At 70.0% G+C, this 229,129-nt stretch carries 219 protein-coding genes and 1 pseudogene; 135 read left to right on the top strand and 85 right to left on the bottom strand.

The features are described 5' to 3' along the window. The first annotated feature begins 73 nt into the window (after window positions 1-73). On the top strand, window positions 74-454 hold the full coding sequence (locus PZ894_RS19985; protein WP_275747505.1) for a Rid family detoxifying hydrolase: 381 nt from the start codon (window positions 74-76) through the stop codon (window positions 452-454). Between the two features lie 100 nt (window positions 455-554). Here PZ894_RS19985 and PZ894_RS19980 read toward each other — a convergent pair whose 3' ends face one another. From PZ894_RS19980 to PZ894_RS19965, 4 genes are all read right to left on the bottom strand, one after another. Further along, complete coding sequence (locus PZ894_RS19980) at window positions 555-1,250, bottom strand: SDR family oxidoreductase (protein ID WP_345799163.1); 696 nt, start codon at window positions 1,248-1,250, stop codon at window positions 555-557. Between the two features lie 113 nt (window positions 1,251-1,363). Further along, entirely contained in the window at window positions 1,364-1,873 is a 510-nt protein-coding gene (locus PZ894_RS19975; protein WP_275747504.1) for a DinB family protein, read from the bottom strand. Between the two features lie 47 nt (window positions 1,874-1,920). Continuing rightward, entirely contained in the window at window positions 1,921-3,021 is a 1,101-nt protein-coding gene (locus tag PZ894_RS19970; RefSeq protein ID WP_275747502.1) for an FAD-dependent oxidoreductase, read from the bottom strand. Next, the gene (locus PZ894_RS19965; RefSeq protein ID WP_275747501.1) at window positions 3,014-4,036 is read right to left on the bottom strand and encodes an alcohol dehydrogenase catalytic domain-containing protein; all 1,023 of its coding nucleotides are present in this window, start codon (window positions 4,034-4,036) and stop codon (window positions 3,014-3,016) included. The genes PZ894_RS19970 and PZ894_RS19965 overlap by 8 nt, the downstream gene beginning before the upstream one ends. Before the next feature lie 162 nt (window positions 4,037-4,198). On the opposite strand from PZ894_RS19965, the gene PZ894_RS19960 reads away from it, so the two are divergent. Next, complete coding sequence (locus PZ894_RS19960) at window positions 4,199-5,095, top strand: LysR family transcriptional regulator (protein WP_275747500.1); 897 nt, start codon at window positions 4,199-4,201, stop codon at window positions 5,093-5,095. Between the two features lie 214 nt (window positions 5,096-5,309). Here the strand turns inward: PZ894_RS19960 and PZ894_RS19955 are convergent, their stop codons facing one another. The 3 genes from PZ894_RS19955 to PZ894_RS19945 all read right to left on the bottom strand — a co-directional run bounded on the left by PZ894_RS19955 (window position 5,310) and on the right by PZ894_RS19945 (window position 8,149). After that, window positions 5,310-6,500, bottom strand: a complete 1,191-nt coding sequence (locus tag PZ894_RS19955) for an MFS transporter (protein WP_275747499.1) — start codon at window positions 6,498-6,500, stop codon at window positions 5,310-5,312. Between the two features lie 379 nt (window positions 6,501-6,879). Then, window positions 6,880-7,671, bottom strand: coding sequence for a siderophore-interacting protein (locus PZ894_RS19950; RefSeq protein ID WP_275747498.1), 792 nt, complete (start codon window positions 7,669-7,671; stop codon window positions 6,880-6,882). Between the two features lie 82 nt (window positions 7,672-7,753). Next, the gene (locus PZ894_RS19945) at window positions 7,754-8,149 is read right to left on the bottom strand and encodes an FCD domain-containing protein (protein WP_275748042.1); all 396 of its coding nucleotides are present in this window, start codon (window positions 8,147-8,149) and stop codon (window positions 7,754-7,756) included. A gap of 489 nt (window positions 8,150-8,638) precedes the next feature. Here PZ894_RS19945 and PZ894_RS19940 point away from each other — a divergent pair, with 489 nt between their 5' ends. After that, window positions 8,639-11,044: an FdhF/YdeP family oxidoreductase gene (locus PZ894_RS19940; protein WP_275747497.1), complete on the top strand. Its 2,406-nt coding sequence runs from the start codon at window positions 8,639-8,641 to the stop codon at window positions 11,042-11,044. Here the strand turns inward: PZ894_RS19940 and PZ894_RS19935 are convergent, their stop codons facing one another. The 5 genes from PZ894_RS19935 to PZ894_RS19915 all read right to left on the bottom strand — a co-directional run bounded on the left by PZ894_RS19935 (window position 11,045) and on the right by PZ894_RS19915 (window position 15,543). Beyond that, window positions 11,045-11,782, bottom strand: a complete 738-nt coding sequence (locus PZ894_RS19935) for a formate dehydrogenase accessory sulfurtransferase FdhD (protein WP_275747496.1) — start codon at window positions 11,780-11,782, stop codon at window positions 11,045-11,047. It abuts the gene before it with no gap. Between the two features lie 82 nt (window positions 11,783-11,864). Then, window positions 11,865-12,368 carry a CBS domain-containing protein gene (locus PZ894_RS19930; RefSeq protein WP_275747495.1) on the bottom strand — a complete coding sequence of 168 codons (504 nt, stop codon included), beginning with the start codon at window positions 12,366-12,368 and terminating at the stop codon, window positions 11,865-11,867. A 133-nt stretch (window positions 12,369-12,501) separates the two neighbouring features. Further along, window positions 12,502-13,452, bottom strand: coding sequence for a PDR/VanB family oxidoreductase (locus PZ894_RS19925; RefSeq protein WP_275747494.1), 951 nt, complete (start codon window positions 13,450-13,452; stop codon window positions 12,502-12,504). Between the two features lie 241 nt (window positions 13,453-13,693). After that, window positions 13,694-14,227 carry an aromatic-ring-hydroxylating dioxygenase subunit beta gene (locus PZ894_RS19920; protein ID WP_275747492.1) on the bottom strand — a complete coding sequence of 178 codons (534 nt, stop codon included), beginning with the start codon at window positions 14,225-14,227 and terminating at the stop codon, window positions 13,694-13,696. Then, the gene (locus PZ894_RS19915; protein WP_275747491.1) at window positions 14,224-15,543 is read right to left on the bottom strand and encodes an aromatic ring-hydroxylating dioxygenase subunit alpha; all 1,320 of its coding nucleotides are present in this window, start codon (window positions 15,541-15,543) and stop codon (window positions 14,224-14,226) included. The genes PZ894_RS19920 and PZ894_RS19915 overlap by 4 nt, the downstream gene beginning before the upstream one ends. Before the next feature lie 464 nt (window positions 15,544-16,007). Here PZ894_RS19915 and PZ894_RS19910 point away from each other — a divergent pair, with 464 nt between their 5' ends. The 5 genes from PZ894_RS19910 to PZ894_RS19890 all read left to right on the top strand — a co-directional run bounded on the left by PZ894_RS19910 (window position 16,008) and on the right by PZ894_RS19890 (window position 21,272). Next, window positions 16,008-16,928 carry a sugar ABC transporter substrate-binding protein gene (locus PZ894_RS19910; RefSeq protein ID WP_275747490.1) on the top strand — a complete coding sequence of 307 codons (921 nt, stop codon included), beginning with the start codon at window positions 16,008-16,010 and terminating at the stop codon, window positions 16,926-16,928. Between the two features lie 81 nt (window positions 16,929-17,009). Continuing rightward, window positions 17,010-18,581: a sugar ABC transporter ATP-binding protein gene (locus PZ894_RS19905; protein ID WP_275747489.1), complete on the top strand. Its 1,572-nt coding sequence runs from the start codon at window positions 17,010-17,012 to the stop codon at window positions 18,579-18,581. Further along, complete coding sequence (locus PZ894_RS19900; protein ID WP_275747487.1) at window positions 18,578-19,624, top strand: ABC transporter permease; 1,047 nt, start codon at window positions 18,578-18,580, stop codon at window positions 19,622-19,624. Before PZ894_RS19905 ends, PZ894_RS19900 begins: the two co-directional genes overlap by 4 nt. Further along, window positions 19,621-20,280: a GntR family transcriptional regulator gene (locus PZ894_RS19895; RefSeq protein WP_275747486.1), complete on the top strand. Its 660-nt coding sequence runs from the start codon at window positions 19,621-19,623 to the stop codon at window positions 20,278-20,280. The genes PZ894_RS19900 and PZ894_RS19895 overlap by 4 nt, the downstream gene beginning before the upstream one ends. Window positions 20,281-20,588: 308 nt before the next feature. Beyond that, window positions 20,589-21,272, top strand: a complete 684-nt coding sequence (locus tag PZ894_RS19890; RefSeq protein WP_275747485.1) for a FadR/GntR family transcriptional regulator — start codon at window positions 20,589-20,591, stop codon at window positions 21,270-21,272. A gap of 277 nt (window positions 21,273-21,549) precedes the next feature. Here the strand turns inward: PZ894_RS19890 and PZ894_RS19885 are convergent, their stop codons facing one another. After that, window positions 21,550-22,224, bottom strand: coding sequence for an FCD domain-containing protein (locus tag PZ894_RS19885; RefSeq protein ID WP_275747484.1), 675 nt, complete (start codon window positions 22,222-22,224; stop codon window positions 21,550-21,552). A gap of 352 nt (window positions 22,225-22,576) precedes the next feature. Between PZ894_RS19885 and PZ894_RS19880 the strand changes: the two genes are divergently transcribed. The 10 genes from PZ894_RS19880 to moaA all read left to right on the top strand — a co-directional run bounded on the left by PZ894_RS19880 (window position 22,577) and on the right by moaA (window position 32,272). Further along, a complete protein-coding gene (locus PZ894_RS19880) occupies window positions 22,577-23,542 on the top strand; it encodes an ABC transporter substrate-binding protein (RefSeq protein ID WP_275747483.1) in 966 nt (321 codons plus the stop codon). Window position 23,543: 1 nt separating this feature from the next. Then, window positions 23,544-24,485, top strand: coding sequence for an amino acid ABC transporter permease (locus PZ894_RS19875; RefSeq protein ID WP_275747482.1), 942 nt, complete (start codon window positions 23,544-23,546; stop codon window positions 24,483-24,485). A gap of 19 nt (window positions 24,486-24,504) precedes the next feature. After that, entirely contained in the window at window positions 24,505-25,296 is a 792-nt protein-coding gene (locus PZ894_RS19870; RefSeq protein ID WP_275747481.1) for an amino acid ABC transporter ATP-binding protein, read from the top strand. Beyond that, the gene (locus PZ894_RS19865) at window positions 25,293-26,507 is read left to right on the top strand and encodes an aminotransferase class I/II-fold pyridoxal phosphate-dependent enzyme (RefSeq protein WP_275747480.1); all 1,215 of its coding nucleotides are present in this window, start codon (window positions 25,293-25,295) and stop codon (window positions 26,505-26,507) included. Before PZ894_RS19870 ends, PZ894_RS19865 begins: the two co-directional genes overlap by 4 nt. 97 nt (window positions 26,508-26,604) lie before the next feature. Then, window positions 26,605-27,471: a fumarylacetoacetate hydrolase family protein gene (locus tag PZ894_RS19860; RefSeq protein WP_275747479.1), complete on the top strand. Its 867-nt coding sequence runs from the start codon at window positions 26,605-26,607 to the stop codon at window positions 27,469-27,471. Between the two features lie 47 nt (window positions 27,472-27,518). After that, complete coding sequence (locus PZ894_RS19855) at window positions 27,519-27,935, top strand: RidA family protein (protein ID WP_275747477.1); 417 nt, start codon at window positions 27,519-27,521, stop codon at window positions 27,933-27,935. A gap of 3 nt (window positions 27,936-27,938) precedes the next feature. Further along, a complete protein-coding gene (locus PZ894_RS19850) occupies window positions 27,939-28,817 on the top strand; it encodes an alpha/beta hydrolase (RefSeq protein ID WP_275747476.1) in 879 nt (292 codons plus the stop codon). A 1-nt stretch (window position 28,818) separates the two neighbouring features. Further along, complete coding sequence (locus PZ894_RS19845; protein WP_275747475.1) at window positions 28,819-30,255, top strand: amidohydrolase family protein; 1,437 nt, start codon at window positions 28,819-28,821, stop codon at window positions 30,253-30,255. A 503-nt stretch (window positions 30,256-30,758) separates the two neighbouring features. Next, window positions 30,759-31,184, top strand: a complete 426-nt coding sequence (locus PZ894_RS19840) for a molybdenum cofactor biosynthesis protein MoaE (protein WP_275747473.1) — start codon at window positions 30,759-30,761, stop codon at window positions 31,182-31,184. 95 nt (window positions 31,185-31,279) lie between these two features. Continuing rightward, on the top strand, window positions 31,280-32,272 hold the full coding sequence (gene moaA / locus PZ894_RS19835) for a GTP 3',8-cyclase MoaA (protein ID WP_275747471.1): 993 nt from the start codon (window positions 31,280-31,282) through the stop codon (window positions 32,270-32,272). 573 nt (window positions 32,273-32,845) lie between these two features. Here moaA and PZ894_RS19830 read toward each other — a convergent pair. From PZ894_RS19830 to PZ894_RS19810, 5 genes are all read right to left on the bottom strand, one after another. Beyond that, a complete protein-coding gene (locus PZ894_RS19830) occupies window positions 32,846-34,030 on the bottom strand; it encodes an XdhC/CoxI family protein (RefSeq protein WP_275747469.1) in 1,185 nt (394 codons plus the stop codon). A 242-nt stretch (window positions 34,031-34,272) separates the two neighbouring features. Continuing rightward, window positions 34,273-35,661, bottom strand: a complete 1,389-nt coding sequence (locus PZ894_RS19825) for an amidohydrolase family protein (protein ID WP_275747468.1) — start codon at window positions 35,659-35,661, stop codon at window positions 34,273-34,275. A gap of 3 nt (window positions 35,662-35,664) precedes the next feature. Then, a complete protein-coding gene (locus PZ894_RS19820) occupies window positions 35,665-37,095 on the bottom strand; it encodes an amidohydrolase family protein (protein WP_275747467.1) in 1,431 nt (476 codons plus the stop codon). Beyond that, complete coding sequence (locus tag PZ894_RS19815) at window positions 37,092-37,604, bottom strand: PPC domain-containing DNA-binding protein (protein WP_275747466.1); 513 nt, start codon at window positions 37,602-37,604, stop codon at window positions 37,092-37,094. Before PZ894_RS19815 ends, PZ894_RS19820 begins: the two co-directional genes overlap by 4 nt. Next, a complete protein-coding gene (locus PZ894_RS19810) occupies window positions 37,601-39,016 on the bottom strand; it encodes an MmgE/PrpD family protein (RefSeq protein ID WP_275747464.1) in 1,416 nt (471 codons plus the stop codon). The genes PZ894_RS19815 and PZ894_RS19810 overlap by 4 nt, the downstream gene beginning before the upstream one ends. Before the next feature lie 229 nt (window positions 39,017-39,245). Here PZ894_RS19810 and PZ894_RS19805 point away from each other — a divergent pair, with 229 nt between their 5' ends. The 19 genes and pseudogenes from PZ894_RS19805 (at window position 39,246) to PZ894_RS19715 (ending at window position 60,547) form a co-directional block, all read left to right on the top strand. Further along, on the top strand, window positions 39,246-40,106 hold the full coding sequence (locus tag PZ894_RS19805) for a xanthine dehydrogenase family protein subunit M (RefSeq protein WP_275747462.1): 861 nt from the start codon (window positions 39,246-39,248) through the stop codon (window positions 40,104-40,106). Beyond that, a complete protein-coding gene (locus PZ894_RS19800; protein ID WP_275747461.1) occupies window positions 40,103-40,612 on the top strand; it encodes a (2Fe-2S)-binding protein in 510 nt (169 codons plus the stop codon). The genes PZ894_RS19805 and PZ894_RS19800 overlap by 4 nt, the downstream gene beginning before the upstream one ends. Next, the gene (locus PZ894_RS19795) at window positions 40,609-43,080 is read left to right on the top strand and encodes a xanthine dehydrogenase family protein molybdopterin-binding subunit (RefSeq protein ID WP_275747459.1); all 2,472 of its coding nucleotides are present in this window, start codon (window positions 40,609-40,611) and stop codon (window positions 43,078-43,080) included. Before PZ894_RS19800 ends, PZ894_RS19795 begins: the two co-directional genes overlap by 4 nt. A gap of 139 nt (window positions 43,081-43,219) precedes the next feature. Then, window positions 43,220-44,287, top strand: a complete 1,068-nt coding sequence (locus PZ894_RS19790) for a sugar ABC transporter substrate-binding protein (protein WP_275747458.1) — start codon at window positions 43,220-43,222, stop codon at window positions 44,285-44,287. Between the two features lie 31 nt (window positions 44,288-44,318). After that, on the top strand, window positions 44,319-45,818 hold the full coding sequence (locus PZ894_RS19785) for a sugar ABC transporter ATP-binding protein (protein ID WP_275747456.1): 1,500 nt from the start codon (window positions 44,319-44,321) through the stop codon (window positions 45,816-45,818). Beyond that, a complete protein-coding gene (locus PZ894_RS19780; RefSeq protein ID WP_275747455.1) occupies window positions 45,815-46,861 on the top strand; it encodes an ABC transporter permease in 1,047 nt (348 codons plus the stop codon). The genes PZ894_RS19785 and PZ894_RS19780 overlap by 4 nt, the downstream gene beginning before the upstream one ends. Beyond that, window positions 46,858-47,874 carry an asparaginase gene (locus tag PZ894_RS19775; protein ID WP_275747453.1) on the top strand — a complete coding sequence of 339 codons (1,017 nt, stop codon included), beginning with the start codon at window positions 46,858-46,860 and terminating at the stop codon, window positions 47,872-47,874. The genes PZ894_RS19780 and PZ894_RS19775 overlap by 4 nt, the downstream gene beginning before the upstream one ends. Continuing rightward, window positions 47,871-48,992 (top strand): tartrate dehydrogenase, encoded by a 1,122-nt coding sequence (locus tag PZ894_RS19770; protein ID WP_275747452.1) that lies wholly within the window; start codon window positions 47,871-47,873, stop codon window positions 48,990-48,992. Before PZ894_RS19775 ends, PZ894_RS19770 begins: the two co-directional genes overlap by 4 nt. After that, entirely contained in the window at window positions 48,989-49,747 is a 759-nt protein-coding gene (locus PZ894_RS19765; protein ID WP_275747451.1) for a GntR family transcriptional regulator, read from the top strand. Before PZ894_RS19770 ends, PZ894_RS19765 begins: the two co-directional genes overlap by 4 nt. A gap of 106 nt (window positions 49,748-49,853) precedes the next feature. Further along, on the top strand, window positions 49,854-50,501 hold the full coding sequence (locus tag PZ894_RS19760; protein WP_275747449.1) for an SRPBCC family protein: 648 nt from the start codon (window positions 49,854-49,856) through the stop codon (window positions 50,499-50,501). A 32-nt stretch (window positions 50,502-50,533) separates the two neighbouring features. After that, window positions 50,534-51,298, top strand: a complete 765-nt coding sequence (locus tag PZ894_RS19755; protein ID WP_275747447.1) for a maleylpyruvate isomerase family mycothiol-dependent enzyme — start codon at window positions 50,534-50,536, stop codon at window positions 51,296-51,298. A gap of 148 nt (window positions 51,299-51,446) precedes the next feature. Then, window positions 51,447-54,311 carry an FAD-binding and (Fe-S)-binding domain-containing protein gene (locus PZ894_RS19750; RefSeq protein WP_275747445.1) on the top strand — a complete coding sequence of 955 codons (2,865 nt, stop codon included), beginning with the start codon at window positions 51,447-51,449 and terminating at the stop codon, window positions 54,309-54,311. A 267-nt stretch (window positions 54,312-54,578) separates the two neighbouring features. Further along, complete coding sequence (locus PZ894_RS19745; protein WP_275747443.1) at window positions 54,579-55,904, top strand: MFS transporter; 1,326 nt, start codon at window positions 54,579-54,581, stop codon at window positions 55,902-55,904. A gap of 297 nt (window positions 55,905-56,201) precedes the next feature. Further along, window positions 56,202-56,858, top strand: a complete 657-nt coding sequence (locus tag PZ894_RS19740; protein ID WP_275747441.1) for a hypothetical protein — start codon at window positions 56,202-56,204, stop codon at window positions 56,856-56,858. Window positions 56,859-56,877: 19 nt separating this feature from the next. Continuing rightward, a pseudogene (locus tag PZ894_RS19735) lies at window positions 56,878-58,140 on the top strand (IS3 family transposase). A 16-nt stretch (window positions 58,141-58,156) separates the two neighbouring features. After that, window positions 58,157-59,029, top strand: a complete 873-nt coding sequence (locus PZ894_RS19730; RefSeq protein ID WP_275747440.1) for a hypothetical protein — start codon at window positions 58,157-58,159, stop codon at window positions 59,027-59,029. After that, window positions 59,026-59,232 carry a hypothetical protein gene (locus tag PZ894_RS19725; protein ID WP_275747438.1) on the top strand — a complete coding sequence of 69 codons (207 nt, stop codon included), beginning with the start codon at window positions 59,026-59,028 and terminating at the stop codon, window positions 59,230-59,232. Before PZ894_RS19730 ends, PZ894_RS19725 begins: the two co-directional genes overlap by 4 nt. A gap of 449 nt (window positions 59,233-59,681) precedes the next feature. After that, window positions 59,682-59,912 (top strand): hypothetical protein, encoded by a 231-nt coding sequence (locus PZ894_RS19720; protein WP_275747437.1) that lies wholly within the window; start codon window positions 59,682-59,684, stop codon window positions 59,910-59,912. Between the two features lie 14 nt (window positions 59,913-59,926). Further along, complete coding sequence (locus PZ894_RS19715; RefSeq protein WP_275747436.1) at window positions 59,927-60,547, top strand: hypothetical protein; 621 nt, start codon at window positions 59,927-59,929, stop codon at window positions 60,545-60,547. 528 nt (window positions 60,548-61,075) lie between these two features. Here PZ894_RS19715 and PZ894_RS19710 read toward each other — a convergent pair. The 3 genes from PZ894_RS19710 to PZ894_RS19700 all read right to left on the bottom strand — a co-directional run bounded on the left by PZ894_RS19710 (window position 61,076) and on the right by PZ894_RS19700 (window position 62,343). Then, complete coding sequence (locus PZ894_RS19710) at window positions 61,076-61,414, bottom strand: transcriptional regulator (protein ID WP_275747435.1); 339 nt, start codon at window positions 61,412-61,414, stop codon at window positions 61,076-61,078. Next, complete coding sequence (locus PZ894_RS19705) at window positions 61,411-61,875, bottom strand: hypothetical protein (protein WP_275747433.1); 465 nt, start codon at window positions 61,873-61,875, stop codon at window positions 61,411-61,413. The genes PZ894_RS19710 and PZ894_RS19705 overlap by 4 nt, the downstream gene beginning before the upstream one ends. Window positions 61,876-61,968: 93 nt before the next feature. Next, a complete protein-coding gene (locus tag PZ894_RS19700; protein WP_275747431.1) occupies window positions 61,969-62,343 on the bottom strand; it encodes a glycerophosphodiester phosphodiesterase family protein in 375 nt (124 codons plus the stop codon). A 70-nt stretch (window positions 62,344-62,413) separates the two neighbouring features. Between PZ894_RS19700 and PZ894_RS19695 the strand changes: the two genes are divergently transcribed. Then, window positions 62,414-63,550, top strand: coding sequence for a hypothetical protein (locus tag PZ894_RS19695; RefSeq protein WP_275747429.1), 1,137 nt, complete (start codon window positions 62,414-62,416; stop codon window positions 63,548-63,550). A 64-nt stretch (window positions 63,551-63,614) separates the two neighbouring features. On the opposite strand, the gene PZ894_RS19690 is transcribed toward PZ894_RS19695, so the two are convergent. Together PZ894_RS19690 and PZ894_RS19685 are read right to left on the bottom strand one after the other, a co-directional pair. Next, window positions 63,615-64,028 (bottom strand): VOC family protein, encoded by a 414-nt coding sequence (locus PZ894_RS19690; protein ID WP_275747427.1) that lies wholly within the window; start codon window positions 64,026-64,028, stop codon window positions 63,615-63,617. 258 nt (window positions 64,029-64,286) lie between these two features. Then, window positions 64,287-64,922 carry a hypothetical protein gene (locus PZ894_RS19685; RefSeq protein ID WP_275747425.1) on the bottom strand — a complete coding sequence of 212 codons (636 nt, stop codon included), beginning with the start codon at window positions 64,920-64,922 and terminating at the stop codon, window positions 64,287-64,289. Between the two features lie 87 nt (window positions 64,923-65,009). On the opposite strand from PZ894_RS19685, the gene PZ894_RS19680 reads away from it, so the two are divergent. Further along, window positions 65,010-65,813, top strand: coding sequence for a helix-turn-helix transcriptional regulator (locus PZ894_RS19680; protein WP_275748041.1), 804 nt, complete (start codon window positions 65,010-65,012; stop codon window positions 65,811-65,813). A gap of 262 nt (window positions 65,814-66,075) precedes the next feature. On the opposite strand, the gene PZ894_RS19675 is transcribed toward PZ894_RS19680, so the two are convergent. Then, complete coding sequence (locus PZ894_RS19675) at window positions 66,076-66,732, bottom strand: DUF4396 domain-containing protein (protein WP_275747424.1); 657 nt, start codon at window positions 66,730-66,732, stop codon at window positions 66,076-66,078. Between the two features lie 136 nt (window positions 66,733-66,868). On the opposite strand from PZ894_RS19675, the gene PZ894_RS19670 reads away from it, so the two are divergent. The 3 genes from PZ894_RS19670 to PZ894_RS19660 all read left to right on the top strand — a co-directional run bounded on the left by PZ894_RS19670 (window position 66,869) and on the right by PZ894_RS19660 (window position 69,990). Beyond that, window positions 66,869-68,074, top strand: coding sequence for a cation:proton antiporter (locus tag PZ894_RS19670; protein WP_275747422.1), 1,206 nt, complete (start codon window positions 66,869-66,871; stop codon window positions 68,072-68,074). A gap of 61 nt (window positions 68,075-68,135) precedes the next feature. Then, window positions 68,136-68,789, top strand: a complete 654-nt coding sequence (locus PZ894_RS19665; RefSeq protein ID WP_275747421.1) for a hypothetical protein — start codon at window positions 68,136-68,138, stop codon at window positions 68,787-68,789. A gap of 46 nt (window positions 68,790-68,835) precedes the next feature. After that, window positions 68,836-69,990 carry an NAD(P)/FAD-dependent oxidoreductase gene (locus PZ894_RS19660; protein ID WP_275747420.1) on the top strand — a complete coding sequence of 385 codons (1,155 nt, stop codon included), beginning with the start codon at window positions 68,836-68,838 and terminating at the stop codon, window positions 69,988-69,990. Between the two features lie 3 nt (window positions 69,991-69,993). On the opposite strand, the gene PZ894_RS19655 is transcribed toward PZ894_RS19660, so the two are convergent. Continuing rightward, window positions 69,994-71,049: a helix-turn-helix transcriptional regulator gene (locus PZ894_RS19655; RefSeq protein ID WP_275747419.1), complete on the bottom strand. Its 1,056-nt coding sequence runs from the start codon at window positions 71,047-71,049 to the stop codon at window positions 69,994-69,996. 550 nt (window positions 71,050-71,599) lie between these two features. Between PZ894_RS19655 and PZ894_RS19650 the strand changes: the two genes are divergently transcribed. The 3 genes from PZ894_RS19650 (at window position 71,600) to PZ894_RS19640 (ending at window position 73,420) form a co-directional block, all read left to right on the top strand. Further along, a complete protein-coding gene (locus PZ894_RS19650) occupies window positions 71,600-72,172 on the top strand; it encodes a hypothetical protein (RefSeq protein ID WP_275747418.1) in 573 nt (190 codons plus the stop codon). Window positions 72,173-72,551: 379 nt separating this feature from the next. Further along, entirely contained in the window at window positions 72,552-72,983 is a 432-nt protein-coding gene (locus PZ894_RS19645; RefSeq protein WP_275747417.1) for an STAS domain-containing protein, read from the top strand. Continuing rightward, complete coding sequence (locus tag PZ894_RS19640; protein WP_275747416.1) at window positions 72,980-73,420, top strand: hypothetical protein; 441 nt, start codon at window positions 72,980-72,982, stop codon at window positions 73,418-73,420. The genes PZ894_RS19645 and PZ894_RS19640 overlap by 4 nt, the downstream gene beginning before the upstream one ends. A gap of 20 nt (window positions 73,421-73,440) precedes the next feature. Here the strand turns inward: PZ894_RS19640 and PZ894_RS19635 are convergent, their stop codons facing one another. The 10 genes from PZ894_RS19635 to PZ894_RS19590 form a co-directional block, all read right to left on the bottom strand. Beyond that, window positions 73,441-74,082: a GerMN domain-containing protein gene (locus PZ894_RS19635; RefSeq protein ID WP_275747415.1), complete on the bottom strand. Its 642-nt coding sequence runs from the start codon at window positions 74,080-74,082 to the stop codon at window positions 73,441-73,443. Next, the gene (locus PZ894_RS19630) at window positions 74,079-75,458 is read right to left on the bottom strand and encodes a HAMP domain-containing sensor histidine kinase (RefSeq protein ID WP_275747414.1); all 1,380 of its coding nucleotides are present in this window, start codon (window positions 75,456-75,458) and stop codon (window positions 74,079-74,081) included. The genes PZ894_RS19635 and PZ894_RS19630 overlap by 4 nt, the downstream gene beginning before the upstream one ends. Beyond that, the gene (locus tag PZ894_RS19625) at window positions 75,455-76,159 is read right to left on the bottom strand and encodes a response regulator transcription factor (protein ID WP_275747413.1); all 705 of its coding nucleotides are present in this window, start codon (window positions 76,157-76,159) and stop codon (window positions 75,455-75,457) included. The genes PZ894_RS19630 and PZ894_RS19625 overlap by 4 nt, the downstream gene beginning before the upstream one ends. 261 nt (window positions 76,160-76,420) lie before the next feature. Then, entirely contained in the window at window positions 76,421-77,530 is a 1,110-nt protein-coding gene (locus tag PZ894_RS19620) for an NADP-dependent malic enzyme (RefSeq protein WP_275747412.1), read from the bottom strand. A gap of 596 nt (window positions 77,531-78,126) precedes the next feature. Continuing rightward, a complete protein-coding gene (locus PZ894_RS19615; RefSeq protein WP_275747411.1) occupies window positions 78,127-78,933 on the bottom strand; it encodes a MarR family transcriptional regulator in 807 nt (268 codons plus the stop codon). A 159-nt stretch (window positions 78,934-79,092) separates the two neighbouring features. Then, window positions 79,093-79,707 carry a response regulator transcription factor gene (locus PZ894_RS19610; RefSeq protein WP_275747410.1) on the bottom strand — a complete coding sequence of 205 codons (615 nt, stop codon included), beginning with the start codon at window positions 79,705-79,707 and terminating at the stop codon, window positions 79,093-79,095. After that, window positions 79,704-80,807: a sensor histidine kinase gene (locus PZ894_RS19605; RefSeq protein WP_275747409.1), complete on the bottom strand. Its 1,104-nt coding sequence runs from the start codon at window positions 80,805-80,807 to the stop codon at window positions 79,704-79,706. The genes PZ894_RS19610 and PZ894_RS19605 overlap by 4 nt, the downstream gene beginning before the upstream one ends. Window positions 80,808-80,817: 10 nt before the next feature. Then, complete coding sequence (locus tag PZ894_RS19600; protein WP_275747408.1) at window positions 80,818-81,234, bottom strand: DUF6069 family protein; 417 nt, start codon at window positions 81,232-81,234, stop codon at window positions 80,818-80,820. A 124-nt stretch (window positions 81,235-81,358) separates the two neighbouring features. Beyond that, complete coding sequence (locus tag PZ894_RS19595) at window positions 81,359-82,315, bottom strand: BadF/BadG/BcrA/BcrD ATPase family protein (protein ID WP_275747407.1); 957 nt, start codon at window positions 82,313-82,315, stop codon at window positions 81,359-81,361. After that, a complete protein-coding gene (locus PZ894_RS19590; protein WP_275747406.1) occupies window positions 82,312-83,574 on the bottom strand; it encodes a 6-phospho-beta-glucosidase in 1,263 nt (420 codons plus the stop codon). The genes PZ894_RS19595 and PZ894_RS19590 overlap by 4 nt, the downstream gene beginning before the upstream one ends. A 62-nt stretch (window positions 83,575-83,636) precedes the next feature. Between PZ894_RS19590 and gtfA the strand changes: the two genes are divergently transcribed. Together gtfA and PZ894_RS19580 are read left to right on the top strand one after the other, a co-directional pair. Beyond that, a complete protein-coding gene (gene gtfA, locus PZ894_RS19585; protein WP_275747405.1) occupies window positions 83,637-85,100 on the top strand; it encodes a sucrose phosphorylase in 1,464 nt (487 codons plus the stop codon). A 4-nt stretch (window positions 85,101-85,104) separates the two neighbouring features. Continuing rightward, a complete protein-coding gene (locus PZ894_RS19580; RefSeq protein WP_275747403.1) occupies window positions 85,105-88,116 on the top strand; it encodes a glycoside hydrolase family 38 C-terminal domain-containing protein in 3,012 nt (1,003 codons plus the stop codon). 400 nt (window positions 88,117-88,516) lie between these two features. Here PZ894_RS19580 and PZ894_RS19575 read toward each other — a convergent pair whose 3' ends face one another. Further along, window positions 88,517-89,575 (bottom strand): IS30 family transposase, encoded by a 1,059-nt coding sequence (locus tag PZ894_RS19575; protein WP_275748040.1) that lies wholly within the window; start codon window positions 89,573-89,575, stop codon window positions 88,517-88,519. A 271-nt stretch (window positions 89,576-89,846) separates the two neighbouring features. Here PZ894_RS19575 and PZ894_RS19570 point away from each other — a divergent pair, with 271 nt between their 5' ends. After that, window positions 89,847-91,097 carry an HNH endonuclease signature motif containing protein gene (locus PZ894_RS19570; protein WP_275747401.1) on the top strand — a complete coding sequence of 417 codons (1,251 nt, stop codon included), beginning with the start codon at window positions 89,847-89,849 and terminating at the stop codon, window positions 91,095-91,097. A gap of 101 nt (window positions 91,098-91,198) precedes the next feature. After that, a complete protein-coding gene (locus PZ894_RS19565) occupies window positions 91,199-91,999 on the top strand; it encodes an isocitrate lyase/phosphoenolpyruvate mutase family protein (RefSeq protein ID WP_275747400.1) in 801 nt (266 codons plus the stop codon). A gap of 9 nt (window positions 92,000-92,008) precedes the next feature. Here PZ894_RS19565 and PZ894_RS19560 read toward each other — a convergent pair whose 3' ends face one another. The 3 genes from PZ894_RS19560 to PZ894_RS19550 are packed head-to-tail and all read right to left on the bottom strand — an operon-like array spanning window position 92,009 to window position 94,498. Continuing rightward, on the bottom strand, window positions 92,009-92,617 hold the full coding sequence (locus PZ894_RS19560; protein ID WP_275747399.1) for a class II aldolase/adducin family protein: 609 nt from the start codon (window positions 92,615-92,617) through the stop codon (window positions 92,009-92,011). Next, a complete protein-coding gene (locus tag PZ894_RS19555; protein ID WP_275747398.1) occupies window positions 92,614-93,762 on the bottom strand; it encodes a four-carbon acid sugar kinase family protein in 1,149 nt (382 codons plus the stop codon). The genes PZ894_RS19560 and PZ894_RS19555 overlap by 4 nt, the downstream gene beginning before the upstream one ends. After that, complete coding sequence (locus PZ894_RS19550) at window positions 93,755-94,498, bottom strand: DeoR/GlpR family DNA-binding transcription regulator (RefSeq protein ID WP_275747397.1); 744 nt, start codon at window positions 94,496-94,498, stop codon at window positions 93,755-93,757. Before PZ894_RS19550 ends, PZ894_RS19555 begins: the two co-directional genes overlap by 8 nt. Window positions 94,499-94,583: 85 nt before the next feature. Here PZ894_RS19550 and PZ894_RS19545 point away from each other — a divergent pair, with 85 nt between their 5' ends. From PZ894_RS19545 to PZ894_RS19500, 10 genes are all read left to right on the top strand, one after another. After that, complete coding sequence (locus tag PZ894_RS19545; RefSeq protein ID WP_275747395.1) at window positions 94,584-95,966, top strand: FGGY family carbohydrate kinase; 1,383 nt, start codon at window positions 94,584-94,586, stop codon at window positions 95,964-95,966. Then, complete coding sequence (locus PZ894_RS19540; protein ID WP_275747394.1) at window positions 95,963-96,865, top strand: aldolase; 903 nt, start codon at window positions 95,963-95,965, stop codon at window positions 96,863-96,865. The genes PZ894_RS19545 and PZ894_RS19540 overlap by 4 nt, the downstream gene beginning before the upstream one ends. Continuing rightward, window positions 96,862-97,560, top strand: coding sequence for an aspartate/glutamate racemase family protein (locus PZ894_RS19535; protein ID WP_275747393.1), 699 nt, complete (start codon window positions 96,862-96,864; stop codon window positions 97,558-97,560). The genes PZ894_RS19540 and PZ894_RS19535 overlap by 4 nt, the downstream gene beginning before the upstream one ends. Window positions 97,561-97,681: 121 nt before the next feature. Beyond that, window positions 97,682-99,061, top strand: coding sequence for an extracellular solute-binding protein (locus PZ894_RS19530; RefSeq protein WP_275747392.1), 1,380 nt, complete (start codon window positions 97,682-97,684; stop codon window positions 99,059-99,061). Window positions 99,062-99,103: 42 nt separating this feature from the next. Continuing rightward, window positions 99,104-100,078: a sugar ABC transporter permease gene (locus PZ894_RS19525; RefSeq protein ID WP_275747391.1), complete on the top strand. Its 975-nt coding sequence runs from the start codon at window positions 99,104-99,106 to the stop codon at window positions 100,076-100,078. Next, the gene (locus PZ894_RS19520; protein ID WP_275747390.1) at window positions 100,075-100,989 is read left to right on the top strand and encodes a carbohydrate ABC transporter permease; all 915 of its coding nucleotides are present in this window, start codon (window positions 100,075-100,077) and stop codon (window positions 100,987-100,989) included. Before PZ894_RS19525 ends, PZ894_RS19520 begins: the two co-directional genes overlap by 4 nt. Continuing rightward, window positions 100,986-103,535 carry a hypothetical protein gene (locus PZ894_RS19515; protein WP_275747388.1) on the top strand — a complete coding sequence of 850 codons (2,550 nt, stop codon included), beginning with the start codon at window positions 100,986-100,988 and terminating at the stop codon, window positions 103,533-103,535. The genes PZ894_RS19520 and PZ894_RS19515 overlap by 4 nt, the downstream gene beginning before the upstream one ends. A 7-nt stretch (window positions 103,536-103,542) precedes the next feature. Next, window positions 103,543-104,889: a GH1 family beta-glucosidase gene (locus PZ894_RS19510; protein ID WP_275747386.1), complete on the top strand. Its 1,347-nt coding sequence runs from the start codon at window positions 103,543-103,545 to the stop codon at window positions 104,887-104,889. Between the two features lie 15 nt (window positions 104,890-104,904). After that, on the top strand, window positions 104,905-106,650 hold the full coding sequence (locus PZ894_RS19505; RefSeq protein ID WP_275747385.1) for a hypothetical protein: 1,746 nt from the start codon (window positions 104,905-104,907) through the stop codon (window positions 106,648-106,650). Beyond that, a complete protein-coding gene (locus tag PZ894_RS19500; RefSeq protein WP_275747383.1) occupies window positions 106,647-108,164 on the top strand; it encodes an FAD-dependent oxidoreductase in 1,518 nt (505 codons plus the stop codon). The genes PZ894_RS19505 and PZ894_RS19500 overlap by 4 nt, the downstream gene beginning before the upstream one ends. A gap of 273 nt (window positions 108,165-108,437) precedes the next feature. Here the strand turns inward: PZ894_RS19500 and PZ894_RS19495 are convergent, their stop codons facing one another. Continuing rightward, a complete protein-coding gene (locus PZ894_RS19495) occupies window positions 108,438-108,857 on the bottom strand; it encodes a hypothetical protein (RefSeq protein ID WP_275747381.1) in 420 nt (139 codons plus the stop codon). A 176-nt stretch (window positions 108,858-109,033) separates the two neighbouring features. On the opposite strand from PZ894_RS19495, the gene PZ894_RS19490 reads away from it, so the two are divergent. Then, window positions 109,034-109,573, top strand: a complete 540-nt coding sequence (locus PZ894_RS19490; protein WP_275747379.1) for a hypothetical protein — start codon at window positions 109,034-109,036, stop codon at window positions 109,571-109,573. Window positions 109,574-109,575: 2 nt separating this feature from the next. Here PZ894_RS19490 and PZ894_RS19485 read toward each other — a convergent pair whose 3' ends face one another. Both PZ894_RS19485 and PZ894_RS19480 read right to left on the bottom strand, forming a co-directional pair. Continuing rightward, the gene (locus PZ894_RS19485; RefSeq protein WP_275747377.1) at window positions 109,576-109,935 is read right to left on the bottom strand and encodes a hypothetical protein; all 360 of its coding nucleotides are present in this window, start codon (window positions 109,933-109,935) and stop codon (window positions 109,576-109,578) included. 131 nt (window positions 109,936-110,066) lie between these two features. Next, window positions 110,067-110,204 (bottom strand): hypothetical protein, encoded by a 138-nt coding sequence (locus PZ894_RS19480; protein WP_275747376.1) that lies wholly within the window; start codon window positions 110,202-110,204, stop codon window positions 110,067-110,069. A gap of 218 nt (window positions 110,205-110,422) precedes the next feature. On the opposite strand from PZ894_RS19480, the gene PZ894_RS19475 reads away from it, so the two are divergent. Genes PZ894_RS19475 through PZ894_RS19460 form a run of 4 tightly spaced genes read left to right on the top strand, consistent with a single transcriptional unit; the run spans window position 110,423 to window position 114,341 of the window. Next, window positions 110,423-110,692, top strand: a complete 270-nt coding sequence (locus PZ894_RS19475) for a hypothetical protein (protein WP_275747374.1) — start codon at window positions 110,423-110,425, stop codon at window positions 110,690-110,692. A gap of 29 nt (window positions 110,693-110,721) precedes the next feature. Beyond that, window positions 110,722-111,405, top strand: coding sequence for a response regulator transcription factor (locus PZ894_RS19470; protein WP_275747372.1), 684 nt, complete (start codon window positions 110,722-110,724; stop codon window positions 111,403-111,405). A gap of 2 nt (window positions 111,406-111,407) precedes the next feature. Next, complete coding sequence (locus PZ894_RS19465; RefSeq protein WP_275747370.1) at window positions 111,408-113,102, top strand: HAMP domain-containing sensor histidine kinase; 1,695 nt, start codon at window positions 111,408-111,410, stop codon at window positions 113,100-113,102. 45 nt (window positions 113,103-113,147) lie between these two features. Next, the gene (locus PZ894_RS19460; RefSeq protein ID WP_275747368.1) at window positions 113,148-114,341 is read left to right on the top strand and encodes a hypothetical protein; all 1,194 of its coding nucleotides are present in this window, start codon (window positions 113,148-113,150) and stop codon (window positions 114,339-114,341) included. Here the strand turns inward: PZ894_RS19460 and PZ894_RS19455 are convergent. Both PZ894_RS19455 and PZ894_RS19450 read right to left on the bottom strand, forming a co-directional pair. After that, on the bottom strand, window positions 114,335-114,706 hold the full coding sequence (locus tag PZ894_RS19455; protein ID WP_275747367.1) for a VOC family protein: 372 nt from the start codon (window positions 114,704-114,706) through the stop codon (window positions 114,335-114,337). The genes PZ894_RS19460 and PZ894_RS19455 overlap by 7 nt on opposite strands. A 21-nt stretch (window positions 114,707-114,727) precedes the next feature. Next, window positions 114,728-115,939: a protein O-GlcNAcase gene (locus PZ894_RS19450; protein ID WP_275747366.1), complete on the bottom strand. Its 1,212-nt coding sequence runs from the start codon at window positions 115,937-115,939 to the stop codon at window positions 114,728-114,730. Window positions 115,940-115,956: 17 nt separating this feature from the next. Here PZ894_RS19450 and PZ894_RS19445 point away from each other — a divergent pair, with 17 nt between their 5' ends. The 9 genes from PZ894_RS19445 to PZ894_RS19405 all read left to right on the top strand — a co-directional run bounded on the left by PZ894_RS19445 (window position 115,957) and on the right by PZ894_RS19405 (window position 128,695). Further along, window positions 115,957-117,786, top strand: a complete 1,830-nt coding sequence (locus PZ894_RS19445) for an MBL fold metallo-hydrolase (protein ID WP_275747365.1) — start codon at window positions 115,957-115,959, stop codon at window positions 117,784-117,786. Then, window positions 117,783-118,796, top strand: a complete 1,014-nt coding sequence (locus PZ894_RS19440) for a LacI family DNA-binding transcriptional regulator (protein ID WP_275747364.1) — start codon at window positions 117,783-117,785, stop codon at window positions 118,794-118,796. Before PZ894_RS19445 ends, PZ894_RS19440 begins: the two co-directional genes overlap by 4 nt. 217 nt (window positions 118,797-119,013) lie before the next feature. Continuing rightward, the gene (locus tag PZ894_RS19435; protein WP_275747363.1) at window positions 119,014-119,985 is read left to right on the top strand and encodes an ROK family protein; all 972 of its coding nucleotides are present in this window, start codon (window positions 119,014-119,016) and stop codon (window positions 119,983-119,985) included. After that, window positions 119,978-120,556 carry an SIS domain-containing protein gene (locus PZ894_RS19430; RefSeq protein ID WP_275747362.1) on the top strand — a complete coding sequence of 193 codons (579 nt, stop codon included), beginning with the start codon at window positions 119,978-119,980 and terminating at the stop codon, window positions 120,554-120,556. Before PZ894_RS19435 ends, PZ894_RS19430 begins: the two co-directional genes overlap by 8 nt. Next, window positions 120,557-123,172 carry an alpha-mannosidase gene (locus PZ894_RS19425; protein ID WP_275747360.1) on the top strand — a complete coding sequence of 872 codons (2,616 nt, stop codon included), beginning with the start codon at window positions 120,557-120,559 and terminating at the stop codon, window positions 123,170-123,172. Then, complete coding sequence (locus PZ894_RS19420; RefSeq protein WP_275747358.1) at window positions 123,165-124,970, top strand: hypothetical protein; 1,806 nt, start codon at window positions 123,165-123,167, stop codon at window positions 124,968-124,970. Before PZ894_RS19425 ends, PZ894_RS19420 begins: the two co-directional genes overlap by 8 nt. A 79-nt stretch (window positions 124,971-125,049) precedes the next feature. After that, a complete protein-coding gene (locus tag PZ894_RS19415; RefSeq protein WP_275747357.1) occupies window positions 125,050-125,742 on the top strand; it encodes a hypothetical protein in 693 nt (230 codons plus the stop codon). Between the two features lie 97 nt (window positions 125,743-125,839). Continuing rightward, window positions 125,840-127,273 (top strand): PepSY domain-containing protein, encoded by a 1,434-nt coding sequence (locus PZ894_RS19410; RefSeq protein ID WP_275747356.1) that lies wholly within the window; start codon window positions 125,840-125,842, stop codon window positions 127,271-127,273. Between the two features lie 153 nt (window positions 127,274-127,426). Next, a complete protein-coding gene (locus tag PZ894_RS19405; RefSeq protein ID WP_275747354.1) occupies window positions 127,427-128,695 on the top strand; it encodes an endonuclease/exonuclease/phosphatase family protein in 1,269 nt (422 codons plus the stop codon). Between the two features lie 6 nt (window positions 128,696-128,701). Here PZ894_RS19405 and PZ894_RS19400 read toward each other — a convergent pair whose 3' ends face one another. From PZ894_RS19400 to PZ894_RS19375, 6 genes are all read right to left on the bottom strand, one after another. Next, window positions 128,702-128,986: a DUF3263 domain-containing protein gene (locus PZ894_RS19400; RefSeq protein ID WP_275747352.1), complete on the bottom strand. Its 285-nt coding sequence runs from the start codon at window positions 128,984-128,986 to the stop codon at window positions 128,702-128,704. 47 nt (window positions 128,987-129,033) lie between these two features. Further along, window positions 129,034-129,450, bottom strand: a complete 417-nt coding sequence (locus PZ894_RS19395; protein ID WP_275747350.1) for a TIGR03618 family F420-dependent PPOX class oxidoreductase — start codon at window positions 129,448-129,450, stop codon at window positions 129,034-129,036. 51 nt (window positions 129,451-129,501) lie between these two features. Next, a complete protein-coding gene (gene tatC / locus PZ894_RS19390; protein WP_275747349.1) occupies window positions 129,502-130,317 on the bottom strand; it encodes a twin-arginine translocase subunit TatC in 816 nt (271 codons plus the stop codon). Between the two features lie 3 nt (window positions 130,318-130,320). Further along, window positions 130,321-130,593: a twin-arginine translocase TatA/TatE family subunit gene (gene tatA / locus PZ894_RS19385; RefSeq protein ID WP_275747348.1), complete on the bottom strand. Its 273-nt coding sequence runs from the start codon at window positions 130,591-130,593 to the stop codon at window positions 130,321-130,323. Further along, entirely contained in the window at window positions 130,590-130,895 is a 306-nt protein-coding gene (locus PZ894_RS19380; RefSeq protein ID WP_275747347.1) for a sec-independent translocase, read from the bottom strand. Before PZ894_RS19380 ends, tatA begins: the two co-directional genes overlap by 4 nt. Window positions 130,896-131,082: 187 nt before the next feature. Next, a complete protein-coding gene (locus PZ894_RS19375; protein WP_275747346.1) occupies window positions 131,083-132,009 on the bottom strand; it encodes a ferritin-like domain-containing protein in 927 nt (308 codons plus the stop codon). Between the two features lie 439 nt (window positions 132,010-132,448). Between PZ894_RS19375 and PZ894_RS19370 the strand changes: the two genes are divergently transcribed. Continuing rightward, window positions 132,449-133,666 (top strand): Nramp family divalent metal transporter, encoded by a 1,218-nt coding sequence (locus PZ894_RS19370; RefSeq protein ID WP_275747344.1) that lies wholly within the window; start codon window positions 132,449-132,451, stop codon window positions 133,664-133,666. Window positions 133,667-133,669: 3 nt separating this feature from the next. On the opposite strand, the gene PZ894_RS19365 is transcribed toward PZ894_RS19370, so the two are convergent. After that, on the bottom strand, window positions 133,670-135,349 hold the full coding sequence (locus PZ894_RS19365; protein ID WP_275747342.1) for a phospholipid carrier-dependent glycosyltransferase: 1,680 nt from the start codon (window positions 135,347-135,349) through the stop codon (window positions 133,670-133,672). An 18-nt stretch (window positions 135,350-135,367) separates the two neighbouring features. On the opposite strand from PZ894_RS19365, the gene rsmI reads away from it, so the two are divergent. From rsmI to PZ894_RS19350, 3 genes are read left to right on the top strand one after another with little or no spacing between them, the layout of a single operon-like run. Next, the gene (gene rsmI / locus PZ894_RS19360; RefSeq protein ID WP_275747340.1) at window positions 135,368-136,234 is read left to right on the top strand and encodes a 16S rRNA (cytidine(1402)-2'-O)-methyltransferase; all 867 of its coding nucleotides are present in this window, start codon (window positions 135,368-135,370) and stop codon (window positions 136,232-136,234) included. After that, window positions 136,231-137,085: an alpha/beta fold hydrolase gene (locus PZ894_RS19355; protein ID WP_275747338.1), complete on the top strand. Its 855-nt coding sequence runs from the start codon at window positions 136,231-136,233 to the stop codon at window positions 137,083-137,085. The genes rsmI and PZ894_RS19355 overlap by 4 nt, the downstream gene beginning before the upstream one ends. Window positions 137,086-137,134: 49 nt before the next feature. Beyond that, window positions 137,135-137,959: a TatD family hydrolase gene (locus PZ894_RS19350; protein ID WP_275747336.1), complete on the top strand. Its 825-nt coding sequence runs from the start codon at window positions 137,135-137,137 to the stop codon at window positions 137,957-137,959. 109 nt (window positions 137,960-138,068) lie between these two features. On the opposite strand, the gene PZ894_RS19345 is transcribed toward PZ894_RS19350, so the two are convergent. Then, on the bottom strand, window positions 138,069-139,337 hold the full coding sequence (locus PZ894_RS19345; protein WP_275747334.1) for an alpha/beta hydrolase domain-containing protein: 1,269 nt from the start codon (window positions 139,335-139,337) through the stop codon (window positions 138,069-138,071). Window positions 139,338-139,582: 245 nt separating this feature from the next. Between PZ894_RS19345 and PZ894_RS19340 the strand changes: the two genes are divergently transcribed. After that, window positions 139,583-140,725 carry a resuscitation-promoting factor gene (locus tag PZ894_RS19340; protein ID WP_275747332.1) on the top strand — a complete coding sequence of 381 codons (1,143 nt, stop codon included), beginning with the start codon at window positions 139,583-139,585 and terminating at the stop codon, window positions 140,723-140,725. Window positions 140,726-140,734: 9 nt separating this feature from the next. On the opposite strand, the gene PZ894_RS19335 is transcribed toward PZ894_RS19340, so the two are convergent. Both PZ894_RS19335 and PZ894_RS19330 read right to left on the bottom strand, forming a co-directional pair. Then, window positions 140,735-141,874 (bottom strand): hypothetical protein, encoded by a 1,140-nt coding sequence (locus PZ894_RS19335; RefSeq protein WP_275747330.1) that lies wholly within the window; start codon window positions 141,872-141,874, stop codon window positions 140,735-140,737. A gap of 80 nt (window positions 141,875-141,954) precedes the next feature. Next, window positions 141,955-144,633, bottom strand: a complete 2,679-nt coding sequence (locus PZ894_RS19330) for an immune inhibitor A domain-containing protein (RefSeq protein ID WP_275747328.1) — start codon at window positions 144,631-144,633, stop codon at window positions 141,955-141,957. Between the two features lie 122 nt (window positions 144,634-144,755). Between PZ894_RS19330 and rsmA the strand changes: the two genes are divergently transcribed. Genes rsmA through PZ894_RS19315 form a run of 3 tightly spaced genes read left to right on the top strand, consistent with a single transcriptional unit; the run spans window position 144,756 to window position 148,334 of the window. After that, window positions 144,756-145,631: a 16S rRNA (adenine(1518)-N(6)/adenine(1519)-N(6))-dimethyltransferase RsmA gene (gene rsmA, locus PZ894_RS19325; protein WP_275747327.1), complete on the top strand. Its 876-nt coding sequence runs from the start codon at window positions 144,756-144,758 to the stop codon at window positions 145,629-145,631. After that, window positions 145,628-146,530, top strand: a complete 903-nt coding sequence (locus PZ894_RS19320) for a 4-(cytidine 5'-diphospho)-2-C-methyl-D-erythritol kinase (protein WP_275747326.1) — start codon at window positions 145,628-145,630, stop codon at window positions 146,528-146,530. Before rsmA ends, PZ894_RS19320 begins: the two co-directional genes overlap by 4 nt. After that, window positions 146,523-148,334, top strand: a complete 1,812-nt coding sequence (locus tag PZ894_RS19315; RefSeq protein WP_275747324.1) for an ABC-F family ATP-binding cassette domain-containing protein — start codon at window positions 146,523-146,525, stop codon at window positions 148,332-148,334. Before PZ894_RS19320 ends, PZ894_RS19315 begins: the two co-directional genes overlap by 8 nt. A 133-nt stretch (window positions 148,335-148,467) precedes the next feature. On the opposite strand, the gene PZ894_RS19310 is transcribed toward PZ894_RS19315, so the two are convergent. Continuing rightward, entirely contained in the window at window positions 148,468-148,956 is a 489-nt protein-coding gene (locus tag PZ894_RS19310) for a MarR family transcriptional regulator (protein WP_275747323.1), read from the bottom strand. Between the two features lie 95 nt (window positions 148,957-149,051). Between PZ894_RS19310 and PZ894_RS19305 the strand changes: the two genes are divergently transcribed. Next, window positions 149,052-149,822 carry a trans-aconitate 2-methyltransferase gene (locus tag PZ894_RS19305; RefSeq protein ID WP_275747321.1) on the top strand — a complete coding sequence of 257 codons (771 nt, stop codon included), beginning with the start codon at window positions 149,052-149,054 and terminating at the stop codon, window positions 149,820-149,822. Further along, window positions 149,819-150,187 (top strand): VOC family protein, encoded by a 369-nt coding sequence (locus PZ894_RS19300; RefSeq protein ID WP_275747320.1) that lies wholly within the window; start codon window positions 149,819-149,821, stop codon window positions 150,185-150,187. Before PZ894_RS19305 ends, PZ894_RS19300 begins: the two co-directional genes overlap by 4 nt. Here the strand turns inward: PZ894_RS19300 and PZ894_RS19295 are convergent. The 7 genes from PZ894_RS19295 to PZ894_RS19265 form a co-directional block, all read right to left on the bottom strand. Beyond that, window positions 150,174-150,350, bottom strand: a complete 177-nt coding sequence (locus PZ894_RS19295) for a hypothetical protein (protein WP_275747318.1) — start codon at window positions 150,348-150,350, stop codon at window positions 150,174-150,176. The two genes, PZ894_RS19300 and PZ894_RS19295, sit on opposite strands and share 14 nt — an antisense overlap. A gap of 9 nt (window positions 150,351-150,359) precedes the next feature. Beyond that, a complete protein-coding gene (locus PZ894_RS19290) occupies window positions 150,360-150,554 on the bottom strand; it encodes a hypothetical protein (protein WP_275747316.1) in 195 nt (64 codons plus the stop codon). A 93-nt stretch (window positions 150,555-150,647) separates the two neighbouring features. Continuing rightward, window positions 150,648-152,141 carry a CehA/McbA family metallohydrolase gene (locus PZ894_RS19285; protein ID WP_275747314.1) on the bottom strand — a complete coding sequence of 498 codons (1,494 nt, stop codon included), beginning with the start codon at window positions 152,139-152,141 and terminating at the stop codon, window positions 150,648-150,650. Between the two features lie 33 nt (window positions 152,142-152,174). Beyond that, window positions 152,175-153,023: an amino acid ABC transporter permease gene (locus PZ894_RS19280; RefSeq protein ID WP_275747311.1), complete on the bottom strand. Its 849-nt coding sequence runs from the start codon at window positions 153,021-153,023 to the stop codon at window positions 152,175-152,177. Next, on the bottom strand, window positions 153,020-153,670 hold the full coding sequence (locus tag PZ894_RS19275; RefSeq protein ID WP_275747309.1) for an amino acid ABC transporter permease: 651 nt from the start codon (window positions 153,668-153,670) through the stop codon (window positions 153,020-153,022). Before PZ894_RS19275 ends, PZ894_RS19280 begins: the two co-directional genes overlap by 4 nt. Window positions 153,671-153,720: 50 nt before the next feature. Then, complete coding sequence (locus tag PZ894_RS19270) at window positions 153,721-154,614, bottom strand: glutamate ABC transporter substrate-binding protein (RefSeq protein ID WP_275747308.1); 894 nt, start codon at window positions 154,612-154,614, stop codon at window positions 153,721-153,723. 51 nt (window positions 154,615-154,665) lie between these two features. Beyond that, window positions 154,666-155,394 (bottom strand): amino acid ABC transporter ATP-binding protein, encoded by a 729-nt coding sequence (locus PZ894_RS19265; RefSeq protein ID WP_275748039.1) that lies wholly within the window; start codon window positions 155,392-155,394, stop codon window positions 154,666-154,668. A gap of 131 nt (window positions 155,395-155,525) precedes the next feature. Here PZ894_RS19265 and miaB point away from each other — a divergent pair, with 131 nt between their 5' ends. After that, window positions 155,526-157,034: a tRNA (N6-isopentenyl adenosine(37)-C2)-methylthiotransferase MiaB gene (gene miaB / locus PZ894_RS19260; protein WP_275747306.1), complete on the top strand. Its 1,509-nt coding sequence runs from the start codon at window positions 155,526-155,528 to the stop codon at window positions 157,032-157,034. A gap of 47 nt (window positions 157,035-157,081) precedes the next feature. Here miaB and PZ894_RS19255 read toward each other — a convergent pair whose 3' ends face one another. From PZ894_RS19255 to PZ894_RS19235, 5 genes are read right to left on the bottom strand one after another with little or no spacing between them, the layout of a single operon-like run. Next, window positions 157,082-157,372 (bottom strand): hypothetical protein, encoded by a 291-nt coding sequence (locus PZ894_RS19255; RefSeq protein WP_275747304.1) that lies wholly within the window; start codon window positions 157,370-157,372, stop codon window positions 157,082-157,084. Continuing rightward, a complete protein-coding gene (locus PZ894_RS19250; RefSeq protein ID WP_275747302.1) occupies window positions 157,369-157,626 on the bottom strand; it encodes a hypothetical protein in 258 nt (85 codons plus the stop codon). The genes PZ894_RS19255 and PZ894_RS19250 overlap by 4 nt, the downstream gene beginning before the upstream one ends. 22 nt (window positions 157,627-157,648) lie before the next feature. Continuing rightward, window positions 157,649-158,146: an NUDIX domain-containing protein gene (locus tag PZ894_RS19245; protein ID WP_275747301.1), complete on the bottom strand. Its 498-nt coding sequence runs from the start codon at window positions 158,144-158,146 to the stop codon at window positions 157,649-157,651. Then, entirely contained in the window at window positions 158,143-158,322 is a 180-nt protein-coding gene (locus tag PZ894_RS19240) for a hypothetical protein (RefSeq protein ID WP_275747300.1), read from the bottom strand. The genes PZ894_RS19245 and PZ894_RS19240 overlap by 4 nt, the downstream gene beginning before the upstream one ends. 1 nt (window position 158,323) lies before the next feature. Then, window positions 158,324-158,512 carry a hypothetical protein gene (locus tag PZ894_RS19235; protein WP_275747298.1) on the bottom strand — a complete coding sequence of 63 codons (189 nt, stop codon included), beginning with the start codon at window positions 158,510-158,512 and terminating at the stop codon, window positions 158,324-158,326. 18 nt (window positions 158,513-158,530) lie between these two features. On the opposite strand from PZ894_RS19235, the gene miaA reads away from it, so the two are divergent. The 7 genes from miaA to PZ894_RS19200 all read left to right on the top strand — a co-directional run bounded on the left by miaA (window position 158,531) and on the right by PZ894_RS19200 (window position 165,226). Further along, complete coding sequence (miaA, locus tag PZ894_RS19230) at window positions 158,531-159,523, top strand: tRNA (adenosine(37)-N6)-dimethylallyltransferase MiaA (RefSeq protein WP_275747296.1); 993 nt, start codon at window positions 158,531-158,533, stop codon at window positions 159,521-159,523. Continuing rightward, window positions 159,520-160,428: a helix-turn-helix domain-containing protein gene (locus PZ894_RS19225; RefSeq protein ID WP_275747294.1), complete on the top strand. Its 909-nt coding sequence runs from the start codon at window positions 159,520-159,522 to the stop codon at window positions 160,426-160,428. The genes miaA and PZ894_RS19225 overlap by 4 nt, the downstream gene beginning before the upstream one ends. Beyond that, window positions 160,425-160,961, top strand: coding sequence for a dihydrofolate reductase family protein (locus tag PZ894_RS19220; RefSeq protein WP_275747292.1), 537 nt, complete (start codon window positions 160,425-160,427; stop codon window positions 160,959-160,961). The genes PZ894_RS19225 and PZ894_RS19220 overlap by 4 nt, the downstream gene beginning before the upstream one ends. 45 nt (window positions 160,962-161,006) lie before the next feature. Next, the gene (gene ggt, locus PZ894_RS19215; RefSeq protein ID WP_275747290.1) at window positions 161,007-162,836 is read left to right on the top strand and encodes a gamma-glutamyltransferase; all 1,830 of its coding nucleotides are present in this window, start codon (window positions 161,007-161,009) and stop codon (window positions 162,834-162,836) included. A 40-nt stretch (window positions 162,837-162,876) separates the two neighbouring features. After that, window positions 162,877-163,521 carry a pyridoxamine 5'-phosphate oxidase family protein gene (locus tag PZ894_RS19210; protein ID WP_275747289.1) on the top strand — a complete coding sequence of 215 codons (645 nt, stop codon included), beginning with the start codon at window positions 162,877-162,879 and terminating at the stop codon, window positions 163,519-163,521. After that, window positions 163,514-164,323: a diaminopimelate epimerase gene (dapF, locus tag PZ894_RS19205; RefSeq protein WP_275747288.1), complete on the top strand. Its 810-nt coding sequence runs from the start codon at window positions 163,514-163,516 to the stop codon at window positions 164,321-164,323. The genes PZ894_RS19210 and dapF overlap by 8 nt, the downstream gene beginning before the upstream one ends. Before the next feature lie 126 nt (window positions 164,324-164,449). Then, window positions 164,450-165,226: an SDR family NAD(P)-dependent oxidoreductase gene (locus tag PZ894_RS19200; RefSeq protein ID WP_275747286.1), complete on the top strand. Its 777-nt coding sequence runs from the start codon at window positions 164,450-164,452 to the stop codon at window positions 165,224-165,226. Window positions 165,227-165,232: 6 nt separating this feature from the next. Here the strand turns inward: PZ894_RS19200 and PZ894_RS19195 are convergent, their stop codons facing one another. After that, complete coding sequence (locus PZ894_RS19195; RefSeq protein WP_275747283.1) at window positions 165,233-165,757, bottom strand: maleylpyruvate isomerase family mycothiol-dependent enzyme; 525 nt, start codon at window positions 165,755-165,757, stop codon at window positions 165,233-165,235. 50 nt (window positions 165,758-165,807) lie between these two features. On the opposite strand from PZ894_RS19195, the gene PZ894_RS19190 reads away from it, so the two are divergent. Next, window positions 165,808-166,629, top strand: coding sequence for a helix-turn-helix domain-containing protein (locus tag PZ894_RS19190; RefSeq protein WP_275747281.1), 822 nt, complete (start codon window positions 165,808-165,810; stop codon window positions 166,627-166,629). Window positions 166,630-166,741: 112 nt separating this feature from the next. After that, complete coding sequence (locus PZ894_RS19185; protein ID WP_275747279.1) at window positions 166,742-168,346, top strand: substrate-binding domain-containing protein; 1,605 nt, start codon at window positions 166,742-166,744, stop codon at window positions 168,344-168,346. Here the strand turns inward: PZ894_RS19185 and PZ894_RS19180 are convergent. Continuing rightward, window positions 168,335-168,904: a nucleoside/nucleotide kinase family protein gene (locus PZ894_RS19180; RefSeq protein WP_275747277.1), complete on the bottom strand. Its 570-nt coding sequence runs from the start codon at window positions 168,902-168,904 to the stop codon at window positions 168,335-168,337. The genes PZ894_RS19185 and PZ894_RS19180 overlap by 12 nt on opposite strands. A gap of 57 nt (window positions 168,905-168,961) precedes the next feature. On the opposite strand from PZ894_RS19180, the gene hflX reads away from it, so the two are divergent. From hflX to PZ894_RS19115, 13 genes are all read left to right on the top strand, one after another. After that, the gene (gene hflX / locus PZ894_RS19175) at window positions 168,962-170,443 is read left to right on the top strand and encodes a GTPase HflX (protein WP_275747275.1); all 1,482 of its coding nucleotides are present in this window, start codon (window positions 168,962-168,964) and stop codon (window positions 170,441-170,443) included. A 47-nt stretch (window positions 170,444-170,490) separates the two neighbouring features. Next, window positions 170,491-170,802 (top strand): PadR family transcriptional regulator, encoded by a 312-nt coding sequence (locus PZ894_RS19170; RefSeq protein ID WP_275747273.1) that lies wholly within the window; start codon window positions 170,491-170,493, stop codon window positions 170,800-170,802. Continuing rightward, on the top strand, window positions 170,799-171,110 hold the full coding sequence (locus PZ894_RS19165; protein ID WP_275747271.1) for a hypothetical protein: 312 nt from the start codon (window positions 170,799-170,801) through the stop codon (window positions 171,108-171,110). The genes PZ894_RS19170 and PZ894_RS19165 overlap by 4 nt, the downstream gene beginning before the upstream one ends. Continuing rightward, window positions 171,107-172,192: a serine hydrolase domain-containing protein gene (locus PZ894_RS19160; protein ID WP_275747269.1), complete on the top strand. Its 1,086-nt coding sequence runs from the start codon at window positions 171,107-171,109 to the stop codon at window positions 172,190-172,192. Before PZ894_RS19165 ends, PZ894_RS19160 begins: the two co-directional genes overlap by 4 nt. A gap of 122 nt (window positions 172,193-172,314) precedes the next feature. After that, window positions 172,315-173,007, top strand: coding sequence for an SGNH/GDSL hydrolase family protein (locus tag PZ894_RS19155; protein WP_275747267.1), 693 nt, complete (start codon window positions 172,315-172,317; stop codon window positions 173,005-173,007). A 40-nt stretch (window positions 173,008-173,047) separates the two neighbouring features. Further along, window positions 173,048-174,238, top strand: a complete 1,191-nt coding sequence (locus PZ894_RS19150) for an ROK family transcriptional regulator (protein WP_275747265.1) — start codon at window positions 173,048-173,050, stop codon at window positions 174,236-174,238. Window positions 174,239-174,398: 160 nt separating this feature from the next. After that, window positions 174,399-175,610 (top strand): ROK family transcriptional regulator, encoded by a 1,212-nt coding sequence (locus PZ894_RS19145; RefSeq protein ID WP_275747263.1) that lies wholly within the window; start codon window positions 174,399-174,401, stop codon window positions 175,608-175,610. Beyond that, a complete protein-coding gene (locus PZ894_RS19140; protein ID WP_275747262.1) occupies window positions 175,607-177,124 on the top strand; it encodes a sugar ABC transporter ATP-binding protein in 1,518 nt (505 codons plus the stop codon). Before PZ894_RS19145 ends, PZ894_RS19140 begins: the two co-directional genes overlap by 4 nt. Window positions 177,125-177,200: 76 nt before the next feature. Further along, a complete protein-coding gene (locus PZ894_RS19135; RefSeq protein ID WP_275747261.1) occupies window positions 177,201-178,229 on the top strand; it encodes an ABC transporter permease in 1,029 nt (342 codons plus the stop codon). A 63-nt stretch (window positions 178,230-178,292) separates the two neighbouring features. After that, entirely contained in the window at window positions 178,293-179,363 is a 1,071-nt protein-coding gene (locus tag PZ894_RS19130; protein WP_275747259.1) for a substrate-binding domain-containing protein, read from the top strand. Between the two features lie 81 nt (window positions 179,364-179,444). Next, complete coding sequence (locus tag PZ894_RS19125; protein ID WP_275747257.1) at window positions 179,445-180,623, top strand: Gfo/Idh/MocA family oxidoreductase; 1,179 nt, start codon at window positions 179,445-179,447, stop codon at window positions 180,621-180,623. Window position 180,624: 1 nt separating this feature from the next. After that, window positions 180,625-181,629, top strand: a complete 1,005-nt coding sequence (locus tag PZ894_RS19120) for a sugar phosphate isomerase/epimerase family protein (protein WP_275747255.1) — start codon at window positions 180,625-180,627, stop codon at window positions 181,627-181,629. 98 nt (window positions 181,630-181,727) lie between these two features. After that, the gene (locus tag PZ894_RS19115) at window positions 181,728-183,719 is read left to right on the top strand and encodes an ATP-dependent DNA helicase (protein WP_275747253.1); all 1,992 of its coding nucleotides are present in this window, start codon (window positions 181,728-181,730) and stop codon (window positions 183,717-183,719) included. Between the two features lie 88 nt (window positions 183,720-183,807). On the opposite strand, the gene PZ894_RS19110 is transcribed toward PZ894_RS19115, so the two are convergent. From PZ894_RS19110 to lexA, 3 genes are all read right to left on the bottom strand, one after another. Next, window positions 183,808-185,406 (bottom strand): MXAN_6640 family putative metalloprotease, encoded by a 1,599-nt coding sequence (locus PZ894_RS19110; RefSeq protein ID WP_275747251.1) that lies wholly within the window; start codon window positions 185,404-185,406, stop codon window positions 183,808-183,810. A gap of 63 nt (window positions 185,407-185,469) precedes the next feature. Further along, entirely contained in the window at window positions 185,470-186,270 is an 801-nt protein-coding gene (locus PZ894_RS19105) for a phosphatase PAP2 family protein (RefSeq protein ID WP_275747249.1), read from the bottom strand. Between the two features lie 106 nt (window positions 186,271-186,376). Further along, entirely contained in the window at window positions 186,377-187,093 is a 717-nt protein-coding gene (gene lexA, locus PZ894_RS19100) for a transcriptional repressor LexA (protein WP_275747247.1), read from the bottom strand. Window positions 187,094-187,367: 274 nt separating this feature from the next. Between lexA and PZ894_RS19095 the strand changes: the two genes are divergently transcribed. After that, on the top strand, window positions 187,368-187,733 hold the full coding sequence (locus PZ894_RS19095) for a LysM peptidoglycan-binding domain-containing protein (protein WP_275747245.1): 366 nt from the start codon (window positions 187,368-187,370) through the stop codon (window positions 187,731-187,733). 201 nt (window positions 187,734-187,934) lie between these two features. Here PZ894_RS19095 and PZ894_RS19090 read toward each other — a convergent pair whose 3' ends face one another. Together PZ894_RS19090 and PZ894_RS19085 are read right to left on the bottom strand one after the other, a co-directional pair. Further along, window positions 187,935-188,312, bottom strand: a complete 378-nt coding sequence (locus tag PZ894_RS19090) for a hypothetical protein (RefSeq protein WP_275747244.1) — start codon at window positions 188,310-188,312, stop codon at window positions 187,935-187,937. A 65-nt stretch (window positions 188,313-188,377) separates the two neighbouring features. After that, window positions 188,378-189,157 (bottom strand): sigma-70 family RNA polymerase sigma factor, encoded by a 780-nt coding sequence (locus PZ894_RS19085; RefSeq protein WP_275747242.1) that lies wholly within the window; start codon window positions 189,155-189,157, stop codon window positions 188,378-188,380. A 446-nt stretch (window positions 189,158-189,603) separates the two neighbouring features. Between PZ894_RS19085 and nrdR the strand changes: the two genes are divergently transcribed. From nrdR to PZ894_RS19065, 4 genes are all read left to right on the top strand, one after another. Continuing rightward, the gene (gene nrdR, locus PZ894_RS19080; RefSeq protein WP_275747241.1) at window positions 189,604-190,074 is read left to right on the top strand and encodes a transcriptional regulator NrdR; all 471 of its coding nucleotides are present in this window, start codon (window positions 189,604-189,606) and stop codon (window positions 190,072-190,074) included. A gap of 134 nt (window positions 190,075-190,208) precedes the next feature. Beyond that, window positions 190,209-193,124 (top strand): vitamin B12-dependent ribonucleotide reductase, encoded by a 2,916-nt coding sequence (locus PZ894_RS19075; protein ID WP_275747240.1) that lies wholly within the window; start codon window positions 190,209-190,211, stop codon window positions 193,122-193,124. Window positions 193,125-193,279: 155 nt separating this feature from the next. Continuing rightward, window positions 193,280-194,479, top strand: coding sequence for a cysteine desulfurase-like protein (locus PZ894_RS19070; RefSeq protein ID WP_275747239.1), 1,200 nt, complete (start codon window positions 193,280-193,282; stop codon window positions 194,477-194,479). After that, window positions 194,476-195,228, top strand: coding sequence for an SDR family oxidoreductase (locus PZ894_RS19065; RefSeq protein WP_275747238.1), 753 nt, complete (start codon window positions 194,476-194,478; stop codon window positions 195,226-195,228). Before PZ894_RS19070 ends, PZ894_RS19065 begins: the two co-directional genes overlap by 4 nt. 72 nt (window positions 195,229-195,300) lie before the next feature. On the opposite strand, the gene PZ894_RS19060 is transcribed toward PZ894_RS19065, so the two are convergent. Further along, window positions 195,301-195,873 carry a GntR family transcriptional regulator gene (locus tag PZ894_RS19060; protein WP_275747236.1) on the bottom strand — a complete coding sequence of 191 codons (573 nt, stop codon included), beginning with the start codon at window positions 195,871-195,873 and terminating at the stop codon, window positions 195,301-195,303. A 12-nt stretch (window positions 195,874-195,885) separates the two neighbouring features. Between PZ894_RS19060 and PZ894_RS19055 the strand changes: the two genes are divergently transcribed. Continuing rightward, a complete protein-coding gene (locus PZ894_RS19055) occupies window positions 195,886-196,983 on the top strand; it encodes a tripartite tricarboxylate transporter permease (RefSeq protein WP_275747234.1) in 1,098 nt (365 codons plus the stop codon). 370 nt (window positions 196,984-197,353) lie between these two features. Continuing rightward, window positions 197,354-197,959 (top strand): CHAP domain-containing protein, encoded by a 606-nt coding sequence (locus tag PZ894_RS19050; protein ID WP_275747233.1) that lies wholly within the window; start codon window positions 197,354-197,356, stop codon window positions 197,957-197,959. 19 nt (window positions 197,960-197,978) lie between these two features. Here the strand turns inward: PZ894_RS19050 and PZ894_RS19045 are convergent, their stop codons facing one another. From PZ894_RS19045 to PZ894_RS19035, 3 genes are all read right to left on the bottom strand, one after another. After that, on the bottom strand, window positions 197,979-199,013 hold the full coding sequence (locus PZ894_RS19045) for a hypothetical protein (protein ID WP_275747231.1): 1,035 nt from the start codon (window positions 199,011-199,013) through the stop codon (window positions 197,979-197,981). A 117-nt stretch (window positions 199,014-199,130) separates the two neighbouring features. After that, entirely contained in the window at window positions 199,131-200,747 is a 1,617-nt protein-coding gene (locus tag PZ894_RS19040) for a Na+/H+ antiporter (RefSeq protein ID WP_275747229.1), read from the bottom strand. 33 nt (window positions 200,748-200,780) lie between these two features. Then, complete coding sequence (locus tag PZ894_RS19035) at window positions 200,781-201,059, bottom strand: MerR family transcriptional regulator (protein WP_275747228.1); 279 nt, start codon at window positions 201,057-201,059, stop codon at window positions 200,781-200,783. A 108-nt stretch (window positions 201,060-201,167) separates the two neighbouring features. Here PZ894_RS19035 and PZ894_RS19030 point away from each other — a divergent pair, with 108 nt between their 5' ends. Both PZ894_RS19030 and PZ894_RS19025 read left to right on the top strand, forming a co-directional pair. Next, on the top strand, window positions 201,168-201,599 hold the full coding sequence (locus PZ894_RS19030) for an Hsp20 family protein (RefSeq protein ID WP_275747227.1): 432 nt from the start codon (window positions 201,168-201,170) through the stop codon (window positions 201,597-201,599). A gap of 99 nt (window positions 201,600-201,698) precedes the next feature. Then, window positions 201,699-201,881: a DUF1918 domain-containing protein gene (locus PZ894_RS19025; protein ID WP_275747225.1), complete on the top strand. Its 183-nt coding sequence runs from the start codon at window positions 201,699-201,701 to the stop codon at window positions 201,879-201,881. 18 nt (window positions 201,882-201,899) lie between these two features. Here the strand turns inward: PZ894_RS19025 and PZ894_RS19020 are convergent, their stop codons facing one another. Continuing rightward, window positions 201,900-202,289, bottom strand: a complete 390-nt coding sequence (locus tag PZ894_RS19020; protein ID WP_275747223.1) for an ATP-binding protein — start codon at window positions 202,287-202,289, stop codon at window positions 201,900-201,902. A 157-nt stretch (window positions 202,290-202,446) separates the two neighbouring features. Between PZ894_RS19020 and PZ894_RS19015 the strand changes: the two genes are divergently transcribed. From PZ894_RS19015 to PZ894_RS19000, 4 genes are all read left to right on the top strand, one after another. Beyond that, window positions 202,447-202,773, top strand: a complete 327-nt coding sequence (locus PZ894_RS19015) for an STAS domain-containing protein (RefSeq protein WP_275747221.1) — start codon at window positions 202,447-202,449, stop codon at window positions 202,771-202,773. Between the two features lie 25 nt (window positions 202,774-202,798). Then, window positions 202,799-204,109 carry a cation:proton antiporter gene (locus PZ894_RS19010; RefSeq protein ID WP_275747219.1) on the top strand — a complete coding sequence of 437 codons (1,311 nt, stop codon included), beginning with the start codon at window positions 202,799-202,801 and terminating at the stop codon, window positions 204,107-204,109. 19 nt (window positions 204,110-204,128) lie between these two features. Further along, window positions 204,129-205,115, top strand: coding sequence for a bile acid:sodium symporter family protein (locus tag PZ894_RS19005; RefSeq protein WP_275747218.1), 987 nt, complete (start codon window positions 204,129-204,131; stop codon window positions 205,113-205,115). A gap of 143 nt (window positions 205,116-205,258) precedes the next feature. Further along, complete coding sequence (locus PZ894_RS19000) at window positions 205,259-207,565, top strand: immune inhibitor A domain-containing protein (protein WP_275747216.1); 2,307 nt, start codon at window positions 205,259-205,261, stop codon at window positions 207,563-207,565. Between the two features lie 44 nt (window positions 207,566-207,609). On the opposite strand, the gene PZ894_RS18995 is transcribed toward PZ894_RS19000, so the two are convergent. Further along, a complete protein-coding gene (locus PZ894_RS18995; RefSeq protein ID WP_275747214.1) occupies window positions 207,610-209,058 on the bottom strand; it encodes an MFS transporter in 1,449 nt (482 codons plus the stop codon). 53 nt (window positions 209,059-209,111) lie between these two features. Here PZ894_RS18995 and rlmC point away from each other — a divergent pair, with 53 nt between their 5' ends. Both rlmC and PZ894_RS18985 read left to right on the top strand, forming a co-directional pair. Beyond that, window positions 209,112-210,248, top strand: a complete 1,137-nt coding sequence (gene rlmC / locus PZ894_RS18990) for a 23S rRNA (uracil(747)-C(5))-methyltransferase RlmC (protein ID WP_275747213.1) — start codon at window positions 209,112-209,114, stop codon at window positions 210,246-210,248. After that, window positions 210,245-210,577: a TraR/DksA C4-type zinc finger protein gene (locus PZ894_RS18985; protein WP_275747211.1), complete on the top strand. Its 333-nt coding sequence runs from the start codon at window positions 210,245-210,247 to the stop codon at window positions 210,575-210,577. Before rlmC ends, PZ894_RS18985 begins: the two co-directional genes overlap by 4 nt. A gap of 7 nt (window positions 210,578-210,584) precedes the next feature. Here PZ894_RS18985 and PZ894_RS18980 read toward each other — a convergent pair whose 3' ends face one another. Both PZ894_RS18980 and PZ894_RS18975 read right to left on the bottom strand, forming a co-directional pair. After that, window positions 210,585-210,917, bottom strand: coding sequence for a TfoX/Sxy family protein (locus PZ894_RS18980; RefSeq protein ID WP_275747209.1), 333 nt, complete (start codon window positions 210,915-210,917; stop codon window positions 210,585-210,587). 40 nt (window positions 210,918-210,957) lie between these two features. Further along, window positions 210,958-211,800 carry a sigma-70 family RNA polymerase sigma factor gene (locus tag PZ894_RS18975; protein ID WP_275747208.1) on the bottom strand — a complete coding sequence of 281 codons (843 nt, stop codon included), beginning with the start codon at window positions 211,798-211,800 and terminating at the stop codon, window positions 210,958-210,960. A 78-nt stretch (window positions 211,801-211,878) separates the two neighbouring features. Between PZ894_RS18975 and PZ894_RS18970 the strand changes: the two genes are divergently transcribed. Beyond that, a complete protein-coding gene (locus tag PZ894_RS18970) occupies window positions 211,879-212,064 on the top strand; it encodes a hypothetical protein (protein ID WP_275747207.1) in 186 nt (61 codons plus the stop codon). Between the two features lie 81 nt (window positions 212,065-212,145). Here PZ894_RS18970 and PZ894_RS18965 read toward each other — a convergent pair whose 3' ends face one another. After that, window positions 212,146-212,304: a hypothetical protein gene (locus PZ894_RS18965; RefSeq protein WP_275747205.1), complete on the bottom strand. Its 159-nt coding sequence runs from the start codon at window positions 212,302-212,304 to the stop codon at window positions 212,146-212,148. Window positions 212,305-212,549: 245 nt separating this feature from the next. On the opposite strand from PZ894_RS18965, the gene PZ894_RS18960 reads away from it, so the two are divergent. The 3 genes from PZ894_RS18960 to PZ894_RS18950 all read left to right on the top strand — a co-directional run bounded on the left by PZ894_RS18960 (window position 212,550) and on the right by PZ894_RS18950 (window position 216,489). Further along, entirely contained in the window at window positions 212,550-212,768 is a 219-nt protein-coding gene (locus PZ894_RS18960) for a heavy-metal-associated domain-containing protein (protein WP_275747203.1), read from the top strand. Window positions 212,769-212,793: 25 nt separating this feature from the next. Further along, window positions 212,794-215,964: a heavy metal translocating P-type ATPase gene (locus PZ894_RS18955; protein WP_275747202.1), complete on the top strand. Its 3,171-nt coding sequence runs from the start codon at window positions 212,794-212,796 to the stop codon at window positions 215,962-215,964. A 90-nt stretch (window positions 215,965-216,054) separates the two neighbouring features. Then, on the top strand, window positions 216,055-216,489 hold the full coding sequence (locus PZ894_RS18950) for a hypothetical protein (RefSeq protein WP_275747200.1): 435 nt from the start codon (window positions 216,055-216,057) through the stop codon (window positions 216,487-216,489). 120 nt (window positions 216,490-216,609) lie between these two features. On the opposite strand, the gene PZ894_RS18945 is transcribed toward PZ894_RS18950, so the two are convergent. Beyond that, the gene (locus tag PZ894_RS18945; protein ID WP_275747198.1) at window positions 216,610-217,239 is read right to left on the bottom strand and encodes a maleylpyruvate isomerase N-terminal domain-containing protein; all 630 of its coding nucleotides are present in this window, start codon (window positions 217,237-217,239) and stop codon (window positions 216,610-216,612) included. 182 nt (window positions 217,240-217,421) lie between these two features. Between PZ894_RS18945 and PZ894_RS18940 the strand changes: the two genes are divergently transcribed. From PZ894_RS18940 to PZ894_RS18905, 8 genes are all read left to right on the top strand, one after another. Continuing rightward, window positions 217,422-218,405 (top strand): LacI family DNA-binding transcriptional regulator, encoded by a 984-nt coding sequence (locus PZ894_RS18940; protein WP_275747197.1) that lies wholly within the window; start codon window positions 217,422-217,424, stop codon window positions 218,403-218,405. Further along, window positions 218,402-219,679, top strand: coding sequence for a sugar ABC transporter substrate-binding protein (locus PZ894_RS18935; protein ID WP_275747196.1), 1,278 nt, complete (start codon window positions 218,402-218,404; stop codon window positions 219,677-219,679). Before PZ894_RS18940 ends, PZ894_RS18935 begins: the two co-directional genes overlap by 4 nt. 38 nt (window positions 219,680-219,717) lie before the next feature. Beyond that, window positions 219,718-220,599: a sugar ABC transporter permease gene (locus PZ894_RS18930; RefSeq protein ID WP_275747195.1), complete on the top strand. Its 882-nt coding sequence runs from the start codon at window positions 219,718-219,720 to the stop codon at window positions 220,597-220,599. 5 nt (window positions 220,600-220,604) lie between these two features. Beyond that, window positions 220,605-221,432: a carbohydrate ABC transporter permease gene (locus PZ894_RS18925; protein ID WP_275747194.1), complete on the top strand. Its 828-nt coding sequence runs from the start codon at window positions 220,605-220,607 to the stop codon at window positions 221,430-221,432. 27 nt (window positions 221,433-221,459) lie between these two features. Continuing rightward, window positions 221,460-223,115: a glucoamylase family protein gene (locus PZ894_RS18920; protein WP_275747193.1), complete on the top strand. Its 1,656-nt coding sequence runs from the start codon at window positions 221,460-221,462 to the stop codon at window positions 223,113-223,115. Beyond that, entirely contained in the window at window positions 223,112-224,959 is a 1,848-nt protein-coding gene (locus PZ894_RS18915; protein WP_275747192.1) for a glycosyl hydrolase, read from the top strand. The genes PZ894_RS18920 and PZ894_RS18915 overlap by 4 nt, the downstream gene beginning before the upstream one ends. A gap of 133 nt (window positions 224,960-225,092) precedes the next feature. Further along, window positions 225,093-225,623, top strand: coding sequence for a DUF4234 domain-containing protein (locus PZ894_RS18910; protein WP_275747191.1), 531 nt, complete (start codon window positions 225,093-225,095; stop codon window positions 225,621-225,623). 49 nt (window positions 225,624-225,672) lie between these two features. Beyond that, on the top strand, window positions 225,673-227,874 hold the full coding sequence (locus tag PZ894_RS18905; protein ID WP_275747190.1) for a glycoside hydrolase family 15 protein: 2,202 nt from the start codon (window positions 225,673-225,675) through the stop codon (window positions 227,872-227,874). Here PZ894_RS18905 and PZ894_RS18900 read toward each other — a convergent pair. Further along, window positions 227,867-228,469 (bottom strand): hypothetical protein, encoded by a 603-nt coding sequence (locus PZ894_RS18900; RefSeq protein ID WP_275747188.1) that lies wholly within the window; start codon window positions 228,467-228,469, stop codon window positions 227,867-227,869. The genes PZ894_RS18905 and PZ894_RS18900 overlap by 8 nt on opposite strands. Before the next feature lie 11 nt (window positions 228,470-228,480). Between PZ894_RS18900 and PZ894_RS18895 the strand changes: the two genes are divergently transcribed. After that, the gene (locus PZ894_RS18895; RefSeq protein WP_275747186.1) at window positions 228,481-228,654 is read left to right on the top strand and encodes a hypothetical protein; all 174 of its coding nucleotides are present in this window, start codon (window positions 228,481-228,483) and stop codon (window positions 228,652-228,654) included. A gap of 96 nt (window positions 228,655-228,750) precedes the next feature. Then, window positions 228,751-228,897 carry a hypothetical protein gene (locus tag PZ894_RS18890; protein WP_275747185.1) on the top strand — a complete coding sequence of 49 codons (147 nt, stop codon included), beginning with the start codon at window positions 228,751-228,753 and terminating at the stop codon, window positions 228,895-228,897. Window positions 228,898-229,129 lie beyond the last annotated feature (232 nt).

Below are 229,129 nucleotides of genomic sequence, written 5' to 3'. Positions count from 1 at the left end.
TCTGATCATCCTGGTACGGTCGACCCACATTCGCGGAGCCGGCCGCGGACGACCGCCAACCGGAGGACCAACCATGGATCTACGCGCCATTGCCTCACCTGACGCTCCCAGCGCCGTGGGGCCCTATGTCCAAGCAGTGGCGCACGCCGGATTGCTGTACTGCTCCGGAGCCCTCCCCATCGATCCGCAGTCCGGCGATCTTGACAATGAGAATGTGGCTGCGGAGGTCGCGCGAAGCCTGGCCAACCTTGCAGCTGTGTGTGCTGAGGCCGGCACCGGCCTCGACCGCACCGTGCGCACGTCGATCTACACGACGCGCCTCGACCTCTTCGGAGAGATCAACGCCGTCTACGCGGACCACTTTCCTGACCGGGTGCCGGCGAGGACGACCATCGGTGTGGCGGCGCTGCCACTCGGCGCGGTCGTTGAGATCGACGCCATCGTGGCTTTGTGAGAGTCAGGTTCGAACGCTCCGATTGGCAGGCAATGGAATCGTGATCGCCATCCTTGCCGTATCCCAGCTAAGACGCACTTAGGTCAGTTCCTTCCGGCCATCACGCCGCCGTCGACGTCCCATACAGCGCCAGTGACCCACGCGGCGGCGTCCGAGACAGGAACACCACGGTCGCCGCGACGTCCTCAGAGGTGCCGATTCGACCGATCGGATGGAAGGAGTCAAAGGCGTCGAGAGTCGAGTCCACCTGATCGCGGGGAATGAACTCTTCGTAGATCGGCGTGCGGACTATGGCGGGCGCTACGGCGTTGGCACGAATTTGGTGTCCTGCCAACTCAAGCGCAAGGTGCTGCGTGAGCGAGTGGAGGCCCGCTTTCGCCATCGAGTACGCGGAAGACGGGGTTGCCGCGATCGCCTGGTGGGCCCACATCGAACCGATGTTGACGATTGAGCCCGGCCGTCCGGCATGCACGAGGTTCGTGGCAACGGTCTGGGTGATGAAGAAGAGCGAGCGGTTGAGCGCCTCGTAGCGTCGGTAGTCGTCTGCGTCGTGTTCGAGGAAGGCCTTAGGGGCGAAGACGCCGGCGGCGTTGACCAGGAGGTCGACATCGCCATGGCGCCGGGCGAGTTCTGAGCGGAATCGGGCAACGGCCGCGTCGTCGGTGAGGTCGACGGCGATGCCTTCAGCGGCATCACCCGCGTTGAGTTCACCGAGAGCTCGATCAACGGAGTCTTGCGTGCGTCCGGTAATGATGACGCGGCCACCGTTCTGTAGGACCCGGCTAGCAACTGCCATGCCCATCCCGCTAGTGCCGCCGACGACGAGAAGGGTGTGGTCGGTGAAGTCGTTCAGGTTGTGCTCCCGCGCATCGAGTGAAATTGGTGGGTGGGAAGTGGGCGAGGGCGCGCTCAGGACTCAGGTGCGAGTACGAGGTAGCCGTCGATACGTCGCACCGTTCCTGCGACTGGGTCGTCAGGCAGGTCGTGCCCCAGTTGTTCGGAGCGGACCTCGGCGATCCATTGGTCGTGCTGGTATTCGTGATTGACCAGGGCGGCGAGTAGGTGCCAACCGACGACAGCCATCTGCTGTGGCGCGCCAACCTGTTTGGAAGCGATCGCGCCGAGTCGAGCGTGGACTCGGTCGGCGACGGTCTCGCGAAACTGCAGCAGACGCTCGACGGTTGGCAGGCTGCCGCGAAATGTCTCCGGGTTTGCCGAGTCCATGAGTCCATCGAGCTCTGGGGCTGGGCTTGGCTCTGCGGCCGTCAGGTTGCGCACCATGAAGTGGGCGACGTGCGCTTGGTGTCCCAGGTGCCAGCCGATCGCGCTCGAGTGCTGATGCGGTCGCCAGATCACTTCGTCGGGTGTGAGGTCGCGCCACAGTTCGTCGGTGTAGGCGCGAGCTCTGTCGTACTCCATGAGCAGAGTCTTGATGTCAGGTGTCTCAACTGGCATGGCATCACCTTTCACGTGGCACGTCGGATGCCGAGATCGGCACAGATGTAGTCGGCTGTCCGCTCGGCAGCTTCGAGGGCTCCCTCGACGTGGCCGGGAAACGTCATCGCGGTTTCGGTTGAGCTCCAGTGCAGTCGACCGGCCATGGCCGGCCGACGTAGATCCGGATGTCCGAACATCGAGTCGCTGGAGGCTGTGGCCGCGCGTCGGGCGGTCCATGGTTCGCGGCTCCAGTCCTGGATAGCCAGCCTTGCCGGTCGCCCGGCGCGTTCCCCGAACATGCGAACAAGCTGTTCGAGGATCGCGACCTGTGGCTCGGGGTCGAGCCGCGAAGAATGAGCGAACCCAAACAGCGCCGCGGGTTCGCCATCAGGGCCGGACATATCGTGGATCTCTTGGAGCGGCCCCAAACGACTGATGCCTGCCCCCGCGAGGCCCTCGAGCCGCCAGAAGGGCTCGTCGTACTGGGCAACCACCTTGACCGTTTCCGCCATCCAGGTCGGAGTGGCCGCGGCAGTGCGGCAGAGCTGTGTGGGAAGCAACTTGGGCAGCTCTATGGTTGCGACCGCGAGTGCGGGCGGCAGGGCCAGGACCACGTGGCGCGCTCGCCACGTGCGCCCGCTTGAACTCACCTCGAGGTCGAACTTCGGTGAGGTCCCGTCGATCGTGACCGCGTCGACGGCGTGGCCGAGGTGCAGGCTCTCGGCAGGAAGCGTTCGCGCGAGCCCGTCTGCAAGCGAGGTGGCGCCGCCTGCATAGCGGTGCGCAGGCATGTCGACCAGATTGCCGCGGTGACGGATCACGCCATTGAGGTCTTCCACCACCGTGTCGCCACGAAGGTGCTGCGGGAAGCTGCCTACCCTTAGGCGGTCCACTAGATCCTGAGTGCGACGCTCGCCCTCCCAGAACCACGTCGCGCCGAGATCGAGCGCAGTGTTGTCCTTCATGCCGAAGAGGCGGCCGCCGACACGTCCGCGAGCTTCAATTACGGAGACGGCAGCGCCCGCGCGCGTCAGATGGTCAGCAACGGCTAGGCCGCTGATCCCCGCGCCGATGACGGCGACATCGCAAGTAGCGGGAGTCGCGATGGCCTGGGTGTGCAGGTCAGGCATCGGGAACAAGCACCGTGCGAAACGCACTTGAGGCGAATGGTCCGGCTGCAACAGCTTCGCCGATCTCACTCAGCGGGCTGATGCGCACAACCGGGCGTACGTCGTTGGTCACTGCGAATGCCATCGCTGCCTCGGTCTCGCCGGGGCTTCCGGTGATCTGGCCGGCGACCGAGCGGGAGTGGGCGACAAGCCGACTGAGGTCGAGTTCCAACGGAGACGCATCGAATCCCACCACGACCAGCTGGCCGCGCGCGGTGAGGCCGTCCATGACGTCGACGAGAACATCGCTGGACGATGCTGTGGAGATGACCATGTCTACGAGGCCGAGCGCCCGGAGGGCAGGACCGGGGGAGTGCAGATCGAGGTCTACGTACGCTTGCGCGCCGAGGCAAAGAGCTGCATGACGCTTCTCTGGACCCCGGTTTAGAACGATGACCTCGTGGCCCATGGCGGCGGCGAACTGCACGGCCAGGTGGCCGACGCCGCCGAGACCGAGAATGGCGATGCGAGCGCCAGTCGGTGCGGCAAATCGGCGCACTGCGTTGAAAGCCGTCACGCCGGCGCAACCGAAGGGCGCGGCATCTACGAGCGAAAGCTCGTCTGGAACGCGTGCGAGAGAAGCTGCAGGAACCGTCACCGTCGTTGCCCACCCGCCGTCGTACGACTGGCCCGGCACCTGCCGGCGTCGGCAGTGCACGACATCGTCCAAGGTGCACGCGATGCATTCGCCGCACGAGCCGCCGAACCACCCCACAGCCACGCGATCACCGGCCTTCCAGTCTCCAGCCAGAGGACCGACCTCGGCCACGACGCCTGCGATCTCGTGTCCGGGGACATGGGGTAGGCCAAGAACTGGATCCGCCTCGCGGAGGCTGGCGCGGTCGGCACCGCACACACCGCTCGCTCTCACGTCGATCCTGACGTGGCCGGCGCCGGGGATCCGCGGCTCGACAGGGCGGACTTCCAGAGGGTGCCCACTTCCTGCGAGCCGTGCAGCGTAGTGGCGGCGTGTCACGTGAATCTCCTTCCATCCATCTGGATCCAGTCACCAGGCAAGGACGCTACGGAAGAGGGTGGAACCTGGGTAGGCGGGAATCACGAATGCGGCGATAACGTACCGTTATGGGCAGACTCGACGCTAAGGCCGGAAAGCTCCTCGAGGAGATAGGCTGTGCTTGTGGAGCGAGTCAGCATCGAAGCCTTCAGGTATGCCCGTTCGGTTTGGAAGAGCGGTTCGTTCAGTGCCGCTGCTCGCTCACAGAACGTGTCGCAACCCGGCCTGTCGAACGGCATCGCCAAACTCGAAGAGAGGCTCGGGGACAGGCTCTTCGAACGGTCCACGAGGGGGGTTCAGCCCACCGTATTCGGGCTCGAGATCCTGCCCCTGATCGACCGCGCGCTTGTCGCTGTTGACGCGGTCGGCTCCGAGGCGCGTCGCCTCACGGCCACCGGCGACGAATTTGTTCGAGTCGGCGTCTCACCGCTCATCGACCCCTCGCTGGTAGCGGCCATCTACGAAGCCGTACATCGACAGACGGCGCTCGGAGGACCACGGCAGTTGGTGATGCGTGAGGCCAACATGGCCGAGTTGCGCGACGCGCTTCTCGCCAACCAGCTTGACCTCGTCCTCATGCCATCCGTGGGCTTCCTGCAGGGGTACGAACATCGCATCGTCGCGTCTGAGCCGCTGGTAGTCGTCGGAGGTCACGAAGGGGACGACGTGCCGCTCTCGCTGAATGACCTGCAGGGCGCCGAGCTCATTTTGATGCCCGACACATGCGGGCTCACTGCCTTTACCCGCGACCTGGTCCAGGCGCATAAGCTCAGATGGAAGCCCTATGCCGGTGAAGCCGCTAGCTACCGAGTCCTCGAAGAATGGGCGAATCTCGGGCTTGGGTCGGCCATCGTGCCGCTCTCGAAACTCACCTCGCCGGAAACACCTCATCGCTCGCTCCGAGCGGACGGTGAAGATGTGGAGATCTTCTATCAGGCCGTATGGGACCCGGGATCACCACTCGCCGACGATCTCCACCGGTTGGCGGACCTGTTGAGCGCCACGACCCAGCCCCACTGAGCATCTCGGCGACTGAAATCCAAGATGCCAATCCGGACAGTTCCGGCATCAACCCCCACGAGTTCGTGAGGGCGACCGTCACACCCTGTTTGCACGAGAGTTGTTTGGAAGGTGTCGCCCTGCTGGTGCATCCGTCACCACCAGAAGGATTACCACCCTGCCAGAGCTCGCCAGGCATACAGACATTGACTGGGTCAGGTGACGAGTCGCTCACTCAGGCCAACCGATGTACGCGTCGCGCCGCGGCAGCCAATGCAAGCAGTGCGCCGCTCGACAGCAACACCACGAGCGCAACCGTGAACAGCACACCTGGCGCCGCTCCTGGACCCTGACGCTGAATCACCATCCCGACCGCGCTTGGAGCCACTGCTAGGCCGAGCATTGAGCCTGCCATCACGTACGCCGGATTGTTGCCGCCTCCGTAGCCGCTACTCGCGAGCCATGCCAAACCGGTCGGAAAGATGGGGCCCAAGAACAGGCCGGCAGCGAGGAAGGACCACGGTGCCCCAGCGGGCAGGAGCGAGAACGCGAGCACGATAACGAGTCCTGCCGAGCTAACGGTCACGAGGACTCGAGGCGTTACTTGATTACTGAGCGCTGCGGCACCGAACCGTCCGACAACCATCGTGAGCCAGAAGCCGGAGATGGCTAGCACGGCGTGAGACTCAGACAACTCTGATTGCTGCACCAGCACGACCGGTCCCCAGTTCCCAATGCCGGCCTGCACAGCGAAATGAGTGACGTAGAGGACAAAGAACCCAGCCATGACTGCTGCGAGCAGCGGCGGTCGAGCGCTGGCATCCGAGGGCACCGGCTCGGTTCGCGGCAATGAACCGGTCGCAGAGGAGGAAGGTCCGCCTTCGAGACCTCGTGCGCCGACTGCAGCGGCCGCGCTCACGGCGGCCGCGGCCGCGAACACCCACTGGTAATGCTCCGCGCCAACGACGTAGATGAGGGCTGGCCCAGCGAACGTCCCGAGACCGAAGCAGCCGTGAGCAATGTTCACCCGCGTCGGCCCTCGAGTCCCCGAGCCCATGAGGATGATCTGCGTGATCACCGAGTCCACGCCGCCGAAACCGAGGCCAGCGACCGCGGCCCCAGCGAGCATCACACTCCACGATGACGACATGGACATAGCGATGGCGCCAACGCAGATGAGGAACAAGGCGGTCGACACGGTCACCCGATTGCCGCGTGCGCGCAGCAGCTTTTGAGCGGCGAGCACGCCGATCACCGCGCCGAACGACTGCACTCCGAGAGCAGATCCGACAGCGGCCGTCGTTACTTCGAATCGGTTCTGCAGGACGGCCACGATCGGGCCGTAGACCGAGAGAAGAAGCCCCACGACAGCCATCGCCACGTAGCACGCCCCCACACTGCGACCACGAAAAACGGTCTCTGACATCTCACCCTCCTAAAGAGCATCCCTTTCCTCTCTAGCCTACTTGAAAAGGGCATCCCTTTGAGTGTGGCGTCGCCCACTTGAGCGCGTGGTAGGTCGCTGTTCGCGCGTCCACTGCGCCTACCGGCCCGCCATGCCTCGGTTCGAGAAGTAGCTTCAGCCTGATCGTGGGCACGAACCCGCGCTGGGTCATGCGGATGCGCTTCGGTCGCGCTCACGAAGTCGCGTCCCGAGTTCGGTCTTGGAGGCGAGGTGTGGTCAGGAAAGATGGCGAGCGTTCATGTGCAGCGCGTCGGGCGCCCATGTCTAACGACATGGGCCTTCTCGGGACTCGGCGAAGGCCATGGGTCGCGTCGGTCAGCTCGACATGCGGTCTTTGACCTCAGTTGTTGCCTTCAGCGGCGGCGAGATCGGACTTCCATTGGCGGAAGCCTTCTTCCGTGCGTCCGTGACGCCAGTAGCCCGAGATCGACGTGTCGGCCAGTGGCAGAGCGCGGTCCTTGAGCAAGTACGGTCGCACGCCGTGCATTACGTCCTTGGCCTCGCCATGCACGAAAGCCTGGACGCGGCCGTGGGGCCAGGGCCACTCGCGGATGGCGCGAGCCAGACTTTGGCCCGCGGTGCGATGGAGGAAGGTGACCTTCACTCCGTGCGGCGCGGGCATGGGTGGCTCGTCGGCGGCTGACTCGACGAGGATGAAGACCTGCCCCTCGGCCTCGGCGGGCAGGGCGGCGAGTGCGGCACCGATTGCGGGAACTGCGCAATCATCGCCCGCGATCAGGTGGGCGTCAGCCGAGGGGTCGGGCCGGTAGCCGCCTCCGATCCCGTCGGCGTAGAGAATCGATCCGGCCGTCGCGGATCGTGCCCAGGGGCCGGCGACTCCATGGTCTCCATGTACCACGAAGTCGATGGCCATGATGCCGCCGGTGATGTCGAGGATTGGTGCGGTGTAGGTCCGAACCACAGGCAGGTCTTCGGGCGCCAGTGCAATCCGCAGCTCGCGCATGCTCAAACCTTCAGGCAGTTCGACGCCGGCCTTTGGAAACACCAGCTTCACATATCGATCAGACTGGTCGTCGAACCCTGCGAGAGCAGAGAGATCATCGGAGTGGAACCAGATCCGACGCAGGCTGGGCGTCACGTCCTCTGTGGACGTGACAACGAGACGAGTCATAGCCATGTCTGCTTCTCTCTCCGAGTAGTCGTAGCCGCGAGATCGGCGAGCTCGGCGTGCTCGTCGTAGCGACCTAACGCTCTTAGGCGTCGATCGTTCGACTGATGGAACGTAGGTGCCGGACCATGGCGGCCTCAGCTGCTTGCGCATCCCTGTCGCGAAGGGCGTCGACGATTTCTCGGTGCTCTTCGCGGTATTGCACGCAACGTTCCGGGGAGAACGAGCGACGCTTCAGCCCGCCCCACACGGGGTCGTTGCGCGAGGTGTGCAGCAGGTCAACCATCGCCGTGATGACTGCGCTGTGTGTCGCAACCGCGAAGCTGCGATGCAAGGCCATGTCCCACGCCTCAAACTCTTCGTAGATGTCAGTGTTGTCGCCGCCATCGAGGCAGCGCTGCATTTCCTCGAAGTCATCGTTCGTCGCTCGCAGAGCAGCCGCCGCGACGATGCACGGCTCCACTGCCATGCGGGCCCCCATCAGCTCGCTTGGACTGCCAGCGGTTGTGGCTGCTTCAGCCGTGGTGTTAGGTGCAACGAAGGTTCCGCGGCCAACGTGGCGCACGACGCGCCCTTCGAGCGTCAGTTGAGATAGGGCACGGCGAACGTCGGTCCGACTGCATGACAGCGTCCTCTCGAGCTCCCGCTCCGTAGGGAGCTTGTCGCCTGGCTCGAGTTGCTGGGACCGGATCAGGCCGTCGAGGTGCTCAACTACCAGACGCGATCCGCGAGTGTCTGCCAACCTCGTCTGCACTTGAGCTCCTCCCTCAGCAACCAAGACCACGCTCATGAAGGCATTGCGCAGGATTGCCTTCGGCCAAAGTGCGGGCATTTCGTCCGTTCTCTCGGACATCCACACAGGCGGTAACCATAGTGCCGTAGCGCGCATCGGATCAATGAACTACATTGATCTTCATCGAATCAGATTGATCCGACACCGTTGGTACCTCAAATGTCACGACGGAGCGCAATGACTACGGAACCACCGCCGAGCCAAACTCCGGCCGATGACTCACAACCCTCGCCGGAGCCTCAGCCGCGTCTCAAAGTCGAGCAGCCCGCTCATCACGCCGCGGGCGTGAAAGCTGTAGCGGTCGCCATGAAGCAGGCGGTCTCTCAGATGGGGGTCACTAGGACGACCCGGACCCTGTCACGGATCAATCAGCCTGATGGGTTCGATTGCATGTCGTGTGCCTGGCCAGACCCCGACCCCGAACACCGTCACTCGGCCGAGTTTTGCGAGAACGGCGCGAAGGCCGTAGCCGAGGAAGCGACCAAGGAGCGCGTGGGACGTGACTTCTTCCGCGCGTACTCGATCGCCGACCTAAGCGACAAGTCTGAGTACTGGCTCGGCAAACAGGGTCGCTTGACTGAACCCATGGTCAAACGGTCGGGGTCTCAGCACTATGAGCCCATCGCCTGGGAAGACGCGTTCACGCTGATAGCGACTCATCTGACTGAGTTGGTGACACCCGACGAAGCGACCTTCTACACCTCTGGTCGAGCCTCCAACGAGGCAGCGTTCCTGTACCAACTCTTCGTGCGGATGCTCGGCACGAACAACCTCCCGGACTGCTCGAACATGTGCCATGAGTCCAGCGGAGTGGCGCTCATCGACTCCATCGGGATCGGCAAGGGAAGCGTGTCGCTCCTGGACTTCTACTCGGCGGACCTGATCGTGGTCGCAGGTCAGAATCCCGGCACGAATCACCCGCGCATGCTGTCCGCACTCGAAGCCGCGAAGCGGCGTGGTGCACGCATCCTCTCCATCAACCCCTTGCTCGAAGCCGGCACCTCGAACTTTCACAACCCCCAGAACATGCGAGGCATGATCGGCAAGGGCACTGATCTTGCCGACCTCCATCTTCCCGTCAAGGTGAACGGCGACCATGCTCTGTTCCTGGGCATTGGCAAGCTGCTGCTCGAATGGCGGGCGATCGACGCCGACTTCACCGACGCGTACACCGTCGGATTGGAAGAGTGGGCAGAGCACGTCGGTCGGCTGAGTTGGTCAACACTCACCAACGCGTGCGGCCTCAGTCTTGAGGAAATCGAATCGGCGGCCCGGATGGTGTCCAACTCCCGCGCCACCATCTGGTGCTGGGCAATGGGACTCACTCAGCACCACAACTCCGTCGCGACCATCCGAGAGGTGGTCAACCTCGCGCTGCTCCGTGGCGACCTGGGCAAAGCCGGCGCGGGACTATGCCCGGTGAGAGGGCACTCAAATGTCCAAGGTGACCGCACCATGGGCGTGTGGGAAAAGGCCCCCGGATGGTTCCTCGACTCGCTCGGCGCCGAATTCAGCTTCAAGCCATCGCCCCACCACGGATTCGACGCAGTGGAGAGCATCGAAGCGATGCACGACGGGCGCGTGTCGGTCTTCATCGGCCTGGGGGGCAACTTCGCTCACGCTGCCCCAGACACCGGCTATACAACCGAGGCATTGCGCAGCACCAAGCTCACTGTACAGATCTCGACGAAGCTCAATCGCTCCCATGCGGTTTGCGGTGACACCGCAATCATCCTTCCGACGCTAGGTCGCACTGAGCTCGACATGCAAAGCACAGGACCGCAGATGATCACTGTGGAGGACTCAATGTCAGTCGTCCACGCCTCGCGCGGACGACTGCGTCCAGCATCGGACAGTCTGCGGTCTGAGGTTGCGATCATTTGCGGGATCGCGGCAGCGACCTTGGGCGACCGGCACGACGTCGACTGGGGTGCGCTAGCCGGCGACTACTCGCTCATTCGGAGACACATCGCGAGTGTCGTGCCCGGATTTGAACACTTCGAGGAGCGGGTGTTGCGCCCTGGGGGTTTCGTCCTGCCTCATCCACCGCGGGACAGCCGAACTTTCGAGACGGCGAGCGGTCGCGCCGAGTTCGGTGTCTCGCAGCTGGCGACCCTTGAGGTCGAACCCGGTCAGTTGGTGCTTCAGACCCTTCGCAGCCATGACCAGTTCAACACCACCATTTACGGATTGAACGACCGCTACAGAGGGATCCACAACGGACGCCGGGTCCTGTTCATGAATCGCGCGGACATCAGCAACCTGGGATTCAAGGCGGGGGACGTCGTCGACATCCACGCCGCGTGGCGTGACGGCCGCGATCGCTGCGCCCCGGCATTCCGGCTTGTTGCCTACAACACTCCACGCGGCAGTGTCGCCGCCTACTACCCAGAGACGAACCCGTTGATCCCCATCGGCTCGACCGCAGAGCACAGCAATACGCCGACGTCCAAGTCCGTCATCGTCACGCTCAGTCTGTCGTCTGCTGCGCCGATTCGGGACGACGACCGGGGCCCTGCGCTGGACGAGCTCGATGGGACGGGGACGTCTGGACTGGTGTGGCCGCCTGCGTCTGGTCGGTGATCAGGCGTACCGGACACACCTATCGGACTTGGTGAAGCCGTAGAGCACCAGGCCGGACCGCTTGGCCAAGTCGACCGAGAGGGAGGTCGGCGCTCCGACAGCTACTAGCGACGCGACGCCCGAGGAGACCGCCTTCTGGACTAGCTCGAAGCCCGCTCGGCCACTCACGAACAAGCACGCGGCGGCCGAGTCCTCGCCGGCAAGCACGCGCGCCCCTGTCACCTTGTCGACGGCGTTGTGACGTCCGACATCCTCCCGCACCACCAGTACGTCGCCATCTGGTGAGACCAGTGCGGCTGCATGCGCGCCTCCCGTCCGACCGAACACACGCTGCTGCTCGCGAACGATCTCAGGGAGTCGGCGCACCGTTTCCGGCAGCGGCACGGCGCCGGGCCACCGGGTCCGGGCTTGGACATCCAACGCTTCGCTGATGCTGTCTTTCCCGCAGACGCCGCATGCGGATGAGCCGGAGGAATGTCCGGCATGCCGCGCGCCGGGCTCCCGATAGGGTCGCGCCGAGAGAGTCACGGTAACGACGTTGTATTCCTCCTCGCCAGCGAGATCCACATCGGTGCAGTAGGCGATTCTGTGGATGTCGGTCGGCAGGCAGAACCCTTCGTGCACCATCCACCCCGCCGCCAGTTCGAAGTCGTGTCCAGGCGTTCGCATGGTCACCCAAACGCGTCGGGATTCGGTCCCAGGCGCGGCCAAGCGAATCTCCAACGGCTCCTCGGTCACGAGCCGGTCATCCGTGGACCGTTGTCGCGTAGCGGTGATCTGAAGAACGCGCGAACGGACTGTCGGCCCCGGCCGCCTAGCCTCACCTTTTGGCATCAGTCGTAGCCCCGTCCTTGCTCGCCATTCCGGTACCTCGGTGCAATGCGACCGCGGGTGGCGGCTCCGAATCCTCGACCCCTGCGGTCGGCCGCGACGGCTGAATGCGTTCGCTCTGCGCCCGCTCTGCCGTTCGCGCGGCGACGTCGGCGTCACGGCAGAACCCAGCCCCGCTCCTCTTCAAGCAAAGCAACCCCGCCAACTTGTTGTCTGCTTCGACTACGGCCAGACGCCTCACGCCCCGGTCGGCCATTCTCCTACTGACAGATTGCAGAGGCTCGTTGGCCCCGACGACCCTGCCGATCAGCCGAGCGTGCGTCACGACCAGTTCGCTGCCAGCGGCACCAGCAGGCAGATCGTCTCGCAGAATTGTCCCAACGAGTTCGCCGCGTTCGACGACCAGCAGCATGTGTACGTGGGCGTCTTCGAACGCCCGTAGCGCCTGGTCCACCGTTGCCTGGCTAGCCAGAGTCTTGGGAAAGCTCAGCATCGCCGAACGCACCTCGTCAGCCCCATCTCGCGAGGGGCAAGCATTTGGCAGCGCGGACAGAGGTGCGTGCGATCTGTCGCCAAGGACCGCGGATCGAGCAACGTGATCGTGCACGTGACTTCGGCGCAACGCGTCAGAGGTCAAGGACGAGGTCCTGCCCTGAGGCCCGAGAGACGCACACATACATGCACCTGTTCTCGTCGCGTTCCTTCTCGGTGAGGATCGCGTCTCGATGGTCGGGCTGACCTGCCAGGACGCCTGTCTCGCAGGTGCCGCAAGTCCCGATCTCGCACGACGAAAGTACGAAGGCGCCGGCTTCACGGAGCGCGCCGAGCAGCGTCTGGTCTGCTCTTACTTCGAGATTCTTGCCGCCCTGGCCGAGCTGCACCACGAACGGGAGATTTGGCGTATCTGCGGCCGCTGCCTTGAAGCGCTCGATGTGAAGTTCGAGCTCCAGATCCGCGCACACTGTTTCGACCGCATTGAGCAAGCCCTCCGGGCCGCAGCAGAACACGGCTGTTCCGGGAGGCGAATCGGCGAGGAACTCAGCGAGGGGAGGATGGCCGGCGACGTCCTGCGGATAGAGGCTGACCTTGGACCCGAATTGGCTCACATCGTCTAGGAATGCCATTGATGACCGGGTGCGGCCCCCATAGAGCATCTTCCACTCCGAGTCACCTCGTGCCTCGACCTGTCGCACCATCGGCAGTATCGGCGTGATCCCGATGCCACCGGCGATGAACCGATATGCGGGCGCTCGTGTCAGGGCGAAGTTGTTTCGAGGGCCCCGAACCAGGATCTCCGAGCCGGCAGCGATGTTCTCGTGGATCCAATCTGAGCCACCGCGTCCGCTTCGTTCGCGGAGTATGGAGATGTGCCAGCGCCGCCGGTCTGCGGGGTCGCCGCACAGCGAGTAGTTACGCACTACGCCGATCGGCAGCACGAGATCGATATGCGCCCCTGGCCGCCAGGCAGGTAGCGGGCGCCGAATGACAGGTTCGAGTACGAGACTGACCACATCTTCTGCGATCTCGCTTCGCTCCGCGACCCGGCAATCGATGTTGGGCAAGCTGAACTGGCTCACGGCTGATCTCCCTTGGGTCGTGTGGAGTCGTGGCCCGATGCCTCGTAGACCTCCTGAAGAGCGTGGGAAAGGAACTCCGGTCCCATCCGCGCGAGGAGCTCGAGCAGGAACGCGTCAAGACGCGCTGTTCGCCCGTAGCGGGGGGCATGCAACTCGACGAATTGGTTGCCTGGTGTCGGATCGATGTGAATCCGGACCTCGGCAAACTCGTTGATGAGCGTCGCGTCTATCCGTGAGGTAGTCAAAGGATGATCCTGAAGTGTCCGAGCCTGACAACGTTGGTGTCGAGGAGCACTCGACGGCGACGAAGCCGTAGCCCGTCATTGGTGACTCTGAAGCTGTCGTGCCGTTCGCCCGCGGTGAAGCGCATCTCTGCGTTCCACTTTCCCCAGGTGAGCAGAACGTTGCTCTTGGCCGTCACTTCGCCGTCGTTGCTGTCGTTGAGCGACACGCGTGCGTTGGTGACGAAGTGGCGCGTGCGCACCGGCGGGTTCTCGGCATAGGCCGCGTCGACCAGGGCTGGTGACAGGCGGGACACCCATAGATCGATGGAATCCCGCGTCTCCCTCGAGAGAAATCCGGTAGTGGAGTGCTGCGGCGCCCGGGGATCGTCCCGCGTGACGGGCACGGGGACCTCGTAGATGAAGTCGTCGTCGACCGATGCCAACCATGCGTTCAAGTTCTGCGAATCCAGGAGCTCTGCTTCGGCGGCGTAGAACTCTTCGACCGCGATGCGTATGGCACGGTCCTCCCTGGCGTTGGAAGAAGCAGTCACGACGCATCCCCGCCGACTCCGGCCCGGTCGGGCGTCGCGGCCGACGACATTCGTGTCCGCCACTCTCGGTAGAAGCCTCGTTGCATCGATTCGGTGTTTGCCGAACAGACGAAGACCTCTCCTGGCAGCTGCCTGCCCTCGACTGTGGCCGATGGCTTGAGGTGCTCGCCGGCGAGGAAGAGCATGTTCCATCGCTGTGCCACGCTTCCGCTGTTGGCGCTGGAGATGGCTGCCGTGTTCTCGAGGTCGTCAGGCTCGAAAGTTCCACTGACGCCGAGCGTCCGTACGAGGCTCTCCTGAGACCAGCGCTTCCACTGCTCTGGTGCGTCACGTGGAACGAGGATCCACATCCAAACCTCGGAGGAGAGAGGGCCGGTCGGACGCACCAGCCGCAACATCTTGGCTGCGACGGCCGGAGGCGTGGACGGGTCGCCTGTGTAGTCGTGGAACAGGTCGATGAAACTCAGGTTCGGGAAGATGTTCCCCTTGCAGACAAGGTTGTTCGCAACGAACCAGGCTTGGTCGTCTGACAAGTTGGCGACGAAGTCCTCCCAGAGCTCTTCGGGATAGCCAGGGAACGCTCGGTCGTCCCCAGAATCCATGAACTTCGTCGCCTCGATCCCGTGTCCGTTCTGACACACGCTCGTGATGGCGAGGGGCTCCTGGTCGGTGCCTCCAAAGATGCCTAGGCGTCCGGGATTCTCGTGCAAGGTTCCGAGGTGAAGGCTGTCCATCCCGAAGTTCTCGACGGAGATCTTCCAGTTCGTCTGCGACACCCACCGCAGCGGTTCGCCCACGACTTCCCAACCAGCGGTGGACCGAGCCATGAGGGCTTCGAGGTAGAAGGCGAAGTCGCCGAGATAGTCCGTCAGACTGGGGCCGTCGAGTTGCCAAGTCGCGAAGACCAGATCGTGGAACACCTCGACGCGCGCGCTGCGCAAGCTGTGCTGCGCACGGTCGAAGTCAGGTTGGTACCACTGTCGAAGACCTGGTACCCCACGAAGACGGCCGTCCGTGTCGTAGGTCCAGCCGTGGTACATGCACTTGAAGTGCGAGGTCGCGCCGACATCGGCTCGGCATAGCTGCGTACCGCGGTGCGCACAGGAGTTCAGCAACACACGTAGTTCGCCAGAATGTGCACGCACAAGGATGACTGGGTCGTTCGCCATCATTCTGGTCACGTAGTTTCCAGGCTCTGGGACCTCGGCGGCGTGACCGACGAAAAGCCAAGACTCAGGGAAGAGGGTCTCAACCTCAGTCCGCCAAGTGACGGCGGAGAGGACGTCATCTCGACGGATGACGGATTCGATATCCATGCGCAGGAGTACCTCCCGGGCTCTCCGGGGAGAGCCCAACGAGAACGCGGTCGCACAGTTGCGTACTTATCGACCGACGTTCATGGACGGGGTACTCGGTTCCCGCGCAAGTCCAAGTCGTTGGTCAGCACACCGTAAGAGTGCTTGCGCCTTGGTGCAACCCCTCGTCACCTCCGTAGACGGGCGCGGCCTGAGCCGACGCCCTACCCGATCACCCACACGATTCGGGGGATTTATATAACGAATTGGTAACGGAGAACGGCCAGATGTGGCCCTCCTCACACCCCGGTGCGTACGGTCCCGGTACTCGGTATACCGCACACAGAGTCCCGTCGACCGTATGAACTAGGGGTACGCCCATGAATCGACTCGTTAGTCCGGCACCTGCCCGGTCCAGAACCCGTCAATCGGGTTGGTGGAAGCGTGGGGTCGCAACCGTCGCGGCGCTTTTCGCTGCCGCGACGGTGGCCGCATGTACCCCTCCCGCAGAGAGCAACGGAGGGTCCGACAGCTCGAAGGAGATCATCGCGATCTTCTATACAAAGACGCTTGAGTACTACAACACGATGCTGCAGGGGATGGAGGACCAGGCAGAGGAGCAGGGCTATACGCTCACCGCGCAGCATGCCAACCTCGATGTGGCTGAGCAGCAGGAGCTGTTCCGAACGGCCGTAGCCAAGAAGCCAGCTGGAATCATTCTCGGACCCATGCAGGCTGACGCGTGGGGTCCCACGCTCCAGGTCGCTGAGGACGCCGGGGTGCCCGTCATCATCGTCGCCAACGACGTTCCGGAAGAGAGCCGGGACCTGCGGCTGACGCAGGTCGGCGTGCAGAACTTCGACGTCGGAGAAGCAAAGGCGAACTGGCTTGTCGACCAGCTCGGGGGCGAGGGCGACGTGCTCGTCATCCACTTCCTGCGCGGGCACCCCTACACCGAGGACCAGCGGCGTGCCTACACCGAAGTCTTCGATGCCAATCCGGGTATCAATGTGATTGAAGGCCCCTACGCGGTGTCGACTGAGGAGGCGATCCGCGCCACTGAGAACGCACTGTCGTCCAGCGGCGCCCCGGACGCGGTGTTCTTCGACCTCGACGATGGTGCGATCGGCGGGCTGCAGGTTCTGAAGGAGCGCGGTTTCACGGACGTCATCACCGCATCCAGCGACGGCACCAACGCGGGCGTCGACGCAGTCGCCGCCGGGGAACTCGGCCTCACCGTGAGCATTCGCCCGTACGAGACCGGAACCACCGCAGTCGAGGCGATGGTTGCCTATCTCGAGGACGACAAGGCGCCCCAGGACCCGATTACCTTCCCGCCGCTCGAGATCACCAAGGACACCGTCGCAGATGTGCCTCCTGAGGAGCTCGGCGAGGACCCGTCCTAGCCAGGCTGCCGGTCCGGCTCGTGCCGAGCCGGACCGGCCATTCCCCTGGCCAACTGCTTCCGCCTTCACGAAAGAGGAACCATGACCGATCGTTCCTACGGCCTCCACGACGTGTCCCATTCCTACGGTGCCACGCGTGTGTTGAACGATGTCTCGATCACGTTGCGATCTGGAAAGGTCTGCGGGCTCATCGGTCAGAACGGAGCAGGCAAGAGCACGATCGTGAAGCTGCTCAGCGGAGCGATCAGCCCGACCGTCGGCTCAGTCCAGGTCGACGGGGTGAATGCGACACTGCGATCGCCGGCTGACGCGAAATCGCACGGCGTTCTCACCATTCATCAAGAGTCCCAGTTGTTCCAGGATCTCGATGTAGCAACCAACATCTTCGGCGTCGCGCAGCAGCGTCTTCCCAAGAGATTCGGCCTGATCGATCGCCACCGCATCCGCAGCCACGCCACCGACCTACTGAACTCTCTAGGCGTCGACGTTGAGGTCGACCGCCCAGTCAGCACACTGCCGCTTGCGGAGCAGCGACTGGTCGAACTGGCGGCGGCGATGGCGACTCGGCCTGCCTTCCTGCTGCTCGACGAGGTCACGGCCAGCCTCGAATCGGCGGCATCTCGCGTCGTCCTTGACTTCGCGAGAAGGCTCGCGGCGCAGGGCACCGGAATTGCCATCATTAGCCACCGGCTCGCGGAGGTTCAGGAGTACTGCGACGAGGTCACCGTCGTGCGTGAGGGCGCGCTTGTCGGATCGCTGACGAAGCCCATCAGCCAGGTCGAGATGGTCGACCTGATGCTCGGTCCGCAAGGACTTGCCGAGCATGACCTTCGCAAGACCGCCAATCCTGATGTCCAGTCGAACGAAGTCATGCTGGACGTCCAGACCCTCGAACTTCCACTACTCGGGAAGACCATCAACTTCGGACTCCACCGATGCGAGATCCTCGGAATGACCGGGGTGTTGGGCTCTGGGGCGACCGATGCGGTACGGGTCATTGGAGGCGCGCTGGCGGGGGACTGCGTGGCGACACTTAACGGCAAGCCGTTCAGGACCGGAACACCTCTCCTGGCGAAGAGGAGCGGCGTCGCGTTCCTCTCGGGGGACCGTCGTCGCGAAGGAATTGCACCTGACATGAGCATCGCCGACAACATGGCGCTCTCGAGTCTACAAAAGCTCGGGCGTTTCGGCCGGGTCAGCCGGTCGGCGGTGAGGAAGCTCTGCGACTCGTACAAGGTGACTCTAAGCATCCGGATGGGTGCGCCGGCAGATCGGATCACGACCCTTTCCGGGGGCAACCAGCAGAAGGTCCTGATCGCTCGCGTCCTCGCCTCCGGTCCGAGCATCATCGCGGTGGACGAGCCGACCCAAGGTGTGGACATCGGAGCCCGCATGCAGATTCACCTGCTCCTGCGCGAGTTCGCGGACCGCGGAGGAGCCGTCCTGGTTTTCTCCTCGGACCCCGAGGAGCTGACGAACCTTTGTGACCGAGTGCTGGTCCTCGAAGACGGAGAAGTCGTCGACAGCTTGACCGGTCCTGAACTCACTCCCAACAAGATCGCGCTGGCCGGGGTCAGTCAGGCGCAGCAGCCGCCCAACTTCCTAGCCCTCGACGTAGCCGGCGCCCACAATTCTCAAGGAGGTCGACCGTGACTGCAGTTGCGCACGTCGTCGAGCAAACCAAGACAAGCAGCAAGCCCGCCAGCTTTTGGGTTGACGCCCTGTTCGTGCCTGGGGTGATCCTGGCGCTGATCGTCTACCTCAGCAGCGTCTCGGACTTCTTCCTAAGCTCCGGCAACCTCAACAACCTGCTGAACCAGATGGTCCTATTGATGCTGGTCGCCACAGGCGCCACCTTCGTCATTCTCGCTCGCGAGCTGGACCTGTCTATCGGAGCCGGAGTCGCACTCACGAGCGTGCTGTCCGCAAGCACGATGGCGGCCACCGGAAGTGTGATCGCGGGCTTGCTTGCGGGGCTCGCTTGCGGGCTGACGTTGGGGCTTATCAACGGCCTCCTAGTAACGAAGCTCGAAGTGCCCGCCTTTGTCGCGACCCTCGGGATGGCGGTCATTCTTCGCGGCGTGGCGCTCTCTCGGACCGACGGCGGCATCGTCACGGGTCTGCCAAGCGGGTTCACCACCCTGGCCACCGGCGAGTTCCTCGGGCTGTCGGCCATCACCTGGCTCATGATCATCACGGTGGGATCGCTGGTCTACGTGCAGCGACAGACGAGCTTCGGCTATCGCGTCCTTGCCGTTGGTGGAAACCCTGAGGCGGCGCGGCTTGCCGGCATCTCGGTCACGCGAATCAAGATCTTGTGCTTCATGATCTCCGGCCTCACCATCGCCCTTGGTGGTCTCGCGCTCATGACGCGTACGCAGTCCGGGCAGCCCAACGGGGCAGCGGCACTGGAGCTCTACGCGGTCGCCGCCATCGTCATGGGCGGCACGAGCCTGTTCGGCGGACGCGGCTCCGTCACTCGCACCATTTCGGGTGTGCTGCTGATCGTCATTCTGCAGAATGGTCTCGACCTGTACGGAGTGGGGTACGACCAGCAGCAGATCGTCATCGGACTCGTGTTCATCGGCGCTGCTACGGTCGACTTCGTTCGTCGCAAGCTGGATAGCAGAGCCGCCCGACGTCGCGTTCGTAGCACCCTGAAGCAGGCCCGGTCGGCCAAGAGAGTGGCAAAGTGACTTCCTTCGAATTGACCGCGTCAAGGGTTAGCGTCGCGGATGAGATTGCTTCTCTCCTGCGTCAACGGATCATGATGGGTGAACTCCGGCCTGGCACGCTGTTGCGCCAGGACGAGCTTGCGTCGCAGTTCGGTGCGAGCCGGACGCCTCTTCGTGAGGCATTGCAACGGCTAGCGCAGGACGGCTTGGTGCGCATGGATCGACGGGGTGCAACCGTCGTGTCGATCTCGCTGGACGATCTAGTTGAGCTCTACGACATGCGCGCGGTCTTGGAGGCCATGGTCGCGCGCCACGTGGCGTCGCGAATCACGGACTCACAGCTCGATGAGCTGTCTGCCATCCTCGAGGCGCTCGACAAGAGTGACGGGGAGCGCTGGATCGAGCTCAACCGGACGTTTCACAACCGGACTTACGAGATCAGCGGCAGGCCGCAGTGGATCGAGATGATCCGATCCCTGGGGCTCCGCGCCGACGTCTACATCAGCCTGGTGGGTGTCCCCGCGCGCCGGGAGTCAGCTGCGCTGGAGCATCAAGAGATCTTGTCGGCCCTGCGAGCTCGCGACTCCGAGCGTGCTGGCCAGGCAGTCGCCGCACATCTGCAGACAACCGTGCTCACGGCCAGCGGACTCGCGGACAACGCTCAAGCGCACCACTGACCTGGTTAGGACTGCCTGGCAGGACCCATTGACGCATGGGGCTGCGCCGGCATTCGCCCGTTCAAAGGACCGTGAAGTCGCGGTCAGCAACCAGTCTTTCGCCCGGTGTCCTTTCTTAGCGCTGTCTACCCCATCGCGATTCGTTTTGGCGGCCGGTAGACAACCTCGATCGACGCTCGTCAGTTGAGACGGCAAGCGCTCGTCGCTAGTCAAGGCAAGAGAGCGGGCCTATGCTCGCGAAAAGAGTATCCCTTCAGAGCGGAGAGCGTGTGACAGGGGAAGGCGATGGCCCCCGGCGGTCCGTGCTGGTGCAGCAGGTACTGAAACAGCTTCAGGAGCCCATCGAACGTGGGGAGTGGCCCGTCGGCTCGAAGCTGCCACCCGAGGCCGACCTCTTGGTGCGGTTTGGGGTCAGCCGCGTCACGCTGCGTCAAGCCGTCCAGTCTCTGGTTCACGTCGGCATGCTCGAGACGATCCAAGGGAGCGGCACCTACGTGCGCGCAACTCACGAGCTGGATGCCGTTCTGCACCGCTTCCTCAGCGATGCCGATTTGCGGTACGTACTAGAAGCTCGACTCGCCATCGAGTCCCAGGCGGCTGAGATTGCTGCAGTGCGCGCTTCGCAAGATGACATCGCAATGATGGAGTCCCTGCTGGGTGACTCGCGAATCGCGGCGGAGCGTGGCGACTTCGATCTGCTCATCCAGCTATCGGCCCGTTTTCATCTAGCGGTGATCCTAGCTGCTCACAACCCTGTCATCGCTCATCTGTACCGTGGCATGGAAGTTGGCACCCAGCAATCCATTCGAGAAGGCTCTTCCCACCAGCCTCTGGTGAAATTCGTCGATGAGCACGATGAGCTGCTGCGGGCGATTAGGTTAAGGGATCCCGCTGCCGCACTTCGGCACGCAAGGGGTCACCTAGAAGCGGTCCTTGATGTTCACTCCGCGGGGCCAAGCCGCACGCCCAATGGCCGGACCCGAAGCAGCTGAGTGTCTTTTCGTCGCCCTGCCAACTCGGGCCGGTGCCCACATGCTCAACCAGGTCGCGGCGACTGCCGCACCCTGCGGCGCTGATGCAAGCAGCGTGTCGCTCGCGTTGATGAGCACTGGGTCGCCGGCGCAGATGGGCTCACCGCGCGCTCGGCGTCGAGCACGACACTGTAGAGCGTATTAAGAGCCGCTCATCCCACGCGCGTTCGTCGACGATCCGACCGACCTACGGACTTGCGCCTCCTGCAAACGAGGCCGGGTAAACCCTGTTTGCGCCTCAGCCGAAGATGGTGCGGCGAACGGACTCGAGGTGCTCTTGCATTGCAAGTTCGGCAGCCGGCGCGTCTCGGTCCTGCAATGCCGCGACGATTCGGTGGTGCTCTTCGCGGTAGGCCTGGCAGCGAGTTGCATCGAACGTGCGCCGCTTCAGGCTGCCCCATGTCGGGTCGTGCCGCGACGAATTCATGATGTCGATCATGGCGGTGATCACGCCATTGTGAGTGGCTAGAGCAATGCTGCGATGCAGGGCGAGGTCCCAGGCTTCGAACTCCTCGTGCAAGTCTGCGCCATCACCTCCATCCAGGCACCGCTGCATCTCGGCGAAGTCCGCGGAGGTCGCGTTCAGCGCTGCCATGGACGCAATTCTGGGCTCGATCAAGACGCGTGCGGCCATGAACTCAGTCGGACTAGAGGCGTTGCCCTGAGCGTCGATCGGTTCCGTCCGACGCGGAGCGAGGAACGTGCCGCGCCCAACGTGGCGCAACACGCGGCCGTCGATCTCGAGCTGTGACAGCGCCCGCCGAATGTCGGTTCGACTGCAGTCCAGGCTCTGCTCGAGCGCACGTTCAGTGGGAAGTCGATCGCCCGGCTGCAGTGCCTGCGACGTGATGAGGTGCTCGAGGTGCTCGAGCACCAGGCGGGAACCTCGCGTATCGGCCAGACCCTGCGTCACTGTTTCTCCTTCGTCGCGGCGACTGGAGTCTACCAATCGTGGTCAATCGCGACCGATCAAGCGTCTTAACCACTTGTGCCGCGTCATCAATCGGACGAATTGGTCAATTCGGTGGCAAGAAGGTCTTGCTGTAGTGATCGAACTCACCTAGGGTTCAACCAATCCAGTTCATTCCGGCCCAAAGAGGCCAATGGAGTCGACTTGATCAGGCGTCGCCTGGCGTGGACGTGAGCCGGCAGGAATCGGTCACGGTCCTCGGTGACGGCGTCTCCGAGGGAACTCGCAGAACCACCTCGGCAGCGGCGCCCGTACACCACATCAGCATCACACCTCCTAGAAGCCGGAGCATCAAATGCGCACGACGTTCCCGCGGTTGTCGGCCCTCGCAGTCATCGCCGCCCTCAGCCTCACTGCTTGCAGTGACTCTTCCGACGGCACCGCAACGGATGGCAACTCGGCCGGTGCGGGCACGACTGGGGAAGCGGCGGCGGCCATCCCCGACAACGCCTCGATCATCGAATCTGTCGAGAAGGACGAGGCTCTCGCTGCCAAGGTGCCCGCCGAGATTGCCGAGGACGGCGAGCTCAATGTCGGAACGTACCTGTACTTCCCGCCGAGCATGTTCCTGGATCAGGACGGCGAGACCGTGATCGGCAATGACAACGACATCCTGCAGGCCATCGGCAAGAAGCTCGGCCTTGAGATCGGCTACCAGAACATGGACTTTGCAGCCCTCATCACGAGCCTGCAGAGCGGCCGGGTCGAGGCGACGATGGCCGCGATGAACGACAACGCGGAGCGCCAGGAAGCGATCGACTTTGTCGACTACTTGATGTCGGGGATCGCCCTGGTCATCCAGAAGGGCAATCCGGCCGGCATCGAGGGCCCTGATGACCTGTGCGGAAAGACGGTTGCCACCACCACCGGCACCATCAACCAGCAGTGGGCTGAGGCACAGAGCGAGCAGTGTGTCGCCGATGGTGAGGACGCCATCGAGACCTTCGTCACCGACAGCGACACCACGAACCAGAACCAGCTTCGGACTGGGCGCATCGACGTCTTGCTGCAGGACCTGCCCACGGCCATCTACCTCGAGAGGACGATCGACGACGGCGAAGCGTTCGAGGTCGTCGACATCCCGGTCATCGAGGGAGCGCCCTACGGGATCGGAGTCAACAAGGAGAACCCGGAGCTGCGCGACGTGATCGCCGAGGCCCTGAACGCCCTCATCGCTGATGGGACCTACGAGCAGATCCTGGACGCTTGGGGCACCGAGCACGGCGCGATCGAGGAAGCAACCGTAAACGGTGGTTCCTGACATGACCATCACAACGTCGCAGACGCACGATGAGCGGACCCTGCTCCCTCAGGTGAGGCTCAAGCACTGGGGACGTTGGGTTGTCGCTGCACTCATCATCGCTCTGGTGCTGGTGCTGGTGTGGAGCGCCGCGGGCGGCAACATCGACTATGCGGCCATCCCCGGGTATCTCGTGCACCCGGTCGTGCTGGAAGGTCTCGTCAACACGATCGTCTTGGCGCTGACCTCCATGGCGGCGGCCATCGTCGTCGGCGTGGTCATAGCGCTAATGCGGGTCTCGAACAATCCCGTCGCCAGTGTCTTTGCGGTGTTCTACGTCTGGTTGTTCCGAGGACTCCCGTTGCTGGTGCAGATCCTGCTCTGGTACAACCTCGCGCTGGTCTTCCCGCAAATCGTCATCGGCGTCCCGGGGACCGACCTCAGCATCTTCGAGTCCAACACGAACGATGTCATGACGGCGTTCTTCGCCGCTTTCCTGGGCCTTGCGCTCAGCCAAGGCGGTTACATGGCTGAGATCGTGAGGGCCGGACTCAAGAGTGTGGACTCGGGGCAGATCGAGGCGGCTCAGTCGATCGGCCAGACTCCAATGCAACGCACTTTTCGTATCGTGCTACCGCAGGCCATGCCAGTCATCATTCCTCCGACAGGCAACAACTTCATCGACCTGCTCAAGAGCACGTCGCTGGCGTCAGTCATCGGCTTCCTGGAACTCGTCAAGGCCTCGAACAACATCTCGTCCTTCAACCTGCAGGTCATGGAGACGCTCATCGCGGCGGCCATTTGGTACATGGTGCTCGTCACCGTGGCCAGCATTGGTCAGCGGTTCCTGGAGCGGGCGTTCGACAAGCGAGGTCGCAAGCAGGGGATGCCGGCGCGACTGACGACCGGCCGCAGCCTCTCGTCGAGCATCTTCTCGGCACCGTTCATGAGAACCAAGCGATGACAATCCTCAGGAGAAAGTCATGACGGCAAACGACGTTCAACTTGCTGAGGCACCGGTTCTCGAAGCGGTGCGTGTCAACAAGTCCTATGGGCACCACCAGGTTCTGAAGGACGTCTCACTTGAGGTGCACCCCGGCGAGGTGGTGTGTCTTATCGGGCCATCGGGAGCTGGCAAGTCGACCTTCTTGCGCACGCTGAACAGGTTGGAAGCACCTGATTCCGGGGAGATCTGGGTCGGGGGTGACCCGATCGGGTTCCGCCTAGACAACGGCAAGCTGCATGAGCTGCCGGAGCGTCACCTGTCGGCCCAGCGGGCACGCACGGCGATGGTGTTCCAGCACTTCAACCTGTTTCCGCACTTCACTGCGCTCCAGAACGTGATGGAAGGACCCGTGCGGGTCCAGAAGCGCAAGGCGGCTGTCGTGCGCGAGGAGGCTGTGGCACTGCTCAACCGTGTCGGCCTCGGGGACAAGGTCGACTACTACCCGTCCCAATTGTCCGGAGGGCAGCGTCAGCGCGTCGCCATCGCCCGAGCGGTCGCAATGAAGCCTCTGTTCCTGCTCTTCGACGAGCCGACCTCGGCCCTCGACCCGGAACTGGTGGGGGAGGTCCTCGACGTGATGACCGCCCTTGCCAAGGACGGGCGAACGATGCTGGTTGTCACGCATGAGATGGGATTTGCCCGACGCGTAGCTGATCGGATCGTGTTCATGGCGGACGGCATCGTTGTCGAAGACGGCACGCCGGGCGAGGTGTTGGACCACCCGAAGGAAGCTCGTACACAGCAGTTCCTGAGGCGAGTCCTCGCATGACGCCGATCGGAAATCCGCTCGAGGCGCTCTCGCTGGACGAGCTCAGGACGAGGACCAGCTGGAAGTGGACAACCTACCCCAACGATGTACTACCCCTGTGGGTCGCCGAAATGGATGTCCCACTCGCTCCACCAATTGCCGAGTCGCTGTACCGCGCCATCGCCAACGGTGATACGGGCTATGTGAGTGGCACTGAACTCGTGGAGGCATTTCAGGGCTTCGCTTCCCGTCGGTGGGGCTGGGACACAGTGTCGGCCGACCGCACCCTGGTGGTCGTTGATGTGATGAACGGCTTCGTTCAGCTCTTGGATGCGATTACCGAGCCGGGCGACCCAGTTATCGTCAATCCTCCGGTATACACGCCCTTCTACTCCTACACCGAGCATCATGGTCGTCGCATCGTTGAAGCCCCCCTGGGTGAGGATTGCCGCATCGACCTCGAGGCGCTCGACAGAGCGTTTGCCGCGGCGCGTGCGAGCTCACCTCGGGCCGTCTATCTGTTGGCGAATCCGCACAATCCAACTGGCGTCGTGCACACCGTCGCGGAGCTGACGAGCGTCCTAGAGCTCGCCGCGACGCACGGCGTGACTGTGGTGTCCAACGAGATTCACGCGCCCATTGTCTACTCGGATGCGCAGTTCACCCCGCTCCTCAGCCTTCCAGGCGCCGAGCGCGCGTTCTCGCTGACGTCCGCCTCCAAGGCATGGAACCTAGCCGGCGCCAAAGCGGCGGTCCTGGTCGGAGGATCCGACACGGCAGATGACCTGGCGGCCATCCCGGCATGGACGTCTCGTATCGCAAGCCACTTGGGCGTGATCGCCCAGACCGCCGCATACAACGAAGGCGACGAGTGGCTCGACGCACTTCTCTCAGGGCTGGAGCGCAACAGGAATTTGCTAGGCGAACTCCTGACCGAGCACCTGCCCGAAGTCGGATACCTGCGCCCGCAAGGCACCTACATGGCCTGGCTCGACTGCCGCAACGTCATCACCTCCGACCGAGATGAAGGTGCAACCGCTGGCAGCTTCGGCGCCATGGCCGGAGCGGCGAAGCTCTTCTACGACGACGGCAAGGTCGCCGTGACGTCTGGCCATGTCTTCGGCCCCGGCGGCACCGGGCGGGTTCGGATCAACTTCGGAACCAGTAGCTCCATCCTCACGACCGCACTCAGGCAGATGGGCGACGCCGCCCGTTCCGCCGCCCTCTCGTAGGACGTTCCCGCCAGCGGCAACGCTCCTCTACTCGATCACATGCGGGACCGGTCGCACTCACACTGAACTAGCCCATAGGGCTGAAGGGACGAAGATCATGAAGATCGCGCGCTACCTCTCAAACGGAGCAGACCGCGTTGGCGTCGTCGAAGGCGACGTCGTCCGGGAGATTCACTGGTCGCTGCGCGACCTGCTGGTGCTCGCCGCCACCGGCGGCGCCACCGAGAACCTGCCTTACACAGGCCATGAGGCAACCGTCGACGAGGTGACCTTCTTGCCGCCGGCGGTTGGCGGGGGCCGCGTGTTCTGCGCTGGCATCAACTACGTCGAGCACCAGCGTGAGTCCGCTGACGTATTCGTAGCCGAGGTGCCGCAGGAGCCGATCCTGTTCCTCAAGGACAGCAGCACCCTCGCCGGGGCCGGCGCAGTTCTTCACCTGCCTAAGGAGGTCTCCGAGCAGTTCGATTGGGAGGCCGAGCTGGGGGTTGTGATCGGCGCGCCTGTCCGGAACGTGTCAGCCGAGGCTGCGCTCCACGCCGTCGCCGGGTTCACCGTCGTGAACGACATCACCGCTCGTGATCTCCAGACCAAGCACGTCCAGTGGACGCTCGGGAAGAACAGTGTCGCAGCCACGCCGATCGGACCGTGGATCGTGACTAAGGACGAGTTGGGCGCCGAGCCCGAGCTCGAGATCTCGCTGCGCGTCAACGAGCAGGTTAAGCAGACCGGGAACACCCGCGACATGATCTTCAATGTGGCTCGTCTCATCTCGACGATTTCGGCTGTCATGCCGCTGATGCCTGGCGACGTCATCGCCACCGGTACGCCCAGTGGAGTCGGGTTCAAGCGAAACCCGCCCGAGTTCCTGCACGACGGAGACGTCGTCGAGACCCGAATCGAAGGGATCGGAGCGCTCATCAACCCGGTGCACACCGGCTTGATCTCACGCGCGGCTGCCAGCTGAGCGCCACCAGCCGCATACATCAACCAAGCGAGAGCGGAGAACATCACATGTCCGTCACCTATCACCCGGTTGTCCCCACCCTTGCCAAGTTCGGCGACTACTCGCCGATCTCAGAGGCCGGCCCTGGCGAGCTGGTTGTCGTCGCCGGCCAGTTCGGCACGGACAACACTGGTGCTTGGCCGAACTCTGACTCGGCTGAGGACCAGGTGCGGGGGGCATTCGCGAACGTCGGCAATGCTCTTGCCGCAGTAGGACTCGACTTCAGCCATGTTGTGAAGTTCCAGACGTTCCTCGTCGGACGCGACACCATCCCGCCGTTCATGGCGACGCGCAAGGAGGTCTTCGCTGAGATCTACCCCGAAGGCGTCTACCCGCCGAACACTCTGCTCATCGTCGCCGGGCTTGTCGAGGAGCGTTTCCGCGTGGAGATCGAGGCACTCGCGGTGCGCCCTGCTGGGGACTGAACGGTGGCCTACTTCCAGCAGGGTCGCGACATCACGATTAGCTACCCGATCACGGTCGATGGCCTCACCACCAGGGTCGTGGAAGCCGGTGCTGGACAAGATGTCCTGCTGTGCCTGCACGGCGTCGGCTCGCGGGCGGACCGGTTCACCCCGGTCATGCCGGGGCTAGTTGAGGCAGGATTCCGGGTCCTTGCGATGGACTTTCCTGGGCATGGTCTGGCCGATAAGCCCGAAGACTATGGCTACCGCCCGCGCGACTTCGCCGGGTTCGTTGCCGGCGTTCTGGATGAGCTCGACCTTCAGGGCGTCACCATTCTCGGCACATCGCTGGGCGGTCAGGTGGCTGCGATGGTGGCATGTGACCGCCCTGAGCTCGTATCGAGCCTCGTCCTCATCGGAACGATGGGCATCGTCCCGATGGACGAAGCTGCCATGGTTGGTCCGGAGAAGGTTTCGGACGGCAGTCCTGAGGCCGTAGCGGCGAAGTTGAAAATGGTTGTCTCCTCTCCTGACCAGGTCGTGGACGCTTGGATCCGAGAAGAGTCCCAGATCAACTCGTCCTCGGGTGCTCGGCAGGCACTCCACAAAGCTGCGACGGCACTAAACGAGGACTCCGTCAATGACCTGCAGGTCGACCGACTGAAGGAACGGCCGGAGCTCTCCATCCTGCTGGTGTGGGGCGAGAGCGACCGGTGGACGCCACTGTCGATGGGCTATCGCTCGCGTGATGCGCTTCCACAGGCCGAATTGCGTGTGATGAACAAGTGTGGTCATGCGCCCTACTTTGAGAACCCCACCCGTTTCGTCGAGATCGTCGCGGAGTTCATCTCCGGCGAAGTGACTCGCGGCGTACCGGCCGCAACCAGCTCACGAGGAGATTGACATGACTGACAAGTACTTGCTGATCGAGAACGGAACCGTAGTCGACGGTGATCTCAATCCCCCGATGGAGGGTTGCGACGTTCTCGTGAAGAACGCCCGCATCATCAAGCTCGGCAAGGTTGACGTCGATGAGGACGTGCCCCGAGGCGCCGATCTCACACGCATCGACGCGCGCGGCAAGACCGTGATGCCTGGGCTGATCGATATCCACTGCCACATGACCTACGGCCTGGCGCGGACCGAAGAAGAGATCAGCATGTACACGCCTCCGGAACTGCGGACGCTGATCGCGGCGGCGAATGTTGAGAAGGTTCTCGCGGCTGGTGTCACCAGCATGTCCCAGCCGGGCGGTAGCTACTTCATCGGTGTTGGTCTGCGTGAGGGAATTCGCCGCGGACTCATTCACGGACCGCGGATGACGACCGCTGGTCGCTACCTGACGACTAGCAACGGTCTTACGGATTGGTTCCCGGACTCGACGGGGGTACCGGACGCCAGCACTGGGCGGTTGACCAACACCAAGGACGCCATGATCGATGAGATTCGGCGGCAGAAGAAGGGTGGGGTCGACCTCATCAAACTGGCGGATTCGCCTTTCGGCGACTTCCAGGCTTTCACCGACGACGAGCTCAAGATGTGCGCGGACTTGGCCCACCAGCTCGGGCTGAAGATCACGATCCACGCGCGCGGCGATGGTGAGATGAATGCCGCGGTCAACGCAGGCTTCGACCACATCATGCACGGGAATCACATGTCGGACGCCACGATCGAAAACCTCGCAAAGAGCCAGATTCCGCTCGCTCCTACTCAGCTTCTCATGCACCACGTCGTCGAGTTCGCGGAGGAGTCTCGCGCGCGTCACGGCATCGTCGAAGCGACCAAGCGGATGAACGAGGCCACGATGAGCTCGTTGCACCGTGCATACGACGCCGGCGTGAAGTTCGCGATGGGAACTGATAGCGGTTTCGCCTTGGTTCCCTACGGACAGTGGCATGCGCGCGAGCTTGAGATGCTCATGATGTACACGGGTATGTCCTCGCTCGAAGCGATCCAAGCTGGCACCAAGCATGGTGCAAACGCTATGGGTCTTCCGAACGATGTGGGCGTGCTGGCCGAAGGCAAGCTGGCAGACATCATCGTCGTCGACGGCGACCCGGTGAAGGACATTCGCGTGCTCTATCAGCCGGGCAAGGTAGAGACCGTGGTCCTCAACGGTGAGGTTCAGACGTTCCCCGACGACATCCGCAGTCGGTTCATTCGCAACGACTACCTGCCGCATGAGTATGGGTGGGAGCTCATCACCTACGAGCGTGTCTACGAAGGTGGCGAGATTCCTAAGACGCAGCTCGACTGGACCGGGGAGCAGAGAGCAGACACCCTCAACGACCTGCGCAAGTACGAGAAGCAGGGCATCGTGGGAGAACCAATCGGGGAGTGAAGGCCGCAGAATTCTTGTGGGTTCGGCGGTGCGAATCCGGCGCCCGTGTCCTCCTGATCACAGGTCTGGGAAAGAGTCGGGTCGAGCGCCACGAATCCACGGAGGGTCCGGGTGAGCGCAGACGTGAGCGCCGACGTGCGCTCACCCGGGTGATGACGCGCCCGCCCCAAGGGCGCCGTCTCGCCTCCGCGCCCACTCAGCCGCAAAACCGAGATCCGGTCACAGCAGGTGTCGCGACCGGCAATTGTCGACGGCATCGATCTCACGCCGGGTGGCGAGGAGACGATTGATCTGCCTGAACATCCACCTCACCACTAGTCGGGGCGCGAATCTGCAACCGACGAGCGGGAACCTCATCCGGGCCCAGTGGAATCAGACCGGCAAGGTCACGAAACCGTCCTCACCCCGAGGTCCAAAGCCGACGGAATAGGGAGCCCCGTGCTCGGGGTAACGACATGTGGACGAACCCGGGCTCCGAAGCGAGGAAGTCCTAGGCTCTTCTAGTGAAATCGGTCGTGCGCGAAGTGGACATCCGGGAGACGGCGCTGAGCGTCGACGAAGTCGTGTCAGCACTCGGCGACGACGCTTCGGGCGGCTTGACGCTGTTCGTCGGAAGGGTGCGTGACCACGACGGCGGCAAGGGCGTCGGCGGTCTCAACTATTCAGCACACCCGACCGCCCGGCTAAAGATGCGCGAGGTCTGCGAGCGAGTTGCGGACGACTATGACGTGCACGGCGTCGCTGCAGTACATCGAGTCGGCGCACTCGCCATCGGCGATATCGCCGTCATCGTGGCTACTACTGCCTCCCATCGCGACGAGGCGTTCGCCGCCAGTCGCGCGCTGATCGATACCCTCAAAGCCGAGGTACCGATCTGGAAGCACCAGTCGTTTGTTGACGGCAGCGACGAGTGGGTCGGGACTCCTTGAAGCCGGTCGCAACCGCCCCTCGAGGGTGTGAGCCACTCCTTGAGACAGCTCCGACCACGAGCGCTACGGCGATCAAACTTCCGTAGAATTTGGCGATGAGCACGGGCAAGCTGCGAGACAGGTATGGCCGGGTCGCGACCGACCTGCGGGTGTCGCTGACCGACCGCTGCAACCTGCGCTGCTCCTACTGCATGCCGGCCGAGGGCCTGGACTGGCTGCCCGACGACACCGTGCTGAGCGATGACGAGGTGGTCCGGCTGGTCCACATCGGCGTCGAGCTGCTCGGGATCCGGGAGGTCCGGTTCACCGGGGGTGAGCCGTTGGTACGCCGTGGTCTCGTGGACATCGTGCGGCGGACGAGCGCCCTGGGCGTCGAGACCTCGCTGACCACGAACGCGCTCGGCCTGGCTCGTACGGCGCACGCGCTCGCCGAGGCCGGCCTCGACCGGGTGAACGTGAGCCTGGACAGCATCCGCCGCGAGTCGTTCAAGGAGATCACCCGCCGCGACCGGCTGGCCGACGTGCTCGCCGGGTTGGCGGCCGCCCAGGAGGCGGGACTCGGCCCGGTGAAGGTGAACGCCGTCCTGATGCGCGGGATCAACGACGACCAGGCGCCGGAGCTGCTGCGCTGGGCGATCGGCGAGGGCTACGAGCTGCGGTTCATCGAGCAGATGCCGCTGGACGCCCAGCACCGCTGGAGCCGCGACGGCATGGTGACCGCCGACGAGATCTTCGCCCACCTCGAGCGCGAGTTCACGCTGTCGCCCGCGGCCGAGCCACGGGGGAGCGCCCCCGCCGAGCTGTTCCTCGTCGACGGCGGACCCGCCACCGTCGGCGTGATCGCCAGCGTCACCCGGCCGTTCTGCGGCGACTGCGACCGCGTCCGGCTGACCGCCGACGGCCAGATCCGCAACTGCCTGTTCGCCCGCGAGGAGTCCGACCTGCGCGCCGCGCTCCGCGCCGGCGCGACCGACGAGGAGATCGCCGAGCGCTGGGTGACCGCAATGGCCGGCAAGCGCGCCGGCCACGGCATCGACGACCCGACGTTCCTCCAGCCCGACCGCCCGATGTCCGCAATCGGGGGCTAACTGTCACCACGCTCCGTTCGGATTTACAGGGCGGCAGTCGTCTCCGCCTTCCTGGGCAAGGAGCCAAGTCAAGAGGCAAGCGACCAAAGTGCCGGCGCACACCAGGGTTGCCCACAGCAGCCAACCTGTAGCGCCCATAGGTCGTTCCGGTCCCTGGGCGTTCACAGTCGTCGGCATGCTGTCTGCGCGCGGACGGATCGCCGGCCGCGGGAACGGGTGTCCGTTCTGCGACTCGGAGCCGCATTCATCGAACTTGATGATGATCGAAGACTGGGAGCATGTCGGAGCGACGAGCACATCGCCGGCCGAGAGGCAAAGTCGATGCGAGGAGTTCGGCGCCCAAAGCCAGCGGCTGGAAGGTCGCTGTCGCTCGATCGCAAGATTCACGAACGGTGCCCCATTGGGGCCGCGGCTCAGAGTCGCGATTTCGGGGCACGGTTCATCGGCATGGCTTGCAGCACTCGCGGAGCCGGGCAGCAGAAGAACACACAGACCGATCGTGATCATCCACGCCAGACCTCGGATAGTCCGGTCTCGCTGTCGATGCTCGCGCAGCCCCATGTCGCCGCTACTTCAGCTGTCGGCCATCACTGGGCGCAAGGTCGGTCGCGACGTTGAGGCGATCAAGCGCTGCGAACTGTGGATGTGACCTGCCGTTAGGCTCAGCCTGTCCCCGCTGCCGCCCCACCGACTTGCGACGATTTCGGCGGCGATCGAGATTGCCGTCTCCTCAGGGGTGCGAGCGCCGAGGTCCAGCCCGATGGGGCTCGCCAGGCGACTGATCTGTTCGTCGCTGACTCCCGCTTCCCTAAGACGTGCTACTCGATCGTGATGAGTGCGGCGCGACCCCATGGCGCCGATGTACGCGACCTCGGGTATCCGAAGTGCGACCTCCAAAAGCGGCACGTCGAACTTGGGGTCGTGAGTGAGGACTGCGATCACCGTACGGGCGTCGATTCCGCCTGTTTCGACCACCTTCGCCAGGTAGCGGTGCGGCCAATCGGTGATGACCTCATCGGCATGGGGGAAACGGCTGTGTGTCGCAAAGATTGGGCGTGCGTCGCAAACCGTGACGTGGTAGCCGAGGAAGTTGCCGACGTGGGCCACTGCGGCCGCGAAGTCGATCGCGCCGAAGACGAGCATTCGGGGTTTCGGTGCGAAGGCCCAGACGAACACGCGCATTCCCTCGCCGCGCCGCTCGCCCTCGGGACCGTAGGTGAGCACGCTGTCAGTTCCGGTTGCGAGGAGCCCAAGTGCGTCGTCTCGAACTGCGGCGTTGACTCGATCTGAGCCGAGGCTGCCTTCTGACAGGCCAGCTTCGGGCGGGCGAACGACGAGACGCCGGCCGACGAGCGCTGGGTCTGGATGGTCGATGACCGTAGCCACCGCTACCGGTCGCCCTGCCTCGAGATCGCGCGCGACCTCCTCGAGGTTCGGAAATGTCTCTCGCGAGACCTTCTCGACATAGACATCGAGAATGCCGCCGCAAGTCAGACCGACCGCAAACGCGTCGTCGTCGCTGACCCCGTAGCGGGCTACTAGCGGCATGCCAGTCTGGACGACAGCTCCCGCGGACTCGTAGACCGCGCCTTCGACGCAACCGCCGGACACTGAGCCGACGGCAGTGCCGTCTGGACCAACGAGCATGCTCGCACCTGGAGGACGGGGTGCCGACCGAAATGTAGCGACTACGGTCGCCATTCCGACCTCACGGCCGGCGCGCCACCAATCGAGCAGCTGGGGAAGTACGTCGCGCATCGCCCACTCCTGAATGAGAATTGGCTGGGTCTGTCGCTTGCTGGTCTACCTTGGGGCCATGGCGGCGATGGTTGTCGAGGGGACGGGTAGTCCGAACCACCGCCACCACGGCGGCTAGTGAGCGGTGCTGCCTTAGATAGGGCGCCGCAGTCGTGTTCGTGCACTTCTGCCCAACTTCGAAGAGACTGAAGCCCCGCCCGCGGGCGTCTGGGCCACCCGCGGGCGGAGCGGTCTGGGACGGGTCAGTCGGTTGCCAGGGAACGGAACAGGTACTTCCCGCGTCCCTCGGCAGTCGGGAAGCGGCCGCGATCGAAGATCACTTCACCGCGGGAGATGGTGACCGTCGGCCAACCACGAAGCGACATACCGTCGTACACGCTGAAGTCGCTCGAGCTGTTGAGGAATTGGGGCCGGACCTGAGACTCGCTCTCGGTATCGACGATGACGAGGTCCGCGTCGTTCCCCGGATCGAGGCTCCCCTTGCCTTCAAGCCCGAACGCGCGGGCGGGCGCAGCGCTGGTCGTCTCGGCAACCAGCTGCAACGGCAGATTCGCTGAAATTGCGACCGGGAGGAGCAGCCCGCAACCGCTGAAGGCGGTGTTCTCTGTCCAGAAGGTCGACATCCCCTTCTCTTCGAGCGTGTACGGGATCTCATCGGAGCCAAGCGTGTTCAGGTCACCCCTCACGAGTGCCTCGAGCACCGCGGCCTGATCAGCTTCCTTGCGGATCGGCGGAGCGACCTTGGCGGTGTCGGAACTCTCGTCAGTCAGGACCAGGTAGTGGGGACAGGTCTCGACCGTCAGCGACGTTCCAAGCTTGCGAAGTTCCTCGACTGCACGGATGCCCTCGCGACTTCCGACGTGAGGGATGTACAACGGGACGTTGTACTCCCGCGACATCACTCCCGCGACGTGCATAGCCGCGGCTTCACCGATCGCGGGTCGACCGTCACTCCAGGCCGTGAGCCCGGTACGTCCTGCGGCTACGACCTTCGCGGTCTCAGAAATCGCAATGTCGGAGTTCTCGCAATGGATGTTGAGTCGCACTCCTCGATACGGGGCAAGGGCCCGGAACGCATCGAGCAGGAATCCGTCGTCATAGTCGACGGGCGCGATGTCGTTCACCTCCTGTCCGGGGAGGGCGTCCATCCGCATGCGCTCCGACAGCGGCATGCGCGAGTTCATGTAAATCTTGAAGGACGTGACGCCGAAGTCTTCGATGCACATGCGGATGTCATCGAAGTGATCGCGGTTCAGCAGCGTCACGTGAAACGCGAAGTCCTGAAGGAGGTGCTCCTCCGCGGCCTTCCTGCGAGCTGGTACCGCTTCGCGATAGCTCTCGGGGCGGCGCAGGTACTGGACGATCGTCGTGACACCGCCGGCGGCTGCACCTCGCGACTCAAGGGGAAGTCGGCGATCGAGCGGTGCCACGAGGCCAGGGTGGGTGTGTGGATCGATCACGCCAGGGAGCACGTGAGAGCCGGCGGCGTCGATCGTCTGCGCTGCGTCGCCTGAGACAACGCCATCGCTCTCGACGATGACGCCGTTCCTGACGGCAATGTCGCCCTCACGGATCGGCTGACCCGGCTTCACGATCCGCGCGTTGCGGACTACGAGATCGTAGGTAGCCATCGGTCACACCGCCCTGGAGCCGTCGGCGTCGCGGCGAAGGAACCTACCCCGGCCAGGCTCGACCTGGAGCTGGCCGTTCTCCGCGATGACGTCACCGCGTGAGATGGTGACGTCCACTCGGCCGGTCAGCTCCATGTTCTCGTAGACGGAGAAGGGCTGGGCGGACGGGAAGTCGTTGGCATGGACGGTCCAGCGGGCATCGGGGTCGATGATCATGAGGTCGGCGTCGCTCCCTGGAAGCAGCGTTCCCTTCTGGGGGTAGAACCCGAACGTCTTGGCCGTGTTCGTAGACAGCAGCTCCGCGGCTCGCTGGATCGTGATGTGGCCGCCGTTGACGCCGGCGCTGATGAGAACAGCGACCATCAGCCCGATGCTCCCGAATGCCGGGCGGGTCGTCCAGATGTCGCCGAGGTTCTTTTCTTCAGCGTTGTATGGAATGTGATCGGTGCACACCGTCGAGATCAGGCCCGACTCGATGGCCTCCCACGTGGCCCGGTTGTCGTCGTCGGTACGTACCGGAGGCATCACCTTCAGTAGCTCGGCGGCGGGGCTGGAGATGTTGTGCACGAGGTAGTGCGGGCAGGTCTCGATCACCATGTCGGTGCCGCGCTCAGCTTCGGCGCGCAGTGCATCCAGGCCGAGCCGGCTCCCGATGTGCGGGAAGTAGACCGGAACGTTCAGCTGACGCGACAAGTAGGCGACCTTCTGCACGCCGAGAGCTTCGGCCTCTGCTGGCCGCGCATAGTGCCAAGCGAGCAGACCGCCGAGGCCTGACTCCTTGACGCGCGGAAGCTGGTAGCTCACCAGGTCCGCCTCTTCCACGTGGACGCTGAGGCGCGTGCGCACTCGCTGGGATGCGAGCTTCTGCATGATGCCGAACAGCAGTCCGTCGTCGTAGTCGAGGTCCTCGGTCTGCGCGACCTCGTCGTCGACCAGCGGATCGATCAGGAACGCCTTCGCGAGGTTGGCCTTCAGGTTCATGTAGAGCTTGAAGGACGTGATGCCCAGCTCGCTGATGTAGCGAGGGATCTCCTCGACCTGGCTCTGGTTGAACAGCGCCAAGTGCGCACTGAAGTCCTGGTAGTGATACGCGGGGTTCTGCTCGATGTGGGCCGGGAACGTGTCGAGATAGGAGTCAGTTCGTCGGTAGTACCGGATCAGCGTTGTCACGCCGCCGATTGCGGCGAACCCGGTCTCCGGGGCCATCCGTTCGCGCATCGGAGGCATGAGGCCGTAGTGGCAGTGGGCATCCAGCGCGCCGGGCAACACGTAGCGCCCAGCTGCGTCGATCGTGCGCGTGGCCTCGGGAGGAGCTTCGTCTGACGAAAGGAGTGCCACCACCTTGCCGTCATCGACAACCACATGCCCGGTGAGAACGCCCGCCTCCGGGACGACAATCCGAGCGTCCTTTACAACAAGCTGTACCTTGCTCACTCTTGGTCTCCCATCTGGACGACGCGCATCTCGACAGTCGCGGTCTCGGTGTCCCACTCGCGGACGAGTTCGACGTCGAGCAGCTCCTGGAGAGTGAAGTCCATGTTGTTGTAGACAGGATTGAGGCCAGGCTCGAAGTGCCCGCCGAGCACTCGCCCCGTCTCGTCGGAAATGGATCCGTGTAGATGTGTCGCTCGACCGCCGAGACCGTCCGAGCACACAAGACCCTGCCCTCCCAAGAACTCGACGCGGCTGTCGACGGTCTCCAAGGTCAGAGTCGGCCGGTTCGAGCCGTCGTCAGGCATCTGCAGAGTCTTGAAGCCGGCAGAGGAGAGACTGCCGTACGCGAAGTTCACCGCTGCGTACTTCACGCCGTGATGCTCGCATACCGCTTCCAGTCCTCGGATGAGGTCCGAGCCCGGCAGCAGTCGGCCGACTAGCGTCACGCCCGTTCGGGCGACGGCGCTGTGGAATCGAGCGCCGTCCTCCTGGCCGTGGTCGCTGGTCATGCCCGTGCCACAAGGCGGCTGATGAGCTGCGCGACGCTCGGCTGGTTCTCGAGGTCGAACACGATGTCGGCGATGTCCGGCGCGATCGCCGGGTCGACTCCGCCCCACTCAAGGCAGCCAGCGAACTTGTCCACGAGCTCGGAGTCGGGCATCGGGTTCTGCGGGCTGCCGCGACCGAACGCCGCGCTGGTCTCGAAGACCTGCCCATCCTTCATCAGGACTCGAATGTTGGTCGTCATGGTGTTGTACCCTGCCGCCTCCGCGGCCTCGTCGACTCCGAAGTCCACGCGGCGGATCATCTCCTGCACGTCGTCGCGCAGAACCACCTCGTCGGTGAACTCCGCGAGGCCGGCGCGCCGCTCGAGCAGCAGGATTGCCAGGCAGAACTCCATGCTGAACTTGGCCTGAAGCTCCGTCTGCGGACGGTGGTGAATGAGAGCGTTGGGCATGTGACGGTTCGTGCCGACCGTGATCCGCTCGACGTCTCCGGGCCTGAGGTCCTCGTCGTGAATGAGCTTTGCGAATGCGCTCATGCCCGGGTGGGTCAGCGAGCCGGACGGGTGCGGCTTGATCGAGACGCCCGGGAACTCGAAAGTCCAGGGGTTCCCCAGAACGCCGTGAATGGCATCGGTGGCGTAGCCGCCACCGGCAGCGTTGAAGAATCCGCGCTGGGCCTCGAGCGCATTGGGGGCGGCGGTGAAGCCAGCGCCGGCGAGCGTGGCCGCGACGATGCCGCTCTCGGCCGCCCTCGCAGCGTGGAAGGGCTTGGTCATCGTTCCGAAGTGCTCGCGAACGCCTCCAGCCTGCGAGGCGGCAAGACCGAGGGCGCGGGTCGCCTCCACGCCGGTCAGCCCAAGGATGCGGATCGCGCTTGCAGACGCGCCGATCGCACCGAGCGTGGCGGTCGCGTGGAAGCCGTCGTCGTAGTGGCGCGGGTTGATCGCCTCGGCCGTCTTCGTCGCGACCTCGACGCCAAGGAGGTAGCTCATGAGCAGGTCGGCGCCAGAGCCGTCCGTGCGCTCGGTGAGAGCAAGGGCGACGGGGAGTACAGGCGCGGTCGGGTGAGTCAGAAGGCCGTACACACGGTCTGGGGCGACCGCGAGCTGGGTGTCGTCGAAGTCGTCAGCGTGGATCTGCATGCCGTTGAGGAAAGCCGCGAAGCGAACCGGCAGGCGCATGCTCGTGCCGAGTACAGAAGCCTCGGCTCCAGCGGCCGAGTAGTCCGACACCATCTTCTGCGCGAGCCGCGGGCCCTCGCTCCGCGAACCGGCGACGGCGAGGCCCAGGCCGTCGAGAAGGGATCGCTTGGCCGCGTCGAGCGCGGACGCGGGGACGTCGCTGAGGTCGGCGCTCTCGATGAACGCGGCTACGTCAGCGGTCAGTCCGGTCGCAGCGTCAAGGCTCGTTGTCATGTGGGCTCCTAGAGATGGTCGAGCGCCGGCCCCTGCCGTGCGCGTGTTCAATGTATACACGAACTTTTGACGCTGCCTAGACCCAGATCCAGCAAAATCTGGCGGTTCACGCTCAGAAGCATGTGACGTGCGCCGCAAAGCTGCCCGATTCGGCGTCCACAAACTTTCCCGCTTTGGGTCTTGACGGCGGCCATTCGATGTCTAAAGTATACGAACCAGAGGAGGTCAGATGAAGCCATCGAAGTTCGAGTACGTGCGACCGGCGACACTTCAGGAAGCGCTGTCGGCACTCGCGGAAGCGCCTGATGACAGCAAGGTCATCGCCGGCGGTCAGAGCCTGGTCCCGGTTATGAACTTTCGGCTGGCCGCGCCGGAGTGCTTGATCGACATCACGCGCATTCCAGAGCTCACCGGACTGAGTTGGACCGACGGCGGACTCCGAGTAGGTGCAACCACGCGAACTCGCGCTCTCGAGCTGTCCGAACTCGCCACCAAGCAGTTGCCGGTGCTAGCACACGCTGCGTCGTGGGTCGGTCACATGCAGATCCGGAACCGTGGCACCGTCGGCGGATCGATCGCGCACGGCGACTCAGCAGCTGAACTGCCTGCCATGTGCGTGCTCCTCGACGCCGAGGTGAGCGTGGCGAGTACCCGAGGAACGCGTCGGCTCGATGCAGACGACTTCTTCGAGGGCATGCTGACTACTGCCGTCGAGTCCGACGAGATCCTCACTGAGGTGCGTTTCCCGGCCCTGACTTCGCCGTCGACCTGGGGCTTCAGCGAATACGCCCAGCGGCACGGGGACTTCGCCCTGGCCGGCGCCGCGTGCGTGGTCGGTCCGGACGAGGCACGCGTCGTCGTGTTCGGACCAACCGATCGAGCGATGCGTTGCCGGCAGGCGGAAGAACTCATCTCCGGCTCAGCCCTGAACAACGGACTGATTGTTGATGCCGCGGCAGCCGCGGCAGAGGAGATCTCTCGACACGCTGACATCTATAGCGATGAAGCGGAGCATCGGGTTCGCATCGTTCGGCCCATGGTCGAGCGTGCGCTCCGGCAAGCACACGAGCGTGAAGGAGTCCTGGCATGACCTCCAACGACACCGCCCAGTCAGCGCAGGTTCGTTGCACGGTTAACGGACAGGCGATCGAGCGGAATGTGGAGTCGCGAATGCTGCTGTCCGACTTCATTCGCCACGAGCTCGGTCTCACCGGCACCCATGTCGGGTGCGAGCACGGCGTCTGCGGCGCTTGCACCGTCCTGGTGGACGGCGACTCGGCTCGCGCGTGCCTGATGTTTGCTGCCCAGGCCGACGGGACCGAGATCGAGACGGTTGAGAGCCTGGCTTCCGGCGACTCGCTTAGTCCGGTCCAACAGGCGTTTTCCGATCAGCACGGCCTGCAGTGCGGCTTTTGCACTCCAGGGATCCTCATGTCTCTCACGGCGTGCATGCGAGAAGCAGGGTGCAACCGCGAGCAAATGCTGTCCGCCGTAGGCGGGCACATCTGTCGGTGCACGGGCTACGTCGGCATCAGCCGCGCCGTTGACCAGGTGCTCGCCGAGGGTGCTGAGCAGGATCGGGGGACCGAGTCGTGACGCGTTCTAAGGGCAAGACACACCAGGTGCAGGCGGGCGATTCTGGCGGCAACTACGTTGGCAAAGCCGTACGTCGCAAGGAAGACGATCGTCTGCTCCGCGGGCTCGGTCGCTATGTCGACGACATCGACCCGGCACGCCAACTGCACGCGTCTGTCGTGCGAAGCATGGTTGCAAACGCCCGAATCACAAACATTGACGTCGAAGCAGCTCGGTCCGCGCCGGGCGTTCACCTCGTCCTTACCGGTCGTGACCTCGGCGACCTCAACGAGCCCCTGCCGCTCCTCGCCGGCCACCCTTCGTTGATCGCTGCGAAGACCCAGCGACCCCTCGCAGTCGACCGCGTGCGCTACGTCGGTGAAGCCGTCGCCCTCATCGTCGCGGATACCCGGTACCTAGCCGAGGATGCTGCAGAACTCATTTCGATCGACTACGACATCTTGGACCCGGTAGTGGACCTCGGAGAGGCCTCGAGCACGTCGGCCGCTGTACACGACGACGTGCCCGGCAACGTTGCCGGGGTCGTCACCGACGGTGTCGGAGATCCTGACAGCGTCTTCGCGTCTGCGCCCTACACGGCGAAGCTGCGACTCTCGCTCGAACGAACCGGCGGCATGCCGATGGAGACGCGAGGGGTATTGGCGGACTGGGATCCTCGTGAGCGGATGCTGCGCGTCTGGGACTCGACGCAAGCCCCAGTGGCAATCAAGCACGGCCTCTGCCGCATGTTTGGCCTCTCCAGCCAGCAGGTCGAGGTGATCGCTCCGGACGTCGGTGGCGGCTTCGGGACAAAGATCATGCTCTTCTACCCGGAGGAGGTTCTCGTCCCGTTCGCCGCGCGTGCACTCGGACGTCCGGTCAAGTGGATCGAAGACCGTTGGGAACACTTCGTGTCCGCCAACCAGGAGCGGGGACAGATCCACGACGCTGAGGTTGCGTTCGACGCCGAGGGCACGATCCTTGCCGTCCGCACCAACTTCGTGCACGACACCGGCGCCTACATTCCCTACGGCATTGCCGTTCCGGCGAACACACTCACCCACGTACTCGGTCAGTACGCGGTCAAGAACTACGCCGCGAAGGCGACGATCCTATACACCAACAAGCCGCCGGTGAGCCCGTACCGCGGCGCTGGGCGCCCGCATGCGGTCTTCACGATGGAGCGCCTTATCCGAACCGTTGCGGCCAAGCTCAACATGGAGCCGTATGAGGTTCGGCTGCGCAACCTGGTGCCGGCAGACGCCTTCCCGTACGACGTCGGGCTCACCATTGACGCCCCGATCCGCTACGACAGTGGCAACTATCAAGCCGGTTTCGAGAAGGCAATCCACCACCTCGATCCGGCCGGTTTCCGCAAGGCACAGGAGGAAGCGCGCGCGCGTGGACGCTATCTCGGCATGGGTATCTGCGCCTACATCGAGTCGAGCGGACCTGGGCCGTACGAAGGGTGTGCGGCGAAACTGACCGACGCCGGCACCGTCGTCCTCGACGTCGCGACCGCCTCGCAGGGGCAAGGACACGCCACGTCGTTCGCGCAGATCGCGGCGGATTCGCTAGGTGCTGGCATCGACGACGTTGTCGTGCGAGGCGGAGACAGTGGCAAGGTCGACTTCGGCATTGGCACGTTCGGCAGTCGGTCCTTGCTCCTCGCAGGGAACGCGGTGGCGGTGGCCTCAGAGCGGCTACGCAACAAGATCGCGGCCTACGTGAGCGAGCTGTTCGAATGCAGCCACGACGATCTCGAGTTCTCCGAAGGCCAGGTCTCCGTCAAGGGAGCTCCCGGACAGTCCATCAGCCTCGCCGCCATCGCGGCACTCGCCAACGCGTACGGCTACCCCGTCGACAAGCCCCTCAAGGACGACCCCGCGGTGTTGGAGAAGCTCCGCGAAAGAGCTGCCAATGTGGCTACCCCGCCAGTGTTCACAGAAGACGGCTACTTCGGCGTGGGCCAACAGCTGTTCGGAAGCGGTGTTCACGCAGCCATCGTCGAGGTGGACCCGGAGGTCGGGGCCGTCGACGTACAGAAATACGTCCTTGTTCATGACTGCGGGGTGGTCGTCAACCCGACCATTGTCGAGGGACAGGTCCTCGGAGGATTGGTCCAGGGGCTGGGCGGCGCGCTCTTGGAGGTGCTTCCGTTTGACGAGCAGGGCCAGCCTCAGGCAACCAGCTTCATGGACTTCCGAATGCCTTCAATCGAAGGCCTTCCCGAAATCATCCTCGACCACGTCGAAACGCCGTCGCCCCTCAACCCCTTGGGAGTGAAGGGCACCGGAGAGGCAGGTGCTATTCCGGTTGCCGCTGTTCTTGCGGAGGCCATCGAAGACGCGCTCTCTCCGTTCAACGTCTTCATTGATCGGATGCCTCTGCTTCCGCATCAGATTGCGAATCTCGTGACACAGACGCCGCAAGAAGCCTCGATCGACGATTCGGGAGTCGTCGACGCGAAAAGCGACGAACACAAGTAACACCCGCAGGACCCGAGAGCGTGGGCTCTCGGCGAAGTTTCGCTCAGCAATGTCGCTTCTGGGACGCGACCCGTGGGACCTCCAAAGGTCCGAAACGTTCCGGTACCTCCGGTACCGAACATTCCAGAAAGGTCTGTACATGCGCTCGAGAAAGTTCGTAGCGGCCGCCGTAGCACTCGTGGCCGGTGCCAGCACGCTTGTTGGCTGCGGATCCAGCGACTCCGGTGGCGGCAGTTCCGCCGATGGCGAGCCGACCATTGGCTTCGTGGTCCCGCTCATCTCCAACCCGTACTGGGAGCTGATGCAGGAGTTCGCCGAGGGGGCCGCCGGTCAGCTCGGGATCGACCTGCTGACGGCCCAGGCCGACAGCGACGAGAGCAAGCAAATCAACATCGTTCAGGGTTGGATCTCATCCGGCGTCGACGGCATCGTCGTCGGCCCGGTTTCGGACAAGGTTGGGCAGACCGTGCTCCGCGAGGCGGAGTCCGCCGGCATCCCGGTGACCTTCATGCAGCGTGCGCCGGGCGTCGACCTGGATGACTCGCCCGAAGACATCTACGTCGGCTACGTCGGAACGGACGACAGCGGCGGCGGAACCCTCGCCGCCCAGACTCTGTACGACTCCGGTGCTCGCAAGTGGGTTGCGATGACTGGCGACCAGGGCAACTCCGTCGCTGAGCAGCGACTCGCTGCCGCGGAGGACTTCGTGGCCGAGCACCCTGACGTCGAGCTTCTCAAGACGCAGTACGGCAACGAGGCGCGAGCCGCTGGGCAGCAGACGATGGAGAACTTCCTGTCGGCCCTTCCCGGCCCCGGCTTCGACGGCGTCTTCTCGTTCAATGACGAAGGTGCGCTCGGCGCGATCCAGGCGCTGGACAACTCGGGCGACCTCGACTCGGTGAGCGTGACAGCTATGGACGGCACTCCGGACGCCGTGCAGGCGGTCGTGGACGGTGAACTCCTCACCTCGGTCGGTGGCGGCTACGCCTGTGGCGCGTTCGCACTGGTCGAGCTATACGACTTCATCAAGGGCCACAAGCCCGACAACCGAGAGGTGAACATTCCGCTGCTCCCGATCACCACGGAGAACGCGCAGGCGTATCAGGACCAGGTCATCAACGGCATGGACACCTACGACTTCAAGGCGGTCTCCCAGGAGTACACGCCGGGCGCCTCGACGGCTGACTTCAAGATCACGCTCAAGTAGCGACGGAAAAGACCACTAGGGAGTAATCGGCATGTCGCAGGCCCCCGCCCTCGAGCTCATCGGCGTCGAGAAGCGCTACCCAGGAACCATCGCGGTTCGGTTGGGAGAGCAGGAACGGCTCACCTTCGAATACGGGCACATCCACGCGCTCGTCGGACAAAACGGTGCAGGCAAGTCAACGATCGTTAGCTTGATCGCTGGAATGCAGAAGCCGTCCGCAGGTGAAATGCGACTTGGCGGTGAGCCTTACGCTCCCGCTGACGTGGCCCAGGCTCGTCAGCATGGTGTCGACATCGTGCTGCAAGAGCCTCTGATCGAAGAACACATGTCCGTGGAGGAGAACCTCCTCCTCGGGCGAGAGGGTTGGTTTGCGCCCGCGGGCATCTTCATGCCTTGGACGCGCCGGCGATTCGCTGAGGCAGTGATTGAACGGCTGCCTCAGCGGATCGACCTCAAGGCACGAGCCGGCGACCTCCCGCTCGAGAGCCAGAAGCTCGTGGAGATGGCTCGAGCGCTGGCTTCGAAGCCTCGCATCCTGATCGTGGATGAGCTTTCAGCGGCAATGTCCGCACACGGTGTGGAAGCGCTTCAGGAGACGCTGCGAGCATTCGCCAGGGACGGCGGGCTCGTCATCTACATCTCGCACCACCTCGATGAAATCGTTGGCCTTTGCGACCGCGTCACCGTGATGCGCAGTGGTGAAGTGGTGACCACGCTCGACGCCAAAAGCACTACGAAGCAAGAGATCTCCTCGCTGATGGTGGGCGACGTCGTCGAGCAGTCCTCCAACCGCACCATCCCGGACTCGGCAGAGACGGTCTTGGAACTCCGGAACGTCTCGGTCGCCGGCCAAGCCGAGCGTGTCTCCTTGCGAGTCCGCAAGGGAGAGGTACTGGGGCTGGGTGGCCTGATGGACTGCGGGGCCGACGCGCTCGCGCACAGCATCTTCGGAGTGACGAAGCCAAGCGAAGGCGAGATCCTGCTTGACGGCAAGCGGGTGCGGTTCCGCTCGCCAGTCCAGGCGGTCTCGGCGGGTGTGGCCTATGTACCGGCCGACCGCGATCGAGAGGGTCTCCTCCTCAACCTCCGAATCGACAAGAACATCGACCTGGTCGCGCTTCGCTGGACGAGCGCGTTCGGTTTTCTCAATCCGCGGCGCGGATCGAGTCGCGCTACGACGCTTATTGAGCGGCTGGGCGTTCGTTGTCAGGGATGCCACGACTTGCCGCTCAATCTCAGCGGTGGCAACCGACAGAAGATTGCGATCGCCAAGTGGCTAGTTCGGCGAAATCGCCTGCTGATCCTGCACAACCCGACTCGCGGTGTCGACATCGGTGGACGGGCTGAGATCCATCGAGTCATCAACGAGCTCGCTGACGACGGCGTCGCGATGCTCCTCATCAGCGATGACCTGGACGAGCTGATCTCCATGAGCGACAACCTCGTGATCATGCGGCGAGGCGTCATTTCTGCGGAGTTCTCGACCGACGAACCCCTGACCGAAAAGCAACTGATTGGGCACATGGTATGAACACCCAGAGCGAACACACGGGCGTCTCCGCAAGTGGAGCCGCTGCCGTCACTCCCACCGTCATCTCGCCGGCGGCCCCGACGTCGGGAGGTGGCGCCAAGCGTCGCAACCCGCTGAGCCGTGGCACTCGACTTCTTCCGGCCTGGCTGGTTCCCTTCCTGTCTCTGATCGCCGTAACGGCCTTCTTCAGCCTGACCGCCGGGGACCGGTTCCTGAACACGACGAACTTCCAGTTCCTCCTTCAGCAGACGGCGATCATCGCTATCCCGGCCTTCGGCGTCACCTTGATCATCATCGCCGGCAGCATCGACCTGTCTGTTGGATCGGTCGTCGCTCTGTCCGGAATGGTCGGAGCCATCGTCGCCAACGAGCACGGCATCGTCGTCGGCCTAGCTGCGGCAATCCTCGCTGGCATCGCCGCGGGATTCTGCAACGGCGTCGCGTTCGCAATCCTCAAGGTGCCGTCGTTCATCGTGACGCTCGGCATGCTTTCCGTTGCCCGCGGCATCAGCATCAAGATCTCTGGTGCCCAGCCCGAGAACGTGCCCGATGGATGGTTGTGGTTCGGGCAGCGTCCCGGCATCTACATCGTCTTCGCCATCTGCTTCGCTGGTACCGCCATCCTCCTCCACCTGACGTCGTTCGGCCGGCGAACGGTCGCGCTCGGCGGTCAGGAGCGGGTCGCGAAGCTGTCCGGAATTCACGTCAACCGGGTGAAGATCGCACTGTTCTGCTTCGGCGGTCTCATGGCAGCCATCGGAGGCATCGTGCTCTCGGCGCGCGTCGGCGCTGCAACCCCCGACGCTGCGAGCGGGTTCGAGCTGACCGCGATCGCCGCCGTGGTACTGGGCGGCACGCCGCTCACCGGTGGGATCGGAAACGTCGTGAACACAGTCATCGGGGCCCTGGTGCTTTCCATGCTCCTCAACGGCATGATCATCCTCGGCGTCTCCGGCGAGGTGCAGCTGATCACCCAGGGCATCGTCCTGGTGGGCGCGGTGCTGCTCTCGCTCGACCGCTCGAAGATCGGAATCATCAAGTGACTCTGCACGAGACGTCGCGGCGCGCCGACGGGTCGCCGGGGACGCTGAAACTCCTGACCACCGGAGGAACGATCGCAACCCGGCTCGATCCTGCCACTGGCCGGACAGCGCCCGCGCTCGGAGCTGCAGAGATCGCCCGCCTCGCTCCGGGCCTCGAGAGGGCGGAAGTCCTCGAGCTTCGGAGGACTCCCAGTTGGGCGATGACGATTGCCGACATGGCATCGATCGCACGCTCAGTCGGGGCGGCGCTCGATGACGAGGACGTGGCAGGGGTTGTCGTCACCGTCGGCACCACGACACTCGAGTACGTCTCGTTCGTCTCGGACCTGTACGTCGATGCGACCGTGCCGGTCGTGTTCACCGGGGCAATGCGAAAGGCCGACGAGGCCGATCCCGACGGTCCCGCGAACCTGGCGGACGCTGTCCGAGTCGCTGGAAGCCCGGAGGCGGCCGGGCGTGGCGTGCTCGTCTGCTTCGCCGGCAAGATCCTCTCGGCGCGAGGGTGCTGGAAGATGGCCCGCTCGGCCAACAACGCGTTCCTCGACACTGACGGTTCGGTTGGGGTCGTGGACGGCGACGGGCCTCACTTCCTCCGCGTTCCGCCGACGATGCCGAGATTGAGGGGAACGCCCGTCGAAGGGGTCGAGATCGTAAAGGTCTTCCCGGGTGCAGAGGGTGACCTCCTTGACGCCGTAGCTGCTCGCGGAGTCAGGGGAGTGGTTATCGAGGGTCTGCCCGGAGCGGGAGGTATACCGCCCAAGATGTTCGAGGCGCTCGAACGGTTGGCAGCAACTGACACGGTGGTCGTCGTCTCGTCGCGAGCGCCGTCTGGATCTGTTCCGAATCCGCCCACGGGCGGTACCGGCTCCCCACTTGCTGACCTACCACTGCTGTCGGCAGGGTCACTCACTACGGAGAAGGCATGGATCGCGCTGAGCGCAGCACTTGGTGAGGGCGGCTCGCTGAGCGCCGTCCGTGCCAGATTCTCTTCCCTGGCGGAGGTGGGACCGTGAAGACCTACCGGGTGACGGTCATTGCCGGCGATGGCATTGGCAAGGAGGTCACCCCCGGCGCGATGGCGGTCGTCGACCGCGTTGCCACGAAGACCGGCGCTTTCAGCGTCGACTGGGTAGAGGTTCCCTGGTCGTGCGAGTGGTACGTCGAGCACGGTTCGATGATGCCGTCGGACGGCCTGGACCAGCTCCGCGGTTCGGACGCCATCTTGCTGGGCGCCGTCGGCTTTCCTGGTGTACCGGACCACATCTCGCTGCGCGGGCTTCTCATCCCTATCCGTCAGGAGTTCAGGCAGTACGCGAACGTGCGGCCACTTCAGCTGTGGTCCGGCGTCGAAGGACCACTGCGCGACAAGGGCGTCGGTGACCTGGACATTCTGTGCGTACGAGAGAACGCCGAAGGTGAGTATTCGGGCTCCGGTGGAATCCTCAAGACAAGTTCGGGACGTGTCGCAACGCAAGTCTCGGTGTTCACCGAGAACGGGATCGAGCGCGTCGTTCGGTACGCGATGGAAACTGCCCGCCAGCGACGCGGCCGCCTGGCGAGCGCCACGAAGTCGAACGCGCTGCAATACAGCGCCGTCCTCTGGGACGAAGTCGTTGACCGAGTGGCGCAGGACTATCCGGACGTGAATGTCACGCACTACCACGTCGACGCGCTGGCTGCGCGATTCGTGTCAGCGCCAGAGACACTAGACGTCGTCGTCGCCAGCAACCTCTTCGGCGACATCCTGACTGACCTAGGAGCAGCGCTCCAGGGCAGTCTGGGGCTGGCTGCGTCGGCCAACCTCAATCCGGAGCGAGACTTCCCCAGCATGTTCGAGCCCGTGCACGGCTCTGCACCGGACATCGCGGGACGGGGAATCGGGAACCCCGTCGGTGCGATCTGGAGCGCAGCGATGATGCTCGAGCACCTAGGCGAGGTCGAGGCGGGCGGCCTCGTGATGGCTGCGCTGCGGTCCGTCGTCGACCGCGGTCCGCGAACCAGAGACATGGGCGGCGACGCTACGACCGACCAGGTGGTCGCAGCAGTTCTCGGCGCAGTGGACAATGCAACCCTGGGAACAGAGTTGCTCACGGCAGGTGTGGGAGACCTCGGCGAAGGGAGTTCACCATGAGTGAGAACGATTCGGATCGTATGGGCGGCACGGGCGAAGGTGCCTCCTCGCTCAGCCTCATCACGATCGCGGATCACCCGTCGCTACAGGAGCGGGCCTACCAGACGCTGCGAAGCGCCATTTTGGAAGGCCATCTCGCGGTAGGTGAGCGAATCTACGAGTCCAAGATCGCGGAGCAGCTCGGTATCAGCCGCAATCCTGTTCGCGAATCGGTCCGCCGGCTGCAGCAAGACGGCCTCCTCGACGTCCGTCCGCGCGGAGGAATCTTCGTCGCATCGATCTCTATCGAAGAGGCAGACGACATCTACCGCGTGCGGGGCGCGCTCGAAGCTCTCGCTGCGCGGCTAGCTGCCGAACGGATCACACCCGACGAGCTTGAGCACCTACACACACTCGTCCACGAGGATGAGCACGATCACGTGGAGGGTGGCGCCGCCGTGACTGAGGCGGATCAATTCCACCGCGCTGTTCACCAGTACGCGCACAGCACGCAATTGCTCGAGCCGCTCGAGTTGCTCTATGGCCGGATCCTTCACTACCGGAACGTCACCCTGGCCCTGCCGGGGCGTGCGAACGTCGCAGAGGCGGGCCACTTCGAGATCTACCAGGCCATCGCGCGCCGAGACGGAGCTCGCGCAGAGCTCGTCATGCGTGAACACATCGAGGGAGCGCGCATCTCACTAATGCGGCACCTCGAACATGTGGTCGTCGCCGACGACGTCGAGGAATCCGCCCCCCGAGCCCGCAAGGCATAAGCCCAGGCAGTACGAGCGGGTCATCCGCCGCACATCCCCCACACCGTCGTGGGGCGATGGCGCGCGCCTGCTTGACCACGCCTGCATTCACTAACGGAGAGATCACATGAAACTGACCCACTCGTTCGTCGTCGGCTTGGAGCCGCAGGAGGCATTCGACCTCCTGCTTGACGTTCCGCGTATCGCCACCTGCATGCCGGGCGCGGCCCTGACAGAGGTCAATGGCGACGACTTTGCCGGCACGGTCAAGGTGAAGCTCGGCCCGGTCGTCATGACTTACAACGGTAAGGCGAAGATCGTCGAGCGCGACAGGGATGGCCTGAAGGCCAAGATCGAACTGTCGGGCCGGGACGTCAAGGGCACAAGCGATGCGTCAGCGACCGTAGACGCGATCCTCTCGCCAAGTGGCGATGACACTGAGGTCCAGCTCATCACCGATCTCGCGATCACGGGAAAGCCCGCGCAACTGGGCCGCGGGCTGATGAACGACGTCGGACGCAAGATCATTGGTCAGTTCGCGGACGCCCTCGCGAAGGACATCGAGGCGACGAAGAACCCTCAGCCAGGTGAGCCGACCGTCGGCTCGACACGGGTGCCAGGCGAGGTGCACGCCGCCCCGGAGCCGAACTCGCCGTCCGCTGAGCCGGTCGACTTGCTCTCCGTGGCCGGCGTACCGGACAAGCGCCTTCTCGCTGCGGGGGGCCTTGTCGTCGTGCTTCTCGTTCTATTGATCCGCCGCTGGGTCTCGTCCTGACCGCCGCGACAAAGACAAGGAAGGAAATCAGCATGACGCAGAACCTCGCGCAACTCCGCGACGCACTCCGCACCTCCCACGATCGCCTTGTGGCCGTGATGGGCTTCCCAGCCTCGCCTGCGGCCGACGCGGCGGCGTATCCCGAGGAATGGAACGTCAGCGACGTGCTCTCGCACCTCGGGTCAGGTGCCGAGATCTTCGGACTGATCTTGACTCGCCTGCTGGCCGGCGAGGACGCGCCAACGCAGGACGACTTCGTGGCGATCTGGGACAAATGGAACGCCAAGTCTCCAGATGAGCAGGTCCGGGACGGACTCAACGCAGACGAGGACTTCGTTGACCTCGTGGACGGGATCGACAGCGCGCTGGACAAGGTCCCGGCGTTCGGTTCGGTATGGCCTCTGACCGAATTCCTGGGGATGCGACTGCAGGAGCACATTGTGCACACCTGGGACGTCGAGGTCGCCTCGAACCGGTACGCAACGATCCCGGCCGAACACCTGGCCTTCCTCCTGGAGCAACTCCCGGGCATCGCCCCCCGAAGCGGACGCGAGGTCAAGGAGGCACAGAAGATCGTTGTTCGTGTCGTCGACCCTGAGGCCTACTTACTCGTCGAGCTCGGGCTGGTCACGGCGATCGAGTCTCTTGAGAACGCGACCAACGCAGACCTCACGATGTCGGCTGAAGCCTTCGTTCGACTTGTATTTGGACGGCTTGCGGCGATTCGACCTTCTGACGTAGCCCCGGACGACGAGCGCACGGCTTCGTACCTGAAGTCGGTCTTTGTCGGCTACTGAGGAACGCCGCGAGAAGCGGCTGACTGCGCGGGCGGCTCACACCCGAGCGCACAGCCGCGGCGGCGCCTGAACGCAAACTGCCGTTCAGGCGCCGCCCACGCATGTCGCTGCGCCAACCCGGAGCTCGGGCCTGGAGGGGGCGCTATCGATGGATGAGGAGAATGTGATGGAGCGGTCGCGGGTTAGACCGCAGCGGAACGGGCACGTTGTCGACTGGACCGGGCTTGAGATGATCGAGACGGATCTCGACAGGTCGCGGCTCACCCGGTCGCTGTACGCCAGCGACGCGGGCCTGCACCGGATCGTCCCTGAGGCGATCGCCTATCCGCAGGACGAAATGGCCGTCGCACGCACTCTTGAGTGGTGCCGGACCATCCGGGTCGCCGTCACCCCGCGTGGAACGGGAACCTCTTGCGCTGGCAACGCGATCGGTCCAGGGCTCATCGTCGACTTCACTCGTCACATGACGAACGTCGTCACGATCGACGCGGACGCCAAGACCGCCACGATCGAACCCGGAGTGGTGCAAGCCGATCTTCAAAGGCAGGCAGCTGGGTTCGGTTTGCGGTTCGGCCCTGATCCTTCGACGAGCGACCGGTGCACAGTCGGAGGCATGATCGGCAACAATGCGTGTGGTCCTCGAGCGCTCGGGTACGGCCGCACAGCCGACAACATCGTCGCTCTGCGGGCGATCGCGGGAACCGGCGAGCTGCTAGTTCTCGACGACTCTGGCGACGGTGCGGGGTCCCCCCTGCTCGCGTCGCTCCGACGCTTGGTGATGGACAACCTCGCCCTCATCCGAACGGAGTTCGGCCGATTCAGCCGCCAGGTCTCCGGCTACTCGCTGGAACACCTACTTCCGGAGAACGGGTTCAATGTCGCTCGCTTCCTCGCTGGGACCGAGGGAACCCTCGCAGTCGTGACTGAGGCGACGGTTCGACTCGTAGAGGATGCCCCGCACAAACTGACCGTAGTCCTCGGCTACTCGAGCATGCCCGATGCCGCGGATGACGCACCTCTACTAGCGACCGCCGGGGCTGTCGCCGCTGAAGGCCTCGACCGACGAATCGTCGATGTCGTTCGACGTCGACAGGGTTCTGCAGCGCTGCCGCCGCTCCCAGATGGGGACGCCTGGATGTTCGTAGAGCTGGTCGGCGATGACCTCGATGTCCTCAACAAGCAAGCTGCCAACCTCATCGCCGCTAGCCGGACGCTCGAAGGATGGGCAGTCGAGGATCCGGCAATCGCCGCGGCCATTTGGCGAGTCCGGGCGGACGGCGCTGGCCTCGCAGAGCAAAGCCTCGACGCACCCGCGTACGGTGGCTGGGAGGACGCGGCGGTACCTCCCGAAGCACTTGGCGCCTACCTCCGAGAGTTCGAGGACCTCCTCGGCAAGCACGACATGCATGCCCTCCCATACGGTCACTTCGGCGAGGGCTGCGTTCATTGCCGCATCGACTTCCCATTGACGAGCACCGATGGCGCAGACCGCTACCGGTCGTTCGTTGAAGACGCCGCCCGACTCGTCGCGCGATACGGCGGCTCGATGTCTGGTGAGCACGGCGACGGGCGGGCAAGGTCGGCCGTCCTGGGGCAGATGTACTCAGCAGAAGCTCTGCAGTTGATGGCCGCTGTTAAGGCCATCTTTGACCCCGACAACATCCTGAACCCGGGCATCATCGTTGACCCTGAACCCTTGGGAACGGCGCTTCGTGCACCCAGTTCCTTGTCGAGTCCGCTTGCCCTCTTGCATCCGGAGTTCGCGGCGGAGGTTCACCGATGCTCGGGCGTTGGCAAGTGCCTGGTGAACGGCACGAGTGCCGGGCGCGTGATGTGTCCGTCCTATCAAGCCACCGGTGCAGAGAAGGACTCAACCCGCGGCCGCGCTCGCCTTCTCCAAGAGCTAGTCAACGGTGAAGTCGTGGAGTCTTGGCGTTCGCCGGAGGTGGCAGAAGCACTCGATCTTTGTCTGTCTTGCAAGGGCTGCTCCCGCGACTGCCCGACCGGGGTTGACATGGCCACGTACAAGTCCATCGCAACGGAGGAGCGCTATCGCCGACGCCTCCGGCCCCGAGCTCACTACGCGCTGGGTTGGCTGCCGAGATGGGCACGCCTCGTGACTGCCCTTCGACTCGGCCCGGTCGTGAATCGATTCGCAGGGATGCGCCTGTTTGCCTATCCCATCAGATGGCTAGCTGGCATCGATCAACGTCGAGGCTTGCCACGTTTCGCTTCATCCCCTCGACGCTCCTCCGTGGTTGTGCCAGCCATGGAAGGAACTCCTATCGCCATCTGGGTCGACTCGTTCTCCGACTCGTTCGAAGGCGATTCCGTCTCGGCCCTCGTCACTACCCTTCAAGGTGCCGGGTATGCGCCGACTGTCATCCGTGAAAAGGCTTGCTGCGGGCTGACGTGGATCTCGACAGGTCAACGCGAAGCCGCCCGCCGCCAGCTCTTGGCATCACTGGATGTACTGCACCCGTTCGCCGCGCAGAGGATCCGAATCGTCGGCCTGGAACCATCGTGCCTCGCTACGTGGAGAAGTGATGCCCTCGAGCTCATTGGAGACGATCCGCGAACGTCGGACGTGGTGCGCTCAATGTCCACGCTCGCAGAGGCACTTCTACAAGCCCCGAACTGGTCACCACCAGACCTGTCCGGGACCACCCTTGTCGCGCAGCCACACTGTCACCACTCGTCAGTCCTCGGGTGGGACAGCGACGCCGAGCTACTCCGACGAACAGGCGCGACCGTCCAGACGTTGGGCGGATGCTGCGGACTCGCAGGCAACTTCGGGGTCGAAGCTGGCCACTACGAGGTTTCAGTGGCAGTCGCCGAGCACGACCTACTCCCTGCCGTCCGCGAGGCACCGGAAGCGCTGGTCCTGGCGGACGGCTTCTCCTGCCGCCTTCAGCTGCATGAGCTCGCCGGACGCGACGCAGTGACGATGGCGATCCTGCTCTCGGGCAGCGCGCAGGTGCCGGCGAGCACTCAGCGAAAAGAGGTGGGCTGAATGTGCGTGTCAGCGTGTCAGTGGGAGTACCGATGACAAAACATCCGGCGAGAATCGTCGTACAACGGGAGGGAGTGGCGTTGCAGACGCCAGCGCGTCACGACTGGCCGTCTTACCTAGTGACGTCCCCCCATGCGGTCAGAGCTCCCGACGACTCTCCCTCGCTAGTTCCCCACGGGGCGTGGCATGCCCGTCAGGTCGGGAGTTATCAGACCGCCTGCGGGCGCTCGGCCGTGACATGGCAATACTTCTGGACACTCAATTTCGATGACGCCCTCACTGACGGCTGCGCTGAGTGCCGCCGGGCTATTCAAGCGCGAGCTGTGGGCTGACATGAGTCGATTCACGCAACGGTCGGATGGACGCCCGACGTCGCAACAGGCAGCCGCGGCAGGACCGAACAGCACGGAAGCGCCGGAGCCGCTAAAGCCGGCAGTCGTTACTGGCCTCATCGTCACGATGGCGGCGCTGGGTGCCATGACCGCGATCTATGGGCCGAGCATTCTCGGGTTCAAAGCCGTGTTCGGCGTAACCAGTGCCGCTGCCGGGGCGACACTCGCGATCCAGTCGGTCGGTGCCGTGATGGGCGTCCTGATCGCACCCTCCTTGGCTCGCCGCAAAGGGGCGCGCACGGCGCTAAGCGCGTTGTCGATGCTGATTGTGGCGGGTGCCGTCGCCATTGCCGTCGTTCCCTTCTGGTCGCTGACCCTCTTCGCTGCATTCATTGCGGGCGTGGGTGTGGGTGGTTGCGACATCCTGGCAACGCAACTGCTGATCCGACGGATGGGCGCACGCGGGCCGGCCCTGGTCAATGTCGCTCACGGATTCTTCGGCGTCGGAACGGTCGCAGCGCCCGCAGCCGTGGCACTGGTCGGGCCAGAGCACTACCAGTTGGTGTTCGTGGCCATCGGCGTACTGGGACTCTACGGATGGCTGTCGCTCAGATGGTTCGTCGATGCTCCCGGTGACGCTACGGCGGATCAGGTGGTTGGGGTGGTTGAGGTGGGCGCGAGATCCCGCCGTGTCCGCTCGCTCGGCGTCTGGGTGATGGCGGGATTCCTTGTCCTCTACATCAGCCACTTCGCAGTCCAGACTGGTATCGGCACTTGGGAGCCGACGCTGCTCCGATCGCTCGGTCACGATGCGCGGACGGCGGCCCTCCTGACGTCGTTGTATTGGCTTGCGCTGGTCGTCGGGCGGTTCGGCGCAGCCGCGCTAGCTCGGTACGTGTCGACGCCATTGCTCGTGTGTGGAAGTTGTCTCGGAATGCTCGCCGGGACGCTCCTGGCAACGCAGCCGGAGATGGCCGCGCTAGGTCTGCTCATCGCCGGCTTCTTCATGGGCCCGATCTTCCCGAACGGACTCACGTGGCTTGCGACTACCGGCCACGCTCATGGCAACCGCTTCGCGTACGTGGTCGCGGCGGCTTTCTCTGGCATGGCGTTCTCGCCATGGTTGGTGGGCGTCGCGATTCAGAACTGGGGGGCAGAAGTCATGCCGTTGATCGTGTCTGCGCTTGGTGCTGTATCCGTTGCTTCCAGTCTGCTGCTCGTGGCGTTGACCCGCCCGCGACGCGGGACGTCGTCGCCGTAGGGCACGCACTTGGACCGACGGTTCAAACTGGGCGCACGATCCGATTCTGCGATGCCTGCTCGGTGGTCAACGACATGGGGACGACCTCTCCGTCGGGCTGTTGCCCGGCGCGGTTGGGCCGGATGTGTCCTGCCACAACCTCAGGATTGCATCGAGCGCCGACACATTCGGGCAAGCGGCCTAGTCTTCGTCCTGCGCATCGATCTGAGCGCAATGTGTCGGCACAAACTCGCTGGTTACAGCCGACCTCGGCCTGGCCAGCCAGTCCCCGGGGCGATGGGCCGCTACGTATCCGGCATGAGCCATGCCCAGGAAACGAACCAGTCCCTGTCCGACCAGTCCGGCCTGGCTGACCTGTCCGGCCTGTCCGGGCTGACCGAGGCCGACGCGCAGCGGGTCGCCGCCGCGTTCGTGGCCGCCCGGGCGCCGAGCACGCGCGCGCTCTATGCCCGGCTGTGGGGAGTCTGGGAGCGCTGGTGCACCGCCCGCGGCCTGGTCTCGCTGCCCGGCGACCCCGGCGCGCTGTGCGCGTACCTGGCCGAGCGGGCCGCCGGCGGTACCGCCGTCGTGTCGCTCGACGTGTGCTGCTCCGCGATCCGGCACACCCACCGCATCCACGGCCACCCCGACCCGGTCGCCCACGAGTCCGTCCGCCAGGTCCGCGCCGGGCTGCGCCGCACCTACGGCACTGCACCCCGGCGCCAGGCCCGCCCGCTCACCGTGGCCGAGCTGCACCAGATCCTCGCCCGCCTCGACCCCGACCGACCCGGTGACGCCCGCGACGCCGCGATCATCCTGCTCGGCTACGCCGGCGCCCTGCGCCGCAGCGAGCTCGCCGCCCTCGCCCTCGCCGACATCGAACACCACCCCACCGGCAACCCCGCCGGGAACCAGACCACCGGTAAACCTGCCGGGCTGCTGAACCGTCACGGGTTTGATGCCGCTCCTGTTTGAGTCGCAGGAGGATGTGCACATGCCGAAGAAGATCGATCCCGCTGTGAAGGAGCGGGCGCTACGGATGTTCGCCGAGCACCGGCAGGACTATCCCTCGGACACCGCGTTGGCTGAGGCGGTGGCGAAGAAGGTCGGTGTGGGTCGTGAGACCGCTCGCCGGTGGCTGGTGCAGTCCGACATCAACGCCGGCGCCCGTCCGGGGACGACCAGCGACGACAACGCTGAGATCCGGCGTCTGAAGGCCGAGGTGAAGAAGCTGCGCGAGGACAACGAGATCCTCAAGGCGGCCACGGTTTTCTTCGCCGGGGAGCTCGACCCCCGCAACCGGTGATCATGGCGTTCATCGACGACATGAGAGCCCAAGACCACGCGGTCGAGTCGACCTGCCGGGTGCTCACCGAGCACGGCTGCAAGGTCGCCGCGCGGACCTACCGGGCCTGGAAGCAGGCCAGCCGCCCGGTCGCGGCCAGGACCCTGACCGATGCCGTGGTGATCGACGCGTTGCTGGACGCCCAGGGCAGCCCCGAAGGGCTCTACGGTCGCCGCAAGATGACCCACTGGCTGCGCCGACAAGGGTACGACGTGGCGTTTTGCACCGTAGATCGCCTGATGCGCGACCTGGACATGAAACCTGGGCATGAATGGGGTCCGCCGCGGCAGGCGGCTCCGTACGACGATCCCGGCCAAGGACGGCCATCGCGCAGGCGACCTGCTGGACCGCGACTTCACTGCACCGGCACCCAACACCCGTTGGGTCACCGACTTCACCTACTGCAGGACCTGGGCCGGGTTCGTCTACGCCGCGTTCGTCGTCGACGTCTTCGCCCAACGGATCATCGGCTGGCACGTCGCCAGCGACAAGCGCACCGATCTGGTCTTGACGCCGCTTCGGATCGCGATGTGGGACCGCGACCGCAACGGGCGACCCGTCCAGCCCGGTGTCCTGATCTGCCACAGCGACGCGGGCAGCCAGTACACCTCGCTGCGCTACACCGAACACCTCGAGCTCGAGGGCATTGCGCCGTCGATCGGGACCGTGGGGGACGCCTACGACAACGCCCTGATGGAGTCGATCATCGGCCTGTTCAAGACCGAGTGCATCGCCACGACCGTCTTCCACGACGGCCCCTACAAGACCCTCGCCGACGTCGAGTACGCCACCGCCGGCTGGGTCGACTGGTACAACCACCGACGCCTGCACGGATCCCTTGGGATGCTCACCCCAGACGAGTACGAGCAGGACCACTACGCTGCCCTCAGCCGAGAGCCGCACCCCGCATGAGAGCGGCAGAGAACCCGTGACGGTTCAGTTCATCTCCACGGACCCTCTGCTCGACACCGGTGACCCGCTCTCGGTTAACGGGTACACCTACGCGAACAGCAACCCGATCAACCTCAGCGACCCCTCCGGCATGGCTGCCGCCTGCGTGGGGATGGGAACCTGCACCTACACCGACAACCCCGCGGGTGGTCCGCCGACCCCCGGCCCGGACAGAACCCTGCCGGCGGCCGACCCAGCTGACACCGAACAGACCTACCTCAACCTCGCCACGTCGGTGAACAACGATTACCAGCTCGGTAACCGCAATGACACGATGATGACGGTTCACGGCGAATGGGTCGACGCAGGCGACATCATCAGCGGCTACTACGACACCCACCCCGAGACCTGGGACAACACGCTCGAGACGGCTCTGCGCATCGCTGTCTTCGACCCAGACTCTTGCCAGGCCGCGACCGTCAGTTGCGGTGTGGAAATCCTCGGGATCCTTCCTTTCGGGAAACTCGCAAAGGTCACCAAGGTGGTCGACGCTTTCAGGAACGCGGATAGAGTTGCTGAAGCTACGAAGGTCGCAGAGACCTTCGGGAAGTTTGGCGCCTCCGACATTCGGACTGCCGCCGAGGTGATCGATCGCAACGGACTGACGAGAGCGGGACGAGCTCTTCAGAAGCACTCGGGCCGCCAGGGCAGTGTATTTGGCAACATGTCGAGTGGGACTGCTGTCGCACGAAACGAACAGGGGATGCGAGTGCTGGACGAGATTTTGACGGATCCGGCGAGCACAACCGAGGTACTTGATAACGTCACAAACATTTGGGACGCATCGGGACGAGGTATTCGAATGGGCAATGACGGGACATTCATGGGGTTCTTGGAGCCGTTGTCATGATCGAGGGTTATCGCCTCCTCTTGGCTAGTTCCGTCGGTGATCGCGAGGGGATGGCGATCGAACTCGCTCTTGAGGACGGAACTCGAGTGGCGGAGGTATTCGAGGACGACGAGACAGGCCGCCAAACCGTGAATGTGTTTCTTTCCGACGTGCCCATCGACGCGATTGAGATGCTGCTGGCCGAAGCAAGGGCCCGGTTGTAGCGGACGCGCCGCGGACGCGCTCAGCGGTCCTCTTGAAATAGCGGCCTTTGCCTAACTCGTGTTGCGCAGTACCGTGACTGGTGTTGACCCGAGGTTTCGTGAGTACTCCCGAGTCATATTCGGCACGATGAGAATCCGATGACCAATGCGATTGAGAAAACTGCCGCAGGTCAACTGAGGCGAGACATCGACTTTAAGTGGCAACGTGACTTCGGTGTCGCTGGCAACCGCAGTAGGCCGACCGCGGCCGAGTTCAGCGCAGCGATTAACCAGCACATCAGCGCGGCTGGGACGCGAGGAATCCATGGCACCTACAGGGGGCGCGGTGACGGATTATCTCGACCCATCGACCGGGCTGAACGTCATCCCTCGGGGCGGAGAGTTCGTCAGCGGCTGGCGACTGAGCCCAGCCCAGATGGCGAACGTCCTTGCGCACGGGGGTCTTGGTGGTGGCTGACGAGATCTCAATCGAGCTGTCTCGGGATCAAGCGCTGGTGCTTTTCGAGTGGCTGGCACGGACAGGATCTGGCCAGCCTGCAGAGTTCGAGGACCAAGCCGAGCAACGGGTGCTCTGGAATCTGGAGTCGGCACTCGAAGCCCTGCTGACCGAGCAACTCGATGCTGAGGATCGCTCGATGCTGGAGGCTGCGCGCGTCCGGGTCCGCGACCCCGAAGACTAGGCTTTAGGGATCGGATGACCGACTATGTCGAGATCGTCCTCCGCCGGAACCGCGGTTGGCCGTGGCCCGAAGATTCGTGGGGCCTCACCCCAATGTCCGGAGAAGACGGGTGGTGTCGTGATTGTGGCATACCGAAGCACGCGCAAACTGGCTCGATCATGCTTCAGCGCAAGGGCCTGAGGATCGAAGGTGGCTGGGTTCCAAACTGGCAGTTCGACGTCTACTGCTTGGCGCAGGACCTGGCCGAGGAGGCGCAGCGTCGCTTTCGGGGTGGAACTTCGCTCGGTTGTCTCGACCGCTCAGGAACTATCGGAGCGAGCCAGATCGTCATCGAGTCATCGACGGGGCCGTGCTTCAGATCGGCCGACCTTGAACGCCTCATTGGGCAGATTCACGAAGTGTCGTCGACGACGTGCACAGCATGCGGCACCACGCGTTGGATGCCCGTCGGGATGGACGCGCTTCCGCTGCCGTCGGAGTCCATCCTGGATGGGAACCTGCTCGTGGTCGCAAGCCCAGAGTGGTTTGGTGCGGGCATGCAGTCCTTCCGTCAAATCCTATGGCGACGCGACGTCGCCGAGTTCCTAGTGGCGATCAGCCCCAAGGACTTCAAGATTCAGGAAATCCACGGGTAGGTGATCGTGGCGCGACGCGTCGCCTTGTCCCGCTGGTGCGTTGCATCCAGATCAGTTACTACAGCGGAGCCAACCGGCACGGATGTCACCGGAGTTCGCGGCAAACGCGGCGATGTGACGATGGTGTCGCGAGACAGGACGACCGACGGACCTCCTCGCGTGCTCCGGAATCTGTCGGCACTTACTCGGCACTTCAGAGTCCTCGAGGCGCCCCGAGAGCTCGATGGTATGCCCGAGGGATGAGGTAGGTTGAGATCACGAAGTCCAACCCAGCTTGGAGGTTGACGCTAGATCGACCGAGTTTGGGGGAGTCTGTCCGAAGAGTGTGGCGGTGCTTCAGCGCCCCTGCTGGGAAGAGAAGGTCAGGGGTTCGAATCCCCTCAGCTCCACCAAACCCGCTGGTCAGAGCACTACCCCTGATGCTCACGGCGCGCCTCGTCGCCACCCACGATGTCGCGACCTTGGCAGATCTGGCGTGAGCGTGGTTGACGCGCCGAAGAACTGGCACTTGTGTGCTGCTGGCCCGGGCTATCTCGGGGTCTCCGGGGCGGCGCGGACGATGGCGCGGAGCGCAGCGACGTGGTCGCGATAGGCGATGCGACCGGCCGGCGCCAGGCGGAGCCAGACGCGTTGACGGGTGTCGCGCACGGCCCGCCGCTGCTCGACGTAGCCGGCCGAGACCAGCGTGGCGACGTGCTTGCTGAGCACGGACTTGCTGACGTCCAGGATCTCCAGCGCGGCACCGAACTCCACCTCGTCCGACGCATCCAGCGCAGCGCACAGCCTCAGCCTGATCGGGGCATGGATGACCGGGTCGAACCCGTCGAGGTCCGGAGTGGCCCGATCCCGTTGGCTGGCCGACTTCATCGGCGTGATGGTCGGTCGGTGATGCACAGCCCTACCCCGACCACCACGACGAACACCGCTGCCGCAGTGCCCAGCGGTGCCGCTGGCGCCTGCCACCGGTCGTAGTGCCAGGCGATCCCGCCGGCAAGCATGACGACCGCCGCGGGAGCGAGGACGGCCAGCAACTGCCACCTCGTACCCGGGCTCGAGATGGACTCCCTCACCCGTCGGATCCGGTACGCCGCCCAGCCTGTCGCCAGGGCCAGCCAGAGCGACACCAGGGGGAGCACCTGCTCCCAGGCATCGCCCATCCACGGCTCGCCGATCCAGAGGGGGACCAGCGCCAGCGCTGCGCCGCAGCCCAGCCAGAACCACACGGGGTAGTCGGCGCGCTGCGCCATGCGGCGACTCTCCTTCGCGGCGGCCAGAGACGCCGCTGCTTCCCCCGGGCCGATCCGGAAGCGCTCACCAGAAGTTTCCATGTTGGCAACTCTAAGGTTTCCGTATCGGAAACACAATCGATCGCGTCTGCGTGGGATGCCGTTGGTCGTGGCTCGAGTCGACAGAGGCACCGGTCATTCGAGCCCCAGCCCGATGCCGACCAGCCCGCGGGCGCGCTCGAGGTAGAGCCCGACCGGTCCCGAAGCCATCCGCTCCCTGGCTGCGACTGCTCGGCCGACTTCGTCGGTGATGATGCCGTCCACGCCGCGCGCCAGGTAATCGCTCTGATCTGCAAGATCGTTCACGGTCCAGACGTACAGATCGCGCCCCTTCTCCTTGGCCTCCACCAACATCCGTTCGTGGAAGGACCAGTCCTCGATCACGATCGCACCACCGGCGCTCGTGACAGGGAGGTCGCCGATCTGGAAGCCCACCACGTACGCCGTGGGGTGGTCCGGGTCGAGGCGGGCGATCTCCTCGATCAGCTCCCGGTCCAGCGACTGGATCATGTGGGTGTGGTCGGGATCCAGCCGGTCCAGTTCGTCGGTGACACGACGAGCGAGCCCGGGCTCTTCCGCCGTGGGGCTTGACCTCCACCAGCAGCCGGACGCCGAGCCTGTCGGCCTGGCGGACGAACTCGACCAGGGTGGGAATCGACGCGGTGCGACCGTCCTGACGCAGCGTCAGGGACGTGACCTCGGCCTCGGTGAGCTCGTAGACGTTCTCGTCGCTCTGGGTCAACCTGCCCAGTCCGACGTCGTGCATCACCACGAGGCCACCGTCGCGGGTCTCCTGGATGTCGGTCTCGACCATGTCTGCTCCGGCACGGGCGGCGCGGCGAAGCCCCGCGATGCTGTTCTCCACTGCCTTCGCCGGGTAGCCACGGTGCCCGATGATGTCCGGGGTGGATTCCGCCGTCAGAGCAGCCGCGTCGGCCGCGGCCAACACCTTGGGAGTCGCGAGGAAACCGGCCGGGACGACCAGCGTCACCGACGCCGCCCGGGTGCCCCGCGAGCCCCCGTACGCCGGCGCGACCTCGACCGGATCGCCCTGCGCCAGGCGGACGTAGGCGACGAAGAAGAACGCGAGGAAGGCCGTCACGGCGCCGACGACCAAGAACCGCGCCAGGTCCAACAGATCCAGCGCGACCCCGGCGGCGGCGTGGGTCCCGACCAGCGCGACCGGCAACAGCCCGATCGCGGCCAGCAACGACAGGGCGAGGAAGCCGACCAGCACCGCCGCCAGCATCACCGCCCCGATCCCGTGCAACGGCCGCCAGCGGGTCATCCGGAAGCTGCCGCGCAGCGAGCCCACGATCGAGTGGTCCCCGCCGGAGACGATGGCGGGAAAGAGCAGGAAGCGCATCATGAAGTAGACGATCACGCCCATCGCCGCGACGTAGAGGACAGCCCCCGAGGTGGTCTTGAGCAGCTCGCCGCTGATGAACTCGGGCAGCGCGACGTACTGGGTCAGCACCGAGGAGAACCCGAATTCCGAGATCGGCAACACGATCGTGAGGTAGGGGACCAGCAGCAGACCCTGCCAGCTGACCGCTTTGGCCACCGTCGTCCGCGAACGACGCAGGACACTGGTGAATGTCACCGGCTCGCACTCCAGCGAGAGGCGACCGATCACGGCGAACAGGATCACGTCAGCGAGGACGAACACGGTGGTGACCGCGACGACGGCGACCAGCACCAGCAGCGCCAGTGGTGAGGTGGCCACCCTGTCGACGGGTGACAGCCGTCGGGCGGCGGACCGTTCGGGGCAGAGCAGGACGTTACCGAGGATCAGGCTCGCGATCAGCCAGGTGAGCGATGGAGACAGGCGGCCGCGGAGGCGCCGGGCACAGGCAGAACTCGTTGCCCTCCGGGTCGGCCAGGACATACCAGCGCCGCTGTCCTTGACCTACGTCGCGTTCCCGCGCCCCAAGAGCCATGAGTCGGTCGTGTTCGGCAAGGAGGTCGCCGCTGACGGGCGTGATGTCCAGGTGTACTCGATTCTTCTCGTTCTTCGGCGCGTCCGGCACGGTACGGAAGTCGATCTCGCAGGGACCACCCTCGATGCCGATCGAGACACCGTAGTCTCCTCGCTCCACGATCCGCCAGCCGAGCACCTCCACCCAGAACCGGGCGACCTTCTCGGCGTCCTGGACGTCGATCACTACCGAGATCAGGACGTTTCTCGCGCTCATCACGCTCCTCCTTCGTTGTCGACCGGCTCTCCAGCATGACGCCGAACGTCACTTCGATGGAGAACTCCGAGGATCGCCGAAAGGCGATTCGCGGGAGACTCGATGAGAATGTCAGGGTTCGAATCCCCTCAGCTCCACCAAGATCGCAGGTCAGACCGCAACTCCAAGCTCCTCCCCGAGGAGACAGAGTGAATAGTCGGCAACGACTCGGCACTTCGCCAAACGCCTCGGCCGGCGGGGACCACGTGGCCCGATGGCTCACGCGGGCACCGGGATCCCCTCTCGTCGGGCGTAGGCGTCGCGGCAGTTGGTCGCGCAGAAGCCGAGCGTGCGTCCGTCGTGCTCGAGCGTGATCGCCCGACGACCGAGCTTCACCTTCATTCCGCACATCGGGTCCACGACGACTCCCTCGGGCAGCACGATCTTCCCCGCGTCGGCCTTCGCGCGAAACTCCTCGCTCATCACCGAGACCACATCGTCGGAGGTCGCCGGCTTGCCGTCGAGCCCGATGCTGCCGTCGCCGACGCCGGTGACATTGATCCACAGGTCACCGATGGAGCGCTTCCAGCCGTTCCGAGCATCCATTCGTCGCACCGCCCGCCGGATCCAGCCGATGACGTAGCCTGCCATCTCCTCGCGCCACAGCTCCGGCACCGTCATCGTGATCCACAACGGTGGCGTCGAGTCGTGCCGCCACGGTCCCGCCCCGGTGGTCCAATCATCCAGCTGGCAGAACCCCACGTGGGTCATCGCGCGAGCCCTGGCCAGAGTCTCTTCGGGAACGTCGTCGGCCATGTGGTCGCCGACCAGGCCGGCCGTGATGTCGCCGGCGAGCAGGGCGCGGTTCTCTGCATCCAGAGCGCCGCACGGGCAACGGATCTCGATCAGGTTCATGAGCACCACGCTCGGGCCGTCAGCGCCTCCTGTCGATTACCTCGCGGGTAGTTGAGACCGCACCGGGGAGCGGGCAACGTGGCCACCATGACCGTGACGACTGAGATGTCGGTGGGGGAACTCGTGCGACGCTGGCGCGACCGACGCGGTCGATCACAGCTCGACCTGTCGATCGCCGCCGACCTCTCGGCCCGCCACCTCAGCTTCATCGAGACCGGCCGCTCCAGACCGAGCCGGGAGATGATCGAACGTCTGTGCAACGAGCTCGACGTACCTTTGCGCGAGCGCAACGCCCTCCACCTGGCTGCAGGGTTCGCGCCCGCATACCCGGAGCGGCCGCTCGCCGACCTCGGTGTCGCGCGGACGGCGATCGAGACGGTGCTGGCCGGCCACGAGCCCAGCCCGGCGCTTGCCGTCAACGTCCGCTGGGAGCTGCTGTCGGCCAACCGCGCGATGCGGCTCTTCCTCGACGACCTTGCTGCTGACCTGCTCGAGCCGCCGATCAATGTGCTGCGCGCGACGCTGCATCCTGAGGGGCTGGCACCGCGCATCCGCAACTACGAAGAGTGGCGAACCCACGCCGTGCGACGAGTCCGCCGGCAGCTGGAGCGCACCGCAGCCGACGGACTCGCCGACCTGCTGTCGGAGATCGAGGCCTATCCGGTACCACCATCTTCCGAGCCTGGCGCCAGTGTCTCCCACAACGATCTCGTGGCGCCGATGCGGCTTGCGACGGACGACGGGGAGCTGGCATTCCACTACGCGTTGACCGTCTTCGGTGCGGCGCGCGACGTGACCCTCGACGAGATCGCGATCGAGACGTTCTTTCCCGCTGACGACGCCACCACTGCCGCCGTCAAGAACTTGATGGAACGCACCGGAGACGGCTGAGGCCCCGCCACCACGTGTGCTGTCTGATCACCGGGACCGGCGCGCGGACAACGCGCGAGATGTGACTGTCGCGGAACTCGGGGACCTGCTCCATGGCGGTGGGCCGCTGGCGCTCGCGGCGGGTCGCGGCGGACGTGAAGTCCCACCCATCCCAGCGAGCCGGTTGCTGGCACTTCTCCGTCCCTGGACGGCATCCAGGCCGGCTCGACGTCGGCCAGCGAGGAGGGTTCGTCGGTCTCGCAGCGCAGACGTTCTCGCGTCCCTACATGGCTTCCTTGGTACCGCGCCGGATCAGCCACGCATTGACTGGGTAGGCGGTGAGGAACCCCAGGCACATGCCGATCTGCATCCCGAACCAGTACACCGGTGTCGAGGCATCGATGGCGTGCGGCCCGGGGAAGAGGATCAAGGCCTGGAACGCCATCCAGGCGAACAGACCCACCTCGAACGCCGTGAGCGACAGCAGGTCGGCCTTCGCTGCTGCGATCAGCCCGTCCCGGATGCCGAGCCCACGCATCGGCGCGATGGCGAAGTACTGGAAGGCCAGGCCCAACAGGACTGCTAGGACGTAGTCACCGACGAACTCCGCCCACAAGGCCCGGCCAGCGATCGTGATGCCGAGCGCGAAGATCGCAGTCTCCGCGACGATGTCACCCAGAGTGCAGCCGGCGCCGCAGTGGCTGACGCCGACCGACGTGGTCGCCCACCGGGGCTTCGGCGGCGGCTCTTCGGCGCCGTGCTCGCGCAACGAGACCGGGCTAGCGGGGCGCCCGAACCGCCGGTACCCCCACACGGCGACCGGGCCGGCGTACAACGCCGTGATCGGCCAGACCCACGCCATCACCCTCATCCGCTGCGGGTGGCGACCGATATCGACCAGGACCCACGCGGCAGACGCGAAGGCGACGATCAGGGCCACCCAGGACACGACGGTCAACCAGTGCGGCGGCACGACTCCCCTTCCGCGGCTCGGACGTCCGGGCGGTCGGGTACCCACCACCTGGCTCCGCACACGGGCTCGCATCGCGATCGGCATCGCGGGTACTCCCGGTTCGATGACGGTCTACGTGCTGGTGTTCGGCGTGGCACTGCTGCTGGCTGTCCTGACCTCGGCGGTGGCGGACCGGAGTCCGCTGTCGACGAGCACCGTCTTCCTGGCCGTCGGCCTGATCGCCGGGCCGCTCGGCCTCGGACTCATCGAGGTCGAGAGCATCCACGTCGAGCATGCGGCAGAGGTGACCCTCTTCGCCATCCTGTTCACCGACGGCCAGCACGCGCCCCTCAAGGTGGTCGCCGGCAACTGGCGAGCGCCGGCCCAGGCGCTGGTCATCGGGATGCCGCTCACGTTCCTGATCGTTGCCGGCCTCGGTCACTGGATCGCCGGCCTCCCGTGGACGCCGGCGCTCGTCCTCGGCGCCGTGCTCGCGCCGACCGACCCGGTGTTCGCCTCGGCCCTGGTCGGGCGCGATGACGTCCCTCCGCGGGTCCGGCACACCCTGAACATCGAGAGCGGCCTCAACGACGGACTCGCCCTGCCCGCCGTCCTCCTCCTCGCCGGCCTGGCCGGCGGCGACCCGGAGAGCTGGACCACCGATCCGTGGCTGCTGCTCACCGAGCTCGGGACGGGTGTGGCGCTCGGGGTGGTGCTCCCCGTCGCGATCGCCGCGGTCCTCCGGTTGCCCGGCATCGGCGCCGTCGAAGGACTTCGACCGCTCGGCCCGCTCGCCGTCGCCCTCATCCTCTATGGTGCCTGCGACCTTCTGCACGCCAACCAGTTCCTCGCCGCGTTCATCGCCGGCGCCACCATCGCCACGATCCGACCGGCCGCGTCCGACGCCTTCCGGCGAACCGGCGACCTCGTCAGCGAGCTCGCCAAGGGGGGTGCGCTGCTCGCGTTCGCCACCCTCCTGGACGTCGAGGTCTTCACCGATGCGGGCGTGGCCGGAGTCGTCCTCGCGCTGGCCGTCGTGCTCGTCTCCCGACCGCTGCCGGCCTACTGCTCATTGTTCGGGACGGACCTGACGCGACGCGAACGACTCGCCGTCTCCTGGTTCGGCCCGAAGGGCTTCGCCAGCGTGGCGTATGCCGTGATTGTCGCGTTCAGCGACATGGATGCCGACCAGCACGTCTTCGCGCTCGTCACGGTGGCCGTCCTCGTCTCGGTCGTCGCACACAGCAGTACCGACGTAGCCGTAGCTCGCGTGCTCGCCAGGGACTCGGTCAGCCCCGCCCCTTCACGGCCCGCGTACAGGCGGCGCTGACGTCGTTGACAGACCCAACCACCGAACGTCGCCCCGGCTCGGACTGGTTGGCTTCTCCCAAGTGACCGCCTCGGTGCTGCTCGACGATCAATGGATCGAAGTTCGTGAGGGAATTCGTCGCCCCACCGCGGCCGCCAAGGCGGACTCGTGCTGCTCCTGGTCACCGCATTCCTCTCGCCCGATCTCGGTCATCTACGCGACAACGCCGCCGTGGCCCGAGCGATTGAACCTCTACGACACCATCGTCTGGTTCGACGACTGGATTCACTTCGTCAACACCGGGTTGCTCGCGGCCGCCGCCATCCTGCTCACGCTACCCGTCGACGCCACACTCCCAGCCACGTCGGAGCGAGCCCTCGCCTTCGGCGTCACGGCAGCGGTGGCTTGGGAGATCGCGGAGTACTTCGCGTTCCTCCGAATCTCCTCCGAGCTGCCGCACGCCTACGCCGACACATTGGGCGACCTCGGACTCGGTACATCGGGGTCGTATGCGCGGCGCTCGCGGTGTACGGCTGGCGCCGCTCTCGCGCTGTCACATCGCCTGACCACGATCGTCGACCTTCGCAGACCTGACATCGACACGCCTCCCCCAAGCGGGCGCGGCTCGTGCCGACGCCCTTCCGTCGGCGGGTGCCGGTGGCCAGGTACCGGGAAGGGGACGTGCCCGATCAAAGCCCCCCACCTGGGGGGTGGTCCTCGGCACCGAAGCGGTTGACGCTGTCGACGCCGGTCCGCAAGGTGGCCGGGGTCATGGAGGGGTCATGGACGACAGGAAGCGAGTTCTGGTAGTCGGGAGTGGTCCGGCCGGCCTTGCGACGGCAGCCGCGCTGGTCGCGTCTGGCGTGCCGACGACGGTTTTCGAGCGGGGCGACGCCATCGGAGCAGCGTGGGCAGGGCGGTACGACGCGCTCAGGTTCAACACCAGCCGGCTGAACTCGGCGCTGCCTGGCGCTCCGTTTCCCCGGGACTTCGGGCAGTTCCCCACGCGCGATCAGTACGTCGCCTACCTTCAGGACTATGGCGGCAACCGCGGCCTGCTCGTCGAGACCCGTGTCGAGGTGACCCGCATCGAACGGACTCGGGACGAGTGGCTCGTCCACACCTCGAAGGGTGAGCGCCGCACACCCCACGTCGTAGTGGCCACCGGCATCATGAACCGACCAAGAGTGCCCGAGTGGGCGATCGAGAGCGGCTTCCAAGGGGAGCTGATCCATAGTGCCTCGTATCGCAATGCAACGCCGTTCGTCGGCCACGACGTGCTTGTCGTCGGCGCCGGGTCGTCCGGACTGGAGATCGCGCACGAGCTCGCCACGCGAGGTGCACGACGGGTGCGACTTTCGGTGCGCAACTCTCCCAACATCCTGCTCCGCGTCGTCGGTGGTCTACCCAGCGATCTGCCGGCCCCGCTGTTGTTGCATCTTCCGACCGGACTGGTCGACCGGATGCTTCTGGCGATGCAACGTGTCGTGAACGGTGACCTTGCTCCGTACGGCCTGCCACGACCGGCCGAAGGACCCATCAGTCAGCTCAAGCGGCGAGGAGCGGGTACTGCGATCGTGGATACAGAGGTGCTCGACCGGATTCGCGACGGCACCATCGAGGTCGTGCCGGCTGTGGCGCGGCTCGACGCCCAAGGTGCTCGGCTCGTAGGCGGCGCCCACATCGAGGTCGATTCGGTGATCGTGGCGGCAGGCTACTGCCCGGGACTCGAGTCCCTGGTCGGACATCTCGGCGTCCTCGACAAGGATGGGATGCCTCGTGACGGTGTGGCCAGCGAGCAGACGCCCGGCCTCCACTTCGTGGGCTACGTGTACCGGCCCGGACTGACGCGATACGTGGGTCGGACCGCCCGGGCGGTCGCTCGTCGAATCAGCCAGGAGACCGCGGAGCTGGCCTCGGTCCCATCGTCGGATTGAGCATCACGACACCGTGGTGTCGGGGTGCACGACAGGTTGGTGGGAGAGCAGGGCCGCCAACTCGGGACGCGAGCTCACATCCAGCTTCGCAAAGACGGCCTTCACGTGCCCACGCAAGGTCTCGGGCGAGATGAACAGCTCGCCGGCGATCTCACTAGTGGGGAGGCCAGCGAGCATCAACCGTGTGACCTCCTGCTCACGGCGAGTGAGCTTGCGCTGTCGAAGAAGCAGCGGGGCGACATCGGAGCGGCTGGCCCGCTCCAGCACCAGGGCCGTCCGCCCGGAGGGGCCCGCATCGGACCCTATTCGTGCACCGCGGACAACGACCCAATCGCCGGACCGGGCCCGCACGCGTGCCATCGCAACGGGACCGCCCGTGCAGCCTTCGGCGAGCGCGCGGACCTGCTGCGCGACCTGATGCAACACGATGGTCGTCGCGAGCGACTCGTCCTCGACGGGTCCGAGCCAGTTCCGGGCCTCGGGGCTCACCGACTCCACGCGACCGTCGTCGGTCAGCACCACGAAGCCCGGACCGGCCTCCCCGCCGTCGTCGGGGGCGCCGGCGAGCGCCAAGGATGTGCGGATGCCGTTGCCGACATGGGGGCAGATTCGAGCCAACAGATCGACCTCGCCGGCGCCAAACCAAGGGTCGTCAGTCGCTCGGGTCAGGCAGACGTGGCCCCACACCGCATTCCCGGAGGCGAAGACGGCTCGCAACTCGTCGCCGTACCCGTGCGGCTGATAGATCCGGGACCAACGCGTACTCCGGGTCAGCTCGCCGTTCGTCGCTGCGCTCAGCGATGCCGCGCCCACCCCCGTGCGGGCGAGGTCGTAGAACTTCGTGAAGTCGTCCTCGGTCAGCTCGCACTCGATCAGCAACAGGTGCAGTTCCCGCGGGACATGTTCCGCGTACACGCCGTTCATCAGCAGGGTGTCGGGATCGACGAGGATCCAGCCGGCGGCGACATACGGGACGTGGGGTCGAACCAGCGAGGCCACTCTGGCGAGCAGGTCGAGAGGCGCCAGACCCCGTGCACACACCCCGGCGACCCGCGCCATGAGAAGGCGCTCGGACGACCTGTGGGCCAACATGCGTACTCATGCTCCTCGCTCACTGTCGGTGTGTCCATGACCTCGAACGGCCTACTCGCGCTTGTCGTCTCGCTCACCGAGCCAGGCGTGGCGCTGGAACTCGGGGTGATGGTGATCGCTTCGGGACGCGCCCCACTGGCGGGTGGACTTCCGCGGCCTGGCAATGGTTTGACAGCCCATGGAGGCCATCGACCTCCGCAAGCCCAGGAGTCGCATCTGGTGATCGACACCTACGTTCAGAACCGAGCCAGCAATGTCGGACCCTCCAACCACCCGGTCTCGACCAGCGGTTTCAGGGGAATCCGCTCCATCCGACTGCGCGGGCCGGTCATGGCGCCTAACGTGGACACGGCCCCGTGCGGGCAGCGCTCGAGACCATGGCGACCGCCGACGTAACGCGACGAAGGAGCCGAGAGTGCTGAGACGGAGACGAGCGCAAGTGTTGGTGACCGTGGCGGCAGCGGGATCGTTGGCGCTGGGCACTGCGGGGGCGGTCGGTGCGACGGAGCCGAGCACGATGAGCTTGAGCGTCGCGCCAGGAGTGCCGGCGACAGGCGGCGCATTCGAGGTGACGGCGGCCGGCACGGCGACGCCGGGGACCGGCTCGGTCTACCTGATGGTGATCCTCGCGCCCCGAACTGAGGCCTGTCAGCCAACGGCGGCGCTGGCGGAGGCCACCTACTATGACCACCAGCTCGACGAGCGGTGGGGACGGTGGTGGGAGAACCGGGTCGACCCGACCTACCAACTGGCGCAGGTCTTCGACGGGCGGCCGCTCGGGAAGTACCGCCTCTGCGGGTATCTCAGCCGGCAGGGCATCGATCCGATGGCGACCGCGGGGACGGAGTTCACCATCGGCGGCACCTGCGACTCCGCGATCGGTCGGGTCGCGGCCCGAGAGAAGGCGGCGACGAAGAAGAGCCAGTCGCTGAAGCGCGCCAAGAAGGCGCACCGCTCGGCCAGAGCGCAAGACAAGCCACACCGTGTCGTCAAGCGAGCCGCGAAGAAGGTGCGCACAGCTCAGCACCAGTTGAAGCATGCGAAGCGCCAGCTGCGCTCGGCGAAGTCGGCGCGCCACTCACTCTGCTGAACGGACCTGACACTCTCCAGCTCCCGAACGCCCCTCGAACCATGACGAGCCGACGTCAGCAGGCGCGTCGCACTTGCTGGATGAGCAGTCGGCGGCGCTCGAAGCGCAGCGCGGCGATGCGTTGACGTGCAAGGACGACCTCTCGGCGCGCGGCGCGGCGAGGTTCGAGCCGTGCGGTCCGGTCCTGAGGAGGGGCGGTGAGCACGGGGCGTTCACCTCCTTGTCTGGTCGTCGTTTCTTCGTGGTGTTCCATCCAGACCCATCGGACGGCTGGACACAAGACATCCGCCGCTACTGTCCGAACGTCTCTCGCTGGTGGTCATGAGACTGCAATGTGGCGGGTCAGCGAAGCGTCATCTCGGCGGAGCACCGTGGGGCCATGCGGTCATCGCGCACATGGCATCGCTTCGACGCCGCGGATCACCGGGCGGTCGAACGGGTCTCGGTCGTCCCGACAGCGGCCGCGCCCCCCGTCGACGAGGTGATGAAGGAAGTCGTGGTCGTCCGACTGACGAATGCTGGCTTGGTCGATGTCCTGGACGATCTCGACCGCCGATTGGATGTCGCCCTGAGCAGCGGACCGCGCTCGCTCGTCCTCGACATGTCGGTGATCGGACAGGTGTCGTCGACCACGATCGCGGCGTTGCTGTGGGCGCGGCGGCGTTGCTCGTCACGAGGGGTCGAACTCCTGTTGCAGCACCCGTCTCGGCGTTGCCGGGCCGCCCTCGAGCGCATCGGCCTGTTGGGGATCGCGGTGGTCGAGTCCTCCGTGGGCGGGCGAATCCGCATCCCTTTCGTGAGGCAATCGTGACCGAGGGCCATGGAGGTCACGCGGCGGTCCCGCAGGAAGTGCCTGCTGATCTCGCGACACCACCCGGTGTTGCAAGGTTCGACCTGCTGTGTCACCGGGAGGTCGTCGAGACTGCGGTACGGCTGACGGACCGCTGGGCGGACGACCGTGCCCTCACGGGGGTCGATCGTGAGCGGCTCGTGTCGCTCACGCACGCCGCCATGACGCATGGTCTGCGGTTCGAGCCTTCGAGGATGACCCTTCTCATCCGGTGGCTGGATCTCGATCGGGTGCGCCTCGACCTGCGGTGGGTCGGCTGTTCCAGCACCGCCCTACCGGGCACAGCGAGTCGCGACGTCGACGCGACCATCTCGACCCTCGACGCAATCGCGGACGAGTGGGGCGTCGGGCACAGCGGCTCAGACTGGGTGCATTGGATCGTCGCGGAAACTTGCTGATCGTCACCGGTGGCCGCGGCTCAGGGGCGGGCACAGCCGAACGACCGCGGCGTGGTGAGGCGATCGGGGAGGAGGTCGGCGTAGTCCTCCGCGGTCACCGGCCCATTGGTGAGCGCTCCGTCCGGGAGCGGGACCTTGACCTCCTTCCCGTTCGCGACGAGAAGAACCGAGCGGACGGTCGGAGCCGACGTGAGCGTCAGCACGACTTGGCCAACGGCAACGGGCAGCCGTTCGGCGCTGAGCGACGTCTCCGGCTCGATGTCCACCTCGACCCTCCCGTCCGCGAGCTCGATGAGGTCGAGCCCGGGGTCAGGCGGCACCGCGGACGATCTGCCGGCGGAACGCGCCTCCTCAGACGGGCCGGTCGCCAGCGCGTCCAGCAGCCCTTCTATCAGTACCGCAGGGCTCTCGGTGCACACGAAGTCGGTCGCCTCCGGCACGAGGCGGTCGCCGGCGAGCCAGAACACGACGGGAACCGAACCAGGTCGGCTATCGAACGATGAGGGTGGCGTGGTCGGCGTACTGGATTCGAGGAGTCGGTAGGGCACCGTGTCGTCATCGACCGCGCGCACCGACCCGTCCCCCGGCAGGCCGCAAGCCGCCAGCACCGCTGCGGTGGCGGCCAAGACGGGCGCGACTCGCCCCGGTCTCGTGGTCTTCATCGGTCGGCACCGTCTGCGGAGGGGAGCCTCACCACGAACACCGCACCTCCTCCTGGCCGATCGGCGCACCAGACATCGCCACCATGGTTGCGCACGGTCTGCTCGACGATGCTCAGACCAAGGCCGCTGCCCGTGCCAGTCTTCTTCCCCCCGGCGCGCGCGAATCTCTCGAAGACCCTGGTTCGATCGGCGGTCGGTACGCCAGACCCGCGGTCCTCGACCTGGACGTCGACGACATCACCTCGGTCGCGGATCGAGACACCGGTCAGGCCGCCGCCGTGAAGGTCGGCGTTGCGGAACAGATTGGTGAAGACTCGCAGCATCTGAACGCGGTCTACCCACAGCGTGGGGTCGGGTTCGCCTTCCGGACGCGAGGCGACCAGGCCGGGCGGATGGCCCGTCGCTCGCAGCGCTTGCTGCACCAGCTCGAGCGCGCCGGTCAGGCACGGTTCCGTCTCGTAGCCGCCCGCGTCGAGGCGGCCGAGGGCGAGGAGATCCTCAAGAGCACGACGGAACCGGGAGAGCTCGTCGGACATGAGACGAACCGCTTGCGCGGACCTCGGCGAGAGATCCGGCGACCGCTCCAGCAGGCTCAGACTCGTGGTCAGGGTGGTGACCGGAGTTCGTAGTTCGTGGCTGACGTCAGCGGCGAATCGGGCGTCCTGCTCGATGCGCTGCCGTAGCGCGTCGACCATGTGGTTGAAGGACCCGACGAGAGCGGCCAGGTCGGGGTCCTGTGTGGCGCCGAGGCGGGTGGTCAGGTCCCCCGCTGACACTCGGACGGCGGCATGCGTCACCTGCTCCAGAGGCGCCAGGACCCGGCGACTCGCTGCCCGGCCAACGATGACGCCGGCGATCGTGGTGAGTCCGGCACACACCGCCAGGGCGACGCTCAAGGTCCACAGGGTCCGGTCGAGCTCCTCGGCTACCGAGACCTCGTAGTACTCGGCCTCCACCGCCGGGAGGGGGATCCCGACGACCACCGCCGACGGATCCGTGTCGTCGGTCCATCCCACGCCAACGGCGCCTTCAGCGACCAAGGGCTGGACCTGTGCGGTCAGGTCCGGTCCGGCGCTGTCGAGCACCGAGGAGTACCACTCGCCGTGTCGGCGGAGGTAGATGACCGCACCGGCCGGGGGTGAGACCGAGCCGAGCACGTCGCTGACCTGGGCGCCGGAGGTCTGCAGGCTGTCTCGCACCAACGCGCCGTCCGTGAAGGCCTGCCGAGTTGCCGTCCGCTCGCGCTGTTGCACCAGGAAGTGCCGAGCGGAGAAGTAGGTTCCGAGTGCGAGGAGGACCGACAACGCCAAGGCGCCCGCGGCAAACGCCAATGTCACCGAAGCCCGCAGCCCCCGCCGGGGCCGGTCACCCTTCATCGCACGTCGAGGCGGTATCCGAGTCCCCGCACCGTGATCAGGATCGTGGGAGAGCTCGGCTCTGCCTCCAGTTTCTTGCGCAGGCGGCGCACGTGCACGTCGACGATCCGCTCGTCCCCGAAGAATCCCCGCTCCCACACATGCTCAAGCAGCGAGCTCCGGCTGAGCACCCGACCGGCATTGTCGGCAAGCACTCCGAGAAGCCTGAACTCGGTGTTGGTCAGATGGATCTCATCGTCTCCCCGAGCCAGGGTGGCTGCGCCCCTGTCGAATACGAGCGGTCCGTCCTGAGCGTCGAGCACGAACGCGTCGGCCTCCGTGCGCGAGGTGCTCACCATGGTCGGACGCCTCAGCAGCGCCTTCAATCTGGCTCTCACCTCGTCGACGAGGAAGGGCTTCGTGACGTAGTCGTCTGCTCCCGCCTCGAGAGCCGCGACGATGTCCGCGACCCCGTCGCGCGCGCTCACGACGACGATCGGGGCCTCCGTCTGTGGCCGAGCACGCTGGATGAAGGAGAAGCCGTCCATTCCCCCGAGCATCAGATCCACCAGCATCAGGTCCACGCCTGCTGGGCCCGCCACCACATCAAGGGCACGCTCGGCGTCAGCAGCCTCCACCACTTGATAGCCCTCGTCCTCCAGAACCATGCGGAGGGACGCTCGCAACCCAGCGTCGTCCTCGAGCATCAGGAGCCGAGTCATGGCCTCATGATCGCATTCAGCCACAACCTTTCGAGTGCGCCACTGGACCGTGCGCTGCATGTCATGGAACTGCAAAGAGTCCGCAGGCAGGGCGTCATGTGGACAGGTCCCGGAAGTCGACGTCGTGCGCCCGCCCGTGCAGAACTGATCGACTCAGGTGTCACCGCCCGGTTCAGGGATCCCTTCGCGGTCGCGGGGTGGCCCGCGATCCTCTCCTGTCGGCGTGCGCCGACAGGCGCGGACCAGACGCACTCCTTTGGACTACCCTCGGCGCGCGACGGCGGCGGCGACGTGATCGACCAGGCGGCTGTCGAAGACGTCGGGCATGATCGAGTCCGGTCCGGGGTCATCGACCAGGCTGGCGATGGCGTCGGCGGCCCTGGCCATCAACCCCGTGTCCACCTGTCTCACTGGTCCGTCGAGCAGTCCTCGGAAGACTCCTGGGAACGCGAGAACGTTGTTGATCTGGTTGGGTAGGTCACTGCGTCCGGTCGCGACGATGCGGCCACAGGACGCGGCGACTCGGGGATCGAACTCCGGATCGGGGTTGGCCAGGCCGAAGAGCACGGGGTCGACATTCATGGACTCGAGCATGGCCTCGTCGACGAGGCCGGGTGCGCTCACGCCGACGAGCACGTCGGCGCCGTCGAGGGCTTCGGCGAGGCCTCCGGTGATGCCGGCGGGGTTGGTGTGCTCGGCGAGCCAGGCCTTCTCGCCCTCAAGGTCTCGGCCCGGGTGCAGCGCTCCGTGGCTGTCGCAGACGACGATCCGGGTTGCGCCTTGGGCGAGCAGCAGTCGAGTGATGCAGCTGCCCGCCGCACCGGCTCCCGATACCACGAAGGAGGCGTCCGCGAGTTCCTTGTCCACAAGGGGAAGGGCGTTGCGCAGAGCCGCGAGCACGACGATGGCGGTGCCGTGCTGGTCGTCGTGGAACACGGGTACGTCGAGTTCGTCCTGCAGGCGCCGGGTCAGCTCGAAACAGCGGGGTGCGGCGACGTCTTCGAGATTGATCCCGCTGACCGCCACCGAGACGTCCGCGATCGTGTGGACCAGGTCGTCGATCTCACGACTGCGCAGCGGCAGGGGCCAGGCGTCGATGCCGGCCAAGCGCTTGAAGAGCGCCGACTTGCCCTCCATCACCGGCAGGCCGGCCCGCGGACCAACGTCGCCCAGGCCGAGGATCGCCGAACCGTCGGTGACGACGAGGATCCGGTTGGCAACACCCGTGACCTGTGCGAGGACTGAGTCATCGGACGCGACACGTCTCACGTCGTCAGCGACGCCGGGCGTGTAGACGCGAGCGAGGTCGTCGTGGTCCTTCACCTGGACGGTGGGGACGAGCTCGATCTTTCCGGGCACTCGGGCTGCCATGCTTCCCGCGTACCCGAAGTGTCCGTCGAGATGCCGTCTCCCGTGGCGACAGGAGGACGACGTGCACACCCCGGCATCGAGATGCACCGGCTCGGGGAACCGGCCGTCGGCTTGCTGATCGTGGACTCCCACGACCCGACGGCCCAGAGCGACCTTCGTGCTATGGGCGGCAGCAAACCTGCGGTGAGCCGACGACGCGTCGCGTGGATGCCCGGCGGGATCGGTACCCCGCCGTGCAGCTGCCTGCTCAGATGAGTTCGGGAAGCATGCCCGGAAGCGGCGGCCCGAGCGTCAAGGATGACGAGCGGCACGCGGAGTTGCGCCACCACACGTCGCGCCCGAAGGCGCAGCGCAGGGTGGGGACCGCGGGTCGTACGACGAGTGGTCGGCCGAGGAGCTGCGCGAGCGCACCGCCGAGCTCGGGATCGAGGCCCACTTGTCGACGAAGAAGCAGGGGCTCGTGCGCGCACTGCGGGACCGCTGACCTGCGGACACGTGTGCCCATGCAGGCTGAGACGCTGACACCGCCTCGTCCCCCGTCGGGATGGCGCTTCGCTACGTCGAGCTCGGTCAGGGGTCAGCAGCGGTGCCCCGGCTCAGCTCGGGTCCTGGGCGGCGGTGAGTCTGCGTGCGAGCGGTTCGAGGGCGGCGATGAGCTCGTCGACCTCGCGCGGATCGAGGATCTCGTACGGCGCGAGGGCGAGGCGGTCGGTCAGCGCCTCGACACGGTCCTTGGTCCGGCGGCCGGCCGGGGTGAACGTCGCCTCGTCCTCGACGAGTCCCCGCGCCTTCATCCCGTCGACCAGGTCGGTCAGCAGCGTGGACGGGAGGTGGTGGATCCGGCCGAACGTCGGGGCGGGGATCCCCAGGTCGAGGGCCACCAGAACGTGCGCCTCGAGGCCGCCGATGCCCTCGGTCATGAGGGCGGAGATGTGGCCGTCGCCGCGGTGCTCACGCAGCAGCGAGGCGGCGTGGAAGAGGCGGGCCACCGGCTCCTCCGGCAGGGGGAGCGTACGCAGCGCGGCGTACATGGGACGCCCTTCGAGCGGGGCGCTGGTCGCTGCCCTGCTGAGCAGCTCGACGGCCCGCGCGAAGTCGGGCGAGTCGACGAGGTCACCCAGGATCCGGCGCAGCGCGTTGGCGCAGCCCTCCTGCCGGGCGGCGAGCGCCGCGTCCGGGGTGGTCGTGCCCCAGACCTTCGGAATGTGGCGGGCGACCTCACCTGGGGCGAAGTTGTAGAAGAGCGCGTGGACGACGTCCGCGGGCACCGAGCGGCCCAGCGGGGCGGCCCGGCCGGCGAAGTAGGTGTCCCAGTAGTCGGTGAAGCCGAGTGCGAACATCGCTTCGTTGGGCTCGTCGGCCGAGTAGGGGATCACCCCGATCGGCTCGACGAGCTCGAACATCCTGCGCGCCAATGGATTCCCGGCGCTCAATGTCGGGCGCCTGCGTTCGACGTGTTGCTGCTGACCTGCACCATGGTGCGCTCCTTCGGCCTGAGAACGGGTACTCCCTGTGGACCGGCGAGACAGGCCGAAGTCATCGCATCGTCACGAGCGATCCGGTCAGAGCCAGCCGTTCCTGCGGGCCAGCAGGGCCGCCTCGGTCTTGTTGCGCGTGCCGGTCTTGCCGATCGCGTCGGACAGGTAGTTGCGGACCGTCGCCGCCGACAGGTGGAGGAGGGTGGCGATGTCCGCGACCGACGAGCCCTGCTCGGCGGCCGCGAGCACGTCGCGCTCGCGCGCCGTGAGCGGGCTGGGCGCCATCCTGAGTGCCCGGCCGGCGAGCTCCGGGTCAACGACGGTCTCACCCGCCACGGTGCGGCGGATGGCGTCGGCCAGCCCTTCGATCGGCCCGTCCTTGACGAGGAAGCCTGCGGCGCCGGCCGACATGGCCCGCTGCAGGTAGCCCGGTCGCCCGAAGGTCGTCACGATGACCACTCGGCAGGTCGGCAGCTCGTCGCGCAGCTGGACGGCGGCGTCGAGCCCGGACAGGTGGGGCAGCTCGATGTCGAGCAGTGCCACGTCGGGATCCGTCGCCAGTGCTGTCGGCACGATGGCGCTCCCGTCGGCGACCTGGGCGACGACCTCGATGTCGTCCTCGAGCTCGAGCAGGACGGCGAGGGCGCCGCGCATCATGGTCTGGTCCTCGGCGAGCAGGACCCGGATCGTCCGCGTCATCGGCGGCCTCCGGGGATCGTGGCGGTCAGCCGGAAGCCACCGTCCTCGACGGATCCGCACCGCAGCTCGCCACCGGCGGCCGTGACGCGATCACGCAGTCCGGCGAGGCCACCCGGGCGGTCGCCCGGAGTGCTCGGCGCCCCGACGCCGTCGTCGCTGATCACGAGCGCGACCCCGTCGTCCCGCTCGGCCATCTCGATCCGGCAGGTCGACGCCCCCGAGTGCCTCAGCACGTTGGTCGCGCCCTCACGCACCACCCAGGCGAGCACGTCGGCGGCCCGGTCGGCGGCGACGACGCTGTCGCGGTCGAGGGTGACGGAGATCCCGGCAGAGCTGAGCGCCGTGACCGCACCGTCGAGCTCCTCGTCGAGCGTCGGGGCGCGCATGGCGTCGACGGCCTGACGGACCTCGACCAGGGCGCGTCGACCGATCTGCTCGATGTCGGCGGCGTGCGCCGCGGCTGCCTGCGGGTCGCGATCGGCGAGCCGCCGGACCGCCTCGGCCTTGACCACCATGACCGAGAGGGTGTGGCCGAGCAGGTCGTGCAGGTCGCGCGAGAACCGCTCACGCTCCTCGGACACGGCCGCCCGCGCCAGCTCCCGGCGCGTACGCCGGAGCTCGGCCACGGTGTCGATCAGCGCCGCGAACGCCGCGCTGGCCACGCCGGCCAGGAGCACCACGAGGCCCTCGGCCCAGACCCGGTCCCACTCGTGCGGCTCGATGCGCCATGCCGCCCACATCGAGGCCAGCACGGTCACCGGCACGCCGACCACGAGCGCGCGACGCGGCAGCACGGCAGCGAGCGCGTTGGCCAGCAGGACCCAGGTCGACAGCCACTGGCTGTTGCCCAGAGCGGCGCCGCCGATCGTCGCCGCCGCGAGCGTCGCCAGCGCGACGTACGGCACGGCGGAGCGCCAGGGTGGTCCTCCGGTCGCACCCGCGACGACGGCCGAAGCAGCGATGGCGAGGATCAACACGACCTGGACGGCGACCTCGCCGGGGGTGCCGTGGACGTCGAGGATCGGTCCGAGCAGCAGCAGGATCGCCCAGACGAGCACGGACGCGTTGCGCCGCCAGTTGCACCGCATGCGCCTCCACACGGCGTTCACGCTACGACGCCTGGCGGCGCAGCGCACCGATGACGACGATCGCCCCGACCAGGACGTGCAGCCCGGCGAGCACGAGCCCGTCGGCGAGCGACGTCGCTGCCGGCGGGCCCATCAGCAGCGAGACCAGCAGCACCCCGACCGCCACCCAGGTCCAGATGAGCCGCCCGCGCGGCGTACGCCGCTCCAGCGCCCGGAGCAGGAACCCCGCGACCATCGTCACGACGACCGCGGTGACGAGGACCGAGACCACGCCCACGTGCTGGGTCTCCGACCCGGGTTGCACCGCGAGGTCCGACCCGGCCAGGCGGGCCACCGCCCACCCGAGCCCGGATGCCACGGCCGCGACCGCGGCCACCGGCAGGTCCTCCCGCCACGATCGCGATCGCTCCTGCACCTGTTCTCCGACCAGCTGACCCATCTCACTCCTCCTTCGTCGCCTCCCGATGAGGCGGTGCGTCCACGCTAGGAACGCGACCGGGGCGGGTGCAGGGGCGGATGTCGTCGATCGGCGGCGACAAATGTCAGACGCGGGCCGGCGATCGTCAACCCAGGCGGGACCGCAGTCCCGTGGCCAGGCCGCTGCGCTCGGCGGGGCGTACGCCGAGCAGGTCGAGCGCCATCAGCAGCGAGCCGACCACGGGCGGCTCGTCGCTGACCGTGACCTCGAGCCGGTCGTCGAGCGAGGTGCAGATGGCGTCGAGGAGCACCGGGTTGCGCGACTGCAGCAGCCCGCCGCCGAGCACGACGGGCACCGGGCCCGACTCCCACCCGAGTCGGCGTACGGAGGTCGTCACGAACGCCACCACCTCCTCGGCCTGGCGCTCGACGAGCGACCGCGCGACGGCGTCGCCGTCGGTGGCCGCGGTGAAGACCAGCGGGCAGAGGTCGAGCACCTGGTCCTGCCGGATCGTGCCGGCCAGCACCGCCTCGCTGACCTGGAGTGGCCGATCGAGGCCGAAGTGGCGGGGCACCAGCCGCTCGAGCGCGGTGGCGTCGCCGCGGCCGTCCTCGGCCCGGCAGGCGAGCGCCAGCGCTTCGGCCCCGACGTCGTACCCACCGCCCCAGTCGCCGCTGAGCCGCCCGAGGGAGTGGAACCGGGCGACGCGTTCGCCGCGCACGCCCACGCAGTTGATCCCCGCCCCGGCGACGACGGCGATGCCCTCGCCGGTCGGCGATCCCGCGCGGAGCAGGGCGAAGGTGTCGTTGACGACCGACGACCGTCCGGTCGGCGCGACGGCGGCGAAGCGGTCGGCCATCTCCCGCTCCTGCTCTGGCAGGTCGAGTCCTGCCATCGCGATCGCCGCTGCGTCGAAGCCGGTACGCCGTCCGCAGGCCCGCTCGACCAGACCGAGGACGTGGTCGACGGCCGTGTCGACGGTCAGGTCGCCCGACATCCAGCCGGTCCCCGCGGCCGCGCCGACCACGACCCCGGCGTTGTCGGCCACCGCGACGTGCGTCTTGGAGTTGCCGACGTCGACCCCGAGGACGAGTCCGGTCATCGCGCGAACCGTGGCAGGTGCGCGGCGCTGGTCTCGAGGAGCCGGGGCAGGAGCTGCTCGACCAGCTCCCACTGGCCGACGAGCGGATGCGCCAGCAGGGCGCGGCGTACGTCGTCCTCGTCGCCCGAGAGCGCGGCGCGCGCGGCGATCCGCTCGTAGGCGCTCACGTGCTGGATCGCGCCGAGCATGACCGGCGGCACCTGGGGCTGCGGCAGCGGCTCGACCCCGGTCCGGCTGACCAGGCAGCGCGTCTCGACGACGTCGTCGTCGGCGAGCCCGGGGATCAGGCCGTCGTTGCGCACGTTGATCACGTGGGTGGTCGGCTCGTCGGCGTGCAGCGACGCGAGCAGGTCGACGGCCGCCTCGCTGTAGAACGCACCGCCGCGATGCTCGAGCTGCGCGGGCTTCTCGACGAGGTCGGGCGACCGGTAGAGCTCGAGCAGCTCCGCCTCGAGGTCGGCGACCACCGCAGCGCGCGGTCGCTCCGCCCGCTGCGCGGCGACGGTGGCGTCGTGGAAGTAGTAGTAGCGCAGGTAGTACGACGGAAGCGCGCCCAGCATCCGCACGAGGTGCTCGGGGAACGGCGAGCGCTGGAGCAGCTCGTCGATGCGCTCGTCGAGGAGCCGGGGCAGCACGTCCTCGCCGTCCACGAAGACCCGACGCATCCACGAGAAGTGGTTGAGGCCGACGGGGTCGACGTCGACGCGGACGGGATCGACCTCGAGCAGCCGCGCCATCCAGCGCTGCACGCCGATCGCGTAGTTGCACAGCCCGATCGCCCGGTGGCCGGCGTCGAGCAGCGCGCGCGTCACGATGCCCACCGGGTTGGTGAAGTCGATGAACCACGCGTCGGGCTTGGCGATCCTCCGCACCTCGTCGGCGATGTCGAGCACCACCGGGACCGTCCTCAAGGCCTTCGCGAGCCCGCCGGCGCCGGTGGTCTCCTGGCCCAGGCAGCCGCACTCCAGGGGGAAGGTCTCGTCCGCCAGCCGCGCTGCCTGCCCGCCGACGCGTAGCTGCACCAGCACGGCGTCGGCGTCGCGCACGGCGTCGGTGCGGTCGGTGGTGAGCCGGACGTCGGTGGGGAGTCCCTGGTGGGCAAGCATCCGCTGCGCGAACCCGCCCACGACCTGGAGCCGCTCGGCGTCGATGTCCATGAGCACGAGCTCGTCGACGGCCAGGCGCGACCGCTGGGCGGCCAGTCCGGAGACCAGCTCGGGGGTGTACGTCGAACCTGCGCCGATGACGGTGACCTTCACGGCCGACACCCTAGGCGTGATCGTTGCCGGACCGGGAGGGGACCGACTACGTTGTGGGATCGATGTCACACACCGATCGACCCGAGGCCCGTCACGGGGTCCACCTGCTCGCCTACGCCGACCGGTTCGGAGGTGATCTCGCCGGGCTGCGGCGGCTGCTGACCGAGGGGCCGCTGGCCGTCTTCGAGGGCGTCCATGTCCTGCCGTTCTTCACGCCGTACGACGGCGCCGACGCGGGCTTCGACCCGGTCGACCACACCGTCGTCGACCCACGCCTCGGCGACTGGTCGGACGTGCAGGCGATGCGCGACGGCGGCCTCGACGTCACCGCCGACGTGATCGTCAACCACGTCTCCGCCGACTCCGCCGAGTTCCGCGACTGGCTGGCGCGCGGCGCGGACTCTCCGCACGCGGGGATGTTCCTCACCTTCGACACGGTCTTCCCCGAGGGCGGGACGGAGGCCGGCATCACGGCGTTCTACCGTCCGCGCGCCGGGCTGCCGTTCACGCCGTACCAGATGGGCGACGGCACCCGCCGGCTCGTGTGGACGACGTTCCTGCCGTCGCAGGTCGACCTCGACGTCCGGCATCCCGTGGCACGGGACCACCTCGTCCGCGTCATGGGCACGCTCGCCGAGGGCGGGGTGCGCACGGTGCGTCTCGACGCGGTCGGCTACGCCGTGAAGACCGCCGGCACGGACAGCTTCATGACCGACGAGACGCTGTCGTTCGTCGAGGAGATCACTGCGCTGGCGCATGAGCAGGGGCTCGAGGTGCTCGTTGAGGTGCACGCCCACCACAGCCAGCAGGCCGCCGTCGCCGCCAGGACCGACCTCGTCTACGACTTCGCGCTCCCGCCGCTGCTGCTGCACGCGCTCGAGACCGGCGAGACGGCGCGCCTGGAGGAGTGGCTGCGGGTCCGCCCGCAGAACGCGATCACCGTGCTCGACACCCACGACGGCATCGGCGTCGTCGACGCCGGCCCCGCCCGCGAGTGGCCGGGCCTGATGGATGACGACGACATGCGCGCGGTCTTCGACGCGGCCGCCCGGCGTACCGACGGCGAGTCCGCGCGGGCCTCGACGGCGGTCGCCTGGGCGGCGCTGCCGCACCAGGTCAACTCCACCTTCTACAGCGTCCTCGGCGAGGACGACGAGGCCTACCTGCTCGCCCGGGCCTTCCAGCTCTTCACGCCCGGCCGCCCGCAGGTCTACTACGTCGGTCTGCTCGCCGGCAGCAACGACGTCGACCTCTTCCGCGCCACCGGCGTCGGCCGCGAGATCAACCGGCACCGCTACTCGACCGAGGAGATCGAGGCCGCGCTCGACCGCGACGTCGTACGACGTCAGCTCGGGCTGATCCGCGCCCGTGGCGAGCACCCGGCGTTCGCGGGCACCTTCGCGTGCGCGGCCGACGGTCACGGCGTGCTCGTGCTGACCTGGACGCGCGGCGAGCACCGCGCCGAGCTGCGCGCCGACCTCGCTCGACGAACGTTCGACACCACCTTCACCGCGACGGGAGCATGAGCGAGTGCACCGCAACCTGTACGACGAGCGCCACCGCCTCGTCCGCGTCCTCGCCCGGATCCGGGCGGCCGCCGAGGTCGACACCCACCCGCTCGACGTGACCTGGACCCAGCTCCCCGGCGAGCCGGTGCCGTTCGCGGAGGCCGTCGCGCGCGCGTACGAGCCGGGCGCCGTCGGCATGCCGTGGGGACCGCCGTGGGGCACCACCTGGTTCCGCCTGACCGGTGACGTGCCCGAACGCATGCGCGGGCGGTCGGCCGAGCTCGTCGTCGACCTCGGCTTCAGCGGTGGCGGGCCGGGCTTCCAGGCCGAGGGCCTCGCCCACCGCGCGGACGGCTCGATCATCAAGGGCGTGGAGCCGCGCACGACGTACGTGCCGCTCGACGGTGACGGCCGGGTCGGCGTCTACGTCGAGGCCGCCTCGAACCCCACCCTGCGCGGCACGACCCCGACCTCGCTCGGCGAGCGGTCGACCGCCGGCTCGGCGCCCCTGTATCGGCTCAACCGCGCCGATCTGGTCGTCATCGACGACGAGGCGCGCGCCCTCTCGATCGACGTGGAGGTGCTGCTCGACCTCGCGCACCGGCTGACCGAGGGCGACCCACGGCGCGAGCAGATCCTGGTCGGCCTGGTGCGGATGGCCGACCGGCTCGACCTCGACGACGTCCCTGCCGAAGCGACCGCCGCCCGCGCGGCGATCGCGCCGCTCCTGGCGGCACCGGCCAACCCCAGCGCACACCGGGTCTCCCTGGTCGGTCACGCCCACATCGACTCCGCGTGGCTCTGGCCGGTGCGCGAGACGATCCGCAAGTGCGCGCGCACGTTCTCCAACGTCGTCGCGCTCGCGGAGACCCGCCCCGAGCTGCGGTTCGCGTGCTCCTCGGCCCAGCAGTACGCCTGGATGAAGGAGCACTACCCGGAGCTCTGGCAACGCATCCGCGCCGCCGTCACCGCCGGCACCTTCGTCCCCGCGGGCGGCATGTGGGTGGAGGCCGACACCAACCTGCCCGGCGGCGAGGCGATGGCGCGCCAGCTCGTCCACGGAGCGCGGTTCCTCCGCGACGAGCTCGGCGTCGAGTGCCGCGACGTGTGGCTGCCCGACTCGTTCGGCTACACCGCCTCGCTGCCCCAGCTGGCTCGACTGGCCGGGGCGCGCTGGTTCCTCTCGCAGAAGATGTCGTGGAACCAGACCGACGACTTCCCCCACCACACCTTCTGGTGGGAGGGCATCGACGGCACCCGCGTCTTCACCCACTTCCCGCCCGGCGACACCTACAGCGCCGAGGTCACCGCCGAAGAGCTGCTGCGCGGCCAGCGCGGGTTCCGTGAGAGCGGTGCCGCCACCCGGTCGCTGCTGCCGTTCGGGTACGGCGACGGCGGCGGCGGACCCACCCGCGAGATGCTCGACCGGGCCGCGCGCTTCGCCGACCTCGAGGGCCTGCCGCGGGTCGCGGTCGAGACCCCCGCCGAGTTCTTCGCCGCCGCCGAGGAGGAGTACGCCGCGGATGCGCCGGTGTGGTCCGGGGAGATGTACCTGGAGTTCCACCGCGGCGTCTACACCAGCCAGGTCGCGATGAAGCAGGGCAACCGGCGCACCGAGCACCTGCTGCGCGAGGCCGAGCTCTGGGCCACGACCGCGGCGGTGCGCGCGGCCGCGGCGTACCCCTACGACGAGCTGGACCGGATCTGGCGCGCGGCGCTGCTCAACCAGTTCCACGACATCCTGCCGGGCAGCTCGATCGCGTGGGTGCACCGCGAGGCCCGCACCGTGTACGCCGACCTCGCGTCGTCGCTCGAGGGGATCATCGGATCGGCGGTCTCCGCCCTCGGTGGCACCGGTGACGTGGCGTTCAACGCCGCGCCGTTCGAGGTCGACGGCGTGCCCGCCCTCTCGGCGGGTCCGGTCGTCGCGGCCTCTGGCGAGGTCTCGCTGGAGCGCTCCGACGACGGGATCGTGATCGACAACGGCGTCCTGCAACTGCGCCTCGACGCCGCCGGGGTGCTGGTGTCGGTGCTCGACCTGCGGGCCGGCCGCGAGGTGCTGGCCGGCCCGGCCAACCTGCTGCAGCTGCACCCCGACCACCCCACGCAGTTCGACGCGTGGGACATCGAGCCCCACTACCGGGCGCGGTGCACCGATCTCGTCGCCGCCGACTCGGTGCTGGCTTCGGTGGCCGACGACGGCGCGGCCGAGGTGCTCGTCGTACGACGTGAGGGGCCGTCGACCTTCGAGCAGCGGCTCCGCCTCGCGCCCGGCGCCGGCCGGGTCGAGCTCGAGACGACCGTCGACTGGCAGCATCGCGAGACCCTGCTCAAGGCCGCGTTCCCACTGGCCGTGCACGCCGACCGGTCGACCTCGGAGATCGGCTTCGGACACGTCCACCGACCCACGCACACGAACACCTCGTGGGACGCCGCCCGCTTCGAGATCTGTGCCCACCGCTGGCTGCACGTCGGCGAGCCCGGGTATGGCGTCGCGCTCGTCAACGCGACGACCTACGGCCACGACGTGACGCGCGCCGGCTCCGGCGACCGCCGCGGGCCGTCGCCCACGACCGCGCGGATGTCGCTGGTGCGCGCGCCGAACTTCCCCGATCCCGGCACCGACCGCGGCACCCACACGTTCCGCTACGCGCTGGTGCCCGGCGCCGACATCGCGGACGCGGTGCGCGAGGGCTACCGGATCAACCTGCCGCTGCGCCCCGCGCCCGGCGCCGACGTCGCCCCCCTGGTCGTGGTCGAGTCGGGTGCCGCGGTCGTCGAGGCGGTCAAGCTCGCCGAGGACCGCAGCGGCGACGTCGTCGTGCGGCTCTACGAGTCGCTCGGCGGGCGCACGTCCGCGCGACTGCGGCTCGGCCTCGACCACGCCTCCGTGGAGGTCGTCGACCTGCACGAGCGATCCGACGCCGAGGTCGCCGCCCTCGCGCCGCTCACCGTCGACGGCGACGTGGTCACGCTCGACCTCGGGCCGTTCCAGGTCGTCACGCTGCGGGTCGGTCGGAGGCACGGTGGTTGAGGAAGGCGCCGCCTCGCCCCCAGCTGCGGTGGTTGAGGAAGGCGCGCTGGCGCCTGTCTCGAAACGACGGGCACGGTGGTTGAGGAAGGCGCCCCGGCGCCTGTCTCGAAACCACCGCAGGGGTGGTCGGGTACGTCGGGCCGGGCGCGGTGCCCCCGGAGACAGCGATTGTTGGCGTCCTCCCGGCGGCGCCAGTATTCGTCCTCCGCCAGTGCGGTCAAGGGTTCGCTTCGCCGCTTCGCGCCCTTGACCGCCCTGTCTCCGGACGACTTGGGCGCCTATCGGAAGGACGCCGACCTGCGGTCGGGACACACGGTGGTTGAGGAAGGCGCCCCCTCCACAGGACGTCGGTCCGGGTGTGGACGAGACACTGGATCGTGACCTGTTCGTGACGGCGGATTCAGCCGGTGGATGCAACACCCGGTGGATCTGACTGTTCGGACAGTAGCCGTTCGAGCTCCTCGGCGGGTGTGCGCCAGCCAAGGCGTTTGCGTGGTCGGGCGTTGAGCTCGGACGCGACGAGGTCGAGGTAGCCAGGTCCCCACTGGGACAGGTCGGTGCCTTTGGGGAAGTACTGACGCAGTAGGCCGTTGGTGTTCTCGTTGATCGCGCGCTGCCAGGGCGAGTGCGGGTCGCAGAAGTAGATCTTCAGCCCGGTGGCCCCGGCGATCTCGACGTGCTTGGCCATCTCCGATCCCTGGTCCCAGGTCAGCGATCGTCGCAGCAGCTCGGGCAGCTGCGGGATCTTGGCCACCATCGCTGCCGCGACCGACTCCGCGCTGCGGTCACCGGACATGTGCAGCAGCATCGTAAAGCCGGTGACCCGCTCGACCATGGTCGCGATCGCGGACCCGGACGCCAACGACCCGAGGATCAGATCGCCCTCCCAATCGCCGGGCACGGCACGGTCCTCGACCTGCTTGGGTCGTTCGGAGATGTTCACCATGTTCGGGAGCCGGCCGCGCCGCTTCTCCCCGGTGTAACGGGGCTTACGCGTGCCGCGTCCGGTGCGCAGGTGCTTGACTAGTTCCCGCTTGAGTCCGCCGCGGGCTTGGACGTAGAGCGATTGGTAGATCGTCTCGTGCGACACCCACATCTCCGGATCGTCGGGGAAGTCCTCGCGCAGCCTGGCCGCGATCTGCTCAGGACTGTGATTCTTCCCCAACCTGTCTTGGACCTCGCGACGCAGCGGCAGGTTGGTGGCCAGCTTCGCCGGCTTGGGTCGACGCGCCTTCACATCCGCGTCGGCCTGGGCGACCGACGCACGGTAGCCCACCCGCACCGAGTGCCCCTTGGGGAGCCGAACTCGTCGAAGCTCGCGACTGATCGTGGCAGGGTCGCGACCGAGCTCGCGGGCGACCGCCCGCACACCCATGCCAGCGGCCCGCAGGACACCGATCAACTCGCGCTCGGCGAAGCTCAACGTGCGGGTCCGCGCGCCCGCCGACGCAACTGGCATCACTCCGCCACGATCGTTGAACCAGCGCAGAGCCATCGCGTGCGACACGCCGGCATGCGCCGCCGCATCGTCGCGTGAGAGCCCCATCCGGATCCCTGCCCAGAACCGGAACTCCCACTCCCGTGGCGCACGCGGACGACCAGCCGGCATCCCAACCAACCCCTCCCGCTCGAGGGTGTTGCGACCACCGCATGAGTCCGCCGACCCAGACCCCTGTGAATTAGCGGGTTCTGAGCCTCGCAGTGTCGGTGGCCGGTGCTTGAGTGGACCCATGACAGCGATCGCGACACCCCGACACCGGGTCAGTGCCGCGGTCGCGCACGTCCACGCCGAGCTCGATGCCGTCACCGACGCCTCGGTGTGGTCCATGGACCCCGCCGAGACCGGCCAGACCCTGACCGCGCTGACCCGCGCGAAGGCCAGACTGGCCGAGCTCGAGGCCCGGGTCGCCGCGCACGCCGACGACCTCCACATCGGCTCCGAGGTCGGCGCCTCCTCGGCGGCGAACTGGCTCGCCCACCAGACCAAGACCACCCGCGCAGAGGCACACCGTGCGGTCCGGTTCGGCCACGACCTCGAGGCCCATTCGTTGACCCGCGATGCCCTCGCAGCCGGACGGGTGTTGGTCGAGCAGGCGCGGGTGATCCTGCGCTGGGTCGACCGGCTCCCCGACACCCTCGACGCCGAGACACTGGCCAGGGCCGAGCAGCATCTGCTCGCCCAGGCCCGCGATCACGACGCGAAGGCGCTCAACCACCTGGGCCGGCACCTCTACGAGGTGATCGCGCCCGAGGAGGCCGACGCCCACGAGGCCGCCCAACTCGAAGCCGAGGAGAACGCCGCGGCGAAGGCGTGCCGGTTCACCCTGTACGACGACGGGCAGGGCCAGGCCCACGGGACCTTCACCATCCCCACCTACCACGCCGCCGCGCTGAAGAAGGCGCTGAGCGCGATCACCGCACCCAAGCACCAGGCCGCCACCCACGGCGCCGGTGCGGGTGTGGAGCGCCGGCCGACCCCGGAGGCGCTCGGGGAGGCGTTGTGCGAGCTCATCGAGCGCTACCCCACCGACCAGCTGCCGCACATCGGCGGCGTCAACGCGACGGTGACCGTGCTGATCGACCTCGACGTCCTCCTCGGCCGGCTCGAGAAGGCCTGTGTCCTGGACACCGGGGAGAAGATCAGCCCCGCACAGGCGCGCCGGCTCGCGTGCGAGGCCGGGATCATCCCCGTCGTCCTCGGCGGCGACTCCCTCCCGCTGGACCTGGGCAGGAAGCGGCGGTACTTCACCGAAGCACAGCGGGTCGCGATGCTCCTCCGCGACCACGGCTGCACCGCCGAGGGCTGCGACCACACCACCGGACTCCACGCCCACCACCGCACCCGCTGGACCGACGGAGGCACCACCAACCTCGACAACGGCGTCAGCCTCTGCCACTGGCACCACAACCGCGCCCACGACCCCAGCTACGACACCACCTACCTCCCCACCGGGAAGGTCCAGTTCCACCGCCGGACGTGAGAGGTGCGGCAGCAGGTCCGGGCCATGGGTCGCGCGCCGGCGGTGGGTCCGCGAGAATCGTGGGGTTGCCGGACCGAGTGGCCGAAGAGGTGGTGGTGGACATGCCCGAGGATCGGATCGCCGAGTTCCAGCGGCTGCACTCCTCGGGGTGCTTCGTGATGCCGAACCCGTGGGACGCGGGGAGCGCCCGGGCTCTGGAGCAGCTGGGGTTCCAGGCGTTGGCCACCACCAGCTCCGGCATGGCGTGGACGCTGGGTCGGGCCGACGCCCAGGTCGCGCGTGACCAGGTGCTCGACCATCTGCGCCTCGTCGCGGGCGCGGTGCGGGTGCCGGTCAACGCGGACTTCGAGGGCGGCTACGCGGTGGACCCCGCCGACGTGGCGACCAACGTGCGGATGGCCGCGGAGACGGGGATCGCCGGACTCTCGATCGAGGACTCGACGGGCGACGAGGCGGAGCCGCTGTTCGAGTTCGAGCTGGCCGTCGAGCGGATCGCGGCTGCCCGGCAGGCGATCGACGAGAGCGGCACCGGCATCGTGCTCACCGGCCGCAGCGAAGGATTCGTGTGTGGGCGCCCGGACATCGACGAGACGATCCGTCGGCTTCGCGCGTACGCCGAGGCCGGCGCCGACTGCCTCTACGCTCCGCGGATCGACGACCACGCCCACATCTCGGCGATCGTCGCGGCGGTGGCGCCCAAGCCGGTGAACCTGTTGGTCAACGCGCCCTTCATCACCGTCGCCGAGGCGGCGCGGCTGGGGGTGCGGCGGATCAGCGTCGGCGGCACGCTCGCGCGCACGGCCTGGGGCGGGTTCCTCCAGGCCGCGTCGGAGATCGCCGAAGCGGGCACGTTCTCCCGCTTCGACCAGCTGCCCGATGTCGACGGCCTGCTCGGCGGTTGAGACCGGGCCTCAGAGCCGGGTGCGCAGCTCCTCGACCTGCGGCGCGGCGAGCTCGGCGTACGGCAGCTCCCGTACCGTCAGCAGCAGCCGCGCGGCGGCCTCGAGCTCCTCGGCGGCGTCGACGGCGGCGGTGAGCGACGCGGCCGCGGCGATGCTGCCGTGGTTGGCGAGCAGCAGGCAGGCGGCGTCGGCGGCGCGCTCGGCCACGGCGTCGGCCAGCGCGGCGGAGCCGGGCAGGGCGTAGGGCACGAGCGGAAGCGGGCCGACCTTGGCGACCTGGTAGGGCGTGAGCCACGGTCGGTACGACGCGGGCAGGCAGGACAGCGCGACCGACCAGGGCGCGTGCAGGTGTACGACGGCACCGGCGTCGGGTCGGCGCGCGTAGACCGCGCGGTGCAGCGGCAGCTCCTTCGACGGACGCCCCGCGGAGGCAGCACCCCCCTCGACCGGTGCCACGGCGAGGTCCGACGAGGCGACGTCCGCGAACCCGATCCCGGTGGGGGTGATCACCAGCTCGTCGCCGACGCGGACGCTGAGGTTGCCCGAGCTGCCGGGGGAGAGACCCCGGTCGGCGAGCCGCCGCGCGGCACGGACGACCGCGTCGTGCGCCGGGTTCACAGCCAGGCCTCGTCGAAGAGGTCGTCGTCGCCGAAGTTGCCGGACTTCAGCAGCACCCGCAGTCCGGGGTCGGGCAGCGGGCTGCACCAGGCCAGCCCCGGACCGACGTGCTCGCGCACGTCGAGGGCGGTCAGCCGCAGCTCCCGGCAGACCGCACCCGAGGTCTCGCCTCCGGCGACCAGCAGCTGCGCCACTCCTAGCTCGGTGACGGCGCGCCGGGCGATCGCGGCGAGCGTGGCCTCGATCTCGGCGGCCGCACCGGGCAGGACCTCCGCGGGCGCCGCGCTCGTGTAGACCAGTGCGGTCCCGTCGGTCGAGGTCAGGAAGGCCAGGGCACCGGACACGTCGCCGGGCGCCACGCGGTACGACGGGCCGCGGAAGTGTGCCACCTGCGCGCGGGTCTGCTCCGAGCACGACCCGGCGATCACCAGACGCCGCCCCGCGGGGACGGGCGCGGACGTCGCGGCCGGTGCCGATCGGGGGAGCGCCCGGGCGAGCGCTGCGGCGAGCCCGGAGGCGCCGCCCCAGAGGTCGACGTGCCCCGCGGCAGCCCGCTCGAGCAGCAGCCGCGCGTGCGCGTCGAGGTCGTCGTCGGAGATCGCGTCGAGCACGACGTGGCCCGGCCCGACGACGCCACGCGAGACCGGCCGGGAGGTCTGGCGGCCGAGCACCCGCACCAGGTCGGGGTCGGTCATCGGCGTCAGCGGGTGGTGCCGCAGCGGTGACTCCGAGAGCAGCCGGTCGCCCACGAAGAGGTGCCCGCGATGGACGGTGCGCCCCAGCGCCGGCGTCGCCGGCGTCGTCAGGTCGGTGGCGGCGCCCAGCTCGTCCATGAGCGCGTCGGCGACGGGTCCGATGTTGCCCGTGTCGGTGGAGTCGAAGGTCGAGCAGTACTTCTGGTAGATCCAGCGTGCGCCGGCCGCGCGCAGGGCGCGGGCGGCCGCGACCGACTCCGCCACGGCGACGTCGACCGGCGCCGTGCGCGACTTCAGCGCCACGACGACGCACGCCACGGTGGGCACCGCGGCCGTCGCGTCGAGCAGCACGGTCGCCGGCACGCCCGCCCGGCTCACGGTCGCGGCCAGGTCGCAGGCCCCGGTGAAGTCGTCGGCGACGACGCCCAGGAGCGGACCCGGCTCAGGCATCGACCCGCACGACCTCGGCGTACGCCGTGAGTTCCTGGTCCGCGTCGGTCACGACCACGTGCACGGCCTCCGGGGCGGCGAAGCGCACGGCCGCCCGGGCCCCGACCTTGTGGCGGTCGGCGAGCACGACCACGCGGTCGGCGACCTCGATCAGCGCGCGCTTGATCTCGGCGTCGACGGGGTTGGCGGAGTAGACGCCGCGGTCGTCGAGCGCGGAGCAGGACAGCACGGCGACGTCGACGGTCAGCTCACGCACGGCGTTCCAGGTGGCGGGGCCGGTGAACGACCGGGTGGTCGGCTCGTAGAAGCCGCCCAGCGCCACGACCTCTCGACCGCCCGCCGCGGCGCACGCCGTGATGACCGGAAGGGAGTGGGTGACCACGCCGACGCCCTCGGGCACGAGGTCGACGATCTCGGCGACGGTGGTGCCGGCGTCGAGGGCGACCGTGCTCGACTCGGTGAGGAGCGCGGCCGCGACCTCGGCGAGCGCGCGCTTCGCCGGGCGGGCGCTGCCGCTGCGCGTCTCGAACGGCTCGGGCCCGCGCGCGTCGGGGAGGCTCGCTCCGCCGGGGACCCGCCGGGCCAGGCCGTCGTCGGCCAGCCGGCGCAGGTCGCGGCGGATCGTCATCTCCGAGACCCCGAGTGCGGCGGCGACATCCGCGGAGGCGACGTAGCCCGCGGCGGCCAGCCGGTCCAGCAGCTCCTGTCGCCGGGCCGGGGCGTCGGTGTAGCGCACGGGGTCATCCAAGGGCGCAGACACCCGAGATGTCAAGATCCGCACATCCTTGGCAAATCTGTTCAGTTTCGGACAAACTGGGGTGGTGGCTCCCGGACCCGTCGTACGCGTCGCCGGCCTCGACCTCGGCACGTCGTACGTCAAGACCGTCGGCGTGGACCTCGACCCCGCGTCCGACCGGCCCGTACGGGTCCGGGAGCTCCGCCGCGCCCCCACGCCGACCGGCGCCGCCGCACTCGTGGCGGTCGCGCGCCGACTGCTCGACGAGGTGGCCGACGGCGCCGCGGGGATCGGCATCGCCTCGATGGCCGAGACCGGCGTGCCGCTCGACGCCGACGACCGGCCACTGACCGAGCTGCTGACGTGGGACGCCCGGCGACCGCTGAGTCCGACGCTCGCCGAGCTGGACCCGGTCGGCCTCTTCGCCCGCACCGGTGTGCGGCTGAGCCCCAAGGTGCCGCTCGCGACGTGGGCCTGGCTCGCTCGCGAGCATCCCGACGTCGTACGCCGGACGCGTCGCTGGGCCGGCGCCGCGGACCTCGTCGCCCTTGCGCTGACCGGCACGCTGGCCACCGACCACACGCTCGCGGGCCGCACCGGCGCCCATCTCCTCGACGACAGCGCCTGGGACGCCGACCTGCTCGCCTTGGCCGGCGTCGCCCACGTCGGGCTCCCCGAGGTGGTGAGCGACCGGCCCGTCGGCCGCGCCGCCGGCATCCCGGTCGTGGTCGCCGGGCACGACCACCAGGTCGGCGCCCACGCCAGCGGGGTCAGCGCGCCCGGTGACACCGCGAACTCCCTCGGCACCACCGAGGTCGTGCTCCGTGTCCTCGACGGTGCGCCTGAGCGGGCGGCGGTGCACGCCGCCGGCATGAGCCTGGTGCGGACGGTCGGCGGCGCCCGGCGGGCCCTGCTCGCGGGCAACGGCAGCGCCGGAGCGGCGTACGCCGCCTGGGTCGCCGACCAGGGCCTCGACCCGGATGCGGTCGAGCTCCCAAACGGTCCGAGCGACCTCCTCGTGCTGCCCCACCTCCGCGGCCGGCAGTGCCCCGACCCCGACCCCGGCGCGCGGCTGCGGGTCGTCGGAGACCTCGGCGCGGCGACCGACGGCGACCGGCTGCGCGCCCTGCTCGAGGGTCTCGCGCTGCAGACCCGCTGGATGGACGCGGTCGGGCGGTCGCTGGACCCGGGCGCCGCGACCGGGCCGTTCGTGGTCTTCGGCGGACCGGGCGCCCGCAACGACGACTGGACCCGGGTGAAGGCCGAGGTCCTCGCCCGGCCGCTCCGACTCGTCACGCAGCACGAACCGGTCGCGATCGGCGCGGCGATCGTCGCGGCCGAGCGCGCCGGGCTCGTCGAGCCCGGCTCCGTGGCGCTGCCCACGGACTCCCTTCCCGTCCACGAGGACCGCTACGCCGCGGTGCTCGCCGACTTCGTGCGCGAGGCACGACGAAAGGACCCCGCATGACCCCCCGCATGACCCCCCGCGTGACCCTGGATGCGATCGCCCGCCCCGGCGGCGGCTTCGCGATGGTGGCGATGGACCAGCGCGAGAGCCTGCGCACGATGTTCGACGACGCGGGGGCCGGCCGCCCGGCCGACCCTGTGCTGACCGACTTCAAGCTCGAGGTCGCCCGCGCTCTCGGGCCGCTGGCCTCCGGCTTCCTCGTCGACCGGCACTACGGCTTCGAGCGCGTCCGCGACGAGGGGCTGCTGCCCGACGGCTGCGGGCTGATCCTCGCCGCGGACGAGCTGACGCAGGAGGACGGCGGGCCGGTCATGGAGACCGCGCTCGACGAGATCGTGCTCTCGACCGACCTCGGCGGCGTCAGCGCCCTCAAGCTGCTGGTGATCTGGCGCCGCGACGAGCTGCGGCCGGCGCGGGTCGACCTCGCCCGGCGCTTCGCCGAGGAGGCCCGCGCCCGGGGCGTGCTGTCGGTGCTCGAACCGGTCGTCCGGGCGACACCCGACGAGGAGGCCGCCGGCACCTGGGACCTCGACGAGGCGATCCGCGAGGCCGCCCGCGAGCTCTCGCCCGTCGGCGCCGACCTCTACAAGGTGCAGGTGCCGTCCGGTGGGCGGGGGAGCGACGACGAGCTGCTGGCGCGCTGCCGCGAGCTCGCCGCCGACATCACCGGCCCGTGGGTCGTGCTGTCGCAGGGCGTCGACCGCGACGACTTCCTGCGCGCGGTCACGACGGCCTGCCGTGCGGGGGCGAGCGGCTTCCTCGCCGGGCGTGCGCTCTGGTCCGACCTGGTCGGTACGCCGGACCTCGCGACCGCCCTGCGCGAGGTGTCGGTCCCGCGGCTCGAGCGGCTCTGCGAGGTCGTGGACGCCCACGCCCGTCCCTGGCGGGAGGCGCGGTGACCGCCGCCGGTCTGCTCCACACCGTCCCCGCCCTGGCGGACACTTTCCAGGGCCGTCTCACGGGGCTCGAGCCGGGGCTCGTGCTCACCCACGTCGCCGACCCGTCGCTGCTCGCCCGCGCGATCGACGTCGGGGTCGACGAGGTGGTCCGGGACCGCGTGCGCACCCACGTGCGTCACCTCGTCGGGGGCGGTGCGGAGGCCGTGCTGGTCACCTGCTCCTCGATCGGCGAGGCCGCCGAGGCGGTCGGTGCGGACGTCGGCGTGCCCGTGGTCCGCGTCGACGAGGCGATGGCCGAGGAGGCGGTGCGCACCGCGGCCGCGGCCGGCGGCCGCGTCGCCGTCCTCGCCACGCTCTGGTCGACGCTGGGCCCCACCGAGCGGCTGCTGCAGCGGATGGCCGCCCGGCACGAGGCGGTCACGGTCACCGCCGAGGTCGTCGCGGGCGCCGCGGTCGCGCGCGGAGCCGGCGACCTCGCCCGGCACGACGCTCTCGTGGCCGACGCGGTGCGGTCCGCGGTCGGTGGCGCCGACGTCGTCGTGCTCGCCCAGGCGTCGATGGCGGCCGCGCTCGGGGACGCGGCGGCCCTCGACGTCCCGGTCCTCGAGTCCGTGTCGACGGGCGCGCGGCGCTTCGTCGAGGTCGTTCGTCACGGTCTGGGAACAAGTTCCGCGGAAAGTGTTGACCGTCACTGAGGGTGTGGGTACGTTCTCACATGGAATCGATGCCACAGTGATGGCGGTCACGCAGCCCACACCGAGGCACCCTGAATCGGCGCGCGGAACGCGCCTCTCACCCCTCCGGAGGAACGGTCCCATGAAGAGTCGTCTTGCCGCTGCCTCGGTGGCGTCCCTGGCGTTGCTCGCCCTCTCCGCCTGTGCGTCGGGAACCAGCGACGACAGCGACGACACGTTGGCCAGCAGCTTCGACCCCGACAAGAGCTACAGCGGCAGCATCACCGCGATGGGCTTCGGCGCCGGTGACGAGATCGCCACCACCCGCATGGACGTCGCCGAGGAGGCGCTCGGCGGCGCCAAGGTCAAGCTGGTCGAGGGCGACCTGGACATCCAGGCATTCCTGGCCTCGGTCGCCTCCGGCGATGCGCCTGACCTCGTCTACGCCAACCGCGACCAGATCGGCACCTTCGCCAGCCGCGGCGCGATCCTCCCCCTCTCCGACTGCATCGACGGCGAGGGCATCGACACCGACCAGTACGACGACTCCGCGCTGTCGCAGGTCACCTTCGACGACGAGATCTACGGCATCCCGGAGTTCAACCAGGTCCAGCTCACCCAGGCCAACCAGAAGCTGCTCGACCAGGCCGGGCTGACGGTCGCCGACGTCGACGGCCACGACTGGGACGCGGTGACGGCGGCGGCCAAGAAGATGTACTCGGCTCCCGGCGGCAAGCTGAAGATCATCGGCTACGACAGCAAGCTGCCCGAGTTCCTGCCGCTGTGGGCGCACGCCAACGGCGTCGACATCCTCTCCGAGGACGGTCGCACCGCCCAGCTCAACGACCCCGCGGTCGTCGAGGCGCTGACCTGGGCCGTCGGCATCTACGACGAGCAGGGCGGCTTCGCCAAGGTGAAGGCCTACCGCGACTCGGCCGACTTCTTCGGCGAGGGCAACCAGTTCGCCACTGACGTCCTCGGTGCGATGCCGATGGAGCAGTGGTACCTCAACGTCGTCAACGACGTCTCGCCGGACGCGCCGATGGCCTACTCGACGGTGATGGACCGCGACAACAACCCGATCGCGTTCTCCTCCGGCTCGGCCTGGGCGATCCCGAAGGGCTCGCCGAACCCGGGCGCCGCGTGCCGCTTCGCCAAGGAGATGACGACGGTCGACACCTGGAAGGCCGCGGCCCAGGCCCGGCTCGACCTGCGCAACAAGGACAAGAAGCCGTTCACGGGCGTGCTCACCGGCAACGACGAGGCGGACGCCGAGATCCAGGCCATGACCACCGCGAACGAGGACCCGTGGAAGACGGGCGTCGAGGCGATGTACGCGGCCAACGACCACACGTTCGCGCTGCCGGCCAACCCGGCCGACGCGGAGTTCAAGACCGCGTGGCAGGACGCGGTCAACCGGGTACTCAACGGTCAGCAGGACCCGCAGGAGGCGCTCGACCAGGCGCAGGACGAGGCCCAGTCGGCCCTCGACGAGGCCTGGGGCAAGTGGGACGACGAGTAGGTCGTCGCCCCATCACCCGGATGAGCGACTGAGAAGGAAGACATGTCGTCAGCCCAGCTGGACGCTCCCGTCGCGGAGACCTCGCGGTCTCCGCGGCGGGGCCGCCGCCGCTCGAGCCCGCAGCAGCGCTCCGACACCCGAGCCGCGCTGCTGTTCATCAGTCCGTGGATCATCGGGTTCCTGGTCTTCACGCTCTGGCCGGTGATCTACAGCGCCTACCTGTCCTTCACCGACTACGACGTCATCAACCCGCCGACGTACGTCGGGCTGGACAACTACCGGGAGATGCTCGAGGACGACAAGGTCCGCCTGGCGCTGCGCAACACGTTCGTCTTCACGCTGATGTCGGTGCCGGCGAAGGTGATCGTCTCCCTCGCGCTGGCGACGCTGCTCAAGCAGGCGGCACGCGCGACCGGCTTCTTCCGCACCGCGTTCTTCCTGCCGAAGATGACGCCCCCCGTCGCGATCGGCGTGCTCCTGCTGCTGCTCTTCAACGGACAGCAGGGCCTGATCAACGAGTTCCTCGGGATCTTCGGCATCAACGGTCCGGCCTGGACCACCGACCCGAACTGGGTCAAGCCCGGCCTGGTGCTGATGAGCCTGTGGACCATCGGTGCCACGATCATCATCTTCCTGGCGGCGCTGCAGAACGTGCCTCAGGAGCTCTACGACTCCGCGATGGTCGACGGCGCGAGCCCGTGGCAGCGCTTCTGGCGGATCACGGTGCCGATGATCAGCCCGGCGATCTTCTTCGTGGTCATCATCAACACCATCGACTCGCTGCAGTCCTTCACCGAGGCCTACACGGCCTTCTTCGGGGCCGGCAACTCGACGTACAGCAACGACGCCGCGCTGTTCTACGCGATCTACCTCTTCCAGCAGGCCTTCGAGTTCCTCCAGATGGGCTACGCCTCGGCCCTGGCCTGGCTGATGTTCGTGATCGTCATGGTCGTGACGGCGCTGCAGTTCTGGGGCAGCAAGAAGTTCGTCTACTACGAGGGCGGTGACAACACGTGAGCGCCACCCGCGCCCCCGAGGCCGAGACGATCGCGCAGGGCGCCGTCGTCCCGGGGCCGTCGAAGCCGCCGCGACAGCCGCACCGGATCACGGTGAAGATGCTGCTGGCCTGGGCCGGCCTGGTCGCCTTCACGATCGTCTTCATCTACCCGTTCGTCTGGCTGCTGAGCGCGTCGTTCAAGCCGCGCGGCGAGGTGTTCGACAACAAGCTGATCCCGCAGACGTTCACCTTCGACAACTACGTCGACGTGTGGAACGAGGCGCCGCTCGGTCTGTGGATGATGAACTCCGTCATCGTGACGGTGCTCGCGGCAGTCACGGTCACGATCAGCAGCGCGATGGTGGCGTGGGGCTTCAGCTACTACCGGTTCCGCGGACGCAACGCGCTGTTCGCGCTGCTGCTGGCGACGATGATGCTGCCCGGGGCGGTGACCATGGTGCCGACCTACCTGATCTGGGACGCGCTGGGCCAGGTCGGCACGATCAATCCGCTGTGGGCACAGAACCTCTTCGCCAGTGCCTTCTACGTCTTCCTGCTCCGCCAGTTCTTCCTCGGGCTGCCCCGCGACGTCTTCGAGGCGGCCCGGGTCGACGGTGCCGGGCACTGGTCGATCTTCTGGCGGATGGCGGTGCCGCTGTGCAGGCCGGCGCTCATCGTGACGCTGCTCTTCGAGTTCCAGGCGGCCTGGACCGACCTGATGCGGCCGCTGATCTACCTGCGCGACCAAGACACGTTCACGGTGCCGCGCGGCCTGAAGACGCTGGTCGACCAGTTCGGCTTCGGCGGTGAGTGGCACTGGGAGATCATCGTGACCGCGAGCGTCATCACGACGATCCCGATGATCATCCTCTTCTTCCTCGGCCAGCGGCAGTTCATCGACGGCATCGCGACCACCGGGTCCAAGGGGTGACCGAAGCGGCCCACCCGGACCTGTCCGGCGGCTGGACCCTGCGGGAGGCGCTCGGGCAGACCTGGCAGTGGTACGTCGACAAGCCGCTGCACCAGCCCGACAACACGGCCGGCAACAACGTCGCCGACGCGGCCACGGCCGCCGCTGCCGCGCCCGGCTGGCACCCCGCCCGCGTGCCCGGCTCCGTCGTCGGGTCGCTGGTGCGCGCCGGCGAGGTCCCCGACCCCTACGTCGGGCGCAACAGTCGCGCCGTCGAATGGACCGCCGACCGGCACTGGGTGCTGCGCCGCCCGCTCGAGGTGCCGCCGCTCGGGCCCGACGACCGCGTCGTCGTCGAGCTCGACGGCGCGGACCCGGGCGGCCGGGTCTTCGTCGACGGCACCGAGATCGGGCGGGTGTCCGGCCTCTTCCACCAGCTCCGGGCCGACGCGACCGACCTCCTGCGTCGGCCCGGACCGCACCGTTTGGCCGTCGTGGTCGACCCGGTGCCGCCGTCGGTGCCGCAGGTCGGCCGCACCGAGGACGTGCGCCTGCACGCCCCGCGACTCAACTACGGGTGGGACTTCAGCCCGCGGCTGCCCCACCAGGGCCTCTGGCGGCCGGTGCGCCTGCGCGTCGGGCGGCTGCACCTCCACGACGTCGTGCTCGCGGCGAGCCTCGACGACGGCCGCGGGCGGGTGCGCGTCGAGGCGCGGCTCGACGGCACGACGTACGACGACGACCTCCTGGTCTGCACGGTCTCCGACCCCGACGGCACGGTGGTGGCCGAGGAGTCGGTGGCGGCCCGTCCTCGGGACGAGAGCCGCATCGCAGTGGAGCTCGCCGTGCCCGCACCGCGGACGTGGTGGCCGCGCGGGCACGGCGAGCAACCCCTCTACACGGTGACGCTGCGCCACCCCGGCGTCGGTTCGGCGGCGTGGTCCGGACGGACCGGCTTCCGGTCGGTGCGGATGCTCCCCAACCGGGGTGCGCCCGCCGACGCGCTGCCCTACACGGTCGAGGTCAACGGGGAGCGCATCCCTCTCGTCGGCTGGAACTGGGCACCGGTCGACGCCCTGCACGGCGAGGTCACCCTCGACCGGGTCCGCCACCTGGTCGGGCTGGCCGCCGCGTCGGGCGCCCGCCTGCTGCGCGTGTGGGGCGGCGGGCTGCTCGAGACCCCGGAGTTCTACGACGCCTGCGACGAGGCCGGCCTGCTGGTCTGGCAGGAGTTCTCCCAGTCGAGCTCGGGCTTCCAGAGCGCGCCGGCGACCGACGCCGGCTTCGTCGCGATGATGCGTCAGGAGGCGCGGGTCGTCGTACCTCCGCGCCGGCGGCACCCCTGCCTGCTGATGTGGGGCGGCGGCAACGAGCTCGACGACGGCGGCCACCCCTGCGACGAGTCGACCTCGCCCGTGCTGGCCGCGCTGCGCGACGAGGTCGCCCGGCTCGACCCGGGCCGACACTGGGTGCCGAGCTCGCCGAGCGGAGCCGGCGCCGACGAGCACGGACCGTGGGAGCACCAGGGGCTCGACGGCCACCACGCGCACTGGGACGCCCGGACCTCGCTGGCCCACACCGAGTTCGGGGTCGAGGGGATGGCCAACGCTCGTTCGTTCGAGCGGCTGGTGCCCGAGGCCGACCGCTGGCCGCTCGATCGCACCAACGCGGTCATGCGCCACCTCGGCGAGTGGTGGGACAACGAGCCGCTCGTGCAGGAGTCGTTCGGTCACCGGCTCACCGACGTCGCGTCGGTGCGGCGCGCCAGCCAGCTGCTCCAGGCCACGGGTCTCCGGTACGCCGTGGAGGCGTTGCGGCGTCGGTCGCCCCGCTGCTCGATGGTGCTGCCGTGGCAGCTCGCCGAGTCGTTCCCCAACGCCTGGTGCACCGCGGTCGTCGACCACCTCGGTGAGCCCAAGCCGGCCTACCACGCCGTCACGCGGGCGTTCGCCGACGACCGCGTGACGCTGCGCGTCGACCGCGCCGCCTGGCCGGACGCGGCACCCGCCGCCGACCTGTGGCTGTGGTCGACCGGCGGTGTCGCCACCGGGTCGACGCTGCGGCTGCTCCTCGTCGACCACGACGGCAAGCCCGTGGACGGCTGGCGGTGGCGCGACCTGGCCTCGGTCGGCGAGCCCGCCGTGCGGGCGACGGTCTCGCCCGCCTCGGCTCCGGCCGGTGCGGTGCTCTGCTGGGACGCGCGCTGGACCGCGGCCGACGGCACCGTGCTCGACCGGACCGTCGAGCTGCTGACCACCGCGCCGGACTGGTCGCCGGTGCTCGACCTCGACCGCGCCTCGGTGGCGACCACCGTCACCCACACCGGTCCCGACCGCGCCGTCGTCGAGGTCGCCCAGCTCACCGGTCCGCTGGTGGTCGGGCCGACCCTGGCCGACGCGCGCCCGGCGTACGACGCCGGGCTGGTCGCCGTGCACGGCGACCCCAACCCCCTGCTGCCGGGCGAGTCGCGGAGCTTCGCGATCTCCTGGACCGGGGACCGACCGCCCCTCCTCCGCCTGGAGGGATTCAACCTCGACCCGATGCTGCTCGACCTCGGACAGGAGTGAGCGACCCGTGCCCTTCCCGGACGGCTTCCTCTTCGGAGCTGCCACCTCGTCCCACCAGGTCGAGGGCAGCCTCGACGTCGACGGCCGCGGCGAGAGCGTCTGGGACGCCTTCGCCCGCCTCCCCGGCGCGATCGAGGGCGGCGGCGACGCGTCGGTGGCCTGCGACTCCTACCGCCTGTGGCGCGACGACGTTGCGCTGATCGAGGAGCTGGGCCTGCAGGCCTACCGCTACTCCATCGGCTGGTCGCGCGTGCTGCCCGACGGGCGCGGCCGCGTCGAGACGCGCGCGCTGGACCACTACGAGCGCTTCACCGACGCGCTGCTCGACATCGGCGTGACGCCGATGATCACGCTCAACCACTGGGACATGCCGCAGGCGCTGATGAGCCACGAGGGCTGGGTCGGGCGGGAGTCGGTCGGCGCCTTCGCGGAGTACGCCGAGGCCGTCGCCGACCGGCTGGCCGACCGCGTGGAGTGGTGGGTGACCCAGAACGAGCCGTGGATCATCGCGCTGCTCGGCTACCACCTCGGTCTGCACGCCCCGGGCGTCGCCGACCTCGGCAAGTCGGTGCGCGCCGCCCACCACGTGCTGCTCGGCCACGGCGTCGCCGCCGACGTGCTGCACCGGCACCCGGGCGCGAAGGCCGGCTGCGCCCTCAGCCTCTTCCCCTGCGATCCCGCGAGCGACGCGGCCGAGGACGTCGCCGCCGCCCGGGGGTCGGACGGCTACGTCAACCGCTGGTTCCTCGACCCGCTGCTCGCCAAGGGATACCCCGAGGACATGTGGGAGCACTACGAGCGCGCGCTGGGCGAGCCCCTCGACTTCATCCGGGCCGGCGACGCCGACGCGATCGCGGGTCGCAGCGACTGGCTCGGCATCAACTACTACACGCGGCGCGTGATGGCACACGCCGAGGTCACCCCCCAACGTCCCTTCCCGTGGCGGGTCGTCGGCCCGCGCGGCGACGTGCCCCGCACCGACGAGTCGTGGGAGGTCGTGCCGTCGTCGCTGACCGGGCTGCTGCTGCGACTGCACGAGGACTACCCGGACACCCCGATGTTCATCACCGAGAACGGCGGCATCTACGGCGACTCGCCCACGCACGACGGCCGTGTGCACGACGTGCGCCGCACCGATCTGCTGCGCGACCACGTGCTCGCCGTCGAGGCGGCGGTCGACGCCGGCGCCGACGTGCGCGGCTACCTGCACTGGTCGCTGATGGACAACTTCGAGTGGGCGATGGGCTACCGGCCCCGGATGGGACTGACCTACGTCGACTACCGCACCGGCGAGCGCATCGTGAAGGACTCCGGTCGCTCCTACGCCGAGCTGATCCGCAACCACGCCCACTAGTCCGACGGAGCCCGCGTGCCTGACCTCTCCCTCACCGAGACCGACGACGAGCTCGTCGTCCGTGCCGAACGCTGGACGCTGACCCTGCCACGCCGGGGCGCCGCGGCCCGGCTCGTCGTCGACGGGACCGACTGGGGCCGGCTCTCCCTGCTGGCCACCGTCGACCGCACCGACGGGCGCGACGAGACCCACGACGTCGGCACCGTCGGCGTCGTGGAGGAGTCGGCGACGCGGGTGGTGCTCGAGGTCGACCAGGCGACGTCGGCCTGGCGCGACAAGGCCACGGTCATCACCTGCACCCCCGCGGGCGTCGAGGTGCACGTGGAGGTTGCCGGGCCCGGCACGATCTCCGAGGTCGCGTTGCTCGGCGGCCGCGCGGTGCTGCCGACCGGCGCGGCCGGCACCTTCCGGTCACAGCTGGTGGCGCGCAGCGTCTTCGACCCGACACCGACCCAGCCGGTCGCCGTGGTGCGGCCGGCGACGTCGTCGGTCACGCTGGGGATCGTCGGCGACGCCGAGCCGGGCCGCCTCAACGGCATCTTCTCCCCGCCGCCGCTGCTGCTGGTGCTCGGCACCGACGACCCGGTCGGCCCGACCGCGATCCCCGGCGGGCAGTGGCTGGGCCTGGGCCTGCGCGAAGAGGTCGAGTCGATGACCTTCACGCAGGTGCGCTACGAGCCGGTCGACGGCGGCTTCGTGGTGCGGCTGGACTACGAGGGCCACACCCGGGTCGCCGAGTCGTGGACCTCGCCGCGCCTGATAATCGCTCCCGCGGCCTCGCCGTACGACGCGGTCGCCGACCACCGGGCCCACCTCGACGACCACGGACTGGTGCGCGGCCCCGTGCACCCGCCGGAGGACTGGTGGTCGCGCACGATCTTCTGCGGTTGGGGCGCGCAGTGCGCCGAGGCGGCCCGCACCGGCGCGGGGCCCGCGATGTCGCTCGCCCGACAGGACCGCTACGACCGCTGGCTGGGCGTGCTCGACGAGCACGGCATCGAGCCCGGCACCATCGTGATCGACGACCAGTGGCAGACCGACTACGGCCTGCCGGACGTCGACACGGACAAGTGGCCCGACCTGCGCGCGTGGATCGCGGAGCGGCACGCCGCCGGGCAGCGGGTGCTGCTGTGGTGGCGCGCCTGGGCGCCGCACGGACTCCCCGCATCGGAGTGCGTGCTCGACGCGCTCGGCCGGCCGGTCGCGGCCGACCCGAGCAACCCGGCCTACCGCGACCGGCTGCGCCGCACGATGCACGCGCTGCTCGGCCCCGACGGGTTGGACGCCGACGGGCTCAAGGTCGACTTCACCCAGCGCGCGCCGAGCGGGGAGTCCCTCGTCGCCCACGGCGAGGAGTGGGGCGTCGCGCTCCTGCACACGCTGCTGCGCACCATCTACGCCGGGGCCAAGGAGGCGAAGCCGGACGCCCTCGTCATCACCCACACGCCGCACCCGTCGTTCGGCGACGTCTGCGACATGGTGCGGCTCAACGACGTGCTCGACAGCGACGCAGGGGGCAGACCGGTGCCCGCCGTCGACCAGCTGCGCTTCCGGCACGCGGTCGTCAGCCGGGCGATGCCCCTGCACCTCGTCGACACCGACCAGTGGCCGATGCAGACGCGCGCGGACTGGCTGGGGTACGCCGAGCAGCAGGCCGGCCTGGGCGTCCCGTCGCTCTACTACGTCGAGGCCATCGACAACAGCCGCGAGGAGATCACGGGCGCAGACCTCGCGCAGGTCGCCGCGTGGTGGTCGCGATGAGCTCCTCCGCCGAGGTCGTCGTCCACGGCGCCACGTCCGCCGGCGTGTGCGCGGCGGTGGCCGCCGCCCGGGCGGGCGCGTCGGTGGTGCTGCTCGAGCCCGGTCGGCACGTCGGCGGCATGACCTCCGGCGGTCTCGGCTACACCGACGTCGGCGACGTCCGCGTGCTCGGTGGGATGGCGGCTGAGTTCCGCGCTGCGGTCGCCGACCACTACGGGGTGCCCGTCGGCCACTACGCCGGCCCGGAGCCGCACGTCGCGGAGGCGATCTTCACCCGGTGGCTCGAGACCTCGGGCGTCCGCGTGGTCTTCGACGCCGGGCTGCTGTCCGTCGAGGTGTCCGACGCGGTGATCACGTCGCTCACCACGACCGCGGGCGACTTCTCCGGCGCGGTGTACGTCGACGCGTCGTACGAGGCCGACCTGATGGCCGCGGCCGGTGTGCCCTGCTCCGTCGGTCGGGAGTCCCGCTCGCTCCACGGCGAGCGCTTCGCCGGCCGGCGCGAGGTGGTGCCCGGGCGGCACAGCATGCCCGACTGGATCTCGCCCTTCGGCGACGACGGGTCGCTGCTGCCGCAGATCTCGGACCGGCCGCTCGCCGACGTGGGGGAGGGCGACGGCGGGGTCATGTCCTACGGCTACCGCGTCTGCCTCACGACCGCGGCCGACCGCATCCCGTTCCGGCGCCGGGACGGGTACGACGAGGCTCACTGGGAGCTCGGCCGCCGGCTCTTCCGGCACTGGGAGTCCTCCGGCGTCGACGTGCCGGCGGGCTACCTGCTGGGTCTCGAGCCCAATCTGCCGGGCGGCAAGTGCGACGGCAACTCGCTCGGGCCCTTCTCCCTCAGCGTGCTCGACACCTCGGCCTGGGACTACCCGGACGCGTCGCCCGAGGAGCGCGAGCGCATCCGGCTCCACCACCTGCACCACGCCCAGGACTTCCTGTGGTTCCTGGCCCACGACGACGCCGTGCCCGTCGGCGTACGCCGGGAGATGTCGCGCTGGGGCCTGCCCGCCGACGAGTTCGCCGACACCGACCACCTGCCGCACCAGCTCTACGTCCGCGAGGCCCGTCGCATGCACGGCGCGGTCCACCTCACCGAGCACGACCTCCTCGGACCGTCGTCCTGGCCGGACACCGTCGCGATGGGCTCCTACCACCTCGACGTCCGCGAGGTGCAGCGCGGCTGGCGCTGGGTCCACGAGCACCCCGACCCGATCGCCCAGGTCGTCAGTGAGGGCTACCTCTCCGTCCCGGTGCCGCCCTACCCGATCCCGTACGGCGCGCTCACCCCGCGACCAGAGGACTGCGCCAACCTGCTCGTCCCCGTCTGCCTGTCCGCGTCGCACGTCGCCTTCAGCTCGATCCGGATGGAGCCGCAGTACCAGATGCTCGGCCACGTCGCCGGTCTCGCCGCCGCGCTGGCTGTCAGCGGCGACGTCGCCGTGCAGCGGGTCGACCCGTCGCGGCTCCAGCGCCAGCTGGCCGCCGACGGTCAGGTGCTGGCTCTCTGAGCCTGTATTCACCGATTGTCGGCGTCGCGAGCGTCACCAGGCGGGTGCGATGGCAAGGCGTCCGTCGCGAAGGCATACCGGGCGTCTTCCGAGCGGCGGCAACGAAGCCAGCGTGCCCGAATGGTGGCGCGCAGCAGGCGAGAATCGGTGAATGCAGGCTAGGCGTCGTGGAAAGTCGGTCTCCGGATCCGGGCTGCGTGAGCCGGACCCGGAGACTCCCAACCTGAGGCCAGCCTGCCCCTGTCGCCGCCCGGCGGCAAGACCCACGGCCCGTCAACTTCGGCGCAGGCGGATCTCCACCAGGTCCGCGAGCGCGATCGACTCCCCGTCCCGCGCTCCCTCACCGACCTGGAGTGGCGGTGCGGTGGGCTCGACCCGGACGGTCCGCCATCGTCCGAACCGCACCGGCGCCACCACGAGCTCGTAGTAGCGCCCGTCCGCATCCACCCCGACCGACCCGTCGTTGCGCAGGTACCACCCGCTAATCCCGGTCCGGTACCGGCGCCCGCCCGACCACGGCCGTGCCGTCAGCTCCTCGGTCGCGATGCCTGCGCGCCGCGCCTCGTCGACGAACCTGTCCAGCAGCACCTGTGCCTTCGCCGACTCCTGCGCGCGCTGGCGCCGCTGGGCCTCCCGGTGGGCGTCTGCTCGCTCGGCCCGCGCGGCCCGCCGGTCGTGCGGCTGTTCTGGCATCCGTCTCGCCCTTCGTCGTCGACTGCGCCACCGACGCCTGATGGAACCCCATTCTCGACGACGCCGTGCCGCATCGGGGCGGCCGGGTGTCTCGTCCGGGCACCGAAGATTGACCGTCGGCGCGGCGTGATCCACGCGGGGCGGGGGTACGGTTCCGGCAGGGAGCTGTGGTCGAGATGAACGCGGGTGCCGACGTACGAAGGGCCGAGGAGTGGGGTTCGCGGCCCACGCTGACCGTGTGGGCCTACGACTCGCCGATGGGTGCCGCCGCCGGTCATGTCCGGCTGCGTGAGCTGCAGCGTCGGGGGGCGGTCGCCGTCGAGGACGCGATCACGGTGACCTGGGTCCCCGGGACGCACCGTCCGCGCATCGGCCACCTCCGGGCGCCGTCGCCGCGCGGCGGCTGGGTGCTGGGCGCCCTCGTCGAGGTGCTGCTGCGCCCGACCTTCCGCGACCAGGTGCCGACGATGGCGGCCGCTCTCGAGGGCACCGGGGTCGACGAGCGCATCCTCGGGGAGCTGCGCGCGGCGATCGCGCCCGGCTGGTCGGTGCTGCTGGTCCTGTCGAGCGGCGCCGACCCCGACCTGGCCGGGGCCGCGATCCAGCGCGGCCTGGCCCGCGGGGACGTGACGATGACGTACGCCGTCCTCGCGGGCGACGCCGTCGAGCGCCTGCGCTCCCTGCGCCTCGACCCGCACTCGTCGCGCGGCGGGTGAGGTCAGTGCGGCACCGGCTCCGCCGCGGCAGGGTCCGCAGCCGCGACCAGGTGCGGACCGAGCCCGACCGCGGAGAGCGCGGCGTGCCCCGGCGTGTCGGGACGGCAGACGATCTGCAGCGTCTGGCCGTGGGCGGCCACGAGGTGCCGGACGCGGTCGATCAGCTGGATCGCCGAGCTGCTGAGGACGTCGACCTGGAGGATGTCGACGACGTGGATCCCCGGGGCACGACAGATGCAGCCGAGGACCGCGGTGCCGACGTGGGCGCAGCCGCGGGGATCGAGCTGTCCGCCGAGGAAGACCGTGCCGTGCGCCTCGTCGAGGTCCATCCAGAGATCGGCGGGGGTGGAGGTGAGAGTCATGGGGTGCTCGCTCGGGAGGCGACAGGGCCAGACCTCGTCCTTCCCGCTGTCACCCGGGGCACTCGTCCGCGAAGGTAAAACCGGGCCGGAGCCGGCCAGTTACCCGATCCGGATGAGTCGTGGCCGGTGCGTCACCGCCGGCGACGTCGCCTCGCCTCGTCGGCCAGGTCGCGCTCGATCCCCTCGGCTCGTCGCCTCTCGAACAGCAGGATCGCCACCACCACGCCGACCGTCACGACGATCATCACGACCAGCCCGAATGTCGTCATGCCGTCCGGTACCCACCGAGCCGCTGGCAACGCCGTCCGGCGCGCGGCACCCGCCGGGCGGTGCGGGTGGCGGTGGCTCAGGCTCGGTTCGGGTGGGGTGAAACCGAGCCGCAGCCACCGCCGGGCGGGACCGGCGGCGACCCCGGACGCCGGTGCATGACCTCCGCTGCGCGCGGACACCGCAGGGGGTGAGGGAATCGAGACATCGGGAGGCCGAGATGGGTGGGAAGCTGTCGTTCCTCGTCGGGATGGGAGTCGGCTACGTGCTGGGGGCGCGCGCCGGGCGGGGACGCTATGACCAGATCGCGGAGAAGGCGCAGGCCGCGTGGCGCGACCCCCGGGTCCAGGAGCGGGTCGGCCAGGCGCAGGGCCTGGCGAAGGAGAAGGCCGGCCAGGCGGCCCACGAGGTCGCCGACCGGGCCGGCCACGCCCAGCAGGCGCTGAGGGACAAGGTCGCGTCGTCGGAGGACGGCAGCACGTCGACCTGAGCAGGAGTCGCGCCACGTAGGGTCGCCCCGTGGCACGGATCCTGGTCGCCGAGGACGATCCCAAGCAGGCGGAGCTGATCCGGCGCTACGCGGTGGCCGAGGGCCACGACGTCACGGTCGTCTCCGACGGTCGCGCGGCGGTCGACGCGGTACGCCGCCGCGCGCCGGACCTGCTGGTCCTCGACGTGATGATGCCTCGGCTCGACGGCCTCGACGTGTGCCGGATCCTGCGGTCGGCTCCGGAGACCGAGACGGTGCCGATCCTGATGCTCACCGCGCGCGCCACCGAGGACGACCTGCTGGACGGACTCGACCTCGGTGCCGACGACTACCTGACCAAGCCCTACAGCCCGCGCGAGCTGATGGCGCGCTCCCGCTCGCTGCTGCGCCGGCACCGGGTGAGGACGAGCGGCCCCGCCCCGGCGGCGGTGCGTGCCGGGGCGCTGACGGTGTCGCCGGCGACGCACGAGGTGCGCTTCCGCGGGCAGGCGGTGGAGTGCACCCCGGGTGAGTTCCGGCTGCTCGAGACGCTGGTCGCCGAGCCCGGCCGCGTCTTCACCCGCGACCAGCTGCTCGCCGAGCTGCACGACCGCGCCGGCTGGAGCGGCAGTCGCACCGTCGACGTCCACGTCGCGAACCTCCGCAAGAAGCTCGACCCCGCGCTGATCCGCACGGTGCACGGCATCGGCTACTCGCTCTCGGTGTCGGACTGATCGTGGACGACGTGCGGGTGCCCTGGCGCCGCAGCCTTCTGGTGCGCCTGGTCGGCATCGGTGCCCTGATCGCGCTCCTGGCCGTCGTCGCGGCGACCTGGGCGACCGTGCGCGCGACGACCGTTGCCGTCCGCGAGTCCCAGCAGGACTCGCTGCACACCGACGCCCGGGTCTACGACGAGCTCGTCGGGTACGCCGCGACCCATGCGCGATGGACCGGGGCCGACAGCCTGGTCGTGCGGCTGGCGCGCGAGGCCGGGCGCCACCTCACGATCACCGACGAGGCCGGGCGGGTGCTGGTCGACTCCGAGGGCGACCGGGCCGCCCGGTCGCCGTCCCGGTCGCGGGCGACGGTCGACGCCTTCGCGATCGACCCGGTCCTCGCGACCGGCGCCGACCCCGAGGTGGCGCGTGTGGTCCCGGCGGCCGTCCCGGTCGAGTGCGCGCGATCGTCCGGGTGCCGGCTGTGGACGGTCGGACCGCCGGACCCGATGGACGCCCGCGTCGTACCCCTCGCGCTCGTCGAGCGGGGACCTCCGACCGAGGAGCTCGCCGCCAAGGTGCTGCCGCGGAGGTGGGCGGCGCTCCGCGAGGACGTCGACGCGTGCCTGGTCCGCGTCGGGCTGCCGCGGTCCCGCGACCTGACCGGCACGTTCGGCGTCGTCGTCGGCTTCCGGCAGCAGCACGGGGTGGTCGCGCGGTGCGCCGCCGACGCGCGCCGGGCCTGGTACGACGGGCACGTGGCAGCGCCGGCGCTGCTGTACATCGGCGACGAGGGGTCGGCCGACGTGTTCTGGGACCTGTCGACCGCCGGTCGGGTGCGCATCGCGCTGCTCGCCGGCGGCGTCCTGCTGGTGACCCTGCTGCTCTGCCTGCTGCTCGCGGGCAGCGTGGTGCGGCCGCTGCGCAGGATGGCGGCCGCCGCGCACCGGGCGGGGGACGGCGACCTCGACGCACGCGTCCCCGCCGGGCGCCGCGACGAGGTCGGGGAGGTCGCCCGGGCGTTCAACGAGATGGCCGACCGTCGTCAACAGCTCGAGGAGGCGCGACGACGACTGGTGAGCGACGTCTCCCACGAGCTGCGCACCCCGATCGCCAACGTGCGCGGATGGATCGAGGCGGCGGAGGACGGGCTCGTCGAGCCCGACGACCGGTTGCTCGCGAGCCTGCACGAGGAGACGCTGCTCCTGCAGCGGCTGGTCGACGACCTGCACGACCTCGCTCTCGGCGACGCCGGGGAGCTGCGGCTCGACGCGGTCGACGTCGACGTGGCCGACCTCCTCGACCAGGTCGCCGAGTCGTTCCGGGGTGCCAGCGGTGCGGCCGGCGTGGGCGTGCGGGTCGAGGTGGAGCCCGGCGCCCGGGTGCACGCCGACCCCGTGCGGCTGCGTCAGGCCGTCGGCAACCTGGTCGCCAACGCGCTGCGCCGCACCCGGGTCGGCGGGACCGTCACGCTGCGTGGTCGCACCGGGGTCCTCGAGGTCGTCGACACCGGTGAGGGGATCCCCGCCGACGACCTGCCGCACGTCTTCGACCGCTTCCGCCGCGCCGACCCCGCCCGGAGCCGCGCGACCGGCGGGAGTGGCCTCGGCCTCGCGATCGTCCGCCAGATCGCGGAGGCCCACGGCGGGACCGCCACGATCTCCAGCGCCGTCGGCGTCGGCACCTCGGTGCGGCTGGTCCTGTCGGGATCGTGACCTCCTCCTGACAGGTTCCTGACACGGGGGCGGCACCATGCCCGCATGACCAGGATCATGACCCTGCTGGCGGCGCTCGCCCTCGCCGCCGTGACGCTCGCCGTGCCGACGGCCGGTCCCGCGACGGGCTCGGACCCGGGGAGGGTGGACACGCGGGTGCAGGTCTACGACTACGACCTGGGCGACGACGCCTTCCGGGTGCCGGGCTTCCACGCGATGGACGCGCAGGGGATGCCGACGGACGACCTGGCGCCGATCGAGCTGAGGGGCCGCGTCTACGCACCCGCGCACGCCGCCGGCAGACGGCTGCCGGTCGTCGTGGTCGCCCACGGCCTCTTCTGGAGCTGCGCGGACAACACCACCGGCAGGACCAGCCAGGACTGGCCCTGTCGCGGCCGCCTCCACGGCATTCACAGCGAGCGCGGCTACGGCTACCTCGGCCGCTCGCTCGCCGCCCGCGGCATGGTCGTCGTGTCGATCAGCGCCAACGGCATCAACGCCGGCGAGCTCGGCGAGGTGGCGGACCGCGCCCGCGGCGTACTCGTCTATGAACACCTGCGGCTGTGGCAGCGGCTGGTCGACGACGGCGCGGGCCCGCTCGTCGGCGCCTTCACCGACGTGGCGACCGGCCGCGCGGCGTCGCCCGACCTCCGCGGTGCGGCCGACTTCCGCGACGTCGGCCTCCTCGGTCACTCCCGCGGCGGCCGCGGGATGATGTGGGCCGCCGCCGACTCGCATCGGCACCGCGTGCCCGCGGGCGTCCGCTTCCGGGCGGTCCTCGGTCTGGCCGCGGCGGAGCCGCCGTTCCTCGACCACGGCACGCGCCGGCTGAAGGTCACGAAGGTGCCGCTGCTGAGCTGGATCGGTGGCTGCGACGCGACCGGCGACGACTCCTACAACCGCCTGGCCAGGCGCGGCGACAACCCGGTCAACATCGCGATCACCGTGCACGGCGCCAACCACAACAACCTCAACTCGCGGTGGGCCGAGCACAGCGGACTGGCCGGGGCCGAGGACGACGCGATGCACCCGCGCGGTCGATCGGAGAGGTGCTACGCCTGGGACCCCGACGACCTGCAGGACACCCTCGGCTACTACGCCGAGCGGCGGGTCGCGCGGGCCTATGTGACCGCATTCTTCGCCCGCTACCTGCAGGGCGACCGGTCCGTCGACGACGTGCTGGCCGGCGAGCGGCTGCCGGCGCGGAAGGTCACCCGGGTCGACGTCGAGCGCTACTGATCGACCTGGGTCCCGACGCGGACGAGGTTGCCGCTGCGGTCGACGACGGCGAACTCGCGCATGCCGTAGTCGGTCGTCGTCGGGGGTACGACCCGGCTGCCGGTCGGCGGGTCCGGCACGACGGCCTCGGCCCAGGCGGAGTGCAGGGCGTCGGCGTCGTCGACGTACAGGTAGCAGCTCGCCGCCGTGCTCAGCGGGTCGACCTCGGGCATCGAGAAGAAGTGCAGCCAGAGGTCGCCGCGGGCGAGGATCAGGTAGTCCCACTCCTCGGGCGGGGCGCCCCGGTTGTCGAAGCCCAGCGCCTCGTAGAAGGCGAGCGTCTCGCGCAGGTCACGGCTCGGCAGGATCGGGACGCTGCTCTCCATGACGAGATCCTAGTCTCCGACTCAGGACACGAGGCGCGACCGGACGTAGGGCGCGACGACCGAGCGCAGCACGTCGGCGTCGCCGGACTCCGCCTCGGCGAGCGCGTCGCGGGCGGTGTCGAGGTCGCCGGTCGCGGCGGCGATCCCGGCCCGGGCCATCGCGCGGCCGGCGCGCACCCACGCGGCGAGCTCGTCGGCGAGCGGGTGGTCGAGGTCGGGCAGGTCCGCGAGGGGGCGCAGGGCGGCGACGAGGCCGTCGGCGTCGCCCGCCGCGACGAGGTCGTCCAGCCACGGGGCGGGGGAGGCCGAGGGCGGCCACGACGAGCAGACCTCGACGAGCGGCACCAGCTCCGGCGGGACGAGCGCCTTCAGGGCCCGCTCATGGGCCGCGCGGGCGTCGTACGCCGCGGGGTCGGCGGCGTACTCCGCCACGGTCGCGAGCGCGATCCGGGACGCGCGCGGCTGCACCATCGGGTTGGCCATGATGCCGGCGAGGACGCCGTGCTCGAAGCCGGTGGGCCGGTCGACGAGCGGGCCCAGGAACACCCGCTTCGGGTCGAAGTCGTTGACCGGGAAGTTGTCCCACAGCGCCAGCGGCCGCCCGAACGCCGCGTGCGCGGTCCGGACGTCGTCGTCGCTGATCGCACCGACCACGATGTCGGACCCGGTCCAGAAGACGAGGGTGTGGTCGGGCAGGTGCGCCCCGAAGCCGGTGCGGTACGCCGAGGTCTGATTGCCGGCGTAGTCGGTCGGCACGACGAAGAAGGGCGACTCCCGCGTCGGCGCGGCGCTGCGTGGCACCAGGAAGCCGTCGACGAAGCGCGCGCCGACCCGGGCGTGCGCCGCACCGTCGGCCGCGGGGTCGTCGGTGTAGTCGATGTCGTCGAAGAAGAGAGCGAACCGGCGTACGCCGATCTCCCACAGCTGCGCGGCCTTCGCGTGCAGCGTCTCCTGTTCGGCGGGGTCGTCCCAGCGCATCGACAGGCCGGGATGGATCGCGAAGACGAAGGTGACGCCCACCGACCCGGCGTGCGCCACGAGCGACGCCAGCCGGTCGAGCTCGGCCGGCGGGTAGGGGTCGCGCCAGCGCGCCCGGTGCCACGGGTCGTCCTTGGGGCCGTAGACGTAGGTGTCGAGACCCACCCCGGCGCAGAAGGAGAGGTGCGCGAGGCGCTCCTCGTGGCTCCACGGCGGCCCGTAGAAGCCCTCCACAGTGGCCCGCAGCACCGGCATTGTGGGAACGTTACCTCATGGTCGACGAGCTGGCCCCCGGGCTGTTCCGCGTCCGGGACACCGTCGCCGTCTACGTCGTGAGGTCGCCCGACGGGACCGGGATCGCGATCGACTTCGGGTCCGGCGCGGTGCTCGACCAGCTCGGCGAGATGGGGGTCGACCGGCTGACCCACGTGCTGATGACACACCACCACCGCGACCAGGCGCAGGGGCTCGCGCGCGCGGTCGACGCGGGCGTCGAGATCATCGTCCCGCCGGTCGAGCAGGACCTCTTCGCCCGCGTCGACCGGATGTGGGAGCGGCGGCAGATCGTCGAGGACTACAACCTGCGCGAGGACCGGTTCTCGATCCTCGAGCCGGTGCCGGTCGACGGACTCGCGCAGGAGTACCGCTCCGCGCCGTACGGCGGGGTCGAGGTGCTCGCGCTGCCGACGCCGGGCCACACGCCGGGGTCGGTGACCTACGTCGTGCAGGTCGGCGACCTGCGGGTCGGATTCACCGGGGACCTCGTCTACGCGCCCGGCAAGGTCTGGTCGCTCGCGGCGATGCAGTGGTCCTACACCGAGACCGAGGGTCCGGCGATGACGGTGCTCTCCGCGATCCAGCTGCAGGAGCAGGGGCTCGACCTGCTGTGCCCGTCGCACGGCGAGCCGATGGCCGATCCGGTCGGAGCGCTGCAGGCCCTCGAGACGACCATGCAGCGGTACGTCGACTCGCGACGCCCCGACCCGTGGGACCTGCGCGGCCGGCTGGAGGACCCCTTCGAGGTGCTCACGCCCCACCTGCTGCGCAACCGGAGCAGCCTCTCCTACTCCTACGTGCTGGTCTCGGAGTCCGGCGCGGCGCTGGTCTTCGACTTCGGGTTCGACCAGACCACCGGGTTGCCGTCCGGCTTCGACCGCGCGGCCCGGCGGCCGTGGCTCGCCTCGCTGCCGGCGCTCCGGCGCGACCACGGGGTCACGCACGTCGAGGTCGCGATCCCCACGCACTACCACGACGACCACGTGGCCGGGATGCCGCTGCTGCGCGACGTCGAGGGCACCGAGATCTGGACACCCGCACACATCGCGCCGGTCCTGGCGACGCCGCTGCACCACGACCTGCCGTGCACGTGGTTCGACCCGATCCCGAGCGACGTCGTGCTCGAGGTCGGCGGCACGGTGCGGTGGCGGGAGTACGACATCACCGTCCACGACCTGCCCGGCCACACCCTGTTCGCGGCGGCGTACGAGCTCGTCGTCGACGGCGTCCGGGTCCTGGTCACCGGTGACCAGCAGGACGGCTCGTGGGTGCCGGACGAGCGCCAGGAGACGCTCAACTACCAGTACCGCAACCGGTTCCGGGTCGAGGACTTCCGCAAGAGCGCGGCCCTCTACGCCCGGCTGCGGCCCGAGCTGATGGTGAGCGGACACTGGCGGCCGCGGTGGGTCGACGACGCCTATCTCGCGATGCTCGCACGCCGTGGCGAGGAGGTGGTCGAGCTGCACGACCTGCTGCTGCCCGACGAGCTCGATCTCGGCGCCGACAGCATCCTGGCGCGGCTGACGCCGTACTACTCCCTGGTCGAGCCGGGGCGCGAGCTGCGGCTGACGGTCGAGGTGCGAAACCCGTTCGATCGCGACGTTCTGGCGGAGATCGAGCCGGTGAACCCCTACGGTTGGGACAGCTCGGGGCGGGTGCGCCGACAGCTGCCCGCAGGAGGGACGGAGCACGTGGAAGTGACGATCGTCGTCGACGGTCCGCCGCGCAGGCGGGCCCGGGTCGCCGTGGACCTGACCATCGGCGGGCTGCGCCTGGGCCAGCACGCCGAGGCGCTCCTCGACGTCGTGCCGGAGCCCATCCGATGAGCGAGGTGGCCCGGCGCGCGACGCTGCGCGACGTCGCCGAGACCGCCGGCGTCTCGCGGTCGACGGCGTCGCGGGCGCTCTCGGGGCGGGGGTACGTCGCGGAGCCGGTGCGCAAGAAGGTGCTGCGCACCGCGGAGAAGCTCGGCTACGTCCCCGACGTGATGGCCCGCAACCTCAAGCAGCAGGTGAGCCGGTCGATCGGCATCCTCGTCACCGACCTGCGCAACCAGTTCTACGCCGACCTCGCGGCCGGGGCGAGCCAGCAGGCGCGGTTGAGCGGCTACACCACGATGCTCGTCGACGACGGGCTCTCGTCGGCGGCCGACGACGCGGCGATCGCCGAGGCGTTCGTGGCGCTGCGCGTGGGCGGGGTGATCCTGACGCCGACCTCGGCGGCCGTGCCGGAGTACCTCGCCCGCCACCGGGTCCCGATCGTCGAGGTCGACCGGCAGTTCACCCCCGACGGGAGCGACGGTGTCGTCGTCGACAACGCCGCCGGCGCCCGCGCCGCCACCGAGCACCTGCTCGAGCTCGGCCACCGACGGATCGCGCTCTTCATCGACGAGACGGACTGGACGACCGGCCGCGGACGCTACGACGGCTACGTCGCGGCGCTCGGCGCGGCGGGTGTCGCCGTCGATCCGGACCTGGTCGTCGCGACCGGCTGGGACGTCGAGGGCTCGCGCGCCCGCGCCGTGCAGATGCTCGGCGGACGGTCGCGGCCGACGGCGGTGTTCGCGGCCAACAACGTGCTGGCCGAGGGCGCGTGGCGCGCGATCGCCGAGCTCGGACTCTCGGTGCCCGGCGACATCAGCCTGGTCGCCTTCGACGACGCGCCCTGGATGAGCATGGTGACCCCCGGCGTGACCGCGGTCGCCCAGGACTCCGTCGAGATGGGCGCGGCCGCCGTACGCCGCCTGCTCGCCCGTCTCGAGGACCCCGTCGGCGCCCCGCAGACCACCATCCTCGACGCCACCCTCCGCACCCGCGGCTCCACCGGCCCGCTCTGAGCCCGTCCGTCGGGATAGTCCGCCACCTTCCGGTGGGTGGGAGCGCTCCCCGACAGCCAGATCGTGACGGACTATCCCGGCCGCGGGGCTCTGCACACGTTCCCATATTTCGCCGCGAGTGTGTTGACCCCCGTGACCCACGCCACCTAGGATCCATGTGGGATCGATGCCACAGGCAAACGATCCCACACTCGGATCAGGGACACCGGAGGAACTCATGCAGCAGGCGTTCCCGCCTGACGCCCCGCCCGTGCTCGCGCTGGACGTCGGGGGTACCAAGCTCGCGGTGGCGGTCGTGACCGCGGACGGGACGACGCACGGCTGGCAGCTTGCGCCCACCCGGCGCGAGGAGGGCCCGGAGGCCGTGCTCAAGCGGCTCTTCGAGCTCGGCCACACGGCGATCGAGGCCGCGGGGACCGGCCCGGTCGCCGCCGTCGGCATCTCCTGCGGCGGACCACTGGACTCCGCCGCAGGAGTGCTGGAGTGCCCGCCGCACCTGCCCGGCTGGGTCGACGTGCCGATCGGTGCTCTCGCGACCGAGGCGTTCGGCGCGCCGGCGCACCTGGAGAACGACGCCACGGCCGGCGCCCGCGCCGAGCACCTCTTCGGCGCCGGCGCCGGAGTGGGCACGATGGTCTACCTGACGGTCTCGACCGGCATCGGCGGCGGCGCGGTCATCGACGGCCGTCTGCACCACGGCTCGGCCGGCAACGGCGGCGAGTTCGGCCACGTCATGGTCGAGCGCGGCGGACGTCCGTGCTCCTGCGGCCGGCGTGGCTGCGTCGAGGCCTACGCCTCCGGCAGCTCGATCGCCGAGCGCGCGCAGGAGGCCGTCGTCGACGTGACCGACTCGGCGCTCGCCCGGCTCGACCGGGTCACGGCGGCCGACGTCTCGCGAGCCGCGGCCCAGGGCGACCCGCTCGCCCGCCGGATCTGGACCGAGACCACCGACGCGCTCGGCAGCGCGATCACCGACCTGGTCAACGTCTTCGAGCCCGAGCTGGTGGTGCTCGGCGGCGGCGTCACCCGGTCCGGCTCGATGCTGCTGGACCCGATCCGCACCCAGGTGCGTCGCGACGCGATGGGTCCCGCGGCCCGTACGGCGAGGATCGAGCTGGCCCGCCTCGGAGACGCGGTCTGCGTCGTCGGCGCGGGCGCCGTCGCCCTGGAGCAGGTGTCCCGTGGCTGACTGGATGCACGCGCACGTCGCGGACCACATCGGCGTCGCCACCGCCCTCCTCGACCTCGTGCCCGAGGTCGACCGCGTCGGCGAGGAGCTGATCGCCGCGCTCGCCGCCGGCGGCACGCTCTGGACGATGGGCAACGGCGGCAGCGCGGCCGACGCGCAGCACTTCACCGGCGAGGTGGTCGGCCACTACAAGCGCGACCGCCGGCCGCTGCCGGCGGTGACGCTGTCCACCGACGCCACCGTCATGACCTGCATCGGAAACGACTACTCCTTCGACGACGTCTTCGCCCGACAGGTCGAGGCGCTGGCCCGGCCCGGCGACGTCGTCTGCGTCTTCACCACCAGCGGCAATTCCGCCAACGTCGTCGCCGCGCTGGTCGCCGCCCGCGCGAAGGGCGCCCGGACGCTGCTCTTCGGCGGCGGCACCGGAGGGAAGTGCCGAGAGTACGCCGACCTCGCGCTCGTCGTACCGTCGTCGGCGACGCCGCGCATCCAGGAGATGCACACGCTGATGATGCACGTGATCAGTGAGAAGATCGACGCCTGGGCCGCCGAGGAGGACCCGATCTAGATGGACGAGCCGGACCGCCCCGCACCCATCGCCAACGCACCGTCGGGCGCCCAGCCCAAGGACCTCCCGCCGACGCCGCGGCCGACCTCGACACCCGACCGCACGCTGCACATGGTCGGCAACGCCCACCTCGACCCGGTGTGGCTGTGGCCGTGGCAGGAGGGCTACCAGGAGGCGCGGGCGACCTTCTGGTCGGCGATCGAGCGTATGGAGGAGTACGACGACTTCGTCTTCACCTGCGACCAGATCGTGCTGCTGTCGTGGGTCGAGGAGTCCGACCCCGCGCTCTTCGCGCGGATCCGGGAATGGGTCGCGGAGGGCCGCTGGGTCAACACCGGCGGCTGGTGGGTCGAGCCCGACTGCAACATGCCGTCGGGGGAGTCCTTCGTCCGCCAGGGCCTGGTCGGTCAGCGCTACCTGCGCTCCCGCTTCGGCAGGACCGCCACCGTCGGCATGAACGTCGACCCGTTCGGCCACAACGTGATGCTCCCGCAGATCCTGCGCGGCCAGGTCATGGACTCCTACTGCTTCCTGCGCCCGGGACCCCACGAGAGCGACCTCGACGACACGCTCTTCTGGTGGGAGGCGCCCGACGGCAGCCGGGTCCTCGCCTACCGCATCCCGTTCGAGTACTGCTCGCCGCCGGGCGAGGTCGCCGGTCAGACCGAGAAGTCGCTCGGCCAGCTCGACCGCTCGCTCGACACGCTGATGGTCTTCTACGGGGTCGGCAACCACGGCGGCGGCCCGACCAAGGCCAACATCGAGTCCATCCACCGCTACGACCGGATGGGCTCCTTCGGAAGGATGCGCATGTCCTCTCCCCGCGACTACTTCGACGAGGTCGCGGCCCGCCTCGGCGAGGACGGCCTCGCGCAGCTGACCGTGCGCCGCGACGACCTCCAGCACCATGCGGCCGGCTGCTACTCCTCCCACTCCGGCATCAAGGCGTGGCAGCGACGCGCCCAGGCCGCCGTGCTCTCGGCCGAGCGCTGGGCGGCGATCACCGCCCGCGACGGCCTGACGGCGTACCCCCACGACGACCTCGACCGCGCCTGGAAGCAGGTGCTCTTCAACCAGTTCCACGACGTGCTGCCGGGCTCGGCCATCGAGTCGGCGTACGACGACGCGCGCGACCAGCTCGGCGAGTCGGTCGCGATCGCGAAGCGGATCATCACCCGCTCGCAGAACGTGATCGCCCGCGACGTCGCCGTCGACACGGACACGGCCACCTCGCCGGTGATCGTCTTCAACCCGCACCCGTGGCCCGTCACCGCGCACGTCGAGATGCAGTACGGCGTGGCACCGACGGGGGTCCACGTCGTCGACGACGCCGGCGCGCTGGTGCCGTCGCAGCGGATCCAGTCGGTCGCGACGACCGACGACAAGGGACGCGGCGCGACCGCGTTCAAGGCCGAGGTGCCCGCGCTCGGCTACCGGCTCTTCCGGATGGTGCGCGGTCAGCAGCCGGCCGACCTGCCTTGGTCGAACGGCGAGCCGGGCCGGCTCACCGCCACCGAGACGTCGCTGGAGAACGCCGTCCTGCGCGTCGAGATCGACAAGAGGACCGGGTGGCTCTCGAGCCTCCTCGACAAGCGCACCGGCGTCGACGTCGTCAAGGGTGCGCGCGGTCAGCACACCCAGATCTGCGACGACCCGACCGACACCTGGGGCCACCGGGTGCTCTCCTACGACTGGCCCGGCGAGCCGATGCGCACCACGCGGACCATCCTCCGCGAGGACGGCCAGCTGCGCGCCCGGCTGCGCATCGAGCGCGAGTGGGGCCGCTCGACGATGGTCGAGGAGCTGATCCTCGGCGAGGACGGCGACCAGGTCGAGGTGCGCGTCACGATCGACTGGCGCGAGCAGGCACACCTGATGAAGCTGCGCTTCCCGGTCGCGATCGACGACCCCGTCGCGACGTACGAGATCCCGTTCGGCACCCTCGAGCGACCGGTCGACGGTGCGGAGGAGCCCGCGCAGTCGTGGGTCGACCTCTCCGGCACGGTCGACGGGCGCCCCGCCGGCCTCGCGGTCGTCAACGACGCCAAGCACGGGTACGACGTGGCGCCGGCCGACGACGACCGCAGCGCCAGCATCGGCATCACCGCCGTGCGCAGCCCGGTCTACTCGTGGCACGACCCGCGGCTGCTCGACCCCGAGGGGTTCTACTCCTTCCAGGACCAGGGCAGCCAGACGTGGCGCTACCTGCTCGTCCCGCACGCCGGAGACTGGCGCGCGGCGGGCCTGCACCGGCGCGCCGCCGAGCTCGGCGGTCCCGTGCGGGCGATGCAGGAGAGCTTCCACGACGGCCCGCGGCCCGCGGCGTACTCGTTCCTCGCCGACGGCGGCGGGCAGGTCATGGTCACCGCCGTGAAGCAGCACGAGGACGACGACGACCTGGTCGTGCGCGCGGTCGAGATGTCGGGTCGCCCGGCGACGGCGGTCCTCGACCTGCCCGTCGCCGGCATCCGGGTCGAGACCGACTTCGGCCCCAGCCAGATCCGCACCTTCCGGATCCCGCGCGCGGACCCCACGGACGTCGTCGAGGTGAACCTCGTCGAGGACGACCTCGACGAGCCGACCGCGTCGATCACGGTGACCCCTCTCGATGGTTGAGGTCCGCGCGCCCGGGCTCGAGGTCGACCGGGCGTGGGGCCCGACGTACCCCTCCGGCCGGCGCGAGCTGACGATCACCGTCACCAACGCCGGCGACACGCCGGTGGTGGCCAGCGTCGAGGTCACCGCGTCGGTGCCCGCCGCCGACCCGTGGTGGCTGATGCCCGGCCTCTTCTACGGCGAGAACCGGCCCGCCGAGTGCTTCCGGATCTTCCCGCGGTTCGAGGCCGGCGCCGACCGGCCCGACGAGATGGTCAGCGACCACTGGGAGTTCCGGGCCGACCGCGCGGCCACGCCCGCGTCGTTCGTCTGGGGCGACGACGGCGGCATCGCGCTCATCGGCGACGAGACGACCGCCGTGGGCATCACGGGCCTGTCCCTCGATCACCGGGACGGCAGGGCGCGGGTCGGGCTGCGGTTCCCGTTCGCCGAGGCCCCGATGACCTACTACGGCTCGGCCGAGCCGCGGCCGGCCCAGGCGGCGTCGTACGCCTGGCGTCCGGGGGAGCGCCAGACGTTCACCATCGGGGTCGCGGAGCTGTCGTCCGACCGTCACGACTACGCCGCGCTGCTCCGCGAGGACTGGTCGTTGCGGGTGGCCGGCGCCCCGGTCTCCCCGTGGGTCGACGCGGCGACGGCCGCCGAGGTCGCCGCCGAGGGGCTGCACCGCTGGCACTACGACCCCGATCCCGGCGTCCTGCTCGAGACGGTCGGCTTCGACCGCGAGGTGTCCGGCCGGGACGGGCGGAGCGTCGACCGGCAGGCGATGCACGTCGGCTGGGTCAGCGGCATCCCGTGGGCCTATGCGCTGCTGCGACACGGGCGCCGCCTCGGCAACGATGCCTACGTCGCGGCCGCCGAGCGCGTCGTCGACCTGATCTGCGACAACCCCGCGCCCTGCGGCACCTTCTGGGGCACGTGGTACCGGGAGCGCGGCTGGTCGCAGAGCTGGACGCCGATCGAGGGCGGCCTGCACGCCCGCACGCTCGGCGAGGCCACGCTGTTCCTCGGGCGGGCGCTGGCGCTGGAGCCCAGGCCGGGCTGGGAGCGGGCCCACCGCGCCAACCTCGACGCGGTCGTCGCCCGCCAGCGCGACGACGGCAACCTCGGCTCGGTGCACGACGCCCACACCGGCGAGGTCGTCTCGTGGGCCGGCGCCTCGGGGCTGATGTTCGGCGCCGCCCTCGCGGAGTCCGGGGACGACGCCTACCTCGCCGCCGCCGAGCGGGCCGGCGACTACTACGCGCGCTTCGTGCTCGACGAGTGCGTCTACGGTGCGCCCGAGGACGTCGACCTCGCGCCCACGTCGGAGGACGGCTACTGCGCGCTGATGGCCTACCTCGCGCTGTGGCGGCGCACCGGCGCGGAGCGCTGGCTCGACCTCGCCCGCCGCTCGGCCGACTGGCTGCTGACCTTCCGCTACAGCTACAACGTCGAGTTCCCGGAGCGCACGCCGCTCGCGACGTACGGCTTCGCGACCCGCGGCAGCGACCAGGCCTCGCCGTCCAACCAGCACGTCCACGCCTACGGCCTCGTGTGCACCGACGAGATGCTCGCGCTCTCCGAGGCGCTCGACGACCCGTTCTACGCCGAGCGCGCGCACGAGGCGCTCGCCTGCTTCCGGCAGCTGGTGCCGGTCGCCGACGGCCAGGTCAACGGATACCGCGGCATGATCACCGAGCGCTACTACCAGACCGAGTGCTTCCAGCCGAAGGGCATGTACCTCACGCTCTCCCACGCCTGGAGCGCCGGGGTGCTGCTGCTCGGCTGCGAGCAGGCGCTCGCCCGCGCCGACTGACCACGGGCGGTCAGGCGGGGAATGGCCGGTCGCTGCGCCGGCACGGTCCCCGCCGCCGGCCCGTGGGACACTGTCGGCCATGACGACCAGGGTGGATGCCGCCGTGCTGTGGGCACGCGCCGTCCTCCTCGGTGTCGTCGCGTTCTTCCTCGGCGTGGTCGGCCACGTCACGGCCGACGGCCTGCTGCCGGGGCCGGCGTTCCTCGTCGTCCTGCTGCTGATGTCGGTGGCGCTCAGCGCGCCGATGCTCACCCGGCAGGCGACGCCTCTGCGCCTGGTGGCGCTGCTCGTCGGCGGACAGACCGTCATCCACCTGGTGCTGACGGTCACGGCCGGCCACGCGGGTGACCGCGCCGCCGCCGGTCCCACCCCGCGCCCGGCCGCGCTCGACGCGCTGCCCGTGGTCGACGGCCACCGCGTCGGCTCGCTCCAGGACGCCTACGACGGCGCCACCCATCAGGCGGGCGGTCTCGCGCCGAGCCTGCCGATCGGCCACCTCGTCGAGGACCTGGCCGCCCACGCGCCGATGATGGCCGCGCACCTCGCGGCGGCCGCGCTCGTCGGGCTCTGGCTCGCGTACGGCGAGCGCTGCCTCTTCACGCTCCTCGCGCTCGGCGGGCGCCGCGTGCTCGCGATCGCCCTGGTGCTCCGTCCGGTCGTCCTGCCGCCGCGGATCACCGCCGTCGGCGCCCGGCGGGCGCCGGCGGGCCCCCGCTCGGTCTGGCTGGTCCGGCCCGACTCGCGTCGCGGGCCTCCTCTCCTCGCAGCCTGACCAGCCCATCCCCGCGCCGGACCCGTCCTGGGTCCCGGCGCACTGGTGCACCCCCACCTGCCCGGGGCGCACCGTCACGCCTTCGAGGAGATCTCCCATGACCGACGTCGTCGCGCCCCGGCGCGAGACCGCCGACCCACCCCGGCGGCCCGCCACGTCCGGCGGAGGATGGTTCCGCGCCGTCTGGCGCTGGCACTTCTTCGCCAGCTTCCTGGTCGTCCCCGTGCTGCTGCTGCTCGCGGTGACCGGCCTGATCTACCTGTTCCGCTTCCAGCTCGAGCCGCTGCTGCACCCCGACCTGATGAAGGCCGACGCTTCCGACGGCGCCGTCGCGCAGCCGTACCTGCAACAGCTCGCGGTCGTGGAGTCGGCGTACCCCGGCTCCACCGCGGTCTCGCTCGCCGAGCCGCGCGACGACGGCGCCCCGACGATCGTCTCGATCGTGACCGCGGCCGGTGCGGGTCGCGACGTCTACGTGAGTCCCTACGGCCCGGAGGTGCTCGGCTCGCTCGATCCGGACACCACGCTCTCGGGCACCGCGATCCGCCTCCACGCCGACCTGATGACGGGGAGCAGGTGGGGCGGCTACCTCATCGAGCTCGCCGCCTGCTGGGCGCTGGTGATGGCGATCACCGGCTACTACCTCTTCGTCCGCGGCTGGCGCGCCCGGCGGCGCGCCCGCCGGGCCGACCGCACCGGCGCCCGGCTGCGCTGGCGCCACGGCCTGGTCGGTGCCGTCGCCGGCGTCGGCCTGCTGGGGCTGCTGGTCAGCGGCCTGCCGTGGACGGACTTCTGGGGGGCGAAGGTGCAGACCCTCGCCACCGACCGCGGCACGTCGATGTGGAGCACCGACCCGGGCGCGATCAGCAACCCGACCTCCACGCTCGACGAGTCGCTGCCGCACAGCCACCTGCAGGACGTCCCCTGGGCGCAGCAGGAGTCGGAGGTGCCGACCTCGGACCCGCCGGCGGACGACGAGCGCAGCGTCGCGAACGTCGACACCGCCGTCGAGGTCGCCGACCGGGCCGGGCTGCGACACCCGTTCACGATCGCGCTGCCGCCCGCCGACGACGAGGGCGGTGTCTACTCCGTGATCGGCTACGCGTTCGACGCGCCGTCCGACGAGCGCACCGTCCACGTGGACCGGTACGGCGGCGAGGTGGTCTCGACGTACGGCTTCGACGACTACCCGCTGCTCGCCAAGGTCGTCTCGCAGGGCATCGGGCTGCACGAGGGCCGCAGCCTCGGGCTGTGGTCCTTCTGGGGGTCCGCGCTGATGTGCCTGGCGATCATCTTCATGTGCGTGAGCGGTCCGCTCATGTGGTGGCGGCGCCGGCCCCGGGGCAAGGCCTCCCTGGGCGCCCCACGGGGACGGCTGCCGCTCCGGGCCACGCCCGTGCTCGCGGTGCTGCTGGTCGCGCTCGGCGTCCTGCTGCCGTTCTTCGGGCTCTCGCTCCTGGTGGTCCTCGCGCTCGACCAGCTGTTGCTGCGCCGGATCGCTCCGCTCGGGCGCTGGTTCGGCACCGCTTAGGTCCGTCTCCCTCCGGCCGATCGGCTACGAGGTGGCTCCTGCGCGTCCGGGCGCCGGGGCCACCTCGTTCAACCGGGAGAACCGTTCCGAAATTCAGCGGATCGGGTACCACCTCCCTAGCCTGTGCCGTACCCAACTCGAGGGAGAGTCTCCGTGCACCGTGCCGCCACCCGAGTCCTGGCCGCCGCCGTCCTGGCGCTGTCCGCTCTCGTCGCGACGTCCGCCTCCACGGGGGCCGCGACCCCCGCGCCCGCGCACGCGCGGAAGTTCGACCCGCTGCAGGTGCGCGTCGGCACCTACAACGTGATCTCGCGCGCCACGGTCGACACGTTCCAGAAGGTCGTCACCCAGCTCAAGGGCGCGGCCCCGGGGCCCTCGCCGTACGTCGACGTGCTCGGTCTCCAGGAGATCGGCATGAACGACAAGAACAAGTGGCTCATCGCCGACGCCGACTGGGGCTACTACCGGCCGCCGCAGCTGCAGCAGAACCCGGTGATCTGGGACCGTCGCCAGCTCGACTTCGTCTCGGGCCGGGGCGTCAAGCTCTCCGACGGCCACACGATCGAGGGACGCAACGGCGGTGGTCCCGAGGCCAAGACCCCCAACTGGGCCACGGTCGTGCGCCTCTTCCACCGCGCGAGCGGCCAGCAGCTGAGCTTCATCAACGTCCACCTGCTGACCGGCACGGTCAAGGGCGGCAAGTTCGTCCCCGGTCGGCCGGAGGCGAAGAAGATGTACCGCCGGCAGCTGCGCAAGGCGATCAGCACCGCCCGCTACGAGCAGCGCAAGAGTGACCAGGTCTACGTCCTGGGCGACTTCAACTCCGGCTACGAGGAGGACATCCGCGAGCACAAGAAGCAGCTCCCGGTCCGGCAGTTCAAGAAGCGGCTCGACTTCACGTCGATGTGGGCGAGCAGTCCGCTGCTGAGGAAGAAGTACGGCACCCACAGCAACGCGCTGATCGACCAGATCTGGAACTCCTCGTCCCCGGTCGCGACCCAGATCCTGAGGAACATCAAGGGCTCCGACCACCGGCCCGCGGTCGGCACCTACCAGCTGCCCACGCCGGACCCGGCGTACGTCGCGCCGCTCGGATCGATCGGGTTCGCCGCTGCCCCGCCGCTGCGCGACGAGTACACCAAGCGCGCCGGCAAGTTCGTCGAGATCCCCTTGCAGGGCGACTTCTCCCACGGGTTCGCCTCGGTCGCCGTGGTCGGCGGCACGGCGGTCCAGGGCCAGGACTTCTACATCGACCCGTCGTCGTTCCTGCCGGGATCGCGCACGATCTACGTGAAGATCAACAAGGACGGCGCCACGGAGGGCGACGAGACCTACGTCCTCGGCATCGTCGACCCGGTCAACATGCAGGTGATCTCCGGTGCGGAGACCGTCACGGGCGTGATCGAGGGCAACAAGTCCTGACCGTCGTCACTGCGCGAGCCGCCGGGCGCTGCGCTCCTCCTGGCGCGCGGCCCGGCGGCGCCGGAGTCGGCGGACGAGGCGAGGCGCGTGCGCCTCGGCGGCGGGCAGGTCGATGAGCCGGTTGAGCAGCTGGTGGTAGCCCGTCGGCGTCAGCTCGAACCGCGCGCGGACGGCCTCGTCCTTCGCTCCTGCGTGGGCGACCCAGTCCGCCTCGAACGCCAGGATCTCCCGGTCGAGGTCGCTGAGCCCGTCGCCGTCGTGGTGCGCTGGTGCAGAAGGCTGGCCGGACATGGATCCAAGCCTGACATCTCGCCGACGACCGTCCGAATCCGGGCCCGTCACCCGGTCGTCGTGAGCGCCGCGGACACGAGGAAGCGCTCGACCTCGATCCGCAGTGCCACCCGGGTCGGGTTCGGCCGCGGCCGCTTGTAGCGGGCGGCGTACCGCTCCTCGGCGCGGCGCACTGAGGACCCGTCGCCGAGCACCCGGGCGGTGCCCTCGAGCGTCGACCAGCGCCGACCGTCGACCTGACAGGCCGCGACCCGGGCGTCGGCGGCCGCGTGCGCGGCCTTCAGCGAGCCGCCGTCGGTGATCACCCACGCGCAGCGCTCCTCGAGGTCGAGCGCCACCCCGACCGGTGCGACGTGCGGGCGGCCGTCCGCGCGCAGGGTCGTCAACGTGCACAGGTGCCGCTCGGTCCAGAACTCCAGGAGCGGGGGCGGGAAGTCCGCCCAGCCGGGCTGCCACGAGGTCACGGGCACATGCTGACAGGTCCGGACGGCGCGCGGACAGGCGCCCGCACGACGTCAGACCTCGTCGAGCACCCGGCGCCGGCGGGAGCGGTCGACCAGACGGGCGATCACCTCGGCGACCAGGAAGAGCGCGAGCATCGGCACGGCCAGCATGACCATCGAGAAGGGATCGGTGGACGGCGTCGCGACGGCCGCGAAGACGAACGTCCCGAGCACGATCCAGGGTCGGTGGCGACCCAGGGCGCGCCCGGACACCACGCCGGCGAGGTTGAGCAGGATCACGAAGAGCGGGATCTCGAAGGCGATGCCGAAGACCAGCAGCATCCGGGTCAGGAATCCGAAGTAGTCGTTGAACTCGACGAGGTTCTCCAGGCCGGCCGGCGTGAACCCGATCAGCACCTCGAGCCCCTTCGGGAGCACGTAGTAGCCGGTCGCGACGCCGAGAAGGAACAGGGGGCCCGCCACGGCGGTGAAGATCCGGGTCCACCTCCGCTCGCCGGCGTGCAGGCCGGGCACGATGAACGCCCAGACCTGGTAGAGCCAGTACGGGCTGGACGCGACGATCGCGGCGACCCCGCAGAGCTTGAGCTGGAGCATCAGCGGACCGGTCGCGCCGGCGACGTAGGCCTGCGTCGAGGTGCGCTCGCCGAGCATCGCCCGCGCGTCGTTGTAGGGGTGCAGGACCAGGTCGAGCAACTGGTCGTAGAAGAAGAGCGCGAGCCCGAAGGCCACCACGAGGCACAGCGCGGAGCGCAGCAGCCGCGCGCGCAGCTCACGGAGGTGGTCGGAGACCGCCATCCGGCCGTCCGCGCCCATCTGGTGGCGCGGCCGGCCGGACAGGAGCCCGATGCCTCCGGAGATCGCGGACACGGATCAGCCCACCGGTCCGCGGTCGGTACGACGGGGCTCGGCCAGGATTTCGGCGTCGGAGCCGGCGGAGCCACCCGCGGCGTCGGCGCTGGCGGCACTGTCCGCGCTGTCGGAGCCGTCGGTCAGGCTCCTGGTCTCGTCCTTGAAGATGCGCAGCGCGCGGCCGCTGCCCCGGGCCAGCTCCGGCAGCTTGGTCGCGCCGAAGAGCAGGACCAGGACGGCCAGGATGATGAGCAGTTCGGTGGCGCCGAGGCCACCGATGAAGAGGGGGTTCATGGGTTTCTCGCAATCGGTCGGGTGGCGGGGGAGTCGGTGGCCGGATCGTCGTCCTCCTCCTCCCACGCCGCGGTCACGTGCCGGCGGACGACGGCGCGCGGGTCGAGGTCGCGCAGCTCGAGGTCGGCGTACTCCGGCCCGAGCTGGGTGCGCAGCTCGTCGCGGGCGCCGTCGGCGAGCCGCCTGACGGAGCGGATCATCCGCGCGAGCTGGCGGGCGAGCTCGGGCAGCTTGTCGGGGCCGAGCACGAACACGCCGACGAACGCCAGGACCGCGAGCTCGGGTAGGCCGATGCCGAACATGGCTCCGCCTCCTTCCGGGTGAAGCCGATGAGGCGGCCGGCCGGGTGACCGGCCGCCTCCCGGGTGCGCCTCAGCGGACGCGCGTGATCCGCTGGCGGCGCGGGTGGACGACCAGCCATGCCGCACGCGTCATGACGAGCGTCAGCACGAGCACGGAGAGCAGCTGTTGCCACATCATGGCCGGCTCCTACTTGCCACCGCTGACGGCGAGCGCGCCGTTGACGCCGTGCGGGTAGAAGCCGCCCTTCCGGGACTTCTTCGGCGTCAGGTAGACGACGTTGAGCACGCGGTCCGGTGTGCGGCCGTAGGCGATGGCGTGCTTGTCGGCCGGGACCAGGTTGGCCCGGCCGGCCTTGCGCACCACGCCCTGGTCGTCGTTGCTCCTGCCGTCGAGCGAGTCGCGGGCCTTGCTGATCTTGTTCGCCGCCGCGCCGAGGTCCTTGTCGTAGAGCGAGCTGCGGACCACGCCGGCGTGGTAGGCCTCGACGGCCATGATGCCGGCGGCGGCGTCCAGGTAGGTCTTGTTGTCGATCAGCGGGGCAGCGCCCTTGTATGCCGTCACGCCGACGTCCTCGAAGATGAACGCCGCGAGGAGGAAGTTGTCCTCGCTGGCGAACGGGTCGAACGTCTCGGACTTGCCGATCAGGCCGGCCGCCTGCGCGGCAGCCGTGAAGCTGTGCTTCAGGTCGATCTGCGGGCGCGCGACCTTGGCACCGCCGAGCGCCTTGCGCAGGAACTTCACGTGGTCGACCTCGTCGTGGGCGATCTCCTTCGCCATGTGCTCGATCTTGCGGCTGGCGAAGTGGACCTTGCGCCCGCCGACGACCCCGCCGTGCCGGCCGCGGCCGGAGGTGAGCTTGCCGTCGAGCCCGTGGCCCAGGGCGGCGTGCGAGTAGAACTCGGCCTCGAGGTACTCCAGGTTGAGGGCGAAGTTCAGGATCGTCCCGTCGCTGGGGCCCGCGGCCATCGCCGGCGAGACGCCGACGCCCGTGAGCGCCGCACCTCCCACTGCCCCGAGACCCGCGACTCCGGCGGACTTCAGGAAGAGCCGACGGTCGGTCTCGCTCTCCGCGCTGCGGTTGATCATGTCGCGAACGACAGTCTTTCCGAACATGTCATCTCCTACCGATGTTGATGTGCTTTCGCCGCGCGCGTCGCAGGAATTGCCAGGCAATTCGCGAATGCGCGTCGCGGGTGCTGCTGACTCGGGGAGACCTCCACCTCCTAGGAGCAGGAAGACGGTCGACCGGAGGGAGTTCGGGTGGCGCCGTCCATGGGCATTTCAGTGCGGATCTGAGGCCCGGATGTCAAGCACCATGGGACCTTTCGCGATCTCGACGGTACCCTTGACTCGCGGGATGAAAAGGGTTCGGGGCAAGAAAAAAGAAAATCTCCCCAATCCGATCGGTGGCCGGCTCCGAATACCAATCGTCGGAATATCGAAAGCCCCGCGACATCTCGTTGCGGCGCGGAAATGCGTCCTTTTCCGGCCCCATGAGAATGCCGCCCGAAATGCCGGGTAAGGGGGCGCTGTGTATCAGGAACGTCGACGAGTGCTCGTGCCGCCGCGGGTGCGACGGAGCCAGCCGACACTGCCGTTGCTCGGGCCGGCGTTCGTCACCGCGATCGCCTACGTCGACCCCGGCAACTTCGCGACCAACCTCAGCGCGGGTGCGTCGTACGGCTACCTGCTCGTCTGGGTGGTCGTCGCCAGCAACCTGATGGCGATGCTGATCCAGTACCTCTCGGCCAAGGCCGGGATCGCGACCGGGCTCAGCCTGCCGGCGCTGTGCCGCGTGCACCTCCCGCGGCCCGCCGCCCGGGCGCTGTGGGTCCAGGCGGAGCTGGTGGCGATCGCCACCGACCTGGCGGAGGTCGTCGGCGGCGCGATCGCGCTCAACCTCCTCTTCGGCACCCCGCTGGTGGTCGGCGGCACCATCACGGCCGTGGTCGCCTTCGCGCTGCTCGGGCTGAAGTCGCGCGGCCACCGACCGTACGAGGCGGCCATCACCGGGATGCTCGGCGTGATCCTGGTCGGCTTCGCCTACAACGTGCTGCTCGGCGCGCCGGAGCCTGCGGACGTCGCGGGCGGGCTGGTGCCGCGGTTCGACGGCGCCGGGTCGGTGCTGCTCGCGGCCGGCATGCTCGGCGCCACGGTCATGCCGCACGCGATCTACCTGCACAGCGGGCTGACCACCGACCGACACCCCTGCCGCACCGACGCGCAGCGCCAGCGCCTGCTGCGCGGTCAGCGCGTCGACGTCGTGGTGGCGATGACGCTGGCCGGACTCATGAACCTGGCCCTGCTGGTGATCGCGGCCAGCGTGCTGGGCGGCAGCGGCGCCGACACGATCGAGGCCGCACACGCGGCGCTCGGCCGGGTCGAGGGCGGCGGTACCGCCTTGCTCTTCGCGCTCGCCCTCCTCGCGTCCGGCTTCGCCGCGTCCAGCGTCGGGACCCTCTCGGGTCAGGTGGTGATGGAGGGCTTCCTCCGGCGGCGCGTGCCGCTCGTCGTGCGCCGGCTGAGCTCGCTCGCGCCCGCGATGCTGGTCCTCGCGCTCGGCGCCGATCCGACGCAGGCGCTGGTCGTCTCGCAGGTCGTGCTGTCCTTCGGCATCCCCTTCGCCCTGGTGCCGTTGATCGCCTTCACCCGGCGCCGGGACCTGATGGGGACCCTGGTCAACCGCCGTGCCACGACCGTCGTGGCGTCAGGGGCCGCGGCCGTGATCATCGCGCTCAACCTCACTCTCGTCGTGCTGACGATCGCCTAGACGCTAGATCCAGCGCGTGAACCAGATCCGGTCGAGCCACTCGCCGTGGGTGAGGAGCTGGTCGGTCCAGATCGGCCAGAACCACGCGAAGTTCATCAGCACCAGCACGAGGTAGGCGCCGGAGACGACGACGCCGGCGGTACGACGTCCGCTCGGCGCCGACGACGTGCCGAGCATCCGGCCGATCGCGAGCGTCAGCGCGAGCACCAGGAACGGCAGGGTGATCACCGCGTAGAAGGAGAAGATCGGCCGGTCGTCGTACTGCAGCCACGGCAGCCACGTCGACAGCGTCCCGACGACCGCGACCCCGAACCGCCAGTCGCGCGCGCCGACCCACATCGCCAGCGCGTAGAGGATCGCCAGGCAGCCTCCCCACCAGACCGCCGGCGAACCGAGCAGGAGCACCTGACGCAGGCAGTCGCTGCCAGTGGGCGCCTCGCAGCCCTGGGTCCCGGGCTGGATGTCGGTGTCCGCCGAGACGCCGACCGGCCGGTTCAGCAGCAGCCATCCGAGCGGCTTCGACGCGTAGGTGTGGGTGCTGTCGTTGAGGAAGTGGGTGTGGAACGCGTAGACGTCCTGGTGGTAGTACCAGAGCGACCGCAGCGACTGGGTGACCTCGCCGATCCCGCTCGCGTCCGGCTCGGTGCGGGTCGGCCAGTCCGCGCCGCCGCCGTGGTGGGTGTACTGCGTCGCCGACAGGTGCTCCTCGTAGGTGTCCGCGTGGATCAGCCAGCCCGTCCAGCTCGCGACGTACACGACTAGGGCGACCAGCACCAGCTGGACGAACGCGGGCACCCCGTCCACCACCGCGGAGCGCAGCACCGACGCGCGCACCCCGAACGAACGGCGGGCGCCGGCCGACCACAGCCAGACCAGGAGGCCGAACGCCGCGAGGGGATAGAGCGCCTCCCACTTCGTGCCGACGGCCAGGCCCCAGCAGACGCCGCCGACCAGCAGCCAGGGCCGCACGAGCAGGCCGCGGACCGGCCCCCACGACCCGCGGCCGCCGGAGTCCTCCGGCACCAGCCTCGCCATCCGGGCGCGGTGCCAGTCGCGGTCGGCGACGACGCAGTGGACACCGCAGAGGATGAAGAACGCCACGAAGATGTCGAGCAGCGCCAGCCGGGACAGCACGAAGTGCAGCCCGTCGAAGCACAGCAGCAGCCCGGCGATGCAGCCGAGCAGCGTCGACCCGGTCAGCCGGCGGGCGAGGCGGCACATCACCAGCACCATCAGCGCGCCGATCACCGCGGCGGAGACCCGCCAGCCGAAGGGGTCCATGCCGAAGGCCTTCTCGCCCAGCGCGATCAGCCACTTCCCGACCTCGGGGTGGACGATCATCTCCGGCGACGACTTCCACTGGTCCGCCGTCTGGCCGTCGAGGATGTGGTCGTTGGCCTTCTCCACCCAGTCGCGCGCGTAGCCGAAGTGAAGGAGGGACCACGCGTCCTTGGCGTAGTACGTCTCGTCGAACTCGAACGCATGCGGCTTGCCGAGGTGCCACAGCCGCAGGAACAGCGCGAGCACCGCGACGGCGATGCCGCCCGCCCACCCGATGACCGGGTCCTCGCCGCGGATGCGCGAGCGCGCCCGCTGCCAGGCGGACGGCACCGGGCGCCCGGCCGAGTCGCGCGACAGCCCGACACGCGCCGTCGGCGGCTCCGGAGGCGCGGCGCTGGTCACGATGGAAGACTCTAGGTCGTGTCCTTCACCGACGACGCGACGTCCGGCGTACTCGTGCTGGCGGCGACGCCGATCGGGCAGGTCGGCGACGCGCCACCTCGCCTGGCGCACGAGCTGGCCACGGCCGACGTGGTCGCCGCCGAGGACACGCGCCGGCTCAAGCGGCTCACCACCGACCTGGGCGTGACGGTCACCGGGCGGGTCGTGTCCTACTTCGAGGGCAACGAGTCGGCCCGCACCCCGGCGCTGCTGGAGGCGCTGCTGGCGGGCGACCGCGTGCTGCTCGTCACCGACGCCGGGATGCCGAGCGTCTCCGACCCCGGCTACCGCCTCGTGGCGGCCGCCGTCGAGCAGGACGTGCCGGTGACCGCCGTGCCCGGACCGTCGGCGGTCCTCACGGCCCTCGCGGTCAGCGGGCTGCCCGTCGACAGGTTCTGCTTCGAGGGCTTCCTCCCGCGCAAGGCCGGCGAGCGCTCGCGCCGGCTGTCCGACCTCGCGACCGAGCAGCGCACGATGGTCTTCTTCGAGGCGCCGCACCGGACCGCCGTCGCGCTCGCCGCGATGGCGGAGGCGTTCGGCGAAGATCGCGCCGCCGCGGTCTGCCGTGAGCTGACCAAGACCCATGAGGAGGTACGCCGCGGGTCGCTCGCGGACCTGGTCGCCTGGGCCGGCGACGGCGTCCGCGGCGAGGTCACCATCGTCGTGTCGGGCGCCGAGCCGGCCGCCGAGATCGGGTCCGACCCCGCCAGCCTGCTCGCCGCCGTCGCCGAGCTCGAGGCGGAGGGCGTCCGTCGCAAGGAGGCCATCGTCGAGGTGGCACGGCGCGCCGGCGTACCCAAGCGGGAGGTCTACAACCTCGTCCACGGGGGAGAAGGCTCATCATGAACGAGCAGCGGATCCGCGTCCTGCACCACGCCGGCCTCAGCTTCGACGTCCTCGACGACGGGCCCGTCGACGGCAAGCCGATCGTGCTGCTGCACGGCTTCCCCGAGCGCAGCACGACGTGGCGCCAGGTGGCGCCGCTGCTGCACGAGGCCGGCCTGCGCACGTTCGCGCTGGACCAGCGCGGCTACTCGCCGGGTGCCCGGCCGCGGCGGCGGCGCGACTACCGGATGCAACACCTCGCCTCCGACGTCGTCGCGCTCGTCGACCGGATCGGCGGCCCGGTGCACCTGGCGGGCCACGACTGGGGGTCCGCGGTCGGCTGGACGGTCGCGATGCGCCGACCCGACCTGGTGCGCAGCTGGACCGCGATCTCGGTGCCGCACCCCGCGGCGTTCGTGCGCGCCATGAGGACGACGAGCCAGCGCCGGAGGTCGCGCTACATGGCGCTCTTCAACCTGCCGCTGCTGCCCGAGCTCACCGCGCGGCGGCCGGGCGGCCGCTTCGACCGGAGCATGCGCCTGTCGGGCATGACCGCCGCGGAGGTCGAGCGGTTCCGCCGCGAGATCGTGGAGTACGGCGCGCTGCCGCACGCGCTCGGCTGGTACCGCGCGATGCCGCTGGTGAAGCCCGGCTCGACCGACCACCTCGTGCGGGTGCCGACGACGCTGCTCTGGAGCGACCGCGACATCGCCATCACCCGTGTCGGGGTCGACGCCACCGCCGACTGGGTGGATGCGCCGTACCAGCTCGTCGAGCTCTCGGGCGTCAGCCACTGGATCCCCACCCAGGCCCCGGACGACTGCGCGGCGGCGATCATCGAGCGCGTCGTTGCCTCCGAGGTCGGTGCGTGAGCGCCCGAAACGGTGGATCTCCCACCGCCCACCGGACGGCCGGAGTCCCATGACTCGCCCCGGAGCACCCGAGCCGCTGCCGCACCCGGTGGTCGACAACCACTGCCACCTCGACGTCGCCCGCGGCGACGATCCCGCCGTCCCGGTCGCCGAGGCGCTGGCGGCGGCCACCGCCACCGGCGTCCCGCGGATCGTGCAGATCGGCTGCGACCTGCCGGGCGCGCGCTGGGCGGTCGAGGCGGCCGCGACGTACGACGCCCTCGTCGCCGGCGTCGCCCTGCATCCCAACGAGGCGCCCCGGCTGGACTCGCTCGACGACGCCCTGGCCGAGATCGAGGCGCTCGCCTCGGCGCACGACAAGGTGCGCGCGGTCGGGGAGACCGGGCTGGACTTCTTCCGCACCGGCGAGGAGGGGCGGGCGGTGCAGGAGGAGTCGTTCCGCCGACACATCGACCTCGCCCGGCGACTGGACAAGACGCTGGTCATCCACGACCGCGACGCCCACGACGCCGTCCTGCGCGTGCTCGACGACGAGGGTGCGCCGGAACGGTGGGTGATGCACTGCTTCTCCGGGGACGCCGGCTTCGCGCGGGCGTGCCTGGAGCGCGGTGCCTTCCTCTCCTTCGCCGGCACGGTGACCTTCCGCAACGCCCAACCGCTCCGCGAGGCCCTCGCGGTCACTCCCCGGGACCGGGTGCTGGTCGAGACCGACGCGCCGTACCTCACCCCCGTGCCGCACCGCGGCCGCACCAACGGCTCCTACCTCGTGCCCCTCACCGTGCGCGCCATGGCGGAGGTCCGCGGCGACGACCTCGGAGCGCTGTGCGCGGCGATCGACGCGAACACGGAGGCGGCGTTCGGAGGCGGCTGGTGAGGCCGGTGCAGGGAACCCACGAATGCAACCAGGAATACCCGGTGCACCGGGTATTGCCGCGCTTCTCGGGCAATGCACCCCCGGAGAAGCGCAGGCGTTGCCAGAGAAGCTACCCCGGCAGCGCCGCGGAACGCGCCTCCGCCAGGACTGCGTCCCGGTCGTCGGGCAGCACGAAGCCGGCGGCGATGGCGGCGTCCGTGGCGGCGGTGTACGCCGCCAGGTACTCCTCGGGGGACGCGTACGCCGGGTGGGCCAAGGGCAGGGTGCGCCCGAACAGCTCGCACAGCGGCGACGCGCCAGGGGCGGCGAACCCGGACAGCACCTCGGCCGGCGCATCCACGACCGGCGTCCGGACGCCGCCGCGTGCGTTGCCGTGCTCGTCCAGGTCCAGCCGGCCGCCGACGACCTCGAGCGGCGGCGCGCTGGGCGCGGGGGTGCCGTCGCGCACCCAAGACTCCAGCCATCGCAGCGCCGCGCGCACGACGTACACCTGCTGACCGCGGTTGACCGGGTCGGGACAGGCGAGGAACGACTCGAACTCGCCGATCTGCCACTTGTCCGCGTGGGCGGTGCCCGCCACCTCCCAGACCCGGAGCCACGCGTGGTCGGGCTGTCGGGCGGCTGCCCAGCCGAAGTAGCCGAAGAGGTCGGTCTCGGTCTGCACCACGATCACCGGCACCCCGACGTCGTCCCGCACGCGTACGGCGGGTTCGGCCCGCGCGCCCAGGTCGACCCCGCGCCCGGGCTCGCCCGGCGGCATGCCGGCACCGCCGCGGCTGTGCACGAGGAACCCGTCGAACGGGTGGTCGCGGACCCGGTCGAGGTAGCTTGTGAGCGCGAACGCCGACTGCGACTCGCCGACGGCGAGCACGCAGGTCGCGCGGAGGTCCGCGGCCAGCCCACGCGCGACCTGCGTGTAGATGTCCAGGCAGTAGGCGTCGCCCGGGTGGACGAGGTCGCCGTACCGCTGCGGATCGAGCTCGGTCAGGCCGCGGCCCGCGAGGTCGCCGGTCGGCACGGCCGGCACGCCGCCGTGGACTCCGTTGTACTGCGCCGAGACGCCGGCCCAGGTGTGCCCGCGGCGGACGACCTCCTCGGCGAGGTAGTTCCAGTCCGGGGTCGCGTCCTGGCCGCTGCTGACGTTCAGCCACTCCACGACCAGGGTTCCGCTGCCCGAGGTCGCTGGGCGGCGGACGGCGACCCGCGTGGCGAACGGCGCGTCGGGGTGATCGCCGGTGGAACGGGCCGTGCCGCCTGCTCGATGCTCCTCCTCGACGTACCCCCGCCCGAGCAGGTCGGGACCGGCGATCGAGGGGATCAACGAGATGCCGTTTCCGCAGGTCAGGGGGGTGAAGTCCGCACGCTCGCCCGTGGTCACCTCGCGACTCTAGCGGCGGGAGGGCACTGAGACACCGCTCACGATCCGCACAAATTGTGGAAGTTCGGTTTGCAATCACCGCGCTTGTGCGATGGTCTGGATGACCGAAAGCCGGGATCGGGACCCGATCTGACCGGTGCAGGGGTGGCCGCCGCAGGCCCACCACCGAGACGGTCCCCGTCTGGCGGGGAGCGTGTCGCTCGCACCGGCACCCGAGACCCGGAGAGCACGACGTTCGGAGAGACGTGCCCGACAACGAGCACACCAGCCGGTTCCGCCGCCTCACCACCAGCCGACCCCTGATGATCGCCACCGCCGCGGTCGCGGTCCTCGCGGTCGCCGGCAGCACGTGGGGCTACAGCGCACTCAGCAAGTCCGTGACCCTCACCCTCGACGGTCAGTCCGAGGACGTCAGCGCCTTCGGCGGCACCGTCGGCGACGTGCTCGAGGCGCAGGGCGTCGAGGTCAGCGACCGCGACGAGGTCGCGCCGGAGCTCGACGAGGAGATCACCGACGGGACCCGCATCTCGGTCCACTTCGCCCGGCCGTTCGAGCTCAACGTCGACGGCGAGAGCACGACCCACTGGGTCACCGCGACCACGGTCGCCGGAGCGCTCGACCAGGTCGGCAAGCGGTACGGCGAGGCCGACCTGTCCGCGAGCCGCGGTGGCACCGTCGACCGCGACGGCATGACGCTCGACGTCGTCACGCCCAAGAGCCTCACCGTCGAGGTCGCCGACCGCAAGCCGGTCAAGCGCACGCTCACCGCGCTCACCGTCGAGGACGCCCTCGACGAGCTCGGCGTCACGGTCCGCAAGCACGACCGCACCCAGCCTGCTGCCGACCACGTGCTCGAGGACGGCGATCGGCTCGTCTTCACGAAGGTCCGCATCGCGGAGAAGCACGTCGACGGCGAGCGCATCCCGTTCGGCACCGTCGAGCGCGAGGACGGCTCGATGTACGAGGGCGAGGACTCCGTCGTCCGCGAGGGCCGCCACGGCCTGCGCGACGTCACCTACCGCATCGTCTACAAGAACGGCGAGGTCGCCGAGCGCACCGTGCTGCGGCAGGACGTGAAGCGCGCGGCGGTCGACGAGATCGTCCGGATCGGCACCAAGGCTCCGGCCGTGAACTTCGCGGGCGGCAACACCGTCTGGGACCGCCTCGCGCAGTGCGAGTCCGGCGGCAACTGGGCCATCAACACCGGCAACGGCTACTACGGCGGCCTCCAGTTCAGCCTCGGCACATGGCATGCGCACGGCGGCAGCGGCCTGCCGAGCAACGCCAGCCGGGAGACGCAGATCGCGATCGCGACGAAGGTCCGCGACGCCGCGGGCGGGTACGGCGCCTGGCCGGCGTGCTCGGCCAGCCTGGGCCTGCCGCGCTGACCTCCCGGCTCAGCGCAGCCGGATCCTGATGGTTCGGCTGGCGTGGGCGAAGCCGCGCTTGCCGGGGTAGACGACGCGGAGCCGCTGGCTGCCCTCGTGCTTCTTGCGGGGCAGCCACAGCGACGTCCGGCCCCGGGTCAGGCGCTCCTTGCCCAGCGACCTGCCGGCGTAGCCGACCCTGACCTTGCCCGGCACCGCCGGCCCGGGTGAGACGGCGCGGATGACGACGGCCACCCGCCGGCCGGCCCGCGCCTTGCCCACCTTGATCCGCAACCGCACCGGCGCGGGCGCGACGACCGGTGACTGCGCGGAGACGCTGCCCGGCGCATAGCCGGTGCTGGTGAGCGTCTCGGTCACCGTCACGCGCGACCGCACGTCTCGGACCGCCACGACGTACGACCGCCCCCGCGCGACCTCGACGCCGTCGACCGACCAGGCATACCTCGACCTCCCGGGCGCCGACCAGGTGCCGCCGGTGACCTTGAGCCTCGCCCCGACCCGCGCCCTGCCCGAGATCGCGGGGCGGCCGAACGCCGTCGGCGCCGGTCCGAGCGCGACCGGCGCGGTGTCGAAGGCGAGGAACGTGGGCGCGTAGCCGTTGCTGGAGAAGCGCTGGGTCAGCCGGACGACCTTGCCCAGGTCGGCGGGTCGCATCGTGTAGGACCGGCCGGTGTCGACCCGGGCGCCGTCGATCGTCCACGTCAACGTCGTGACGCCCTTGACGGGGAACCTCGCCTTGGTCGTGACCAGCGTCGACCCGACCTCCGACGCGCCGGTGACGGACAAGGGGCGCGTTGGTGTGGGCGGGTCGCCCTCGACCACGATGGCGCTGTCGGCCTCGGCGGGGCTGCGCTCGGTGCTGCCGTCAGGAGTGAAGGCCTCGCGGAGGGTGATCACCTGACCCAGACGAGCCCGCCCGACCCGGTACGTGGGGCCCTTCCCCACCCAGTCCTCGCCGACGTACCACGCGAACGTGGAGCTGCCGGGCACCGGCCAGGTCGCGCCTCGAGCCGCGAGCGTCATGCCCACCTTGGGGGTGCCGGTGATCGCGGGCTGGGTCGTCGGCACGACCGCCTGCGCCGTCGGCACCACGAGCAGCGGAAGGGCGCCGGCCGCGACCACGCAGACCGCCGCGACGGCACGTCTCATCAGGTCTCGCACCGACCCATGAGAACACAGCAGAGGGGCCCGGGTACGGCGTACCGGGGCCCCTCCGGCATGGGACGGGCTCAGCGGCGCCCGCGGCCGCGCGACACGGCGACGCCGTCGGTGATCGCGTCCGTCGCGGTGTAGCCCTGCTTCGACCCCGTGAAGCTGGCCGACACGGTGTGCCCCGCGTCGGCACGGGTGAGCCGGTGGAGCAGTCCGCGGGCTCCAGAGATCGGGCGCCCGTCGCGCAGCCACGTCACCGTGGTCGACACTCCCCGCTGGAACCAGGCGGGTGGCAGCGCCACGAGCAGGTCGCCGGCGTCGTCGCCGCCCAGCAACCTGGGCCGGGAGGTCGCGGCGACGAACCGCTTGCCGATCCGGACCACCATGCGGCCGGCGCGCTCATCCGACGAGACGACCTGGATCTGGGTCCCGACCCCTGCGACCTCCGTGGAGAGTGCCAGGCCGGCGGGGCCGCCGGAGTCGTCGAGGTAGGCCGATCGATCGTGGTCCTCGAAGACCGGCACGCTCCGGCCGCCTGCCACGAGCAGGCGCATCCCTCCGTTGGCGTCGGTCGACAGTCGCAGGCCGGTCCTCCTGTCGACGTCGAACGTCGAGTCGAAGGTCTGCAGCCGGCCCTCCGCGAGCGCGACGGGTGCGCCGCGTCGACTCCTCCACACCTGGTTCTGCGGGGTGGCATCGACCGGCAGGTCGACGCCACCTCCCGGGTGCACGCTGGTGTCGTTGTCGCTGTAGAAGCCGTTGTGGTACCAGACCAGCAGCCCGTCCTGGTAGTCGAAGTGGTCGACCCGGTTCGGGTCGGCGGGATCGGTCGCGGCGTAGGGGCCGGTCGCCAGTGTCCGGTCGTAGCCGCGGTACTGACGGTTCTCGGCGACGTAGTACTGCGGGTAGCTGACGTCGTACGTGCCGCCGGAGACGGCGTACACGTCGGACAGCTGCCAGTCGTCGGCGGTGGTGAACGTCGTCCGGTAGCCGCCGACGGCCAGGTCGTCGACCGCGAGCCCCCAGCCGTGGGTCCGGCCGTCGGTGAGGTAGAGCCACCGGAGATCCACGCCGGACCCTGCCCACGGCGACAGGTCCGCGGTCAGGTCGACCCAGCCGTCGCTGACGCCGGTGATCCCGTGCCCGAGGTTCTGTCCGTGCGGGTCCTCGTCGGTGGACAGGCTGGTGGGGACGAACTCCCACGTCTCGCCACCGTCGGTGGAGACCTGGAGGTAGGCGTAGTCGAAGCCGGGCTCGATCTCGTGGGCGACCCGAGCGGTCAGGGTCGCGTCGCCGCTCGGCACCGTGACGGCCGGACCGCGGGCGGTCGCCAGCAGCCCGTCCGCGCCCGCGGTCTGGAGGTAGGCGCCATCGCTGCTGTCGGGCATCGACCCGTCCAGCGTCCGGGTGCCGTCGGGCAGGTCCACGAGCACGGCCTGGGCACCCGTGGTGGTCGCGTGGTACGACGGGCCCAGGACCACCTCGCGGGGTCGCGCCGCCAGGCCGTCGACCGTCACGAGGTCGTCGGCGCCGTACCAGCCCAGGAAGAGCTTCTCGGTGGCGCCCATCTGGTTCGGGGTGGTGCCGACGTCGCCGCGACCGTGGCCCAGCCACGACCCGGAGCTCATCAGGTTCCAGAAGCCGGTGCCGTTGTCCGGATCCTCGCTCTGGGAGTCGTAGTAGTCGGGCAACCCGAGATCGTGCCCGAACTCGTGGGCGAAGACGCCAAGTCCGCCGTTCTCGGGCTCGGTCGTGTAGTCGAAGATCCAGTAGCCGGTGTCGCCGATCTCGACGCCGCCCTGCGGCCCGCACGCGCTGCAGTCCGCCCGCGGGGTGGGACCGTCGACGCCGTAGCCGGCGATGTTGGCGGCCCAGCGGTGCGACCAGATCGACCAGGCGGGTCCGTAGGCCTCCTCGCCGACACCCGCGTGGATCGCCTGGAAGTGGTCGATGTAGCCGTCCGGCTCCGTGTGGTCGCCGTCGCCGTCGGCGTCGTAGCGGTCCCACACGTCGAAACGGGCCAGGTAGTCGCCGATCCTCTCCGGCGACCCGCCCGCAGCGCGCTGCGCGTCGTACCACGCGTCGGCAGAGTCGCGGATGAACGCGGTCATCTCGGGCTGGTTCTCGAAGCCGTCGGCGTCCGAGTAGTAGGACTCCGGGTGGTCGACCCGGATCCACTCGGACACGTCTCCCTGCAGGTCGAACCGTCCGCTGGACATCTCGTCGTACAGGTCGGCCATCGACTCACCGCCCTGGTCGGCGAGCCCGTCGAAGAACATGTCGTCGTAGTGAGCGCGGTCGAAGTCGCTCTTCCAGTACGTCGCGTTGTCCGCGCGGGACGGCTTCGGGATCTCGTTGCGCAGCGGGCCGGCGACCGGGAAGTCAGGGTTGGCGACGCCGGTCGGGTCGTCGCCGAACTCGACGAGGAAGGTGAGCAGCTGGGCGGTCTCGGTGGCCGGGTAGTCGACCTCGGTGCCGTCGCGCAGCTCGATGACGCGGTTGGGGCCGCGGCCGCGCAGGTCGGCCCGGCCGGTGGCGAGCTGGTCCACCGCCGAGCGGCGCAGGGCCCGACGCTCGACCTCGAGAGGGTGGCTGCGGTCGTGGCTGCGGACGGCCGCGGTCGGCAGGTCGTCGCCGCCGAGCAACGGCGCGTCCCGGATCGCGGTCGGTCCGTCGGGTTCGGCGAGGGCGGGCGCGGCGACCGGCAGCAGGGCGACGACGGCGAGGGCGCTCACGGCCGAGATGGCACGTCTCATCAAGGGGGTTCCTCCGATTCGATGCGGCCGAGCCCGCCACAGGTGGTGCTCGGACCCTAGCGACGTACGCCGCGCGCCGGGCGGAATCGGGTCGCCGCGCGGCGCTGACTACGCTGGCGACCATGTCCGAGACGTCCGCCCAGCCGCGCCTGCTCGGGCCGGCGGACGTGCGGGCGCTGGCAGCGCGGCTCGAGCTGCGGCCCACCAAGCAGCGCGGCCAGAACTTCGTGATTGACGCCAACACCGTGCGGCGGATCGTCCGCGAGTCGGGCGTCACCGACCGCGACGTCGTGGTCGAGATCGGGCCCGGCCTGGGCTCGCTGACCCTCGCGCTGCTCGAGGTCGCTGGCCGGGTGGTGGCCATCGAGGTGGACGACAGGCTCGCGTCGCTGCTGCCCGAGACGATCACGGCGTACGCGCCCGCGCAGGCCGAACGCTTCGAGGTGGTGCTCGCCGACGCGCTCCGGATCGAGGAGGTGCCGGGCCCGCCGCCGACGGCGCTGGTCGCCAACCTGCCCTACAACGTCTCCGTGCCCGTGCTGCTGCACCTGCTGGCCCTGCTGCCCTCGCTCGAGCGCGGGCTCGTGATGGTGCAGTCCGAGGTCGCCGACCGGCTCGCCGCCGAGCCGGGCTCGAAGGTCTACGGCATCCCGTCGGTGAAGGCCGCCTGGTTCGCCGAGGTACGCCGGGCGGGCGCGATCGGCCGCAACGTCTTCTGGCCCGCGCCGAACGTCGACTCCGGCCTGGTCGCCTGGACCCGCCGCGACCCGCCGACCACGACGGTGTCGCGCGAGCGGGTCTTCGACGTGGTCGACGCGGCGTTCGCCCAGCGGCGCAAGGCGCTGCGCGGGGCGCTGCGCGTGCTCGCACCCAGCGGGGCCGTCGACGCGGCGCTCAAGCAGGCGGGCGTCGAGCCGCTGGCGCGCGGGGAGACCCTGACCATCCACGACTTCGTCCGGATCGCCGAGGCGTTGCCGGGCATCGAGGAACCCGCATGAGTCTGACGGTCCGCGCACCGGCGAAGATCAACCTTCACCTCGGCGTGGGGGCCCCGCGCGCGGACGGCTTCCACCCGCTCACCAGCGTCTACCAGGCGGTGGGCGTCTACGACGACCTCACGTTCGCCGACGCCGACCGCTGGTCCGTCGACGTCGCGGTGTCGCCCTGGATGGACCGCACCCACGTCCCGCTGTCCGGCGACAACATCGTCGACCGCGCCGCCGCCCTGCTGGCGGCCCACCACGGGCTGGCCGTCAGCGGCGAGGTGTTCATCGACAAGGAGATCCCGGTGGCCGGCGGCATGGCGGGCGGGTCGGCCGACGCGGCCGCGGCGCTGGTCGGCCTCGACCGCCTCTGGGGCGCCGACACGTCGGATGCGGACCTGCTCGTGCTGGCGGCCCGGCTCGGCAGCGACGTGCCCTTCGCGCTCGTCGGCGGCACCGCCCTCGGCACCGGACGCGGCGAGATCGTCGAGCCCGTCGCCGACAACGGCACGTGGTGGTGGGTGCTGGTGCCGTCGCCGATCGGCATGTCGACCCCGGAGGTCTACCGCCACTTCGACCGGCTGTTCCCGGACGCGCCCGCCGTACCCCCGATGCCCGCGGCCCTCCTGGCCGCGCTCGAGGCGGCCGACCCGGACGCGCTCGCGGCGGCGCTGCACAACGACCTCCAGCCCGCCGCGCTCGACCTGCGGCCCGACCTGTCGAAGCTGATCGACCTCGGCGAGGGGGCCGGCGCCCTGCGCGGGGTCGTGACCGGGTCCGGCCCGACCTGCGTCTTCCTCTGCGAGTCCGCCGACGCCGCGCGCGCGGTCGCGGGAGAGCTGCGCGCCACCCACGACATCGTCCTCGTCACCACCGGTGCGGTGGCGGGCGCGCACACGGTGTCGTATGTCTAACCTGCTCAACCTCGAGCGCGTCTCCAAGTCGTACGGCGTCCGCCCTCTGCTCACCGACGTCTCGCTCGGCGTGTCCGCTGGCCAGCGCATCGGCATCGTCGGTCGCAACGGGGACGGCAAGACCACGCTGCTCGAGGTGATGACCGGGCTCGAGGAGCCTGACTCAGGGCGGGTCTCGCGCCAGCGCGGCCTGCTGATCGGCTACCTCCACCAGGGCGACCAGCTCGAGGACACCCACACCGTCCGCGAGGCCGTGCTCGGCGGTCGGTCCGACCACGAGTGGGCCGCCGACCCCCGCACCCGCGAGGTCGTCGACGTACTGCTGGCCGGGGTCGAGCTCGACCGGTCCGTGCTCGGGCTCTCCGGCGGCGAGCGCCGGCGCTGCTCGCTGGCCGCGTTGCTGCTCGACCGCCACGACCTCGTCGTACTCGACGAGCCGACCAACCACCTCGACGTCGAGGCGGTGGCGTGGCTCGCCCAGCACCTCGCCAACCGGCCCTCGGCGCTGGTCGTCGTCACCCACGACCGGTGGTTCCTCGACGCCGTGTGCCAGTGGACCTGGGAGGTCCACGACGGCGTCGTCGACGCCTACGAGGGCGGGTACGCCGCGTTCGTGCTCGCCAAGGCAGAGCGGCAGCGTCAGGCGGCGGCGTCGGAGGTGCGCCGGCAGAACCTCGTCCGCAAGGAGCTCGCCTGGCTGCGCCGCGGTGCGCCGGCCCGCACGTCGAAGCCGAAGTTCCGCATCGACGCCGCCAACACCCTGATCGAGGACGTGCCACCGCCGCGCGACCGTCTCGAGCTCCAGCAGTTCGCGACCCAGCGGCTCGGCAAGGACGTCATCGACGTCGAGGACGTCGACCTGGTGCGGGGCCCGCGCACGCTGCTCTCGCACGCCACCTGGCGGCTCGGCCCGGGTGACCGGGTCGGCATCGTCGGCGTCAACGGCGCCGGCAAGACCTCGGTGCTCGCGATGCTCGCCGGCGAGCTCGCGCCCACGGTCGGCCGGGTGAAGCACGGCCGCACGGTCGCACTCTCGCACCTCAGCCAGCAGTTGGACCCGGTGTCGCTCGGCGGCGGCGATCCCGACGGGCGGGTGCTGGACACCGTCGAGTCGATCCGCCGGGTCACCCGCACGGCCGACGGCGAGATCACCGCGACCGCGATGCTGGAGCGCTTCGGCTTCACCGGCGACCGCCTCACCGCCCGCATCGGCGACCTCTCCGGCGGCGAGCGTCGCCGCTTCCAGCTGCTCCGCCTGCTGCTCACCGAGCCCAACGTGCTGCTGCTCGACGAGCCCACCAACGACCTCGACATCGAGACCCTCAACGTCGTGGAGGACTTCCTCGACGGTTGGCCCGGCACCCTCGTCGTCGTCTCCCACGACCGCTACTTCCTCGAGCGGGTCACCGACTCCGTCTGGGCGCTCCTGGGCGACGGCCAGATCTCGATGCTTCCCCGGGGCGTCGACGAGTACCTCGAGCGTCGAGTCGGGACTTCCGGACACATGAGTCCGGACCTTTCTCCGGACTCAACCGTCAGAAGTCCCGATTCGACCACGTCGAAGGCCAAGGCCGGGAGTGCGGAGGAGCGGGCCGCCCGCAAGATCATCGCCCGCGTCGACCGGCAGCTGGAGCGGATCGCCGAGCAGGAGGCCGAGATCCACGCCCGGATCGAGGAGCTCTCGCCGCAGGCCGCGGAGCGCTACGAGGAGCTGGCCGCGCTCGCCGCCCGCCTCGACCTGCTCGCCAACGAGAAGGGCGAGCTCGAGCTGGAGTGGCTCGAGGCAGCCGAGGTGCTCGAGTAGCGCCGACCCGACGCCCGTGTGCGCGACAGGCCGCGGGCACTTCTCGGCCCGTCCCTGCGGTTCTCGGGTGTTGCATTGCCCGAGAGGCGCGGGAATACCCGGTGCACCGGGTATTCCCGCACCGGGCCGGCCCTCAGCCCGCGAACGGCGCGAGCAGGGTCCGCAGCAGCGCCGCCAGCCGCACCCGGTCCTTCTCCGGGAGCTCGGCGAGGAACGTGCGCTCCGCCTCCAGCAGCCGCCCGAAGGCCGAGTCGACGGTGTCCTTGCCCTCGGGGGTGAGCCGCACCAGCACGCCGCGCCGGTCGCGAGGGTCGGGCAGGCGCTCGACCAGGCCGCGGCCGACCAGCCGATCGACCCGGTTGGTCATGGTGCCGCTGGTCACCAGCGTCTCGCGGAGCAGCCGCCCGGGGGAGAGCTCGTACGGCGCGCCCGCCCGCCGCAGCGCGGCCAGCACGTCGAACTCCCACGACTCCACCTGGGCCGTCGTGAACGCGTCGCGACGCGCCAGGTCGAGATGGCGGCCCAGCCGGCTGATGCGGCTGAAGACCTCGACGGGGGCAAGATCGAGATCGGGACGCTCGCGTTCCCACGCCTCGACCAGCTCGTCGACCTCGTCCCGCATGGTCGCAGCGTAACGGATCCGTCGAGAATCTTGACATCGAGACAAATGGCGCGCAAAGTGTCTCGATGTCGAGATAATTTCGAGGAGGACGACGCATGGCCCACACCTGGGATCCCGACCGCTACCTGACCTACGCCGGCGAGCGTGGCCGGCCGTTCGTCGACCTGCTCACGCGGGTCGGCGCCGACCGCCCGGCCACCGTCGTCGACCTCGGCTGCGGTCCGGGCAACCTGACCACGCTGCTCGCCGACCGCTGGCCGGGCGCCGACGTCGTGGGACTCGACTCCAGCCCGGAGATGATCGCGAAGGCGCGCGAGCTCCGCGGCGGCCTCCGCTTCCACGTCGCCGACCTGCGCGACTGGACCCCGCCGGCCCCGGTCGACGTCCTGGTCTCCAACGCGACCCTCCAGTGGGTGCCCAGTCACCTCGACCTGCTCCCGCGCCTCGTCGACGCGGTGGCCCCGGGCGGCTGGCTGGCGTTCCAGGTCCCCGGCAACTTCGACGAGCCCAGCCACACGATCCGCGACGAGCTCGCGGCCGAGGCGGCGTACGCCGAGCACACGGCCGGCGTCGCCGTGCCGAGCAGCCACGACCCGGCGGTCTACCTCGACGCGCTGGCCGGCCTGGACTGCACCGTCGACGCGTGGGAGACGACCTACCTGCACCTGCTGACCGGACCCGACCCGGTCTTCACCTGGGTCTCCGGCACCGGCGCCCGGCCCACGCTCCAGGCGCTGCCCGGCGACCTGCGCCCTGCCTTCGAGGCGGAGTTCAAGCGGCGACTGGCCGCGGCGTACCCCGAGCACGAGTACGGCGTGGTGCTGCCCTTCCGCCGGATCTTCGTGGTCGCCCGGGTGGCGTCGTGAGGCTCCACCACGTCCAGGTCGCGTGCCCGCCCGGCGGCGAGGAGGCCGCCCGCCGCTTCTACGCCGACGGCCTCGGCCTGACCGAGATCGCCAAGCCGGCCGACCTCGCCGGGCGTGGTGGGGCGTGGTTCCGCCACGACGGCGTGGAGATCCACGTCGGCGTCGAGGACCCGTTCGCGCCCGCCCGCAAGGCACATCCGGCCCTGCTGCTCGACGACGCCGCAGCGCTGGAGGAGCTCGCGGCGCGCCTCGAGGCGCTCGGCTTCGAGGCCGACTGGCGCGAGCGGCACACGTTCCCCGGGCACGAGCGCTTCCACACCCGCGACACCCACGGCAACCGCGTGGAGCTGCTCAGCTGCCGGTGATCGCCTGCTTGGCGAGCACGACCGCGCCGGCGCCGAAGAAGCCGACGAGCGCCCAGCCCAGCGGCGCGCTGCCGCCGAGCACCAGGACGACCCCGACGGCCACCGGCACGAGCAGGGCGATCGCGACCAGCAGCATGGACCAGTTGACGCGACTCGTGCTCACGCCGCCACGCTATCCAGCGGCCACGAGCTCCAGCGTGCCGAGGTCGCGGATCGCCTGGCAGGAGCGGGCCACCATCACCGCGAACATCCGGTCGCCCCGCTCGGTGCGGGCGCCGTAGGCGCACCCGAAGATCGCCACCAGCGGCCCCTGCGCCATCGCGAACACGGAGTCGTCCCAGCAGTCCTCGAGCGAGTAGTCCGGCACGTCGTACGACGCGAGCGCGGTGTGGTAGGCCGCGACGAGGTCGCGCGCGGCGCGGTCGACAGCCAGTTCGTGACGGACTTTCCCGGCCGGCTCTCAGCCGAGGAAGATCGGGTTCGTCAGCGCGACCATCGCGTCGCCGTGACGGACCTCCGCCCGCACGAACGCCGTGCCGCCCGGCACCGCCTGGTCGACCAGCAGGACGCCGTCCGCGCCGGCGACCACGGGAGCGCCGTACGTCGCGGCGCCCGGGCCGATCAGTGTGGCGACCGAGCCGGCGGGCACCCCGGTGACGTGGAGCCGTACGGCGACCTGGTCGGCGGCCGTGCTCGCGAGACGGTCGCCGCACTCGGCCGTTGTCGCACCCAGGGTGGCGGTGAACGCCAGGTCGACCGCAGAGGAGCCGGTGATCCAGGAGTGTCCGGCCCGGTAGCCCGCGATGATCGCAGTCGCCGACAGCCGCTTCGCCCGGACCACGGTCTGCGCGACGCCGATCCGCTGCTCGCGCTTGTGGGTGTCGGAGTTGCCGACGGCCGGCTTGAACACGCCCGCGGTGAGCAGCTCGTGCCACCGCGCGACCGCCTTGGTGTTGGCCATCGCGTTGAGCCCGCTCCACGGACCGTTCCAGACCTCGATGGCGTCCATCTCGGCGAAGTCGTCGCCGAACTGCCAGCCGTTGCCGGAGCCGATCTGGTAGGGGTGGGCGGCGATCGCGAGCCCGCGCGCCTTGCGCACCTGGTCGGTGAAGCGCGCGAGCCGCTCGTCCTCGGGCCGGTAGCGCCAGTCGATCCACGTCCCGCGCGGCAGGCCCGCGGCGAGCCAGTGGCCGGCGCGCGTCGTGACCTCCTCGCCCGTGATCACGAGGAAGTCGTCGGGAGCGACCCTGCCCCAGACCTGGTGGGCCGAGGTCGTGTTGTGCTCGGAGGTGCCGATGAAGTCGAGGCCGGCCTTGCGGGCGTACCTGATCACCTGCCGCGGCGTCTGCGACCCGTCGGAGTGGACGGTGTGCACGTGCAGGTCGCCGCGGTACCACCCGGCGCCGGCGCCCGGCACCGACCTCGGCGCGGGCGTGGGCCGGAACCGCTCGCCGCGCCGCCCGAAGTGCAGCGTGACGTCGACGCGGTACGGCGTGCCGTCGCCGCTGATCTGGTAGGGCCCGAGCACGACACGCCACCGGCCCGGAGTGATCGGGCCCGGCAGGTAGCCGGGGGTCGCCGAGGACCGGCTGATCCGGAAGGAGTCGCGTGAGCCGCCCGACCAGCCGCGGAACCCCTGCGCGTCTCCGAGTCCGCGACCCGAGGGGTCGAAGATGCCGATGTCGACGACGTTGAGGGTCGTCGGGCCGAGGGGCGTCGGCTCGTAGCGGTACTTCACCGAGATCGCGCGCACCCCCCTCGGCACCCGGAACGGCAGGTAGACCCAGTCCGGCCCGTCGGGATCGGTGAACTCGCCCTTGAAGGTCTTGGTCCGCTTCCGTTCGCCCGCGGCGGCGGGCTCGAAGGTGAGCAGGGCGGCGGTGGTCGCGACGCCGGCGCCGGCCAGGAAGAGGCTGCGCCGGTCGAGGGGACGGTCGAGATGTGCGTCAGTCATGGTGCGCACAGCATGGACCATCGCCCGACCGGGCTACGACAGTCCCGGGCCCGCCTGACCCATCCCGGGGTCGATCGTGTGCACGATCGGCTTGCGCTCGCCGACGAGTCTCCGCTGCGCCCAGGTGGCCAGGGCCGTGAGGATCAGGTTGCACACGATGTAGGTCGCGGCCAGCACGAGTGCGGTCTGGAGCTGGTTGCCGAACTCGGTCCAGATCTGGCGGCCGACGGTGGTCAGGCCGGGTGCGAGCACGTAGTAGCCGAGGCTGGTGTCCTTCAGCGCCACGATGCACTGGCTGATGATCGCCGGGATCATGATCTTCACGGCCTGCGGCAGCTGGATCGAGACCATGACCTGCGTCTTCCGCATCCCGAGGGCGTACGCCGCCTCGACCTGTCCCTTGGGCACCGCGAGCACGCCGGCGCGGGTGATCTCGGCCAGCACCGCCCCGTTGTAGAGCGTCAGACCGACCACGACCGACCAGTACGACGTGAGTCCGGCCGGCCCGAGGAAGAGGAAGATGATGAGCAACAGCAGCGGCACCGCGCGGAAGAACTCCACGATCAGCCACGAGGGCCATCGGACGAGTCGGTGGTCGGAGAGCTTGCCGACGCCGAGCACGAAGCCCATGACGACCGCGAGGAGGATCGCGAGCACCGCCATCGCGAGCGTGTCGAGCAGCCCCTGCCACAGGACCTCGAGGTAGGCGGGCGTGAGGAAGGGCTCCCAGAGGTCGTACTCCAGCTCGCCCTGGTCGTAGAGGTACCAGACGAGCCACGCCAGCAGCCCGATCAGCACGACCCCCGAAACCAGTGCGTAGAGCCGATGCCGGGCGCGGGTGCGTGGCCCCGGGGTGTCGAAGAGGACCGTGCTCGTGTTCATCGTGCTGCCCTCCAGCGTCGTTCCAGAACGATCGCGCCGGCCGAGATCAGCTCGACGAGCACGATGTACAGCGCAGCGAAGACCAAGAAGATGACGGTGTCGTCGGCGCTGTTGTTGCTGAAGTACCGCATCCTGCCGGTCAGCTCCATGAGGCCGAAGACCGCGGCGATCGAGGTGTTCTTGGTCATCGCGATCAGCACGCTGGCCAGCGGCGGCACCACCGCCCGGAACGCCTGGGGAAGTACGACGCTGCCCATCGTCTGGGCGAAGGTCAGTCCGATGGCTCGGGCCGCCTCGGCCTGTCCGAGGGGCACGGCGTTGACGCCCGACCGGACTGCCTCGCAGACGAAGGCCGACGTGTAGAGGCTGACCGTGACCACGCCCAGCGTCAGGAACGCCGTGTCGGTGAACCAGCCCAGGTTGGGCGCGGCCACGAAGATGAAGACGAAGATGATCAGCAGCGGGGTGTTGCGCACGAGCGTCACGTACGTCGTCCCGACGCCGCGAAGCACCGACACCGGCCCCACCCGCATCGCGGCCAGCAGGGTGCCGAGCACGAGCGAGCACAGGCCGGAGAGGACCGACAGCTGGATGGTCAGCCAGAACGCCTGGAGCACCAGGTCGTACTGGTCGAGGAGGTCGTCCAACCCTCGGTCCTCTCCGTCAGCCTACGGTCAGCTCGTCGAACGGTCCGCGGTCACGCGGCCGGGCACTCGTCCATCGCGGGCGGCTCGGGCGTGTCCACGCCGGACTTGCCGAGCGTTGCCTCGAACGCCTCCGCCCACGCGCCGTCCTCCTGGGCGTCCTCGATCGTGTCGGTGATCCACTCGCACATCTCGGGGTGGTCCTGGGAGTAGCCCACGCCGTACCGCTCCTCGGAGAAGGGGTCGACGACGACCTTGAGCTGGTCGGGGTTCTGGGCCGCGTAGCCGAGCAGGATCGCGCCGTCGGTGGTCATCGCGTCCACCCGGCCGTTGAGCACCTGGTCGACGCACTCGGAGTAGGTGTCGAAGCCGCGCGGCTTGGCGCCCTCGGCCTCGATGTTCTCCAGCGACGTCGATCCGGTGACCGAGCAGACCTCGGTGCCCTTGACGTCGTCGAGGCTGTCGATGTCGCTGTCGGACTTCACCAGCAGCTGCTGCCCGGTGACGTAGTAGGGGCCGGCCTGTCCGACCACCGCGCGCCGCTCGTCGGTGATGGAGTACGACGCGATGACCAGGTCGACCTCGCCGTTCTGGAGGAACGGCTCCCGGTTGTCGGAGATCGTCTCCTTCCAGGTGATGTCCTCGGGCGCGATGCCCAGGTCGGCGGCGAGGATCTTGCCGATCTCGGGGTCGAACCCGACCGGCATGTCGTCGGTCGCGCCCTTGAACCCGATGCCGGGCTGGTCGTACTTCACGCCGATGATGACGGAGCCGCTGTCGGCGAGCTCCTTCATCCTGGTGCCGTCGTCGAACTCGTCGGCGGCGTTCTCCTGCACCTCGACGTCGGCGCCCTCGTCGCTGTCGTCGCCGGCGTCGCCGCAGGCAGCGAGAGCGGCAGCGAGGGCGAGGGCGACGGCGGCCGCCCGGACCTTCTGGATGTGTCGCATTTCTTCTCCTCTTTCCGAGTTGCGGGAGCCTGTGACGGATCTGGGTCGCGGTCAGTGCTTGAGGATCTTGCCGAGGAAGTCCCGGGCACGGTCGGAGCGGGGGTTGGTGAAGAAGTCGTCGGGCGTGCTCTCCTCGACGATCGCGCCGTCGGACATGAAGACGACCCGGTCGGCGGCCGTGCGCGCGAACCCCATCTCGTGGGTCACGACGATCATCGTCATGCCGCCCCGGGCGAGGTCGACCATCACGTCGAGGACCTCCTTGATCATCTCCGGGTCGAGCGCCGAGGTCGGCTCGTCGAAGAGCATCAGCTTGGGCTCCATGGCGAGCGCGCGGGCGATCGCGACGCGCTGCTGCTGGCCGCCGGAGAGCTGGGCGGGGTACTTCTCCGCCTGGTGTGCGACGCCGACCCGGTCGAGCAGCTCGCGCGCCCGCTTCTCGGCGTCGGCGCGCTTGGTGCGGCGCACCTTGATCGGTCCGAGCGTGACGTTCTCCAGCACGGTCTTGTGGGCGAAGAGGTTGAAGCTCTGGAAGACCATCCCGACGTCGGAGCGCAGCCGCGCCAGCTCCTTGCCCTCCTGCGGGAGCGGCTGGCCCTCGAGCGTGATCGAGCCGCCGTCGATCGTCTCGAGCCGGTTGATCGCGCGGCACAGCGTCGACTTGCCGGAGCCCGACGGACCGATCACGACGACGACCTCGCCGCGGCGGACCCTGAGGTCGATGCCCTGCAGGACGTGCAGGTCGCCGAAGTACTTGTCGACGCCCTCGAGCGTCACCACGCTCTCGGTCGACGAAGGGGCCGCTGTCATGACGGGGACCTTAGTCACCCTTGGCCGGTTCGGGCTACCGACGCACGGGGAGGGGCGCGCGTTTCGGGTGCGGGGCCGGCGAGCCGTACCCTTTTCGCGTCATGGCTCGCACGTATGAGGTCCGCACCTACGGGTGCCAGATGAACGTCCACGACTCCGAGCGCCTCTCCGGCCTGCTCGAGGACGCGGGCTACCTCCCCTTTGATCGGGAGAGCGTCCCCGACGGGCAACAGGCCGACGTGGTCGTCTTCAACACCTGCGCGGTGCGGGAGAACGCCGACAACAAGCTCTACGGCAACCTCGGCCACCTGGCGCCGGTCAAGGCGGCGCGGCCCGGCATGCAGATCGCCGTCGGCGGCTGCCTGGCGCAGAAGGACCGCTCGACGATCACGCAGAAGGCGCCGTGGGTCGACGTGGTCTTCGGCACCCACAACATCGGCTCGCTGCCGGTGCTGCTCGAGCGGGCCCGGGTGCAGGAGGAGGCGCAGGTCGAGATCCTCGAGTCGCTCGAGGTCTTCCCGTCGACCCTGCCGACCCGCCGCGAGTCGGCGTACGCCGCCTGGGTGTCGGTGTCGGTCGGCTGCAACAACACCTGCACGTTCTGCATCGTCCCCAGCCTGCGTGGCAAGGAGAAGGACCGCCGGCCGGGCGAGGTCCTCGCCGAGATCGAGGCGCTCGTGGCCGAGGGCGTCTCGGAGATCACGCTGCTGGGGCAGAACGTCAACTCGTACGGCGTGGAGTTCGGCGACCGCCGGGCCTTCTCGAAGCTGCTGCGCTCCTGCGGCTCGATCCCCGGGCTGGAGCGGGTGCGCTTCACCAGCCCCCACCCGGCGGAGTTCACCGACGACGTCATCGAGGCGATGGCGGAGACGCCGAACGTGATGCCGCAGCTGCACATGCCGCTGCAGTCGGGCTCCGACAAGGTGCTGAAGGACATGCGGCGCTCGTACCGCCAGAAGAAGTTCCTCGGCATCATCGAGCGGGTCCGCGCGGCGATGCCGGACGCGGCGATCACCACCGACATCATCGTCGGGTTCCCGGGCGAGACCGAGGAGGACTTCGCCGAGACGCTGCACGTCGTGCGCGAGGCGCGCTTCTCCGGGGCGTTCACGTTCCAGTACTCCAAGCGCCCCGGCACGCCCGCCGCCGCGCTCGACGACCAGGTGCCGCCGGAGGTCGTCAAGGGCCGCTACGAGCGGCTGGTCACGCTGGTCGACGAGATCGCCTGGGAGGAGAACAAGGCGCTCGTCGGCACGCGCGTCGAGCTGATGGTCGCCGAGGGCGAGGGCCGCAAGGACGCCGCCACCCACCGGCTCTCCGGTCGCGGCCCCGACAACCGCCTCGTCCACTTCGCGTGGAACCCGGTGGTCGAGGAGGGACGGAGCCCCGTGTCGAAACCGCGACCCGGCGACCTGGTCACCGTCGAGATCACGTACGCCGCACCGCACCACCTGGTCGCCGACGGCGAGATCATCGGCGTGCGCCGCACCCGGTCGGGCGACGCGTGGGAGGCGCGCAACGCCGCCCCGTCGACGGCACCGGGGGTCGCGCTCGGCATGCCGGCGGTCGGCGTACCGGCCCCACTGCCGGAGGACCCCGCCTGTCGCTGACCTGACGGTGGCTGAGCCTGGACCCGGGATGAGGGTGCGAGCCGGCCCTACACCTCGTCGTCGTCGCGGGGGTCGAGCTTCGGGTAGCCCGCCTTCGGCGGGATGCCGGTGGGGTTGTCCTCGGGATTGCCGACGGACTGCTCGGGCAGGGTCTCCTCGTCGGCGGTGCGCTCGTGCTCCGAGACGTCGCGCAGGCCGTCGGTGGCCTCCTGGCCGGGGCCGGCGTGGCCGACCCGTTCGCTGCTGACTCCCATGCCGCCGGCGGCGCGCTGGGGACCGGAGGACCCGGGGGTCGAGGACTGGAGCTCCTCGTCGTCGTCCGAAGGTCGGTCGTTCATGCCGGCGACTCCTTCTCGGGCTCGTCGTTCTCCCCGTGGTCGTTGCGGGTGGCCTTCGTCGAGGTGTCTTCGCTCGCCTCGACCTCCTGCTTCAGCGGCTCGGGGACCTTCTCGGCGATCGAGGGGTTGTTCGACACCGGCGGATCCGGGATCGTGCCGTTGGCGTCGTCGGGCTTGGCGTCCACGCCGCCGGGGTTCGGCTCGCCCGGCTCGATCTCGGGCTCGGGCATCGGGCCGAGGTCGGACTGGTTCACGGGCAGCCTCCTGGGGGTCGGCTCAGAAGCCGAAGGTCGAGTACGCCTGCGCCGTACCCGTTCGCAGCGCCTCCAACACCGTCCGCTCGTGCGGCACGACGGGGTCGGGCAGGTCGTCGAGCCGGCACCAGCGCAGGTCGGCGGCCTTCTCGGTCTCGACGATCCGCGGCTCGCCCGACCAGGACCGGGCCGTGAAGAAGAAGTCGATGCGCTCGTCGATCGGCCGGTCGTGCCGGGTGCGCTGCATCGCGGTCACGAACGTCAGGTCGACGTCGCGGATCCCGAGCTCCTCCAGCGCCTCGCGCCGGGCGGCGTCGTACGCCGTCTCGCCGCGCTCGACGTGGCCGGCCGCGGCGGCCGCCCAGTGGTCGTCCATGTAGCCGGTGTTGTGCCGCAGCTGGAGCAGCACCTCCGGCCCCGCGGCTCCGTCGCGCAGCAGGAAGACGTACGCCGCGGGCACGACGACGAAGCGGCCGTGGGCCGCGGCGTACTCCTCGCTGTACGGCTCGGCCTCGGTCACTCCTCGTCCTCGTCGTCGTCCTCGACGAGGTCCTGGGGCGTCGTCTCCGCCTCGCCCTGCTCGTCGTAGCGGGTGCCGGTCTCCCGCGAGGTCGGCCCGTCGCCCTCCCCGACGTACTCCTCCTCGTCGGGGCGCTCCTCGGGCTCGACCTCGTCGGTGGTGTCGAACTCGCTCATCTCACTCACCTCCGGTGTCGTCTGAGGGTTCGTCGAGTGACGTCTCCGCATTCTCCACCTGATGCTCCACCCGCTCGGCGGACGGCGTCGCCCGGTCGTCTCCGGACGGCAGGTCCGACGGGTGCTCCCCGGGCGGACGCCCGGTGCCCACTGGCGGCTGGTCCTGGTCCTCGGGAATCGGCGCGGTCATGCTTGCCACACTAACCACATGCCGCCGACGTCATTCCTGCCGATCGTGGCCGTCGTCGGCGCCACCGCCTCCGGCAAGACCAGCCTGTCGCTCGACCTCGCGGAGCGGCTCGGTGGCGAGGTCGTCAACACCGACGCGATGCAGGTCTACCGGGGCATGGACATCGGCACCGCGAAGCTGCCCGAGGACGAGCGTCGCGGGATCCGGCACCACCTGCTCGACGTGCTCGCGGTGCGCGATCCGCTGACGGTCGCGGAGTTCCAGGGCTGGGCGCGGGACGCGATCGGCGCGCTCCACGCGGCCGGGCGGGTCCCGGTCCTGGTCGGGGGGTCGGCGCTCTACACGCGGGCGGTCCTGGACCGGTTCGACTTCCCGGGCACGGACGACGCCGTACGCCGCCGGCTGGAGGCCGACCTCGCCGAGGTCGGCAGCGCCGAGATGCACCATCGGCTTCGGTCGGTCGACCCCGAGGCCGCCGACCGGATCCTGGTCGAGAACGGGCGCCGCATCGTGCGGGCCCTCGAGGTCGTCGAGATCACCGGGCGGCCGTTCAGCGCCTCCCTGCCCACGCTGGAGTACGCCGACCCCGCGTCGGTGCAGATCGGCGTCGACATCGACCGGCCGACGCTGGACACCCGGATCGAGCAGCGGGTCGACCTGATGTTCGAGCAGGGCCTCGTCGCGGAGGTCGAGCGGCTGCTCGCCGAGGGGCTCGCCGAGGGACGCACCGCCGTGACCGCGATCGGCTACCGCGAGGTGGTCGCCCACCTGCGCGGCGACCTCACCCTCGACGAGGCCCGCGAGCGCACGATCTTCGCCACCCGACGCTTCGCCCGGCGCCAGGACTCGTGGTTCCGCAAGGACCCGCGGATCACCTGGCTCCGGTACGACGATCCGGAGCTGGTCGACCGCGCGGTGGCGGCGATCGCCTCGGCCCATCGGACGGCCCCACGCACCGAGCAAGAACGGTCGGGCGCCGGGGACGGGGCCGCGGCCAGACTGGACCCATGACCGAGACCGGGCGCGACCGCCTTCGCGAGCTGCTCGACGCGGTGCTCGACGAGGAGCACCGAAGCCTAGACGAGATGGCGCGCGGGGCGTTCTCGTCGCCGTACCACTTCACCCGACAGCTCTCGGCGGGCGCCGGCGAGCCGCCGGTGGCGATGCGCCGGCGGGTGATGCTCGAGCGCGCCGCGTGGCAGCTGCGGCACGGCGCGACGGTGACCGACGCGGCGTTCGCGGCCGGCTACGAGTCCGTCGAGGGCTTCGCCCGGGCGTTCGCGCGCGCCCACGGACACGCGCCGAGCCACCGGGTCGGCGGCGGCCACTGGCTGCCGGCGCCCAACGGCATCCACTTCCACCCGCCCACGTCGCTGTGGGTGCACACCGGGGAGCGCACCATGGCCCAGCCGCTGGACCTGATGATCCACCACGACCTCGACGACACCCGCGACCTGATCGTGCTGGCCAAGCAGCTGGACGACGACGCCTACCGCGCCGAGCTGCGGGCCGGCAGCCGCGTGCACAGCTGGGAGGGCGAGGAAGCGTCGGTCGCCGCCGTGCTCACCAGCCAGGTGGACACCAAAGAGGTGTGGGTGGCGGCGATCGTGGGCGAGGACTTCCCCGGCGGGCGGTCCGACGACGTCGGGTCGCTGCTGCGGCGCCACGACGACGTCGCGGCGCGCTGGCTCGAGATGGTGCGCGACATCGAACGCCGGGAGGCGTGGGACGACCGGATCGTCGACGCGCTCTGCGATCCGCCGGAGAGCTTCGTGCTCGGCAGCATCGTCGCCCACGTGCTCACCTACTCCGCCCACCGCCGGCTCGGCGTGCGCGCCATGCTGCGCGAGCACGGAGTCGAGGCCGACGAGGGCGACCCCATCAACTGGCTGCGACGACGATCGGACACCGCGTGAGGACCACCTACTACACCGCCACGACGCTCGACGGGTTCCTCGCCGACGAGCACGACTCCCTGGACTGGCTGCTCAGTCAGCCGAACGACGACGACGGCCCCCTCAACTACGGGGAGTTCATCGAGGACATCGGCGCGATCGCGATGGGCGCCACGACCTACGAATGGGTGCTTGCCCACGAGGACGGCGCCTGGCCCTACGAGCTGCCGGCGTGGGTGTTCACCCACCGCGACCTGGCGCCGGTCGCCGACAGCGTCCGCCTCACCTCGGCTCCGGTCACGGAGGTGCACGCCGCGATGACCGAGGCCGCAGGCGGCAAGGACCTCTGGGTGGTGGGCGGCGGCGACCTCGCCGCCCAGTTCGCCGCCGCGGGCCTCCTCGACGAGGTCATCGTGTACGTCGCGCCCGTGCTGCTCGGCGCCGGGCGGCCGCTCTTCACCAGGCCCTTCGACCTGGAGCTGCTCGAGGTCGCTCGAAACCAGGCGTTCCTGTGTGCCCGCTACCGGGTCGTGGGAGCGCGTTTGGACGGGTAGCCACCCGGGCAGGGGGAGGAGAAGCCACTCCCGGGAGGTCCTCGCATGCGCTCGATCGCCGCCCTCGCGGCCCTGTCCCTCGCCGCGACACTCACGGTCGCGCTCAGCGGCGAGGCGTCGGCCGGCACACCCGGCAAGGGCAGGGCTCCGCAGCCTGCGAAGCAGGCGACGGCGGTCGGCACCGGTGGCGCCGTCTCCTCGGTGGACCCCTACGCCACCCGGATCGGGCTGCGCGTGCTGCGACACGGCGGCAACGCCACGGACGCCGCGATCGCCACCGCCGCCGCCCTCGGCGTGACCGAGCCGTTCAGCTCCGGCATCGGAGGCGGCGGATACTTCGTGCACTACTCGGCGAAGTCCGGCAAGGTGCGCACCATCGACGGGCGCGAGACCGCACCCGCCGCGATGCCCCACGACGCGTTCATCAACCCGAAGACCGACGAGCCGTGGAACTTCTCCCCGGAGCTGGTGACCAGCGGCGTCTCCGTCGGAGTGCCGGGCACGCTCGCGACCTGGCAGCGCGCGCTGAAGCGCTGGGGCACCCGGTCGCTGGCGGAGTCCCTGCGCCCGGCCACCCGGCTGGCGAAGAAGGGCTTCGTGGTCGACAAGACCTTCCGCAGCCAGGTCCGGCAGAACCGCCTGCGGTTCCGCACCTTCGTGCCCACCAAGCAGCTCTTCCTGCGCGGCGGGCACGCGCCGCGCGTCGGCAGCAGGTTCCGCAATCCCGACCTCGCCGCGACCTACCGGATGATCGCGCGCGACGGCTGGCGCACCTTCTACGAGGGCCCGCTCGCCGACGAGGTCGCGGGCGCCGTGCTGCAGCCCCCGACGGTCCGCAAGCGCAAGCTCCCGGTGCCCAAGGGCTACATGGTCGCCCGCGACCTGAAGCGCTACCACGTGATCAACCGCAGGCCGACCCACGTCGGCTACCGCGGCCTCGACGTCTACGGCATGGCGCCGTCGTCGTCCGGCGGCTCCACGGTCGGCGAGGCGCTCAACATCCTCGAGCGCTGGGACCTCGCGACGATGCCGCGTGCCCAGGCCCTGCACCTCTACCTCGAGGCCAGTGCGCTGGCCTTCGCCGATCGCGGCGCCTACGTCGGCGACCCCGCGCAGGTCGACGTGCCGCTGTCCGACCTGCTCTCCGACACCTACGCCGCCGAGCGCGGGTGCCTGGTCAACCCCGCCTCCACGATGACCAAGCCGGTCGAGCCCGGCGACGTCACGTCGTACGACGGCGCCTGCCCGGGCCCGCTGGGCACCGCCTCCTCCGCTCCGGACACGGAGAACACCGAGACCACCAACCTCACCGTCGTCGACAAGTGGGGCAACGTCGTCGAGTACACGCTGACGATCGAGCAGACCGGCGGCTCCGGCATCGTCGTGCCCGACCGGGGCTTCCTGCTCAACAACGAGCTCACCGACTTCTCCGCGGAGTACGACCGCCACGACCCCAACCGGATCGAGCCGCGCAAGCGACCGCGCTCCTCGATGTCGCCGACGATCGTGCTGAGCGGCGGCGAGCCGATGCTCGCGGTCGGCTCACCCGGCGGGTCGACGATCATCACCACGGTGCTGCAGATCCTGCTCAACCGGCTCGACCTCGGCATGACGCTGCCCGACGCCATCGCGGCGCCGCGGGCGACCCAGCGCAACACCGCGACCGACCTGGCCGAGCCGGCGTTCCTGCAGCAGTACGGCGCGCAGCTGGGCCTGCTCGGCCACGACGTCGAGGCGTACGAGGACATCTTCACCGGCACCCAGGAGATCGGCGCCGCGACCGGCATCGAGATCGGACCCGGCGGCCTGCTCACCTCCGCCGCCGAGCCGTCTCGGCGAGGTGGCGGCTCGGCGCGGGTGGTCACACCGCGATAGGGCGACGCGGGCGCGGTGGCGCCGGCAGTACGGTGGACCGGTGCCGACCGACACCGCCCCCTGGACCGAGATCGGGTCCGTCGACGACCTCGTCGCCCTGCTGGGCGAGCCCCACCAGCGGGCCCGCGACAAGGGGCGGCCCGCGCTGCTCGACGTCGACCGCGCCTGGCTCGCGGCCACGCCGTTCTGCGTGCTGGCCACCGCGGGTGCCGACGGCTCGTGCGACGCCTCGCCGAAGGGCGACCCGGCCGGGCAGCTGGTCCACGTCATCGACGACACGACGATCGCGATCGCGGAGCGGCCCGGCAACAAGCGCGCCGACGGCTACCGCAACATCCTCGCCAACCCCCACGTCGGGCTGAACTTCCTCATCCCCGGCCGCGGCGACACCCTGCGGATCAACGGCCGCGCCCGGCTCGTCAGCGACGCGCCGTTCTTCGACGAGATGGTCGTCAAGGGCCACCGGCCGCTGCTGGCGGTCGTCGTCGAGATCGACGACATCTTCTTCCACTGCGCGAAGGCGTTCCTGCGGTCGGGTCTGTGGAGGCCGGAGACCTGGGACCCCGAGGCCACCGTGCCGCGGCGGGCGGTCATCGCGCACGACGTCGAGCCGTCCGGGATGACCGTCGAGCAGCTCGACGAGTACTACGACCCGGACAACTACTCGCGGGGGATGTATGCCTGAGCCCTACCCCTTCCTCAAGGGCCACGGCACCGAGAACGACTTCGTGCTGCTGCCCGACCTCGACGGCGCCGTCCACGGCGACCGGTCCCCCCAGCAGATGGCAGCGCGGGTCCGCGCGCTGTGCGACCGTCGCGCCGGCATCGGCGGCGACGGCGTGCTGCGCGTCGTACGCCGTGGGGGCGGCTGGTTCATGGACTACCGCAACTCCGACGGCTCGGTCTCGGAGATGTGCGGCAACGGCATCCGGGTCTTCGCGCGCTACCTCGTGGACGAGGGGCTTGCCGACCCCGCCCGGCCGATCCCGGTCGAGACCCGCGACGGCGTGAAGGCGATGACGGTCGACGGCGACGAGATCACCGCCGACATGGGCTCGCCGCGGGTGCTCGGCGAGTCGAAGGTCGGCGTCCCCGGCCACAGCTGGGCCGCCCGGCACGTCGACATGGGCAACCCGCACGCGGTCGCGTTCGTCGACTCCCTCGACGACGCCGGCCGACTGCTCGACCCGCCCGAGCACGACGCCGCGACGTACCCGCACGGCGTCAACGTGGAGTTCGTCGTACGCCGTGGCGAGCGGCACGTCGCCATGCGGGTGCACGAGCGCGGTTCGGGGGAGACCCGGTCGTGCGGCACCGGTGCCTGCGCGGCGATGGTGGCCGCGGCGGTCGCCGACGGCAACGAGCGTTCCGGCGCCTACCGGGTCGACCTGCCCGGCGGCACGCTCACGATCACGTGGACCGCGGACGACCGGATCCTGATGACCGGCCCGGCCGTGATCGTCGCCCGGGGGACCACCTCGCTCTGACTGCGCAGAGACCGTCGAGACCCGTCAGACGGCTCTCGCCGGACCCCGGGCACAGCCATCTGACGGGTCTCGGCGACAACCGGCACCATGACAGTCCCACTGTGACGGTCGCTATGCTCCGGGGCCATGGACATCAACGGAGCAAGTGCCATCGTCACGGGCGGCGCGTCGGGCATCGGTGCCGCGGCCGCCCGCCAGCTCGCCGCCAAGGGAGCCGTGGTCGTGGTCGCCGACCTGCAGGCCGACAAGGGCGAGGCGCTCGCCCACGAGATCGGCGGCGTGTTCGCCCGGGTGGACGTCACCGACACCGACCAGATCAAGGCCGCCGTCGACGCCGCCGCCGAGATCGCGCCGCTGCGTGCGGTCGTCAACTCCGCCGGCATCGGCTGGGCGCAGCGCACGATCGGGCGGGACGGCGAGTTCGACTCCGCCCACGACCTCGACGCCTTCCGCAAGGTGATCGCGATCAACCTCATCGGCACCTTCGACATGACCCGCCTGGCCGCGACCGCGATGAGCCGCAACGAGCCGGACGTCGACGGCTGCCGTGGGGCGATCTGCAACCTCGCGTCGGTGGCCGCGTTCGACGGCCAGATCGGGCAGGCGTCGTACTCCGCCTCCAAGGGCGGCGTGGTCGGCATGACCCTCCCGGTGGCGCGCGACCTCGCCGCCTCCGGCATCCGCCTCAACACGATCGCCCCCGGCCTGATCGACACCCCGATCTACGGCGAGGGCGAGCAGGCCGAGGCGTTCAAGGCCAAGCTCGGCGAGAGCGTGCTCTTCCCCAGGCGCCTCGGCGTCCCCGACGAGCTGGCCAGCATGGTCGTCGAGTGCCTCACCAACAGCTACATGAACGCCGAGGTGATCCGCGTCGACGGCGGCATCCGGATGCCCCCGAAGTAGGTCGGCTCAGGCGCGACGACCCATCCGGGCGAGCAGCTTCGTCTGACGGTCGGCGTCCTCCGGGACGTCGAGCGCCTGCCGGAAGACGCCGTCGTCGTAGGCGTGGTCACCGAAGCCCACGAAGGCCTGCTCCAGCGCGTCCATGTCAGCGTCGGTGAAGGTCGTGGGTCGCCCGGACGCCGAGCCGAGGTCCCAGCCGTGCACGACGAGGTCGAACCCGTAGAAGTCGTCGAGCGTGGCGCCGATCGTGGTGCGGCCGAAGAAGCCGTCGAACTCGCGGGCACGGAGGTCGTCGTCCGCCGCGAGGGGGCGTACGACGGCGAGGTGGCGCGCCCACACCTCGGCGGGCGTCCCGGTGGGCCGGTCGCCGAGGTCGAGGTCGTACCGGGAGAGGAAGTCGCGCTCGGTGTCGACGACGTGGTCGACGACCTCGGCGGCGGACCAGCCCTCGCAGGGGCTGGGAGCGGACCAGTCGGTGGTGGCGTCGACCGTGGCGGTGAAGCGGTCGGCGGCGTCGAGGTAGAAGTTCATGCCCCCAGCATCGACCGCCGATGTCGGCGGCTCTTGAAAGAATCCGACACATGACCTCGCCAGGGCGTGGAGTCCGCCGGATCGATCCCACCGAGCGCGCCCACCTGCTCGACCCGAGCGGCTACACGCCGCCGATCCACCGCTTCGCGCCGGGGCCCGAGCTCGCCGACGTCGTACGCCGCCACTGGATGCCCGTGTGGTCGCTGCCCGAGGGCCAGGCGTCGGTCCAGCGGGTGCTGCAGTACCCCGTCTGCCTCCTCGTCGTGTCGCACGACTACGCCCTGCTGGTCGGCCCGAGCAGTGGCCTGTCGACCCAGGAGCTGGTCGGCACCGGCTGGGCGGTCGGGACCATGCTCCAGCCCGCGGCGGGTGTCGCGCTGGCCGGCGGACCTGTCGAGCGGCTGACCGACACCGCGGTGCCGCTGCCCGACGAGGCGCTGGTGCGCCGCATCCGCGCGGCGGTCGGCGACGACCCCCACGACCCCGACCGGCGCCGGCGGGCCGTCATGGTGGTCGAGGAGTCGCTGCGCCGGTTGCTCCCCGTCGACGAGGAGGGACTGCTGGTCAACGCGATCGTCGAGTACGTCGAGGGCGATCCCGAGGTGCGGCGGGTGGGCCAGGTCTGCGCGAAGTTCGCGATCACCGAGCGCTCCCTCCAGCGCCTGACGGCCCGGCGGATCGGTCTCCCGCCGAAGTGGCTGATCCAGCGCCGGCGCCTCCACGAGGCGGCCGAGCGGCTCCGCGAGGTGCGGCGGCCCGACCTCGCGCGGGTCGCCGCCGACCTGGGGTACGCCGACCAGGCCCACTTCGGCCGCGACTTCCGCGCGGTCACCGGGCTGACGCCGGGTGGATTCGCGGCCGAGCCCCGCTGACCCCCAATCCTGGCGATTCGTCCCGGCGGCGCGACCCCCTGGTACAGACCGGACGTTTGACTCACCCGCCGGGGTGGAAGGAACCGCCGGGGTTCTGGGGAGGAGAGGTCACGTGAGCACGCACGTCTCAGGTGGTGACGGTGCGCGCCATCGGGCCGTCCGCACCCGCGGCAGGGGGAGCACGGCGCTCATCGCCGGGCTCGTGGTCGTCGCGGTCGCCGTCGGCGCGGGTGGCACGTACGCCCTGCTCGGGGGTGAGCCGTCGGACGCCTCCGACGCCTGCCCGGGTCCGAGCATCACCGTGGCGGCCGCGCCCGAGATCGCGCCCGTCGTCGCGCGGGCCGTCGAGCGCGCGCAGTGCGACCAGATCGCCGTCGACGCCGTCCCCTCCGCCCTGGTCAGTGCCCGGGTCGGGGCCGGCAAGGACGCTCCCGACGTGTGGATCCCCGACTCGACGAGCTGGGTCGAGCGCGCCGCGGTCTCGGCGCCCGCCACGCCGCAGCCGCTGGTCGACTCGCTCGCGACCTCACCGGTCGTGCTGGTCTCGGCCGACGGTGAGCCGCCCGCCTCGTGGACCGACGCGCTGTCCGCCGACGACCTCGTGCTCGGTGACCCGTTGACGTCGGCGGCCGCCGCGGTCCCGCTCGTCGCGGGTGCCGCGGAGGCGAAGCGGGCCGGCACCGACCTCGCCGCCACGGTGGTGCCGCTCGCCCAGGCGCAGGTCGACGCGCGGGGCGCCGCGCCCGACGACGTACGCCGCCTCGAGCAGCTCCAGCAGGACGGCGCCGGCGTCACCGCCGCGAGCGAGCAGGTGTGGCTCGCCACGGCGCCCGCCCTCACCGCCGGCGTGCCGACGGCGGGCACACTGCTGCTCGACTACCCGGTGCTGCTCACCACCGGCGAGGAGCGGCGCGCCGACATCGACGAGACGACCCGCGCCCTGGCCGGCCTGCTCGGCGCCAAGTCGGTCGGCGAGGCGCTCGCGGAGTCCGGCTTCCGCGGCCCGGACGGCGCGACCCGCAAGGACGGCGTGGGCGAGGTCGAGGCCCTGCAGGCGTCGACCGCGCAGGTCGCCGGCGCGCTTCGGCAGTGGGCGACGCTCGTGCTGCCGACCCGGGCGCTCGCGGTCGTGGACGTCTCGGGGTCGATGGACTTCGACGCCGGTGGCCAGACCCGGATGGCGCTGACGACGGCCGCGACCCAGCAGGGGCTCGGCCTCTTCCCCGACGCCGCCGCCATCGGGCTGTGGGCCTTCTCCCACCGGCTCGCCGGCGCCAGCGACCACCGCGAGCTCCTGCCGATCCGGCAGCTGGGCGCGCACGTCCAGGGCGGGACCCAGCGCGACGCGCTGGCGGCCGGGCTGGTCGGCCTCGGCAGCCTGACCGGGGGCGGCACCGGGCTCTACGACACCACGCTCGCGGCCTACCAGGCGGTGCTCGCCGACTACGACCCGGAGGCCGCCAACAGCGTGCTGCTCTTCACCGACGGGGCGAACGACGACCCCGGCAGCATCAGCCTGCCGCAGCTGATGGCCAGGCTCCGCGACCTCGCCGACCCGAGTCGGCCGGTCCGGATCATCGCGATCGGCATCTCCGCCGACGCCGACGCCGCGGCCCTGCGCCAGATCGCCCGAGCCACCGGCGGGGACGCCTACATCGCCAAGGACCCCGCCGACATGCCGAGGGTCTTCAGCGAGGCGCTCGGCTCACGTTCCTGAGCCGAGGTCGACCACCTCGTCGGCCCGGTCGCGAGCCGCCTCGACGAGCGCGGCGTTGGCCTCGTCGACCCGGGCGACCCACGCGCGCGCCTCGGCGGGCGACTTGCCGAACCGCACGTGCCGGGCGACCAGCCGCTCCCGGCGTACGTCGTCGTCGAGCGTCAGGTGCCAGACCACGTCGATCTCGGCGCGTACGCCGTGCCAGCGCGGCTCGTCGAGCAGCAGGTAGTTGCCCTCGGTGACGACGGTGCCCGTCGCCGGCACCGGGATCGCGCCGGCGAGGGGCTGCTCCAGGTCACGCTCGAACATCGGCGCCACCACGTCGGGCTCGCCGGCCCGGACCCGCCGCAGCAGCGCGGCGTACCCCGGGGCGTCGAAGGTCTCCGGGGCGCCCTTGCGGTCGCGGAGGCCACGACGCACGAGCTCGACGTCGGCGTAGTGGAAGCCGTCCATCGGCACGACCGGCAGCCCCAGCGCGGCTGCCAGCGTCGACTTCCCGACGCCCGGTGCGCCCGTGAGGCCGAGCAGCCGGGTGCGGGGCGGCACGTCGGGAATCACGGGACGAAGGTTAAGCGTTGGCAGAGTCAGATGACTGAAACGTACGCTGTGCCCCATATGACGAACGCACCTGACTTCAACCTCGAGGACGAGCTCGAGGAGACCGAGGACTGGGACGAGGAACTCGAGTCCGGGCCCTCCGACGAGTGGCAGGCCGAGCCCGATCCCGAGGACCTCACCACCGGTGAGATGGACCTGGCCGAGCGACACCAGCTCCGCCGGGTCGCGAGCCTGCGCACCGAGCTCGAGGACATCACCGAGGTCGAGTACCGCCAGCTCCGCCTGGAGCGTGTGGTCCTCGTCGGCGTCTGGACCGAGGGCTCGGTCGAGGACGCCGAGAACTCGATGGCCGAGCTCGCGCTGCTCGCCGAGACGGCGGGCTCCGAGGTGCTCGAGGCGATCTACCAGCGCCGGCAGTCGCCCGACCCCGCGACCTACATCGGACGCGGCAAGGTGGAGGGCCTCGCCGAGATCGTGCAGGCGACAGGTGCCGACACCGTCATCTGCGACGGCGAGCTCGCGCCCAGCCAGCTGCGCAACCTCGAGGACCGGCTGAAGGTCAAGGTCGTCGACCGCACCGCGCTGATCCTCGACATCTTCGCCCAGCACGCGAAGAGCAAGGAGGGGCAGGCCCAGGTCGAGCTCGCGCAGCTCAACTACATGAAGCAGCGCCTGCGTGGCTGGGGTGGCAACCTCTCCCGCCAGGTCGGTGGCCGGGTCGCCGGCGGCGCCGGCATCGGCGGCCGCGGTCCCGGCGAGACCAAGATCGAGACCGACCGGCGCCGGATCAACACCAAGATCGCGAAGCTCCGCCGCGACCTGAAGGAGATGAAGGGGACCCGCGACACCAAGCGTCAGGAGCGCCGTCGCCACCACATCCCCAGCGTCTCGATCGCGGGCTACACCAACGCCGGCAAGTCCTCGCTGCTCAACCGGCTCACCGACGCCGGCGTGCTCGTCGAGGACGCACTGTTCGCCACGCTCGACCCGACGACCCGTCGTACGTCGACGGCCGACGGGCGCGTCTACACGATGAGCGACACGGTCGGCTTCGTGCGGCACCTGCCGCACCAGCTGGTCGAGGCGTTCCGCTCGACGCTCGAGGAGGTCGCCGACTCCGACCTGGTGCTGCACGTCGTCGACGGCTCGCACCCGGACCCGGAGGGCCAGATCGCCGCGGTGCGCGAGGTCTTCTCAGAGATCGGCGCCGTCGAGGTGCCCGAGCTGGTCGTCATCAACAAGGCCGACGCGGCCGACCCGATGGTGATCGCCCGGCTGCGTCAGCGCGAGCCGCACTCGGTCGTCGTGTCGGCGCGCACCGGCGAGGGCATCGCGGAGGCGCTGCGGGTGATCGAGGGGGAGCTGCCCCGGCCGGGCGTGGAGTTCAAGGCGCTGCTGCCCTACGAGCGCGGTGACCTGATCAACCGGCTGCACCAGCACGGCGAGATCGAGTCCCTCGAGCACACCGGCGACGGCACGATCGTCGTCGGTCGCGCCAACGCCGACCTGGCCGGCGAGCTGGCGGCGTACGCGCTCTGAGACAGGTCGCAGCTCGATATGTCGTGTGACGATGTATCGTGGCCCGGGTGACCGAGCAGACGCTGTTCATCCTGGCGAGCCTGGCCGGCGGTGAGCGCCATGGCTACGCGATCGCCGGCGAGGTCGGCACGCTGTCCGAGGGCCGGATCCGCCTCACCGCCGGGACCCTGTACGGCGCCCTGACCCGGCTCGCCGAGAGCGGGTTGGTCGAGGCCAGTGGCGAGGAGCGGGTGGACGGCCGGCGGCGCCGGTACTACCGGATCACCGGTGCGGGCCAGTCGGCGCTGGCCGAGCAGGTCGCCCACCTGCAGGCGACGGTGCGCGCGGTGGCGCCCCGGGCCGGGGCGGCGCCGGCATGACCGGCGTCCGGCGGCGGGTCCTGGAGCTGTCCCTGCTCGCCTATCCCCGGGGGCAGCGCTCGCGCGATCGTGAGCTGCTGCTCGACCTCGCGCTCGACCTGAGCGCCGACCACGGCACGGTCCGTGAGTCGGCCGGCCTGGTCCGTGCCGGTCTGGCCGCCCGGTGGGCCCGTCCGCGGTCGGTCCGCCGGCGGGTCGCGGCGGCGTGCCTCGGCCTGGCGGCCGTGTCGGCGGGCCTCGCCGTCGTGGCGCCCCAGTCCGTGGTGACCGCCGAGACGGAGGTGCATCAGCCCGGCGGAGCACGATGAGGTCGCTGGTGGCGGGACTACTCGTCCTCCTGGTCCTCGCGCTGCCCGGCTGTGGCGACGACGGTCCCGCGTCGGTCGGCGGGTTCGTCGCCGAGCGGGTCCCGGACGGATCGAGCGGCACGCTGGTGGCCGCCCGGGGCGACGACCTGGTGCTCTGCCGCGGCTGGGGCGAGAGCGACCGGGCCGCCGGCGTCGACGCGGGCTGCGACACGGTCTACGACATCATGTCCATGACCAAGCAGTTCACCGCGGCCGCGGTCCTGACCCTGTGGCAGGACGGCCGGCTCCGCCCGGAGGACCGGATCGGCGACCTGCTCGCCGACGTCCCCGCCGACAAGCAGGCGATCAGCGTCGAGCAGCTGCTCACCCACACGTCCGGTCTCCTGGACTCGCTCGGCGAGGACGACGAGCCGCTGACCCGTGCGGAGTTCCTCGAGCGGGCCCTCGGCTCGGACCTGCTCGCGGCGCCCGGCGCCGAGTACCACTACTCGAACGTCGGCTACAGCCTGCTCGCCGTCGTCATCGAGGAGGTGTCGGGCCTGGACTACGAGCGCTACCTCCGCCGGCACCTGTTCGAGCCGGCGGGCATGACGAGCACCGGGTACGTCCTGCCCGACTGGTCGCGACACCAGGTGGCGGTCGAGTACGACGCGGACGGCGGCGCGCGCGGCACACCGCTCGACCACCGGTGGGCCGACGACGGGCCCTACTGGAACCTGCGGGGCAACGGCGGGCTGCTGTCGACCGCCCGCGACCTCTATCGCTGGCACCGGGCCCTGCTCGGCGACCGGGTCCTGACCCGCGACACGCGGCACGCGCTCTTCGAGCCCAGGGTGCAGGAGGCGCCCGACGACACCTGGTACGCCTACGGCTGGGTGGTCGGCGCGTTCGGCGACTCGCCCGTCCGCTGGCACAACGGCGGCAACGACCGGTCCTACGGAGAGATCGCCCGCGACCCGGGAGGGGACGGCTTCGTCTTCTGGGTCACCAACCAGGCCCGGAGCGCCGACGGCTGGGACCTCGAGGCCTCCGGTGGAGACCTCACGGCCGGCGTCCTCGACCGCCTGGGCGCGCGTGGATAGGACACGGAAGGTCACGATTCGGTTGCGTCGAGGCGGCTTCTCCGTCATTCCGCGCCCACGGCACCGTCCCGTCCCCGAGGCTTGTCAGTGGTCTGGTCCGGTGATCTTGGGGAGGGACGGGCGTGGTGCTGTCGGTGCGCCGACCGGTGCTGGTCGGCACCGTGTTGGCGGTCGTGCTCGCGGCCGCGCTGACCGTGCTCGTCGGCGTTCGCGCCATCGGTAGCGACCCGACCCGCTGCGAGCGCTTCGTCGACGACTCCCGCGCCCGGGCCGCGACGGACACCGGGACCGGGCAGCGCGTGGTCGTCATCGGCGACTCCTGGTCGGCGGGCCTCGGTCTCGACCGCGCGGCAGGCTCGTGGCCGTCCCGGCTCGCCGGGGCCGTGCACGTGGCCGGCTTCTCCGGTTCGGGCTTCAGCGCCCACGCGAGCCCGTGCGGCGTCGGTGTCTCCTTCGCCGAGCGCGCCCCCCGCGCATTGCGCGGTGGGGCCGATCTCGTCGTCGTCGAGGGCGGGCTCAACGACTACGACCAGTCCGACGCCGCCGTCCGCGCGGGCTTCCGCGCGCTGATGCGTGAGCTGAGCGGACAGCAGGTCGTGATCGTCGGACCGGCGAGCGCGCCGTCGCGGGTGCAGGCGGTGCCGCACGTCGACGTCCTGCTGGCCCGGCTCGCGGAGCGGTACGACGTGCCGTACGTGCAGACCTCCGGCCTCCAGCTGACCTACCTTCCCGACCGGCTCCACCTCACGCCGGCGGCGCACGACGTCTTCGGCGACTACGTCGCGGAGGAGCTCGCGGGGCTGGGCCTCGCCTGACGCGGCGCCGGCCCACCCGCTGCGTGCGACACTCCCTCCCGTGCGCCATTCCCTTGCGGGCCGGGCCGAGACCCCGATGCAGGCCCGGATCCTCGCCCAGCTCCGCGACGAGGGCCCGCTCTCGAAGGCCCAGCTCGCGGACCGGCTCCAGGTCTCCCGGACCACCGTGGCCGCCGAGGTCGGGAGGCTCGTCGAGCTCGGGCTGGCCCAGGAGGCGGGCCCCGCGGCCTCGCGCGGTGGCCGGCGCTCGACGCTGGTCGACCTCGCCTCCGACATCCGCTTCGTCGGCATCTCGATCGGCGCCACCGGCATGTCCGTCGGCCTCACCGACGGCCGTCTCGCGGTGCTCGCCACCCGCCACGAGGCGTGCGACATCCGTCAGGGCCCCGAGGTCGTCCTCGCGGCGGCGCTCCGGCTGGTGCGCGAGGTGCTCGACGAGGTGGGCGTCGACAAGCCGATCGGCGCGGGCGTCGGCGTACCGGGCCCCGTCGACTTCAACCGGGGGGTCTCGGTCTCGCCACCGATCATGCCCGGATGGGACGGCTACCCGGTGCGCGACGCGGTCTCCCGCGAGCTCGGCTGCCCGGTGGTGCTCGACAACGACGTGAACGTGCTGGCCATCGGCGAGCAGCACGCCGGGGTGGCCAAGGGCGCCCGCGACTTCCTGTACGTGAAGATCGGCACCGGCATCGGCTGCGGCATCGTCATCGACGGCGAGCTCTACCGCGGCATCAACGGGTGCGCCGGCGACATCGGGCACATCCGGGTCGAGGACTTCGGACCGACCTGCGCCTGCGGCAACACCGGCTGCCTGGAAGCCTTCTCCGGTGGCGCGGCGCTAGCCCGCGACGCCACGACGGCCGCGCGCAGCGGCCGCTCGCCCGCGCTCGCCGCCTTGCTCGAGGAGAGCGGCGAGCTGACCGCCGCCGACGTCGGGCGGGCCGTCGCCCAGGGTGACGCCCAGGCGGTGCAGCTGATCCGCGACAGCGGTCGGCACATCGGGCAGGTGCTGGCCGGCCTGGTGTCGTTCTTCAACCCCGGCCTGATCGTGATCGGCGGTCGCGTCACCGGGCTCGGTCACGCACTGCTCGCCGAGATCCGCGGCGTCACCTACCGCCGCTCGCTCCCGCTCGCCACCGGCAACCTCCCGATCGTGCTCAGCGAGCTCGGCGACGAGGGCGGCGTCATCGGGGCGGCTCGACTGATCAGCGCGTCCGTGTACGCCTCCTGAAGCGATCACTGCCGGGGAACTTTCGCAGGCAATTTGCGAAAGTCTGCGCACCGGCGTGGGTTCTTTCGCCCAAAGGGCTTGCAGTCGGCCCGCTCTGACCCCTACTTTGTGCGTCGAGCCAACAAACGAGTGATGGCAGTCACAGGTCGGGAGGTCGCGGGTGCGCAGCGCCAAGCTCTCCCTCGTGCTGCGCCAGCTGCGCGACCAGGGGCCGCGCTCCCGGGCGACCCTGGCCGCCGAGCTGGGACTGACCCGATCGGCCGCGTCCGCGCTGGTCGCCGAGCTCGTGGAGCTCGGCCTGGTGCGCCCGGCCGGGCTCTCCCGCGGCGGCATGGGCCGACCCGGCACGACCGTCGAGCTCGACGGCGCGGCCGTCTGCGGGATCGGTGCCGAGATCAACGCCGGCCACGTCGCGACGATCGCGCTCGACCTCGCGGGCGCCGTGGTCGCCGAGCACCGCGTCCCGCTCGACGTGTCCCGCTCGTCCGTCGACGAGGTGCTCGATCGTACGGCGGAGCTGGTGGCCCGCACCGACGCCGACGTCGCCGTCGCCGGCGCCGCGACCGTGGGCCTCACGGTCGGCGTCGCCGGCCTGCTGGACCGGCCGCGCGAGGTCCTCACCCTCGGACCGAACCTGCGCTGGCGCGACGTCGCCGTGGGCACCGAGCTGCGCGGCCGGCTCGCGGCGGCCTACCCGGTCGCCATCGAGAACGAGGGCAACCTGGCCGCCCTCGCCGAAGCCGTCCCGGGAGACCCCGACCGTCGGGACGTCCTCGTCCTCTTCGGCGAGAGTGGTGTCGGTGGCGGGATCGTCGCGGACGGCCGACTGCTGCGCGGTCACCAGGGGTACGCCGGCGAGTTCGGCCACATGATCGTCGAGCCGGGCGGTCGCCGCTGCGGCTGCGGCCGGATCGGCTGCTGGGAGACCGTCACCGGTCTCCGGGCGCTGCTCGACGCCGCCGCCGACCCCGACGACCCGCTGCGCGACCCGGCGCTGCCGCTCGAGGAGCGGCTCGCCGAGGTCAACCGGCGCGCCGACCTGGGCGACACCCGCACCCTGGCCGCGCTCGACCGGGTCGCCGGCTGGGTGGGCGTCGGCGCGGCCATCCTCGCCAACGCGCTCAACCCGGGCGTGATCGTGCTCGGCGGCTACTTCGCCGAGGTCGGCGACCGGCTGCGGCCCGCGATCGAGGAGCACCTGCTCGCGGGCGTACCGGCGCCGCAGGCCGGTGGCGCGCGCGTGGAGCTCTCGACGCTCGGCTTTGCCGCGGCGAGGCGAGGTGGCGCCCTCGCCGCCCTCGACGCCGTCTTCGACGACCCGACGACCGTCGCCGCGCCGCGACGCGCCGCGCTCGCGGGAGGAGCGACATGACCGACCGTCCGCTGCTGCAGATGACGGGGATCGTCAAGGAGTTCCCTGGTGTCCGCGCGCTCGACGGGGTAGACCTCGACGTCCGCCCCGGCGAGGTCCACTGCCTGCTCGGCCAGAACGGCGCGGGCAAGTCGACGCTGATCAAGGTGCTGTCGGGCTTCCACCAGCCCGACGCCGGCACGATCGCATGGGACGGCCGGGAGACGTCGTTCGGCACGCCGGCCCGGGCGATAGAGCAGGGCGTCACGACGATCTACCAGGAGCTCGACCTGGTGCCGCACCTCGACGTGGCCGAGAACGTCTTCCTCGGACACGAGGTCTCCCGCGGCGGCTTCACCCAGCGGGGCCGCGCCCAGGAGATGGCCCGCGCCCTGCTCGCCCGGCTCGGCCACTCCGAGATCCCGACGTCCCGGCTGGTCGGCGACCTGTCGCCCGCCAACCAGCAGATCGTCAGCATGGCGCGGGCGCTCTCGCACGACACCCGCCTGCTGGTCCTCGACGAGCCGTCCGCGGTGCTGGACCAGCACGAGGTCGACAACCTCTTCCGCGTGATCCGCGACCTCACCGCCGAGGGGGTGGCGGTCGTCTACATCTCCCACCGCCTCGAGGAGATCCGACGGATCGGCGACCGGATCACGGTGCTCAAGGACGGCAGCACGGTCGCCACGGGCCTGGCGGTCGCCGACACCACGACCGCCGAGCTGATCCGGCTGATGACCGGCCGGTCGATCGAGTACGTCTTCCCGCCCCGCTCCGAGACTCCCCGCGACCGCGGCGAGCCGTTGCTGGAGGTGCGGGACCTCAGCCTCGCCGGCGTGTTCACGGGCGTCGACCTCACCGTGCACGCCGGCGAGATCGTCGGGCTCGCCGGCCTCGTCGGCGCCGGACGGTCGGAGATCCTCGAGACGCTGTACGGCGCGCGCCGGGCCTCGACCGGCACCGTCGCCGTCGACGGGAGGCCGCTGCGGCGGGGCTCGGTCCCCGCGTCCGTGCGGGCCGGCGTCGGGCTCGCCCCGGAGGAGCGCAAGAGCCAGGGGCTGCTGCTCGACGAGGCGGTCTTCCGCAACATCACGATGTCGTCGATGGCGCGGTTCGCGCGCTTGGGCTTCCTCGACCGCGGCGAGGAGCGCCGGCGAGCGGCCGAGCTCACCGCCAGCCTCGACGTACGCCCCGACGGCGTCACCCGGGCCGTGCGCACCCTGTCGGGCGGCAACCAGCAGAAGGTCGTGCTCGCCCGGTGGTTGCTGCGCGACTGCCGGGTGCTGCTGCTCGACGAGCCCACCCGTGGCGTCGACGTGGGTGCCCGGTCCGAGATCTACCAGCTGATCCGGTCGCTGGCCGACCGCGGCGTCGCCGTCGTCGTCGTGTCGAGCGAGATCGAGGAGGTGCTCGGCCTCGCGGACCGCGTCCTCGTCGTCCGCGAGGGCGAGGTCGTGCACGAGTCCGCGGCCACCGACATCGACGAGGCGAGGGTCCTCGATCTGGTCATGGAAGGAAAGGCAGTCTCAGCATGAGTGAGCGGAGCGAGCTCATCATTCAATGCAGCGCCTCTTGTGCCTCATGCGCGCACGGAGCGAAGCGAGTACGCGCATGAGCGAGGACAGCGTCCGGGTCGAGCGCGCGGCGCTCGAGACCGCTCGGGAACCCAACAAGGCCCTCGCGCTGCTGCGCTCCAGCGTGGGGCGCAACCTCGGCCTCGTCATCGCGCTGCTGCTGGTGTGCCTCGTCGGGGTGGTCACGGCCGGTGACCGGTTCGCCACCTCCGCCAACGCGCTGACGATCCTCGGCTCGGCAACGACGGTCGGCGTCGTCAGCATCGGCATGACGTTCGTGATCATCGGTGGGGGCATCGACCTCTCCGTCGGCGCCATCGTCGCGCTGTCGTCGGTGTGGTGCACGACGCTGGCCACGCAGAACATGGCCGAGGACACGCACTGGATCGTCATGGTGTTCGCGGCCCTCGCCGTCGGCGCGGGCTGCGGGCTCGTCAACGGCCTGCTGATCTCCTACGGACGGATCGTGCCGTTCGTCATGACGCTCGCGATGCTCGCCAGCGCGCGCGGGCTCGCGCAGATCATCAGCAACCGCAAGACGCAGATCGTGCGGGACGGTGCCTTCGCCGACTTCGCCACCACGGAGATCCTCGGCATCGAGGTCTACATCTGGGTCTTCTTCCTGGTCGCGGTCGCCGGCTGGATCCTGCTCAACCGCACGACGTTCGGTCGGCGTACGGTCGCCGTGGGCGGCAACCCCGAGGCCGCCCGCCTGGCCGGCATCCCGGTCAAGCGGCACACGGTCTACCTCTACGTGCTCGTCGGCGTCTGCAGCGGCATCGCCGCCCTGATGCTGATCGCCCGGACCACCACCGGCAGCGCGACCCACGGCACGCTCCTCGAGCTCGACGCGATCGCCGCCGTCGTCATCGGCGGCACGCTGCTCACCGGCGGTCGCGGCACCATCGTCGGCACCGTCATCGGTGTCCTCATCTTCATGACGCTCAACAACATCTTCATCCTCAACAACCGCTCCATCTCGGAGCAGGAGCTCCTCAAGGGAGCCGTCATCGTCGTCGCCGTGCTCCTGCAGCAGCGGCTGGCGTCTCGGAGCAGCACCACCTAGCAGCACCCTCCCACCACCGCCCAGCACCTCGCACCACTCCGCATCACACCAAGGAGCACCACCATGTCCCTGCGGTCCACCTCACTGAAGTCCAGGAAGCGCCTCGCCACGTCCCTGGTCGCCGGCCTCGCGGTCCTCTCGCTCGCTGCCTGCACCAGCAACGACGAGGGCGGCGACGACAGCGACACCGCCGATGGCGGCACGTCGGCCGCGGCGGCGGGCTCCAACGACGAGACCGGTGACACCGTCGTCATCGGCTTCTCCGCACCCGCCGCCGACCACGGCTGGATGGGCTCGATCACCGAGTCGGCGAAGAAGGAGGCCGAGAAGTACGACGACATCGAGCTCCGCGTCGCCGAGGGCACCAACGACGTCAACCTCCAGGTCAGCCAGGTCGAGACCTTCATCAACGACAAGGTCGACGCCATCGTGCTGCTGCCGTTCGACGGCGCCGCGATGACCCCGATCGCGCTCGAGGCGATGGCGGCCGGCATCCCCGTCGTCAACGTCGACCGCGAGTTCGACGACCCGAACGCCTCGCGCGTCACCGTCCTCGGTGACAACTACGGCATGGGCGTGTCGGCCGGCCAGTACGTCTGCGACCACCTCGACGGCAACCAGGACGCCGTCGTCGCCGAGATCGCGGGCATCGACTCGCTGCCGCTGACCCAGGACCGCAGTCGCGGCTTCAAGGACGCGCTCGCCGAGTGCGACCAGAACGTCGACAACCGGGTGGCGGCCGAGTTCACGGTCGAGTCCGGTGAGGAGGCCGCGAGCAACCTGCTGCAGGCCGCTCCGAAGATCGACTTCCTCTGGAACCACGACGACGACCAGGGCGTCGGCGTCATGGCGGCGATCGACAACGCGGGTCGCGACGAGTTCACGATGATCGGTGGCGCGGGCTCGGCCAACGCGATGCGCGAGATCCAGTCGGGCGACAGCGTCCTCAAGGCGACGGTCATCTACCCGTCGACCCAGGCGGCCGACGGCATCCGGCTCGCCCGCCTGCTGGTCCAGGGCAAGTCGATGAGCGACATGGTCGAGGTCGAGGTGCCGCGCAAGGTCCAGCTGTACGCGCCGGTGGTCACCGAGGACAACGTCGACCAGTACATCGACACCGCGTTCGAGTCCTGACCGACACGTGCCCGCCCCCGGCCCTTCCAGCCGGGAGCTCCGTCCCGGGGGCGGGCACGCACCTCCACACGGGAGATCTGCATGACTGAACAGCGCTTGCCCCTGCGCGTCGCGATGATCGGCCACGCGTTCATGGGCAACGCCCACTCGCAGGCCTGGCGCACGGCGCCCCACTTCTTCCCGCTCCCGCTCCGCCCCGAGATGGCCGTCCTCGTCGGCCACGACGCCGGGCGCGCCGCCGAGGCCGCCGAGCGTCTGGGTTGGGCCGAAAGCTCCGCGGACTGGCGGGAGGTGGTCGCCCGCGACGACGTCGACGTCGTCGACATCTGCACGCCCGGCGACACCCACGCCGAGATCGCGATCGCCGCGCTCGAGGCCGGCAAGCACGTGCTCTGCGAGAAGCCGCTGGCCAACACCGTCGAGGAGGCCGAGGCGATGACCGCCGCGGCCGAGAAGGCCCGCGCCGACGGCGTGCTCGCGATGGTCGGCTTCACCTACCGCCGCGTCCCCGCGATCGGGCTGGCCCGCCGGCTCGTCTCCGAGGGGCGGCTCGGCGAGCTCCGGCACGTGCGCGCGCAGTACCTCCAGGACTGGATCTCCGACCCCGAGGCGCCGCTGTCGTGGCGACTCGACAAGTCGAAGGCCGGATCCGGAGCGCTCGGCGACATCGGTGCCCACATCGTCGACCTCACGCAGTACATCACCGGCGACCGCATCGTCGAGCTCACCGGACGCCTCGAGACCTTCGTCAGGGAGCGGCCGTACGCCGAGTCCCACTCCGGGCTCTCCGGCACCGCCTCCGCGGAGCGTGGGCCCGTGACGGTGGACGACGCGGCGTCGTTCCTCACGTCGTTCGCGGGCGGAGCGATGGGGGTCTTCGAGGCCACCCGATTCGCCAACGGCCGCAAGAACGCGATCCGCATCGAGGTCAACGGATCGGCCGGCAGCCTGGCGTTCGACTTCGAGGACATGAACGTCCTGGAGTTCTTCGACGCGTCCGAGCCCGCCGAGACCGCCGGCTTCCGCCGGATCCTCGCGACCGAGGCCGGACACCCGTACGTCGCCGCGTGGTGGCCGCCCGGGCACGGGCTCGGCTACGAGCACGGCTTCACCCACCAGGTCGTCGACCTCGTGCAGGCGATCGCCGACGGCACCGACCCGTCCCCGACGTTCGCCGACGGCCTGCAGGTCCAGCGAGTGCTGGCCGCCGTCGAGACCAGTTCCGACACCCGGAGCTGGCAGAGCCTGGAAGGAGGCTGACATGCCACGACCGATCACGCTGTTCACCGGGCAGTGGGCGGACCTGCCGTTCGAGGAGGTCGCCCGGCTCGCCTCGGAGTGGGGGTACGACGGGCTCGAGATCGCCTGCTGGGGCGACCATCTCGACCCATGGCGGGCCGACGACGACGGCTACGTGCAGGGCAAGCTCGACCTGCTGGAGAAGTACGGTCTGAAGCTCTTCGCGATCTCCAACCACCTCAAGGGCCAGGCCGTCTGCGACGACCCGATCGACGCCCGCCACCAGGCGATCCTGCCGGCGAACGTGTGGGGCGACGGCGACCCGGAGGGCGTGCGCCAGCGCGCCGCCGAGGAGATGAAGCTGACCGCGCGGCTCGCTCAGAAGCTCGGCGTGCGCACGGTCGTGGGCTTCACCGGGTCCTCGATCTGGAAGTACGTCGCGATGTTCCCGCCCGCGTCGGAGGAGATGGTGGCCGCGGGCTACCGCGACTTCGCCGACCGGTGGCACCCGATCCTCGACGTCTTCGACGAGTGCGGCGTCCGCTTCGCCCACGAGGTGCACCCCTCCGAGATCGCCTACGACTACTGGACGACGGTGGCGACCATGGAGGCGATCGGCCACCGCGAGGCGTTCGGCCTCAACTGGGACCCGTCCCACTTCGTCTGGCAGGACCTCGACCCGGTCGGCTTCCTGTGGGACTTCAAGGACCGGATCTACCACGTCGACTGCAAGGACGCGAAGCGCCAGGTCGGCAACGGCCGCAACGGCCGCCTCGGGTCGCACCTGCCGTGGGCCGACCCGCGCCGCGGCTGGGACTTCGTCTCGACCGGCCACGGGGACGTCCCGTGGGAGCAGTGCTTCCGGATGCTCAACACCATCGGCTACGACGGCCCGATCTCGGTCGAGTGGGAGGACGCCGGCATGGACCGACTCGTCGGCGCCCCCGAGGCCCTGGAGTTCGTCCGCCGACTGGCGTTCGACGCACCGGAGGCCGCCTTCGACGCGGCGTTCGCCACGAAGGAGTAGCCGGACGGTGGTCGGGCGACGTGGTCACGGGCACGACCACGTCGCCCGCCTGGGGATGGCGCGGCCGGGCCGGGGGTGCCCGCGGCTAGGGTTCTCGGGTGCCCGAGGCCCCGAACGTGAGCGAGCTGCTGAGCACCGCGGTGGCGGCGCTCGGCGGTCACGAGCGCGCGGGCCAGGTGCGGATGGCCGAGGCGGTGACGGAGGCGATGGAGACCGAGCAGCACCTGCTCGTCCAGGCCGGCACCGGCACCGGCAAGTCGCTGGCCTACCTGGTGCCGAGCCTGCTCCACGGCGACCGGGTGGTGGTGGCGACCGCGACGCTCGCGCTGCAGCACCAGCTGGTCGAGCGCGACCTGCCGCGGCTCGTCGAGGCGGTGAAGGCTCAGTCGGATTCCTGGCATGGCGCCGACACGTCGTACGCCGTGCTCAAGGGCCGCTCCAACTACGCATGCCTGCACCGCATCCGCGAGGGAGTGCCCGACGACCAGGGCGCGCTCGACGTCGTGCTCCCGGAGGGCTCGCTCGGCAAGAAGGTGCTCGAGCTGCGCACCTGGGCCGAGGACGAGGCCGAGCAGGGCGGCAGCGGCGAGCGTGACAACGCCCCGCGGCACACCGACCGCGAGTGGCGCCAGGTGAGCGTCAACCACCGCGAGTGCCTGGGCGCGACGAAGTGCCCCTTCGGACAGGAGTGCTTCGCCGAGCGCGCCAAGGAGCAGGCGCAGCGCTCCCACCTGATCGTCACCAACCACTCGCTGCTCGCGATCGACGCGATCGAGGGCGTGCCGATGATCCCGGAGTACGACGTCGTCGTGATCGACGAGGCCCACGAGCTCACCACGCGGGTGACCCAGGCGGCCACGGACGAGCTGTGGGCCGCCGAGGTCGAGCGCGCGGCCCGGCGCAGCCAGCGCCACGTCGACGGGAGCGAGGCCGACGACCTCGCGGACGCCGCCGACGCGCTCCGAGCCGCGATGTCCGAGGCGAGGACCGGTCGCTTCGACGTGATCCCCGCCGACCTCGGCGACGCCCTCGTGCTGGTGCGCGACGCCGCGCGGACGTGCGTCTCGGCGTACCCCAAGGGCAACGACAAGGGCGAGGACGCAGACGCCGGACGCCAGCAGGCCAAGGGCGCCGTGCAGGAGGTCTTCGCGACGGCCGAGCGGATGGCCGCCGACCTCGACTCCGACGTGCTCTGGCTGACCGAGGGGACCGAGCGGCTGCCGCCGCGGCTGTGCGTCGCGCCGCTCCAGGTCTGGGGACCGATGCGGGAGAAGCTGCTGTCGGAGAAGACCGTGGTCTTCACGTCGGCGACGCTGATGCTGGGCGGCGACTTCTCCTCGGTCGCCACCAGCGTCGGTCTCAAGCCGAGCGAGCGGGTGGCCGAGGGCGCCGCGGCCCCGGCGACCACCGGCGACGCGATGCCGTGGCGTGGCCTCGACGTCGGCAGTCCCTTCGACTACGGCAAGCAGGCGATCCTCTACGTCGCCCGCCACCTCCCACCGCCCGGCCGCGACGGGCTGAGCGGTGCGCTGCTCGACGAGATCGTCGAGCTGGTGGACGCGGCCGAGGGCCGCACCCTGGGGCTGTTCTCGAGCCGGCGTGCCGCCGAGGCCGCGGCCGAGGCGGTCCGGGAGCGGCTGCCGCACCTCACGACGCTCGCCCAGGGCGACGCGCAGCTGCCCGAGCTCGCGGCGCAGTTCGTGGGCGACCCGCACACCTGCCTCTTCGGCACGCTCAGTCTCTGGCAGGGCCTCGACGTTCCCGGTGACACCTGCCAGCTGGTGCTCATCGACCGGATCCCGTTCCCACGCCCCGACGACCCGCTCCTGAGCGCGCGGCAGAAGGCCGCCGACCAGGCCGGCGGCAACGGCTTCATGCAGGTCGCGGCGACCCACGCGGCGCTGCTGCTGGCCCAGGGCGCCGGCCGGCTCGTGCGGACCCACACCGACCGCGGCATCGTCGCCGTGCTCGACCCACGCCTGGCGACGGCGAGGTACGGCGCCTTCCTCAAGGCCAGCCTGCCGCCGATGTGGACCACCACCGACCCCGCGGTGGTCCGTCAGGCGCTGACCCGCCTGGCCCACGCGTAGTCCCGTGCGGCGGTGAGCAGGCAACCGAGTCGGTCGCCGAGAAGGTTGCGCGCTCACCGCCGCCCTGCCGACACGACCACCAGGAAGGTCACCGCACCGCGCGGATGCGGTACTGCATCTTCTTCCGGTCGTCGCGCGGGACGCCGCGGCAGGAGTACTCGATGCCGTCGATCTGGCCGCGCCAGCACCGGAAGCGGGTGCTGGCGTTCGACAGCGTCATGTCGACGCGGCTGACCCGCCTGGCGCCGAAGCGCACGGTCGCCGTGCCGGTGCCGTCCTTGGCGAGGCGCACCATCGTCCGGTGGGCGCGGCCCTGATGGTTGTACCACGTGAGGACCGCGGCCGAGCCGCGCCGCTTGGCGGGCAGGTCCACGTCGACGCGCAGGTGCCGCTGCTTCAGCCCGGCGGTCGGCCGCACCGCGAAGGTGGTGCTGGCGAGGTGGTCGACGCGGGTGTGCCGCCACCCGGTGTCGTGGTCCTTGCGGGTGAACGTGTGACCGCGGGCGGGAGCGCGGCGGTACGACGAGCCCTCCTCGTACGTGCGGTGCGGCCGCCGGTTCGCGTCGGCGAACCTGGCGAACGCGCGGCGCAGGTCGGTGCCCCGTCGCTCGAGCTCGTGCTCGACCGCCTCGATGGAGTAGTCGTCGGGACCGCCGCTGGACCCGTCGACCCGCTCCCACATCTTCCGGACGATCGTCGGCATCCCGCCCCGCGCCTTCGGGAATCGCTCGCTGAGGTAGCGGAAGAAGATCCACTCGCCGTACTGCCGCAGCCCGTCGCCGAACTGGTCGAGCGGCTGCCGCGGCTGGCGCAGCGGGCTCTCCGCCAGGTACTGCAGGTTGTCGTTGATCCGGTCGTAGACCTCGTCCTCGGCCCAGACGGCCGTCGCCTCCATGAACCAGGCGTCCTCGTTGTAGTCGTAGGCGAACTGCACGGCGTGGAAGAGCTCGTGCGCCGCGGTGACCTTGAGGTTCGCGATCCGCGTGCGCGGGAAGTCGGCGAAGGTGTGGTCGAAGGCGCAGAACGCCGAGGCGTCGTACGGGCCCGCGGGCGCCGGGTCGACGTCGGTGTCGCAGTAGCCGTAGAGGCCGAACTGCTGCTCGGCCCCGAAGTCGACGAGGTAGATGTCGAAGAGGTTGGTGCCCCCGCCGACTGCGACACCGGCGCCGTCGGGCTTGGGCGCGCGGAAGCCGGCGCCGGAGTACGTCGAGAAGACGTGGTTGACGACCCTGCCGACCCGGGCGACCCACTTGTCGGTGACGTCGGTGTCATGGGACATCCAGTGCACCCGCACCGAGCCGAAGTCGCGGAAGACGTCGGCCTGCGGACGCCTGGTCGCCCGGCGCGCGGCCGCCCGGTCGACGGCGGACAGGTCGTCCATCCGCAGCCGCAACTCCCGCAGCGCCATCGTCAGGTCGCGGCCGCTCGCATCGGCCTTCGTGCCGGCCCTCGTCTCGGCCCGCGTGCGGCGAGCGGTGCCGGGTGCCCCCGGCTCGAGCAGCTCCTGCACCTGGTCGAGCGCCGCCGTGGCGGCGTCGGTGGACTCCGCCGGAGCTCCCGCTGACGGCGCGGTGGGATCCGGGTTCCCGATGGCCGCACCGGCCGGAGCGGCGAGTGACCCCAGCGTCAGCGCGGCGGTCAGCAGGCCGGTCACCGGCAGGAGTCGTCGACCGAGATGGGAGCGCATGGGACTACTGTTCACGACCGCCCCAACTTTTGACGAACCGCCGCGCGTCGCGCGAGCGCCGGATCAGGCTCCGGCCGGCTCCTCGCGCTCGGCTCGCTCGCCGGTCGCACGCCGGGGTAGTCGCAGTGACACCCGCCCGAGCGCATTCGCCGTCACCCAGGCGATGAGGACCACCAGCCAGCCGACGACGGCATCGATGACCCAGTGGTTGCCGGTGCCGACGATGACGACGCTGGTGCCGATCGCGTAGACCCAGCCGAGCACGCGGATCCACTTGCGCGTCGCGTACACGTGCAGCACCAGCGCCACCCACAGCGCCCAGCCGGCGTGCAGCGACGGGAATGCCGCGAGCTCGTTGGTGAGTCCTCCGACGCCGCGCGGGGCCGAGGCGTCTGCGCCCCACCAACCGTCGGCGGCGTGCAGGCTGAGCACGTCGACGTACCCGCTGATGAAGCGGGGCGGCGCCGTCGGCATGAACAGGTAGGTGAGCAGCCCGAGCAGCGTCGCGATGACCAGGGCGCGGCGCGCGGGTCCGTAGCGGTCGGCGCCCAGTCGCCAGAGCCAGATCAGGACGGCGGCGGTCACGACGTAGTGGAGCGTGGCGTACCAGTAGCTCCCCACCAGCCCGATCGTCCGGTGGTCGCTGAAGAGCTCGTTGAGCGGCAGCTCCCACTCGATGCCGATCAGCTGCTCGATGTGCAGCAGGTCGTTGGCGCGGTCGATGGCCGGCTGCATCGACGTGTCGGCCAGCAGCCGGGCCAGGCTGTAGAGGACCCAGAGCGCCAGGATCAGGAGCAGCTCGAGGATGCCGCGAACCCAGACCGGGAGGGTCCGCGTGCGTGCCATCGCGGGCGCTGTCGTCACAGCACCAGCGTCCTCCATCTTTCCTCCCCGTGCCCATCGGGTCTTCACCCGACACGAACTCGGGGTCCGGTCGGGTGATTCCCCGATGGTGTGGGAAATCTGCCGATCAGACCCGTCGCAGCACGGCGGTCACCTTGCCCAGGATGGTGGCGTTCGTGCCGTCGATCGGATCGTAATTGGGATTGTGCGGCAGCAGCCACACATTTCCGTCCTTGCGCTGCAGCGTCTTGACGGTGGCCTCGCCGTCGATGAGCGCCGCGACGATCTCGCCGTTGTCGGCGGTCTGCTCCTTCTTGATGACCACGTAGTCGCCGTGGCAGATGGCGGCATCGACCATCGAGTCGCCGGAGACCTCGAGCAGGAAGAGCTCGCCGTCGCCGACCAGCTGCCGGGGGAGGGGGAAGACGTCGTCGTAGCGCTCCTCGGCGAGGATCGGCCCCCCGGCCGCGATCCGGCCGACCAGCGGCACGTACGACGCCGCGGGCATGCTGTCGCCGACGCCGGTCTCGTCGTACGCCGACTCCTCGGCGGCTCCGAGGGAGCGGCGGGCCGCCATCACCTCGGGCAGGAAGACCTCGAGGGCGCGCGGACGATGGGGGTCGCGCTTGAGGAAGCCCTTCTCTTCGAGCACCTTGAGCTGGTGGGCGACGCTCGAGGAGCTGGTCAGCCCGACCGCCTCGCCGATCTCGCGCATGCTCGGCGGGTAGCCCCGCTTCTCGATCGAGTCCTTGATCGTGGCGAGGACGCGCTGCTGCCGCGGGGTGAGCCCGGTCGCGTCGGCGGGGCCGTCGGGCAGCTCGCGCACCGTCATCTTCTTTGCCATGGACTCACGGTAGTCCGCGCCGCCGTCGGGTTCAAACATCTGTTCGAACGGCGTGTCGGCGCTGCGAGCGTCGTGCCCGTCGAACAAATGTTCGGCGAGATGCTTGTGTCGTTCGAACACATGCTCTACGGTCGTACACATGTTCGATCGAACGGCTGATCGAGTCGGTGGTCCGCACCGGTCCCACAGGACTGTCGGTGGCCACCACTAGAACTGCTCTCGACGGACACGACCCGAGGTCCCGAGCCGGGACCACTTCCCCAGGAGGTCACAGATGAGCACCATGACGATCGACCAGATGCTGACCCACCCCGCCGCCTACGGGCGGTCGGCGCAGCGGCGGCGCAGCACAGTCCGCCTGACCCGGCGCGGCCGCGTGGTGGTGGTCCTCCTCGCGCTGCTCGCGGTGCTCGCCGTGGGCGTGATCGTCGCCGCCGGCTCGGTCGCGACCCGCGACTCGGGCACCCCCGAGCCCACCGCCGTGGTCCAGGTCGGCCCGGGCGACACCCTGTGGGAGATCGCCTCCACGGCCGCCGGCAACGGCGACGTCCGCTCGATGATCGAGCGGATCGAGAAGCTCAACGCGCTCGACTCCGGGATGCTCGTCGCCGGTCAGCGTCTGCTGGTTCCCGTGAGCTGAGGGCCGACCGACCTCACGCCCACAGATCCCACAGATCTCACGGACCCCCACGGACCACCGGGTCACACTCTTCGCCGGCCGCTTCGACCCCGGCCGGCGAGACCGGGGAAGCGAGGGGCGGAGCCGAGAGGCTCCGCCCCTCGAGGTCATTTCGGGGCACCGGCGCCGGCACGGGAACGGCGCTCGTTCCACGTCGGATGGCTACCGCGCCGCCCGACGTCCGCCGATCGGCCGCGGCGGCTCGTCGTCGGAGGAGTCGGTGGCGGGGGAGTCCGATGACCGCCGCGGTGCCGGTGGCCCGGTGATCCCGAGCCGCCGGGACAGCCGGGCGACCAGCATCAGCCCGAAGAAGAGGCACGCGACCGCGCCGACCGACGCGATCGCCAGGAACCACCACGCGCGTCGGTCCCCGCCCCGAGCGGTCGAGCCGAAGTCGATCGCGGCGTACACGAGGTAGCCCCAGGCCACCACGCAGGCGGTGATCCCGAGCGCGAGCAGCAGCAGGACCGGCCGGAAGGTCCGCTTGCGCCGGGGTCCGCGGCGCGAGCCTGCCCGCTTCCCACCCGTCGCACCCGTCACGCCGCCATTGTGGCCGATCGCGCCAGCGGACGCCCGGCGATCCTCAGGCGATCCTCCAGCGATCCTCAGGCGGCGCGCGGCACGCTGAGCTCGTGGCGCATCCGCGTCATCAGGCGGGCGAGCAGCCGGGAGACCTGCATCTGCGTCACGCCGATCTCCTTGCCGATCTCGGCCTGGGTGCAGCCGCGGCCGAACCGCATCTCGACGATCTTCCGCTCGCGGGGCGTGAGCTGCGCGAGCAGAGGGGCGAGCACGGCGCGCGCCTCGGCGACGTCGAAGCCGCCGTCGTCATGACCGAGGCGTTGGGTGAGGGCGTCGTCGTCCTCGCCGAGGGTCGCGTCCAGGGACACCGGCGCGAAGCAGCCGCTGGCGCCGAGCGCCTCGATGACCAGGTCGAGGTCGAGCCCGAGGTGGGCGGCGATCTCGGAGGGGCGCGGAGCGCGGCCGAGCTGCTGGGTCAGCTCGCCCTCGCAGCCGAGGATCTTGGTCTGGGTCTCCTGGATGGAGCGTGGCGGGCGCACGGTCCAGCCCAGGTCGCGGAAGTGTCGGCGTACCTCCCCGCGGATGGTCGGGATGGCGAAGCTGAGGAAGTCGTGCCCGCGGTCGGGGTCGAAGCCCTTGACGGCCTTGACCAGCCCGACGTACGCGACCTGCTCCAGGTCGTCGGTGGCGATCCCGCGGTTGCGGAAGCGGCGCGTGGCGTCGGCCGCGACCCGCATGTTGATGCGGACGAGCTCCTCCTCGATCCGCTCGCGGTCGGCGGGGTTCTCCCGGCGGTCGGCGAACAGGCGGGCGGTGGCGTCAGAACGGCTCTCATGCAGTACGGCGATCGGTGGAATCTCCATCGGCGATGACCTCGTTCGTGTCCAGTTGTGCTGCGGCCTACGGGGGTGTGGCCACACCTGTCACCTCCCCGAAAGTGATCCAAGGTCAAACCACCCGATGGGGTGAACGTCGGGTCCCGAACCCGCCGCGCCACGCCGGGCGGAGGGCGATCTCGGCCCCTCTCTGGCGCTCTGACCTGCGGCTTTGCCGCGGCAGCGGACCGGTCCGAAGAACCCCCGCCGCGCCACTTGCGCCGCCTGCCACCGGGGCGTACGGTTACCACTACATCTAGTAGTTACAACGCTGTAGTTATCCACATCTAGTTCCACAGCGGAGCGTGGATGACCCACAGCGAGCTGCTTGTTGTACACAGAGTCGGCCCCGCTCTCCACAGCCTGACACCCCTCGATCGGGGTGCCGTCGGCGACCCCGGGAGGGCGGCCGCACCCCCTGGGAGGAGGCCCCGATGCACTGTCCGTACTGCCGCAACACCGACACCCGGGTCCTGGACTCCCGGGTGGCCGACGACGGCGGCTCGATCCGCCGGCGGCGCACCTGCTCCGCCTGCGAGCGCCGCTTCACGACCGTCGAGCTGATGCAGCTGACCGTGCTCAAGCGGTCCGGCGCCAGCGAGCCGTTCCACCGGGAGAAGGCGATCGCCGGCGTGCGCAAGGCCTGCAAGGGCCGACCGGTCTCCGAGGACGAGCTCGCCTGCCTCGGCCAAGCGGTCGAGGACGCGCTCCGGCTCTCCGGGGCCGCCGAGGTCGAGGCCCACGAGGTCGGCCTGGCCATCCTCGGGCCGCTGCGCGAGCTCGACGAGGTGGCCTACCTGCGGTTCGCGAGCGTCTACCGCGCGTTCGAGTCGGCCGAGGACTTCGAGAAGGAGATCTCGGACCTCCGCGCGGACCGCGCACCTCAGCCCGTCCCCACGGGCTGACCACAGACGGCCCGGCGTGCGTAGTGGGGAAGCTGCGTACGCCGGGCCCACCAAGCGCCAGGCCGCCGCACTGTCGGTGGCGGCAGTGATGATCGAAACCAGCACACCAACCTCGAGAGACGGGACGAAGAGGGATGACCGAGACGGTGAGTGGCGGAGCCCAGGCCCAGGGACAGGGCAAGGGCAAGACCAGGAAGGGCGCGGGGCTGAGGATCGAGCGGGTCTTCAGCACCGCCGGCGTGCATCCCTACGACGAGATCACGTGGGAGCGCCGCGACGTCGTGCAGACCAACTGGAAGACCGGTGAGACGGTCTTCGAGCAGCGCGGCGTGGAGTTCCCCGACTTCTGGTCGGTCAACGCCTCGACCATCGTCACGACCAAGTACTTCCGCGGCGCGGTCGGCACCGACGCCCGCGAGTGGAGCCTCAAGCACATCGTCGACCGGGTGGTGAAGACCTACACCAGGGCCGGCATCGACCACGGCTACTTCGCCACCGAGGCCGACGCCGAGGTCTTCGAGCACGAGCTCACCTGGCTGCTCGCCCACCAGTACTTCTCGTTCAACTCCCCGGTCTGGTTCAACGTCGGCACCTCGTCGCCGCAGCAGGTCTCCGCCTGCTTCATCCTGTCCGTCGACGACTCGATGGACTCGATCCTGAACTGGTACAAGGAGGAGGGTTTCATCTTCAAGGGCGGCTCCGGCGCCGGCCTGAACCTCTCCCGCATCCGCTCCTCCAAGGAGCTGCTGTCCTCCGGCGGTACGGCGAGCGGCCCGGTCTCCTTCATGCGCGGCGCCGACGCCTCGGCCGGCACCATCAAGTCCGGCGGCGCGACCCGGCGCGCGGCGAAGATGGTCGTGCTCGACGTCGACCACCCCGACATCGAGGAGTTCGTCGAGACCAAGGCGCGCGAGGAGGACAAGATCCGCGCGCTGCGCGACGCCGGCTTCGACATGGACCTCGGTGGCAAGGACATCACCTCGGTCCAGTACCAGAACGCCAACAACTCCGTCCGCGTCACCGACGAGTTCATGCGTGCGGTCGAGGACGGCACCGACTTCGGACTGCGTGCCCGCAAGACCCACGAGGTCATCGAGCGCGTCGACGCCCGCGAGCTGTTCCGCAAGATCGCGACCGCGGCGTGGGAGTGCGCCGACCCCGGCCTGCAGTACGACGACACCATCAACGACTGGCACACCAACCCCGAGACCGGCCGGATCACCGCGTCCAACCCGTGCTCGGAGTACATGTCGCTCGACAACTCCTCCTGCAACCTGGCGTCGCTCAACCTGCTGAAGTTCCTCAAGGAGGACGACACCTTCGACGCCGAGCTGTTCGCGAAGGCCGTCGAGCTGATCATCACCGCGATGGACATCTCGATCTGCTTCGCCGACTTCCCGACCGAGGCGATCGGCCAGACCACGGTCGACTACCGCCAGCTCGGCATCGGCTACGCCAACCTCGGCGCGCTGCTGATGGCGATGGGCCTGGGCTACGACTCCGACGGCGGCCGCGCGATGGCGGCGACGATCACCTCGCTGATGACCGGCACGTCGTACAAGCGGTCCGCGGAGCTCGCCGGCATCGTCGGCCCCTACCACGGCTACGCCCGCAACGCCGAGGCCCACAAGCGGGTCATGCGCAAGCACCAGGCGGCCAACGACACGGTGCGCACGCTGCACATCGCCGACAGCCAGGTGCACAAGCTGGCGACCCAGGCGTGGGCCGAGGTGATCAAGCTCGGCCAGGCCAACGGCTTCCGCAACGCGCAGGCCTCGGTGCTCGCGCCGACCGGCACCATCGGCTTCATGATGGACTGCGACACCACCGGCATCGAGCCCGACTTCTCGCTGGTGAAGTTCAAGAAGCTCGTCGGCGGCGGCTCGATGCAGATCGTCAACCAGACCGTGCCGCGCGCGCTGACGAAGCTCGGCTACCAGTCGGAGCAGGTCGAGGCGATCGTCGCCTACATCGCCGAGCACGGCCACGTGGTCGACGCGCCCGGCCTGAAGACCGAGCACTACGAGGTCTTCGACTGCGCGATGGGTGCCCGCGCCCTCAAGCCGATGGGCCACGTGCGGATGATGGCGGCGGCGCAGCCGTTCCTCTCCGGCGCGATCAGCAAGACCGTCAACCTCCCGGAGAGCGCGACGATCGAGGACGTCGAGGACATCTACGTCCAGTCCTGGAAGCTCGGGCTGAAGGCCACGGCCATCTACCGCGACAACGCCAAGGTGGGCCAGCCGCTCGCCGACGCGAAGGCCAAGAAGGACGACGCGACCGTCGAGTCGGACGCCGAGCCGAAGGTCGTCGAGAAGATCGTCTACGCCCCGGTCCGCAAGCGCCTCCCGAAGTCCCGTGTCTCGCGCACCACCTCCTTCACGGTCGGTGGCGCCGAGGGCTACATGACCTCGGGTGCCCACGAGGACGGCTCGCTCGGCGAGATCTTCCTCAAGCTGGGCAAGCAGGGCTCGACCCTGGCCGGCGTGATGGACGCCTTCTCGATCGCGATCTCGATCGGCCTGCAGTACGGCGTGCCGCTGGAGACGTTCGTCTCGAAGTACACCAACCAGCGGTTCGAGCCCGCCGGCCTCACCGACGACGCCGACATCCGGATGGCCCAGTCGGTCATGGACTACGTCTTCCGCCGCCTGGCGCTGGACTACCTGGACTTCGAGACCCGCCAGGGCCTGGGCATCTACTCGGCCGAGGAGCGCCAGCGCTACCTCGAGACCGGCTCCTACGAGCCCCTCGACGACCACGGCAACACCGCCGCCGAGCTCCTCGCCCCGGCGATCGAGCTCCGCGCCGACGACCCCGAGGCCGAGGCCACGGAGGTCGAGGAGGCCGGCCACGGCGATCTCGAAGCCACCGACGTGGCGACCTCGAAGCCGGCTCCGTCGGGCGCCCACACCAGCGCCGAGCTCCTCGAGCAGATCACCGGCACGGCGATCGACAGCCCGCTCTGCTTCACCTGCGGCACCAAGATGCGCCCCGCCGGCTCCTGCTACGTCTGCGAGGGCTGCGGCAGCACCAGCGGCTGCAGCTGACCGAGGCGCTCCCCGAGGGGCCCGATGCCTCCCCGGCGTCGGGCCCCTCGGCGACTCACCCGGTCGTCGCCCGGACGTCATCGGTTGCGAGCACGCGGGTGCTCGGGACGCATGACCTCAGAACGTCGACGGGGCCGGCGGGCCATGATGGCGACATGACCCTCGACATCGACCGCGTCCGCAAGGACTTCCCGGCCCTCGACCAGGGCATCGCGTACTTCGACGGGCCCGGCGGCACCCAGGTGCCGCGGCAGGTCGCGGAGGCGATCGCGCAGACGATGACGTCGGGAGTCTCCAACCGGGGCGCCGTCACGGCCTCCGAGCGCCGCGCCGAGGACGTCGTCACCGGGGCACGAAGCGCGGTGGCGGACCTGCTCGGGTGCGATGCGGCCGGCGTGGTCTTCGCGCGGTCGATGACGCAGGCGACGTACGACGTGTCGCGGGCGCTCGCGAAGGAGTGGGGGCCGGGCGACGAGGTGGTGGTGACGCGGCTCGACCACGACGGGAACGTGCGGCCGTGGGTGCAGGCGGCGGAGCACGTGGGTGCGGCCGTGCGGTGGGTCGGGTTCGACCGGGAGACCGCTGAGCTGAGCCCCGACGAGGTGCGGGCGGAGCTGTCCGGGCGGACGAAGGTCGTTGCCGTCACCGGAGCGTCGAACGTGCTGGGCACGCGGCCGGACATCCCGGCGATCGCGCAGGCCGTGCACGAGGCGGGGGCACTGCTGTACGTGGACGGGGTGCACCTGACGCCGCACGCGGCCGTGGACGTCACGCAGCTCGGGGCCGACTTCTACGCGTGCTCGCCGTACAAGTTCTTCGGACCGCACCACGGCGTCGTCGTCGCCGACCCCACGCTGCTGGAGCGGATCAACCCGGACAAGCTGCTGCCGTCGACCGACCAGGTGCCGGAGCGGTTCGAGCTCGGGACGCTGCCCTACGAGCTGCTCGCCGGGACGACCGCGGCGATCGACTACATCGCGGGGCTCACGTCGGACGCCGCGGACCGGCGGACCCGGGTGCTCGCGTCGCTGCGGGTGGTCGAGGAGTACGAGGACCAGTTGCTCGAGCGGTTGCTGGACGGCCTGCGGGCGATCCCGCAGGTCACGCTGCACGGCCACCCGAAGCGACGGACGCCGACGGTGTTCTTCTCGGTCGCCGGCCGCGAGGACCGCGCGGTCTACGAGCACCTCGCGACGGCGGGCGTGAACGCACCGGCCAGCAGCTTCTATGCGATCGAGGCCTCCCGATGGCTCGGGCTCGGGGACACCGGCGCGGTGCGGGCGGGTCTGGCGCCGTACACCAGCGCAGACGACGTCGAGCGGCTGCTCGCCGGAGTTGCGGAGGTCGCGCGATGACCGACCGCGGCGTGCTGGTGACCGGCGGGTCGCGCGGCATCGGAGCCGCGATCGTGCGCGCCTTCGCGGCGCAGGGCGACCGCGTCGCGGTGCACTACGGATCCTCGGCCGCGAGAGCGGAGGGGGTCGTGGCGTCGCTGCCCGGCGACGGCCACGTCACGGTGCAGGCGGACATGACCGACGCGGAGGCGGTGCGTCGGGCCGTGGACGACGCGGCGGAGCGGCTCGGCCGGCTCGACGTGCTCGTCAACAACGCCGGGATCTTCGTCGCGCACCCGCCGCTGACCACGTCGTACGCGGAGTGGCAGGACGCCTGGTCTCGGACCCTGGCCACCAACCTGGTCGGCGCGGCGAACGCGGCGTTCTGCGCGATCCCGCACCTGCGGTCGGCGGGTGGCGGGGCGATCGTCGACGTGTCGAGCCGGGGCGCGTTCCGCGGCGAGCCGAGGAACCCCGCCTACGGCGCGTCGAAGGCCGGGATGAACGCCTTCGGCCAGTCGCTGGCGGTCGCGCTCGCGCCGGAGGGCATCACGGTGGGGACGGTGGCGCCCGGGTTCGTGCAGACCGAGATGGCTCGGGAGGTCCTCGACGGACCCGGTGGCGACGCGGTGCGGGCGCAGTCGCCGTTCGGCCGGGTGGCGCGGCCGGAGGAGGTCGCCGCCGCGGTGCTGTGGCTGGCGTCGCCGGAGGCGAGGTTCTCCACCGGCACGATCATCGACGTCAACGGAGCGTCCTACCTGCGCAGCTGAGGACGGCACCTGCCCGCCCGTGCGACGCGCGGCTTCGATCATGCGGTCTGGATCCGACGCGCACCGGCCGGGTCACCGCAGGCTGGTGACCCCGTGTCGGCGCAGGAGGTCGAGGCGGATCTCGCGGGCCCTGGTCATGTGGGCGGCGGCGCGCTCGCGGGCGGCGTCGGGGTCGCGGTCGCGGATGGCGTCGAGGACGCCGGCGTGCTCGTCGAGGGCCTCGTCCCAGCGGCCGGGGGCGGAGAGGGTGGAGTGCGGCGTGCGCACGAGGTGGATCGTCAGGCGCTGGAGGAGGTCCTGGAGGACGCCGTTGTGGGTGGCGTTCCAGACTGCCTCGTGGAACTCGGTGTTCGCCTCGGCGCGGGTCGCGTCCGGCGGATCGGAGAGGGAGCGGTCGCGGTCGAGGAGGGACTCGAGGCGCAGGAGGTCGGCCTGGGTGCGGGCGGAGGCGGCCTCGGAGGCAGCCTCGCCCTCGAGCAGGATCCGCACGGTGTAGATCTGGATGACCTCGTCGGTGTCGACACCGCGGACCACGAGTCCCCGCGAGGAGGGGACCAGGAGGCGGTCGTGCTCGAGGCGGCGCAGGGCCTCGCGGACCGGCGTACGGGAGACGCCGAAGCGGGAGGCGACCGCGACCTCGCGCACCGGCTCGCCTTCGTGGCGCAGCCCTTCGCCGAGATCGCCGTCGACTTCACACCGGCCGACTACGTCGCGCTGATGGCGATCGCGTTCGTGACGGTCGCGAGCCTGCTCGGCGACTCCACGCTCAAGGGCTTCGCGTCGCTGCTGATCGGGCTGGCGATCGGCCTGGTCGGCATCGAGTCCCAGAGCGGCCAGGCGCGGCTCACCTTCGGCGTACCGACCCTGCTCGACGGCATCGACGTCGTGGTCGTGGTCATCGCCCTCTTCGCGATTGGCGAGGTCTTCTCCCATGCGCTGCGCGGCGGGGGCGGTGGCACGGTCACACCCCTGCGCGGCGTGCCGGTGATGAGCCGGCAGGACTTCCGCCGCTCCTGGCCGGCGTGGCTTCGCGGCACGGCGTACGGCCTTCCGATCGGCGCGCTGCCCGCCGGCGGCGCGGAGATCCCGACGTTCCTCTCCTACGCCACCGAGAGGCGGCTCTCGAAGCACAAGGACGAGTTCGGCCACGGCGCGATCGAGGGCGTCGCCGGCCCGGAGGCCGCCAACAACGCCGCCGCCGCCGGGGTGCTGGTACCGCTGCTGACGATCGGGCTGCCGACCTCGGCGACCGCCGCGGTGATCCTGACTGCCTTCCAGTCCTACGGACTCCAGCCCGGTCCGCAGCTCCTCACCGAGTCCGGGCCGCTGGTCTACGCGCTGCTGGCGTCGTTGTACGTCGGCAACGTGATGTTGCTCGTGCTCAACCTGCCGCTGGCGAAGATGTGGGCGAAGCTGCTGCAGATCCCCGCCTGCGGGATCTACGCCGGGATCCTGGTGTTCGCGACGCTCGGCACGCTCGCGTCCGGCGGCGGCTTCGCCGACCTGCTGGTGCTCTACGTCATCGGCGCCCTGGGCGTGCTGATGGCGATGGCCGACGTGCCGGTCGCACCCGCCATCGTCGGGCTCATCCTGGGGCCGCTCTTCGAGACCCAGCTGCGCCGCGCGCTGCTGCTCTCTGAGGGTGACCTGTCGGTGCTGGTCGAGACGAGTCAGCATCGTGCTGTGGATCGTCGCCGCTCTGGCGCTGGTCGTGCCGTTCGTCGCCGGCCGGTTGCGGCGATCGGCCTGACGTAGTCGTGCAGGTCGGTGGTTGAGGAAGGCGCCCTGGCGCCTGTCTCGAAACCACCGTGGTCGTGCGGGTCTCGGTGGTTTCGAGACGGTTGCTGGCGCAACCTCCTCAACCACCGTCGGCGGTCGCCGGCGCAACCTCCTCGACCCCCGCGGCGGCGGTGGGTGCGGCGAGCTCGCACCTCGAACAGCTCCGGTCCGCGACAGACGTCACACCCCGGACGGGGATGACCGGGGCGACTCGTGCGTTTTCAACTACTGCAGGTTTCACGCCGCGCCGGACGCGCGCGCCCTGCGACCGGCCCCACCCCCGCTCGAGCCGAGCACGAGCGGAACGCCGTGCGGTGGGCCACTGCCGCCGCGAGAGGAATCCCGCTTGTCTTCGCCGTTCACCACGCCCTGGCGCCTCGCGCTCGCCTCGCCCCTCTGGCCGTTCCTCGTCGTGATGGCGGTCGGGATCGGCGCGTCGGCGATCGCGGCCGAGCGCGCCGAGGGGCGGTCCGTGGAGCTGGCGCCGGCGGCGTTCCACGCCGAGCGCGTCGTCAAGGCCAAGCGCATCGACCGCAGGCCGGCGCGCCCGGCGCCGCCGCTGGCGTCGAGCAACGCGGTCCAGACCGTCGCTGCGGCGAAGTCGTCCGCCGTCAACGTGCCCGGGCAGTGCCTGGAGTGGGCCCGCGAGCAGGCCGGGGTGCCGTCGCGGTACGCCGACGCCACGACGGCGTGGCGGCACGCGCGCGGCCGGCACCCGGGCGACGCGAGCCCGCCGCGCGGCGCGGCGGTCTACTGGACCGGCGGCAGCAACGGCTACGGCCACGTCGCGATCTCGCTCGGCAACGGCCTGGTGCGCTCGTCCGACGCGGGCGGAGCCGGCACGGTCGGCACCGTGCCGCTGCGCTACTTCGATCGGCAGTGGGACCTCGAGTACGCCGGCTGGGCGAGCTCGATCAACGGCTACACGATCCCCGGCGTCGCCACCACCTGACGCCAACCCTCGGCGGGCCTCAGCTCCACGCCTCGACCGCCTGCTCGAGGTTGAGCGTGATGGCCGCGGCGGCGAAGTGGTGGTCGCCGGTGCGGGCCTGGGCCCGGACGACCTCCGACCGGAGGGCGGAGACGGCGTCGCGCGCGTCGACGAGCGTGGTCGAGTCGCGCAGGAGGGTGGCGACGGCACGGAGGGCCGCCGAGGCCCGGCCGCGGAGCTCCGCGGCAGCGTCGTCGTCGTTGCGGATCTCGGCGCGCTGGTCGGCGACGAGGGCGATCACCTCGTCGACGCAGGAGGCGAGGCTGCGCAGCGCCTCGGCGCGGACCTCTTGATGGTCGGCGGCCCCTGCCCAGCGGGCGGCCTTCCAGTTCGCGCGGCGGGCGTCGCGGGCCTGGGCGATGAGGTCGGAGGCGCTGCGGGCCGTGCGGTCGAGCGAGTGGCGCAGCGCGTTCCAGTCCAGCTCGTTGACGACCTCCTGCTCGAGCGCGTCGGCGAGCTCGTCGAGCCGGTCGGCGAGCTGCGCCCGGAGCTGGTCCTGGGCGATCGCCGCCGGGGTGAGCAGCAGCTGCGGCAGCGCGACGTTCACCGCGACCCCGACGAGCGCGCCGACGGCGGTGAGGCCGGCGTACGCCGCGGAGTACTCGATCGACTCGCCGGCGCCGGCGACCAGCACGAACATCGCGGCGAGCGGCACCCAGCTGCCCATCGCGCCGGCCACGCCCGAGGCCGCGACCAGGCTGGCGACGATCACGGCCAGACCGAGCGGGATCGGCTCGGGGAGCGGCAGGAGCTGGGCGGCCAGCGCGATGGCGGCGCCGAGCAGGATCGCGACGACGACCTCGACCGAGCTGCGCATCGAGACCGCGACCGAGGTCGACACGACGGCCAGGGCGCCGAGCGGTGCGTAGTAGGGGTACTCCGCGGCGAAGCCGCCGATCGGCCCGACCACCAGCCACGCGAGCATCGTCGCGACGGCGGCCTTGACCGCGAGGAAGTAGGCCGGGTGGGCGCGGGCGGCCGAGCGCGCACGGCGCACGGCGGTGGTCGTGCTCATGCCCGCCGGCGGCTCCCGGGCGCGAGAGCAGGCACGGTCGGCCGGAGGGCGGTCGCGGGAGCGTGAGTCCTCATGCCCCCACAGTGCCCCGTCGCGAGGAGGGGTACGCCGGAGCGCTCAGCGCCGCGGCGGCAGCAGGACCTCGCGGTGGTCGAGCTCGCGCTCGAGCACCCGGAGGCTGGCGTCGGGGAGCTGGCCGGTCTCGCGCATCCGGAGGAGCTCCTCGCGCTCGGCCTCGATGACGGCGAGGTGGAGGCGGACCGCGGCCTCGTACGCCGAGTTGGCCGGGATCTGCTCGTCCGCGTCCTCGAGCGCGTCGAGGCGCTGCTGGTAGCGCGCCAGCCGGTGCTCGAGCTGCGCGCGGAGCGTTGCGATCGCGCCGTCCTCCCCGGCGCCGTGCTCGCGCTCCTCGAGCTCCTCGAGCCGGGCCAGCCCCGCTCGTGCGGCCGCGGAGCGCGCCTCGTTGCGCAGGCGGGCCTGGTCGACGGCGTTCGCCCGCAGGCCGAGCATCCGCACCAGCGGCGCGAACGTCACACCCTGCCCGACCAGGGTCACCAGCACGACGAGGAACGCACAGAAGATCAGCAGGTTGCGGTCCGGGAAGGGCGCGCCGCTGTCGGTGGACCGCGGCAGCGTGTAGATCGCGGCGAGCGTGATGACGCCGCGGGTGCCGGCCCAGCTCAGCACGAGCACCTCGCGGGCGCTGAGCGTCTCGTGCGCGCCGCCGCCGAGTCGGGTGTGCAGCGGACGCGGGAGCAGCTGGGTGACCACCAGCCAGGCCGGCCGGAGCAGGAGGGCTACGCCGACGCTGATCGACGCGGCGACGACGATCGTGGACGTGTCGTACTCGTGCAGCCCCCGCACGACGGTCGGCAGCTGCTGGCCGATGAGCAGGAAGACGAGACCCTCGAGGAGGAAGCTCACGAGTCGCCAGACCGCGTTGACCTGCAGCCGGCTGGCACCCGAGACCGAGCGCGGGCTGTCGTGGCCGACGGCGAGCCCGGCGATCACGACGGCCAGGACGCCGGAGACGTGCAGCTCCTCGCCCACCAGGTAGGCCACGAACGGGGTCGCCAGCGAGACGACGTTGAGGATCAGCGGGTCCTGCGACCACCGACGCGTCCAGCGCACCGCGTACGCGATCAGGAAGCCGACGAGCACGCCGCCGGCGGCCGCCACCACGAACTGGGCCGCCGCGGACCAGGTTGAGAACCCCTCGCCGGTCGCCGCCGACACCGCGACCGTGAGCAGCGTCAGCGCGGTGGCGTCGTTGAGCAGACCCTCGCCCTGGATCAGGGTGAGCAGCCGTGGCGGCAGGCCGACCCTGCGTCCGACGGCCAGCGCCGCGACCGGGTCTGGGGGGGCGATCGCCGCGCCGAGCGCGACCCCGGCGGCCAGGGTGGCTCCGGTGACGAAGAGCGCGAAGCCGGCGCCGACCAGGAGCGCGGTGGCCACCACGAGCAGCACCGACAGGCTGACCACCGTGCGCAGGTTGTCGCGGATCGCCAGGAGGCTCGAGTCGAGCGCCGCGCTGTAGAGCAGCGGCGGGATCAGCAGCGTGAGCACGAGGTGGGGGTCGAGCTCGACGTTCGGGCCGGGCAGCACGGCGTACGCGATGCCGATCAGCGTGAGCAGCGCCGGCGCCGGGAGGCCGGTGCGCTCAGCGACGCGGTGGGTCAGGACGATCGCGGCCACAGCCGCCAGCACGAGCAGGAGGGTCGTCGAGACATCCACGCACCCATCTTCCCGGCCGCCCGGAGCCGGGCCTCATCGCCGCAGTCGCGTGACCTCCGCCTCGAGTGCGCCGACGCGCGCCTCGAGCGTGAGGACGTGGGCGATGCCAGCGAGGTTGAGACCCTCCGCGAGCAGCTCCCGGATCCGGTGGAGCCGGTCGATGTCGTCCGCGCTGTACAGCCTGCTGCCGCCCGAGGTGCGGTCGGGCTCGAGCAGGCCGCGGCGCTCGTAGACGCGCAGGTTCTGGATCTCCATCGACACCATCTCGGCGGCGACCGAGATCGCGAACACCCCTCGACTTCGTTCGGGCACGGCCTTGATTTTACCTCCTCTTTGGAATATAAGAAACCTATATCCGGCGTTATAGATACGGGACCCACCTCGTGAGGGTCCGAGGAACCAGAACCAGGAGGACATGTGATGTTGCTTCGCACCACCGACCCGTTCCGCGACTTCGACCGCCTGACCCAGCAGCTGCTCGGCACCACCAACCGTCCCGCGGTGATGCCGATGGACGCCTGGCGCGAGGGTGACCGGTTCACGATCGAGTTCGACCTGCCGGGCGTCGCGAAGGAGACCATCGACCTGGACGTCGAGCGCAACGTCCTCACCGTCCGCGCCGAGCGGGTCGCCCGGAACGGCGACTGGGAGGCGCTCGCCTCCGAGCGTCCGAAGGGCGTCTTCAGCCGACAGCTCGTGCTGGGCGACAACCTCGACCTGGACCGGATCGAGGCTTCCTACGCCGACGGCGTGCTGCGACTCGTCGTGCCCGTCGCGGAGAAGGCGAAGCCGCGCAAGATCGAGGTCAGCGCGGGTGGGGACGACTCCGAGCGCACCGCCATCGAGGCCTGACACTCACGCAGCGTCAGGACAGGGGCCGTCCCGCCAGGGGCGGCCCCTCGCGCTGCCCGCACCCTTGCGGCACGGACGGGGTCGGAGCATCGTGGACGCATGCGCGCATCGGTAGGAGATCGGCTCATCGTGGAGGCGCCGACGGACCACTCGTCGGGACGGGCGGGCGTCGTGGTGGAGGTGCGCGGTGACGACGGCCAGCCGCCGTACGTCGTGCAGTGGGACGACGGCCACGAGGGACTCTGCTACCCAGGCCCCGACGCGCACGTGAAGCACGACTGAGCGCACCGCGGCCGCCAGTCAGGCCAGGGCGATCTCGCACCAGACGGTCTTGCCGGGCGGGTGCCGCTCGGCACCCCATCGCGAGGCGAGGGCGGCGATGAGGAGCAGGCCGCGGCCGCGCTCGTCGAGGTCGTCCAGGGACGGCGACGGAGTCGGCAGGGCCGGGTTCGGGTCCGTGACCTCGAGCCGGACCGCGTCGGGGCCGACCACGGCGTCGAGGTACGACGAGCCGCCCCCGTGCTCCACGGCGTTGCTGACGAGCTCGGTGGCCAGCAGCTCTGCCGTCTGGCGGACCTCGGTGTCGACACCGGCGTCGTCGAGCAGTCGGCGCACCACGGTGCGGGCCACCGGAGCCGACGCCGCGGACGGCGCGATGCGAAGCCGCGTCGACGGACCGGTCGGCGTCATGTCTCCCCCAACATCGTGTGACGGCCGCCGTGCGGTCGCCGGCGCCACTCAAGGTGTTCCCAGTGAGACCGGTGGGAAACAGGCTGCGGTGGATTAGGTCGAGGTCGGGCGGGAACTCACCCGAGCGGGTGACGGGCGGGCGGTCTACTGTGTCTGCGTGGAAGAGAAGCCCTACGCCGCGTCGTACGACGCCGACCAGCACGTCCTCTACGTGGCGGGCTCGGTCGACGAGCTCGCCGGAGCGGTGTTCCGCGAAGACCTGGCCAAGCACACCGAGCAGCACACGAAGGCCCTCGTCGTCGACCTGTCCGGGGTCGAGTTCTTCCCCAGCCTCGCCGTCGGCGTGCTCGCGGTCGCGATGCGGCAGAGCCGCGAGGCCGGCGCCGAGATCGAGGTGCGTGCCCGTGAGGGCGGCATCGTGGCGCGCGTCCTGACCATCTGCGCCCTGCCCTACACCGAGCTCCCCGCGACCAACCCGGTCTGAGGCTCAGGACGGGTCCGCGCGGCGCGTGGGCCATGAGCCACTGGGGTACGCGGCGTACGTGACCGCCGACCTCGTGTACGTCGTGGCCGGCGCGAGCCTGCTCCTCGCCGTCGTGCTGCCCGCGCTGCTGGAGCGGTGGGCCGTGTCCGCGCCGATGGTCCTGGTCGGGGTCGGGCTGCTGATCGGGCTCACCCCGCTGCCCGACGGGATGCCGCTGGACCCCCAGGAGAACCGCGCGGCGATCGAGCACGTCACCGAGGTGGTCGTCCTGGTCGCGCTGATGGGCGTCGGCCTGGCGATCGACCGGCCCCTCGACCCGCGCCGACGGCGGTCCTGGGCGCGGTGGAGCACGACCTGGCGGCTGCTCGGCATCGCGATGCCGCTGAGCATCGCGGGGATCGCCCTGCTCGGCTGGGCCGCAGGGCTCTCGGCCGCTGCGGCCCTGCTGCTCGGCTCCGTGCTGGCGCCCACCGATCCGGTGCTGGCCTCGGACGTGCAGGTGGCCGGGCCCCAGACCGGTGACCACGAGGTCGACGAGACCGACGAGCTGCGGTTCACGCTCACCTCGGAGGCGGGCCTCAACGACGGGCTCGCGTTCCCGTTCGTCTACGCCGCGATCCTGCTGGCCACCGAGGGCGGCATCGAGCACTGGATCGCGGAGTGGCTCGGGTTCTACCTCGTCGGCAAGGTCGTCATCGGGGTCGCGGCCGGTGTCGTGGTGGGCCGGGTGCTCGCGTACGTCGCGTTCCGCTCGCGCAGCCGGTCGCTGCGGGTCGCCGAGCGTGGCGAGTCGTTGATGGCGCTGGCGGCCCTGGTGTCGGCGTACGGCGTCGGCGAGGTCGTCGGGGGCTACGGCTTCCTCTCCGTCTTCGTGTGCGCGCTGACCTTCCGGTCCGCCGAGCGGGCGCACGACTACCACGCCGCGATGCACGAGGTCGTCGAGCGCCTCGAGCGGCTGCTCACGCTCTTCGTGCTGCTCGTGCTGGGCATCGCGCTCAGTCGCGGCCTCCTCGAGAGCCTCGACTGGCGCGGGGTGCTGCTCGGCCTCGCGCTGGTCTTCGTGGTCCGACCCGTCGCCGGGCTCGTCGCGCTGGCACCCTTCGCCCACCACGAGCACCCGCGGCTCGACCGAGGGCAGCGCCGGGCCGCCGCGTTCTTCGGCGTCCGCGGCGTCGGCTCGATCTACTACCTCGCCTACGCCGCCGGCCATGCCGACGAGCTCGGCGCCGACTGGCTCTGGTCGACGGTCGCCTTCACCGTCGTGCTCTCGGTGCTGGTGCACGGCGTGCTCGCCTCGCCCGTCCTGCGACGCGTGGAGCCGCGAGAAGCACACTAGCGGCCACTACAGTGCGGCCATGACGGCGTACGTCGCGGCGCTCGCGACCGACATCGACCGGTTGCAGCTCGAGATCAGCGACGGACTCCAGTTCGGTGTGAAGGCCATCGTCGCGCTGTTCCTCTTCGGCATCGCCCTCGACACGAGGATCGACGACTTCCGCGACGTCGTGCGCCGGCCGTGGGTGATCGTGGTCGGCCTCGTGGCGCAGTACGTCGTGACCCCGGGGCTGACGGTGCTGCTGACGCTCGTGCTCGACGTCCGCGGCTCGGTCGCGATCGGCATGATCCTGGTCGTCTGCTGCCCGGCCGGGAACCTGTCGAACCTGCTGACGCACCGCGCCCGCGGCGACGTCGCGCTCTCGGTGTCGCTGACCACCGTCTCGACGGTGACGGCGGTGGCGGTCACGCCCGTCGCGGTGGCCTTCTGGTGCGGGCTCAACCCGGCGGCCGAGGCCCTCCTGCGCGACGTGCAAATCGACCCGTGGGACATGGTGGGCGAGGCGGTCCTGCTGATCGCGCTGCCCTTCGCGCTGGGCATCCTCATCGCCTGGCTCCGCCCCGCCGTCTCCGCGCGGGCCCGTAAAGTCGTGGAGCCGGCCGCGCTGGTGCTCCTCGTCCTGATCATCGTCGGCGCCCTGGCCGGCCAGTTCGGCCTGTTCCTCGACTACGTCGGTGTCGTCGCGGTTGCGATCGTCCTGCAGAACGCCCTCTCGCTCGTCGTTGGCTACGGCAGCGGCCGGGCGACCAGGCTCCCCGAGCCGGGGGTGCGGGCGATGACGCTCGAGGTCGGGCTGCGCAACACCGGCCTTGCGCTCGTGCTCGCCCTGGCCTTCTTCGAGGACCTGGGCGGGGTCGCGTTCGTCGCCGCGATGTGGGGGCTCTGGGACACCGTCACCGGCCTGGTGCTGTCGACCTGGTGGCGGCGCCGACCTGCGGGTGCCGGCGTCTCGACCGGCCCGACCACCGACGCCGACCTGAGGCCGAACTCCTCCACCGCACTCTGACGGCCGAAGATCTTGGCGACACGCGGTCTTTACGCGGGAGGGTCTTTACAGACCCCGATCGGCGTGATGAGGTGCGGTCCGTGGGCATCGGGGTCCACACGGCGACCCAGCGTGGACGCCGGACAACTCTCGGAGGAAATACCTTGAAGCGACGCATCTCGGGCGTCCTCGGTGCGGCCGCGAGCCTTTCGCTCGCGGCCGTCGTCATGCCCGGACTGGCCGCGGCGACCCCGCCGGCCGACTCGGTACCAGGAGCCCAGCAGATCAAGCAGCACAAGAAGGACGACCGCCGCGACCCCCTCGAGGCGAAGCGGCGTGCGCTCAAGGAGAAGGCGGTCGAGCTCGTCGCCACCGGCAAACGGGACATCCAGACCCGCGGCGGCTCGCGAGCAGTGAAGGTCGGCAAGGGCCAGTGGGTCGAGTACGGCACCCAGGAGACGGCCCAGCTGCTCACCTTCCTCGTCGACTTCGGCGGCACGGTCGATCCGCGGTTCCCCGACGCCCCGGCCGGACCGGCCGCCGGCGAGATCCCGGAGCCCGGACCCGACGACAACAGCACCTATTGGAAGCCCGACTTCGACCGCCAGCACTTCCTCGACATGTTCTTCAACGGCATGCCGGAGCAGGACGGCGAGTCGTTCAAGGATGCCTACAAGGAGATGTCCAGCGGACGCTTCGACCTCGAGGGCGACGTCTCCGACTGGGTGACGGTCCCCCACAACGAGGCCAGCTACGGCCAGACCGAGTCCAACGTCGACATGACGCGGTTCATCGGTGACAGCGCGACTGCGTGGTACGACGCGCAGGTGGCGGCCGGCAGGAGCGACGCCGAGATCAAGGCGTACCTCCAGCAGTTCGACATCTGGGACCGCTTCGACCACGACGGCGACGGCGTCTTCAACGAGCCCGACGGATACATCGACCACTTCCAGGCGATCCACGCCGGTGAGGGCGAGGAGGCCGGCGCGCCCGAGTGGGCGATCTGGTCGCACCGCTGGTACGTCAACCCCAACCGCACCGACGGCCCCGAGAACGCCAAGTTCGGCGGCATCCAGATCGGTGACACGGGCCTGTGGATCCGCGACTACACCACCGAGCCGGAGAACGGCGGCCTCGGCGTCTTCGCCCACGAGTTCGCCCACGACCTCGGTCTGCCGGACTACTACGACACCAACGGCGGCGAGAACGGCACCGGCTTCTGGAACCTGATGAGCTCCGGCTCCTGGATGAGCCACAAGCACGAGGACGCGATCGGCACGACGCCCAACCACATGGGCGCCACCGAGAAGCTCTTCCTCGGCTGGCTCGACTACGCCCAGGTGGCGGCCGGTCGGCGCGCCGAGGTGAAGATGGGCCCGTCCTACCACGCGACCAAGAACGCCCAGGCCGTGCTGGTCAACCTGCCCCCGGGCCAGGAGACGATCGATGTCGGTGACGCGGCGTCCGGCTCGAAGTACTTCTACTCCGGTCAGGGCGACGAGCGCACCGCCAGCGTGACCAGCCCGAGCTTCACCGTCCCCGAGGGCGGTCAGCTCACCGCGAAGGTCAACTACGAGATCGAGACCGACTGGGACTACGCCTACGCCGAGATCTCGACCGACGGCGGCACCACGTTCACGCCGGTGCACACCAACCTGTCAACCAACACCGACCCCAACAGCCAGAACGACGGTGAGGGCATCACCGGCGACAGCGGTGGCGACTGGGTGGACCTCACGGCCGACCTGTCGACGTACGCCGGCCAGGACGCCATGGTGCGCTTCCGGATGTTCAACGACGCCGCCACCCACGGCGTCGGGTTCAAGGTCGACGACATCGCGGTCGGCACGGCGCTGACGACCGGGGTCGAGGACGGTGCGCCGGACTGGACCAGGGACGGGTTCATCGTGGTGACGAACGGCAGCTACACGGTGCCGTACGAGCACTACTACCTGGCCGAGAACCGGCAGTACGCCGGCTACGACCGCACGCTGAAGGAGGGCCCGTACAACTTCGGCTGGACCGTCAACCAGCCCGACCGGGTCGAGCGCTTCCCGTACCAGAACGGCCTGCTGGTCTGGTACGCCAACACGCTCTACTCCGACAACAACACCAGCCAGCACCCGGGCGGTGGCGAGGCGCTGCCGGTGGATGCCCACCCCGAGGCGCTGACCTGGAGCGACGGCACCGTCGCGCGCAACCGGATCCAGGCCTTCGACGCGACGTTCACGCTGGAGAAGACCGACAAGCTCGACCTGCACCGGCAGGCAGCGACGGCCGGTGGCACCCAGCGCACGACGCTGGTGGAGCGGCCCCGGGCCGGGGTGAAGGTGTTCGACGACACCGACCCCTACGCCTACTACGACGAGGCCAACCCGGGCGGCAGCGTGATCGTCGGCGGCACCGGCACGAAGATCCGGATCCTCTCGACGAAGGACAAGCGAGGGATCATGACGGTCCGCGTCAACTGACCGTCACGCACTGAGCGCTGACCCGCCCGAAACTTTCGGGCGGGTCAGCGTGCATTTGAGGCGCGGGCGCGCTCGGCCTCGGCCTGCGGGCCCGGTACGACGTGCGTCCGGGCGCGGACCACGGGCACGAAGGCGGCCACGACGGCGGCGGCGGTCGCGACGACCGCCAGCACCAGGAAGCCCCGGGTGTAGCCGTCCTCGACCGGGATGCCGCTCGGCGCGAGCGTGCCGGTGACGACGGTCGCGACGACGGCCGTGCCGATCGCACCGCCGACGGTGCGGATGTTGGTGTTCATGCCGCTCGCGACCCCGGTCTGCGACTGCGGGACCGCGTCGACGACCAGGTTCGACATCGCCGCGAACGCGAGCCCGAAGGCGAGGCCGCAGACGCTCGACTCGACCACGACCATCCAGATCTGGTCGTGGAAGAACGTCAGCCCGAACGTGCCGAGCGCGGTCAGCGCGGCGCCCACCACGAGCAGCGCCCGGGAGCCGTAGCGGGCCGCGAGACGACCGGCGGCGACGCCGCCGGCGAAGCTGGCCACGGTCTGCGGGAGCAGCAGCAGGCCCGACTCGCTCACGGTCACCCCGAAGCCGTACCCCGCGGACTCAGGGGTCTGCAGGAACTGCGGGAGGAACGCGAACGTCGAGTACATCCCGAACCCGAAGAGCAGCGCGACCAGGTTGACCGTCCACACGGTCGGGATCCGCATCATCCGCATGTCGACCAGCGGCTGGCCGCTGCGTGCCTCGACGACGACCCAGGTCGGTAGCAGGACCGCGGCGGCGACGAAGAGGCCGACGACCCGCCCGGACGTCCAGCCCCAGTGGTGGCCCTGGCTGACGGCGACGAGCAGCGCGACCAGCCAGCCCGAGAGCAGCAGGGCGGCGCCGAGGTTGATGCGACCGGGCGCACGCTCCGGCGACTCCGGCACCCAGATCGCGGCGGCGAGCGCTGCTCCGGTCGTCATGATGAGCGGGATCCAGAAGAGCCAGTGGTAGCTGAGCGCCTCGACCAGCGGCCCGGCGATCACCAGGCCGACCCCGCCGCCGACGGCGAGCAGCGCCGCCGACGTACCGATCGCCGAGGCGACCTTCTCCCGAGGGAACTCGTCGCGGATGATCCCGAAGGTCAGCGGCAGCACGCCGCCACCGATGCCCTGGACCACGCGGGCGACGATCATGACGCCCACGGAGCCGGCGACCGCGGCCAGCAGCGAGCCGGCAGCGAGCGCGCCGAGCGCGACGACGAGCATCCGCTCCTTGCCGACCTTGTCGCCGATGCGGCCGATGATGGGGGTGAAGACGGACGCGGAGACGAGGTAGGCCGTGAGCACCCAGGTCACCGTCGTCTGGTCCGTGTCGAGTGACGTCTGGATGGTCGGCAGCACCGGGGTGACCATCGACTGGAGCAGCGAGAACGACGCCACGCCGACGCAGAGGACCGCGAACGTCACCCGGTGGTCGGTGCGGCGGTCCAGGGCGGAGGTCACGTGCAGCCGCAACCCGCGCGGCGGGCGTTTCATTCCGTAGCCTTGGGCCCGCGATGCCCCACGACGTGCTCTGCCACCACTTCGACGCCGGCCGCTGCCGCTCGTGCGGCTGGCTCGGCCTGCCGTACGACATGCAGCTGGTCGACAAGCAGCGACAGGTGGAGGAGCTGCTCGGCGCCCACCGTGACCTGGTGTGGCGCGAGCCGGTGGCGGGGCCGCCGCTCGGCTTCCGCAACAAGGCGAAGATGGTGGTCAGCGGCACGGCCGACGACCCGGTGCTCGGCATCCTCAACCCGGCCGGCGGCGGCACGGACCTGCGCGACTGTCCCCTGCACCTGGCGGGCATCCGGGCGGCGCTGCCGGTGCTGGCGGAGTTCGTGCGCGCGGCGAGCCTCACGCCGTACGACGTGCCGGCCCGCCGCGGCGAGCTCAAGCACCTGCTGGTCACCGAGTCCCCGGACGGCGGGCTGATGGTGCGCTTCGTGCTGCGCTCGCAGGAGCCGGTGGCCCGGATCCGCAAGCACCTGCCGGCGCTGCGACGGGCGCTGCCCGCGCTGGAGGTCGCGTCGGTGAACCTCCAGCCCGAGCACAAGGCGGTCCTCGAGGGCGACCGCGAGATCCTGTTGACCGAGCGGGAGACGCTGACGATGCGGGTCGCCGGCCTCGGCCTGCACCTGCGGCCGCAGAGCTTCTTCCAGACCAACACCGTGATGGCGGCCGAGCTCTACGAGCGTGGCCGGGCGTGGGTCGCCGAGGCCGGGCCGCGATCGGTCTGGGACCTCTACTGCGGGGTCGGCGGCTTCGCGCTCGCCGTCGCCGGGTCCGGCGCCGACGTCACGGGCATCGAGATGAGCCGCGAGGCCGTGGCGAGCGCGCGGCTCAGCGCCGCGGACGCCGGGTTCGACCGGGTCCGCTTCGCGGCGGGCGACGCCACGGCGTACGCTCTCGCCGCGACGACGCCGCCCGACGTCGTCGTGGTGAACCCGCCGCGCCGCGGCATCGGCCCCGACCTCGGTGCGTGGCTCGAGGGCTCGGGGGTGCGGCACGTCCTCTACTCGAGCTGCAACGCCCGGACGCTGGCGCTGGACCTCGCGGCGATGCCGTCGCTGCGGCCGGTGCGCGGGCAGCTGCTCGACATGTTCCCCAACACCGGCCACTACGAGGTGCTGACCCTGCTGGAGCGGGCGTGAGCGGCGCCCGGGCACGGCTCGAGGAGGAGCGCGGACGCACCACGCGGCGGCTGGCGGACCTGCGCGGTGACTTCCGCGGGTTTGTCGAGGCTTCGCAGGACTCCAACGCCGACGACGAGCACGACCCCGAGGGCGCGACGATCGCGTTCGAGCGCTCCCAGGTCGGCGCCCTGGTGCGTCAGGCCGAGGAGCGGCTCCGGGAGATCGACGCCGCGCTCGCCCGCCTGGACGCGGGCACCTACGGTGTGTGCCTCACGTGCGGCCGCCCGATCCCGGCGGGTCGGCTCGAGGCTCGGCCGGCCGCGCGGACCTGCGTCGCCTGCGCCTGAGCGAGCCCTACTTCGGCGGCAGCGACGCCGCGTGGTCGATGCCGATCGCGGCCCAGCGCTCCACGTCGTCGTACGTCGTGAGCCCCGGCGGCTCGACGCGGAGCCACCCGGTCATCGCCCGCTCCCGCATCACGAACTCGTTGGTGTGCGGCCGGCCGAGCAGCTCCTCGGTGCGCTCGGGCGGCACCCGCAGCAGCAGTCCGCCCTCGCGACTCGCGGCGACCGCCATGTTGCCGTTGACCAGGAAGGCCAGGCCGCCGAACATGCGCGTCTCCGTCGTCCCCGCCACCCCTGCGGTGATCTCGCGCAGCTGGGCGGCGAGCTCCTCGTCGTACGCCATGCCCCGATTGTGCTCCCCGCCGGGGGCCGGCGCGCGGGAATCAGACGGCGAGGGTGAGCTGCTGCCGGGGGAGGCGGGTGCGCTCGACCACGGCCTGCGCGTACGCCGCCCGGCGCCGCGCCGCGACGCCCTGCGGTCGCGCGTGGGGGGTCACCAGGTGCGGCTCGAAGGCCTGCGCGAGCACGTCGCGGAGCAGCACGAGGGCCTCGGCGCGGAGCTGGGAGATCCGCGACTCCGTGACGCCGAGCTCGGCGGCGAGCTCGGCCATCGGCCGCTCCTCGAGGAAGTAGCCCCGGACGACGAGACGCAGCCGCGCCGGCAGCTCCTCGATCGCCGCGGCCAGGTAGCGCATCTGCTCGCCGAGCTCGACCTGCTCGGCCGGGGTGGTCGCCGTGCAGGCGAGCGAGTCGAGCACCGCCTCGTCGTGCGCCTGGAGCGAGCCCACCGCGGCCCGGGCGACGTCGGCGTCGGAGCGGGCCACGTCGGCGGCGTCCAGGCCGAGCGAGGCGGCCACGGCGACGTCCGACACCGGCTGGCCGGTCGCGGCGGACTGGCGGGAACGCTCCTGCTCGATCTCCCGACCGCGACGGCGCACCGCACGTGTGGCCCAGTCCACCGAACGGAGCTCGTCGACGAGCGCGCCGCGGATGCGCGTGGTCGCGTAGGCCGCGAAGGGGACGCCGCGCTCGGGCTCCCAGGCGCGGGCGGCGCGGACCAGGGCCACGTGGCCGGCCGACTGCAGGTCGGTGCGGTCGAAGTACGACGGGATCCGTCGCGACGTCTCGTGCACGAGGTGCTGGACGAGGGGGAGGTGGTCGAGGACCAGCTGCTCGATGTCGACCTCGATGTCGACGGGGGCCTGGGGGGCGGTGAAGGTCTCCATGTTGCGAACTGGACGGACGGCGGGGCCGGTCGTGACGCGGTTCCGCGGCGGAAAGTCGCAGGATTTCCCGGCGGGTCCGTGTGGATGTATCTCGCGGCGCCGAGGCCGCTCCTCGAGGTCATGCAGCGACACCCCGAAGCGCGCCGCGCATGGCGTTCGCTCAGCCCCGCCGAGAAGCAGCAGCGCCTCGCCCGGCTCAGGCGTGCGCAGCAGCTCCAGCTCGCCAGGGACGCCCGGGTCCTGCGGGTCGTCAGCGCCGGCTGACCTGCCACGAGAGCCGCCGCGCCGCCGTCCCCGGTCGCTGGCGGCCACCCACGCGGCAACTCCCGGGACTTCGTGGTGTGCTCACGCGAGCTGCTTGCGCAGCCGCGCGTGCCGGTGGAAGCGGCGCTGCCGGCGACGCAGGTCGCGGCGGCGGCTGCGCACCTGGCCGTACTCGTCGACGTCCAGCCCCGCGAGCATGAGGGCGGAGGTCGGGTCCGCGATGGAGATCGAGGTGACCATCGTGATCACTCCTTGCTGTGGTGTCGGGTCCGGTTGACGGTCTCGACAGTGCGCGCCTGAGGCACCCGCCCACATCCGGAGTGCTCCCTAGGTCCGATCCGGGCTGCTACCTCAGATCGGCCTCGACCGGTCGGGACACCTCAGGCGTGCCCTCGGCGTCCCGCCTCCGAAATGACTCTTGCATATACCCCCAAGGGGTATGTATGGTCGCTCCTCAGATACCCCACCGGGGTAGGATCGAGGAGATGATGGAGATGAACACCACCCGCACCTACCGTGTGAACGGCATGACCTGCGACCACTGCGTCGGCGCCGTGACCCGCGAGCTCGGCTCGCTCGACTCGGTCGCCGACGTGCAGGTCGAGCTCGCGACCGGCGACGTCACCGTGCGGTCCGGCCGTCCGCTCGACGACGCCGAGGTCGCCGCGGCGATCGACGAGGCCGGCTACGAGCTGGCCTCCTGACGAAGGACGAGGAGGAGCGCCCACCATGTCCACCGACGCGCCGACCGACCTGTTCGCCCGCCCGCCGGCCCTCATCGAGTCCACCCTCGACATCGAGGGGATGACCTGCGCGTCCTGCGTCAACCGCGTGCAGAAGGCGCTGTCGCGCGTCGACGGCGTGGAGTCCGCCTCGGTGAACCTGGCCACCGAGACCGCCGCGGTGACCTACGACCCGGGCGCCGTCGACACGGCGGCCCTCACGGCCGCCGTCGGGAAGGTCGGGTACGTCGGCACGCTCCGCCAGCCGGCCGCCCGCCCCGAGCAGCCGGACGTCGAGGAGTCGGACCCGATCGCCGCGCTCGACGCCCGCCGTGACGCCGAGATCGCGACGCTGCGGCGGCGCTGGCAGGTCGCCCTGGTGACCGGCCTCGCGCTGATGGGCGTGATGTACCTGCCGCTCTACGTCGACACCATGGACTGGCTGATGCCGCTCCTGCTGGTGGTCGCGACGACCGTGCAGCTCTGGGCGGGCCGGGACATCTACCGCCAGGCGTGGGTCAACCTGCGACACCGCACCACCAGCATGGACACGCTGGTCGCGCTCGGCACCGGCGTCGCCTGGAGCTACAGCGCCTTCGTGACGCTGTGGCCGGGGCCGGCCGAGCGATGGGGACTGCCGCTGCACCTCTACTTCGAGAGCGCGCTGATCGTCGTCGCCCTCATCCTGATGGGCCGGTGGCTCGAGCTGAAGGCGAAGAAGCGCACCGCCTCCTCGCTGCGCGCCCTCGGCGACCTCGCCCCGACCACGGCCCGCGTGGTCCGCGGCGACGTCGAGGTCGACGTACCCCTCGCCGAGGTGGTCGTCGGCGACCTGGTCCGGGTGCGGCCGGGCGAGAAGCTGCCGGTCGACGGAGTCGTCGTCGAGGGCCGCTCGTCGGTCGACGAGTCGATGCTCACCGGCGAGAGCGAGCCGGTGACCAAGCAGGTCGAGGACGCGGTCATCGGCGCGACCGTCAACACCACCGGCACGCTGGTCGTGTGGGCGACCGCGGTCGGGGCCGACAGCACGCTGGCGCAGATCGTGCGTCTGGTCGAGGACGCCCAGGCGGCGGCGCCGCCGATGCAGCGGCTGGCCGACCGGGTCACCGCGTGGTTCGTGCCCGCGGTGCTGCTGGTCGCGCTGGCGACGTTCCTCGGCTGGCTGGTGCTCGGGCCGGACGGGGAGCGGCTGGTGCTCGCGATCGGTACGACGGTCGCGGTGCTGATCATCGCCTGCCCGTGCGCGCTCGGGCTCGCCACGCCGACCGCGGTCATGGTCGGCACCGGCCGCGCCGCCGAGATGGGGATCCTGATCGGCGACGGCGCCGCCCTCGAGACCGCACGGAGTCTGACCGCGGTCGTGCTGGACAAGACCGGCACCATCACCCGCGGTCGACCCGACGTGCGCCGCGTCGAGCCGGCCGACGGCGGGGACCCCGACGAGCTGGTGGCGCTGGTCGCCGCCGCCGAGGTCGGCAGCGAGCACCCGGTCGGCGAGGCCGTCGTGCGCGCCGCCCGCGAGCGCGGCCTGGACGTCCCGGCGGCCACCGGCTTCGACTCGGTGCCCGGCCACGGCGTGGTTGCGACCGTCACCGGACGCACCGTCCTCGCGGGCAGCGCGGCCCACCTGGCCGCCCACGGGATCACCGCCTCGGGCGCTGGCATCCTGGTCGCGGTCGACGGCGCGTACGCCGGCCGCATCGAGGTCGCCGACACCGTCAAGCCGACGTCCGCCGCGGCCGTGCGAGAGCTCGAGGACCTCGGGCTCGAGGTCTGGATGGTGACCGGCGACGACGAGGCCACGGCCCGCGCGGTGGCGGCCGAGGTCGGGATCGCCCACGTGCTCGCCGACGTGCGCCCCGCCGACAAGGCCGCCCGCGTCGCCGAGCTGCGGGCCGGCGGCCACGTCGCCGCGATGGTCGGCGACGGCGTCAACGACGCCCCCGCGCTCGCGACCGCCGACCTCGGCATCGCGATCGGCACCGGCACCGACGTCGCGGTCGCGGCGTCCGACATCACCCTCGTCGGCGGCGACCTCGGTGGTGTCGTGTCGGCGATCGAGCTGTCCCGACGCACGGTGGCGACGATCAAGCAGGGCCTGGTGTGGGCGTTCGCCTACAACGTGCTGCTGATCCCGGTCGCCGCCGGCGCGCTCTACTGGTGGGACGGGCTGCTGCTCGATCCCGTGCTCGCCGGCGCCGCGATGGCGATGAGCTCGGTGAGCGTCGTGACCAACGCGCTGCGCCTGCGGCGGCCGAGCCGGGGTCGGGTCCTCGACTGGGCCTACCTCGCGGGCATCGCGGTCCTCGCGATCGCCATCGGGGTCGGGTTCACCTGGCTGAGCCGCACCGACCAGGCCGAGCGCGGCATGAACGGCGTGCTGGCGTGGCAGGAGGGCATGGGCATGCCGATGCGCCCGCAGATGAGCGTCATGGAGGAGACCGACACCCCTCCGGTCAGCGCGCACGACGCCGGGCTCGAGTTCGAGTACGCCGTGCCGGACGACGTCACGCCCGGAGAGCCGACCACGCTCACGATCACGGTGCGCGACACCGAGAGCGGCGAGCCCGCCGGCGACCTGGTGCGCACCCACCAGACGTGGATGCACCTGATCGTCACCCGGGCCGACCTCGGCACCTTCGCGCACCTGCACCCCCAGCCGACGGGCACGGACGGCGTGTTCGAGGTCGAGGCGACCTTCCCCAGCGCCGGTGAGTTCGCCCTGCACGCCGAGATCCGCCGCCAGGGTCAGATGGTCGACGTGCTCGACCAGCACGACGTCACGGTCGCGGGCGACCCGCCCGTCGACGTACCGGTGCCGGAGGACGACGTCCGGTCGGCCACGGTCGACGGCGTGACGATCGAGCTCGAGGGCGACGCCCACGTCGGCGAGACCAGCGACTTCACGCTGCACACGCCGGCGGGCCTGCAGCCCTACCTCGGCGCCGCGGGTCACGTCGTGGTGATGCGCGCCGACGGGAGCGACTTCCAGCACCGGCACGCGGAGACCTCCGACGGCCGGGGGCGACCCGTGATGGCACTGCCGGGGACGACCTTCGGGCCCGAGCTCGACCTGCACGTCCGGTTCGACGACCCCGGCGCCTACCGGCTGTGGCTCCAGCTCCGGTTGGCCGACGGCTCCGTGGTGACGGCGCCGTTCGTGGTGCACGCCCACTGACGGGTCGCCGGCGGGCGGGGCCGGACGAGTCATTCCAAGGGGTCGTGCCGGCGTGCGAGCCCTTGGAATGGGTCGTCTACGCTGAGGGGGATGAGCGACGTGGACTACTGCGAGCTGTGTGACCTTCCGAAGAGCACGTGCATCCACGGCAACCCGCCGGCACCGCCCCTGCCGACGACGCGAGCGGCCACGCCGCGGGCCACGCCCGTGCGGCGGCGCACGACCTCGTCGGCGTCCCGGTCGCCGGCCGCCCCGCCGCGCGTGGTCAGCCACCGCTGGACCCCCCCGGACACGTTCCGGGTGGTCATCCTCGAGGTGCTCGCGGAGCACGGTGGCGAGATGGACCAGGACGACGCCTTCGACGCCCTCGAGGCGGCGATGGGGGAGCGGTTGAAGCCGGCCGACCACGAGAAGACGCCCGAGGGCGAGCTCCGGTGGCGGTACGCAGCCCGCCGGGCCCGCCAGGCGCTGATCGCCGAGGGGTCGATGACCAAGGGCCGGCCGGGCATCTGGGCTCTGGCCTGAAGCGGGTCGGGGTGTCGTCAGGGGTGTCGTCGGGATAGTCCGTCACGTTCTGGTTGTCTCGATCGGCGTGTCGGCGGCCAGATCGTGACGGACTATCCCGACTCGAGGCCGGACTGCGTCTCACGGCACGACGGACGCGCCCTCGGGCAGCTGCTGGCGACCGGTCAGCGCGAGCACGACGTCGACGCCGTAGCCCTGGCGCAGGGCGCTGGCGCTGGCGAGCGCGAGGGTGTCGGCGAGGGCCTCGGTGGGCGGGGTGAACCCGAGGTCGGTGGCCCGGGCGATGTCGAGGCAGTGGACGGTGAGCTCGAAGGTGCGGGTCGGCAGGTAGTCGCTGACCCGCATGCCGCCGCCGGCCGTCTCGACCACGACGTCCTCGCCCTCGAGCAGGTCGAGCGCGAGCTCGGCGTCGTCGCGGGAGGTGTGCAGCGCGGCCATCGGGTCGTCGCCGAGCAGCACCCCCGCCTCGACCCCGCGCCGGTGGATCGCGTCGCGCGTCGTGCCGTGGGCGAGGCGGCTGACCACGGCGAAGTAGTCGGCGGCGTCCTCGGCGTCGACGCGTTCGGCCCGGGTGGACAGGTAGGACGCGACGGTGACCAGCGAGCGGCCGGTGTGGCCGATGAGCGAGCGCAGGTCCCAGTTCCCGAGCCCCGGCCCGGCGTACCTCGCCAGGGGCACGCGGGCGGCCAGGTCGAGGAACGCGGCCGTCGCCTCGGCGTACGTCGCGCGGGCGGTGTCGAGCGCAGTCACCCCTCCATTGTCGGGGTGCCGCCAACGCGGCCGAATCGGTGTCCGAGAAGAGGTGTGTGCGAGGCCACATCGGGGTAGTGCTGGAGGTGACCGGTTCGTGTAACCGGTTACACGAACCGGTTACATCCGGAATGCGAACCGGTTTCCGGCACAGGCGACACACCACTCGGGAGGTGAGGTCGATGCGGGCCACGATCCGCGACGTCGCGCGCGAGGCGGGCGTCTCGATCGCGACGGTCTCGCGGGTCATGCGCGAGTCCGACGGCGTGCGTGCCGCCACCCGCGAGCGGGTGCTCGACGCGGCGCGCACGCTCGAGTTCGTGCCCAGCCACCTCGGCCGCCAGCTCGCCGAGCGTCGCCACGCCGCCAACGGCATCGTCTTCCCCGACCTGTCCGGTCCCTACTACGCCGAGGTCGTGCTCGGCTACGAGTCGGTGGCGGGCGAGCTCGGCCGGTCCGTGCTGATCCTCTCCACGCGGGGCCGCGACGACGCCGAGGCCGCGGTCGAGGCGATGGCCGAGCGCTGCGACGGCCTGGTGATCCTGGGGCGCACCGTCTCCAACCGCACCGTGGAGCGACTCGCGGCCCGCGGCGCCAACATCGTCCTCGTCGCGCGCCCGCCCGTCGGCGGCGTCGACTCCGTCACCGCGCGCAACCGCGGCTCGGCCCGCGCGCTCACCGAACACCTCCTGGACCTCGGCGCTCGGCGCCTCGTCTTCGTCGGGGATCCGTCGACCTCACCCGACGTGGGCGAGCGGCTGCGCGGGGTCCGGGAGGCCCTCGTCCCCCGGTCCGAGGTCGTGATCCACCACGTGGACCACCTCGACGAGCAGGCGGGTGCCCGCCTCGTCGGCGACTACCTCACCCGGGCGCTGCCGGACGCGTTCGTCTGCGCCAACGACGAGCTCGCGCTCGGCATGCTCCGCCGGCTCCGCGCCGCCGGGGTCGACATCCCCGGTCGGGTCATGGTGACCGGCTGGGACGACGTGATGGCCGCGGAGTACGCCGGCCTCACCACCGTGCGGCAGCCCATGCGCGACCTCGGCGCGACCGCGGCCCGGCTGCTCGACGAGCTGATCTCGGGCGCCCGCGCCCACCCACGTCACGAGGTGCTCCCCACGGAGCTCGTGATCCGCAGCACCACACTCGGGAAGGACACCCCATGAAGCGCACCCAGACCGCCCTGGCCGGACTCGCCGTCGCGAGCCTGGTGCTCACCGCCTGCGGGCGGGACGACGACTCCGGAGCCGGAGGCGAGACCCAGAGCACCGAGATCGCCGAGGGAGCGGCCACGGGCACGATCGAGGTGTGGGCCATGGGCACCGAGGGGGAGGAGCTCGGCGACTTCGTCGAGGACTTCGAGGAGGCCAACCCCGACGCGCACGTCAAGGTCACCGCCGTGCCGTGGGAGGCCGCGCACGACAAGGTCTCCAACGCGATCGCGGGCGGCGACACCCCCGACGTCAGCCTGATCGGCACGACGTGGATGGGCGAGTTCGCCGAGGCGGACGGGCTGATGCCCACCCCGACCGACCTCGTCGAGGAGGCCGACTTCTTCCCCGGCGCGTGGCAGTCGACCGAGGTCGGCGGCACGTCGTACGGCGTCCCCTGGTACGTCGAGACCCGCGTGCTCTACTACCGCACCGACCTCGCCGAGAAGGCGGGCTGGGACCACGCGCCGAAGAGCTGGGACGAGCTGCACCAGTTCGCCGCCGACCTCCAGGAGGCCGGGGCGAAGAACGGGATCTACCTGCAGCCCGGGCAGACCGGCGCCTGGCAGACCTACCTGCCGTTCGCGTGGTCCGACGGGGCCAGCCTCACCAACGAGGAGGGCACCGAGTACACCCTCGACAGCCCCGAGATGGCCGAGGCGCTCGACTACTACACGCAGTTCTTCGACGACGGCCTGTCCATCACCCGCAACGTCGACCCCGGCGAGATCGAGTCCAGCTTCGCGGCCGGCACCTTCGGCTCGTTCATCTCAGGCCCGTGGCACACCGGACTGGTCGAGGACGCCGGCCTCGACGAGAGCCAGTACGCCGTGGCGCCGCTGCCCGGCCGCGACGCAGGGATGGGCACGTCGTTCGTCGGTGGCGGCAACCTCGCCGTGTTCAAGGACGCCCAGAACCCCGACGGCGCCTGGAAGCTCGTGCAGTGGCTGAGCGACCCCGAGGTGCAGCAGGACTGGTACGACGAGATCGGCGACCTGCCTGCCGTGCAGGCGGCGTGGGACTCCGGAGAGCTCGCCGACGACCCCCAGCTGAAGGTGTTCGGCCAGCAGCTCACCCAGACCCAGTCGCCGCCGTCGGTGCCGACGTGGGAGCAGGTCGCGGGCACGATCGACTCCCTGGTCGAGCAGGCCGCCCGCGGTGACCTGTCCGGCGCGGACGCGGTCGAGAAGATGCAGTCCGAGGCGCAGTCGATCGGCACCGGGCTCTGACGATGCTGAGGGCGGCACCTCGACCCACGGTGCGCACGGTGGATCCCGGCAGGCGGTCGCAGGCGGTCGCCGGCTGGATCCTCGCGTCGCCGTTCGTCGTGGTGTTCGTGGCGTTCACCGCGGGGCCGGTGCTCGCCAGTCTGGGCATGAGCTTCACCGACATCCGCAGCACCGACCTGCGCACGCCGTTCGCGGTGGAGTTCGTCGGACTCTCCAACTACGCCGACCTCGTGCAGGACCCGGTCTTCCGCAAGGTCACCGTCAACACCCTGCTCTACCTGCTGCTCGGCGTGCCGCTGACGATGGCGGTCGCGATGCTCGTGGCCGTCGGGCTCAACAGCGTCGCCCGGCTGCGCGGGTTCTTCCGGGTCGCGTTCTACCTGCCGGTCGTCACCAGCATCGTCGCGGTCTCGGTGGTGTGGAAGTACATCTACCGCGACGAGGGGGGCCTGCTGAACACCGCGCTCTCGTGGTTCGGCATCGACGGACCCGGCTGGCTCGACTCCACGACGACCGCGCTGCCCTCGCTGGTGGTGATGGCGGTGTGGCGCAACTTCGGCACGCTGATGGTGATCTTCCTGGCCGGCCTGCAGACCGTCCCCCAGGAGCATCTCGAGGCCGCCGAGGTCGACGGCGCCGGCGCGTGGAGGCGCTTCCGGCACATCACGCTCCCGACGATGCGGCCGGTGCTGCTCTTCGGCGCGGTGATCACCGGCATCGGCTACCTCCAGTTCTTCGAGGAGGCGTTCGTGATGACCAAGGGCGGGCCGCTGGACTCCACCCGGTCGGTCACGTTCTTCACCTACGACCAGTTCAGCTACGGCAACTACGGGTACGCCGCGGCCGCGAGCTACCTGCTGTTCCTCGCGATCGTGGTGCTGACGCTCGTCCAGTTCCGGCTGCTGCGCGAGAGGGACTGACCGCGATGAGCGAGACGCAGGTCCGCACCCCCCGGTGGCTGTACGCCGTCCTCACGATCGGCCTCCTGCTGGTCGTGCTGCCGTTCGCCTGGATGCTCGTCTCGTCCTTCAAGCCGGAGGCCGAGGTCCGGGCGGTGCCGCCGACGTGGTGGCCGCAGACCGTGACGGCCGAGAACTACGACACGCTCTTCACGCGGCTCGACTTCCCGACGTACTTCCTCAACTCAGCGATCGTCGCGCTGGCGGTCACCGCCGGCAACGTCGTCTTCTGCTCGATGCTCGGCTACGCGCTCGCAAAGCTGGAGTTCCCCGGCAAGCGGGTGCTCTTCGTGGTGGTGCTCGGCACGCTGATGGTGCCCGGGGTCGTGACGTTCGTGCCGCTCTTTGTGCTGACGACCAACCTCAACCTGACCAACACGCTGCCCGGGATGATCCTGCCGTTCCTGGCCGGACCGTTCGGCGTCTTCCTGATTCGCCAGTACGTCCTCGGGCTGCCGGACGAGTTGATCCAGGCCGCCCGCGTCGACGGTGCCGGCGAGCTCACGATCTTCGCCCGCGTGATCATGCCGCTGTGCGGGCCGGCGCTCGCGACGCTCGCCGTGCTGACGTTCCTCACCTCGTGGAACAACTTCCTCTGGCCGCTCGTCGTGGCCACCTCGGAGGACAAGTACACGCTGCCGGTGGCGCTCGCGCTCTACGCCGTCGGCCAGAACGCCACGCAGTACGGCCTGCTGCTCGCCGGCTCGGTCGTCGTGGTCCTCCCCGTCCTCGTCGTCTTCCTGCTCCTGCAGCGCTACATCGTGCAGGGCATCGCCATGACCGGAATCAAGTGACCTGACCTCGATCGAAGGAGAGTCTCCATGCGCAACTCGGTGCGCACCCTCGTCCTCGCGCTCGGCCTGTCGGCCGGCCTGTGCAACCCGACGCCCGGGCAGTCCGCCCCACCCGGCGGTGGTTTCGAGACAGGCGCTAGCGCGCCTTCCTCAACCACCGCGGACCACACCAGCGCGCCTTCCTCAACCACCGATCTGGAGACGGAGCGGCACGGACGCGTCCTCGACCGGTACGCCGAGGACACCTGGCGCTCGGTCCGCGCGATGGTGGTGCGCCGGACCGGGCTGCCCGCCGACAACGTGGGCGGCAGCCTCGCCGGCTCGACGCGCGCGGCGTACACCTCGCCGACCAACATCGGCGCCTACCTGTGGTCGACGGTCGCAGCCCGCGACATCGGGCTGATCAGGGGCCGCGAGGCGCACCGCCGGATGGCGCGCACCCTCGACACGGTCGCCGGGCTCGAGCGGCACGACCCGTCGGGGATGTTCTACAACTGGTACAGCCCGACGACCGGCGAGAAGCTGCGCACGTTCCCCGACAGCGGCGACCCGATCAAGCCGTTCCTCTCCAGCGTCGACAACGGCTGGCTCGCGACCGCGCTGCTGCTGGTCTCGCGCGCCGACCCGTCGCTGAGACATGCGGCCGACACCATCCGTGACGACATGGACTTCGGCTGCTACTACAACGCGGCCGAGGGCAACGGGGGGCCGGTGGCGGGCGGTCAGATCCGCGGCGGGTTCTGGGACGAGGACCCGCAGGACGCGGCCGCCGTCACCGGCGACTACTGCGGCATGGGCACGCACGTCTGGTACACCGGGCACCACTACGGCGCGTTCAACACCGAGCCGCGGATCGCGTCGTACCTCGGCATCGCCGCCGGCCAGATCCCCGCGAAGCACTACTACGGCACGTTCCGGACCTTCCCGAACGACACCTGCGACTGGGCGTGGACGGAGACCAGGCCGGTCGGCGAGTGGCGCACCTACTCCGTGGACGGCGAGGACGTCGAGGTCTTCGAGGGCGCGTTGCCCTACCGGGGCAGGCACATCGTGCCGACCTGGGGCGGCAGCATGTTCGAGGCGCTGATGGTGCCGCTCTTCGTGCCCGAGGAGACATGGGGTCCGCGGTCGTGGGGCCGCAACCACCCGCTCTACGTGCAGGGGCAGATCGAGCACGGGCTCGAGGAGGCCGGCTACGGCTACTGGGGGTTCTCGCCCTCCAACAACCCCGCCGGCGGCTACCGCGAGTACGGCGTCGACCAGCTCGGCCTGGACGCCGGGACCCCGGAGGCCGGCGGCTACACCTCCGACCAGGAGCGCACGGTCGTCGACCAGCCCTACGAGGGCTGCCGCGACGGCTCGCCCGCGCCCACGGCGTACGGCGACGGCGTGGTGACGCCGCACGCGTCGTTCCTCGCGCTGCGCTACGCGCCGAGGGCCGCACTCGCCAACCTCGCGCGGATCGCCCGCGACTTCGACGCCTACGGCAAGGGTGGCTTCTACGACTCGGTCGCGGTGCGCAGCGGCCAGGTGTCACGGCGCCACCTGGCGCTCGACCAGGGCATGGTGATGGCCGCGCTCGGCAACGCACTCGCGCACGACGACATGCGTCGCTACGTCGCCCGCGGCGCGATGGAGTCGACGCTGCGCCCGCTGATGGAGCAGGAGGTCTTCGCCCGATGACCGAGACCCACCGCAGTGAGGCACGCAGCGACTGGGAGTCGCGCATCGGCGTGCGCACCGGCGTCTCCTTCGCCGGCAACGCGCCGACGCTTCCACCGCCCGCCGGGCTGGTCGCCGTCGCCGGCGGTGCGCAGGTGACGCTCGACTGGAAGCCGGTCGACGGCGCCGTCGGCTACCAGGTGCACGTCGCCGACGGACCGCGCGGACCCTGGTCGGAGCTCGACCACGCAGGGCGCGACGTGCTGGCCGTGCCGCACCCGCCGTACGTCGACACCACGGGCACGCCGGGGGAGGAGCGGTGGTACGCCGTGTCCTCGCTCTCCGACGTGCACGTCGAGGGGCCGCACTCCGCGCCGGTGTCGGCGGTGCCGCTGGCGTCCGCGGGACCGGTGACGGTCTCGGTCGATGCCGCCTCCGACCTCGGGGAGCTGGAGCGTCCGTGGCGGCCGATGATCGGCTCGGAGCACCTCTCCCACGCGCTCTCGACCGAGGTCACCGGCGGCCGGGCGATCGGCGAGGAGCTGTCGGCTGCGCTGCGCGCCGCCCACGAGGACCTCGGCGTGACACACGTCCGCGCCCACGCGATCCTCTGCGACGACCTGGGGGTCTACCGCGAGGACGACGGCGTGCCGGTGCACGACTTCTCGGGCGTCGACCGCGTCTACGACCACGTCCGGTCGCTCGGCCTGCACCCGGTCGTCGAGGTGTCGTTCATGCCGCACGACCTCGCGCGCGACCCGTCGCAGACGGTGTTCGAGTACGGCGCGATCATCTCGCCGCCGAAGGACTGGGAGCGCTGGCACGGCCTGGTGCGCGACCTCACCGAGCACCTGCTGGACCGCTACGGCGACGAGGTCGTCGAGCACTGGTCGTTCGAGGTCTGGAACGAGGCCAACCTGGAGGTCTTCTGGTCGGGCACGCCGGAGGAGTACCTCCGGCTGTACGACGTCACCGTCGCGGCGATCCGCTCGGTCGACGATCGTCTCGTGGTCGGCGGTCCGTCGTCGGCCGCGGCCGGGTGGGTCGAGGAGCTGCTCGCCCACGCCGAGGAGGCCGACGTGCCGGTCGACTTCGTGTCGACCCACACCTACGGGTCGCCGCCGCTGGACTTCCGGCCGACGCTCGCGCGCTACGGGCGGGAGGGCACGCCGATCTGGTGGACCGAGTGGGGCGTGACGCCCACGCACTTCAACGAGGTCAGCGATGCGGTCTTCGCCGGCACCTTCCTGCTGCGTGGGATGGTGTCGGCGATGGGCCGCATCGAGGCCCTCTCCTACTGGGTCGTCTCCGACCACTTCGAGGAGCTCGGACGACCGCCGGCCCTGCTGCACGGGGGCTTCGGGCTGCGCACGGTCGGTGAGCTGCGCAAGCCGAGGTGGTGGGCGCTGGCCATGCTGGAGCGGCTGGGACCCCGCCGGCTCCGGGTCACGCCGACCGGCGACGGGGGCGGCTCCCTCGTGGAGGCGCTGGCCGCGTCGTCGCCGACCGAGACGACCGTGCTGCTCTGGAACCTCACGCTCGACCAGACCAAGGCATCTGGCTCCGACCCGCTCCGCCGCCTGGTCACCGTCGAGGTGACGGGGCTCGGGGCCGGAGCGACGTACGCGCTGCGCCACGAGCGGGTCGACCAGCACCACTCCAACGTGGCGGCCGCGTGGGGTCGGCTGCGCGCCGACGGGCAGGACTGGCCCGACGAGGAGCAGTGGGCCCAGCTGCGCGCCGCCGATCGGCTGGAGGAGGCCGAGACGGAGCGGAGGGTGACGGCCGACGCCGCGGGTGTCCTGCGCGTCGACGTGGCCCTGCCGATGCCGGCGATGAGCCTGCTGACGCTCACGGCTGGCTGACGGTTGATCTCCTGCTCGCCGGGCCGCGCCGACGAGGTCGGGCGCGCCCGGGCGTTCGGCCGGAAATCACCCACCGGAGGCGTCGGTGGTCCTAGCCTCAGGTGACCGTCCACGAGACAAGGGGACACCCGTCATGACCGAGAGCAACGACCCGACCCCGGCGACACCCGACCCAGAGGCTGCGCCCACGCCGTACGCCTCGGCGCCCCCGCCGTACGCCGCCGCGCCCCCGCCCGCGGGCGCCGTCCCCGCGAGTGCGATGGGCGCCCCGCTGGCCCCGATGGCCGGGCCGGCAGACGGCCCCGTCGGCCAGGTGCGCAGCACCGGCACCTGCGTCCTGCTCACCATCGTCACCCTGGGCTTCTACACGTGGTACTGGTGGTACAAGACCCACGACGAGATGAAGCGACACACGGGCACCGGCCTCGGCGGCGGCATCGCGCTGCTGCTGACGATCCTGGTGGGCATCGTGATGCCGTTCATCACCTCCAGCGAGGTCGGCGGCCTCTACGAGCGCAAGGGACGGGCCAAGCCGGTCAGCGCCACCACCGGGCTGTGGTACCTGCTGCTCGGCTGGTTCTTCTTCGTCGGCGCCATCGTGTGGTTCGTGAAGACCAACGCCGCGCTCAACGAGTACTGGCGCTCCCAGGGCGCGCCGGGCTGACCCCTCCGTCTGCTCGTTTGTCGGGGAGGTCCACGGGTACGAGACCTCCATGGCGAACCGTCTCGCAGGCGGCGTCGCGGTCGTGACCGCCGTCGCCGGCACCACTCTCGCTCCGCTTCCGATGGCCGTCGGGTCCGCCCCGGCGGCCATCGGCGTGTCTGCACCCGCGCCCGAGCGCGGCGCGAAGTCGACCTGGACGGAGGCCGACAAGTCCGGGTTCGGCACGGCGCGGCCCCGGGGCAGCAACGTCTGGTTCACCCTCCAGCGCGGGCGGGTCAGCGAGGTGTTCTACCCCGACCTGTCGACGCCGAGCGTGCGCGCGCTCGAGCTCGTGGTGGTGGGCAAGGACTTCGTCGACGCGCCGTCGTCGTACGTCGCCGACGTGGTGCGTCCGGACGCGCAGAGCCTGCGCTACGAGATCAGCGGCAGCGGCCACCCGAGGCGCTACCTGCTCACCCAGGAGGTCATCACCGACCCGGCGGACGACAGCGTCGTCGTGCGGGTGCACCTCGACTCCCTCGACGGTGGCGCCTACCGGCTGTTCGCCGTGCACGACCCCGCGCTCGCCAACGACGGCATGGACGACACAGCGGGCACGGCCCGGAAGGCCCTGACCGCGACCGACGGCACCGTCGCGACCCACCTGGTCTCGCGACCGGCGTTCAGCCGGACCGCGAACGGTCTGGCGGGCACGGCCTCCGACCCACGGCGCGCGTTGCGGCGCACCGGCGGGCTCGGCCGGACGCCCACGGCGGCCGGCCCCGGCAACGTCGTGCAGGTGGGCAGGGTCGCCGGTCGCGCCGACACCGACCGGCCGCTCGTCGCCACGGTGACGCTCGGCCTCGGCGCCACGCCGCGCCGGGCGGCCGAGGCCGCCACGGGCTCGCGGCACCGGGACTGGGACCACCTGCGCGACCGCTACGACGCCGGCTGGCACCGCTACCTCTCGTCGCTGAAGGACGTGCCGGCGAGCGCGACCGGCCTGCGGGCGCAGTACCTCGCCTCCGCGCTCGTGCTCGCCGCCGCCGAGGACAAGCAGCACCCGGGCGCGATCATCGCCTCACCGTCGGCGCCGTGGGTGTGGGGCGACGAGGTCGAGGACCTCTCCTCGCCGTCGGGTGCCTACCACCTGGTGTGGTCGCGCGACCTCTACCAGTTCGCCACCGCCCTGTGGGCGATGGGCGACCGAGCCGCGGCCCGGCGTACGGTCGAGTGGCTCTTCGGCACGCAGCAGCAGCGGGACGGCTCGTTCCCGCAGAACTCCGACGTCGCCGGCGAGCCGGTCTGGGACTCGCTGCAGCTCGACGAGGTCGCGCTGCCGATCGTGCTCGCCCACCTGACCGGCAAGCGCGACGCCGCCACGTGGCGCGGCGTGCGCAGGGCCGCGGACTTCCTCGTGACGTTCCGCGACGAGGAGTCGGGTCGGCGCGCGCCGTACTCGACCCAGGAGCGGTGGGAGAACCAGTCCGGCTACTCGCCGAACTCGATCGCGACCCAGATCGCCGCCCTGGTCTGCGCGGCCGACCTGGCGCGGGCGCGCGGCGAGCGCGACCTCGCGCACCGGTGGCTGAGGTTCGCCGACCGGTGGGAGCGCACCGTGAAGGCGCGGACCGTGACCCGCAACGGGCCGCTATCGGAGCGTCCCTACTTCCTGCGGCTGACCAAGGACGGCCGGCCCGACCGCGGCACGACGTACGAGATGGGCGACGGCGGCCCCCGGAGGATCGACCAGCGGCGCGTCGTCGACCCGAGCTTCCTCGAGCTGGTCCGGCTCGGCATCCTGCCCGCCGACGACCGGGTGGTGACGAGCTCGCTCGACGTCGTCGACGAGCAGCTGAGGGTGGACACGCCGAACGGGCCGTTCTGGCACCGCTTCACCCGCGACGGCTACGGCGAGACCCGCAAGGGCGGCGAATGGGTCATCACCGACCCGGGGGCCCACCGCACCCTCGGTCGCGGCTGGCCGATCCTCACCGGCGAGCGGGGGGAGTACGCCGTGGCCGCGGGCGAGGACGCCGCGCCGTACCTCGACGCCATGGCCGCGGCCGCCGGCGAGAGCGACATGATCTCCGAGCAGGTGTGGGACGGTCGCCGACCGACCGGCCGCGACTGCTGCCCCGCGGGCGAGGGCACCCGCGCCGCGACCCCGCTGGTGTGGTCGCACGCCGAGCTGGTGCGGCTCGCCTGGACCATCCAGACCGGCGCGCCCGTCGACCAGCCGCGGGTGGTCGCCCAGCGCTACCTCAGGTGAGGACCGCGATCTCCGCGCCCAGGCGGGCGCCGTCGCGCAGCTCCAGGTCGTCGCCGGACCAGAAGCGGCCGGGGTCGTAGTAGTTGGTCGGCCGGTCCTCGGCGAGCAGCCCCATCGCGGCATACGTCGCGGCGACGACCTCGGCGCAGTAGGTCAGCTCGGCGCCGGCCGCCCGTCGTACGCGACCCCGCGCCCAGCGGCCGACCAGCTTGGCCGTCGACGGGAACGGTGTGCCGTCCAGTCTTGCGATCGTTCTGAGCACGGCGTCCTCCATCGCGCGGGTGACGGCCGCGTCGAGCTGGCGCAGCCACGCCCGCTGGCCGTAGCGGCCGGTCCACTGGACGACCGAGTCGCGCAGGTCGTGGAGCTGGACTCCGCGGTGGTGGCTGTCGGTCCAGACGTCGCGCAGTCCCTTGCCGAGCTCGGCGTGCCACATCAGCGGCGGCAGGTCGTCGAGGACGACCGCCATGCCGACGTGGTTGACCGGGGCGTTGGTGACGATCCGGATAGCGTGGTCGGCGACGGAGTGGCCGTGGAAGAGCCACAGGTCGCCGGTGCGGGTCAGGCCGACCGCCTGGTCGAGCGACAAGGTCATGGAGGGTCCTCGTGAAGCTGTGGAAGGTGCTCGGTCTGGCCGGTGTGGCCGGCGTCGCCGCCTCGGGTGTCATCATCGCGCGCGACCAGCGTCAACGGGCGCAGCTCACGCCGGAGCAGGTGCGTGATCGGCTGCACGAGCGGCTGGCCGAGGGCTCGTCCACGGGCTCGTCCACGGAGTCCTGAGGTCGCTCCCAGTCGGCTCCCAGCCGCCTTCAAGTGTGGGCACGCACGATGGGCGTGCTCGCCAGGGTGGCGGGCATCCGACCGGGAGGACCGGACATGAAGACCGCACAGCTGGGCCGCCGCCGCCAGGCGTGGCGCGCCATGTCGACCCAGGACAAGCACCAGCGACTGCTGGCCATGCGTCAGCAGCAGCAGCGACAGGTGGAGTTCGAGATGCTCCGGCTGCAGATGCACGTCCGTTGATCCGGGCCCGATGCTTCCTGGCCCACCGGCCGTCGTGCGGGCGGATCAGCCCCCGTTGTCGCCCGCACGGCGCCCCGTGGGCCAGGATGCACGGATCCCGGTGGTTGAGGAAGGCGCCCTGAGCGCCGCGCCCGGTGGTTGAGGAAGGCGCGCTGGCGCCTGTCTCGAAACCAGGGGCACGGTGGTTGAGGAAGGCGCGCTAGCGCCTGTCTCGAAACCACCGCAGGGTGGT

Source organism: Nocardioides sp. YIM 152315 (assembly GCF_029210375.1).
Classification (GTDB): Bacteria; Actinomycetota; Actinomycetes; order Propionibacteriales; family Nocardioidaceae; genus Nocardioides.
The sequence above is the reverse complement of the archived record's forward strand: the minus strand, read 5'-3'. Positions and strand labels throughout refer to the sequence as shown.

Coding starts and splice junctions, on each gene's coding strand:
- hflX (WP_275747275.1), top strand. CDS start 168,962: ATGACGAACGCACCTGACTTCAACCTCGAGGACGAGCTCGAGGAGACC.
- PZ894_RS18940 (WP_275747197.1), top strand. CDS start 217,422: ATGCGGGCCACGATCCGCGACGTCGCGCGCGAGGCGGGCGTCTCGATC.
- PZ894_RS19310 (WP_275747323.1), bottom strand. CDS start 148,956: ATGCGGGACGAGGTCGACGAGCTGGTCGAGGCGTGGGAACGCGAGCGT.
- PZ894_RS19500 (WP_275747383.1), top strand. CDS start 106,647: ATGAGCTCCTCCGCCGAGGTCGTCGTCCACGGCGCCACGTCCGCCGGC.
- PZ894_RS19125 (WP_275747257.1), top strand. CDS start 179,445: ATGACTGAACAGCGCTTGCCCCTGCGCGTCGCGATGATCGGCCACGCG.
- PZ894_RS19620 (WP_275747412.1), bottom strand. CDS start 77,530: ATGGCAGCCCGAGTGCCCGGAAAGATCGAGCTCGTCCCCACCGTCCAG.
- PZ894_RS19595 (WP_275747407.1), bottom strand. CDS start 82,315: ATGACCGGACTCGTCCTCGGGGTCGACGTCGGCAACTCCAAGACGCAC.
- PZ894_RS19130 (WP_275747259.1), top strand. CDS start 178,293: ATGTCCCTGCGGTCCACCTCACTGAAGTCCAGGAAGCGCCTCGCCACG.
- PZ894_RS19030 (WP_275747227.1), top strand. CDS start 201,168: ATGTTGCTTCGCACCACCGACCCGTTCCGCGACTTCGACCGCCTGACC.
- PZ894_RS18950 (WP_275747200.1), top strand. CDS start 216,055: ATGAGCGACGTGGACTACTGCGAGCTGTGTGACCTTCCGAAGAGCACG.
- PZ894_RS19460 (WP_275747368.1), top strand. CDS start 113,148: ATGACCAGGATCATGACCCTGCTGGCGGCGCTCGCCCTCGCCGCCGTG.
- PZ894_RS19745 (WP_275747443.1), top strand. CDS start 54,579: ATGACGCCCTCACTGACGGCTGCGCTGAGTGCCGCCGGGCTATTCAAG.
- PZ894_RS19670 (WP_275747422.1), top strand. CDS start 66,869: ATGACGGTCTACGTGCTGGTGTTCGGCGTGGCACTGCTGCTGGCTGTC.
- PZ894_RS19805 (WP_275747462.1), top strand. CDS start 39,246: ATGAAGCCATCGAAGTTCGAGTACGTGCGACCGGCGACACTTCAGGAA.
- PZ894_RS19095 (WP_275747245.1), top strand. CDS start 187,368: ATGAGCACCATGACGATCGACCAGATGCTGACCCACCCCGCCGCCTAC.
- PZ894_RS19655 (WP_275747419.1), bottom strand. CDS start 71,049: ATGGCGCGGGTCGCCGGGGTGTGTGCACGGGGTCTGGCGCCTCTCGAC.
- PZ894_RS19985 (WP_275747505.1), top strand. CDS start 74: ATGGATCTACGCGCCATTGCCTCACCTGACGCTCCCAGCGCCGTGGGG.
- PZ894_RS19110 (WP_275747251.1), bottom strand. CDS start 185,406: ATGCGCTCCCATCTCGGTCGACGACTCCTGCCGGTGACCGGCCTGCTG.
- ggt (WP_275747290.1), top strand. CDS start 161,007: ATGCGCTCGATCGCCGCCCTCGCGGCCCTGTCCCTCGCCGCGACACTC.
- PZ894_RS18965 (WP_275747205.1), bottom strand. CDS start 212,304: ATGGTCACCTCGATCTCCATCGCGGACCCGACCTCCGCCCTCATGCTC.
- PZ894_RS19940 (WP_275747497.1), top strand. CDS start 8,639: ATGACTACGGAACCACCGCCGAGCCAAACTCCGGCCGATGACTCACAA.
- PZ894_RS19870 (WP_275747481.1), top strand. CDS start 24,505: ATGACGGCAAACGACGTTCAACTTGCTGAGGCACCGGTTCTCGAAGCG.
- nrdR (WP_275747241.1), top strand. CDS start 189,604: ATGCACTGTCCGTACTGCCGCAACACCGACACCCGGGTCCTGGACTCC.
- PZ894_RS19945 (WP_275748042.1), bottom strand. CDS start 8,149: ATGGGGGCCCGCATGGCAGTGGAGCCGTGCATCGTCGCGGCGGCTGCT.
- PZ894_RS18960 (WP_275747203.1), top strand. CDS start 212,550: ATGATGGAGATGAACACCACCCGCACCTACCGTGTGAACGGCATGACC.
- PZ894_RS19575 (WP_275748040.1), bottom strand. CDS start 89,575: ATGCCAGTTGCGTCGGCGGGCGCGCGGACCCGCACGTTGAGCTTCGCC.
- PZ894_RS19375 (WP_275747346.1), bottom strand. CDS start 132,009: ATGTTCGGAAAGACTGTCGTTCGCGACATGATCAACCGCAGCGCGGAG.
- PZ894_RS19905 (WP_275747489.1), top strand. CDS start 17,010: ATGACCGATCGTTCCTACGGCCTCCACGACGTGTCCCATTCCTACGGT.
- PZ894_RS18935 (WP_275747196.1), top strand. CDS start 218,402: ATGAAGCGCACCCAGACCGCCCTGGCCGGACTCGCCGTCGCGAGCCTG.
- PZ894_RS19565 (WP_275747400.1), top strand. CDS start 91,199: ATGCCCGAGGATCGGATCGCCGAGTTCCAGCGGCTGCACTCCTCGGGG.
- PZ894_RS19135 (WP_275747261.1), top strand. CDS start 177,201: ATGAGCGAGGACAGCGTCCGGGTCGAGCGCGCGGCGCTCGAGACCGCT.
- PZ894_RS19785 (WP_275747456.1), top strand. CDS start 44,319: ATGTCGCAGGCCCCCGCCCTCGAGCTCATCGGCGTCGAGAAGCGCTAC.
- PZ894_RS19235 (WP_275747298.1), bottom strand. CDS start 158,512: ATGACCGCGCCGATTCCCGAGGACCAGGACCAGCCGCCAGTGGGCACC.
- PZ894_RS19865 (WP_275747480.1), top strand. CDS start 25,293: ATGACGCCGATCGGAAATCCGCTCGAGGCGCTCTCGCTGGACGAGCTC.
- PZ894_RS19700 (WP_275747431.1), bottom strand. CDS start 62,343: ATGATCCAGTCGCTGGACCGGGAGCTGATCGAGGAGATCGCCCGCCTC.
- PZ894_RS19980 (WP_345799163.1), bottom strand. CDS start 1,250: ATGGCAGTTGCTAGCCGGGTCCTACAGAACGGTGGCCGCGTCATCATT.
- PZ894_RS19255 (WP_275747304.1), bottom strand. CDS start 157,372: ATGAACGACCGACCTTCGGACGACGACGAGGAGCTCCAGTCCTCGACC.
- PZ894_RS19800 (WP_275747461.1), top strand. CDS start 40,103: ATGACCTCCAACGACACCGCCCAGTCAGCGCAGGTTCGTTGCACGGTT.
- PZ894_RS19200 (WP_275747286.1), top strand. CDS start 164,450: ATGGACATCAACGGAGCAAGTGCCATCGTCACGGGCGGCGCGTCGGGC.
- PZ894_RS19525 (WP_275747391.1), top strand. CDS start 99,104: ATGTCGTCAGCCCAGCTGGACGCTCCCGTCGCGGAGACCTCGCGGTCT.
- PZ894_RS19280 (WP_275747311.1), bottom strand. CDS start 153,023: ATGAACACGAGCACGGTCCTCTTCGACACCCCGGGGCCACGCACCCGC.
- moaA (WP_275747471.1), top strand. CDS start 31,280: ATGAGCACGGGCAAGCTGCGAGACAGGTATGGCCGGGTCGCGACCGAC.
- PZ894_RS19955 (WP_275747499.1), bottom strand. CDS start 6,500: ATGTCAGAGACCGTTTTTCGTGGTCGCAGTGTGGGGGCGTGCTACGTG.
- PZ894_RS19635 (WP_275747415.1), bottom strand. CDS start 74,082: ATGAAGACCACGAGACCGGGGCGAGTCGCGCCCGTCTTGGCCGCCACC.
- PZ894_RS19195 (WP_275747283.1), bottom strand. CDS start 165,757: ATGAACTTCTACCTCGACGCCGCCGACCGCTTCACCGCCACGGTCGAC.
- PZ894_RS19490 (WP_275747379.1), top strand. CDS start 109,034: ATGAACGCGGGTGCCGACGTACGAAGGGCCGAGGAGTGGGGTTCGCGG.
- PZ894_RS19660 (WP_275747420.1), top strand. CDS start 68,836: ATGGACGACAGGAAGCGAGTTCTGGTAGTCGGGAGTGGTCCGGCCGGC.
- PZ894_RS19690 (WP_275747427.1), bottom strand. CDS start 64,028: ATGAGCGCGAGAAACGTCCTGATCTCGGTAGTGATCGACGTCCAGGAC.
- PZ894_RS19790 (WP_275747458.1), top strand. CDS start 43,220: ATGCGCTCGAGAAAGTTCGTAGCGGCCGCCGTAGCACTCGTGGCCGGT.
- rlmC (WP_275747213.1), top strand. CDS start 209,112: ATGCCCCACGACGTGCTCTGCCACCACTTCGACGCCGGCCGCTGCCGC.
- PZ894_RS19160 (WP_275747269.1), top strand. CDS start 171,107: ATGAGGTCGCTGGTGGCGGGACTACTCGTCCTCCTGGTCCTCGCGCTG.
- PZ894_RS19485 (WP_275747377.1), bottom strand. CDS start 109,935: ATGACTCTCACCTCCACCCCCGCCGATCTCTGGATGGACCTCGACGAG.
- PZ894_RS19270 (WP_275747308.1), bottom strand. CDS start 154,614: ATGCGACACATCCAGAAGGTCCGGGCGGCCGCCGTCGCCCTCGCCCTC.
- PZ894_RS19830 (WP_275747469.1), bottom strand. CDS start 34,030: ATGCGCGACGTACTTCCCCAGCTGCTCGATTGGTGGCGCGCCGGCCGT.
- PZ894_RS19020 (WP_275747223.1), bottom strand. CDS start 202,289: ATGACGCCGACCGGTCCGTCGACGCGGCTTCGCATCGCGCCGTCCGCG.
- PZ894_RS19705 (WP_275747433.1), bottom strand. CDS start 61,875: ATGGAAACTTCTGGTGAGCGCTTCCGGATCGGCCCGGGGGAAGCAGCG.
- PZ894_RS19625 (WP_275747413.1), bottom strand. CDS start 76,159: ATGACTCGGCTCCTGATGCTCGAGGACGACGCTGGGTTGCGAGCGTCC.
- PZ894_RS19435 (WP_275747363.1), top strand. CDS start 119,014: ATGCAGCAGGCGTTCCCGCCTGACGCCCCGCCCGTGCTCGCGCTGGAC.
- dapF (WP_275747288.1), top strand. CDS start 163,514: ATGCCTGAGCCCTACCCCTTCCTCAAGGGCCACGGCACCGAGAACGAC.
- PZ894_RS19165 (WP_275747271.1), top strand. CDS start 170,799: ATGACCGGCGTCCGGCGGCGGGTCCTGGAGCTGTCCCTGCTCGCCTAT.
- PZ894_RS19190 (WP_275747281.1), top strand. CDS start 165,808: ATGACCTCGCCAGGGCGTGGAGTCCGCCGGATCGATCCCACCGAGCGC.
- PZ894_RS19970 (WP_275747502.1), bottom strand. CDS start 3,021: ATGCCTGACCTGCACACCCAGGCCATCGCGACTCCCGCTACTTGCGAT.
- PZ894_RS19765 (WP_275747451.1), top strand. CDS start 48,989: ATGAGTGAGAACGATTCGGATCGTATGGGCGGCACGGGCGAAGGTGCC.
- PZ894_RS19810 (WP_275747464.1), bottom strand. CDS start 39,016: ATGACAACGAGCCTTGACGCTGCGACCGGACTGACCGCTGACGTAGCC.
- PZ894_RS19140 (WP_275747262.1), top strand. CDS start 175,607: ATGACCGACCGTCCGCTGCTGCAGATGACGGGGATCGTCAAGGAGTTC.
- tatA (WP_275747348.1), bottom strand. CDS start 130,593: ATGAACCCCCTCTTCATCGGTGGCCTCGGCGCCACCGAACTGCTCATC.
- PZ894_RS19455 (WP_275747367.1), bottom strand. CDS start 114,706: ATGGAGAGCAGCGTCCCGATCCTGCCGAGCCGTGACCTGCGCGAGACG.
- PZ894_RS19305 (WP_275747321.1), top strand. CDS start 149,052: ATGGCCCACACCTGGGATCCCGACCGCTACCTGACCTACGCCGGCGAG.
- PZ894_RS19930 (WP_275747495.1), bottom strand. CDS start 12,368: ATGCTGAGCTTTCCCAAGACTCTGGCTAGCCAGGCAACGGTGGACCAG.
- PZ894_RS19495 (WP_275747381.1), bottom strand. CDS start 108,857: ATGCCAGAACAGCCGCACGACCGGCGGGCCGCGCGGGCCGAGCGAGCA.
- PZ894_RS19710 (WP_275747435.1), bottom strand. CDS start 61,414: ATGAAGTCGGCCAGCCAACGGGATCGGGCCACTCCGGACCTCGACGGG.
- PZ894_RS19530 (WP_275747392.1), top strand. CDS start 97,682: ATGAAGAGTCGTCTTGCCGCTGCCTCGGTGGCGTCCCTGGCGTTGCTC.
- PZ894_RS18920 (WP_275747193.1), top strand. CDS start 221,460: ATGCGCAACTCGGTGCGCACCCTCGTCCTCGCGCTCGGCCTGTCGGCC.
- PZ894_RS19445 (WP_275747365.1), top strand. CDS start 115,957: ATGGTCGACGAGCTGGCCCCCGGGCTGTTCCGCGTCCGGGACACCGTC.
- PZ894_RS19480 (WP_275747376.1), bottom strand. CDS start 110,204: ATGACGACATTCGGGCTGGTCGTGATGATCGTCGTGACGGTCGGCGTG.
- PZ894_RS19855 (WP_275747477.1), top strand. CDS start 27,519: ATGTCCGTCACCTATCACCCGGTTGTCCCCACCCTTGCCAAGTTCGGC.
- PZ894_RS19975 (WP_275747504.1), bottom strand. CDS start 1,873: ATGGAGTACGACAGAGCTCGCGCCTACACCGACGAACTGTGGCGCGAC.
- PZ894_RS18910 (WP_275747191.1), top strand. CDS start 225,093: ATGACCGAGAGCAACGACCCGACCCCGGCGACACCCGACCCAGAGGCT.
- PZ894_RS19555 (WP_275747398.1), bottom strand. CDS start 93,762: ATGCCTGAGCCGGGTCCGCTCCTGGGCGTCGTCGCCGACGACTTCACC.
- PZ894_RS19860 (WP_275747479.1), top strand. CDS start 26,605: ATGAAGATCGCGCGCTACCTCTCAAACGGAGCAGACCGCGTTGGCGTC.
- PZ894_RS19725 (WP_275747438.1), top strand. CDS start 59,026: ATGATCGAGGGTTATCGCCTCCTCTTGGCTAGTTCCGTCGGTGATCGC.
- PZ894_RS19355 (WP_275747338.1), top strand. CDS start 136,231: ATGAACGAGCAGCGGATCCGCGTCCTGCACCACGCCGGCCTCAGCTTC.
- PZ894_RS18915 (WP_275747192.1), top strand. CDS start 223,112: ATGACCGAGACCCACCGCAGTGAGGCACGCAGCGACTGGGAGTCGCGC.
- PZ894_RS19420 (WP_275747358.1), top strand. CDS start 123,165: ATGGTTGAGGTCCGCGCGCCCGGGCTCGAGGTCGACCGGGCGTGGGGC.
- PZ894_RS19615 (WP_275747411.1), bottom strand. CDS start 78,933: ATGTTCGAGCTCGTCGAGCCGATCGGGGTGATCCCCTACTCGGCCGAC.
- PZ894_RS18890 (WP_275747185.1), top strand. CDS start 228,751: ATGAAGACCGCACAGCTGGGCCGCCGCCGCCAGGCGTGGCGCGCCATG.
- PZ894_RS19600 (WP_275747408.1), bottom strand. CDS start 81,234: ATGGGTCAGCTGGTCGGAGAACAGGTGCAGGAGCGATCGCGATCGTGG.
- miaB (WP_275747306.1), top strand. CDS start 155,526: ATGGCTCGCACGTATGAGGTCCGCACCTACGGGTGCCAGATGAACGTC.
- PZ894_RS19335 (WP_275747330.1), bottom strand. CDS start 141,874: ATGAGACGTGCCGTCGCGGCGGTCTGCGTGGTCGCGGCCGGCGCCCTT.
- PZ894_RS19715 (WP_275747436.1), top strand. CDS start 59,927: ATGACCGACTATGTCGAGATCGTCCTCCGCCGGAACCGCGGTTGGCCG.
- PZ894_RS19755 (WP_275747447.1), top strand. CDS start 50,534: ATGACGCAGAACCTCGCGCAACTCCGCGACGCACTCCGCACCTCCCAC.
- PZ894_RS19240 (WP_275747300.1), bottom strand. CDS start 158,322: ATGAGCGAGTTCGACACCACCGACGAGGTCGAGCCCGAGGAGCGCCCC.
- PZ894_RS19315 (WP_275747324.1), top strand. CDS start 146,523: ATGTCTAACCTGCTCAACCTCGAGCGCGTCTCCAAGTCGTACGGCGTC.
- PZ894_RS19415 (WP_275747357.1), top strand. CDS start 125,050: ATGACGACCAGGGTGGATGCCGCCGTGCTGTGGGCACGCGCCGTCCTC.
- PZ894_RS19815 (WP_275747466.1), bottom strand. CDS start 37,604: ATGACCAGCGACCACGGCCAGGAGGACGGCGCTCGATTCCACAGCGCC.
- PZ894_RS18900 (WP_275747188.1), bottom strand. CDS start 228,469: ATGACCTTGTCGCTCGACCAGGCGGTCGGCCTGACCCGCACCGGCGAC.
- PZ894_RS19045 (WP_275747231.1), bottom strand. CDS start 199,013: ATGAGCACGACCACCGCCGTGCGCCGTGCGCGCTCGGCCGCCCGCGCC.
- PZ894_RS19540 (WP_275747394.1), top strand. CDS start 95,963: ATGACCCCCCGCATGACCCCCCGCGTGACCCTGGATGCGATCGCCCGC.
- PZ894_RS19025 (WP_275747225.1), top strand. CDS start 201,699: ATGCGCGCATCGGTAGGAGATCGGCTCATCGTGGAGGCGCCGACGGAC.
- PZ894_RS19880 (WP_275747483.1), top strand. CDS start 22,577: ATGCGCACGACGTTCCCGCGGTTGTCGGCCCTCGCAGTCATCGCCGCC.
- PZ894_RS19350 (WP_275747336.1), top strand. CDS start 137,135: ATGACTCGCCCCGGAGCACCCGAGCCGCTGCCGCACCCGGTGGTCGAC.
- PZ894_RS18925 (WP_275747194.1), top strand. CDS start 220,605: ATGAGCGAGACGCAGGTCCGCACCCCCCGGTGGCTGTACGCCGTCCTC.
- PZ894_RS19400 (WP_275747352.1), bottom strand. CDS start 128,986: ATGTCCGGCCAGCCTTCTGCACCAGCGCACCACGACGGCGACGGGCTC.
- PZ894_RS19070 (WP_275747239.1), top strand. CDS start 193,280: ATGACCCTCGACATCGACCGCGTCCGCAAGGACTTCCCGGCCCTCGAC.
- PZ894_RS19610 (WP_275747410.1), bottom strand. CDS start 79,707: ATGACGCGGACGATCCGGGTCCTGCTCGCCGAGGACCAGACCATGATG.
- PZ894_RS18905 (WP_275747190.1), top strand. CDS start 225,673: ATGGCGAACCGTCTCGCAGGCGGCGTCGCGGTCGTGACCGCCGTCGCC.
- miaA (WP_275747296.1), top strand. CDS start 158,531: ATGCCGCCGACGTCATTCCTGCCGATCGTGGCCGTCGTCGGCGCCACC.
- PZ894_RS19845 (WP_275747475.1), top strand. CDS start 28,819: ATGACTGACAAGTACTTGCTGATCGAGAACGGAACCGTAGTCGACGGT.
- PZ894_RS19740 (WP_275747441.1), top strand. CDS start 56,202: ATGAGCCATGCCCAGGAAACGAACCAGTCCCTGTCCGACCAGTCCGGC.
- PZ894_RS19650 (WP_275747418.1), top strand. CDS start 71,600: ATGAGCTTGAGCGTCGCGCCAGGAGTGCCGGCGACAGGCGGCGCATTC.
- PZ894_RS19425 (WP_275747360.1), top strand. CDS start 120,557: ATGGACGAGCCGGACCGCCCCGCACCCATCGCCAACGCACCGTCGGGC.
- PZ894_RS19915 (WP_275747491.1), bottom strand. CDS start 15,543: ATGGATATCGAATCCGTCATCCGTCGAGATGACGTCCTCTCCGCCGTC.
- gtfA (WP_275747405.1), top strand. CDS start 83,637: ATGTCACACACCGATCGACCCGAGGCCCGTCACGGGGTCCACCTGCTC.
- PZ894_RS19085 (WP_275747242.1), bottom strand. CDS start 189,157: ATGGAGATTCCACCGATCGCCGTACTGCATGAGAGCCGTTCTGACGCC.
- PZ894_RS19685 (WP_275747425.1), bottom strand. CDS start 64,922: ATGAACCTGATCGAGATCCGTTGCCCGTGCGGCGCTCTGGATGCAGAG.
- PZ894_RS19475 (WP_275747374.1), top strand. CDS start 110,423: ATGGGTGGGAAGCTGTCGTTCCTCGTCGGGATGGGAGTCGGCTACGTG.
- PZ894_RS18980 (WP_275747209.1), bottom strand. CDS start 210,917: ATGGCGTACGACGAGGAGCTCGCCGCCCAGCTGCGCGAGATCACCGCA.
- PZ894_RS18955 (WP_275747202.1), top strand. CDS start 212,794: ATGTCCACCGACGCGCCGACCGACCTGTTCGCCCGCCCGCCGGCCCTC.
- PZ894_RS19875 (WP_275747482.1), top strand. CDS start 23,544: ATGACCATCACAACGTCGCAGACGCACGATGAGCGGACCCTGCTCCCT.
- PZ894_RS19320 (WP_275747326.1), top strand. CDS start 145,628: ATGAGTCTGACGGTCCGCGCACCGGCGAAGATCAACCTTCACCTCGGC.
- PZ894_RS19440 (WP_275747364.1), top strand. CDS start 117,783: ATGAGCGAGGTGGCCCGGCGCGCGACGCTGCGCGACGTCGCCGAGACC.
- PZ894_RS19380 (WP_275747347.1), bottom strand. CDS start 130,895: ATGTTCGGCATCGGCCTACCCGAGCTCGCGGTCCTGGCGTTCGTCGGC.
- PZ894_RS19630 (WP_275747414.1), bottom strand. CDS start 75,458: ATGAAGGGTGACCGGCCCCGGCGGGGGCTGCGGGCTTCGGTGACATTG.
- PZ894_RS19005 (WP_275747218.1), top strand. CDS start 204,129: ATGACGGCGTACGTCGCGGCGCTCGCGACCGACATCGACCGGTTGCAG.
- PZ894_RS19760 (WP_275747449.1), top strand. CDS start 49,854: ATGAAACTGACCCACTCGTTCGTCGTCGGCTTGGAGCCGCAGGAGGCA.
- PZ894_RS19950 (WP_275747498.1), bottom strand. CDS start 7,671: ATGACTCGTCTCGTTGTCACGTCCACAGAGGACGTGACGCCCAGCCTG.
- PZ894_RS19285 (WP_275747314.1), bottom strand. CDS start 152,141: ATGACTGACGCACATCTCGACCGTCCCCTCGACCGGCGCAGCCTCTTC.
- PZ894_RS18975 (WP_275747208.1), bottom strand. CDS start 211,800: ATGGAGACCTTCACCGCCCCCCAGGCCCCCGTCGACATCGAGGTCGAC.
- PZ894_RS19120 (WP_275747255.1), top strand. CDS start 180,625: ATGCCACGACCGATCACGCTGTTCACCGGGCAGTGGGCGGACCTGCCG.
- PZ894_RS19750 (WP_275747445.1), top strand. CDS start 51,447: ATGGATGAGGAGAATGTGATGGAGCGGTCGCGGGTTAGACCGCAGCGG.
- PZ894_RS19645 (WP_275747417.1), top strand. CDS start 72,552: ATGCGGTCATCGCGCACATGGCATCGCTTCGACGCCGCGGATCACCGG.
- PZ894_RS19065 (WP_275747238.1), top strand. CDS start 194,476: ATGACCGACCGCGGCGTGCTGGTGACCGGCGGGTCGCGCGGCATCGGA.
- lexA (WP_275747247.1), bottom strand. CDS start 187,093: ATGGCAAAGAAGATGACGGTGCGCGAGCTGCCCGACGGCCCCGCCGAC.
- PZ894_RS19680 (WP_275748041.1), top strand. CDS start 65,010: ATGACCGTGACGACTGAGATGTCGGTGGGGGAACTCGTGCGACGCTGG.
- PZ894_RS19780 (WP_275747455.1), top strand. CDS start 45,815: ATGAACACCCAGAGCGAACACACGGGCGTCTCCGCAAGTGGAGCCGCT.
- PZ894_RS19450 (WP_275747366.1), bottom strand. CDS start 115,939: ATGCCGGTGCTGCGGGCCACTGTGGAGGGCTTCTACGGGCCGCCGTGG.
- PZ894_RS19570 (WP_275747401.1), top strand. CDS start 89,847: ATGACAGCGATCGCGACACCCCGACACCGGGTCAGTGCCGCGGTCGCG.
- PZ894_RS19330 (WP_275747328.1), bottom strand. CDS start 144,633: ATGAGACGTGCCATCTCGGCCGTGAGCGCCCTCGCCGTCGTCGCCCTG.
- PZ894_RS19075 (WP_275747240.1), top strand. CDS start 190,209: ATGACCGAGACGGTGAGTGGCGGAGCCCAGGCCCAGGGACAGGGCAAG.
- PZ894_RS19825 (WP_275747468.1), bottom strand. CDS start 35,661: ATGGCTACCTACGATCTCGTAGTCCGCAACGCGCGGATCGTGAAGCCG.
- PZ894_RS19410 (WP_275747356.1), top strand. CDS start 125,840: ATGACCGACGTCGTCGCGCCCCGGCGCGAGACCGCCGACCCACCCCGG.
- PZ894_RS19225 (WP_275747294.1), top strand. CDS start 159,520: ATGACCGAGACCGGGCGCGACCGCCTTCGCGAGCTGCTCGACGCGGTG.
- rsmA (WP_275747327.1), top strand. CDS start 144,756: ATGTCCGAGACGTCCGCCCAGCCGCGCCTGCTCGGGCCGGCGGACGTG.